This is a genomic window from Sphingomonas soli NBRC 100801, assembly GCF_001591025.1.
Classification (GTDB): domain Bacteria; phylum Pseudomonadota; class Alphaproteobacteria; order Sphingomonadales; family Sphingomonadaceae; genus Sphingomonas; species Sphingomonas soli.
In genome coordinates this window covers 1-223,616 of sequence record NZ_BCTZ01000004.1, presented here as the reverse complement: position 1 = coordinate 223,616, position 223,616 = coordinate 1, and the positions used below count along the sequence as shown (strand labels likewise).

The window sequence follows — 223,616 nt, the reverse complement described above, 5'->3', positions numbered from 1 at the left end:
GCCGCGCGATCACGATCGCATCGGTGGTCACGTCGCGAAGCTGCAGCATGTCGCGCAGCTTGCGGTTCTCCTGATTGAGCGCGCGGGCGCGCGATACGAGCACCTCATTTTCGGCGAGCTGCTTCTTCAGCCGTTCATTCTCGCCGCGCGCGTTGACATAGCCCGAGAAGCCTTCGGGCGCGCCAGCGATGCCGCCGCGCACCCAGGCGAAGGCCGAGGAGATCGGCGTCGTGATTTCGGAGAAGAAGCCCCGCACGGCGGAGAACGCGGTGGGATTGAAGGTGGAGAGCAGCAACAGGGCCGCGCCGATTGCCGCGCCGCCGACCGCCGCCACATATCCGAGGAATAAGCCGTATTGCGCCCGCCGCGAAAACCCCGGGCGCCGGTTTCTTGGCGGCGCCATGTCCCCCTTGCCCTTCTTAGACCTGGATCAGCACGCCGCGGAACACAGGGTCTTCCAGCGCACGGCCGGTGCCCAGGGCAACGCAGGTCAGCGGATCCTCGGCGATGGTGACCGGCAGGCCCGTCTCGTCGCGCAGCACTTCGTCGATGCCCTTGAGCAGCGCGCCGCCGCCGGTGAGCACGATGCCCTGATCGACGATATCCGCCGCCAGCTCCGGCGCGGTATTCTCCAGCGCGATGCGAACGCCCTCGACGATGGTGCCGACCGGTTCCGAAAGCGCTTCGGCGATCTGGCCCTGATTGATCTGGATTTCCTTGGGCACGCCGTTGACCAGATCGCGGCCCTTGATGTGGATAGTCAGCCCGATGCCGTCCGCAGGCGGCTTGGCGACGCCGACTTCCTGCTTGATCCGCTCGGCGGTGGCTTCGCCGATCAGCAGGTTGTGGTTGCGGCGGACATAGGAGACGATCGCTTCGTCCATCTTGTCGCCGCCCACGCGGACCGAGGTGGAATAAGCGAGGCCGCGCAGCGAAAGCACCGCGACTTCGGTCGTGCCGCCGCCGATATCGACCACCATCGAGCCGATCGGCTCGGTGACGGGCATGTCGGCGCCGATCGCAGCCGCCATCGGCTCCTCGATCAGGAACACTTGGCTGGCACCTGCATTCGACGCAGCGTCGCGGATGGCGCGGCGCTCGACCGAGGTGGAGCCCGAGGGCACGCAGATCACGATCTGCGGCCAGCGCATGAAACGGCGCTGACCATGAACCTTGCGGATGAAGTGGCTGATCATCTGCTCGGCCACGTCGATATCGGCGATCACACCGTCGCGAAGCGGGCGAATCGCTTCGATCGAACCGGGCGTCTTGCCCATCATCAGCTTGGCGTCGTCACCGACTGCCTTGACGCGCTTGATCCCGTTGATCGTTTCGACCGCCACAACCGAAGGCTCGTTGAGCACAACGCCGCGTCCGCGCAGATAGACGACCGTATTGGCCGTCCCCAAGTCGATCGCCATGTCGTGAGACATCATGCGGAAAAAGCGGGAAAAAGCAGCCATCGATCAATCCGTCCCTGCCGCGTCTCGCTACGCGGCTGTTCGCACAAAAAATTAGCCCTGACCTATCCGTGGCGGAAATAATTCCGGCCTCGGCCATAGCGGTTCTAGGTCGCGGGATACCGTCGCTTGGGCTAGAGCTTGTTCCATGTCAATACGCCGTCTCCCAGAGCATCTCGTCAATCGGATCGCAGCCGGTGAAGTGGTCGAAAGGCCCGCCAGCGCGTTGAAGGAACTTGTGGAAAACGCCGTCGATGCGGGTGCCACGCGCATCTCGATCCGGTTGGGCGCGGGCGGCACCGAACTGGTCGAGGTGGTCGACGATGGCTGCGGCATGAGCCCGCAGGAAATGGCGCTGGCGCTGGAGCGGCACGCAACCTCGAAGCTGCCCGATGACGCGATCGAACAGGTGACCACCTTGGGCTTTCGGGGAGAGGCTTTGCCTTCGATCGCCAGCGTCGCCCGGCTGGGCCTCGAAAGCCGCGTCCGGGGCGAGGAGGGCTGGGCCCGCACCGTCGATAATGGCGAGGTGATCGCGGAAGGCCCCGCCGCGCTCCCGCCCGGCACGCGCGTGCGGGTGGAGGACCTGTTCGCCCGCGTGCCTGCCCGCCGCAAGTTCCTCCGCTCGCCGCGCTCCGAATATGCCGCGTGCATGGATGTGGTGAAGCGCCTCGCCATGGCCCGGCCGGACATCGCCTTCTCCGTGGAGCATGACGGTCGCCGCGTCCTCCAGGTCCAGGGCGGCGAAACCAGCCCCGAACGGGTCGCCGCGCTCACCGATCGCGCGCTTCAGGGGAACAGCGTCGGCGTCGATTTCGAGCGGGAGGGCATTTTTCTCGGCGGCGTTGCCGGGCTTCCCACCTTCAATCGCGGCGTGGCCGATCACCAATATCTATTCGTCAACGGCCGGCCCGTGAAGGATCGCCTGCTGATGGGGGCAATCCGCGGCGCCTATGCCGAGATGCTGGCGCGCGACCGTCATCCGGTGGTGGCGCTCTTTCTCGAAATTTCGGCCGATCAGGTCGATGTGAACGTCCATCCCGCAAAGACCGAGGTGCGGTTCCGCGATCCCGCGCTCGTGCGGGGGATGATCGTCAGCGGCCTGCGTCGCGCTCTGGATGACGCGGGGCACCGCTCGGTGCAGCGCCCCAGCGAAGCCGCGCTGGGAATGTGGCAAAGCGAGCCCAACCAATATCGTCATCCCGGCGAAGGCCGGGATCCCGCTTCTTCTTCCTTCTTCGCATATGACCAGGATAGCGGGACCCCGGCTTTCGCCGGGGTGACGAGTCACGTGAGTGACCGACGCGCAACCTTCCTCACCCCCGCGCCGCAAGGCCGCGCCGAACCCGCTTACGCTCCAGTCCCCGAAACCATCACCCACCCCCTCGGCGTTGCCCGCGGCCAGGTCGCCAAGACCTATATCGTCGCCGAAGCCGAGGACGGCCTCGTCCTGGTCGACCAGCACGCCGCGCACGAACGTCTCGTGCTCGAACGGATGCGCCGCGCGATGGAGGGGGGCGGGGTGCCGAGCCAGCAGCTCCTGCTCGCCGAAGTCGTCGAACTGGACGAAACCGCCTGCGACCGTCTCGAAGCCCGCATCGAGGAACTCGCGGCGTTCGGTCTCGAACTCGAACGCTTCGGCCCCCGCGCCATGCTCGTCCGCGCCACCCCCGCCGTACTCGGCACCGGGGACGTCACCGGCCTCGTCACCGATCTCGCCGACGAACTCGCCAGCTTCGATCAGGCGCTGTCGCTAAAGGAGCGTCTCGACCACGTCGCTTCCACCATGGCGTGCCACGGATCGGTGCGGGCAGGTCGCATACTCTCCGTCACCGAGATGAACGCCCTGCTGCGCGAAATGGAAGTCACCCCGCACTCCGGGCAGTGCAATCACGGCCGCCCGACCTGGGTGAAGCTGGCGCATGGCGATATCGAGAAACTGTTCGGGCGGAAGTGAGGGCTAGCGGACCAAGCGCGCCTGCATGCGTTTGGCTCCCCAGATCGCCGCCGCCGCCACGCCCAGTCCGGCGATCAGGTCGATCAGATAATGTCCGCCGACAAATAGCGCCGAGACGACCATCACGGCATTGAGCGCGATCATCGCGCGACCCCCCGGCAGGCCGTGAAAGCCCCATGCCAGCATGGCGGCGCCCGCCGCGTGGAAGCGGGGGAAGGTCACGATGCCGGTGAGCGCGGGCGCGGCGAGAAGGCGCAGCGATCCATCGCGCGCGCCATCCAGCACCGCGATGAACTCCAGCGCATAGGGCGGCGTTCCATACGCTGGCACCAGCGCCGATACCGCGACGCAAAGCGCCAGCGCGCAGGACCATGCGGTCAGCAAGGTCCACGCACGCACCGCTCGCCGGGTCAAGAACAGGATGGCCAGCAGCAGAAATGGCTGCACGGTCAGGCTGTTATACACCCAGATCATTGCCCGGATGAAGCCGGGGGATGCGGCGGCCACGCTCGCGACGAACGCATGCCGGTCAAAGCCGAACAAGGCGCGGTCGATCGCCGACAGCGCCGGGTCGGCAATCGGCAGGTTCGACGTCGCCAGGATCACGGCGCAGAACGGCATCAGGATCGCGACGGTCAGGAAAAGCAGGATGCTCTCCGCGATGCCGGCCAGTCCCGCGAACCCCAGCCAGCGCGCGGGGAAGCAGAGCGCGAGGAAGAATGCCAGCGCGAACCCCGTCGTGCCAAATAGCTCGCGGTCATAGTCGAATGCCCCGCTGGCGATCGCTGCCGACACGACGAGCCCGGCAATCGCGATTATGCCATAAACGGGCAGCACACGGCGATCGAAGAAAATCCGATCCCGAACGGGCAATCCCGGAAATCCCGCAAAGGTCCCGGAGCGAGGCACGATTGCAACCATCCGCTCCTTGCTAGACGAAGGACAATTGCCAACCGCTTAAGGCGCGGCCGCCGGACCTTTAGGGATGCCCATCCGGATTGCGGCCCAGTTCGGCGACGCACATCACGCGATATCCCTTGTGCGCGCCACAGGCCACGCCGGCATAGCGCATCTCGGCCGCGAACAGCGTCTTGCGATGGCCCCGGCCGGGTACGGCATCATCGACGATCAACTGGCGCACGACCTCCACGGCGCTCGGCGGGCCATAGGTGATGACTTCGGCGACATAGATGCCTCCGCCGCGCCGCTGCACTCGGTCGCGTGGATTGGCGCCGTTCTCTGAGAAATGCCCTGTCGCGCCTGTCGGTCCCTGCTCGGCGACATGATCCCTTGCCGCATGGGCAAGCAGGCGGGATGCCTCGATCGGCGCGAGCGGCTCCTGTTTCTCAAGGAACCGTATCGCCTCGTCGACGGCCTTCACGCCTTCCTCGGTGCGCAATCCGTTGGGATTGCCGGGATAATAGACGATCTTGCCACGGAAATGCGTGCGATATTCCCGCAATTTCTCCGCATAGGCGCGCGGCTGGGTGCGCGCGAAATTGATCTCGGCGAGCACGCCGCGTTCGAGCGCGGGCTGGGCAGGCGGAGCGAGCGCTAGGAGCAGGGAGAGGATCGGCATCCGTGCAGCGTAGCGCCGCATCCGCATGAATACAGGCCGAACAAAAGATTAACGCCGCGTGCAACCACCCCGTCCGGCGGACGTTCTGTCCCGCAACTGCCCAATCCCCTTTGCCGAGGCCGTTGCCGGCCCCGCTTTCAAGGTTCAGACCATGACGAAGGTGCTTCCCGTGTTTCTCGCGCTGATCCCCCTCGCCGCCGTCATCGGCGCGTGCATCACCTGCCCATAAGGCCGGCGATCTAGTCCGGAAGCTTCTCCACGCACGCCTGCATCGCCGTCCATATCTTCGGCCCGTCATCGATGGGGGCGGATATGGCCTCGCTGATGCCCTTGATCTCCATGCTCAGCATGCCGTTCGCCTTGAAATAATCGGCGATGGCGCTCGGCACCGATCCCATCAGAAGCTGCCGCCCGTCGGCCGACTGGACGACGCTGAGCGTCATATTGTCCTGCATTCCGGCTCCGGCGGACGACAAATGCGCCGGATATTCCTGCCCCGGCACCAGATCCCATGCCGGGTTGATGAGCCGGATCGTCCCGGGCGTTCCGGCCTTCTCCACCACGAAAGCCAGCACGGTGTTCCCCGATTTCGCGCCAAGCGAGCAGCGCACGGGCGATTTCGCCAGGGTCCAGCCGTTTATGGTCTGCGCGTCTTCGGCGGATGCCGCGGGCACGCCCGCCAGCATCAGCGCCATTGCGATCCGCAATGCTGCCATCTCCGGGCTCCTTTCCCGATCCGGCGCATTTTAGATGCAAGTCTGCGCAAATGAAAAGGGCCGCCCCGGTATCCCGGAGCGGCCCTGTTTCACGGTAACGACAAGCGTCGGGCTCAGCCCTCTGCCGTCTCGCCTTCGTCGGCGGCAGGCGCTTCGGCCTGAACCTCGGCGGTGGCGCCCGGCTCGGCGTTGGGATCGTAATCCTCGACGAAGCCGGTCTCGTCCTTCTCGAACATCGCCGCCATCACGTCGACGCCCTGCGACTGCATCTCGGCCTCTTCCGGCGAGCGGGCCACGTTGACCTTGACGGTCACCGAGACTTCCGGGTGCAGCGCGACGGTGACTTCGTACACGCCGATCGCCTTGATCGGGCGATTGAGCACGACCTGGTTCTTGGCGACCTTGTGGCCGTCGGCGACGAGCGCTTCGACCAGATCGCGAACCGCGACCGAACCGTAGAGCTGGCCGGTGTTCGATGCCTGACGGATCAGCGTGACCGAAACGTCGTTGAAGTTGCCGGCTTCCTTCTCGGCTTCGCCGCGGCGTGCCGCGTTTTCAGCTTCGATGCGGGCGCGGTTTGCTTCGAAGACCTTGCGGTTAGCTTCGTTGGCGCGGAGCGCCTTCTTGTTCGGAAGCAGGTAGTTACGGGCGAAGCCGTCCTTTACCTTCACCACATCGCCGATGTGGCCGAGCTTCTCGACGCGTTCCAGCAGAATGACATCCATGGATCTGCTCCTTACTTGACGATGTAGGGCAGCAGGCCCAGGTGACGGGCGCGCTTGATGGCCTGGGCCAGCTCGCGCTGCTTCTTGGCGCTCACCGAGGTGATGCGCGACGGGACGATCTTGCCGCGCTCGGACACGAAGCCCTGGAGCAGACGGACATCCTTATAGTCGATCCGGGGAGCGTCCTTCGCGGAGAAGGGGCAGCTCTTGCGACGGCGGAAAAACGGACGTGCCATGATAGTTTCTCCTTAGCCTTCGTAGCCAGCGTCGTCGCGGTCGCGACGGCCACGGCGCTCGCGGTCACCCTTGCGCATCATCACCGACGGACCTTCTTCCAGCGCATCGACCTTGACGGTCATGTAGCGGATGACGTCTTCGTTGATCTGCGTCTGGCGCTCCAGCTCGGCGACCACGCCCGCGGGCGCGTCGATCTCGAGCATCACGTAATGCGCCTTGCGGTTCTTCGCGATGCGGTATGCGAGGCTGCGGAGACCCCAGGTCTCGGTCTTTACGACCTTGCCCTTATTGTCTTCGATGATCTTGGTGGCGGTTTCCGCCAGTGCGTCCACCTGCGCCTGTGCCAGATCCTGGCGCGCAAGGAACACGTGCTCGTAAAGAGCCATGCTTTCTTCTCACTGTTGGCCGATCGCTGACGCCGCACCATGCGAACGCCCCTCCGGCTGTCGTCTCACGTACTCAGCGTGCCAGAAGCAGCGCTTCTCGCCCGCGAAGCCGGGGCCCTTAGCGGGTCACGGGGTGAATGGCAAGCTTACCGGTCCTTGCCCGGTTCCGCCGCGCGCAGGTCGGTGATCACGCGGCCGTCGGCGGTGAACCAGCCTTCGGGATCGCCTTCATCCTCCACGATGATCGGAATCGGGTCGCCGATCGCGTCGCAATTGGGTTTGCGGGCGGATGCGACGCAGGTGAACTGCTCGCCGATATAGCGCACCATGATCCAGCCCGTGGCCCCGCCGGGCAGCGGGTATTCCGAGCGCAGGTCATAGGTCTTGCCGCGCTTGAATTTCTTGGGGAATTCGGGGGCGGGGAAGCGCTCGCCCGAAATGCCGCTGGGGAACCAGCTATAGGATTCCAGCTCGGCGACCGCGAAGAACGTCTGGCGCGGATCGCCGAACAGTCCGGCGCGCAGCGATTCGATGCGTCCGTCGCGGCGCCGTGCTTCCCACTTCTTGCGCTTTAGGTCGCGAATGTCGCGCATATGCATCGCAACGGTGTTGAAGCGGATGTTGAACGCATTGGGAATGCCGTCGGCGGTGGTGATGTCGCCGGTGAATTCACTGGCGCCGCAAACCCCGGTCCAGCGGCTGCCATCCGCCTGGAACAGTTCGCAGCTGCCGTCGCTCACCCGGCGTCCGGTGAGCGAGCCGATCTTGAGGCCCTCTGGTCCCCGAAAGCCGTCGACCGCGTAGAAGAATCCGATCACGCGCGGCCCGGTGAATTCGAGGACGACCTTCACCCCGCCGCCCACCGTCGCCTTGCGGCAGCGCTGGTCGCGATAAGGGCAGGGCACGTCGCGCGCGCCGCGCGGCTGTTCGGCCATCACCGAGGATGTGCCGGTATAATTGCCGAAATAGGCGACCTTCCCCTCGAAATCGGCGTCCAGGATTCCGTCACGGCCATCGGGCGCGGCCAGGGCAAGGGTAGGCGCAAGAAGCAGGGTGACCAGGGTTGCAAGCATCGCGCGGATCATCGGGGGCATCCTCCGTCGGCAAGCGTTAACCATATCACTAACGCAGCCGAAACGAAGAGCGATTCTTGCCTTCATGCGAAAACGGCGGAGCCGAAGCCCCGCCGTTTCCTGGCTTTCCTGCTCTTAGCGCAGGATGTTCGCGAAGATCGCCGCGATGATCCCGGTGGTCACGCCGACCAGCACCGCATCATTGCCGGACTGGACATAATGGTAACCGCGCGGCGGTGCCTTCAGGTTACGGTGCTGCCGGTAATCGATCTTGCGATAGTTCCGGGCGTAGCGGCTGTCGAAACGCTGGCCGCGCTTCCAGTCGCTGCGATACTGCACCTTGGGCTGCTGGTAGCGCTGCGGAGCGGGCTTGTACGTCGGCTTCTTGGTGACCTTCACCGGCTGGTGACGCTGCCCGCCATAGTTCTGCGGGGCGGCGAGGGCCGGGGTGGCGACGAGCGAAGCGGCGACTGCCGCGATCAGAAACTTCTTCATGACTGCATCTCCTCTTTGGGAACGCCGTCGTTGGCGTTGATCAATATCTAGAAGCCGCTTGTCGCAAGCTCTTGCCGGGCACGCGGCAAAATGGTCGCGAATTGTCGCGAAGCGGCGGGGTTCGTTCAGCTTCGCGCGCGCCTTGGGCTTGAAGGGGCGCTGCTTCGGTTCTAACGCGCGGCGCTCACCCAAGGAGAGGCCCAATGCGCGCATTCATCTTCCCCGGTCAGGGCAGCCAGGCAGTCGGCATGGGCAAGGCGCTTGCCGAAGCCAGCGCCGCCGCCCGCGAGGTATTCCAGGAAGTCGACGAGGCGCTCGGCCAGTCGCTGTTCAAGCTGATGAGCGAGGGTCCCGAGGACCAGCTCATGCTGACCGCCAACGCCCAGCCCGCGATCATGGCCAATGCCATCGCGGTGCTCCGCGTGCTCGAGAAGGAAGGCGGCATCCGCCTCGCTGACAAGGCCGATTTCGTCGCGGGGCACTCGCTGGGGGAATATAGCGCCTTGTGCGCAGCCGGCTCGATCGACCTGGCGACCACCGCCCGGCTGCTGCGTATCCGCGGCGATGCGATGCAGGCGGCGGTGCCGGTGGGCGAGGGGGCGATGGCGGCCCTGCTCGGTGCCGACCTCGTCAAGGCCCAGGCGATCGCCGACGCCGCTGCCGAGGGTGAAGTCTGCGCGGTCGCCAACGACAATGATCCCACCCAGGTGGTGATCTCCGGTGCCCGCGCCGCGATCGAGCGTGCGATCGGCATCGCCAAGGATCACGGTGCCAAGCGCGCTTTGCTCCTGCCGGTCTCCGCGCCGTTCCACTGCGCGATGATGCAGCCCGCCGCCGACGCGATGGAACAGGCTTTGGCCGACGTCGCGATCCAGTCGCCCCTGGTTCCCGTTTACGCCAACGTCACCGCCGCCCCGGTGAGCGATCCCGGCACGATCCGCACGCTGCTGATCGAGCAGGTCACCGGCATGGTCCGCTGGCGCGAATCGGTCGCCGCGATGTTCGAGGCGGGGGTCGCTGATTTCGTCGAGCTGGGCGGCAAGCCCCTCGCCGGCATGGTCAAGCGCATCGCCCCCGACGCCAGCGTCGCCAGCGTGGTGACGATGGACGATATCGAAGCTTTGGCTAAGGTGCTGTAAGAAGGTTGGTTCGCGCAGAGGCGCGGAGAGCGCAGAGAGGGCCGTTTGAAGGATATCGATCAGATCAGTGGCGACGTTCTCGATGTGGCACTCAGGCTTGCATCGGGAATTGGGGCCGGGTCTGCTCGAATCCGTTTACGAAGGCATTCTCGCGCGGCGGCTGGAAATGATGGGCTACACGGTTGCCCGGCAGCATCCGGTCAGCGTCGAATTCGATGGTTTGAGTTTCGACTGCGCATTTCGAGTCGATCTACTCGTGGACGAGCGGCTTGTCGTAGAGATCAAATCGGTCGACCGGCTCGCCCCGGTGCACGGGAAGCAGCTGCTAGCTTATCTTCGATTGCTCAAGCAGCCCGTTGGGCTGCTTCTGAATTTCGGCGGCGAGACGCTCAAGGAAGGGGTGAAACGCGTGGTCAATAACCATACTCCCTCCGCGCTCTCTGCGCCTCTGCGTGAACGCCTTTCTTCTTTCCACTCGGAGCTCTGATATGTTCGATCTCACTGGCATGACCGCCCTCGTTACCGGCGCCTCGGGTGGCATTGGTTCGGCGATCGCAAAGGCGCTGGCGGCGCAGGGCGCGCGCCTCGCGGTTTCGGGCAGCAATGCCGAAAAGCTCGAAGCATTCCGCGCCGAACTCGGCGGTGATCATGTCGCCGTGGTCGCCAACCTGTCCGATCCCGCTTCGGTCGACGCGCTTGTCCCCCAGGCCGTGGAAGCGCTGGGCGGCAAGCTCGATATCCTCGTCAACAATGCCGGCGTCACCCGCGACAATCTCGCGATGCGGATGAAGGACGAGGAGTGGGACACCGTCATCCGCGTGAACCTGGAGGCCGCGTTCCGCCTGATGCGCGCCGCAGCCAAGCCGATGATGAAGGCGCGTTTCGGCCGCATGATCTCGATCACCTCGGTCGTCGGTGCCACCGGCAATCCCGGCCAGGCCAATTACGCCGCGTCCAAGGCCGGGCTGGTCGGCATGTCCAAGGCGCTGGCGCAGGAACTCGCCAGCCGCAACATCACCGTCAATTGCGTCGCTCCCGGCTTCATCCGCTCGGCGATGACCGACGTGCTGCCCGAGGCGCAGAAGACCGCGCTGCTCACCAAGATCCCCGCGGGCGATCTCGGCACCGGTGACGATATCGGCGCCGCCGTGGTCTATCTCGCCAGCAAGGAAGCCGGTTATGTCACCGGACAGACCTTGCATGTGAACGGTGGGATGGCGATGCTCTGATTCCCGAAACCGGGGGGCAGGAGTGAAACCCATGCATATTATCAAACTGACGGCCCTTGCCGCCCTGTCGCTCGCCGTGCCTGCGAACGCGGCCGATCTCGCCACGATCGATTGCGTTACGCAGAAACTCCAGCCCGCGCTGAAGGAACTGATCGAAGCCGAAGTCACCCGCAGCTTTGCAGAGGGGGCGACGCGGGCGAACTTCGATCCTGCTGTGAATAGCGGCCTTCGGCTCGCGGCGACCAATTGCGCGATCGAGCATAAATGGTCCGAAGCCGCCGCCACCGCCGCGCGCGATTATGCGCTCGGGAAGCTCAGCCTGCCGATCGGCGAAAAGTTCGTCGCGCAAAAGGGTTTCGATGTCGCCGATCTCGAAACCCATTTCGGCGCGCTGGCGGAGGAGGTGCGAAACCGCCCGCTCACAAAGGAAGAGATGCAGGCGCTGGTGATCGCCTCGGTCACGGATGAGGAGAAGCAGACCCGCGAAAATGCGGCGCTGCTCAACAATTACTATCTGATCCTCAGCACCGTCCAATATGCCGCATGGAATTTCACCCAGGCCTGACCGTTACGGATGCAGGGCGTGACCCCCTTGCAACGGCACCGGCAGCAATCTACGTGCGTTCAACGAAATCAGAGCCCCAGCTTACAAAGGAAAACAGGGACCATGGCCAATCTGGAAGAGATCACCACCCGCGTGACCGCGCTCGTCGTCGATCACCTCGGTGTCGACGGCAAGGAAGTGACCGCAGAGTCGAGCTTCATCGATGATCTCGGCGCCGACAGCCTCGACATCGTCGAGCTGGTGATGGCCTTCGAGGAAGAATTCGGGGTCGAGATCCCGGACGATGCCGCTGAGAAGATCACCAAGGTTGGCGATGCGGTCGCCTATATCAGCGAGCACCAGGAAGGCTGATCGCCCGTCACGGCGACAGCTGCCCAAATCGGGCCGCTTATGCATTTCAGCGGCTCCCCGTCCCGCGCTCTTCACGAGTTGGGCGGGGAGCCGTTTTGTTATTTTGACCAGTTTATGGTTCTGAATTGCCACGGAGAATCGCGATGCGCCGCGTAGTTGTCACCGGCCTTGGCCTCGTCACCCCGCTGGGCGCGGACGTCGAGACTGCCTGGAAAAACATCATCGCCGCCAAATCGGGCGCGGGCACGATCACGCGTTTCGATGCGACCGAGTTTCAGAGCAACTATGCCTGTGAGGTAAAGCCGGCCGATCACGAATATGGCTTCGATCCGTCGAAGCGCGTCGATCACAAGATCCAGCGCCAGGTCGATCCGTTCATCATCTATGGCATCGATGCCGCCGGTCAGGCGATCGAGGATGCCGGTCTCACCGATATGAGCGACGAACTGCGCCTGCGCGCGGGCTGCTCGATCGGATCGGGCATTGGCGGGCTTCCGGGCATCGAAAGCGAATCGCTGGTTCTGCATGAAAAGGGGCCGAAGCGCGTCTCGCCGCATTTCGTGCATGGCCGCCTGATCAATCTCATCTCGGGCCAGGTCTCTATCAAATATGGCCTGATGGGCCCCAACCATGCCGTGGTCACTGCCTGCTCCACCGGCGCGCATTCGATCGGCGATGCCGCGCGGATGATCGCGATGGATGATGCCGATGTCATGCTGGCGGGCGGCGCGGAAAGCACCATCTGCCCGATCGGCATTGCCGGCTTCGGCCAAGCCCGCGCGCTTTCCACCGGCTTCCGCGACGAGCCGTGGCGCGCCAGCCGCCCCTGGGATAAGGATCGCGATGGCTTCGTCATGGGCGAAGGCGCGGGCGTCGTGGTGCTTGAGGAATATGAGCACGCCAAGGCGCGCGGCGCGAAAATCTATGCCGAAGTCGTCGGCTATGGCCTGTCGGGTGACGCCTATCACGTCACGGCGCCGCATCCCGAAGGATCGGGCGCGTTCCGTTCGATGCAGATGGCGATGAAGAAGTCGGGTCTCGACCTCTCCGACATCGACTATATCAACGCGCACGGCACCTCGACGCCGCTGGGCGATGAGCTGGAGCTGGGCGCGGTGCGCAGGCTGTTCGGCAGCAATATCGAATCGCTCTCGATGAGCTCGACCAAGTCGGCGATCGGCCATCTGCTCGGCGGCGCTGGCGCGGTGGAGAGCATCTTCTGCATCCTCGCGCTCCGCGATCAGGTGGTGCCGCCCACGCTCAACCTCGACAATCCGAGTGAGAATTGCGCGGGCGTCGATCTGGTGCCGTTCAAGGCCAAGGAGCGCAAGGTGCGCGCCGTGCTGAACAATTCGTTCGGCTTTGGCGGGACCAATGCCAGCCTGGTGATGAAGTCTGTCTGAGGAAGGCGTCACCGCCCGGCCCAGGCCGCGAAGCCGCCGCCGTCTGGGCGGGTGCGCGCTGCTGATCGCATTCCTGATGCTGCTGGGTGCGGGCTTCTACGGCCTGCAACTCTGGGGCGGGCCGGGCCCGGCAAAGCAGAATATCAGCGTGACGGTGCCGGAAGGCGCCAGCCTGTCCCGCGCGGCGGGCGAGCTGGAAAAGGCCGGCGCGATCCGCTCGGCGCAGCAATTCGTGTTCTTCGCGAAGATCTTCGGCGGTGGCGAGGCGATCAAGGCAGGGGAATATCGCGTCCCCGCGCGTCTCAGCGCCGCCGATGTGCTCAAGCTGCTTCAGGGCGGCCGCACGCTCCAGCGCATGGTGACGATTCCCGAAGGCACGCCTTCGATCATCGTTTACGAAACGCTGATGAAGGCGGATCAGTTGACCGGCGAGATCGAAGTCCCCGTCGAAGGCACCGTTTTGCCCGACAGCTACGCCTATAATCGCGGTGACACGCGCCAGAGCGTGCTCGACCGGATGCAGAAGGCGATGGTAAATTATCTCGCCAAGGCGTGGGAAAGGCGAAAGCCCGGCATCGCCGTCAATACTCCGCTTGAGGCGCTTACGCTGGCGTCGATCGTCGAAAAGGAAACCGGCAAGCCCGAAGAGCGCCGCACCGTCGCCGCCGTCTATTCGAACCGTCTCCGCCAGAACATGATGCTTCAGGCCGATCCGACGATCATCTACCCGATCACCAAGGGCAAGCCGCTCGGCCGCCGCATCCTCCAGTCCGAACTGCGCGCGAAGAACGACTACAACACCTATACGATGACCGGCCTGCCCGCAGGCCCCATCGCCAATCCGGGCCGCGCCAGCATCGATGCCGTGCTGGACCCGGAAACCACCTCCGCGCTCTATTTCGTCGCCGACGGCACCGGCGGGCACGTGTTCGCCGACACGCTCGAACAGCACAACGCCAACGTGCAGAAATGGTACGCCCTCCGCCGCTCGCGCGGCGAGATGTAACGGGCAGGGCCAAACCCGTCGTCCCACCCAACCGTCATCCCGCCCCAAACTCGTCATCCCAGCGAAAGCTGGGATCTCGTGCCGCATTCCCCCACCGCGCACCACAACCCGACACCCCGGCCGCCCCCAGGGATAGAGCCGCCCAAGATCCCCGCTTGCGCGGGGATGACGTCCCCAACCCGTCATCCCAGCGAAAGCTGGGATCTCAACCCGCATCCCCCAACGCAGCCCCAACCGCACGCCCCTCAGGCGAACCCTTCGCCCTCGCGCAGCCCCAGCTGCCCATGATGGTGGATCGCGATCCCGTTCAGGAAGCTGTTGGCGATCATCCGCGCGCGTTCGTGAACATGCGCCGCCGCATCCCCGCCCCCAATCTCCGCCAGCGTGGCGGCAAACAGGTCCAGCCAGCGCGCGAACAACGGCTTGTCGAGGCCGGGAATGGCGAGATGCTTGGGCATCGGGCGGCCCAGATACTCGCCGCTGCTGAACAGGATCGAGCGCCAGAAACGCTTCATCTGGTCCAGATGCGGCCCCCAGTCGCTGATCCGCTCGGCAAAGATCGGCCCCAGCACCGCATCCGCGCGGATCTTGTCGTAAAAGCGGTCGACGAGTTCGGAGACGTAGTGATCGTCGATCCCCATCGCCGCGGCTGCGCGCCGCTTTTCCTCTCGCATGGCGATCGCATGAGGCGAAGGGGTACCGGTCTTCTCCATCGTCCTACCCTCTAGAGCCGGATCCATCGGGATTGAATAGCCGTGTCAGCATCCCACTCTCGCCTGTCCGGTCGATCGTGGGAATGAGACATTTTGCCCCAGCCAGGAACGGCTCCGGGCGTGCCCGCGGAAATGCTTGTAATGTAGGATTTCAGATGCTTGGCTCACCGGGCTGGACGTGCACCGCCGTCCGGCCGCTCTTTGACATTTTCTGGAAAAAAATATCAATTTAACAGCGTTATAGGCAATATGCTCCACATCACTTTAAGTGTGAGAAAGCCGTTCTTGGTGTCACCTTACTGTAACCTTTCGCGCCCGGCTCAGCGCGCCAGCCCTGCCGCGTCGCGCGCCAGCGCCTCCACTTCGGCCATGCTTGCGCCCTTCGGCGTTACCCAGCTTCCGCCGACGCACAGCACCGGATCGAAAGCCAGCCATTCGGGCGCGGTCGCGGGGGTGATGCCCCCGGTCGGGCAGAAGCGGGCCTCGTAGAAGGGGGCGGCGAGCGCCTTGAGCGCCTTGAGCCCGCCCGATGTTTCCGCCGGGAAGAACTTGAAGTGGCGCAGCCCCAGATCGAGCCCGCGCATGATGTCGCCGGCAGTCGCGGTGCCGGGCAGGAACGGCACGCCGCTGCCCACGATCGCCTCGCCCAGTCGCTCGGTCAGCCCCGGCGAGACGATGAACTCCGCATCGGCCTGCATCACCTGCTCGAACTGGTCGGTGTTGACCACCGTGCCCGCGCCGACGATCGCGCCGGGCACCTTCTTCATCTCCCGGATCGCCTCGATCGCGGCAGCGGTACGGAGCGTTACTTCCAGCACGCGCAGCCCGCCCTTCACCAGCGCCTCGGCCAGCGGCCGCGCAGTCGCGGCGTCTTCGATCACAAGCACCGGGATCACCGGGGCCACGGCCATGATGTCTTCGATCTTCAACGGGCATGCTCCTGCGCGAATGCGGCGGCAGCGCCATACAGGCCCGGTTGGGGGTGCGTGATGAGCTTCACCGGGATGCCCGCCATCAGACCCTGGAACCGGCCCTTGGCGATGAACCGCTGGCCGAAGCCCGATTGCAGCAGATGGTCCTTCAAGCGCAAGCCCAGACCGCCTGCGATCACCACGCCGCTGGGGCCATGGCTCAGCGCAAGGTCGCCCGCGACCGCGCCGAGGCTGAGGCAGAAGCGGTCGAGCGCAACCATGGCCAGCTCGTCCTTGCCCTCCAGCGCGAGCGTCCAGAGCTGCTTGTCGTCCAGCCGATGGACCGGCTTGCCTTCGATCTCGGCCAGTGTTTCGTAGATCGGGACGATGCCGGGGCCGGCGACGACGCGTTCGGTCGAGACGCGGGTGTACGTCTTGCGCAGCCGCTTCACGAGCGCATCCTCGATCGCGTCGAGCGGGGCGAAATCGGTATGGCCGCCTTCGGTGGCGATGATGTCGTAACCCGCGCGGTGGCGGAACACCTGGGCGACGCCCAGCCCGGTCCCAGGGCCGCACACGGTGATCGAGCCCTTGTCGGGCAGCGGTTGGTCAGGGCCGCAAAGGTGCAGGAACGAATCGGGGCTCAGTTGGGCCACGGCATGACCGATCGCCGCGAAATCGTTGACCAGCGTCCAGGTCTGGGCGCCCAGCCGTTCGGGGATCAGCGCCGGCCGGATGATCCAGGGGTTGTTGGTGAGCTTGATCAGGTCGCCGTTGATCGGGGAGGCGACCGCGATCGCCGCGGCGGCGGGCAAAGGCTGGCCGAGCGAATCGCCAAAAGCCTGCCAGGCGAGCTGGAGGCTGGGATGCTCGGCGACCTTCTGGGTCACGGGTTCGGTCATCGAGACGACGCGACCGTCCGCCACCTCCGCTATGGCGAAGCGCGCATGGGTGCCCCCGATATCGACCGCGACAACATGCATGCCCGTCCTGTCCCCTCCGTGCGTTGTCTGTCAACGTTGGCAGCCTTTCTCCCCGCGACTGGCGCGCGTGTAAAGAGGCGGCGTCATTCGAATTGTTATTGAGCGATCACAAACCGGCTTGTGAAAGCATCGCCGAAGCGCCGCGCTCGGCTTCGTCGCAATGGGTGCGGAGCATCGCAAACAGCTCGCGCCCGGTGCCGATGGCAGGGGGCGGAGCCTCGCATTGTTCACGCGTTTCCCATTCGGCGGGGTCTACGAACGCCTGGAGTTCGCCCCGCTCGGCGCAGAGCCGGACGATATCGCCGTCGCGAAGCTTGCCGATCGGCCCGCCCCCCAGCGCTTCGGGCGAGAGGTGGATCGCAGCAGGCACCTTGCCCGATGCCCCCGACATGCGGCCATCGGTGACCAGAGCGACGCGGAAGCCGCGATTCTGGAGCACGCCAAGCGGCGGGGTGAGCTTGTGCAGTTCGGGCATGCCGTTTGCCCTCGGACCCTGGAAGCGGACGACGACGACAACGTCGCGGTCCAGTTCGCCGGCCTTGAACGCGTCCTGCACCTCCTGTTGTGTCGAAAAGACGCGGGCGGGGGCCTCGATCGTCCAGCGGTCACGCTCGACGGCGCTAACCTTGATGCAGGCGCGACCGAGATTGCCCTTGAGGATGCGGAAGCCGCCTTCGGGTGAGAAGGGCGCGGCTGCGGTGCGGACGATGCTGTCGTCCACGCTTTCCGCCGGGCAATCTTGCCAGACCAGCTTGTCGTTCTTGATCTGTGGCTTGCGGCCATAAGCGACCATGCCCTCTGAAGCGAAGGTCAGCACATCATCGTGCATCAGCCCTTCCTTGAGGAGTTCGCGGATCACGAAGGGCGGCCCGCCCGCGTCCTCGAATGCGTTCACGTCCGCCGAGCCATTGGGGTAGACGCGAGTGAGCAGCGGAATGGTGCGAGAGAGGCGGTCGAAATCCTCCCAGTCGATCGCGATCCCCGCCGATCGCGCGATGGCTGGCAAATGGATCAGATGGTTGGTCGAGCCACCCGTCGCCAGCAACGCGATCGCGGCATTCACGATTGCGCGCTCATCGACGATATGGCCGATCGGCCGGTAATCCTCGCCGTTCCAGCCAATCTCGGTGAGCCGGTGGACTGCGGCGCGGGTCAGTTCCTGCCGCAATTTGGTGGCAGGATTTGCGAAGGCCGCGCCGGGGACGTGCAGGCCCATGGCCTCCATCATCATCTGATTGGAGTTCGCCGTGCCGTAAAAGGTGCAGGTACCCTTCGAGTGATAGGCGGCGATTTCCGAGGCGAGCAGTTCCTCGCGGCTGGCCTTGCCCTCTGCATAGGCCTCCCGGACCGCAGCCTTCTCCTTATTTGGGATGCCGGTGCGCATCGGCCCGCCTGGGATCATCACCATCGGGAGGTGGCCAAAGGGGAGCGCCCCCATCAGCAGCCCCGGCACGATCTTGTCGCAGATGCCGAGCAAAGCCGCGCCCTCGAAGGTGCGGTGGCTGAGCGCAATGCCGGTGGAGAGGGCGATGGTATCGCGGCTGAACAGCGACAATTCCATGCCGGCATAGCCCTGAGTCACGCCGTCGCACATCGCAGGTACGCCACCGGCGACCTGTGCGGTGGCGCCAGCCTCGATCGCCCAGATCTTCATCTGCTCCGGGTAGCGATAATAGACCGCATGGGCAGAGAGCATGTCGTTATAGCTGGTGACGATGCCGATATTCATCCGGTTCGCCGGCGTCATCAGGTCACGCTGTTCGTCCGTACCGGCATAGGCGTGTGCCAGATTGGCGCATCCGAGCTTCGGACGGTCCGCCCCCGATTCGCGTTCGCGCTGGATCAGCTCGAGATATGCCTGGCGCTTGGTTCGCGAACGCTCGATGATCCGATCGGTGACGGCCGCGATTTCGGGGTGGAGTTTCATCGCATGAAAACCTCAAGGCACCCCGCTTGCAGCGGAGAGCCGGGGGAGGGGGCGGGATTACTCCGCCCAGTGAATGTCGACCGGCAACTCCACATCCGCGAGGATGCGTCCGACCGGATAGTTGGACGAGGCCCCCTGCTCGATGGCCGCCTCCAGCACTTCGCGCTTCTTCGCACCCGTTATCGCGATGATCAGCGAGCGGGCCGAGACGATTGCCGCGCGGCTGAGCGTCACCCGGGCGACCGGCGCCTCGGCGGGAAGCGGATCGGGCATCACGCCCAAAGCGCGGCGTTCCTTCGGGCCGTTCAACGCCTCGTCATAATCCGGGCCGGGGAAGATCGATGCGGCGTGCCCATCCTCGCCCATGCCGAGCAGGCACAGGTCGAGCGGCCAATGATGATCCTGAAGGATCGCATCGGCGGCGCGACCAGCTGCCTTATAGTCGCTCACGGTCGAGCTGATCAGCGGGATCACGCGGGCGCCCCTGGGGATGAAGATCTTGCCGATCGCGGTGACGTTTGACAGCGGATCGCCCAGTGGCACCAGCCGATCATCGGCAGGCACGATCGTGACGCGCTTCCAGTCGATCTTGGCCTGCGCAAGCTTTTCATAGACTGGCAGCGGAGTCTTGCCGCCAGCCAGCGCGATGACAGCAGCGCCGCGAGCGTCGATCGCGCTCTCGATGATGAAGCCGATGTCGCCTGCAACGGCATCCGCCCATTCGCCGGCGTCATCATATTCCCACCATTCGACTTCGGTCGTCATCACTGCTCCTTGGAATTTTTTGCTGTCTGCATGGCAGATAGGGTGTGCGGTCTATTCGTTCCACGTCACGCCGTCGCGCTCGGTAAGCGCAACGCTCGCGTTAGGGCCCCACGTCCCCGAAGCATAGGCCTTTGGCTTGACGCCCGCCGCATCCCAGCCCCGGCGGATGGCATCGATCCATTCCCACTGCGCCTCGACTTCGTCACGGCGGACGAACAGGGTCGGATCGCCTTCGATCAGATCGAGCAGCAGGCGCTCATACGCGATGCGGCGGCGGGTGTGAGCGAATTCATGGTCCAGGCTCAGGTTCAGCGGTACTTCCGCCAGCCGCACCCCGTCACGGTCGAGCCCCGGCTGCTTGGCCATCACTAGCAGGCGAACATATTCCTCGGGCTGGAGGCGGATAACCAGCGTGTTTGACTGAAGCTTTCCGCCGCGCTCGGCGAAGATCGAGTGCGGGACCGGCTTGAACCGGATAACGATCTCGCTGCGGCGTTCCGCCAGTCGCTTGCCGGTGCGCAGGTAGAAGGGCACGCCTTTCCAGCGCCAATTATCGACATATGCCTTTATCGCGACGAACGTTTCGGTGTCCGATGGCTTGCCGAGTTCGGCTTCATATCCCTTGACGATTTCGCCCTTCGACGCGCCATCGCCATATTGGCCGGTGACCGTCAGCGACTGGACGTCGCCGATCGGGCGCAGCGAACGCAGCACCTTGACCTTTTCGTCGCGGATTGCGGTCCCGTCGAAGCGGGCAGGGGGCTCCATGGCGATCAGCGCGAGCAACTGGAGCATGTGATTCTGCACCATGTCGCGCAGTGCGCCGACATCATCATAATATTCGGCCCGCCCTTCGAGTCCGACAGTTTCCGAAATCGTGATCTGCACAGATTCGATACCCTGCGCATTCCAGATCGGCTCGAACAGCGAATTGGCGAAGCGCAGCGCCAGGATGTTCTGCACCGTCTCCTTGCCGAGATAGTGATCGATACGGAAAGTGCGTTCTTCGGGAAATGCCTCGGCCACGATGTCGTTGACCTCGCGGCTGGACTGTAGATCGAAGCCTAGCGGCTTCTCCAGTCCGATGCGAACATTCGTCCCGGTCAGCCCCCCTGATTCCAGGCCTTTGATGGTGGGCCCGAATAGCCAGGGAGCTGTCGACAGGAAAATTGCCAGTCCGCCGGAAATGTCGCCGATCTTGTCCTTGAGTGCGGCGAAGCCTTCGGTCTTCGACGCATCGAGCGGCTGATAGAAAAGACGCTCCAGAAAACTTGAGACAGCGTTGTCGGTCTTGCGATCCGCAGTCAGGAATTCTTCAAGCGCTGCTCGGGCGAATTCGCGGAACTCGGCATCGTCCTTGTCAGAGCGCGCGGTGCCGGTGATCGTCAGCCCTTCGGGCAGCAATCCGTCTGCATGCAGTCCGTAAAGAGAGGGGAGCAGCATCCGCTGGGAAAGATCGCCGGTCGCACCGAACAGCAGCAATTTGCCCGCGGGCTGTCGCATGAAACGCCTCTCATGGTTGTGCGAGCGGGAGACACGAAGCCGCGCGAAAGATCAAGGCGCTATGACTCTATCTTTCGGAGAGCGGATCGTATCAGACGACCAATCCGGCGACCGGATCGAACCCCGCCATGATGTTAAGGTTCTGCACCGCGGCCCCCGCAGCCCCCTTGCCCAGATTGTCGAGCGTCGCGATCAGCCTGGCCTGGCCGGTGTCAGCATTGCCGAACACCCGCAGCGAAAGCCGGTCCGTACCGGCCTCTTCCTCGATCATAAGCGCAGTGGTTTCCGCGTCGAGCACGCGGACGATCGGCGAATCCCTGTACGCTTCGCGTAGCACGTTCTCGATCGTCTCGAGCGAAGGGCGGCGCGTGAAGGCATAGAGAGGCAGCGGTACCTCGACGACCATGCCGCGGTAAACGCTGGCAACGGCGGGCTGGAAGATAGGCGGGTGCACGATGCGCGCATGCTTCTGCATCTCGGGCACATGCTTGTGTGCGAGGTTCAGGCCGTACGCGCGAAATGCGGTAGGGGGCTTCTCGGTCTCGAACTCGGCGATCATCGATTTCCCGCCGCCCGAATAACCCGAAGTAGCATTGACGCTCAGCGGGAAATCCACCGGGATCAGCCCGGCGCGGACCAGTGGACGCACCAGCGCGAGGAATCCGGTGGGATAGCAGCCTGGGTTCGATACGCGCGGCGCATCAGCAATCGCGGCGAACTGCCCGGGCTCGAGCTCCGAGAAGCCATAGGTCCAGCCATCCGCCACGCGGTGCGCGCTCGATGCGTCGATCACGCGCGTCGTGGTGTTCTCGATCATCTCGACCGCCTCACGTGCCGCATCGTCGGGCAGGCAGAGGATGACAAAGTCCGCCGCGTTTAGGGCTTCCTTGCGCTTGGCCGCGCTCTTGCGGCTTTTCTCGTCGAGCAGGATCAATTCGATCTCGCTACGGGTCGAAAGCCGCTCGCGAATTTCCAGGCCGGTGGTGCCGACCGCGCCGTCGATAAAAACCTTGGTCATTTTGCTGGCGCCGCCAATGCGCTCGCTGCGATGTAACCGACTAGGCCTACGCGGGGGGCAACGCCCCATGCGTTCAGGCCGGACAATTCCAGAACCTCAAAAGCCTCACCGGCGCTCAACTCGGTCAGAATCTCCGAATCCGCATCGGGCTTTGCGCGCAGCCCTACGGTCGAGGCGATTTCGCGCGCCATGGGCGCAGCATAATGCGGCGCGAAAACGCGGTCGGCCAGACGCACGTCGGCCAGATCGGGACGCACCGCGTCGACTCGCGGGTCGATGGCAGCGGAAACGCCGGTAAGCGCGAAGCGCTTACGCGTTGGCCCGGCGATTGGCGGGCTCGGCGACGTGCTCGCCTGAGAGGAAATGCCCGAATTCTGCAAGAAAATCTGCCCCTTCAGCGGTCTTCGCGACGAATATGTTTCTCTTGTCGGTATCGTCGCGTTGGCGGCGCAGATAGCCCAGCGAACCCAATCTGTTCAAGGCGCGCGTGACAACGGGTTTCGACACGTTCAGCGCGCGCGCCAGACCGCGTACGGTATGCGGGCCGGGATCGAGATAGACGAGCATCAACAGAGCCATCTGCCGATTGGTAAGGTCGGGCTCGCCCGATCGCACATAATCGATCAACGTATTCTTCCACGAATACAGCGAGCTATCTGACATAGCGTTCACGGCTCTAACTCTGTTGTTACGGCCCCGGTACTCTCGAGGTCACAGGCTAAACGCCCGCGAGGCGCTCCGGTTTCAGTGCGGTCGCGAAATGTTATGCGGCTATTATCCAGCGAACCCCGCATTCGGTGCCCCCGGATAGACCAGAAAGGTTGATCGCGCCGGGCGGCTCCCCTATGTGCCGCCTTTCTTCCAACAGGTCCGGCTCCAAATGTTCACCTTCCTGCTCGTTGTCCACGCCATCATCGCGGCCCTATTGGTCACCGTGATTCTCATGCAGAAGTCGGAAGGCGGCGGGCTCACTTCGGGTGGTAGCCCCTCGGGCCTCATGTCCGCGCGCGGTGCGGCGGATTTCCTGACCCGGTCCACCGCGATTCTCGCCACCCTGTTCATCGCGATGAGCATCGGCCTCGCGGTCTATGCCGCGAATCGCCACTCCACCGCGATTGACACCTCGTTGCAGCGCGCGCCCTCGGCACCTGTAACTTCGCCGACGGCGGCTCCGGCCCCGGCTGTGCCGCTTGGCGGCAACAATGCGGCTCCGGGTGCTCCTCCGGCCCCGGTCGCTGCGGGCAATTCCGCGGTTCCGCTCGCGCAATAATAATTCGCATTGCCTTCCCGGCGGGAGCGCCGAGGAGGATTCACATTTTTCTGCGCCGGTCCGGAGTCGGACGCTTGTCGGCGCGTGTACAAACACGTTAGGCGTTTTCTCCCATGGCGCGGTATATCTTCATCACCGGCGGCGTGGTCTCCTCGCTCGGCAAAGGTCTCATGGGCGCGAGCCTCGCGGCTCTGCTCCAGGCGCGGGGCTACAAGTGCCGTATCCGCAAATTTGATCCCTATCTGAACGTCGATCCGGGCACGATGTCGCCGCACCAGCATGGCGAAGTGTATGTTACGGACGATGGGGCAGAGACCGACCTCGATCTGGGCCACTATGAGCGATTCACAGGCGTCGCGTCGCGCCAGAGCGACAACGTGACGTCCGGTCGGATCTACAAGACGATCATCGAACGCGAGCGCCGCGGCGACTATCTGGGCGCCACTGTTCAGGTGATCCCGCACGTCACGGATGCGATCAAGGCGTTCGCGCAGGACGATACGGACGGACTCGATTTCGTGCTGTGCGAGATCGGCGGCACCGTGGGCGACATCGAATCGCTGCCATTCATCGAAGCGATCCGGCAGCTTCGAAACGATCTGGGCCGCGGCCAGACAGTCAGCGTCCACCTGACGTTGGTTCCCTATATCGCCGCTGCCGGGGAGCTTAAGACTAAGCCCACGCAGCACAGCGTGCGCGAACTGGCGTCGCTTGGCGTTCACGCGGATGTCATCGTTTGCCGCAGCGAAAAGCCGCTGCCGGCCAGTGATCGCGCCAAGATCGCGCTGTTCTGCAATGTGCCGGCATCCTCGGTCATTCCTGCATTGGACGCGGACACGATTTATGGCGTTCCGCTGCAATATCATCGCGAGGGCCTCGACACCGAAGTGCTCCGGGCATTCGGCATCGAGCCCGAGGGCGAGCCGGATCTCAGCCGCTGGGAGCAGATCGTCCAACGCGTGCAGAATCCCGAAGGCGAAGTCACGATCGGCGTGGTCGGCAAATATATGGGCGTTCCGGATGCCTATAAGTCGCTCACCGAGGCGCTGACCCATGGTGGCATCGCCAATCGCGTGAAGGTCAATATTCGCTGGCTCGACGCTGAATTGTTCGAGCACGATAATCAGGAAGAGATCACCGCCGCGCTAGAGCCGATGCACGGGATCCTGGTTCCCGGCGGGTTCGGCGAGCGCGGCAGCGAGGGCAAGATTGCCGGCGTCAGGTTCGCACGTGAGCGGAAGGTGCCGTTCTTCGGAATCTGTCTCGGTATGCAGATGGCGTGCATCGAGGGTGTTCGGGCTGAAGGCGTCGAAAGCGCGTCGACCACCGAATTCGGCCCGACTGACGAACCCGTGGTTGGCATGATCACCGAGTGGATGACCGCCGAAGGGCTGCAGAAGCGCGAGGCCGGCGGAGATCTGGGCGGCACGATGCGGCTGGGCGCCTATCAGGCCAAGCTTGGCGGCAACAGCGTCGTCGCTTCGATCTATGGTTCGGAAGATATCAGCGAGCGGCATCGTCACCGCTACGAGGTCAATACGCGGTACAAGGATGTGCTGGAGCAGGGCGGGCTGGTCTTCTCGGGAATGTCGCCCGATGGGTCACTGCCCGAAATCGTCGAGCGGCCGGATCATCCCTGGTTTGTAGGCGTGCAGTTCCACCCAGAGCTCAAATCCAAGCCTTTCGACCCGCATCCCTTGTTCGCAAGCTTTATCGAGGCGGCAGTGAAGCACAGCCGTCTGGTCTAAGGTAGCCGGCGACAACCGCCTGAGGCCGGAGGCACGGCGGATACGCATGCGTCGCGATCATATTCATCGGCGAGCGCCTTGAGCGCGTTGGCGGTTTGACGATCGGCAATTCCGACCGCGAGCAGCCGACATTGCGCCGCCTTCTCCCTAAGCCGGTCCGCTTCATCTTGGAGCGGATCGTCCGCCTTCTCAAATGTCTTATGCATCTACGCCGACCACTCGCTCAAAGTGTCATTAACGCGGGTGTGAATCAGAGGTTCCGGTGTCTCGCCGGATTGTAAAAAATAAGCAAAGGGCGCCCGGACCGCAATCCGAACGCCCCCCGCCGCGGCACCCAAAGGGAGGAAGGCACCGCTAGCCTTGCATGGCCCTATGCTGCTTCGGCCTTGTGCGTGATCGCCGCTGGCTTTCCCGCGCCGTTCACTTCGATCTTCTTGGGCTTCATCGCCTCGGGGATTTCGCGGACAAGCTCGATCACGAGCAGGCCATCAGACAGGTCGGCGCGCTCTACCCGCACGAAATCGGCGAGTTCGAAGCGGCGCTCGAAGCCACGATTGGCGATTCCCAGGTGCAGATAGTCTCCTTGGTGATTCTCATTCTCGCTTGCCTTGCGGCCGGCGACGAGCAGCAGGTTCTGCTGCGCGGTGATGTCGATCTCGTCGGACTTGAAGCCGGCAACCGCCAGCGTGATCCGGTAGCGGTCCTCAGCGACGCGCTCGAGATTGAACGGAGGATAGTTTTCGCTAACGGACTGACGCGCACTGGCTTCGAGCAGGTCGAAGAGGCGGTCAAAGCCGATCGTCGAACGACGGAAGGGAGTGAAATCAAACTGACGCATTTTCAAAGCCTCCTAAGGAGCGAGTTGAACCTACAAGCACCCGCACAAAGGCGCGGTGCATTTCATCCGTCATCCATCTGGCCTGGCGGATTTTTACAATCTGGGTAGCGAAATTTTAGTTTCAAGAGCGCCGGGGCAACCCGGAATACGGCGATTCACCGAGCCAACGCTGGCTTCGGCTTACCAAAGATTCACTTTGTGGCTAAATCATACTAAATGAGTGGAGATTGGGCGGGCAGACACAAAAGCATCAAGGGGAACTTATGAGCCTAGCCACACTAACCCTTTCGCTCCTGGCGAGTTCGCTTCTCTCTTCTACGCATGCGGATGGCCTGACGGACCCGGTCGTGGCGGCTCCCGCTACCGCCGCTGTCGCTAACGATCCCGCCGTTGATGATGATCAGGATAAGGCGCCCGAGATCGTCGTGACGGGCCGTCGTCGTCAGGAAACCGCGCAGGAAGTACCGCTCTCGATCACCGTGCTATCGGCCGGGCAGGTTGATGCCACCGGCAATTTCAATGTCGGCAAGCTTCAGCAACTCACGCCCACCCTGCAATATTATTCATCCAACCCGCGCAACTCGGCGATCAACGTCCGCGGCCTCGGCGCACCGTTTGGCCTCACCAGCGACGGCTTCGAGCAGGGCGTCGGAATCTATGTCGATGACGTCTATTACGCGCGCGCCGCTTCCTCGACCTTCGACTTTCTTGATCTCGCTCAGATCGAAGTTCTGCGCGGACCGCAGGGAACGCTCTACGGCAAGAACACCACGGCGGGCGCGATCAACATCACGACCAACCAGCCGACGTTCCACTTCGAGGGAAAAGCGGAAGTCACGATTGGCAATCTGAACTTCAAGCAGTTCAAGGCTGCGGTGTCGGGCCCGCTCAGCAGCAATGTCGCCGCGCGCCTGGCCGTTTCGTCGACCAACCGCCGCGGAACGATCTTCAATGTAACCAGCGGTAACTGGATCAACGAGCAGGACAATATCGGCCTGCGCGGTCAATTGCTGTTCCGCCCGAGCGACACTCTGTCGATCACGCTCTCCGGCGATTACAGCGATCAGAACCCGGAATGCTGCGGTACCGTATTCGTTCGCACTGGCGCGACCCAGCGGGTTCTCTCCCGCCAGTATGCCGCTCTCGCTGCCGCGCAGAACTATCAGGTGGTCAGCACCAATCCGTTCGATCGCGTGACGGACATCGACGCCAATCTCAACGCCGGCAACATCATCGGCGGCGCTGCGCTGCGGGTGAAATGGGATGTCGGGCCGGGCACGCTGACCTCGGTCACCGCGTGGCGCTTCTGGGACTGGAAGCCCGAGAACGACCGTGACTACACCGGCCTGCCGATCGTCTCGAAGTCGCAAAATCCCTCGCAGCACGATCAGTACACCCAGGAATTCCGATACAATTTCAAGGGCAAGGATGTCGGCTTCGTCATCGGCGCGTTCGGCTTCTACCAGCGCATCGATACCCAGGGGACGGAGCAGCAGGGCGCCGCATCGAGTCGCTGGAACCTGACCAACGCCGGTCAGATCAGCGCCAATATCCTCGACGGCCTCGTCGCGCTCAACACCCAGTATCTGAAGAACACCAGTGCCGCGCTGTTTGGTCAGGTCGATTGGGAAATCGCGCCAGGTCTCACCATCCAGCCCGGCGTGCGGCTGAACTATGACAAGAAGGAAGGATTCTATCAGCGGCGCGTGTTCGACGGGCAGGGCAATCCCGTGCTCTTCGGGCAGACCGATCCGGTGAAGGTTGCTCAGCGCGGCGTCTTCGCGCCGCAGCTCAGTTCGCCCGAATTCAGCGCGTGGAACTTCAGCTATGATCTCACGCTCAGCTATAAGCTGGCGCAGGATGTGCTGGCCTATGGCACCTACGCAAAGTCGTTCAAGTCGGGTGGCATCAACCAGAACGGCCTGCCGACCGACGCGGCTGGCAACCCGATCACCGCTGCCGGCACGATCAAGCCAGAGTCGGTCAACCACTTCGAGATTGGTATCAAGGCGCAGTTCCTTGATCGCCGCGCGACGCTGAACCTCTCGGCCTTCCGCACGACCATCGACGACTATCAGGCGACCGTCACCAACGGGCAGCTTGGCGTGCTTCGCGGGTATCTCGCCAATGCGGAGAAGGTGCGCGTCCAGGGTGTCGAAGCGGACTTCTCGATCCGGCCGAGCGAGCGCTTCACCGCCTATGGCAATGCAGCTTACACCGATGCGAAATATGTGGAGTTCGTCGATGCGCCGTGCCCGCCCGAACTGGCGGGGGGCACCGCAGTGGGCGGGGGGCAGACCCCAAGCGCTCCGGGGACCCCGGGCGGACTCAGCCCCGCCAATTGCGACATTTCGGGGCAGGTGCTGCCGGGCGTGTCCAAGTGGGCCTTCTCCTACGGTGCCGAGGGCAATGTGCCGGTCAACCTGTTTGGCAAGGAGGGGCAAGTGTATCTGGGCGTCGATGCCAATTCCCGCTCGAGCTTTTCCTCCAACCCTTCGGCATCGGCCTATACTTGGGTGGAGGGTTATACGCTCGCCAATGTCCGACTCGGTTTCCGCAGCAGCGAGGGCTTCAACATCTATGGCTGGGTGCGGAATGCGCTGGACAAGGAGTATTTCGAGCAGCTGACAGTCGGCCCGAGCAATACCGGGCTCATCGTCGGCCAGCCGGGCGATCCGCGTACCTATGGGCTTACGATCAGCGCATCGTTCTGATCGTTTCGAGCTGGTGCCGTGCCATGGCCGGGCGGCGCTGGAGGGAGGAGGAAGCTGCGCGCATCCTCCTCCCTATTCCCATCGCCCCGGGGCCTTCGTCGCAAGGGTGGTGGCGCCGGGAGGCAGAATGCGAAACGGCCGGACTGTTTCCAGCCCGGCCGCCTGCGTGACGATTGCGCGTCAGCCCCCTTTGTCAGGCCTCGCCCACACGCTCGTTCTTGCCAACGAGCGGGACTAAGCCCTCCCCGAACCACGGCCATTACTGCCTGCGTTTCGACAAGGGTTTGCTACGAGCGAGAGCCGGGTTTGTCACCGGCTTTGGAGCGGCGGGCGACAGTTTGACGTCACCCTGTGTCGATTCCGCAACATACCTATGCACGATGGGAATTGGCTGCGGCGCATTGCCAGCTCCCGCGAACCTGCCCTAGAGCCGTGTTCTGATGACCATATCCGCTCCGGAAAACCGATGCTGATTTCGCGCTATGAGCGGATGATTGCCCGCCGCTACCTGCTGCCCGGGCGCAGCGAGGCGTTTATTGCCGTGGTCGCCGGCTTCAGCCTTGTCGCGGTTATGCTCGGTGTTGCTGCGCTCATCGTCGTAATGAGCGTTATGAACGGCTTCCGCGCCGAGCTGTTCGACAAGATCACGGGGTTGAATGGCCATGCCGTGGTGCAGGGCTATGGCGGCCAGTTGCGCGACTGGCAGCAGGTGGTAGCCGATGCGAAGGCCACGCCGGGAGTCACGGATGCCACGCCGTTGATCGAGCAACCCTTGTTCGCCAGCTTCAACGGTCGCGTCGAGTTCGCGCAGGTTCGTGGGATGCGGGTGGAAGACATCCGTAACAACCCGGCGCTTAAGGGCAAGGAAGTGCTAGGCTCACTCGCCAGCCTGAAGGATGGCGCGGAGCAGGTCGCGATCGGTAGCCGCCTCGCCGAATCGCTTGGGGCCACGATCGGTAGCAAGATCTCGATCATCAATCCGCAAGGCGTCGCCACGCCCTTCGGCACCAATATGCGCGTGGTGCAATATACGGTGGCCGCGATCTTCGAGGTGGGCATCTACGATTTCGACAAGATATTCGTGATTATGCCGATTCCCGACGCGCAGACTCTGCTTCTGCTGGGGGACGGAGTCTCGATGGTGGAGATCGATACCAACAACCCCGACAAGGTCAGTAGGATACTTGCTCCGCTGGTGGACAAGGTGGGAAGCCGCGGGCAGATAACTGATTGGCGCATGATGAACCGCGAGCTGTTCGAGGCTCTTGCGGTCGATCGGATCGTGTCGTTCGTGGTGCTTTCGATCATTCTCGTCGTGGCTTCGTTCAATATCGTATCGTCGCTGATCATGCTGGTCCGCGCCAAGATGCGCGACATCGCGGTGCTGCGAACGATGGGCGCGACCCGCGGCGGGCTGATGCGGATCTTCGTGACCGTCGGCACCGCGATCGGCGCGGTGGGCGTGGCGGCAGGCGCGGCGCTCGGCTTCCTGTTCATCACATTCCGCGCGCAGGTCGTCCAGCTTATCGGCCTGGTCACCGGCCAGCAGATCTGGGACCCGTCGATGCGCTTCCTGACCGAACTCCCCGCAAAGACCGACCCGTTCGAGACGATCGGCATCTGCGTGATGGCCTTGCTCTTCTGCTTCCTCGCGACGCTATACCCCGCGTGGAAGGCCGCGAGCACCGATCCGGTGCAGGTGCTCCGCTATGAGTGAGCCGATCCTCCAGACCCGCGCGCTCAAGCGCAGCTTCACCCAGGGCGAGACGACCCTCCACGTCCTGCGCGGCGTGGAACTCGATGTGCATGCGGGCGAAATCGTCGCGCTGCTAGGCCCCTCCGGCTCGGGAAAATCGACGTTGCTGCAAGCGGTCGGTCTGCTCGAAGGCGGCTTCGAAGGCTCGATCCGCATCGGCGGCAAGGAAGCGGCCCAGCTCGACAATGCCGGCCGCACCGAGGTTCGGCGCGACAGCCTGGGCTTCATCTATCAGTTCCACCATCTGCTTCCCGATTTCAACGCGATCGAGAATGTGGTGCTGCCGCAGATGATCCACGGCGCCACCCACGCGGATGCAGACAAGCGCGCCGAGCATCTGCTTACTACGCTGGGGCTGGGCGGACGCCTGACGCATCGGCCGAACCAACTCTCCGGCGGTGAGCAGCAGCGCGTCGCGGTCGCCCGTGCGCTCGCCAACCGCCCGGCACTCGTCCTCGCTGACGAACCCACCGGCAATCTGGACGAAGCAACCGCGGACAAGGTTTTCGCCGAATTCCTGAATCTGGTGCGGGGCGAGGGATCGGCAGCGTTGATCGCCACGCACAACGAACGCCTCGCTGAACGGATGGACCGCGTGGTGCGGCTGCATGACGGGATCCTTGAATGACTAGGATCACCGAAATTCCCGTGAACACCGCCACGGGTGAGGCGGACCTTTCGCCCTATGCGGGGCAGGTGCTGCTGATCGTCAACACCGCCTCCAAATGCGGGTTCACGCCGCAATATGAGGGACTGGAGGCGCTGTACCGGAAGTATAAGGATCGCGGATTCGCGGTGCTGGCATTCCCGTGCAACCAGTTCCGCGCGCAGGAACCCGGCGACGCTGCCGAGATCGCGAACTTCTGCACGCTCACCTATGACGTGACCTTCCCGGTATTTCCCAAGATCGACGTAAATGGGCCGCAGGCGGCGCCGTTGTTCCAGCATCTCAAGACGGAAGCGCCGGGGGTGCTGGGATCAAAGGGGATCAAGTGGAACTTCACCAAGTTCCTGGTGGACCGCTCGGGCAAGACCATCCGGCGTTACGCGCCGACCACCAAGCCCGAGGCGATCGAGGCGGATATCGCGAAGCTGCTTTAAAGAAGCACAATCGTCATCCCGGGCTTGTCTTGAGATCCACCCCTCGGCATGCGACTGCCAAGAGGCTCAAGCGGCTACCGTGTTGCCCGGTGGGCCGCGGAACAAGTCCGAGGTAACGGGGAAGACCTTAGCAACAGCCTACGCGTCACACGCGCACCCCGGCGGTTTGCGGCAGGTCAGGTGCCGGGCGATACAACTATCGCCGCATGCCTTGCCCTTGGTGCAGATACGGCAGCAGCCCGATCCCGAGCGCCCCGCGCTGCATGGATTGACCGCGGGGCCGGTGGCGAGAAGTGCCGCAAGGAGCAGATAGCGCATCCGGTCAGGCTGGCGTTGACCTCAGATGGTGCCAGCGGAACTTGCTCCGGAACGGAAGGCAGATCCGGTGGGTGCGGTAAATCCGCCGTCATTGCCTCCATCTTGGATATAACGCGCAAGTGGTGGGGCGGGAGGAGGGCACCCCACCACCGCGCGTGAGAACGGCGTGCGCGCCAAGACGCACGCCGCCCCCTTAACGATTGCCCGCGTAAGGCAGGCAGATCACGTACTGGCCATTAGGCTCCATCGCCTGGGTATCGGCCTTCTCTTCACCTTCGATCAGCGTGCGCAGTCCTGCGAGCATGCCGATCATGCTGGTCGCGCCCTTGAAAGGCTTGCCGCGCGGATCGCGGCGCGGTTTCGGCCGGGCGTTGCGCGGATCCCGGCGGCGGGCCGGCGGCACCATGCGCTGCATCCTCGCCGCGACGGAGGCCGCGTCATCCGCTCGCCCGAATTCGCGCCAGACGATACGAAAGCCCTTGGGCACTTCGGTCCAGTCTTCGCCCTCGGCCCGGATCAAATCGCAGCCGCAACGGTGGCAAATCGCGAAATCCAGGCCCTGGTTCTGGTGGTGGGTGGTGCCGGCGCTGTGCCCGGCGATGGCGCAAAGCATAGTCATCTCAATGCACTCCCTGCGCGCCCAGAGCCTCAAGACGAAAGGCTGCCAGATCGCGGAATTGTTCGTCGTCGCATTGCATTGCGATCGCGGGGTTCCAGATTTCAAAGCTGTCGCCGGCGCCGACGAACAGCGCGTGGCGCTCGATCCTGCCCAAATGGCGCATCGCGCCGGACAGAGTGAGCCGCGTAGCATTTCGCGGTAGCCGGTCGGTTAGCGCAAAGCTGCGCCGCATCCGGTGATAATGCGCGCCGGCGCTTTCGCCGCGCGCTTCGCCGTCCAGGCGCCGACGCTCGTTGCGCTCGGCGAGCCGGGCAAGGTGATCGCGCCCGTAGCCGATCAGGCAAGCCTCGGACTCGTGCTTGGCGACGAGGATTTCGGCGGCTTTGTCTGCGATAGCTTCGTTAACAAAGGCAGGGATGGCTACGCTGCCATCCGCCGCAACTTCGCAAATCTCGCTCCCTAGATAATAGATACTCATACGCGCCTCGACTCAAACTTCCCTCAGCTGATCCATCGGAACGCATCGCTGCGGGATGGATGCCTTATTCGTGCCATATTACAGCCCGAATCTGGCCCTCCGATGAACCGTTCCGTTTTATCGACGAAACGAATTAACCATTTTTTGGTTTTTGCGATTTATTGTGCGAGTCGCTATTCCGGACGCTTCCGTTCCGAAACAGGCCGTTAAGGGGCACCCCTTAGGCAACGCGGCGTAACGGCACGGTTTTCTCCAAATCCTGTGGATGAAGTAGGCGCTCGCGCTGGTCTTCGCGGACGCTTGGACGTAGCTAGATCCGATGGCGCACTCAGGATTCGTACCGCTTCGGGTTTTCTCCTGTTTCACCATGCTTGAAGGCGCGATCGAACCAAAGGCGATCGCCAAGCGAGCGCGCGAGCTGGGCTTTCCCGCCGTGGCGCTGGCCGATCGCAACGGCTTGTATGCGGCGATGCCCTTTTCCGAAGCCTGCATGAAAGCCGGCGTGCAACCGGTCATCGGTACGCTGCTGGCGGTCAGGCGCCCGAATATGCCCGATGGCGTGACCGCGCCGATCGACTGGCTGGCGCTCTATGCGCAGGATCAGACCGGGTACGAGAATCTGTGCGATCTCGTCTCCATGGCGCATCTCGATCGCCCGATTGAGGAGGACGCGCACGTAACCTTCGCGGATCTGGAGGGGCGGACCAATGGGTTGATCTGCCTGACCGCAGGATCGGAAGGCGCGCTGGCGCGGCTCTACGCCGAGCAGCAGTACGTTGCGGCCGAAGCCTATGCGGAGTCCCTTCAGGCGCTGTTCCCCGACCGGCTCTATATCGAGATCGTCCGTCGACTCGACGAGGTGGAGGGGCGCGCTGAGCCCAAATTGCTCGACTTTGCCTATGCCCGCGATCTGCCGCTGGTCGCGACCAATCCAAGCAGCTTCGCGGAGCAGAGCTTTCACGAGGCGCATGATGCGATGCTTTGCATCGCCAATTCGTCTTACATCGCCAGCGACGATCGACCGCGCTCCTCGCCCGACGCCTGGATGAAGTCGGCGACCGACATGAAATCGCTGTTCGCGGATCTGCCAGAGGCAATCGCCAATACCATGGTGGTCGCGCAGCGCTGCGCATTCGCTGCGCCAAAGCGCAAGCCGATCCTGCCGAGCCTTGCGGGCGACCGCGAAGGCGAGGCGGCGATGCTGCGCGAACTTTCGTGGCAGGGCCTCGATGCGCGCCTCGCTAAAGCAGGGATAACCAGCGCCGAGGAGCGGAAGCCCTATGAGGACCGGCTCGAGTTCGAGCTCGACGTCATCATTCAGATGGGCTTCCCTGGCTACTTCCTGATCGTTGCCGACTTTATCCAATGGGCGAAGGCGCACGATATTCCGGTGGGGCCGGGCCGTGGTTCGGGAGCCGGCTCGGTGGTCGCATGGGTGCTGACCATCACCGATCTCGATCCCTTGAAATTGGGCCTGCTGTTCGAACGCTTCCTCAATCCGGAACGCGTTTCGATGCCCGACTTCGATATCGATTTTTGCGAAACCCGGCGCGGCGAGGTAATCCGCTACGTTCAGCAGAAATATGGCCGCGACACCGTCGCGCAGATCATCACCTTCGGTACGATGAAGGCGCGCGCCGTGCTCAAGGATGTCGGGCGGGTGCTGCAGATGAGCTATGGCCAGGTCGACCGCTTGGCCAAGCAGATCCCGAACCACCCGACCGATCCGTGGACGCTGGAGCGCACGCTGAACGGCGTCAGCGAGTTTCATGCCGAGTATAAGAACGATCAGGGGGTGCGCCATCTGATCGACCTGTCGATGCGGCTGGAAGGGTTGCCGCGTCACTCGTCGACGCACGCCGCCGGCGTGGTGATCGGGGATCGGCCGCTGGCGCAGCTCGTGCCGCTTTACCGCGATCCGCGCTCTGACATGCCGGTGACGCAGTTCGACATGAAATATGTCGAGGCGGCGGGGCTGGTGAAGTTCGACTTTCTCGGCCTCAAGACGCTGTCGGTGCTCAAGCGCGCGGTGGAGTTGCTCACCGATCGGGGCATCGATATCGAGCTCGATACGCTCGGCTGGGATGATCCCGAAGTCTATGACCTGCTCCAGCGCGGCGACACGGTTGGCGTGTTCCAGCTCGAATCCGAAGGCATGCGCCGCACGCTGACTGCGGTGCGGCCCACCAATTTCGGCGATATCATCGCGCTCGTCTCGCTCTACCGTCCGGGCCCGATGGACAACATCCCCAGCTTCGGCCGCCGCAAGCAGGGCACTGAGGAGATCGTCTATCCGCACGACCTGCTCGAACCCATCCTGAAGGAAACCTACGGGATCTTCGTCTATCAGGAACAGGTGATGCAGGCCGCGCAGATCCTGGCGGGCTATACGCTGGGCGGCGCGGACATGCTTCGCCGCGCGATGGGCAAGAAGATCAAGGCGGAGATGGACGCGCAGCGCGAGACGTTTGTGAAGGGCTGCGCGGAGCACAACAAGATACCAGCCGCCAAGGCAAATGAGCTGTTCGACTTGATCGACAAGTTCGCGGGCTATGGCTTCAACAAGTCGCACGCGGCGGCCTATGCGCTCCTCGCTTATCATACGGCTTGGCTGAAGGCGCATTACCCGCACGAATTCTTCGCCGCTTCGATGGCGTATGACATCCATCAGACCGACAAGCTCGCGATCTTCGCGGACGATATGCGGCGGCTCGGCGTCGCGTGCCTGCCGCCCGATATCAATGCCAGCCAGGCGGATTTCTCGGTCGAGAAGCATCAGGAGGGCTATGCCGTCCGCTACGCGCTGGGCGCTTTGAAAGGCGTCGGCGAAAGGGCGATGGAATTGCTGGTCGAGGAGCGGGAGGCCAAGGGGCGCTTCAAGTCGCTCGACGATTTCGCGAAGCGGATCGATCCGCGCATCCTCAACAAGCGCCAGGTCGAAACGCTGGCGGGGGCGGGAGCGTTCGACAGCGTGGAGGACAATCGCGCGGGCGTGTTTGCCGCCGCCGAGACGATCCTGGCCGTGGCGCAGCGCACGCATGAAAGCCGGATCAGCGGGCAGGGCGGCCTGTTTGGCGAATCCGATCCCGGCGGCGGCATCACCCTGCCAAAGAGCGCTCATTGGTCTATGGCCGACCGGACGAGCGCGGAGAAGGAAGCGTTCGGCTATTATTTCGAGGCGCACCCGCTCGACCGCTACGAGCATCTCGCCAAGCTCCACGGCGCCCGGCTCATCGGGAGCCTTAACGAGATTCCGATACCCGAAGGGGCGCGGATCGGAGCGGCCGTCGCGGCGCTGATCGAGGATGCGCGGTGGCGCACTTCGGCGCGGGGCAACCGCTATCTGATGGCGACGATCAGCGACACCAGTGCGCAGACGCCGGTCACCTGTTTCGACGAACTGGTCGCCAAGGACCTGGAGGACGCCGCGCGCGCGGGGGGCTGCGCAATCCTGACCGTGGAACTCGACAAGCGCCCGGGCGAGGACACACCGCGCGTCACCGTCCGGCGCGTCCAGCCGTTCGAGAGCCTGGCGAACAACGCACAGATGGTGCTCGAAATCGCGCTCAACGACGCGAGGGCATTACCGGTTCTCGCCGGCATGGTTTCCGAGCAGCGTGGCGGGCGCGGCCAGATCTTCGTGCGCGCGCCGATCTCCGACGGCGAGGCTGAACTCGTCCTGGGCCGCGATTTTCGCCTCGACGGCGAACTGGCGCAGAAGATCGAAAACCTTCAGGGGATCACCCTGGCCATCCTGAGAACGGCCGACCGCGAGCAACTGGCCGCAGTAGCCTGAGCCGATAGCACCCTCTCGACTCTCGTCGCACCACGCGGCTAGATTATCGAAAAATCGGTATGGAGAGGTTGATGCTGGGCGGGATGCAGGATTTCGAGCTTCGGGTGCCACGGCTGATCGATCATGCGGCTCGCGAGCACTGGGGACGCGAGATCGTCAGCCGCTGGGCGGATGGCACCGAGACGCGAACCACCTGGGCGGGCGTATCCCGCGATGCACGGAAGCTGGCGCAGGCGCTGGAACGGCTGGGGATTGGCAAGGGCGACCGGGTCGCCACGCTCGCGATGAACCATAGCCGCCATCTCGTCGCCTGGTATGGCGCGATCGGGATGGGTGGGCTGATCCACACGATCAATCCGCGCCTTTTCGATGATCAACTCGCTTTTATCGGCAATCATGCCGAGGACCGGATCCTGTTCTACGACAAGGCCTTCGCGCCGATCGTCGAGCGAATGAAGCCGCAATGGACGACGATCCGACACTATTACTGCTTCGATGGCGACGGGCCCGACAGCTTCGAGGCGCTGCTCGCGCAGGAGGACGGCAACTATGCATGGGTGGAGGGCGACGAGCGCGATCCTTGCATGCTCTGCTACACCAGCGGCACCACCGGCAATCCCAAGGGCGTCGTCTATACCCACCGCTCGACCGTGATCCACGCGATCACCGAATTGCAGCCCGCCGAGTTTGATCTTTCTACCCAGTCGGTCGTCCTGCCGATCGTGCCGATGTTCCACGCGGTGGGCTGGGGATTGCCCTTCGCCTGCGCTGCCGTGGGCGCCAAGTTCGTGTTCAGCGCGGTCAACGAACCCAAGGTCCTGTGCGAACTGATGAACCGCGAAAAGGTCACGCACTCGGCCGGCGTGCCCACCGTCTGGTTTGGTATGTTCCAGCACATGGATGCGACCGGCGATGCGCCAGAGCATTTGAAGATCGTGACCATTGGCGGATCCGCAGCGCCGCGCGCGATGATCGAGCGGATCATGAAGATGGGCGTTCGCGTCAATCATGCCTGGGGGATGACCGAGACCAGCCCGATCGGCACGATGGGCGCGCCATCCCATGATTGGGACGATCTGAGCTTCGAACAGCAGGTCGATCAGGTCAGCAAACAGGGCAAGGTGCCGTTCGGCGTCGAACTGCGTGTTGTCGATGATGAAGGCAAGGTGCAGGCGCGCGACGGCGTCAGTTCGGGCCGGTTGCAGGTACGTGGACCGTGGATCATCCGCCAGTATTTCCAGGACGAGAACGGCCCCTGCGTCGATGCGGATAACTGGTTCGACACGGGCGACGTCGCGGTGCTCCATCCGGACGGCGTGATGCAGATCACCGATCGGGCAAAGGATGTGATCAAGTCCGGCGGCGAATGGATCAGCTCGGTGGAGCTGGAGAATGCCGCGGTCGGTTGTGCCGGCGTCGCCGAGGCCGCTGCGATCGGCGTGTATCATCCGCGTTGGGACGAGCGACCGATCCTGCTGGTAATCCGCAAGCCCGAAAGCAACGTTACGGCGGAGGAAATCCAGGCACATCTGGCGGGCCATGTCGCCAAATGGTGGCTACCCGATGAGGTGCATTTCGTGGAGTCGCTGCCGCACACCGCCACCGGCAAGCTGCTCAAGACGGCGATCCGGGAGCAGTATAAGGACTTCAAGCTCGCCGCTGTGTGAGCGCCCACGAGACTGCAAGGCTTGTGCCCGCAGCGCTTCTGGTGAACATTCGGCGAAATGGAAACGGTGAACATTGGATCGGCGGGCGTGGAGGGTGTGACCCTCGGGGCGCGTCCCGAAGCCGTTCGCGTCGTGCCGCAGGAAACTGCGGTGGTCGTGATCGACATGCAAAACGCCTATGCGTCACCGGGCGGATATGTGGATCAAGCCGGGTTCGACATTTCCGGCGCGGCGGGCACGATCGGCAAGATTGCCCAGGTGCTGGAAGTGGCGCGCGGGGCGGGGATCCAGGTGGTCTATCTGCAAAATGGCTGGGACCCCGATTATGTCGAGGCGGGCGGCCCGGGATCGCCGAACTGGCATAAATCCAATGCGCTCAAGACGATGCGCAAGCGTCCCGAACTGGCGGGTACGCTGCTGGCGCGGGGCGGCTGGGACTATGATCTGGTCGATGCGCTCAGGCCGCAGGATGGCGACATCGTCATCGGCAAAACGCGCTATTCGGCCTTTTTCAATTCGCAGCTCGATAGCGTGCTGCGATCACGGGGCATCCGGACGATCATATTCGTCGGGATCGCCACCAATGTTTGCGTCGAGAGCACCCTGCGCGATGGCTTCCACCTCGAATATTTCGGGGTGATGCTGGAGGATGCGACGCATCATCTGGGGCCGCCCGCGATGCAGGAAGCGACGGTTTACAATGTCGAGAAATTCTTCGGCTGGGTGAGCACCACGCAGGACTTCTGCGGGAGTTTCGGCCAGTTGCCCAAGGAGTGAGCCAAATGCCCTTCGAACCGATCAATCCGCCTCAATTCCCGACCCCGATCGCACCTTATTCCGCTGGCGCGAAGGCCGGAAACACCGTCTATGTCTCGGGCGTGCTGGCGCTGGGCGAGGGGGGGGTGGTCCTCCATGTCGGCGATGCCGCGGCGCAGACCCGGCATGTGCTGGACGTCATAAAGATCACGCTGGAAGCCGCCGGGGCGACCATGGCGGACGTGGCGATGAACCACATCTTCCTGAAAGACCTAGGCGACTATGCCGCGTTCAATGCGGTGTATGCCGAGTATTTCCCGGGCGCGAAGCCGGCGCGCTACTGCATCAAATGCGATCTCGTGAAGCCGGAGTGCCTCGTCGAGATCGCCAGCGTGGCGCATATCGGTTGATCGACGGACTCTACTGGGAATCGCATGGCGCTGGCCCGCCGCTGATACTTTCGGCGGGGCTTGGCGGCTCGGGCAATTACTGGTTGCCAAACCTCCCGGCGCTCGCCGCGCACCACCGCGTCATCCTCTATGATCACCGGGGCACCGGGCGTAGCGACCGGGCGTTGCCCGATACCGTCACCGTCGAGCAGATGGGCGACGATATCCTCGCGCTGATCGACGGGCTCGATCTGGGTAAGGCCACCATCATCGGCCACGCCGCCGGTGCGGTCGCGGGGCTGGCGGCAGCGCTCAAGGCACCCGAGCGGATCGATCGCCTCGTTCTGGTCAACGGCTGGTCGCGGCCCGATCCGCATTTTGCCCGATGCTTCGATGCCCGGCTGGCCTTGCTGCGTAACAGCGGCCCGCGCGCCTATCTGGAAGCGCAGCCGATCTTCCTGTTTCCGGCCAACTGGCTGTCCGAGCATCACGATCAGCTCGTCGCCGAGACCGAGCAGCATTTGGCGCATTTCGCGGGCGCGGAAGCCTATGAGAGGCGCATCGCAGCGCTGCGCGCCTTCGATATAGATGCGCAACTATCACAAATATCCGCGCCGACGCTTGCGCTTGCCGCCGAGGATGACATGCTCGTGCCATCGAACTGTTCGCGGCACCTTGCCGAGGGCATCAGGGGGGCGAAGCTCGCGATGATGGGCTGGGGAGGGCATGGCTGCAACGTCACCGACCCGGAAACCTTCGAGCGCCATGTCCTCGATTTTCTAGGGAGCTAGCACCATGCAGGTCGGCGTTTTCGTACCCATCAACAATAATGGCTGGCTGATCAGCGAGAACGCTCCCCAGTACAAGCCGAGCTTCGACATGAACAAGGAGATCGCGATCGCGGCCGAGAAGCATGGCCTCGATTTCCTGCTCTCGATGATCAAGCTCCGCGGCTTTGGCGGGAAGACCGAGTTCTGGGAGTACGGCCTGGAGAGCTTCACGCTGATGGCGGGGCTCGCCGCCGTCACGGAGAAGATCAAGATCTACGCGACCTGCCCGACGCTCGTCATCCCCCCGGCCTTTGCCGCGCGGATGTGCAACACGATCGACAGCATCAGCCATGGCCGCTTCGGGCTCAACCTGATTACCGGCTGGCAGAAGCCCGAATATAGCCAGATGGGCCTGTGGCCGGGCGAGGACCATTTCCGCAATCGCTACAAGATGCTCGACGAATATGCCCACATCCTGCGCGAGCTGTGGGAGACGGGCCGCAGCGACTTCAAGGGCGACTATTACCAGATGGACGATTGCCTCGTCCGGCCCCAGCCGCAGGGGGACATGAAGATCATCTGCGCGGGCTCTTCGGACGAGGGCCTGGCCTTCAGCGCGCAATGGGCGGACTATGCCTTCTGCCTGGGCAAGGGCGTCAACACGCCCAAAGCCTTTGCCTTCAACAACGAACGCCTGGCCGCCGCGCTCGAGAAGACCGGGCGCGACGTATCCGTCTTCGTGCTGATCATGGTGATCGCCGCCGAGACGGACGAGGAAGCGATGGCAAAGTGGAAGTCGTATAATGACGGCGTCGACCATGATGCCATTGCCTGGCTCGCCAATCAGGGCGCGGCGGACAAGGTCAACGCGACCACCAACGTCCGCCAGCTCGCCGCCCCCGAAGGCGCGGTGAACATCAACATGGGTACGCTTGTCGGCAGCTATGAAAGCGTCGCGCGGATGCTGGACGAGATGGCGGAAGTGCCGAATACGGGCGGCGTGCTGCTGACCTTCGATCATTTCCTGGAAGGCGTCGAGAATTTCGGGACGCGTATCCAGCCGCTGATGAAGAGCCGACAGAAATAATTGCGCGTCGAAAGGTGACACAAAGGTGACACCAAGAACGCCGTTTCCGGCGACTGTTCGGACTTGTCAAAGAGCGGCCATCCAGAGGGCTGGCCGCTCGATGCAAGCAGACGAAATCCTACATTGCAAGGGCGATGTGGAGAGCCGCGAGACCGGCTAAGTTGGCCGCGCCGCTCGATGGAGCCGGGCGTCTGAATGCCGTTCCGAACCCATCCGCTTGCCTCTGCCACCCTATCGCTTATGGTAACGCTACCACGCGCAACAAGCGGGAGACGGGGATGAGGATGGTTCGGGCGCTTTGGGCGATTATCCTGTTGTGCGTAGTGCCGATCGCGCAGGCGCAGGAGCGGTCGCATTGGGTGGCGGGATGGGCCACGGCGCTGATGGTGCCGACGAACGAGAATATCGCGGCCGATGCCGACCTGACCGACGCGACGCTGCGCCAGGTGGTGCGGATCACGCTGGGGGGCAGGCAGCTTCGCGTGCGGCTGTCCAACGTCTTCGGCAATGCGCCGCTCACCATCGGGGCGGCGAGCATTGCGCGCTCCGCCAACAATGCCAGCGCGAAGATCGATCCGGCCAGCCTGAAGCGGCTGACGTTCAACGGGGAGGCGAGGGTCGTCATTCCGGCGGGGGCGGAATATTGGTCGGACCCGGTCGCGCTGCCGGTGGAGGCGGGCGCGGACCTGACGATCAGCCTGTACCTGCCGAAGGCGCCGGACCGGCAGACCAGCCATCCCGGCGCGCGGGCGCACAGCTATTTCGCCAAGGGCGATCAGGCGGGCGCGGCGGACCTACCGGGCGCGAAGACGGGTACGCGCTGGTATCTGCTCGGCGGGATCGAGGTGGATGCGCCGGGGGCCAGCGCTGTCGTGATCCTGGGGGATTCGATCACCGATGGATATGGCGTGCAGCCCAACACCAATCTGCGCTGGCCCGACGCGCTGATGCTGCGGATGCGCGCGGATCCGGCGACGCGGAACATGGCGGTGCTCAATGCGGGGATTGGCGGCAATCGGCTGCGGCTGGACGGGGCGGGGCCGAACGCGCTTGCCCGGTTCGAGCGCGAGGTGCTGTCGCCACCGGGCGTGACGCATCTGATCGTGATCGAGGGGATCAACGATCTGGGCACGCTGACCCGCGAAGCGCCCGCGACGCCCGAGCAGCATGCCGCTTTGGTGAAGGAGATGATCGGGACACTCCAGCAGATCGTTACCCGCGCGCGGGCACGCGGCATCAAGGTGATCGGCGGGACGATCATGCCCGATGGCGCATCGCCATTCTATCATCCCGATGCGGCGAACGAGGCGGATCGCGCGGCGGTGAATGCCTGGATCCGGACGCCGGGCAATTTCGATGCGGTAGTGGATTTCGATGCGGTGATGCGCGATCCCGCAAACCCGCTGGTGCTGCGCGCCGATCTGGATTCGGGCGACGGGCTGCACCCATCGATGATGGGCTATCAGGTGATGGCGGAGGCGGTGCCGCTGTCGCTGCTATCGCCCAAATCGAAGGACAAGGGACGGCAGGTTCCCCCACCGCCGCCCGCGATCGCGCTGACCTTTGATGACATGCCCGCGCATGGCCAATTGCCGGTGGGGACGACATGGCCGGAGGTGGCCGACGGGATCATCGCTGCGCTGAAGGCGGCGGATGCCCCAGCGACGGGATTTCTGAACGGGGCGCTGCTGGCCCAGGCGCCGGGTGGCGAAAAGGTGCTCGATGCGTGGCGGGCGGCGGGACTGCCGCTGGCCAATCATGGCTGGAGCCACGCCAATCTGGACCAGTTGACCGACGCGCAATTCGCAGAGGAAGTGGCGAAGAATGAGGCGCTGCTGGCGAGCAAGATGGGCAGCGAGGATTGGCGCTGGTTCCGCTATCCGTTCCTCGCAGAAGCCTCTGCCGATCCGGCCAAGCGCGCGCGCATCCGAAAGCTGCTGGCGGACAAGGGCTATAAGGTCGCCACCGTCACGATGGATTTCGGCGACTGGGCCTATACCGCGCCTTATGCCCGCTGCGTCGCCAGGCAGGATTACGCCGCGCTCGCCGAGATGGAAAAGGCATGGCTCGCGGGCGCCGCCGCCAATGCGGATCGCTACCGGGCAATGTCGCGCGCGCTTTATGGCCGCGACATCCCCTATGTGCTGCTGATGCACCTCGGCGCGCTCGATGCGCGGCTGATGCCGCAATTGCTGGAGATGTATCGCAAGAAGGGCTTCCGGTTCGTGACCCTGGAGGAAGCATCGCGCGATCCCTATTACCGCAGCGAAGTGAACCCTGCGCTGCCGCCGCGGCCACAGGGGCTGGAGGGTGCGCTGAGGGCGAAGGGGATGGAGGTCCCGGCGGGGCCGACACTGCCGGATTTCGGAAAGATGTGCCAGTGACGCGCATGCGTCCCGCGCTCCTCGCGCTCGCGCTTCTGGCCCCCTCCGCCGCCCTCGCGCAGGAGACAGAGGATGACGGCTATGAGATCATTGTCTCGGGCATGTTGAAGGAAGACGAGGGCATCGTGGTAGAGGCCGTGCCGCGTTGCTACGAACGGGATGGCGATCCGCTCGACAGGGTGCCAGTGTCACTCGGTGTAGGCGAGCAGCGCGTGATCGGGCCGGATGCGGATGGCACGATGCGCTGGCGTCCTGACGACGAGCCGTTGCTCGGCCCGGCGATCTGGCAGCGCGCGGGCAATGCGATCGGCGACTATCGATTCCGGGTGCCGATCGAGCCCGACAAGCCGATCTGCATCGGCGCGAAGGCCTATGCGACGAACGGGTTTGCCCAATTGCGCCGGATCGTTTCCTCCGAGGGGATGCACGGCCGCTACCTCCATTTCTCGGCGCGGGTATCGACGCGCAAGGCGGGTCTGGTCCGTTTCTGGCTGGCGACGGGCGACGAGCGGAACCGCCGGGGGCTGGGAGGCGATACGCGCGATTCGCCGCTGCAGGGCACGCATGGCTGGCGCACCGTCCACCTCGTCGTCGGGCCCGTGCCTGATTATGCCAATCATGTCAGCTATGGCTTTCTGCTGCAGGGCCGGGGCGATGCCTGGCTTTCGGACGCCAAGCTGGAGGTACTGACCCGGGAGCAGGCGCAGGCGGTCGCCTCGCTGCCGATCTCACGCGTGGGCAACGCCCGCCCGCGCTAGAACAACTCCCCCTGCGGACCGGCGGGCGGGCGGAAGAGATCGGTGCGGACGTTGAAGCGCTCGCCGTCCAGCCCGTAGCGGCGGCAGGCGATGTGGAAGCGGGTGCGGAGCAGGTCTGACCACGGCCCCTGTCCGCGCATTCGCGTGAAGAAATTGGGGTCGTTATCCTTGCCGCCGCGGATCGACTGGATCGTTGCCATCACCTTCGCCGCGCGATCGGGGAAATGCGTGTCGAGCCAGGCGCGGAATAGCGGCGCTACTTCATGCGGCAGGCGGACGGGGAGGAAGAACGCCGCCCGCGCGCCCGCTGCCGCCGCTTTCTCCAATATATGCTCCATCTCGTGATCGGTGATCTGCGGCACGATCGGGGATAAGGAGACGAAGACCGGAATGCCCGCATCGCTGAGCTTGCGGATCGCGGCGAGGCGCTTGGCCGGCGCGGCGGCGCGCGGCTCCAGCGTCATCGCGATCCTGGGATCGAGCGAGGTGACCGAGATCATCACCGCCGCCAGCCCCTTCGCGGCCATGGGCGCGAGCAGATCCAGATCGCGCGTTACCCGATCGGATTTGGTGGTGATCGTCAGCGGATGGTCGCATTCGGCCAGCACTTCGATGCAGCCGCGCGTGATCCGCCATTCGCGCTCGATCGGCTGATAGGGATCGGTGTTGGTCCCGAACGCGATCGGCCTGCACACATAGCCGCGCTTCGAAAGCTCGGCACGGAGCAGGGCAGGGGCATCGGGCTTGGCGAACAGCTTTGTCTCGAAATCCAGCCCCGGCGAGAGATCGTGATAGGCGTGGGTGGGCCGCGCGAAGCAATAGATGCAGCCATGCTCGCAGCCGCGATAGGGGTTGATCGAGCGATCGAAGGCGATGTCGGGGGACTGGTTGCGCGTGATGATCGTGCGGGCTTTCTCCACCGTCACGGTCGTTCGGATCGGCGGTGCTTCGCCGTCGACGGTTTCGCGATCGTCGAGCCAGTCGCCATCGCTTTCGCGACCGGGCAGATTGAAGCGGATGCTTTCCCGGTTGAACGTGGCACCGCGAATGGCTCGACTCTTCGGCATTGCGCAAGGATAAGCTGCATCCGAGAACATAGCAAGAACATGAGAAGGCGCTGGCGGGGGTATTCGTCAACGAGTCCGATCAGCAGTGATTGCCAGGGGGCGGGCGCGTGATAGGCTGCGGCGAAATCGGGGGGCTCATGCGTTCGTTCTTCTTCGCGGCCGTTGTCGCGATCTTGGCTACACCGGCGTTCGCGCAGGATCGCGATGCGTGCCCCGCCGGGCAGGTGTGCGCGAGCGCGCCGGCGACCGTTTTTGCCGCGCTGGAGAAAGCCAAGCTCAAGCCCAAGCTCGGCAAGGATGGCAATGGCGATCCGCTGATCGAGGTGGAAGGGGCACCCTATCATTTCGACGTCTATTTCTATGGCTGCGAGAAGGCGAAGAATTGCGATTCCCTGCGCTTCGAAGTGATCTTCGAGAAGGATGCCGACGCGACGCCGCTGCTGGCGAACAAATGGAATTCGAGCCACCGCTTCATTCAGGCCGCGGTGAAGGACGATGGCCGGTTCGTCATGGCCTATGACGTGCCGACGATCGGAGGCATCAATGCGCGCAACTTTGCCGATGTGCTCGACTGGTGGACATCGATGCTGGGCGAAGCAGGCGACTTCTTCGGGAAAGAGCTTGGCGAGAAAAAGCAACCATGATGGAGCAAGTTCGATCGCATTGACCCGGATCAGATCAATCTCCAATTGAGCGGCCCCGCCCGACCCGTATCAAATCACCGATGGTGAAGGGGAGCGGGTCTATGGCGATTGCGAAGAGAATGCTTGTCGCGCTGGGCGCGGGGCTGTTGTTTCTCAATCCTGCCGCGTCGTTCGCCCAATCGACCGAAGATAATTGGCTCGACTATCTGGAAACCATGCTGCGGGACGAATCGACCCGCTGGCTGGTGTTCACCTACAAATATAACAGCCTGCGCAATTTCCAGGTGGTCGATTCGAATTCCTACGCCACGGTTGTCAAGGCGCGCTTCAGCTATACGAACGACATGAATGACACGGTTTATGTCACGCTGAATGTCAGCGGACGGCGCTCCTGCCTTGCCTATGCATCCGAGCAGAACTTCTGCACCACCACCGGACGGGGAACGCTGCGCTAGATCTTGCGGAGCGCTATCGCTCCATCAGACGCGGCATCAGTTCGACGAAGTTGCAGGGCTTGTGGCGGATATCGAGCTGGGTGGCGAGGATGCCGTCCCACGCATCGGTGACCGCGCCGGTGGAGCCGGGGAGCGCGAAGATATAGGTGCCGCGCGCGACACCGGCGGTGGCCCGCGACTGGATCGTCGAGGTGCCGATGCTCTGGTAGCTCAGCCAGCGGAAAAGCTCGCCGAAGCCGGGAATTTCCTTGTCCCACACGCGGGCCAGCGCCTCGGGGGTCACATCGCGGCCGGTGACGCCGGTGCCGCCGGTGGTGAGGATCACATCGACCTGGGGATCGTCGATCCAGGCGTGCAGCTTGCGGATGATAGCCTCGGGATCGTCGCGAACGATCGCGCGATCGGCGAGGACGTGGCCCGCCGCAGTCAGCCGCTGAACGAGGCGGTCGCCCGAGCGATCGTCGGCCAGCGTGCGGGTGTCGGAAACGGTAAGCAGCGCGATCCGCACGGGGCGGAACGCGATACTCTCATCGATTGCCAAGATCGCCCCGGGTTGTGGACGTGCGGCCGCCGATCCTGACCGCCGAGGCACCGGGCATGCCGGGGAATTTGGGCCACAGCCCCTGGGTCAGCGCCTCACGGCTGGGCGATTTCCGCCCCTCCTGATTCTCGTACATCCAGTAATTGCGCAGCACGGTCATCACATAGCCGCGCGTCTCCCAATAAGGGATGCTCTCAATATAGAGCAGGGGATCGCCGCCATCGCGGCTCATCGTGTTCCAGAGCTGCACCGGCGTGGGCCCCGCATTATAGGCGGCGATCACCTTGGGCAGCAGGCCGCCGGTGACGGAGCCGTCGCGCAATTGCTCGAGATAGGACTGGCCGATCTCCATATTGACCGAAGGCTTGGTGAGATCGGATGCGGCATAGGTGACGCCCTTGCGCCGGCCGACATCGGTGGCCGCGCCGGTTTTCACCTGCATCAGCCCCATCGCTCCGGCTGCGCTGCGGATCTCGGCATTGAAGCGCGATTCCTGGAGCGTGTGGGCGAAGACCAGGGCCTTTTCGACGCGCCAGCCTCCATCGGGCGCCCAGTTCGGCGCGGGATAGCGCGCGGCGACCTGAACCACCGCGCCCGAGGGGCCGTTGTGCGACAGCCACAATTGCGTGGCGGGGAGGCTGAGGCGGCCGGCAAGGCGCGTGAGGGCGGCATGCTCCGGCGCGTTGGCGCTCAGCTTTGCCTGATGCCGGATGACTTCGTCGGCAAGCTGGGTTTCGCCGATTTCGACCAAGGCCGCAGCGACGCGGATGTTCGGGCGGCGTTCCAGCGCCTTCCAGTCTTCGGCGACGAAGGTTTCGCCGCGTACCGGCCGGGTCTCGATCGCCAGCGACTGCCGGGCGAGCAGGCCGTAGAAGGTTTCGCTATATTGTGCGGCTCCGCGAAGCTTTGGCGAGACCTTTTCAGGGCGACCGCACGCCATCTCGGCGCGCGATCCCCAGTAGAGCCCGGCAGAGCGGAGTTCGGTATCGGCGGCGCGGGTCGCAACGCGATCGAAAGCAGCGCCGGCACTTTCGCAATCCTGCTGGCGCCAGGCGGCGAGCCCCGCGACCCAATCGGCCTGGGCAACCCAATTGCCCACCCCCTGCTGCGCGCGGGCGGCCATGCGGCGGGCATTGGTATCGTCGCCGGAGACGTAATAGATCCAGGCGACCTTCTGCTGCCATTCGGTTGCGGATTCGGGCGTGAGATTGACGCCCAGACGCTCGACCAACGCTTCGGCACCGGGACCGTCATCGGCCTTGATAAAGGGCTGGATCGCAAGCGCGACTTCCATCGCGGCATTATCGCTGCTGACCGTGCGGGCGCGCTGGCGCACCGGCGCGCCATCATACCATACGAGGCGCTGGGCCATCGGCAGCGCAGGCGTACTCGTCGCGCCGCGGGTCTTCGCCATGCGGGCGATCTGTTCGGCCTGGGGCAGTTCGGGGGCTTCGGCCAGCAACGCCATCAGCGGGGCGAGTTCGACCTTTGGAGAGTTCCTGGCGGTGTAAAGCTCGGCGCGGGCGATTGGATGGAGTGGGCCGGGCTTCATCGAATCGAGCTGGAGCTGCGCGTCCTGCCATTTCTCGCGGCGGATCGCGCCGAAGACCGTGCGATACCCCTCGCGCTGCTGGCTATCGAGCTGATCGGGGATGCCGTCTCCGTCACGCACCTTGGGCGCGGACGTGCTGCCGCCGTCGCGTGCAGGCGGAGCGGCAGGCGGCTCTTCAGCCTGCGCGATGGCGGGAAAGGTGAGGATCGCCGCAGCGGCGAGCAGGATACGCTTGTTCACAGGCTCCCCCGGGTCAACAGCAACAATTGCTTCCAGGCTTCGCTTTTGGCGGCGGGCCGATCCAGGAAACGCGGATGGAAGCTCGCCACTGCCCGCGTGGTGCAGCCAAAAAGGTTAACATCGTCTAAACCATTGGCGGTGCCATCGACGATCCGTTCCGCAGGCTGGCCGAGCAGCAGCAGCCGTTCGGGCTTGAGCAGGCTGAGATGATGGCGCGCAAGCTGGATCAGCCGACCCTCCTGCTCGGGAGGGATGCGCCCGGTGATCGGCCGCGCTACCGCGAGCGACCCCAGATAGACCGAATCGCGATCCAGCCCGATCGCTGCGAGCATCCGATCGAACATCCGGCCGGACGGACCAGTCAGCAATCCGTCCACATCCTCGGCGCATGGCATATCCGAGAACACGACCAATTTGGGATGGGCAGGACCGCGCGGCGCGATCAACGGGGTGTGCCAGCCATTCTCGGGCGCCGCCGGGCCCATGCGCCAGGCGACGAAATCCTCCAGCGTGGTCGGCAATATCTCGGCAGGCGCGGCCGCTACGGCAGCGGCCTTCGCCACGGCTTCGGGCATGGCCACGGGGCGCGCGAGCCAATCGTGCGGCGCATCGTCCTGCAGCGTTTCGACACCGGCATCGCGCCACCATTCGAGCGCGCTTGCGATCGCCACCTGCCAGTTCTGAGCTTGTTCCGCCCCCATACCCTTTCTTTGAATCCCAGTTGACGTCGCGGTCAATCTACCTTCATCGACGCGGGGACAGGACGTTGCCAGCGCGCGACGACAGGCGCAAGCAGCGTCCCAAAATGAGCATGCAGGGGATTTGGCTATGAGTGAACGCGAGTCGATGCCGTACGATGTGGTGATCGTCGGCGCGGGCCCTGCGGGGCTTTCTGCGGCGATCCGCCTGAAGCAGCTGGCAGCGGATGCGGGATCGGAACTGTCGGTCTGCATTCTGGAAAAGGGTTCGGAAGTCGGCGCGCATATCCTTTCGGGCGCGGTCGTCGATCCCAAGGCGCTCGACGAACTGCTGCCGGATTGGCGCCAGCAGGATTGCCCGATGGCGCGCACCCCGGTGACCGAAAATCACCACTGGATCCTGAGCGAAAAGGGCAAATCGAGCTTCCCCGAATTCATGACGCCGCCCTTCCTGCACAACAAGGGCACCTATACCGGCTCGCTCGGCAACCTTTGCCGCTGGCTGGCGGGCAAGGCCGAGGAACTGGGCGTCGAGATCTTCCCGGGCTTCGCGGCGGCCGAGATCCTGTACAACGAGGACGGCAGCGTGAAGGGCGTCGCCACGGGCGACATGGGGGTGGCGCGCGATGGCACGCACAAGCCCGATTACACGCCCGGCCTTGAGCTGCATGCCAAATACACCCTGTTCGGCGAGGGCGTGCGTGGACACCTGTCCAAGCAGCTGATCCGCAATTTCGATCTGGCGAAGGACAGCCAGCCGCAGGTCTATGGCATCGGCATCAAGGAATTGTGGGACATCGATCCCAAGAAGCATGTGCCCGGAAAGGTGATCCACACCCAGGGCTGGCCGCTGAAGGAAGGCGAGGCCAATGGCGGCGGCTTCCTCTATCATCAGGCGGACGGGCAGGTCGCGCTCGGCTTCGTGGTGTGGCTGAACTACACCAACCCGTATCTCTCGCCCTTCCAGGAAATGCAGCGCTGGAAGACGCATCCGGCGATCGCGGAGATCCTGGAAGGCGCAAAGCGCGTCAGCTATGGCGCGCGTGCGATCAGCGATGGCGGCTTCCAGTCGGTGCCCAAGCTGGTGATGCCCGGAGCGGCGCTGATTGGCGACAGCGCGGGATTCCTCAACGTGCCGCGGATCAAGGGCACGCATACCTCGATGAAGAGCGGCATGTTGGCGGCCGAGGCGGCGTTCGCCGCGGTGCAGGCCGGGCGCTCGTCAGACGAGCTGAGCGCCTATCCCGAGGCTTATGAAAATAGTTGGGTTTACAAGGAACTACGTGGTGTTCGTAACGTCGTTCCTCTGGTCAAGAAGTTCGGCGATACCTGGGGCACGGTCGCATCCGGCGTTGCGATGTGGATGGAACTGGCGGGGCTGCGCTGGCCCTTCACGATGAAGCATCATCCGGACCATGAGAGCCTGGTCCATGCCAGCGAGGCGCGGCAGATCGATTATCCCAAGCCGGACGGCGTGCTGACCTTCGACCGCCTCTCCTCGGTGTTCATCTCGAACACCAATCACGAGGAGGACCAGCCGGTTCATCTCACGCTGAAAGATCCCGATATTCCCATCGGTTACAATCTTCCGGTGTACGCCGAGCCGGCGCAGCGTTACTGTCCGGCAGGGGTGTATGAGGTTGTGGGGGAAGGCGATGATCTGCGATTCCAGATCAACGCGCAGAATTGCGTGCACTGCAAGACCTGCGACATCAAGGATCCGACCCAGAACATCAACTGGGTGGTTCCCGAAGGTGGCGGCGGGCCCAATTATCCGAACATGTAGGAGACTCGCCCGGTCGGCGCTGCTGGCAGGGCTGGCGCTGCTGACGGCCGCGCCAGCCTGTGCCCAGGCGAATGCCGAATATGTGCGGGCGCGTATTGCGGATGCGGCGGGCCTCGCCGGACCTGCATCGGCTGGGTATGGCGCTGCGCTCGCGGCGCAGCCGGGCGACGCCATGCTCGCGCAGCGCGCCTATCGCCAGGCGCTGACGGCAGGGGATTATACGTTGGCGAGCCGCGCCGCGGCGGTGCTGGTGCGCGCCGGAAAGGCACCGCCCGATACCGCGCTGCTTGCCTTCGCCATGGCGCTGAAGGCGAAGGATGCCCGCGGCGCCGATGCGGCGCTGACGCGGATCGCCAAGGGGCCGCTCGATTTCCTGACACCGGTGCTGGAGGCATGGCTGGCAGTGGAGCGGCGCGGCGACCCGATGGCCCCGATCGAGAAGGCGCGCGGCAATGTGCTCGCCACGCGCTTTGCCGCGCATCACCGGCCGCTTCTGCTGATTGCTACGGGGCGAAGCGCAAAGGCGGTGCCGATGCTGGCGGAAATGCTCTCGCCCGGTGCTGACGGCAGCGACGACCTGCGGATCGACGCGGCTGCGTTGCTCGCGGTCTCCGGTCAGCGCAGGCTGGCCGAGCCGCTGCTGGCGGGAGATCGCGCCGATTTCGTGCAGCTTCGCAAGCGGCTGGGCAAAAGCGCGAAGCCGGGTGCGGTGTTTGGCACGGCGCGGCTGTTCCTCGGCGTGGCGGAGGATATCGCGGCGCAGGATATTCCGGCGCTTTCGATCCTGCTGACGCGCGCCGCGCTGTTGCTCGATCCCGCAGACGATCGCGCGCGGCTGTTCCTTGGCGAGGCGCTGGCGCAAGGCGGGCACGAAAGGCAGGCGCTGACCGAACTTGGCAAGGTGGCGGCGGACAGCCCCTATCGGCGCGGGGCGCAGGTGGGCCTGATCGGCGTGTACCAGCGCGCCGGCCACCCCGAAGCCGCGCTGCCGCTGGCAAAGGCGCTGGCGGACGATGCGGGTGCGACGGAGGCGGACGCCTGGACCTATGGCGACGTACTGGCCGGGAACGCGCAATATGCGGCAGCGGCGGAAGCCTATCGCGTGGCGCTGGGCCGGGCGGAGGGCGATGGCGGCTGGGAGCTCCACTATCTTTACGGCTCCGCGCTGGATCGCGCCGGGGAGTGGGGCAAGGCGCTGCCGGCGCTGCGGCGCGCGGTGGAGCTTGGCCCCGATCAGGCAGCGGCGCTGGAATATCTCGGCTATGCGCAGGTGCTGCGCGGTGAAAATCTGGCCGAAGCGCAGGAACTGCTGGAGCGGGCGAACAGGATCAGCCCCGACGATCCTGGCATATCGGCCTCGCTTGGCTGGGCCTATTTCACGCGGGGCGACCTGACCCGCGCTTTGCCCTTGCTCGAAAGCGCGGTGAAGGGAGATCCGGGCGGTGTGGTGCCGAACGAGCATCTGGGCGACGCCTATTGGAAGCTCGGGCGGCGCTACGAGGCGCGCTACGCATGGAATGTGGCGGCGCTATATGCCGGGCCAGAGGCGAAGGACCGCATCGCCGGAAAGCTCGACAAGGGCCTATGATCGAGCGCGCGCCTGCCAAGCTCAATCTGGCGCTGCACGTTCGCGCGCGGCGGGAGGACGGCTATCACGAGCTGGAGACCCTGTTCGCCTTTGTCGAGTTTGGCGACGAGGTGACGGTGGAGCCCGCCGATAGGGACAGCTTCACGGTGACCGGGCCGTTCGCGGGCGGGCTGGCGGGCGAGGGTGACAATCTGGTGACGCGCGCGGCGGCGGCCTTTGTCCGGCGCTTTGGCGGGTGCCCGCACGCGATCACGCTAGACAAGCGACTGCCCGTGGCATCGGGCATCGGGGGTGGATCGGCGGATGCGGCGGCGACGCTGCGCGCGCTGGGACGCCTGCACGGCGTGGCGGACGAGGCGATGTTCGAGATTGCGGACGCGCTGGGTTCGGACGTTCCGGCATGCCTGTTTGGCCGCACCGCGATCGGGCGGGGCCGGGGCGAGCGGCTGGAGCCGGTGGCGGGGATGCCGGGAACGCCGGTACTGCTCGTCAATCCGGGGGTGGCGGTCTCCACCGCGGAGGTGTTTCGCCGCTGGGACGGTGTGGACCGGGGTGCGCTGGCGGGCGATCCGCGGGCCGGTCGCAACGATCTGGAGGCACCGGCGCGGGCGATTGCGCCGGTGATCGGCGAGGTTCTGCAACTGCTGGATGCGCAGCCGGGGGTGACGCTCGCGCGTATGTCCGGATCGGGCGCGACCTGCTTTGCCCTGTGCGACACGCCCGATGCCTGCGCCGCTGCCGCGCAGGCGCTGGCCCGCCCGGGCTGGTGGGTGCAGCCGACGCGGCTCTCGGCGTAAGCGCCGATTAACCACGGGCTGCAACCGATCCTTCGCATTCCCGCACTAATCTTTTCCCCAGCGGATCAGACGCGAGGAGCGGGACGTTCGCCGGTGGCCCCTTGCTTCGGCGGGGCGCCATCCCCGCTTGCACTTGCTTCGCCGAGTCAGTCGGCCCAAATGCCTTCGCCATGATCCAAGTGGACCGCGACGGCACCATCGCCACCATCACGCTTTCCCGCCCCGAAGCGCGCAACGCGCTGCCGATAGCCGGATGGCACGCGCTGGCCGATGCCGCGCGGACGATCGGCGAGAGCGACGCGCGCTGCGTGCTGCTTCAATCCGATGTGCCCGTGATCTTTTCGGCAGGCGCGGACATTGGCGAGTTTGCCAGCTTCACCACCACAGAAGACGCCACGCGCTTTCGCGAGGCGATGCGCGCTGGCATCGAAGCGGTGGCGGCGCTGCCCATGCCGGTGATCGCAGTGATCGATGGCGGCTGCTTCGGCGCGGCCGTGGCGCTGATCCTCGCGGCGGACTTGCGCGTGGCGGGCGACGGCGCGCAATTCGCCTCGACGCCGGCAAAGCTGGGCATCGGCTATCCGCGCGAGGATGTGGCGCGGCTGATCGCACAGGTGGGCAAGGGCAATGCCGCGCGGATGCTGTTCACCGGAGAGATCATCGACGCAGGCGATGCGCTGGCGATGGGGCTGGTGGAGCTGCGTTGGGAAGATCCCGCACCGCTAGCCCGTGCCTTTGCCGATCGCATCGCAGCCAATGCGCCCCAGGCGATGCGGCTGCTCAAGCGGACGATTTCCGATCCCTCGCAGCGCGCGCTCGACGTGCAATTCGACGAAGCGTTTGGCGGGCCCGAATTCGCCGAGGGGTACAAGGCGTTTCGCGAGCGCCGGAGGCCGGAGTTCAAATGACCGAGATCATCCCCGGCGGCGCGGGCGACGTGCTGCTGCTGTGCGATCACGCATCGAACGCGGTGCCGGAGGGCGTGGATCTGCGCGTGCATCCTGCTCTGCTCGACCTGCACATCGCGGTGGATATCGGGGCGGGTCCGCTGACCCGCAGCCTGGCCGCCGCGATCGATGCGCCGGCGATCCTCGCCACCTTCTCTCGGCTTGTGATCGATCTTCACCGTGAGCCCGATCATATCGGCCTGATCCCGCATCGCAGCGACGGGCATCTGATCCCGGGCAACGAGCAGGTGGACCGGGAGGGGCGTATCCGGCGCTTCCATGCGCCCTATCACCGCGTGATCCGCGATCGCATCCGTGCGCAACGGCCCAGCCTGATCCTGTCCATCCACAGCTTCACGCCCCGGCTGGAGCATGGCGGAACGGATCGGCCGTGGGAGGTGGGCGTGCTCTACAACCGCGACAGCCGCGCCGCGCATCCAGCCATCGACTATTTCCGCGCGCAGGGATTGGTGACGGGCGACAACGAGCCCTATTCGGGCCGGCTGCTCAACGCGACGCTCAACCGGCATGCGGAGGGGCAGGGCATCCCCTCGATCGCCATCGAAGTGCGCAACGACCTGATCCGCGATGCGGCGGGGGTGGTGGAATGGACCCAGACTTTGGCGGACCTGACAAATTCTTTGCGCAATAGTCTTGCGCGAAAGGCCTCTATCGCGACATAGGCTTGCGCGCCATGACCCAACGATTCGACAAGTCCAAGCTCCCCAGCCGCCACGTTTCCGTGGGCCCCGAACGCGCGCCGCATCGCAGCTATTATTACGCGATGGGCCTGACCGAAGAAGAGATCGCGCGGCCGTTCGTCGCGCTCGCCTCTGCGGGCAATGACAGCGCGCCGTGCAACACCACGCTCGATGCGCAGGCCGATGCGGCGCGCCGGGGCGTCGAGCAGGGCGGCGGAATGCCGCGGCGCTTCAATACGATCACCGTGACCGACGGCATCGCAATGGGGCACCAGGGGATGAAATCCTCGCTGGTGAGCCGTGAGGTCATCGCGGACTCGGTCGAGCTCAGCGTGCGCGGGCATTGCTATGACGCGCTGGTCGGCTTTGCGGGGTGCGACAAATCGCTGCCCGGCATGATGATGGCGATGCTTCGTCTCAATATTCCGAGCATCTTCGTCTATGGCGGATCGATCCTTCCCGGCCGGTTTCATGACAAGGACGTGACCGTCAAGGACGTGTTCGAGGTGGTCGGGCGCTATGCCGCCGGTGCCTGCCCGCTTTCCGAGGTCCATGAGCTTGAACGCGTTGCGTGCCCCGGGCACGGCGCGTGCGGCGGTCAATATACCGCAAACACCATGGCATGCGTGGGTGAGGCGATCGGTTTATCCTTGCCGAACAGCAATATGGTTCCGGCACCTTACACCACGCGTGAACAAATCGCGGTGGCGGCCGGCGCGCAGGTGATGGAATTGCTGGAGCGGAATATCCGCCCGCGCGGCATCTGCACCCGCGAAGCATTCGAAAATGCCGCGCGCATCGTCGCGGCCACCGGCGGCTCGACCAATGGCGGGCTTCACCTGCCCGCGATGGCGAGCGAGGCGGGGATCGATTTCGATCTGTTCGACGTCGCCGAGATATTCAAGACGACGCCTTATTGCGCGGATCTCCAACCCGGCGGGCAATATGTGGCGCGCGACATGTATGACGCGGGCGGCGTCTATATGCTGATGAAGTCGCTGCTGGCGGAAGGGCTGCTGCACGGCGAATGCATGACGGTCACCGGCAAGACGCTGGGCGAGAATATCGACCAGGTGACGTGGAACCCCGATCAGAAGGTGATCTACGACGCCCGCACGCCGATCACCCCCACGGGCGGCGTGGTGGGCCTGCGGGGCACGCTGGCGCCCGATGGCGCGATCGTGAAGGTGGCGGGGCTCCACAATCTCGTCTTTGAAGGCCCGGCACGCGTGTTTGATTGCGAGGAGGATTGCTTCGCGGCAGTCGAGGCGCGGACGATCCGCGAAGGCGACGTCATCGTGATCCGCTATGAAGGGCCGAAGGGCGGCCCCGGCATGCGCGAGATGCTGTCCACCACCGCCGCGCTTTACGGGCAGGGCATGGGCGAGAGCGTGGCGCTCATCACCGATGGCCGCTTCTCGGGCGCGACGCGCGGATTCTGCATCGGCCATGTCGGCCCCGAAGCGGCAGATGGCGGACCGATCGCGCTGGTGGAGAATGGCGACCTCATCCGCATCGATGCGGAGGCGGGCACGATCGACCTGCACGTGGCGGATGACATTCTGGCCGAGCGCCGCGCGCGTTGGCAGCCGCGCGTGAACGATTACCAGTCCGGCGCGCTCTGGCGCTATTCCCGTACCGTCGGCCCGGCCTATAAGGGCGCGGTGACGCACCCGGGAGCCAGCGCCGAACGCCATGTCTACGCGGATATATAAGAGCGTCTTTGCGGCATTTCTTCTCACCGCGTGTGAAGTCGAGATACCCAACAAGGTAGCGGAGGCGCAGAAGGAAGCGCACAAGGAAGCGGTGAAGAACGCCGCTGGCCGGATCGAATGCGCCCCGCCGGGTGCCGACACCTTCGCGTATTCCTGCGCCATCGATATGGTGCAGTCGCAGGACGGGCTGTTCCTGACGCTACGTCACCCCGATGGCGGGTTTCGCCGACTGCTGGTGACCAGGGACGGACGCGGCGTGATTGCGGCGGATGGCGCGGAGCAGACCGTTGTGACCACGCTCGCCCCCGATCTGATCGAAGTGGCGATCGGCGGCGCACGCTACCGCTTGCCCGCGACCGTCCGGCAATCCACTAAGCCCAAGTGATTCCCCCGGGCGCCCCGATCGTAACCACAGCGCAGATGCGCGCCGCCGAACAGGAGGCGTTCCGCTTCGCGACGCAGCTGGAGGTGATGGAGCGCGCCGGAGCGGCCGTGGCGCGGGAAGCGGCGCGCTTCGCGCTCGGCCGTCCGATCCTGGTGTTCGCCGGGCCCGGCAATAATGGCGGCGATGCTTATGCGGCAGCCCGTTTGCTCAAGGCGCGGGGCCATGACGTCACCGTCGCCACCTGTGGCCAGCCGCAGACCGAGGCGGCGCGCGCAATGCTGGAGGCGTGGGGCGGCCCGGTGTCGTCGCTCTACGAAGCGCGTCCCCGCCCTGTGCTGGTCGATGGCCTGTTCGGCACGGGCATGACGCGCCCGCTGGAGCGCGGAGTTGCGGCTGTGTTCGCCGAGCTGGCAGCGGCCGCCGAGTTCCGCCTCGCGATCGATCTGCCGTCTGGACTCGAAACCGATACCGGCGAGGATCTGGGCGCGCGCCGGATGGACGCCACGGTCGCGCTGGGCGCGTTGAAGCCTGCACACGTGGTGGGCCGTGGCCTCGAATGCAGCGGCCATATCCTGCTCGCCGATATCGGGATTGCGGTGAAGAGCCAGTGGCATAGCCTGGCGCGCCCGGTTCTGAAGGATCCGGGGGCGCTGGACCACAAATATAGCCGCGGAATGGTCGTGGTGGTGGAAGGCGTGATGCCCGGCGCGGCGCGCCTGGCCGCGCGCGCCGCGATGGCTGGCGGGGCCGGCTATGTCATTCTCGCCGGACCCGATGCGCCGCGCCACACCGATGCGCTGGTGCATCGCGCGGTTCACAGCGGCGACGAACTGGGTGATCTGGTCGCCGACGATCGTATCGGCGCGGTAGTGATCGGCCCGGGCCTGGGCCGAGATCGACGCGCCGAAGCATTGCTCAAGGCGGCGCTGGCGTCTCAACGGCCGCTGATCCTCGATGGCGATGCGCTTAGCCTGCTCGGCGGCTCTGCCGCAGCCTGGTTGCAGCGCCGGACCGCCGCGAGCTGGCTCACGCCGCATTCGGGCGAGTTTGCCCGCATGTTCGCGATGGACGGCAGCAAGATCGACGCGACGCTTGCGGCGGCGGAAGCGGCGCGCTGCACCATCCTCCACAAGGGGGCGGATACGGTGATCGCTTCGCACAAGGGCGAGGTGCAGGCGGCACCCGGCGGCTCGCGCTGGCTCTCCACGGCGGGCACCGGGGACGTATTGGCGGGGCTGCTCGGCGCGCAGGTGGCGGCGAACCAGACCCATTCCGCCTCCGCCGCAGCTTGGCTCCATGCCCGCGCTGCGCAACTGGCGGGTCCCGCCTTCATCGCCGACCAGTTGATCGGCCATATACCCCAGGCGCTTTCCGAATGTCTGTGAACGACAATATCATCGTGCGTGTCGCCGGGCGGGGAGAGGGCGTGACCGGCGACGGCCGCCATATGGCCTTTACCGCGCCGGGCGATTGGGTGAGCCCGGAAGGAGCGATCACCCGGGGGCCGCATTATCAGACGGCGCCATGCCGCCACTTTCCCGAATGCGGCGGTTGCCAGCTCCAGCACCTCGACGATGAAAGCTGGGGCCAATATCTGGTCGACCGCATCGCGGGGGCGCTTGCGGCGCACAAGCTGGAAACCGAGATCCGCGCGCCATCGCTTTCGCCGCCCAGAACGCGCCGGCGCGCAACGCTCCATGCCGAGCGGCGGGGGCGGCAGGTGCATCTGGGCTTTACCGGGCAGGGCAGCCACCAGATCGTCGATCTCGCCGAATGTCATGTGCTCGCGCCCGATCTGTTTGCGCTGGTCGCGCCGCTACGCGGGCTGCTCGCGGCTTTGATTCCCAATACGCGCCGTATCAACGTGCATCTGGTGCAGACCGATCAGGGCCGCGACGTGCTGATCGACGGGTTGGATGCCGAAGGGCTTGCCGCTGCCGAGGCGATCACGGCCTTTGCCAGCCGCCACATGCTGGCGCGCCTCTCGATCGATGAGGGCTTTGGGCCCACGGCGCGCTGGGAGCCCGAGCCGGTGACCGTCACGCTGGGCGGGGTTGCCGTCCCGTTCCCCGCGGGCAATTTCCTCCAGGCGACGCCGGAGGGCGAGGCGGCGCTGGTTTCGACAGTGCGAGAGATCGTGGCGGATGCGGGCACGATCGCGGACCTGTTCGCGGGGCTGGGCACCTTCACCTTTGGCTTTCCCGCAGCGCGGGTCTACGCGGCGGAGGCCGCGCGCGATCCGATCATGATGCTCAAATCGGCGGCGGCGCAGGCGGGAAGGGCGGTGTTCGCCGATCACCGCGATCTCTTTCGTCGCCCTGTATCGAGCGCGGATCTTGGCAATTTCGGAGCGGTCGTCATCGATCCACCCCGCGCGGGAGCGAGGGAGCAAGCGGCGGAGATCGCGGCATCGCGCGCGCCGATCGTCGCGTACGTATCGTGCAATCCCGGAACGTTCGCACGCGATGCTGAGATTTTGTGTGAGAGTGGCTACAAGCTCGACTGGATCCAGCCGGTCGGCCAATTCCGCTGGTCCACGCATGTGGAGCTGGCGGCGAAGTTCAGTCGCTAGGGATAGTCCGCGCGCAGGAAGAAGAGGCCGTCCGAAGGCGCATTGAGCCCCAGCCGGGTGCGATCACGCGCCTCAAGCGCCTCCGTCATGTCGTCGGGAGTCCATTTTCCCTGCCCCACCAGGGCCAGGCAGCCGACCATCGAGCGGACCTGATGGTGGAGGAACGAGCGTGCCGAGGCGAACACGCTTATCCGCTCGCCGCTCTGCACTACCTCAAGGCGATCGAGCGTGCGCAAGGGGCTGTCGGCCTGGCAATGCGCCGAGCGGAAGGTGGTGAAATCGTGCCGACCCACCAGCCGCGCCGCGCCCTTGGCCATGGCGCCGGCATCGAGTGGGGCGGGGATGCGCCATGCCAGCCCCTTCTCCCAGGTGAGCGGCGCCCGGCGCTGGATGATGCGATATTCGTAGTGCCGCGCGACGCAGGAGAAACGCGCATGCCAATCTTCGGGCACCTCGACGCAATCGAGGATCGCCACCGGATCGGGCCGCAGACGCGCGTTGAGCGCTTCCATGAGGCGGAAGGGCGTGATCGGGCGCGCCACATCGATATGCGCGCGCATGCCCGACGCATGCACACCAGCATCGGTGCGGCCCGCGCCGTGGCATGCGACCCGTTCACCGGTGATCGAGAAAGCGGCATCCTCGATCGCCTGCTGGACGCTCGGCCCATGATCCTGCCGCTGCCAGCCCATGAACGGGCGGCCGTCAAACTCGATGGTGAGCGCGAAACGCGTCAAAGCTGGGTGCCCCGGGGGATGGGGAAGCCGCGCAGCAGTTCTTCCGCAGTCATGACGCCACGTCCGGCGCGCTGGACCATGGTGGGACGAACAGCCCCTTCCATGCAGGCGATGGTCAGGCGATCGTCGAGCACCAGGCTCGGCGCGCCCGATCCTTCGACCAGTTCGACCGCCAGCACCCGGACGCGCTCGCCGGCATGTTCGAAATAGGCGGCGGGGTGAAAGGCACGGACGTGGCGATCCACGTCAATGGCGGGAAGGCGGAAGCGGAGCCGCATCTCTTCCTTGGTGATCTTCGCGGCATAGGTGATGCCGTCTTCGGGCTGCGGCACCGGCCAATAATTGTCGATATCGGCCAGCACCTGCACCATCAGCCGCGCGCCCATGCGGCTAAGCTCATAGGTGAGTTCGCCCACCGTCTTGGCGGCTATCGGGGTGCGTCCTTCGAGGAGCACCGGCCCGGTATCGAGCCCGGCCTCCATCTGCATGATCCCGACGCCCGTCTCTGCATCGCCCGCGAGGATGGCGCGCTGGATCGGCGCGGCGCCGCGCCAGCGCGGGAGGAGCGAGCCATGGACGTTGAGGCAGCCCAGCCGGGGCGCATCCAGGATCGGCCGCGGGAGGATAAGGCCATAGGCAGCGACCACTGCGACGTCGGCGTTCAGCGCCGCAAAGGCCGCCTGCGCCTCGGGTTCGCGCAGCGTAACCGGAGTGCGGACCTCGATGCCCAATTCCAGCGCTCGCGCATGCACGGGCGAAGGCGCGGTCTTGCCGCGGTTCCCGCGGCGGGGCGGCTGGCTATACGCCGCCAGGACATCATGCCCGGCATCCACCAGCGCTTCGAGCACCGGTACGGCAAATTCGGGCGTTCCCATGAAGATCACACGCATGGCGTGGCTTTACGCACAATCGTCATCGGGGCGAAAGCGGGGATCTGAGGCGGGATGGGGATTGGCCGCATGAGATCCCGGCTTTCGCCGGGATGACGGGTTGGGATGTGAATTCCGGGCGAGGCGGCTTGATGGTGGAGTTTGCGAAGCAACTCTCCTATCTCCTTCGCATGGCATCGCATGAGATCGAAGCGCTTACCCAGGCCCTGTCGCGGCTGCCCGGATTGGGGCCGCGTTCGGCGCGGCGCGCGGTGCTCCATCTGCTCAAGAAGCGCGAAACCGCGCTCGATCCGTTGCTCGCCGCGCTGGAATCGGTGAGCCGCAAGCTCAGCACCTGCGGCATCTGCGGCAATGTCGATACTGTGAGCCCGTGCTCGATCTGCGCTGACCCGCGCCGCGAAGCGCGCTCGCTCTGCGTGGTTGAGGAAGTCGCCGATCTCTGGGCGCTGGATCGGTCGCGGCTGTTTCCGGGCAGGTTCCACGTCCTGGGCGGTCGCCTGTCGGCGCTGGAAGGGGTTCGCCCGGAAGATCTGCGCATCGACAGCCTGGTCGCGCGGATCGCCGGGGGGGGCGTGGACGAGGTCGTGCTGGCGATGAACGCTACGCTGGAGGGCCAGACCACCGCACACTATGTCGCCGAGCGGATCGAGAGTTATCCGGTGCGCGTCACCCAGTTGGCCCATGGCCTGCCCGTGGGCGGCGAGCTCGATTATCTCGACGAAGGCACGCTGGCGCAGGCGCTTCGCGCGCGGCGTCCGGTGGCCTAGGCTCCGGGTTCTTGCGGGGGCAGGCGGTCCTTGCAGGGGCGGGCGTTAGAAACTAAATCGTCGCCATGGCCATTCTACCGATTGTCGAAGTTCCGGACCCGCGTCTCCGCCTGATCTCCACCCCTGTGGAGACTGTCGATGACGAACTGCGCGCGCTGATCGATGATATGTTCGACACGATGTATGACGCGCCCGGCATCGGCCTCGCCGCGATCCAGGTGGGCGTGCCCAAGCGCGTGGTCGTCATGGACTTGCAGGAGAAGGAAGATGAGGAGGGCAAACCGATCCGCGAGCCGCGCGTCTTCATCAATCCCGAAATCCTTGATCCTGCCGAGGAACAGTCGGTCTATACCGAAGGCTGCCTCTCGGTTCCCGAGCAGTTCGCCGATGTCGAGCGCCCCGCGCGCTGCCGCGTGAAATGGCTCGATGAAGAGGGCGTCGCGCATGACGAGGTGTTCGAGGGCCTGCTCGCCACCTGCATCCAGCACGAGATGGACCATCTGGAAGGGATCGTGTTCATCGATCACCTCTCGAAGCTGAAGCGCGACATGCTGCTCAAGAAGCTGGCCAAGGCGCGCAAGGCGGCGGCGTAGCGGTCGTCCCCGCCACCGCATGATCGTCATCCCAGCGAAACATCATTGTCATCCCAGCGAAAGCTGGGATCTCGTGCCGCAAGCGGTGCCGTGCCGATCGCTTGAGACCCCAGCGTTCGCTGGGGTGACGGGTGAAGGGTGTTACGGAAGTAGCTTGCTAGCCGACCGCTCCCTCTATAAGTTCGCTTTCTGTTCCAGGAGGCCGAATTGGATTTGCTCTCACTCGCCCTGATCGTCGCGGCGCTCGTCATCGGGTTGGGAATCGGCATGTTCGCCGGGGGACGTCCGGCGGCGCAGATGCGGGCCGAGCGTGATGCGCGCGAGGCGGATTTCAAGGCGTCGGCCGCCGAACTCGCTCGCGCGCAGATCGAACTTGCCACGCTCAAGGCGGAGACGACCGGCCTTGAATCGCGCTTTGCCGAACTGGCCGGGCGCATCCTTGGCGAGACGCAGAAGAACTTTCTCGAACGCGCCGATCAGCGTTTTGCCCAGGCGGGGGAAAGCAATGAGGCGAAGCTGAAGGCGCTGCTCCAGCCGGTGCAGGACACGCTCAGGCGCTATGAGGAAGGGCTTTCCAGCGTAGAGAAGGAGCGGGTGGGCAGCTATCAGGCGCTGCGCGAGGCGGTGCAGCTTCTCCATGCCGGCCATACGCAGGTGCGCGACGAGACCGCCAAGCTGGTCAACGCGCTGCGCGCCAGCCCCAAGGCGCGCGGCCGCTGGGGCGAGCAGAGCCTGCGCAACGTGTTGGAGCAGGCCGGGCTTTCCCAGCACGCCGATTTCCAGATGGAAGTTTCGGTAAGCACCGAGGACGGGCGGCTGCGGCCCGACGTGATCGTCCGCTTGCCCGGCGGCAAGAAGCTGATCATTGACGCCAAATGCTCGCTCAACGCGTTCCTTGATGCGAGCGAGGCGCATGACGAAGCGACGCGCACCAGCCACCTCCAGCTCCACGCCGCCGCGATCCGCCGCCATGCCGAGCAGCTCGGTTCAAAGAATTACTGGGCGCAGTTCGGCGACGCTGCCGATTACGTGATCCTTTATATCCCGGGTGAGCATTTCCTGACCGCCGCGCTTGAGCAGGATGACGGCCTGTGGGAGTGGGCGTTCGAGCGCCGCGTGCTGCTTGCCACCCCCACCAATCTCGTCGCGATCGCGCGCACCGTCGCCAGCGTCTGGCGGCAGGAAAAGCTGGCTGAGGAAGCCGCCGAGATCGCCCGGCTGGGCAAGGAACTCCATTCGCGCCTTGCCACCATGGGCGCCCATATCGCCCGCGTCGGCAAGAATCTGGAACAGGCCAGCAGCGCTTACAACTCGATGGTCGGCAGCCTGGAGAGCCAGGTGATGACCCAGGCGAAGCGCTTCGAGGCGCTGGAGGTGTCGAGCGGGGCGAAGGAGATCGAGCCGCTGCCGATGGTCGAAACGGCGATTCGCCCGCTCACCAAGCTGCCTGCAACGCCCCCGATCGGGACGATTGAGCAGGCAGCGGAATAGGGTAGACTGGCTTTTCCTTATTGGGGGGAGGACGAATGCGATATGCCCTGGCGCTGGCTCTGGCGGGCATGGTATCGGCACCGTGCGTAGCGCAGGCGCAACCCGCAGCGGCGCAGGATAGGGAAGTCGCCCTTACCGGCAAGGTGGCCGAAGCGCTCGGTTTGATTCGTGAGAAGAAGCCAGCGGAGGCGCTGGCGATCCTTGATCCGGTGCTGCTCGAATATGAGAAGCTGTTTCCGGCGGCGAAGGGAAAGGTCCGCTGCACCAATGACGAGGCGGCCGCAGGCAAGCGGCAGGGCGACGTCACGCTGATCGCAAACGCATGGTGCTACGGGCTCTGGGCAAAGGGCTATGTGCTGGTCGAGATGAATCGGCTCCAGGAAGCTGTTGCGCCTGCCGCGCGCGCCGCCGCGCTGATGCCCGATAACCCGCAATTTCTTTCCGAGCTGGGCTATATCCATCAGTCGCTGAAGCAATTCGACCTATCGCTGGCTGCCTATGAAAGCGCGGCGAAGGCGGCCGCGTCGATCGCCGACGAGGGAGACCGGAAATTCGAGCTGCGGCGCGCCTGGTTTGGTATCGGATATGATTATGTCGAGCTCGGCCGCCTAGACGATGCGGAGGCATCACTCAAAAAGGCGCTCGAGGTAGCACCCGGCGACCAGAAGATTCTCGACGAACTGGAATATGTTCGCAAGGCGAAGGCGAAGGCCAAGCCGGGCTGAGCCCGCCTGGCCTCCCAAACTCAACTGGCCTTCGCAGGTTTAGCGCCGCGCGCTGCGTACCAGGGTCAGCGTCCTGCCGTCGCGGGCGGTGAGCACCAGCTTGCCGCCGCGATTGCTCGTTACGCTGAGCGGCTGTTCGAGGATGCGCAGCACCGCGAACTCCTGATTATTCTGCGCGCGATCGGCGCACATCCGGCGCGTCGAGGCCAGCGGCCCGGTCTTGAGCCTTCCGCGCGTGAAATCGAAGCTGCCGTTGAAGCGATTGCAACTGGCGTCGCCGCTCACCCGGCCGCCGCGAAAGCTGATATCGGGCGAGGTGCCGCGCGCTACGCGACGGCCGCTAATCGCCTCGATCCGCCAGTCACCTTCAAGGATCGACGCTGCGGGGCCGGGCTTTGGGATAACCGTGAAATCACCGCCGCAACCGCGTAGCGTGCGCCGGCCCTGCGAGATCACCACCGTGTCGCGATAGGTGCGATCGCTCATCCCGTCGCTGCACTTCACATGGGTGATATCCATGCTCAGGCGGGGCGTTTCATAGCGTTCGCCGTTGATGCCGATGATCGGGCGCGGCTTTGGCACGGTGACGTCCGGCATGCCCGCCTGCTTCAGCGTGATCGTTCGGGCGTCGATCGTCGCGGACCAGAAGGGCTCTGTTCCGCTCGCCTTATAGCTCTCCTGCGCGAGCACGGGCGTCGCGCTCGATCCCAGCAGCAGGGCGGCGGCAATCAGCATTCTCATCGCGAAATCTCCTTGGACGATCCCAATCGGTCACCGCCGCTGAACGCACGGTGGCCATATTGTTTCGCAGCCGTTCAGGAAAATGGAGTCCCCGGAAAAGGGGATCGCGACGAGAAAGCGTCAGGCGCGCTGCTGGTTGAGGACCTCATAGGCCATCACGGCGGTCGCCACTGCGGCGTTGAGCGAGTCGGCCTTGCCCAGCATGGGGATCTTCACGGTCAGGTCGCATGCCCTGGCCATGAAATCGGGCATCCCCTGCGCCTCGTTGCCGGTCAGCAGGAAGGTGGGGGCTGCATATCGCGCCGCCTGGTAATCCAGATCGGTATCGAGGCTAAGGCCGACCAACTGCCCCGGGCCCTTGCGCAGCCATGTGGCGAATTCGGCCCAGGGCGCGCGCGCCACCGGCACCGTGAACAGCGCCCCCATGCTGGCGCGCACGGCCTCTACCGAGAAGGGATCGACGCATTCGTCGACAAGGATCAGCCCGCCTGCGCCGACGGCGTCCGCAGTGCGCAGGATCGTCCCCAGATTGCCCGGATCGCGCAGCCGCTCAGCAACCAGCCAGATGGGAGAGCGCGTGCGATCGAGATCCTCCAACTTCGACTCGAATTCGGCGAATACGCCCACGACCGCTCCGGGATTGTCCTTGCCCGAAAGCTTGGAGAGGATGTCGGCATTGGTCTCTACCGCCCAGCCGGTCTTGCCCTCCACCGCGTCGATCAGCGCGAGCACCAGGGGGTGGTTCGCGCTTTCCTTGGTGTAGAACAGATATTGGGGCAGCCGCGCGGCTTCGCGCGCTTCGGTCAGGATGCGGAGCCCTTCGGCGAGGAAAAGCCCTTCGTCGCGGCGATGCTTCTTGTCGCGGAGTGTGCGCATCCGCTTGATCAGCGGGTTGGAAAAGGCAGTGATTTCGCGCGGCATCAGCGGCCCCTAGCGAATAATTGGCGTATGCACAGCCCGTGCGAGGGTCACTCTTCGCCGAAGCGGTTCTCGACCAGCTCGACCAGCGCCATTACGGCTTCCTCGGCACCCGCGCCCTCGGCGCTGATCGTGATCGTGTCGCCGCGCGCGGCGCCCAACATCATCAGATCGAGGATCGACGTGCCAGAAGCGGCATTGCCGTCCTTCTCCACCGTCAGCTCCACCGGATGGCTCGTCGCCAGCGTGACGAACGCCATGCTGGCCCGGGCATGCAGCCCGCGCTTGTTCTCGATGAGGACCGACCGCTGGCAGCGGCTCACGCAGCGGCCTCCCCGAGGACTTCGGATGCCACGGTGATATATTTGCGCCCCGCATCGCGCGCGGCGGCAACGGCCTCGGTCACCTTCATCGTCTTGCGCGCGCTGCCCAGCCGAATCAGCATCGGCAGGTTGATGCCCGCGATCACTTCGATCCGGCCGGCGTCCATCAGCGAGATGGCGAGGTTCGATGGCGTCCCGCCAAACAGATCGCTCAGCACGATCACGCCCTGGCCTTCATCGACCTGGGCGATGGCGGCGGCGATGTCTGCGCGGCGGCTCTCCATATCGTCCTCGGGGCCGATGCAGATCGGTGCGATCCGCTCCTGCTTGCCGACGACATGCTCCATCGCGACAACGAACTCCTCCGCGAGTCGTCCGTGCGTCACGAGTACAAGACCAATCATTCCAACTCCGCCATACTCATGCCACCAGCGGCGCCCCCTCCAGCGAGTCCTGCGGCGCGGTCCGCAGGTCGCGGTGGGTTACCGTGGGCGAAAATCCTTCGTGGCGCAACCGCGCCGCGATCCGCTCAGCGACATGCACAGAGCGATGCCGGCCTCCGGTACAGCCAAATGCTATCGTCACATAGGCTTTGCCTTCCGCCTGATAGCGGGGGAGGAGCAGGAGGAGCAGGGACTCGATCTGCGTTATCGCCGCGGCATAGGCCGGATCGCTGGCGATATAGGCGGCGACATCCGCGTCCTGTCCGGTTCCGGGACGAAGATTATCGACCCAGTGCGGATTTTTGAGGAAGCGCATGTCGAGCACGAGATCGGCGTTGCGAGGGAGTCCGCGTGAGAAGCCGAATGACAGGACCGACAGGGTGGTCTGGCCCAGACCTTCGCCCGAAAAGGTCGAGCGGATCTCCTGCGCCAGTTCGTTGGCGCTCAAGTCGGTCGTGTCGATCAGCCGGTTGGACCATTGCTTGAGCGGGGCAAGCAGCTCGCGCTCGCGCATGATCCCGTCGATCGCCGGCCGGTCCTGGGCGAGAGGATGGCGGCGGCGCGTTTCCGAATAGCGCCGTTCGAGCTCGGAACCGGCGCATTCGAGGAAGAGTGCTCCCAGATTATGCTCATGATCCTCGCGCAGGCGCTTGATGCGCTGCACGATGCTCTCGGCATCGAAACCGCGCGTCTGGCTGCCGATCCCCAGCGCAAGCGGCCGCTCGTCATCGCTGTCGCTGCCTTCGGCGGGCGCGGTATCCAGCAGGCGGTTCAGGAGGAGGAGGGGGAGGTTGTCGACGATCTCCCAGCCAAGATCCTCAAGCGTGCGCAGCACGGTGGATTTGCCGGCGCCCGACATACCGGTGACCAACAGGATTTGCTTGGGACGCCTACTCATTTTCCCTTCCTCAGCCACGGCTCTGCCTGGATAGGCGCGGCCTGATCATTTGCGGATAGCAACGGTGATTCCATGCGCGCCGCCTCCGGGGCCGGATAAGAAAGCGCCGCCATCAGCCGCGAGGCCCCTTGGGAAGCCGTACCACGAAGCGCGCGCCGCTCAATCGACCCTCCCGCGGTTCCACGGCAATGCTGCCCTGATGCGCTTCGACGATGGTGCGCGCGATGGCAAGACCCAGGCCGGAGTGCTGGCCGAATGCCTCGCTTTCGGGGCGGACGGAGTGAAAGCGGCGGAAGATGTTCTCGCGTGAGCTTTCAGGCACGCCGGGGCCTTCGTCATCCACGCGGACGACCAGCGTGTCGCCGTCGCTTTGCGCAGAGATCGCGATGGTTCCGTTTTCCGGAGAGAAGGAGATCGCGTTCTCGATCAGGTTTTCGAACACGCGCTCCAGCCGACCGCCTTCGCCCAGCACGGTGAGCGACCCTTTACTCCGCCGATCGAAGGCTATGCGGATGCCGGCGGGCAGCCCGCGTGCCTCGCGGCCGTCGAGCAACGCCTGGATCAGCGCGCCGATATCCACGGGTTCGAACGTCGCGCGGCTTAGCTGCGCGTCGAGGCGGGAGGCTTCGGATATATCGGTGATCAGGCGATCGAGCCGGTGCACGTCGTCGCGGACGATCTCGAGCAACTGATCGCGGTGTTCGCGCTTCTTGACGGTCGTCAGGCTTTCCACCGCCGAACGGAGCGAAGCGAGCGGATTCTTCAATTCGTGCGTAACATCGGCCGCAAAGCTCTCGGTCGCGTCGATCCGCGCGCGCAATGCCTGGGTCATGTCGGAGAGGGCGCGGGCGAGCAGCCCGATTTCGTCGCTGCGATCGGGAAGGCGAGGGACCACGACTTCGCGCGCGCGACCAAGGCGCACCCGGATCGCGGCACGCGCGAGCAGGCGCAGGGGGCGCACGATCGTGCGGGCGAGGAAGAGGGACAGGAATATCGAGGATAGCGAAACGATCAGCAGGACGATACCCAGCCGGTATCGTTCCGAGCGCACGGTCTGCGTGATGTCGCGCGCATTGACCGTGGTCATCACCACGCCCAGCCCGGTAATAGGGGCGGCGGCGGTGATCACCGGCGTTCGGTCCGGCGCGCGCCATACGGTGGCGGCTGACCCGTGAACCGATTGCGCGGTGCGCACGTCGGGCCAGTCCAGCCCGGCGTCGCGCGATCTTTCCCGATAGGCCGGCGCTCGCGATGCCCCCGCCACCGTGTCGATCACGGCATCGAGAAAGCGCGCAAATTCCAGTCCCCAAGGGTCCTTGTCCGGATCGCGCAGAGTCACGTTGCGCAGGCCCAGTTCGCGGCTGTCGGCAAGCATCTTGCCCTCTTCGGTGAACAGCCGGATGCGGGTGCCCGTGTCGCGGGCCAGGCTGAGCACCAGCAGGTCCCGGCGCTTCTCGTCCTTGTTGGTGGACGCCAGCGCCTGGGCGATCAGGCGCGCTTCGCGGCTGGCCTGCTCGACCCGGCTATCGACCATCCGGCTCCGGTAGGAATCGAGATAGGAAAAGCCCCCGCCCAGCAGCGCCAGCGCGAAGATGTTGACCGCCAGAATCCGTGGCGTCAGGCTGACGCGGTTCGACCATTTCAGACCGAGGGCCTGATCGTCACTCGTCTGAGAAGCGGTATCCTGCGCCATACAGCGTCTCGATAGCATCGAATTCCGGATCGACCTGCCGGAATTTGCGGCGGACGCGCTTGATGTGGCTGTCGATGGTACGATCATCGACATAGATGTCGTCCTGATAGGCGGCATCCATCAGCTGGTTGCGGGTCTTCACGATGCCCGGGCGCTGCGCCAGCGTCTCGAGGATCAGGAACTCGGTGACGGTCAGCGTCACATTGTTGCCGGACCAGTTCACGCGGTGGCGGGCGGGATCCATTACCAGGCGGCCGCGCTCCAATATCTCCTGCGGTGCCTCTTCGCCGCCCTCTGCGCTGGGCGACGTCGCTTCGGTGCGGCGCAGGATCGCGCGGATACGGGCGATCAGCAGGCGCTGGCTGAACGGCTTTGCGATATAATCGTCCGCGCCCATTGCGAGGCCGAGCGCCTCGTCGAGCTCATCATCCTTGCTCGTCAGGAAGATCACCGGAATCGCGCTCTTCTCCCGCAGCCGCCGCAGCAGCTCCAGCCCGTCCATCTTCGGCATCTTGATATCGAGCACCGCCAGATCCGGCGGGTTCTCGATCAGCGCCTTCAAGGCGCTTTCGCCGTCCGAATAGACGCGGGTTAGGAAGCCTTCGGTCTGAAGCGCAATGGATACCGAAGTGAGGATGTTCCGGTCGTCATCGACCAGCGCGATAGTCGCTGTCATCCGGCGATCATAACGCTGTGCGCGTGCATCACCAATGGCGTAAACCACGGTTTGGACCCCTTTGCGCAAATGACACCGATTACCATGGGTTCCGACAACGTTTACCTCCATTGACCCCGCTTTGGCCCGCCTCGTATGCGCCAAGCAAGATGGATGCGCCACCAGGCGCTTTGGGAGGGAATGTTTTGAACGAGCGGACGCCAAGCCATGGCCTTGATGCCCAGGGCATCGCCACGGGCGCAGAAATTCACTGGAACCTGGGAACGGGCCAACTGGTCGAGGCGGCAGTGCGCGCCGGCGAGGGCCAGCTCTCGAAACACGGCGCGCTGGTCGTAGCCACCGGCAAGCACACCGGACGCAGCGCAAAGGACAAGTTCATCGTCCGCGACGCCACCACCGAAGATACTGTGTGGTGGGGCGACACCAATCGCGGCATGACACCGGAGCATTTCGCCGCACTCAAGGCGGATGTCCTTGCCGAAGTCGGCAAGCGCGACGACCTGTTCGTGCAGGACCTGTATGGCGGTTCGCAGCCGGAGCACCGCGTGAAGGTCCGCGTGATCAACGAGCTTGCCTGGCACTCGCTGTTCATCAAGACGCTGCTCGTTCGCCCTGAGGCGCACGAACTGCCGGGGTTCATCCCCGAATATACGATCATCGACCTGCCCAGCTTCCGCGCCGATCCCGCGCGCCATGGCTCGCGCAGCGAAACCGTGATCGCGGTCAACTTCACCGAGAAGCTGATCCTGATCGGCGGCACGGCCTATGCCGGCGAGATGAAGAAGAGCGTCTTCGGCCTACTCAATTATCTGCTGCCCGTGGACGGCATCATGCCGATGCACTGTTCGGCCAATATCGGCCCGAACGGCGATACGGCTGTGTTCTTCGGCCTCAGCGGCACCGGCAAGACCACGCTTTCGGCCGACGCCAGCCGTACGCTGATCGGCGATGACGAGCATGGCTGGTCGGACACCGCAGTCTTCAACTTTGAAGGCGGCTGCTACGCCAAGATGATCAACCTCTCGGCCGAGGCCGAGCCGGAGATCTTCGCCACCACCCGGCGCTTCGGCACGGTGCTTGAGAATGTGGTGATGGACCCCGAGACCCGCGAACTCGATTTCGACGACAATAGCCTCGCCGAGAACAGCCGCGGTTCCTATCCCATAGATTTCATTCCGAATGCGTCGGAAAAGAATATGGGTCCGGTGCCGAAGAACATCATCTTCCTGACGGCGGACGCGTATGGCGTGCTCCCACCGATCGCCAAGCTGACGCCCGATCAGGCGATGTATCACTTCCTCTCGGGCTATACCGCACGCGTCGCGGGCACCGAGATCGGCGTGACCGAGCCTTCGGCGACCTTCTCGACCTGCTTCGGCGCGCCGTTCATGCCGCGCCATCCCTCTGTCTATGGCAATCTGCTCAAGGAGCGGATTGCGAAGGGCGGGGTCAATTGCTGGCTGGTCAACACCGGCTGGTCGGGCGGTCTCGCCACCGATCCGGGCATCAAGCGGATGCCGATCCGCGTGACCCGCGCGCTGCTCAACGCGGCGCTCGACGGCAGCCTGAACGATGCGGAGTTCCGCAAGGATCCGAATTTCGGCTTCATGGTGCCCGTTGCCGTGGGCGATATCGATCCGAACATGCTCGATCCGCGTGCGGCCTGGGCGAACCCGGCTGATTACGACGCGACGGCGGAGAAACTGGTCCACCAATTCGTCGAGAACTTTGCCCAATTCATCGACCATGTCGATGAAGGCGTCCGCGACGCCGCACCGAAGAGCAAGGCTACCGCCTGAATATCCCGGTCATAGATCGGGCCCGAATGAAAGCCCGATCGATGACCGAATATTCCCCGCGCCTATTTGGAAGCCACGCCGAGATCGTCCGTCTCGGCGAAGGGCTGCTCGCCTGCACGCTGGTGCGCGCCGACTGGACGCACGAGGGGCATCTGGCCGCCACGCTCTATCTGCTGACCGAGCGGCCCGATGTGGACGTGGACGCGCAGATCGCCCGGATCATCGCGCGCTTCAACGAAAGCGTCGGTGGCGTGAACGACGATATGCAGGGATATCACGACACCATCACCCTCGCGTTCGTTGTCGGCGTGCGGTTGTTCCTCGCCGAAACGCAGGAGAGGGCGCTGCTCGCGCGCGTAAACGCGCTGCTTGGATCGCCCATGGGGCACCGCGATTGGCCGCTGCGGTTCTACAGCCGCGAGCTTCTCTTCTCGGTGGCCGCACGGCGCGGCTTCGTCGTCCCCGATCGCGCTCCGTTTCCCGCCGGTGTGGCAATTCCGCCCAGGGCTTCCTAGATTGGGGGCACTGACCGGCATACCGCATGTAGGCGTCGGCGGCTGAGAGACGTTGTGCTCCCGCTTACGAACACGGGATGCCATATGAGCGACGCAACGCCCGCCGATCAGGGCTCCGCCGCCGAACCGCCCGCCAGCGATGCCAAGCCGCAGTTCAAACGTTTCCGCAAAAGGTTCGACACCGTCCGCCTTTCGCCCGAGGCCGCGACGCGCCAGGGCAGAGTCGCGACGAGCGCATTCCTGGCCCTAAAGGGGCGCGATGCGATGATCGCTTTCCTCAATACGCATGACGATTCCCTAGGCGGTCGCCCGATCGATCTGGCCGTGGAAAGCGACGCCGGCCTTGCCGCGGTCGAGCAGGCGCTCGCTGCTCGTGCTGCGGGGTAGGGGATAGCGAGCAGTTTCTGCTGTGCTGCGGCCCCGCTGGTGCTAGTCTCGATCCCGCTATGGTTTAGCAGGAGGCGTTTCGAGGAGCATGCTCGACGGTATTCTGGGTCAAGTCACGCAAAACGTGGACATTGCCAATCTCGCGGCCAAGGTCGGCCTGTCGCCAGAGCATGTCGAGTCGGCGGTGAAGGCGCTCGCCAAATATCACCCGATGCAGGGCGACACGGCTGAGGGCGCTGCCGCGTCGACCGGGCTGCCTGTCGACAAGCTTCAGGAGATCATCGGCCACATTGGCGGCGAAGGCTCGCTCGGCAAATTCGCCAGCATGCTGCAGGGTGGTGCCGCAGGCGGACTGCTCGGCGCGCTCGACAAGGATGGCGACGGCAATCCGCTCAACGACATTACCGGCATGGTCGGCGGGATCTTCGGAAAGAAGTGATCGAGGAGGGCGGTCCCCTTCAGCGGGGAGCGCCCTCAGACCTTCCGCTCCGCGATATGCCGGTCGATCACGTGCCCCAGCACCGTCATCGGCACATTGCCGCCCAGGACCACCGCATCGTTGAACGCGCGGAAATCGTAGCGGTCGCCCAGCGCCGCCTTTGCCCGGTCGCGCAGGCGGTTGATCTCGTTATGCCCGATCTTGTAGCCGCAGGCCTGGCCCGGCCAGGAGCAATAGCGATCGACCTCGCTGCGGACCTCTAGCTCGTTCGACCCGTTCGCCGTGATGAACCATTGTACGGCCTGCTCGCGGCCCCAGCGCTTTGCATGCAGCCCGGTATCGACCACGAGCCGGCAGGCGCGGAAACTCAGCGACTGGAGATAGCCGAGCTTTTCGGCGGGGTTATCGGCATAGACGCCCAGTTCGTCGGCGAGCTGTTCCGCGTAGAGCGCCCAGCCTTCCGAATAGGCGTTGAACGCGAGCAGGGCGCGGATAAGCGGCAGCTTGTGGGTATATTCGCCCTGCCAGGCATGGCCGGGAATCGCCTCGTGATAGGTCAGGTCGGGCAGGCTGAACCGGCTGTGCAGGCTGGTCGTGTGCAGGTTGATCCAGAATTTGCCGGGGATCGTGCCGTCGATCGAGCCCGCATCGCCGTAAGCGCCCGGCGCGCCCGGCTCTTCCTCAGGAGGCATGCGCCGCACCTCGACATTGCCGGGCACCAAAGTGTGAAACGCCTGCGGCATCCGGCCGCGAATGTCGGAGACGCGATCGTTCAGGAACTTCATGATCTCCGCGCGGCCCGCATCGCCTTCGGGGAAGGCGAAGCGCGGATCCTTCGCCAGCGCCACCATCCGCTCGCCCACGGTACCTTTCGAATAGCCTTCCTTCTTCAGGATGGCATCCATCTCGCTCTGGATCTCGGCCACCTGCTCCAGGCCCATTTTGTGGACCTCGTCGGGGGTCATCGTCGTGGTCGTGCCCGCGCTCAGCGCCCAGGCATAATAGGCCTCGCCATCCTTGAACTTCCACACGCCCGGATCGCCGGTCGCGCGCTTGCGGTGCTTCTCCAGCTCCTTGATCTGCCGGTCGAGCGCGGGCGCCAGCTTGTCCTTGGCGAGCAGCCAGGCGCGCTGGCCGAAATCGCCCTGCATCCCCACGCTGCGATTGGCGATCGACGTGACCACGCCCCATCCGGCGGGATTGCCCTCCCGGACCTGCCGGATCTGCGTGAGGCACTTATCGAGCAGAAAATCCGGGGCGATCACGCCCTTTGACGCTGCGATCTTCAGCCGCTCGGTCTCGCCATCCAGTTGCTCGGCATAGCTCTCCAGCCGGTCGAGATACGCCTCGGCATCCTGTGCGGTCTTCACCTGATGCTCGGCGTCGAGGAAGCGCGGGATATCGAGAAACGCGCCCACATTCTGCGCCACCACATAGGGCGCGTTGCGCCAATCCCCTACGGCGACGTCGCCATAGCCAAAGCCGAACCCGGTGAGCGCGTTGCCATAGGCTGCCAGCACCACATCCACATTGGTGCGCATGATCGGGCTCAGGGCGTTGGCGTCCAGCTTGTCCAGCGCGGCGATCGACTGGCGCAGGTGCGCGGCGATCGCGGCCTGGCCGTTCACCGATCGGTCGGTAAGCTGATGCTTCAGCGTGGCGCGTGCGTCCTTGTCGATGCCCAGCGACGTCGCCTTTTGGGGATAGAGCTTGAGCAACGCCTCGGCGATGTTCGTCAGCGTCGCGCTTGCCTGGGTATCGGCGTCCGTTTGAAACGTGCGCGCGGCGGCGGGGAATGCGCCCAGCACAAGGCTGGCGCCGGTGCCGAGCAATAGCTCACGGCGGGTGGTAAGCATGGTTACTCCTTGCAATGACGTCAGGCGATGACGGGTTCGACCGTCAGCGAATTCCCCTCGGCGCCGGTGATGCGCACATGCGCGCCGGCAGGCGCATCGGGCCCGCGCGCCAGCCATTCGCCATCACCCACACGCACCTTTCCGCATCCGGCCTCGATCGGCTCCGCGACGGTCACGACCTGACCGATCAGCCGTGCGACGCGATCGTTGAGCAGCGGATCGGGGCTCGGCCCCGGATTGCGGAGATACCATTGCCGCCCCAGCGCCACCGCCGCCGACGATCCCGCGGCGAACAACGCCACCTGAAGAAGCAGCGGAAAATGCGGAAAGAGCAGGGTGACCAGCCCGGTCACCCCCGCACCTGCGGCGACGAAGACCAGGAAAATGCCCGGCACCATCAGCTCGGTCAGCGCGAGCAGCGCCGCGAGGATCAGCCATGCAAGGCCCGGGGAACCCGTGATCATTTCCCAGTCCATGGCTCAGCTCCCCGAAGGCGTGAACGGCGCGGGGCGCGCGCGCGGCGGGGCGGCGGGCTTCGGAGCGCCGCCCGGCGAGCCGCCGATCGCTTCCTTGGCCAGTTCGCCGATGCCGCCCAGCGTGCCCATGAGCTGCGTCGCCTCGACCGGGAAGAGAATCGTCTTGGCGTTGGGCGAGGTCGCGAACTTGCCGACCGCCTCCACATATTTCTGCGCGATGAAATAGTTGATCGCCTGCGCGCTGCCGGTCTCGATCGCATCGGAGACGACGCGCGTCGCGGTCGCTTCGGCCTCCGCGGCGCGCTCGCGTGCTTCGGCGTCGCGGAATGCGGCCTCGCGGCGGCCTTCGGCCTCTAGGATCTTCGACTGCTTCTGCCCCTCGGCGCGCAGGATCTCCGAAGCGCGGGTGCCTTCGGCCTCCAGGATGTTGGCGCGCTTCTCGCGCTCGGCCTTCATCTGGCGGCCCATTGCGTTGACGATATCGGCGGGCGGGCGGATGTCCTTGATCTCGACGCGGGTGATCTTGACGCCCCACGGCGTCGTCGCATGATCGACCACCGAGAGTAGCCGCGCGTTGATCTCGTCGCGCTTCGACAGCGTCTCGTCGAGGTCCATCGAACCCATCACGGTGCGCAGGTTCGTCGTCGTAAGCTGGAGCAGGGCGACATAGAGGTCGCTCACCTCATAGGCGGCCTTGGCGGCGTCGAGGACCTGGAAGAAAACCACGCCATCGGTGGAGATCATCGCATTGTCCTTGGTGATGATTTCCTGCCCGGGAATGTCGATCACCTGCTCCATCATGTTCACCTTGCGGCCGACGCGATAGAAAAATGCAGGGTAGAAATTGAGGCCGGGAGACGCGACCGCAGTGAAGCGTCCGAAATATTCGATGGTGTATTGATAGCCCTGTGTGACGATCTTCACGCTCGAGAAGAGATAGAGCAACACCACGGCCACGGCGACCAGCAGGAAAACATTAAGCGCTTCCATTCCCGACTCCCCTCGCAAACTTCGCCCCTTGGTAGCATAGGGATCGGCCATGACCACAGCAGCTTTGGCCCCGCGCACCGCGCTCTTCCTTCCCGCCTCCAATCCGCGCGCGATCGAAAAGGCGCGCGGGCTCGATGCAGATATGGTGATCCTGGATCTTGAGGACGCAGTGAAGCCGGGGGACAAGGCCAGCGCGCGCATCGCAGCGGTGGAAGCGGTGGCCGCCGGTTTCGGAAGAAGCGCCTCGGCGATTCGCCTGAACGGTGTGGATTCACGCGAGCATGCGGACGATGTCGCGGCGGTGCGTGGATCGAGCGCCGATTACGCCGTGCTTCCCAAGGCCGAGGATGTGGCGCAGATCGCGCGAGTGGCGGCGGCGCTCGGCAAGCCATTGCTGGCGATGATAGAGACGCCCCGTGGTGTGCTCGCCGCGGCGGAAATAGCGGCGCTGCCGGGCGTCGCTGGCCTGATCGCGGGCACCAATGACCTTGCCGCGACGCTCCGCTTGCCACCCCGCTCCGGACGCGAGGCGATGGGTGTCGCGCTCCAGACGATCGTGCTGGCCGCGCGCGCGGGCGATGCCTGGGCGCTCGACGGGGTGTTCAACAAGCTGGACGATGCTACCGGTCTGGAAACTGAATGCCGCGAGGGCAGGGCGCTGGGGTTCGACGGCAAGTCGCTGATTCACCCCAACCAGATAGAGATCGCCGCGCGCTCCTTTGGCCCCCGCGAGCGCGAGATCGCCGAAGCGCAGGCGCTGATCGCCGCTGCATCGGGCGGTGCCGAGCGCTATCAGGACCGCATGATCGAGGCCATGCATGTCGAACAGGCGCGGGCGCTGCTGGCCCGGGCCGAATAGGCGGTATGGATCCCCATCCCCGGACGGGGAGCCAAGACCTTATTTGCGCGTCGCGTCCACGCTCCAGATCCCGCCGCCGGCAGCCGCGAGATAGAGGAAGATGAAGCAATAGAGCATCGCAGGCTCGCCGCCGTTGAGTGCCGGGTATAGCCCCTGCGGTGCGTGCGCCATGAAATAGGCGACGGCCATCATGCCGGAGAGGATGAACGCGACCGGCCGGGTGAACAACCCGATCACGATCAGCGCTCCGCCCACCAGCTCCAGCGCGCCCGCCGTCATCATCAGCGGATTGAGTGGTCCGCTCATCCCCGGCGGAGGGGGTGGCAGGTGGAAGAACTTCATCGTGCCGTGGTGGAGAAATCCCAGCCCGGCAACGATACGCAGCACGCTCAGCAACTTGGACGACCAGCTATCGGGAATCGGCATGATGTGGCTCCTCTCGCTCTTCGTGAGGGGAGCCTTTCACGTTGCCGACATATGGTCAATCGGCGCGCGCGGCCCCGGGGCGGATGGCTCCCGGCAGGATCAGGCCGTGAAGCGCTTGGTGAAGCCTTTTCCGGGCTTCTCGCCCGCAGCTTCCAGCACTTCGACATGGTCGACGCGCGCGAGCGCGGGGCCTTCGCGGCAGGCGTCGGCAAAGCGCGTGACGGCGTCATCCTCTCCCGACGCGATCATTTCGACGCTCCCGTCATTGCGGTTGCGCACCCAGCCGGTGATGCCTTCGGCCTTTGCGGTTCGCACCACCCAGTCGCGAAATCCGACTGCCTGCACTCGACCCGATACCAGAATACGCTTGATTGCCATTCGCTTCCTAACGCGCTTGCTTGCCGCCGATACTAGGCGGATGCGTGGAGCAGGGGAATCGCGAAGTCCAGCAGCTTGGCGCGTCTCAGGGGTAAGTGAGCGCAATGACTTCATATTCCCGCTCCCCCGCGGGCAGCATCACCTTGCGCAGATCGCCCACGGCCGCGCCGCGCAATGCGCGTGCGAAGGGTGAGTTCCATCCAACGCGTCCGGCGCCCGCATCGGCTTCGTCATCGCCAACAAGGGTAAGCGTGCGGTGATTGTCGTCTTCATCGGCGATCGTCACCGTCGCGCCAAAAAACACGCGCGCGCGGTCCTCCTGCTGCCGGGGATCGACCACGCGCGCCGCCTTCATCCGCCGGGAAAGCCAGCCCAGCCGCCGGTCGATCTCGCGCAGTCGCTTGCGGCCATAGATATAGTCCCCATTCTCCGAACGGTCGCCATTTCCCGCTGCCCAGGAAATGACCTCGACGAGCTTCGGCCGCTCGTCGCTCAGCAACGCGTCATATTCCGCTTTGAGCACGGCATAGCCGGCGGGGGTGATGTAGTTGGGGCGGTCCATTGGTCCAATCCGTCATCGCGGCGAAGGCCGGAACCCGGTGCAGCAGGCGTTGGCTACCGGTGGCCGTCGATCCCGGCTTTCGCGGGATGACGGCTCCGGGCTAACCCGGCTTGTTCTTGCCCAGGTACCAGCTCAGATTCGCCGGCCCCTTGCTCCGCGAGCGTTCCGGATTGAGCAGGTCATAGACCACGGCGTTTTCCAGCACGCGCTGCACATAGTTCTTGGTCTCGAAGATCGGGATCCTCTCCACCCAGGTCACCACGTCGATGCTGGCGGTGCGCGGGTCGCCGTTCGCGGCCAGCCATTTGTTCACATTGCCCGGTCCGGCATTATACGCCGCCACCGCCAGCGGGTAGCTGCCGTACAGGTTCAGCATCCGCTTGAAATAGCTCGAGCCGAGCTGGATGTTGTAATCGGTATCGACCGTCAGCGAGTCCCGGTTATAGGCCAGCCCCAGCTTGCCCGATTGCTCGCGTGCGGTGCCAGGCATCAGCTGCATCAGCCCGCGCGCGCCGGCATGGCTCACCGCCGCGCGGTCGAACTGGCTTTCCTGCCGCGCGATCGCATGGATGATCGTCCAGTAATCCTGCTGGCCATCGGGCACGCGCACGGAGGGATAGCCTGCCGCCGTATAGTCCGACAGCCCGTTCTGCAGCGCGCTGCGGCCCACCATCACGCCCAGATCGGGCCGGCCGATCGTACGGCTGAGCTCGGCGGCGAGGATATGATCGGTATCCGTGGTTGCATCCTGCGCGATCTGGCGGACGAACAGGCTCTGGTCGGGGCGGTTGCCCATCGTCCCGAGCAATTGCGCGGCGCGCACCACCTCGCGGCGGAAAAAGGCTTCGCGCACGGCCGGATCGGCGATCTTGGCGCTGAAATCGGGAGGACGCTTGAGCGGATTGCCCAGCCGCTCGCTGGCGAGCTGGCCGTAATAGAGATCGGGGAACCCGGCGGCGCGCTGGAAGAATGCCTGCGCCTTCGCGTGCTCGCCTGCCGCTTCCGCCGCGCGGCCGGCCCAATACAGGCCTTTGCTCTGCGTCTGCGGGGTCTTCGATCCCTGCGAGTAGCGCTCGAACATGCCGATCGCGTCGCGCGCGCGCCCGGCCTTTTCGAGCGCTACGGTGCCAGCCAGCCAGGTCAGGCTCGTATAATCGTCGCGCTCGCCAAACGGCCGGCTGCTGACATCGGTGCCCGCCGGATAGGCGTCGTCGACCTGGCTCGCGATGCGATAGGCCAGGTCGTTCTGCCCGTCCGAAGCCGCGCCGCGCGCCGCGACCAGCAACACTTCATACCATTTCTCGACATCGCCCGGGAAGCTGTTCAGCCGGCGCGGTTCCGCCAGATACGAGCGCATCGCCATGCCCTGGCCGCTATCGCGCAGCCATGTTGCGCGGTCGGCGATATAGCCCGGATCGCCACGTCCCTGCTCCGCCACCGCCGCGCCGCGCGCTGCCGCATCGGGGGCCTTGGTGCGATAGGCGATCCGCGCATCGAACAGCGCCCGTTTGGAGGGCGAGGTATAGGCAAGCTGGCGCGTTGCGGCGGTCGTCTGTCCGCGCCAGATCAGCATGTCGGCACGCGCATCATGATCCGTCGGGGTCAGCGCGGAGAAGAACGCCCCAGTCAGCTTGGTCTCGTCGGCCGGACGCAGCGAGCCGCCACGCCATGCCCGGCGCGCCTGCTCCTCTGCCTCGGCGCGCTTGCCGGAAGCCGCCAGCGCCTCTGCGTAGCGCAGCCGCCCGGCGGCGGTCAGCGGCTCGAACCGCTCAAAGAAGCGAATGACCAGTCCCGGCGCCCAGGTGCCGCTGTCGAGCACCGTCTCCGCCGCCGCGCGCCTGCTCGTCTCGCCGGGCCAGCCGGGATGCGCGAGCAGGAAATTGGCATAATCGGAGAAGGGGAAATTGTCGGATTGCTGGAGCCGCTTCCATTCGACCAGCACATTGCTGAGCTCATCGGACTGGATATAGGCAGGCGCAAGGCGCGGCATGCCGCTCTCGATCGCCTGGGCATACCATTTGGCCTGGGATTGGGTCAGCTGCGATGCAGCGGCGACACCCGAAACCCCCGCAAGCAGCAACGCACTCTTGAATACAGACGCCAGCATGCTGGACATGATACGCAAGTCGCTCCTATCTGCCAGCCCTGATTTCCCCGATTAAGGAAGATTCTGGGACCATGTTCTCCGGTTCGATTCCGGCGCTGGTGACGCCGTTCCGTAACGGCGCCTTCGCCGAAGAGGATTACCGCGCTTTAGTTGAATGGCAGATTGCCGAAGGGTCTTCGGCGCTGGTTCCCGTCGGCACCACCGGCGAGGCGGCGACGCTCACCAAGGACGAACATTTCAACGTGGTCCGCGCCTGCGCCGATCAGGCCAAGGGCAGGGTGAAGATCCTCGCCGGCGCCGGCTCCAACGACACCCAGGTCGCGATCGGCAACGTAAAGGCCGCGCAGGATTCGGGCGCAGACGCCGCGCTGATGGTCCCGCCTTATTATAACCGCCCCAGCCAGGAGGGCATCTTCCGCCATTTCGAGGCGGTCGCCAACGCGACCACGCTGCCGATCGTGCTCTACAACGTCCCCGGCCGCACGGTCACCGACATCCAGCCCGCAACTGTGGCGCGGATCGTCAACGCCTTCCCCGACCGGTTCGTCGGCATCAAGGACGCGACCGGGCAGCTCCAGCGCGTGACCGAGCATCGCCTGGGCTGCGGGCCGGATTTCGCCCAGCTCTCGGGAAATGACGAGACCGCGCTGGCGTTCAATGCGATGGGCGGGGTGGGGTGCATCTCGGTCACCGCCAATGTTGCCCCGCGGCTCTGCGCCGATTTCCAGGCCGCCTGGGCCGCGGGCGACCGGGCGAAGGCTCTCGAACTCCATGACAAGCTGTTCGCACTGCACCTGGCGATGTTCACCGATGCTTCGCCCGGCCCGGTCAAGTACGCGATGAGCAAGGTCCGCCCGGGCTTCCCGGTCGAGCTGCGCCTGCCGATGACCGAGCCCAACGAGGCGAGCAAGGCGGCGGTGGATGCGGCGCTGGCAACGGCGGGACTGGTTTGAGGGCTTCCCGCGAGCGGGCGTCGGCGTCATGCTGCTGGCATGCATCGCACGCCCGCAGTCTATATCATGGCCAGCGGCCGTAACGGCACGCTCTACACCGGCGTAACGTCGGACCTCCTCGGTCGGGCGCACCAGCACCGCGAAGGCATGATCGACGGGTTTTCGAAGCGGTACGGCTGCAAACTGCTCGTCTGGTACGAAGTCCACGAGGTGGTGGAGTCCGCGATCGTCCGCGAAAAGCGCATCAAGGAATGGAAGCGCGCGTGGAAGCTGGATCTGATCGAGCGCGAAAATCCTCGCTGGCGCGATCTCGCCGAAGATTTGGGTTTCGACCCGCTACTTCCGCCGACCCGTCATCCCGGCGAACGCCGGGACCCAGGGTAGGGAAGGGCATATGTGCCGGTTGAGCCGCGGGTCTCGCGTCTCGGAGGATATGCAAATGGAGCCAAGGGATGCCTTGGCTCGGGCGGCGCCCGGATAACGCCCGCCTTCCCCGAATAACCCTGGGTCCCGGCGTTCGCCGGGATGACGAAAGGGTTTCCCTTTTTTCGCATCCTCCCTACATGCCACGGTCCCATGGCCCGTCCTCGCCCCGCCACCTTTGATAAAGTGAAGACCGTCGCCGAGAACCGGCGCGCACGGTATGATTATTTCATCGATACGGTGTATGAGGCCGGGCTTGTCCTGACCGGGACGGAGGTGAAGGCGCTGCGGGGCGGCGAGGGATCGATCAAGGAATCCTATGCGGAGATCAGCGAAGGCGCGGTCTGGCTGGTCAACGCGAACATCCCGGAATTTTCGCACGGCAATCGATTTAATCATGAGCCGAAGCGTCCCCGTAAATTGCTCCTTCATGAGCGCGAGATAAACAAGCTCCATGGCGCGGTCGCGCGCCAGGGCATGACGCTCGTTCCGCTTTCCATTTATTTCAATGGAAAGGGCCGGGCGAAGGTCGAACTCGCGCTGGCCAAGGGCAAGAAGACCCATGACAAGCGGGAGACGGCCAAGGAGCAGGATTGGAAGCGTGAGCAGGGACGGATTCTCAGAGACCGTGGCTAGGCGCGGCCCCAAATTGGGGCTGATGGCGCGGTTTCACGCCTGGGCTCACCGCAACCTGCCGACCCGCGACATTTTCGAATCCAATCGCTGGCTGAAACCCTTCGCGCACCGGATCCTGCATTCCTCGCTCTGGCGGATGACCCGGCGCTCGGTTCCGCGTGGCGTGGCGCTGGGCATGTTCACCGGCATCCTCATCCCGATGGGGCAGATCCCGGCATCGGCTGTGCTCGCCCTGCCGCTCCGCGCGAATGTGCCGGCGGCGGCGCTCACCACCTTCTTCACCAATCCGTTCACCACGCCGTTCCTGCTCGTCCTGTATTACAAGGTCGGCACCTGGGTGCTCCAGTTCTTCGGCACCACGGCGGCGGAGGCGAATACGGCGGTCGCCGATGCCGGCTGGCTGCACTGGCTCGCCAATGATGTTGGGCTGCCCACCGCTATCGGCATGGCCATCTGCGCGGTGGTGGGTGGCGTGCTGGGCTATGTCGTCGCGGCGGTGGGCTGGCGGCTGTGGATCGCGGGCAAGTGGCGTCGGCGCACTCACGAGCGCGCCGAGCGTTGATTTCCCTCGCCCTGATCCGGCGGGAGCGGTGATTGACCGGCTGACCTAACGGAGTAAGACAGCGCATCCTCGACCCCTTTAGGGAAGTAACGAATGCGTTTCCTGCTCCTTGCCACCACCATCCTCGCAGCGCCCGTCGTCCTCGTCGGCTGCACCCAGCCCCAGGCCGCACCGCCCGTCACCGAAGTGCAGCCGATCACCGATCCCGCTCCAACCGAGCAGGCGCGCGCCAAGCCGGCATTCGGCGATTACGGTTTCGACGAAACCGGCATGAACCGCTCGGTCGCCCCCGGCGACGATTTTTATGAATATGCCAATGGCGCCTGGGCGAAGAACACGCCGATCCCCGCCGACAAGGCCGATTATGGCGCGTTCAACCTGCTCTCCGATCTCTCGCAGGAGCGTACGCGCGGGATCATCGAAGAGGCGAAGAACGATCCCAATTCGAAGATCGGCAATGCCTATGCTGCCTATCTCGATACCGCCACGATCGAGGCCAAGGGCCTTGCGCCGATCCAGCCCTGGCTCGCCCAGATCAAGGGGCTGAAGACGAAGTCCGGCTATGCTGCGCTCGCCGCCCAGGCCAAGCGCAACGGCGTCGGCACGCCCTTCGGTTCCTATGTCGGTCAGGACGACAAGGATCCCGAAACCTATGCGCTGAATTTCTCGCAGAGCGGGCTCGGCCTTCCGGACCGCGACTATTATCTCTCGTCCGATCCCAAGCTTGCCGAAGCCAAGGCTGCGTATGAAAAGCACATCGCCAATGTGTTGACCCTTGCCGGCGAGCCCGATGCGGCGGCGCGCGCCAAGGCGCTGGTCGCGTTTGAGACCGAGATCGCCAAGGTGAGCTGGACCCGGGTTGCGAGCCGCGATGCGGACAAGACCTATAACAAGATGACCATCGCCGATCTGGCGAAGAGCGCACCCGGTTTCGATTTCCAGGGCTATATCGCGACCATCGGTGCGCAAAAGGCGCCCTATGTTCTCGTTGCCCAGCCCAGCGCCGTCACCGGTATTGCCAAGCTGATCCATGCCGCGCCGATCGGCGTGCTCAAGGATCAGTTGCTGGTGCGCAGCATCGACACCTATGCCGCCGTGCTGCCCAGCGCAGTTGATAATGAGCGTTTCGCCTTTTTCGGCACCGCTCTGGCGGGCACCCCCGAGCAGCAGGTGCGCTGGAAGCGCGCGGTGGATTTCACCATCAGCGCGCTCACCGACGATATCTCGAAAATCTATGTCGCGCGCTATTTCCCGCCCGAAACCAAGAAGGCGGTGGACGAAATGGTGGCGAACATCATCGCCGCGATGGGCCGCCGCATCGACGTGCTCGAGTGGATGGCGCCGGAAACCAAGGTGAAGGCGCATGCGAAGCTCGCGGCGTTCGAGGCGCGCATCGGCTATCCCGATCAGTGGAAGGACTATTCCGCCATCAGCATCGCGCCCGACGATGCCTTCGGCAACAGCCTGCGCGTTGCGCAGTGGAAGCATGAAGACAATGTCTCACGGCTCGGCACGCCGATCCGCCGCTGGGAGTGGGGGATGAACCCGATGACGGTGAACGCCCAGGCCAATTTCGGGCTGGTGGCGATGACCTTCCCCGCCGCGATCCTTCAGCCGCCCTTCTTCGATCCCAATGCCGATCCGGCGGTGAATTACGGCGGCATGGGCGCGGTGATCGGCCATGAGCTGAGCCATCATTTCGACGATCAGGGCGCGAAATATGACAAGGCCGGTCGCCTCACCGATTGGTGGACGCCGGGCGATGTAAAGGCGTTCAAGGCGGGCACCGACGCGCTCGTCGCGCAATATGATCAGTATGAAGCGCTTCCGGGCAAGTTCGTGCAGGGCGCGCTTACCCTGGGCGAGAATGTCGCGGATCTGGCCGGCCTTACGGTGGCCTATGACGCGTACCGGAAGTCGCTCGGCGACACTCCCGCACCGCTGATCAACGGCACCACCGGCGATCAGCGCTTCTATCTCGGCTGGGCGCAGGTCTGGCGGCGCAATTATCGCGAGGCGACGCTGCGCCAGCGCCTGCTCACCGATCCGCACGCGCCCAGCATTCAGCGCGCCTGGGTCGTTCGCAATCTTGATCCCTGGTATCAGGCCTATGCGCCTGCGCCCGGTTCGAAGCTGGCGCTGCCGCCCGAGAAGCGCGTCCGCATCTGGTAACGGCGTTCCCTCTCCCCATGCGGGGGAGGGAAAGAAAGTCGGAAAAGGGGTGAGGGGGCTGTCTCCCGGCGTCTCCTCACACTTGACCCACGCCGCGCTACCGAACATCGGTAATCCATGGCGTCTCTGCCCATCAGTCCTGTGAAATCGCCGCGCGCGCTGCTGCCTCTGGCGGCGGCGATCGGCGGCGGCTTCCTCGCGGCTGCGATTGTCCTGCTGACGCTCAACGATCGTGCGGTGGCGGTCGGGTTCGTCGCGGCGGGCATTCTCGCTGCGGGCGGCCTTGTCAGCGCCCGTCGCCTGCTGAGCAGTGAGGACGCAGCCGAACATCCCACCGACTGGGCCGTCGCGCACGCGCTCGCTGCCGCTTCGGACGATGCGCTGGCGGTCACGGACCGGGCGGGCCGCCTCGTCTGCGCCAATAGCCGTTATGAAGCGCTGTTCGCGGGCTGGCCTACGCCGCCCAGCCTGCCGGTGAGCGATGCCGCCGTCACCGCGCTCGGTGCGGCCGCACGCGCCGCGTGGCGTGATGGCGAGGGCAGGGCAGACAATATCCAGGTGTTCGGCGCTCCCGTCTCCGCGCGGGTGGCGCGGGTAGGCGATGAATCGCTGGTCTGGCGCTTCATCGGCGTTCAGGCGCTCGATCTGGCGGCGCAGGTCGAATCGGTGATCGACGGCAGCACCGGGGATCGGCTTGGCGGGGCGGGCATCATGGCCGTGATGGTCACGCCCGAAGGACGCATCCGCGCCGCCAATCGCGTCTTTCGCCTCCGCGCGCTGGGCAATGGCGATCAGCCTGCCGAGGGGCGCGATTTCGCCCGCTTGCTCATCACCGATAGCGTGGGGCTGGTTCGCTTTGAGCGGGAGGGGCTGACGGGAACGCCGCTGCGCGTCCTCCAGATTCCGTTCCTTGACGGCGATGACGCGCCGATGCTGGTCACGCTACTGGACGAGGAGCAGGGTGCGGCTGCGGCGCCTGCGATCGGCGGCAGCGCCACTGCGCATGTCCGCTCGCTGATCGCCTTGCTGCCCTCGGGCCTGGCGCTGGTCGATCGCGACGGGCGGTTCGTCAGCATGAACGACGCCTTTGTGAAGGCCACCCGCGTCAATGCCGCAGCGCCGCCGCTTTACCCCGGCGATCTCGTGGTTCGCGAGGACAAGGCGGCGCTTGCGGATGCCGTCCGCCGGTTCGCCAGCGGCGCGGCCCAATCGGCGGAGATGACTATCCGGCTCCACGACGCGCCGGAGGAGCCGGTCGCGATCACCATCGCCGGTGCGCGCGGTCTGGGCGATGCTGCGGTGCTCATCAGCCTCAAGGATTCGGGCGAGGAGGGGAAGCTCAAGCGCCAGGTTGCCCAGGCCACCAAGATGCAGGCGGTGGGCCAGCTTGCGGGTGGCGTCGCGCATGACTTCAACAATATCCTCACCGCGATCATCGGCCACTGCGATCTGATGCTGATGCGCCATTCGCCCGGCGACGGCGATTATGACGATATCCAGCAGATCCGCGCCAATTCGAACCGCGCGGCCTCGCTCACCCGCCAGCTTCTGGCTTTCTCGCGCCAGCAGACGCTGCGTCCCCAGGTCCTCCAGCTTCCCGACGTGATCTCGGAAGTCTCCAACCTGCTCAAGCGCCTTCTGGGCGAAACCGTCGTGCTGAATGTGAAGCATGGCCGCAATCTGGGCCCGGTTCGCGCCGATCCCGGCCAACTTGAACAGGTAGTTGTAAATCTCGCAGTCAACGCGCGTGATGCGATGCTTGCTGCAAATCCCAGCGGCGGCACGCTGACGATCGAAACATTGGCGGTAGCGGCCTCGCAGGTCCGCCAGATGGACGAAGATGTGCTCCCCGTCGGCGACTATACGGCGCTGCGCATCTCGGACACCGGCACTGGCATCCCGAACGACATTCTTCCGAAGATTTGGGAACCCTTCTTCACCACGAAGGAAGTGGGGAAGGGAACGGGCCTGGGCCTTTCCACCGTGTACGGTATCATCAAACAGTCCGGCGGCTTCATCTTCGCGGAGAACCTTCCCGGAGGCGGCGCAGAGTTCACCATCTACTTGCCGGTCCACGCCGCCGCCGAGGCGACTGTCGCGGCCAAGGGCCCCGCGGCCAGCTCCAAGCCCGCTGACACATGGGGCACCGGCACGATTCTGGTGGTCGAGGACGAGGACATGGTTCGCGCCGTGGCCGAACGCGCGCTCACGCGGCAGGGCTATACCGTGCTGACTGCCGAGAATGGCGAGGTCGCCCTCGAACTGCTGGACACGATCGAAAAGCCGGACCTGCTGGTTTCGGACGTCGTCATGCCCCTGATGGACGGGCCGACCATGGCGCGCCGCATTCGCGCCAAATGGCCCGATCTGCCGATCCTGTTCATGTCGGGCTATGCCGAGGAGCAGCTCCGCAAGTCGATCGACCTCGACAATGTCGCCTTCTTGCCGAAACCCTTTTCGGTACAGCAACTTGCCGAAGCCGCTCGTGACGTTCTCGCTGCAAAATAAGCGCTTGGCGTAACGAATCTTATCTGCAATTGGGCGAAAATGTCTGTTCGCAAGCGTATCCTTATCGTCGAGGACGAGCCCCTGATCGCCATGATGCTTGAGGATTTCCTCGACGCGCTGGACTATCAGGTCGCCGGAACCGCTGACACCGTCGCCTCCGCGCTCGCGCAGATCGGCGAGTGCGACGCTGCAATCCTCGACGTGAATCTGCGGGCAGGCGAGCAGAGCTGGCCAATCGCGGACAAGCTGGCCGAACTCGGCATACCCTTCGTTATCGCCACGGGCGGCGGCGGAGACATGATCGCGGAGGCGCATCGCGATCGCCCGGCGCTTTCCAAGCCTTTCACCATGGATTCGGTCGAAAAGGCGCTTGCGCGGCTTATATCACCAGCGCGATTTTCGGATCGTTGATCGTTCAGGAGCGTAAGGTTAAGCGCCCACTACTCTGTCTTCGGTTCTCCAGATTGATAGTCATCCGGCCATAATGGAGACAAAACAAGCGTATGTTATTTCGTAAATGATGTACTCTTTCTTCCACGGATCTGTGGAAGAGGAGGCGTTATGGCTCTGCGACTTTCAAGAGCTTCGGTGTTTGCTGGTGCCAGTCTGCTTGCGATGCTCAGTCTCGGGTCTTGCGGCTCCAAGCCGGCGCAGACCGTCGCCGCTGCCGTCGTCAATCCGTGCGGCGCCGATTATGCGGCGCTTTCGCCCGCGCTTCCGATGAATATCATTTCGAACGAGACGCAGATCGATTGTTTCGCCTGGGCCAGCTTCGTCGCGCTCAACTGGCAAGCCGATCCGGCGAAACCCGGCTATCCCGACCCCAGCGTGGGGCCCAGCGCTTTCGGCACCGGAACGGCGCCGCTCGTCTGGGAAACCTATAAGGAGGCGGCTGCGGTGTTCGGCCCCGTGCTGAAGGGCACTTGGCAGGACAAGCGCCCGGCGATCAAGGTGCTCACGCGGACGTCCAAAACCGGCGATCTGGACATGAGCGACATTACGCAGGCCGGCGGCGGGCATCACTGGCTGACCAGCCAGCGTGGCGACATCACCTATTACGAAGTGATGATGAACCGTGACGAGTTCGAGTTCATCACTTCGCAGCCGGGCTTCGACCTTACAACTGCGGCGGGCCAGCTCGCCTGTGCCATGCAGCCGGGCAAGCAGGACGGCGAAGATGGGCCGCACACGGGCCAGATGCGCGGCGGGCTGGTCCTGCCCGAAGGGCCGCATGTTGCCTGGGACGATATGGATTGCGCCGGAAATGTCCGCACATTCGGCGACAGTGTCGGCGCGATGGAGCTCAAGGCCTCATGGATTGCGCTCCCCGCCGATGGCTCGCTCAATTACCGGTACAAGACGGCGCTCGCAGAACTGGTCGATCCTGTGACCAAGGCGAAGCGCACTGTAACCGTCGGGCTCACCGGCCTGCACATCGCGCGCAAGCGATTCCCCATGCATCAATGGACCTGGGCAACCTTCGAGCATATCGACAACAGCCCCGATGAAGCCCTGAATGGCGGCTGGTCCGCGCCGGTGCTTCCGCCCAATCCCAACCAGAAGCCTTCGCCGGGATACACTTTCTTTAACCCCCAATGCGATCCTAAGGCCAATTCCTACAAGTGCGTTCATAACGCGCCGCCGGTCCGGTGCACGGCTTCGCAGATAGTCTGCAATCCATACAACGCACCGATGCAGATCACCCGGCTCAACCCGGTGCCCGCCGCAGCCAATGGCGTGACCGCATGGTTCTGGAGCCTGATGCCCGCGAAATCGGTGTTCAATTACTATCGTCTGGTCAACGTGCAGTGGCCGCAAACGCCCGGCAACCCGCAGACCCCCGGCGAAAAAATCCCACTGAACCAGGGCAATCCGAAGCCTGCCGGCAATCCGAACGGCAAGGGCAGCGCCGCGACCATCCTCTCGAACACGACGATGGAGAGTTTCGCGCAGGGCAAGGCCGCCTGCATGGATTGTCATGTCTTTGCCAGTATCGCCACGCCCAAGCTGCTCGAGGCGGGGCCGAATGGCCTGCGTCTGGCCAGCAAGGCGCCGCAATTCGCATCGGACTATAGCTTCATCTTCGAGACGGAGACGAAGCGGTGAGGGGTGGCCGTCGGCCTTCGCGTCGGGCGGTGAGCCTGGCTTTGCCCCGGGAACTCAGGCCTTGGGATGCGGCATCAGGACCACGCCCTTTCCAAAAGGCTCGGCATCGATCTCGTCCAGCTTGGCGATGAGTTCGGCGAAGAGGTCGTCATCGGCGATAGGAAAATGCCGCTCGAAGGTTGCCCCCAGCCGATCGAGGTCATTCTGTGTGAGAAATCCCACGGAAACTACACGGTCATCGGCCAAAATACGCACTCCTCGGCGCAATAACGCACCGATCGGCAATATGCTGCGTAACCGGCCCACGCTTCGTCGCATGCAGCCTATTCGATGACGCGGACGATATCCCCGACGCGAACCATGCCCTTCTTGGCCGGCGCGCCATATGCCCCATAGATATTTCCGAACTGGCCGGCGATCGTCCGCAGCACCTTGGGATCGCGCGCCGCATCGTCCGGATCGATCGTGACCATCGCGCAGCGCGGGATGCCTGCGGTCATCAGAAGCGCTGCGGCGTCGCTCCCATCGTCCGGGCCGAAGGCGATGCGCTTGCCCGCCCATTCCGCCTGCGATCGATCGCTATCGATCAGGATATTCGCACGGAAACGCCGCATATCGAGCGCCGATCCATGTGCTGCCTCCACCGCCCGGTGCGCAGCAGTCGTCACCACGGATACGGGCATCGCATCATAGGCCCCAATCGCGAGCTGCATCAGTCCGATCGGAGCGCCTGCGGCAGCCGACAGCCGCTCGAGCAATTCCGAATCATCGACATGCCCGCGCCACCCATCGGGCGCGACGACTTCCACGCGTGCGGTCTTGGGCGCATCCGGATCGGCGAAGCGCGCCGAATGCAGCACCAGTTCTGAAATGTCGCGCGCGGTCAGCCAGGGGAAGCGCGACCCCTTCTCGCGGAAGTAAAAGGCATATTGCCGGTCACCCTCCACCCCCTGCCAGTCGATCTCGGCAACCTGCAAAGCCTCGCCCGCCATAGACTTGACCGGAAAGCGATTGAGCGCCGCAACTGTGCCGATGATCTGCCCCATGCCGCGTGGCTAACGCAGGGGAAGGAAGGCGGCAATCGCGTTTTCCAGGGCTTCGCAGCCCTTCACCTCGCCGTTCTCAAAATAAATTATGTTCCGCACTTGTTCTTCTGGAACAAATGCAATACGAAGCCGTCAACAGCAACGATTACGGTAGACATCTTCAAGTGGCGAGGGCATCGAAAATGGCGGCATCTCTGAAGGTAATCGACAGCAACATGGCAGCTCCAACCACCGAAAAGCAGAAGGCGCTTGAAGCCGCCCTCGCGCAGATCGATCGTGCTTTCGGCAAGGGTAGCGCGATGCGCCTGGGTTCGAAGGAAGCGATGCAGGTCGAGGCGATCTCCACCGGTTCGCTTGGGCTCGATATCGCGCTCGGCGTTGGCGGCTTGCCGCGCGGCCGCGTGATCGAGATTTATGGTCCCGAAAGCTCGGGCAAGACCACGCTGGCGCTCCACACCATTGCAGAGGCGCAGAAGACCGGCGGGGTCGCCGCGTTTGTCGATGCCGAGCATGCGCTCGATCCGGTCTATGCGAAGAAGCTGGGTGTAAACATCGATGAACTGATCGTCTCGCAGCCCGATACCGGGGAGCAGGCGCTCGAGATCGTCGACACGCTGGTTCGCTCGAACGCGATCGACGTGCTTGTAGTCGATTCGGTCGCGGCCTTGGTGCCGCGTGCGGAAATCGAAGGCGAGATGGGTGACAGCCATGTCGGTCTTCAGGCCCGGTTGATGTCGCAGTCGCTGCGCAAGCTCACCGGCTCGATCAGCCGCTCGCGCTGCATGGTGATCTTCATCAACCAGCTGCGCATGAAGATCGGCGTGATGTACGGCAATCCAGAGACCACGACGGGCGGCAATGCGCTGAAATTCTACGCCTCGGTGCGCCTTGACATCCGTCGCACCGGCCAGATCAAGGACCGAGACGATATCATCGGCAACGCAACCCGCGTGAAGGTGGTGAAGAACAAGGTCGCGCCGCCGTTCAAGCAGGTTGAGTTCGACATCATGTATGGCGAAGGCGTGTCGAAGATTGGCGAGATCCTCGATCTCGGCGTCAAGGCCGGCCTGGTCGAGAAATCGGGCGCGTGGTTCAGCTATGACAGCGTCCGCATTGGTCAGGGCCGCGAGAACGCCAAGACGTTCCTCAAGGAGAATCCAGACCTCTGCAACCAGCTGGAAAAGGCTATCCGCACGCGCACCGAAAAGGTCGCCGAGGAAATGATGACCGGCCCCGAACCTGATGCCGAGGGCAGCGAGGATGATCTCTGATCGCTTCCATGTTTTTCAGGCCGCGACGGTGCTTGCCCGCACCGGACCAGCGGTCACGGGACATGTTCCCATTGGAGACCCGGCGCATTGCCCTGCGCCGGGTCTTTCCGCATGTTGCGTTCGCGCGTAACGTTATTTCACGAGACGCGGGAAAAGTGGGAAGCTAAGCCCCGAGCGGCAGGAGAGTGGTCATCACCATCATCGTCCATCACCTCGAAAACAGCCGCTCGCAGCGGGTGCTCTGGCTGCTCGAAGAGCTTGGCCTTCCCTATGAAGTGAAGCGTTATGAGCGGAACAAGCGGACGATGCTTGCCCCGCCCGAGCTGCGGAAGGTCCATCCGCTCGGCAAGTCGCCGGTCATCGAGCATGGCGGACGCGTGATCGCAGAGACGGGCGCGATCATCGAATATATCGTCGAGCTGGCCGATGGCCGTCTCGGCGCGCCCGCCCACCGTGACGATGCCCTCCGCTACCGCCACTTCCTCCATTATGCAGAGGGTTCGCTGATGCCGCCGCTGCTGCTCAAGCTGGTGCTCGGAAGGGTGCCGCTCTTCGGCAAGACCGCGCAGAAGAAAATCCAGCCGATGATCGACGTGCATTTCGATTATCTCGAGGCGGAACTCGCCCAGCGCCCCTGGTTCGCTGGCGGTGAGATGACCGCCGCGGACATCATGATGAGCTTCCCGCTCGAGGCCGGGGTTGCGCGCGCCGGCGCGACGCGCGGTCGTCCGCACATCGCGGCGTGGCTGGAGGAGATCCACGCCCGTCCCGCATACAAAGCGGCCCTCGCCGCTGGCGGACCCTATGCCTATGCTTGAACGCGGGCCCCGATCATCGTGCGTGTGCGCCACGCTCGATGATCGGGCCGTGCTCGCGATGGGTGGCGAGCTGGACGAGCAGTTTTTCGAGACGGTTGGGAATGCCGGCGATCATGGCGGCGATCAGTGGTGGCTCCATCTCGGGCGATGCGCGGCGTGCGGACAGCATTGGCTGATTGGCCAGGAGGAGCGCATCTATGACTGCATCTGCCTCCGGCGCCTGTCTTTCCAGGAGGCCGAGGAAATCACCGGGCGAGGGGAGTGGCCGGACGATTTTCAGACCTATGAGGCGTTGCTTCGCCTCGGATGCGCGCAGGGATGGACCGTCACCTTCCTGGATCGGCGCTCCGGGCCACTGATCGATACGGCCAAGGATCTTCGGGCAAGCCGTCCAGAAATCGGCGATGCCGAGATCGGCGCGCTGCTCGGCCTGACGGCGAAGCACGCGGCGGCGCTGTTTCGGCCGGAGGCTCCACTGCGCCGACTATACCGCAGACTGACCAACACCGGTTCCTGATCGCACGACGCCGGCCGGTGCCGCGCGATCTGGCCCCCTAGCGCGTCACGTCGGTAAAGTGATCGCGCTCCGGCGTCACGGGCGGCTTGATCCCGGCGACCGCCATTTCCGGGGATTCGGGAGGGTCGAGTTTCCCTTCCCAGCGCGCCACCACCACGCTGGCGACGGCGTTCCCGATCACGTTGGTCGCTGTGCGGCCCATGTCGAGGAAGTGATCGACCGCAAGGATAAGCAGGATGCCCGCCTCGGGAATGTCGAAGTGCGCGAGCGTGCCGGTGATCACCACCAGACTTGCACGCGGCACGCCGGCGATGCCCTTGCTGGTGACCATCAGGATCAGCAGCATCTGGATCATCGTCGCCCAATCGAGGTGGATGCCATAGGCCTGCGCGATGAAGATCGACGCGAACGTCATGTACATCATCGAACCATCGAGGTTGAACGAATAGCCAAGCGGCAGCACGAAGCTGGCGATCTTGGGCGGCACGCCGAACCGGTCGAGCGCGTCCAGTGTGCGCGGATAGGCGGCTTCCGACGAAGCCGTGGAGAAGCCCAGCAGGATCGGATCACGCAGATAGCGCAGCAGCATGCCTGTGCGCCGCCCGACGAACAGGAAGCAGGCACCGAGCAGGAACGCCCAGAGAACGGCGAGGCCGATATAAAAGCTGCCCATGAAGAAGGCGAGGTCGCCGATCACGCCCAGCCCCTTGGTCGCCAGCGTCCGCGCCACGGCGCAGAAAACTGCGATCGGCGCGAACAGCATGACATAGCCGGTGACGGTAAGCATGACGGTGACGAGCGCTTCGAGCCCGCGCACCAGCGGCGCACCCTTTTCCCCCGCCGCGGCCAGGCCGACGCCGAAGAACAGCGAGAAGATCACGATCTGGAGGATGTCGTTCTTTGCCATCGCGTCGATCGCGCTGGTCGGCACGATGTGGATGAAGAACTTGGCCACATCGAAGCCCGAGCGATCCACTCCACTGCTCGTCGCCACATCGGGCAGGGGCAGGTTGAGCCCGACGCCGGGGTGCAGCACGTTGACGAGGATCAGGCCCAGCGTGAGCGAAACCAGGCTCGCGCCGACGAACCACACGAAAGCCTTGAGGCCGACGCGTCCGATCGCGCTGCCGCCGCCCATGTGGGCGATACCCACAACGAGGGTGGAGACGACCAGCGGCGCGATGATCATCTTGATCAGATGCAGGAACATCTGCGTCGGGATGTCGAGATAGCCGGCGATCTTGGCCAGCTGGGCGGTGCCCGCTTCACCCAGCGGCGCATAGCTGGCGTTAAGCCCCCAGCCGAGCAGCCCACCGAGCAACAATCCGGCGATGATCCACCACGTCAGTCGCTTGCCCACGCATTTTCCTCTCTGTTCCCTGCATCCTAGAAAGGGATTGCACGGCTCCGGTCAAGCACCGTTTGGCGGCGTGCGGCCCCGCCATCCCCTTCTGGCGGCGGCCAAGTCGCGCGCAGCCGCCCCCTTGGCGCCCAGCTTTTCCTGCGCCTGCCCGCGAATCGCCAGCGCCACCGGGTCGTGCGGGCGGCGCTTGAGCGATGCGTCGGCGGCGGCCAGCGCAGCCCTGGCATCACCCTTGGCTAGCAAGGCAGCGGCTTCGTCGCGGCGCGGCGGATACCACCAGAGCGGAGGGTCGGCGAAGGTGGCAAGCGGCTTGGCCTCCTCGATCGCCGCGGCGCGGGCGAAATATTCGGCTGCCGGACCGGGCTTTTTCTCCAGCATCGCCACGCGCCCCAGCAGCACGTTGCGTGCCACCGCATAGATCGGCTTCAACACGCCATATTTGTCCTCGCGCTTGCTGCCGGGAATCCGCGCTGCCTCGGCGCGCGCGCCGCGCGCATCGCCGCGCCGCGCAAAGGCTTCGCCGCGCGCATATCGCCACAGCGCCCGCGCCGTGGAATGCGCCGCACCCGGATCGGCGACCCTCAGCATCTCGTCGGCACCGCCATAGCGCGCGACGGACATATAGGCGTTGCCCAGCACGAGCTGCGTGAACGGCTCCAGCTTGGGCGTCCGGCGCGCCATCGCCAGCATCGGTCGCGCCAGCTTGAGCGCGGTCTCTCCGTCGCCCGACATCAATGCGCCGCCCATTCCGAAATGCACGTTATGAACGTGATAGCTGAGCTTCCAGACCGGATCGGGCCCTTCTAGCCTTAGCCGGGCCGCGTTCGAGCGGTCAATCTCAACCGCACTCAGATTGGAAGTCGCCGCGTCGCCATAGCGGCCGATCCAGTAATAGGTATGCGATGGCATATGGACGAGATGGCTCGCGGCGGGCGCGACAATGCCCAGCCGATCGGCGAACTTCTCGGCGCGCATGGGATAGCCGGCGCCTTCGGTCGCGTGGATGTAGAAGTGGATCGCCGGCGCATAGTCCGGGTTGCGTCCCAGCACCGTTTCCAGCAGCTCGACGGGGCGCTTCATTGTCTCCGCGTTCCAGTCGCCCGCTGCGATCATATGCGCGTCCGCGGCGATCGTTGCGATCGCATCGTCGCCGGGGACCATGACTGCGATCTTGTCCATCGCATCAGCAAAGTCGCGATTGCCGTTCTTGCCGACATAGCGAAGCTTGAGCGCGCCGATCAGGTTGCGCTCGCGCACGGTCGCGTTGCCGGCGATCGCAAGCCTTTCCGCTTCTTCCGACATCGCAGCGAGCTTCTTCGCCTCGTCAGGCTTGATGCCGTAGTTGATCGTCGGTCCCGTGGACCATGCTTCACCCCAGGCGCACATCGCGCATTCCGGGTCGAGCCGGCGCGCTTCCTGGAACGCCTTGATTGCGGCCTTGTGCGCAAACGCCTGTGCCAGCTGCACGCCGTTCGTGAAAAATGCCTGTGCCTCGGCGCTCTTGGTCGCGATCTTGAAACCGCCGGGGCCATAGCCTTCGAGGAGGACGGTCTTGACCGCCGGGTCTTCGAGATCGCTGCTCCCACACCAGTTTCCGAGCGGCGGCGCTGCGAAATAGGGATCGGGCGCGGCCGTGCTGCCCAACAGCAGCACCATCGGCGCCAGCATCATCCGTCGCATGTCCGTCCCCTTCGTTTTCCCCGATGTGCAGGGAAGGGGATTGCGATGCCCCGGTCAAGCGCCATAAGCCATGACACCCTTGTTTTCGGAGACCGCTTTTGATCCTCAGCCGCCGCAAATTGATCGGCGCGACCACCGCGCTGCCCCTGCTGTCGATGCCGGGCCTCGTATCGGCCGCGTCTGCGGCGGAAGAATTGACGAACATCACCGGTGCCGCGCAACCGATCGGCCCGGAGGAGCGAGGACAGCGGATCGCGCGCGCGCAGAATCTGATGCAGGCGAGCCGCATGGGCTCGGTGGTAATCGAGCCGGGGTCGGCGCTCACTTATTTCACCGGAGTCGAATGGTGGCGCAGCGAGCGGCTGACCTGCGTGGTGATCCCTGCGGAAGGTGAGCCCTGCATCGTCACGCCGTTTTTCGAGGAACCCTCGGTACGGGAAAGCCTGGGCATCCCGGCCAGCATTCGCGTTTGGCAGGAAGACGAAGACCCGCTGAAGATCGTCGCTGGTTTCCTCAAGGAGCGGAAACTTGCCGCCCGGTCGATCGGTGTCGAGGAGACCAGTCGCTTCTTTATCGTAGATGGCCTGCAAAAGGCGCTGCCATCTGCGCGCATCGTCTCGGCGAATCCGGTGGTGCGCGGGTGCCGCATGATCAAGACCGCTCCCGAACTCGCGCTGATGCAGCTGGCCACCGATGTGACGCTCGCCGCCTATCGCTGGACCTATCCGCAGATTCGCGCCGGTATGACCCCGGCGGAAATCGGCGCGCTGATGGCTGCGGCGACGCGCAAGCTGGGCGGAAAGGTCGAGTTCAACCTGATTCTGCTGGGTGAGGCCGCCGCATATCCCCATGGTTCGGGCAAGCCGCAGACGGTGGTGCCAGGTGAGGTCGTGCTGATGGATTGCGGCTGCACGGTCCACGGCTATCAGTCAGACATCTCGCGGAGCTTCGTATTCGGTGAGGCGAGCGCCCATCAGCGCAAGGTGTGGGATCAGGTTGCGCGCGGCCAACAGATCGCTTTCGAAGCAGCGCAGCTGGGCAAGCCCGCCGGCAGCGTCGACGACGCGGTACGCCGCTATTATGCGAGCGAAGGATATGGCCCCGATTACAAGCTCCCCGGTTTGTCGCACCGCACCGGCCACGGCATCGGCATGGACGGTCATGAGCCGGTCAATCTGGTCCGCGGCGAAAAGACGTTGCTCGCACCGGGCATGTGCTTCTCGAACGAACCCGGGATCTACATCCCCGGAAGCTTCGGGATCCGGCTCGAAGATTGTTTCCATATGACCGCCAGCGGCCCGAAATGGTTCAGCACGCCGCCCAAGTCGCTGGATGCGCCGTTTGAATAGACCTTGCCCGTACTTGTCAGCCGATGCCTTGGCGGGCAGATTCGGTTGATGGACGCCCTGTTCCGTTTTCCTGCCGCACGCCGGCTCGATCCGGAGGTCGAAGCCTGGTTTGCGGGCGCCGGGGTGCTGGCTGGTCTGATCGAGCCCTGGTTCCAGCGGATGCGGGATTGCGGTGACGTAGGAGAGCTGATCCATGATGGGCGGCCTACTGCCTGTCTGGATGACGCCGCGTTCGCCTATGTCGACGTCCACTCGCAGCACGCGAATATCGGATTCTTCTTTGGCGCTTTTCTGGATGACCCGGCCGGTTTGCTGGAGGGATCCGGAAAGCGCATGCGCCACGTGAAGCTTGGGCCGGGCAAGATGCCGGATGAGGCGGCGCTCGATGCGCTCATCTTCACAGCCTGTCGAGACATTCGTCAGCGGCTCGCCGGAGCGGTGCCCTGAGAAGGAGAGTGCGGCATGTATGTATGCGGTCTCGTAATTCCTGTGCCGGAACATGGCATGGAGGCGTATCGTCGATGGGCCGAGAACGGTGCGAAATTCTTCAGGGAATATGGCTGCATCGAGATCGTCGAGAGCTGGGAAGATTTCACCCACGACGGCAAGCAGACCGACTTTCGCAAGGCCGTCGCGGCCCGGGAGGGAGAGAAGATCGTCTTCGTGTGGCAGGTCTGGCCTGACAAAGCCAGCTTCCAGGAGGCGGAGGAGCGCATGCACGATGATCCGCGCATGGATTCGGCTGGAGATCCGCCCTTTGATGCAGGACGCCTGATTCTGGGCTGCTTTGAACCTATAGCGAGCATGGGACGGGAATAGCGCGACGGCGCCCTGCGGCGGCGAACTTCGCCGCGCAACCGTTTCACTTGAGCGCAGGCGCATCACCCCCTAAGTCGCTCGGCATGACCTCGACGAACGACATCCGCCGCAGCTTCCTCGACTATTTCGAAAGGCAGGGGCATGCCCGCGTGCCCTCAGCGCCGCTGGTGCCGCACAATGATCCCACGCTGATGTTCGTCAATGCGGGCATGGTGCCGTTCAAGAACGTGTTCACCGGTCTTGAGACGCGGCCCTATTCCACCGCGACGAGCAGCCAGAAGTGCGTCCGCGCCGGCGGCAAGCACAATGATCTCGACAATGTCGGCTACACCGCCCGGCATCACACCTTTTTCGAGATGCTCGGCAATTTTTCCTTCGGCGATTATTTCAAGGAACAGGCGATCACCCATGCCTGGACCCTGCTGACCAGGGAATGGGGCATTCCGGCGGACAAGCTCACCGCCACCGTCTATCACACCGATGATCAGGCGTTCGATCTGTGGAAGAAGATTGCGGGCCTGCCCGAGGAGCGGATCATCCGCATTCCCACCAAGGACAATTTCTGGGCGATGGGCCCCGATGGTCCGTGCGGCCCGTGCTCCGAGATCTTCTACGATCATGGCGACCATATCTGGGGCGGCCCTCCCGGCAGCCCGGAAGAGGATGGCGACCGCTTCGTCGAGATCTGGAACCTAGTCTTCATGCAGCATCTGCAGGAAGCCGATGTCATCGTCAGCGATCTGCCGCGCCCCAGCATCGACACCGGCATGGGGCTGGAGCGTGTTGCCGCGGTGCTCCAGGGCGTTCACGACAATTATGACACCGACACCTTCAAGGCGCTCATCGCGGAGAGCGGCGTGCTGACCGGCTCGGCAACCACCGGCGAGAATCAGGCGAGTCACCGCGTGATTGCCGATCACCTGCGCGCGTCGGGCTTCCTCGTTGCGGACGGCGTGCTGCCCGCCAATGAGGGCCGCGGTTATGTGCTCCGCCGCATCATGCGCCGCGCGATGCGTCATGCGCATCTGCTTGGTGCCAAGGATCCGCTGATGCACCGAATGGTGCCGGCTTTGGTTGCTGAGATGGGCGCCGCCTATCCCGAGCTGGTCCGTGCGCAGCCCCTGATCGAAGCCACGCTGCTTCAGGAAGAAACGCGTTTCCGCCAGACGCTAGCCAACGGCCTGCGCCTGCTCGACGAAGCGACCGCAAACATGGCCGAAGGCGGCACGCTGCCCGGCGAAACTGCGTTCAAGCTCTACGATACGTTCGGATTCCCCTATGACCTGACCGAGGACGCGCTGCGCGGCCAGGGGATGACCGTCGATCGCGAAGGTTTTGACGCGGCGATGGCGCAGCAAAAGGCCGCCGCCCGCGCCGCATGGAAGGGGTCCGGTGCCAAGGCTTCGGACGATGTCTGGTTCGACATTGCCGAAGAGCTGGGGAGCACCGAATTTACCGGCTATAACGGCACCGAGGGCGAAGGGCAGGTCGTCGCAATCGTCAGGGATAACGCGCGCGTGGACAAGGCCGGGGCTGGCGACGAGGTCATTATCCTCACCAATCAGACGCCCTTCTACGGTGAATCGGGCGGTCAGATGGGCGATGCCGGACGCATCGCGAACGACAAGTTTTCCGCGACGGTTGAGGATACCAGCAAACCGCTGGGCCGGCTCCACGCGCATCATGCCACGATCAACAGCGGCGAGCTGAGCGTGGGCGACACGGTGAAGCTCTCGGTCGACGCCGCACGCCGCGATCAGATCCGGGCGAACCATTCGGCGACCCATCTGGTCCACGCGGCGCTTCGCAACCGCCTGGGCGGCCATGTCACGCAAAAGGGCAGCTTGGTTGCGGCGGATCGCTTCCGCTTCGATTTCTCGCACCCTGCCGCGCTGACTCCGCAGGAGATTGCGGACGTTGAAGCCGATGTAAACGCCCAGATCCGCCACAATGAGAGCGTCGGTACGCGTCTGATGACGCCCGAAGACGCGATCGCCGCGGGCGCGATGGCGCTGTTCGGCGAGAAATATGGCGATGAGGTCCGCGTGCTTTCGATGGGCCGTGGCGACGGCAAGCATTATTCGGTCGAACTGTGCGGCGGCACGCATGTTAACGCCACCGGCGATATCGGCGTGTTCAAGATCGTCTCCGAAAGCGCCGTCTCGTCGGGCATCCGCCGTATCGAGGCGCTGACAGGCGAGGCTGCACGCCTGTGGCTAAATGCGCGCGACGAACGGCTGAAAGAGGCTGCCGCCGCGCTCAGGACCTCGCCCGATGACGTGCCCGCGCGTGTCGCGGCGCTGGTTGAGGAACGCCGCAAGCTCGAACGCGAGCTCGCCGATGCTAAGAAGGCGCTGGCGATGGGCGGCGGCGGTGCGGCTGCACCCAGCGGCCCGGAGGAAGTCAGCGGCGTCAACTTTATCGGACAGGTAATCGACGGACTCGATCCTAAGGAGCTTCGTGGCGCAGTCGACGAGGCAAAGGGCCGTATCGGCTCGGGTGTCATCGCACTCGTCGCAGTCAATGAAGGCCGTGCATCGGTCGCGGTGGGCGTGACGCCGGGCGTGGCGTTCAATGCGGTCGACCTCGTCAAGGCTGCGGTGGCCGCGCTGGGCGGGCAGGGCGGCGGTGGTCGTCCGGACATGGCGCAGGGGGGCGGACCCGACGGCAGCAAGGGCGCAGAAGCACTCGCCGCCGTCCGTACCGCGCTGGCGAGCGTCGCTGCCTGAGATCCTGCTCCCCGGCCCAGCCGGGGAGCGCTTCAGTGGTTTATTGGCCGACCTTGTAGCCGTCCGCCGGACTCACCCATTTTGTCTTCTGGGTCATCTCGGGACGGATCTCGCCATCGAGTGTCACAGTCACCGTGCCGTCTGCCGCTTCGGTGCTGCAGCCCATCTTTCCATCCATAGGCGCCAGCGCGCCTGCCATCTGGCTGCGCACCGCCGTCGCCACGGCATCATTCGCGGGTTGGCCGTCCATCTCGATCTTTGCCGCTTCGAAATCGGCCTTGTTGACCGGCCCGCACAGCGCGCCATCCTTCACCGTGCCAGGTGAGGTCACCGTCAGCGTGATCAGCGGCGTGGGCGCGATCAGCAGCGTGGTCGTGCTCTCAAAGCTGCCATCTGCCTTGATCTTGTAGCTGGTCACGCCGATGCAGGTCTTGTTGGCTTCATTGGGCATCACGCATTGGATCTTGCCGGCGCGCGCCTGGGCCAGCGGATCGGCACCGGGGCCGGCAGCGGACGCGGCGAGGATCAGTAGAGCTTCAAGCATCGGTCAACTCCTGCGGGATTTGGTTGACCAAAGCATGCGCCTCGCCCGCTTTCTCGGCAAGCACAAAGCCCAGCCGTTCAGCCCGGCACGCTATCCTTGCGGATACGGCGCAGGCGCGGCTCGCGATCCATGCCGACTGCTTCCTTGATCGCCTTGCGCATCTTGTCCCGTTCCTCGTGGATCGACGCGATCACAGGGCCCACCCCGATGCCCAGATCGACCAGCAGCGCCTCGGACAATTGCAGCGAGCTTTCCAGCGTCTCGGGCACTGCGTCGCTGGCTCCGGCCTTGTACAGTTCGGCGGCATGGGCCGCGTCGCGGGCGCGGGTGATGATCGGCAGCTCGGGCACCCAGCCGCGCACGCGCCGGGTCAGGCGGACGGTAAGCACCGGATCGTCCATCGTCAGGATAAGCGCCTTGGCGTGGCCCAGGTTGAGCCGGTCCACCAGCTCGCTGCGCGTCACATCGCCGAACATCACCGAATAGCCTTCCTTGCGGGCGGCGTTCACATTGTCGACATCGGCGTCGACGCCGATATAGGGCAGGCTGTGGCGCTGGAGCATGTCCGCCACTGTGCGCCCGACGCGGCCGAAGCCGAGCACCACGGTGCCGGGGCCGGCATGATCGATCGCGATATCCGCCGCGACGCCGTCGCCGCCCTGCTGCCGTTCGATCAGCCGCGCGATCCGCCGCCCGACATAGGCCAGCATCGGTGTGGCCGTCAGGCCGATCGCCGTTACAGTTGTCCAGAACGCCGCGTCCTTCGGTGCGATCAGTCCGGCAGTGGCTGCGACGCCGAGAACGATCAGTGTGGTTTCCGACGGGCTCGACATCAGCACGCCGGTTTCCGCCGCCGTGCTCACCCGTGATCCCGTGAGCTTGAGCAGCCCCATGGTCACGCCGGCCTTCACGATCAGCACCATCAGCACTGCGCCCAGCAATGTGGCCCAATTTTCTAGTACGAAAGCCAGGTTGAGCTGCATGCCCACAGTGATCAGGAACACACCCAGCGCCAGGCCCTTGAAGGGCGCGGTGATCGCCTCGACTTCGGTGTGATATTCGGTCTCGGCGATCAGCAGGCCCGCGATCAGCGCCCCCACGATCGGGGAAAGCCCCGCAGCCGTGGTTGCCAGGCTGGCCGCGATCACGACCAGCAGGCTGGCGGCTAGGAAGAGCTCAGGACTCTTGGTCCGCGCCGCCTGACCGAACATCCGCGGCAACAGGAGGCGCCCGCCAACAAACAATATCGCGACCGTCACCGCGCCCTTGCCCAGCACGCTGACCAGCGACATCCAGCCCGCATCGGCCGCAGCGGGGGCCATCGCGCCGAGCATGAAGATGATCGGAACGAGCGCCAGATCCTCGAACAGCAGCATTGCGAACGCGGACTTTCCGACCGGGCTCGTCGTCCCGGCGATTGGCAGCACCAAGGCGGTGGAAGACAGGGCCAGCGCGAGGCCCATCCCGATCGCGCCGTTCATGCCCATGCCCGCCAGGTACAGAGCCATGCCCAGGATAAGCGCCGAGCCGGCAAGCTCTGCCGCGCCGACACCGAACACCAGGTTCCGCAATCCCCATAGGCGTTTGAACGACAGCTCCAGGCCGATCGAGAACAAGAGCAGGATGATGCCGAATTCGGCGAACGGCTCGATCGTGTGCGTATCGGAGATCGTGAAGTAATAGAGCCAGGGCTGTTCGGGCACCAGCGTGCCAAGCCCCGCGGGGCCGACCAGGATGCCGACCAGGATGAAACCGATAACCGGGCTGATCTTGAAACGGGCGAATGCCGGAATGACCAGTCCAGCCGCGCCCAGGATTACGAGTGCATCGCTGAAACCGCTGTTCTGAAGGCTGATCATGGCGCATTTTAAGCAGGCGAGGGCGGATTTGTCATGGGGGCGTAATGACAGAATCCGAAATATGCCCGGAAGTCTGCATCGTCGGCGGTGGTCCTGCGGGAATGGTGGCCGGGCTGCTTTTCGCGCGCGCCGGTGTGCACACGCTTGTGATCGAAAAGCACGCCGACTTCCTGCGTGATTTTCGCGGCGACACCGTCCACCCCTCGACGCTTAATCTGTTCGATGAATTGGGGTTGCTGGACGCGCTGCTTGAACGCCCGCATGACAAGGTGGAGGACGTCGAAGCGGTGCTGGGTGGCCATGCCTATCGTATCGCCGATTTCACCCATTTGCCCGGGCGCGGCAAGTTTGTTGCGATGATGCCGCAATGGGAATTTCTCGATTTCGTCGCGCAGGAGGCGAAACGCTATCCCTGCTTCGATCTGCGGATGCGGACGGAGGGGGTGGAAGCCATCGAGCGCGACGGGCGCGTGACGGGCGTGCGCACCGCAGATGGCCTGGAGATTCCGGCCAGGCTGGTGATCGCGGCCGACGGCCGTGGATCCACGCTGCGCGCGGGATTGCCGTTGCGTGATCTGGGGGCACCGATCGATGTGCTCTGGTTTCGCGTCCCCAAGCGGCGCACGCCGGGCAACCAGACCCAGGGCTATATTGCGGGCGGCGAGATGATCGTGGCAATCGATCGCGGCGAGTATTTCCAGTGCGCCAGGGTGATCGAAAAGGGCAAAGCGGCGGTCGTGCTCGGGCGCGGAATCGACGCGTTCCGAGCCGAGGTGGAGAGCGTCGTGGTCCCCGCGCGGGGGCTGATGCATGCCCTGGCGAGCCTAGACGACGTCAAGCTGCTGAGCGTGACCCTCGATCGGCTAACCCGCTGGTCTCGCCCCGGCCTGCTCGCCATTGGCGACGCCGCCCACGCGATGTCGCCAGTGGGCGGGGTGGGGATCAACCTTGCCATCCAGGACGCAGTTGCCGCCGCCAATATCCTTGCAGCGCCGATCGCGCTGGGCCGCGATCCGGATCGCTTGCTTGCCCGGGTGCAGGCGCGGCGCGAATTCCCGGTCCGGGTGATCCAGGCGGTGCAGCACACGGCGCACCGAACGGTGATCCGCGCCGCGCTTGCCGGCACGGTGCAGAGAGCGCCCTGGATCATCCGGTTGCTCGATCGCGCGCCCTTGTTGCAGCGTATCCCCGCGCGCGTCCTGGGGCTTGGCATCCGCCGGGAGCATATCCGCTCCCCCAGGGCCTAGTGATCGCTGCTATACACCGCCACGCTCGGCGCGATCGGATCGAAACGTACCCAGAGCGCGATCGCCAGCGCAAATACCGCGAACAGCCCCGCGAGCAGCGCCGCCCTCCGCATGGCGCCTCGCTGCGGGATCTCCGGGATCAGCGGCAGGATCAGCACAGCGCTCAGCCCGAGCGGCAATAGCATCGCAAACGGCATGCCGGGGCCCACAGCCTGGAACAGGGCGTGTCCCATAGTCAGCATATAGCCCGCGCCCAGCGCTGCCGCCGCAGCTGATACCCAAAGCCCCAGACGCGGCCCGCGCCACCGGGTAACCGCCGCGCCAATCCCACCCAGAAGCAGCGGCAGATATAGCGGAAACGCCGCCGTCGGCGCCATCGCCTGCGCCACCGCCGCCAGCATCAGGAACGGCGCGGCCATGCCCGCCACCATCGCGGGCAAGGCTTCGCGCTTCACGGGCCGTCCCAGGATCAGCGCCGCCGCCGTCAGGCACAGCAAAGCCGCCTGCAGTTCCAGCCGCGGGATCGCCGCCAAACGATCATAATAATTGGTCTCGCCACCAGAGCCGGAAGCCAGGTTGCCGAGATAAAGCAGCACGCCGGAAAGCACGGCCAGCAGCAGCGAGACAGCGACGCCGGGCAGGAAATTGCGCCACGATCCGCCCCATCCGGCATAGCCATAGGCGGCTGCCGCGCCGATCACGAACAGCCATCCCGCCCATGCCGCGTAGGCGACGAACGCCAGCCCGAACAAATCGTAGAATACCCGGTCCGGTGCCTTGCCGGGGAGTTGGGGTGTCGCGAGCAGCGCGCGGCTCAGGTCCAGCGTCTGCCGCCCCATATCCTGCAGCGCGCCCTGATCGAGCGCGTCGGGCGTCGCCAGCGGCGAATGATACAGCCCCGATCGTCCGATAAACGCAAAGTTGAAACCCGGCACATCCTGCCGCTTTGCGACGGTATAGTCCGTGGAGTTCGGCAGGTGATTATAGACGAACACGCTGAGCGAGGTGCCGACCGGACGGCGGACCGCTCCCGCAAATAGATCGATCATCGCGCCGTTCTGATCGCCCGTCTCGAACATGGATGCACGACCGCCGCCGCCGCGCGTTTCCAGGTTGATGATCACGCCGACGCGCGCGCGCGCCGGATCCTGCCGGAAAAACTGTTCGGCGCCATCCAGTCCGAGTTCCTCGCCATCGGTGAGCAGCACCATCAGCGTGCGCTCCGGCTGGACGCCGCTGGCGCGGATAGCGCGTACCGTCTCCAGGATCGATGCAACCCCCGCGGTATCGTCAGCAGCGCCGGGCGATCCCCATACGGTGTCGTGATGCGCCATCAGCAGTAGTGCGGGCTTACCCGGATCGCGGCCCGGCAGCGTCGCGATCAGGTTAATCGCCCGCGCCGGCTCCGCACTGCCCCGCCATTTGTCGAGCCGCGCCTGGGCACGGGCGCCGACCGGCGCGCTGCTCGTGGTGACGGTCATGCCCAGCGATTGGAGCCGCGCGGTCAGATATGCGCGAACCCTGGCATTCTCCGCGCTACCGGTAGGGTGCGGCGCGCGGGCGATTTCGCGGACGTCCGCCATCGCGCGCGTTGCCGAGAATTCGGTCGGCGGCGCATCCTGCGCGGCTGGCCGGGGCGTCGTGGTTGCGATCACCGCCAGCAGCACCGCGCCCGCAACGGCAATCAGCAGATATGCCCAGTTCTTCATTGCACCCGCTCCCTTGGGCGCTGAGCCTATCGATGGCGTCTGGCGCCCACAAACAAAAAGGGCGGCCCTAAGCCGCCCCTTCCGTTCCTAGATTGAGCGGGGAAGCTCAGTTCCAGCTCGCCATTTCCTTCTCGAGGTTGACGCGAATCTGCTCGAAGAACTGCTCGGTGGTCATCCATGCCTGCTCCGGGCCGATAAGCAGCGCCAGATCCTTGGTCATGTGGCCGGCTTCGACGGTCTCGATGCAGACGCGCTCGAGCGTTTCGGCGAACTTGGTCACGTCCGGCGTGTTGTCGAATTTGCCGCGGAACGACAGGCCCTGCGTCCAGGCGAAGATCGATGCGATCGGGTTGGTCGAGGTCGCCTTGCCCTGCTGATGCATGCGGTAGTGGCGCGTCACGGTGCCGTGCGCCGCTTCGGCTTCGATCGTCTTGCCGTCCGGCGACATCAGCACCGAGGTCATCAGGCCGAGCGAGCCGAAGCCCTGCGCGACGGTGTCCGACTGGACGTCGCCGTCGTAATTCTTGCAGGCCCAGACGAACTTGCCGCTCCACTTGAGCGCCGATGCGACCATGTCGTCGATCAGGCGGTGCTCATAAACGATGCCCGCCGCCTTGAACTTGTCGGCGAATTCGGCGTCGAACACTTCCTGGAACAGGTCCTTGAAGCGGCCGTCATAGGCCTTGAGGATCGTGTTCTTGGTCGAAAGATACAGCGGCCAGCCGCGATCGAGCGCATAATTCATGCTCGCCTTGGCGAAATCGCGGATCGAATCGTCGAGGTTGTACATCCCCATCGCCACACCGGCCGAGGGATAGTTGAACACTTCGCGCTCGATGGTTTCGCCATTGTCGCCTTCCCAGACTATGCGCAGCTTGCCCGGGCCGGGGACACGGAAGTCGGTCGCGCGATACTGGTCGCCATAAGCGTGGCGGCCCACGACGATCGGGTCGGTCCAGCCGGGGACGAGGCGGGGAACGTTCTTGATGACGATCGGCTCGCGGAACACGACGCCGCCCAGGATGTTGCGGATGGTGCCGTTCGGCGACTTCCACATCTGCTTCAGCCCGAATTCCTCGACGCGCGCTTCGTCGGGGGTGATCGTGGCGCACTTCACGCCGACGCCATACTTCTTGATCGCCTCAGCCGAATCGATCGTGATCTGATCGTCGGTCTCGTCGCGCTTCTGGACAGAAAGGTCGTAATATTTCAGGTCGATATCGAGGTAGGGGAGGATCAGCCGCTCACGGATCCACTGCCAGATGATCCGCGTCATTTCGTCGCCGTCGATCTCCACGACGGGCGTTGCAACCTTGATCTTCGCCATATTCTCGCTCGTTCCTCATCAAAGGGGTTTGGCGAGCGTCTAGGAGCATGGGGAAGGGGGATCAAGCGCCCCGATGGCTCCTCAGTCCTTCCAGGCCCACCACAATTGCGCCGGCGGGATGTTCACCCATTCCATGGCATGGTCGATCCGCGGGAAATAGGGCGCGAAGAAATTCCGCACCTTGGGGTTGTACTGATAGACCAGAAAGGCACCGCCGGGACGAATGATCTCGCTGGTCGCCTTGGCGATCGCGTCGCCTACGCCGGGGGGAAGGGTGGAGAAAGGAAGGCCCGACGCGATGTAGTCAGCATGCTCGAAACCGTGATCCTTGACGATCTGCTTGATGTCGGCAGCCGAGCCCAACACGGCGGAAAAGCGCGAATCGATGATCGTCGCGCGCAGATAAGCGATGAAATCCGGGTTGGTATCGATCACAACGAGCTTGGCGTCGGGTGCGAGGCGATCAAGGATGGGGCGCGTAAAGGTGCCGACGCCAGGGCCGTATTCGACGAACAATTTGCACTGGTCGAAATCGACCTTGCTCAGCATGTGGCGCACCAGTCGTTGCGACGATGATGCAATGGCACCAACCATCACCGGATGTTTGAAGAACCCCTTGAGGAACATCATCGCTGGCGAGGGCAGGCCGGCGGCGCGGCGGCGGCTTCGGCGCTCTGCTGCGGTCGATGCGGGCATGGATAATATTCTCGCGATTGTTGTGATGGGCGATCCAGCGCCCTGCGCAAAAACGAACGAACATTCAAGCGTTGAGGTTCATTCGGTGCGGTTTGCGCGTCGGAAACGGTGGAGAAGTCGCCGAACGCCGAAGTCGTCGTCGCAGGACGATCCGTCTAGGAAAGAGGGTAAGGGCGGGCTAGAGGGCGATCATGGCATCCCTCGATAAACCGCCCCTCGGCACCACCACCGTCAAATGGCGCTTTCCGGAAATTCATCCAGAGGGCCGGAAATATGTGGCGATTGCTGCTGCCATCGCCTTGTTCAGCCTCTTCGTTTTTGACTTCATTACCTGGCCGCTGGTGTTCCTGACGCTTGGAGTCGCGGCATTCTTCCGCGATCCGGTGCGCGTGACCCCGCAGGGGGAGGGGCTGATCGTTTCGCCCGCCGACGGTCTCATCACGATGATCGAGCGTGTCGAGCTTCCGCCTGAGCTGCGCGGACCGCAGGCGCTGGGCGACAAGCCGATGATCCGCGTCTCGGTGTTCATGAGCGTGTTCGACGTGCATGTGAACCGCACGCCGGTGACCGGCACGATCAAGCACGTCATCTATATCAGCGGCAAGTTCATGAACGCTGACTTCGACAAGGCCAGCGAAGAGAATGAGCGGCAGCATTTCGTGGTCGAGGACAGGAATGGCGTCCGTTTTGGCTTCACGCAGATCGCGGGGCTGGTTGCCAGACGCATCGTCGCGTTCGTCAAGGCGGGCGACATGGTTGTCGCGGGGCAGCGCATCGGCTTGATCCGGTTTGGCAGCCGCGTCGATGTTTTCCTTCCCGAAGGTTATGGTTGTGCGGTCGCCCTCGGCCAGCGGGCAGTCGCGGGCGAGACGATCCTCGCCAAGCGCGGCATCGCTGACATGGCCGGCGTTTCGCAGTGAGCAGGGTCCCCCGCGTCCGGCGGGTGCGCGGGGCGCGGCCGCCGCGCCTGCCGCGCGGCATCCCGTTGCGAACCATTGCACCCAATGCCGTGACGGCGGCTGCGCTCTGTTCGGGGCTTACCGCGATCCGCTTTGCGATGGACGCGAAGTGGGAACAAGCCGTGGTGATGGTGCTGATCGCTGCAGTGCTCGACGGGATCGATGGCAAGGTCGCGCGCCTGATGCGGGGCGAAAGCCGTTTCGGGGCCGAGCTGGACAGCCTGTCCGACGCGATTGCGTTCGGCGTTGCGCCGGCGCTGATCCTTTATCTCTGGTCGCTTCAGAATCTCGGCAATTTCGGCTGGATGGTGGCGCTGGTCTATGCGCTTTTCTGCGTGCTGCGCCTCGCGCGCTTCAACGCAGGGATCGACAATGAGGATCAGCCCCACAAATCGGCGGGGTTCCTGACGGGCGTTCCGGCTCCCGCCGGTGCCTTGCTTGCGATGGCGCCTCTATATCTGTGGCTGTCCACGCAGGAGCCACATCTGCCCATGCCCTATATCGTGGCGCCCTGGACCGTTCTGGTCGCGCTGCTGATGATATCGAGCATCGCCACCTTCACCCCGGCGGTTCGCCTGAAACAGCGTATTCGCTTCGAAGTGCTGGTGATCCTTGCCGCACTGATCGCCGCATTGATCTCGGCGCCCTGGCCAACCCTCACTGCGATAGCGGTCGCCTATCTGGCGACGATCCCCTTCAGCATCCGCAGCTACCGGCGGGTCAGGCTGCAGCGCGCAGCGGCGAGCGTGCGACCGGACGAACCGGCGGTGCCCGGCGCACCGTAACGCGCGGCGCGGACATCGGCAGGGCCGGAATTGCGGGCACGAACAGCGCGCGGTAGCGATGAAGCTGCGGCCGAATGCTGCTGTACAGCGTCCATGCCGATGCGGCGAATGCGGTTGCGAACAGCAGCGTAGCAAACAGAGCAGTCATCATCCGGTCCTTCTTCGCCCAGGTGGCTGGAATCCTGCGGGTTTTCCAAACCGCTGTACCCCGGCGGACGTTCCCCGTCCGCCCTATGAACCGGTTATGTTCCGCTGATGTTCCAGTGTCAAGCGCTCTTGTTCCGTTTGTGTTCTAAAACTTGCGAACCGGGCAAAGCGCCTCATAAGTTGCGCAGGCAAAAGGATTTGAGGGAGGCGGAAATGCAAGGCTTCAAACTGGCTGGCTTGGCAGCATGCGCCGCGTTGCTGTGGAGTGATGTCGCCGTCGCACAAACCGTCAATCTCGAGGGCTGCCCGGCCAGCAAGGGCGAGGCGAGGACCTTGCTGTCGTCGCTCAAGGTGGTCGGTGCCCGGCCCGGCGGCACCAAATCCTACGCGACCGACACTATCCGCCTGCGCGGCGATAAGGTCGCGGGCATCTTCGCCGAGGACTATAACGCCTCCTGGCTCCATATTCAGCTGTCGCGTCCGCCCGCGACCTATGTGCCTGCGTTCAAGGCGCGTTACGCCAACGACGCCGAGCGCATGAACTGCGATCAGCCGGACGGATGCTACATCCGGATGAAGGACGGGCGCTATAACGGGCTTCACAGCGTCGACATCACCAAGTTCACCGGGCGCTTCGAGAAGGAAGGCGAGCCGGACGGATATTATCTGATCTGCTTCTACTGAGCGAAGCAGCCGCAAGCGCGCGGCGACGCTTGCGCCGGGCCGCACCTTCGACTAAAGGCGCGCGCTCAACCCCACATGGGAAGCATCATAACCCGGTGTCCGGCCTTGCCGGATCACTCGCTTCCCAGAGGATCAACCGGAAGGAATTATCCCTATGGCGGCACCTGTCGTCTCCATGCAGGCATTGCTCGAATCGGGCGCGCACTTCGGCCACCAGACGCATCGCTGGAACCCGAAGATGAAGCCGTACATCTTTGGCGACCGTAACGGCGTCCACATCATCGATCTTTCGCAGACCGTGCCGCTCTTCGCGCGTGCCCTGGAATTCGTCAGCTCGACCGTCGCTTCGGGCGGCAAGGTCCTGTTCGTCGGCACCAAGCGCCAGGCGCAGGAGCCGATCGCGGAAGCGGCGCGCCGTTCGGGCCAGCACTTCGTCAACCATCGCTGGCTGGGCGGCATGCTCACCAACTGGAAGACCATCTCGGGCTCGATCAAGCGCCTCAAGACGCTCGAAGAACAGCTTTCGGGCGACACGCATGGCCTGACCAAGAAGGAAGTGCTCCAGCTCACCCGTGAGCGCGACAAGCTCGAGCTCTCGCTCGGCGGTATCCGCGACATGGGCGGCGTTCCGGACATCATGTTCGTGATCGACGCGAACAAGGAAGAGCTGGCGATCAAGGAAGCCAACACGCTCGGCATCCCCGTCGTCGCGATCCTCGATTCGAACGTCTCACCCGATGGCATCGCATTCCCGGTTCCGGCGAATGACGACGCCAGCCGCGCGATCCGCCTGTACTGCGAAGCCGTTGCGATCGCAGCGACCCGCGGCGGCCAGGATCGTCAGGCCAGCTACGGCGTCGATCTCGGCGCGCAGGAAGTTGCGCCCGTCGAAGAGACGTTGACCGTTGTGGAGCCCGAAGCTCCCGCGGCGTCGACCGAGCCGGAAACGGCTGTCGAGGGCGAGCGTCAGCTCGACGCATAAGCGTCGTCACGCACCTGTAATCGGGGCGGGGCAGGGCAATATGCGCTGCTCCGCCCGACCAGTTTGAAGAAACCTGAGGAATTAGACATGGCAGAGATCACTGCAGCCGCCGTCAAGGAACTGCGCGAGCGTTCGGGCGCCGGCATGATGGATTGCAAGAAGGCGCTGAGCGAAACCAATGGCGACATCGAAGCGGCCAGCGATTGGCTGCGTTCGAAGGGTCTGGCCGCGGCCGCGAAGAAGTCGAGCCGCACCGCCGCTGAAGGCCTGGTCGGCGTTGCCGTCGCAGGCACGAAGGGCGTCGCCGTTGAAGTCAACTCCCAGACCGATTTCGTCGCGAAGAACGAGATCTTCCAGAACTTCGTTCGCGAAGTCACCGCCGTCGCGCTCGAAAAGGGTGATGATGTCGAGGCGCTGAAGGCTGCTTCGATCACCGGCGGCACGATCGAGGAAGTCCTCGTCGCCAATATCGCCACGATCGGCGAGAACCAGGTTCTCCGTCGTGCCAAGGCCGTCTCTGTCGCGAACGGCGCGGTGATCCCGTATGTCCATAACGCTGCGGCTCCCGGCCTCGGCAAGATCGGCGTGCTCGTCGCGCTCGAATCGGATGCCGGCGTCGATGTTCTCGAGCCGCTCGGCAAGCAGCTTGCGATGCACATCGCCGCCGCCTTCCCGCTGGCGCTGACCGTCGACGATCTCGACCCCGAAGTCGTCGAGCGCGAAGCTGCGATCCTGCGCGAGAAGAATGCGGAGAAGATCGTCGGCAAGTCGGCCGAAGTCGCTGAGAAGATCCTCAACGGCCCGATCGAGAAGTTCAAGAAGGAGAACGCGCTCCTCACCCAGGCGTTCGTCATGGACGGCAAGACCCCGGTGGGTGACGTGATCGCCAAGGCTGGCAAGGATGCCGGCTCGACGATCGTGCTCAAGGACTATGTCCGCTTCCAGCTCGGCGAAGGCATCGAGAAGGAAGAGAGCGACTTCGCAGCCGAAGTGGCCGCGACTGCCGGTCTGACCAAGTAAAGCGCATCGCCGGGGGACAACGCCCCCGGCGCATGTGCCGCTGCGGGGCGGGGATCTTCGGAATCCCCGCTTTCGCTGCCGCTTGCCGATCGCCGGTTGCGCAACCCGGCGCTAGTGCCTATTTTTCAGGCAGATCATGACGGAACTTGCCCCTATCCAGATCGGTCCTGTGCGGATCGACCAGCCGGTGCTGCTCGCGCCGATGACCGGGGTTACCGATCTGCCCTTTCGCCGGGTCGTGCGGAAATTCGGCTCCGGCTTGAATGTTACCGAGATGGTCGCCAGCCAGGCGGCGATCCGCGAGACGCGTCAATCGATCCAGAAATTCGCATGGGATCCGATCGAGGATCCGGTGTCGATGCAGCTTGTCGGCTGCACCCCGCATGAGATGGCCGAGGCCGCAAAGCTGAGCGAAGAGCGCGGCGCGGCGATCGTCGACATCAACATGGGATGCCCGGTCCGCAAGGTGACGAGCGGCGATGCCGGCTCGGCGCTGATGCGCGATCTCAAGCTCGCCGCCGCGCTCATCGAAGCTTGCGTGAAGGCGGTTAGTGTGCCGGTCACGGTAAAGATGCGGATGGGCTGGTGCCATGACAGTCTCAACGCGCCCGAGCTTGCTCGCATCGCCGAGGATCTCGGTGCCAAGATGATCACAGTGCACGGCCGCACGCGCAATCAGATGTATAAGGGCACGGCGGACTGGCGCTTCATCCGCAAGGTCAAAGAGGCGGTCTCGCTGCCCGTCATCGCAAATGGCGACATCTGTACCGTCGAAGACGCGCGCAACGCGCTGGAGCAATCCGGTGCCGATGGCGTCATGATCGGACGTGGCGCCTATGGAAAGCCCTGGGTGCTGCGCCAGGTGATGGACGCGCTGGCCGGCAAGGAAGAGCGCCCGGATCCTTCACTCGAAGAGCAATATCGCGTGATCCTGGAGCATTACCTCGACACCTTGAATCATTATGGCGACGAAGTCGGCGTCAACATGATGCGCAAGCATATCGGCTGGTACACCAAGGGCATCCATGGCTCGGCCGAGTTCCGCAACAACGTCAACAAGATCTCCGATCCGAAAAGGGTGCTGGAGATGCTCGACGAATTCTACGCACCATGGCGCTCCCGCGAAGCGGCCTGAGGGCCGGTCCGCAGGCTAAGGAAGGGCCGGGCTTCGCCGAATTGTTCGGGGCCTTGCCTGTCGGAGTATTGGTGATCGATCCGGACGGGCGCATCGCGCATGCCAATCCGGCCTGCGAATCCATGCTGAACCACAGCGAAAGCGCGATGATCGGCCAGCCTTATGACGCGGTGCTGCTGCCGCCGGAGGATTATGCCGATCGCCGTGATGGTCATGGCTTCGCCGCCTTCGATATCGAGATAGAGGCGGTGCGCGGGCCGCGTATCCGCGTCGATTTCGTCGAGAGTATGATCGCGGATCGTCCGGGCTGGCGTATTCTGACCCTGCACCACGCGCCGCAAGCGCGCCGCGTGACCGATCGCAGCGCCGGAGCACGCGCTGCCGTTGGCGCTGCGGCCATGCTCGCGCACGAGATCAAGAATCCGCTTTCCGGCATCCGCGGTGCCGCGCAACTGCTCGCCAGCGCCGGAGAGGATCGCGAACTCACCGGACTCATCACCACCGAAGTTGATCGCATCGTCTCGCTGATCGACCGGATGGAAGATTTCACCGACACGCGCCCGCTCAAGCTCCAGGCAACCAACGTCTATCCGCTGCTCGATCACGCGCGAAAGGTTGCGCTTGCGGGCTTTGCGCGTGGCATGGTGATCGAGGAGCGCTTCGATCCCTCCTTGCCCCCGGTGATGATCGATCCCGACGCGTTTCAGCAGGTGCTGCTCAATTTGCTCAAGAACGCCGCCGAGGCGCTTGCCGGGCTTGCCCAGCCTCGAATTACGCTGTCCACCGCCTATCGCCACGGCATGTCGATCAGCACGGCCCCCGGTCGCCCGCGCCAGCCGCTGCCGATCGAGATCCTTGTGATCGACAATGGCCCCGGTGCGCCGGCGGACATTGCCGAGCATCTGTTCGAGCCCTTCGTCTCCGGCAAGCCGGAGGGGAAGGGGCTGGGCCTGCCGCTGGTTGATAAGCTTGTGCGGGATCAAGGGGGGATTATCCAATATGCGCGCGAACGTGATCCTGAAGTGACTGTGTTCCGTATCCTGATGCCGAGGGCAGTATGAGCGCGCCCGGAAATGTCCTCGTGGTCGATGACGATGCGGCGATCCGCACCGTGGTGGCCGCCGCGCTGAAGCGCGAAGGCCACACGGTTACGACTGCGGCGAGCATCGGCGATCTGAGGCGCCTGCTGGCGAACGGCCGCCCCGATGTGCTGGTGACCGATGTCGTGCTTCCCGATGGTAACGGGTTGGATTTGGTAGCGTCGCTGACGGCGGAGCATCCTTCGCTGCCCGTGATCGTCTTCTCGGCGCAGAACACGCTGGCGACGGCGGTCCGCGCGACCGAAGTTGGTGCGTTCGACTATCTTCCCAAGCCCTTCGATCTGGACGTGCTAAGCCAGGCGGTCTGCGGGGCGATCGCAAAGGGGCGGCGCGGGCCGCTTGATGCTCCGGATGTGGAGGTGGGGGCGGGGACGACGACCCTGATCGGGCGGTCACCGGCGATGCAGGAAGTCTATCGCGTGATCGCGCGCGTGGTTTCGAACGACCTGACCGTGCTGATCATGGGCGAAAGCGGGACGGGCAAGGAACTGGTCGCCAAGGCTATCCACGATCTCGGGCCGCGCCGACGCGCGCCTTTCGTCGCGCTCAATATGGCCGCCATCCCGCGCGAACTGATCGAGGCCGAATTGTTCGGCCATGAGCGGGGCGCGTTCACCGGAGCGGCGGCGCGCGTTGCCGGCCGGTTCGAGCAGGCGGCGGGCGGAACGCTCTTCCTCGACGAAATCGGCGACATGCCGATGGATGCGCAGACGCGGCTGCTGCGCGTGCTTCAATCGGGGGAATTCACAACGGTGGGCGGTGCGCGCACAATCCGCGCCGACGTCCGTATCGTCGCAGCGACCAACAAGGATCTGGCTGCGCTCGTGCAGTCGGGCCAGTTCCGCGAGGATCTGTTCTATCGGTTGAACGTCGTTCCCGTGTCGCTGCCGTCCTTGCGCGAGCGGCGTCAGGACGTGCCGCTCCTTGCCCGGCATTTCCTCGATCGCGCCGCCGAGGATGGGTTGCCGCGCAAGCAGCTCGATGCATCGGCGGTCGCCGTGCTCGAAACCTATGACTGGCCGGGCAATGTTCGCGAGCTTGAAAACCTGATGCGCCGCATCGCCGTCCTCAGCCGCGACGAATGGATCGATGCAGACGGGATTCGGCGGGCGCTGGGCGAGGCCAGCCAGGGCAGCGTCGCACCCGGCGATGCAGGCATCGAAGCAGCGGTGCGCGCGCGGCTTGAGCGAATCGCGATCGAAGAGCCCCGTTCGCTGGACGATGGCAGTCTCTATGACCGGATCATCGGCGAGGTCGAACGTCCGCTGATCGAAGCGATGCTTGCGCGGCATCATCACAACCAGCTCCGCGCCGCGCGCGCACTGGGGATAAATCGCAACACTTTGCGCAAGCGGCTCGATACCTTGGGCATCGATGCGAGCGGAAATCGTCCTGATGGTGCCGATTAGCGACAGCTTACCGATTTTGTGTGTTCTTTCAGCCACAATCTTCGGCTAGCTAAGGATGAATGAGCGCCGTTTCCGAGCCGATTGCTGAACGCGCCCCGCCCCGGCGGCGGATCGGCGTAACGTCGGCGGTGTGGATCGGAGTGATCGCGCTGGCGGTCACGTTCGCAGCGGTCACCTATTTCACGATCACCGGTGAAGGCGATTCGCAACGCCTGCTGACCCCGCCGGTCGTTGCGTTGTTGCTGATCGCCAACCTTATGCCCGGCGTCGCGCTGCTCGTCCTGATCGGACGGCACATCGCGCGGAAGCGCTCGGCGAGCGCGGGCATGGGCGGCGGCAGCGGACTGCACGTTCGGCTCGTCGCGATCTTCTCGGTGCTGGCGGCGGTGCCGGTGCTGCTGGTCACGCTCGTCTCGTCGCTGCTCTTCCAATATGGCGTCGAATTCTGGTTTTCCGATCGTGCGCGCGGGATGCTCGAGAACGCGCAATCGCTGGCGCAATCCTCGTATCAGCAGCTCCTCGGCGAAGTCGGCAAGCACACGACCGCGATGGCGGGCGATCTTGGCGCCGGTCTGCGGGAGGCGCCGATCGACAGCCTCGATTTCACCCAGTTCTTCGCGCGGCAGGTCTATTATCGCAGCCTCAGCGAAGCGGTGATCTTCACGGTCACCCCGGCGGGAGCGATCGATACGGTCGCCTTGGTCAATCCGTATGAGCGCGACCTTGCCAAGGAAATCGATCCCAAGCTGATCGCCCAGATCAAGGACGATCAGGCATCGACCGGGGCCTCGGGCGATCGTATTCGCGCCATTGCCCGCATTCCCGGCGCCGATAATCTGTACGTCTATACCGGCCGGCTCTCCGACGTTGGCGAGATGAGCTCGCAGACGAGGCGAGCGCAGCTTGTGCTGGCCGATTATCGCGCGCTGGTGCAGCGGTCGCGTTCGCTTCAGTTGCAGTTCAATGGGGCGCTGCTTCTATTGTCGCTCCTGATCGTCGCCGCAGCGGTGTGGGTCGCGATCACGGTTGCGGACCGGCTGGTGCGGCCGATCAGCGAACTGGTGGGCGCGGCGCGGGACGTTGCGGGCGGCGACCTTGCGGTGCGCGTGCCCGAACCGAGGGCGCAGGACGAGATCGGCACGCTGGCCCGGGCGTTCAACAGCATGACCGGCCGGCTCGAGGATCAGCGTACCGAGTTGGTGACGGCCAACGCCCAGCTCGAAAGCCGCCGCGCGCTGATCGAGGCGGTGATGTCGGGCGTGTCCGCCGGCGTTATCTCGATCGCCGCCGATCGCAGTGTGCGCCTGATCAACGCGCCGGCACGCGCGCTGCTGCGGCAGGGCGACGAGGATCCGGCTGGGCGGCCTCTCAAGCAGATCGCGCCCGAGCTCGATGCCATGCTGGATGGCGATGATCGCGAGGGCGTGCTGCAGATCACCACCGGTGGCGAGGCGCTAACCCTCGCGGTCAAGATCACGCGCGACGAAGCGGGGCAGGTGCTGACGTTCGACGACATCACCCAGCAGCTAAATGACCAGCGCCGCGCGGCCTGGTCTGACGTTGCGCGCCGCATCGCCCACGAGATTAAAAATCCCCTCACCCCCATCCAGCTCGCCGCCGAACGGCTCCAGCGCCGCTATGGCAAGAAGATCGAGAATGACGACGGTACCTTCGCCAGGCTGACGGGTACGATCGTGCGGCAGGTCGGCGATCTGCGGCGGATGGTGGACGAATTCTCGTCCTTCGCGCGGATGCCCAAGCCCTTGTTCCGCCAGGAATCGCTGCTCGATATCGCGCGGCAGGCGATGTTCCTCCATGAGGTCGCCCATCCGACGATCCATTTCGAGCTCGAAGCGCCCGGTCCGGCCCCGACGATCATCTGCGACCGCCGCCAGATCGGCCAAGCGCTGACCAATGTCGTCAAGAACGCGGTGGAAGCGATCGAGGGACGCGGGGAAGGGGAGGCCCTGCCTCAAGGCGAGGTACACCTCACCATCGAACGCGGCAGCGATCATCGGGTGCTGCTGACGGTCGCGGACAATGGCGTGGGCCTTCCGGTCGAACGGAACCGGATCGTCGAACCCTATATGACGACGCGGACCGGCGGCACGGGACTGGGCCTCGCGATCGTCAAGAAGATCGTCGAGGAGCATTTCGGCACCATCGCCTTCTCTGATCGGCCGGGCGGCGGGACCTGCGTGACGATCTGCTTCGATACGGATCTGCTCGCCAATATGGCGGAAATCGGGGGCGACGACGATAGCACCGAGCCGCGTCCGCCTGTTCTAACGCGTACTGGAAAAGCCAAGTCATGAGCCTTGATATCCTGGTCGTCGACGATGAGCGCGACATCCGCGAATTGGTAGCCGGTGTCCTGGAGGACGAAGGCTATGCCACGCGCGGCGCTGGCGACAGCGACGCTGCGCTGGAGGCGATTGCCGAGCGGCGGCCGAGCCTGGTGCTGCTCGATGTCTGGCTGCAAGGATCGAAGCTCGACGGACTCGAGCTGCTGGACGAGATCAAACGACGCGACGCTTCGATCCCGGTGCTGGTGATCTCGGGCCACGGTAATCTCGACACCGCCGTGGCGGCGATCCGGCGCGGCGCGGCGGACTTCATCGAAAAGCCTTTCGAAGCCGAACGCCTGCTGCTCATGGTCGAGCGCGCGACCGAGACCGAACGGCTGAGGCAGGAGGTTGCCTCGCTGCGCGCATCGGTGGGCCGCGAGGAGGATTTGACCGGGACGTCGGGCGCGATCAACGGGGTTCGCGCCACACTGAAGCGCGTTGCCTCAACCGGCAGTCGGGTGCTGATCAGTGGCGGCGCTGGCGTGGGCAAGGAAGTCGCGGCGCGGCTCCTGCACGGCTGGAGCCAGCGCGCCGCCGGCCCGTTCATAATCGTCAGCTGCGCACGGATGCAGCCCGAGCGCGTGGAAGAAGAACTGTTCGGCGTGGAGGAAGGGGGAGACCTTATTCGCCCGGGCCTGCTTGAACAGGCGCATGGCGGCACGCTCTTCCTCGACGAGATCGCCGACATGCCGCTGGCGACGCAGGGCCGCATCCTGCGCGTGCTGACGGACCAGAGCTTCAGCCGCGTCGGCGGCACCCGGGTGGTCAAGGTCGACGTCCGGGTCGTCTCGGCCACCGCGCGGGACCTCCAGACCGAGATCGCGGAAGGGCGGTTCCGCGAGGACCTGTATTACCGGCTCAACGTGGTGCCGGTTGCAATCCCGCCGCTGACCGAGCGCCGCGAGGACATCCCCGTGCTGATCGAGCATTTCGTGGCGCACTATGCCAGCGGCCGCCGGGTGCCCACGCCCGAGGTGGCACCGGACGCGATGGTGGCGCTGCAAAGCTATGAATGGCCGGGCAACGTCCGCCAGCTTCGCAACATCGTCGAGCGCACCGTGATCCTGGCTCCGGGGGATCGCATCGGCCGCATCGAACTCGACCTGTTGCCGGCCGAGGTGCTGGGGAAGCCGAGCGACACCGGCGGGGGCATGGGATCGAGCGCCATCATGGGCGCGCCGCTGAAGGAAGCGCGCGAAAGCTTCGAGCGCGAGTATCTGAAGGTCCAGATCCGGCGCTTTTCGGGCAATATCTCGCGCACGGCGAGCTTCATCGGCATGGAGCGCTCGGCGTTGCACCGTAAGCTCAAGCTGCTGGGGATCAGCGAGAGCCGCGACGAATAGCGTAGGCCCCCGCGCTGGACACGGGCGGATGAATCCCTAGATTAGGGGCGAGCAGGCCGGCACGGCCTGCGCTCCGACGCCGGGAAACGGCGCTCTGCGGGAAAAATCCCGCCAAGAATACAAGGGAATGCGGAAACATGGCCGATAAGCAGACTTCGCTGCAGGACCTCTTCCTCAATTCACTCCGCCGGTCGAAAACGCCGGTCACCATGTTCCTCGTCAAGGGCGTGAAGCTCCAGGGGATCGTTACCTGGTTCGATAATTTCTCCGTGCTGCTGCGTCGCGATGGCCAGTCGCAGCTGATCTACAAGCATGCGATCTCCACTATCATGCCCGCGGGCCCGATGGACCTGACGCAGTTCCTCGATCAGCTTGGAGAACATCAGTCCAAGAACCCGGTTTTGCAGGAAATTTTCCTCAACGCCGTGCGCAAGCAGCAGGAAAGCGTGACCATGTTCCTGGTCAATGGCGTGATGCTGCAGGGGCAGATCGCGGCGTTCGACCTCTTCTGCATGCTGCTCCAGCGCGAGGGCATGGCGCAGCTCGTTTACAAGCATGCGGTTTCCACGATCCAGCCGGCGCATCCGCTGAACCTGGCCGAGGAAACGAACGAGGCCGACGACGATTAAGCTCCCATGAGCACCGGGTTCGATCGCGACGCCAGCGAGTTCTCGCGCGGCGCGAAGGCCGTCATTGTCTATCCGGACACTGGCGGCTCTTCGCGCGACCCGGAGGCGCGCCTTGAGGAGACCGCTGGCCTTGCACTGGCGATCGGGCTGGAGGTGGTCGAAAAGATCGCGTTCCGCCTGCGCCAGCCCAAGCCGGGAACGCTGATCGGCTCGGGGCAGGTGGAGGCACTGGCCGAAAGCGTGCGCGACCAGGAACTGGAAGTCGCGGTCTTCGACGCGTCGCTCACCCCGGTGCAGCAGCGCAATCTGGAAACCGGGCTCGGCTGCAAGGTGATCGACCGCACCGGGCTGATCCTCGAAATCTTCGGCGAGCGCGCCCGGACCGCCGAGGGGCGGCTCCAGGTCGAGCTCGCCCATCTCGATTATCAGGCGGGGCGGCTGGTGCGCAGCTGGACGCACCTTGAGCGTCAGCGCGGCGGCTTCGGCTTTCTAGGTGGCCCCGGCGAGACCCAGATCGAGGCCGATCGCCGCCTGATCCGCGACCGGATGGCGCGGCTGCGCAAGGAGCTCGATCAGGTGAGCCGCACCCGCGGGCTCCATCGCGAGCGCCGGCAGCGTGCGCCCTGGCCGGTGATCGCGCTGGTCGGCTATACCAACGCGGGGAAATCTACACTTTTCAATCGCCTGACCGGCGCTGACGTCATGGCGGAGAATTTGCTCTTCGCGACGCTCGACCCCACACTGCGGCAGATTTCATTGCCCGGCATCGACAAGGCGATCCTCTCCGACACGGTGGGCTTCGTCTCCGAGCTGCCGACGCAGCTCGTCGCGGCATTCAAGGCGACGCTCGAAGAAGTCATTTCAGCCGATCTGCTGATCCATGTGCGTGATATCGCCCACCCGGACAGCGAAGCGCAGCGGGCCGATGTCGAGAAGGTATTGGGCGAAATCGGCGTGTCGCCGGAAACGCCGCGCTTCGAGGCATGGAACAAGCTCGACTTGCTCGACGACGATCGCCGCGCCGAAGTGCTGGCCGAAGCGACGAAGCGCGAGGACGTGGTCGCGCTGTCGGCATGGACGGGGGAGGGCGTGGCCCTGCTCGTCGAAACCGTCGCGGCGCGGCTTACCGAAGGCCATCGGCGCTACACGATCACGCTCGATGCGGGCGACGGGGCGGGGGCCGCATGGCTCCACCAGCATGGCGACGTCATCGAACAGCGGGTCGAAGGGGACCAGGCGGTGTATGAAGTGCGGATGGCGCCGCGGGATTATGAGCGATTCGGGATGCGGAGCGGCTGACAGCGGCGCGGAAGGTGACACAAAGGTGACACCAACGCGCAGGTTTTCCGGAGCCGAATGTTCCCAATGTTCGCGCTGCCCATGGGGGCGGCCTAGCGATGTTCAAATCGGGTGATTCAGCGTGTCAAAGAGCGGCGCCGACGAGTCGGACAGCGGATCCAAGCATTTGAAATCCTACATTTCAATGCGTTCGTTCGCGCCGTTTCAGAGACCTTGCGGTTGGTATGAGAAGCGCCGTTTGCGCGTGCAGCTTGAACACCATCAGATCGAACATGCCGCCGCGCAGGGGATGATCGGTGGCATCCCTTGCGGCTTGTGCGGTGGCCTTTGCTTGAGACCCCAGCTTTCGCTGGGGTGACGGGTGGGTGGGGTGGCGCGGGGTGGTGCCGTTGGCCGTCATGCCAGCGGAAGCTGGCATCTCTTGGGGCTCCTGCGGTGGGCCTTCGCCTGAGACCCCAGCTTTCGCTGGGGTGACGGGGTGGGGTGACGGGTGTGGGGGGCGATCGAGGGGTCAGGTGGTTTTCTTCGCCTTCACCCAAAGTGCTTCCTTTGCCTCCAGATCGAGGCCGACGAACGCATCGCCGGCCTCGGCCTCCATCGCCTTGAAGCGGCGTTCGAACTTGGCGTTGGCGACGCGCAGTGCCGCTTCGGGGTCGACGCCCAGCTTGCGGGCCCAGTTGACCACGGCGAACAGCAGATCGCCAATCTCTTCCTCGCGATGCTCCGGCGTCTCAGCGGCTTCGACTTCCGCCAGCTCCTCATCGACCTTGGCGCGGGCGCCGCTGGCGTCGGGCCAGTCGAAGCCGGTGCGGGCGGCGCGTTTCTGCAGCTTTTCGGCGCGGAGGAGGGCGGGGAGGCCGATCGCGACGCCGTCCAGCGCGCCTTGCTCCCCTCTGCTCCCCCGCTCTGCGGCCTTGATTTGTTCCCAGAGATGATGGCCGCCCTCGGCCTGGCCCAGGAAGATGTGCGGGTGGCGGCGCTCCATCTTGTCGCTGATCGCGCTGGCAACGTCGGGGAGCGCGAAATGGCCGGCTTCCTCGGCCATTCGGCTGTGGAAGATCACCTGGAGCAGCAGATCGCCAAGCTCATCCTTGAGATCGGCCATATCGCCGCGCTGGATCGCATCGGCGACCTCATAGGCTTCCTCGATCGTATAGGGCGCGATCGTCTCGAACGTCTGGACCGAATCCCATTCGCAGCCGGTCCTGGGATCGCGCAGGCGCTCCATGATGCCAACGAGGCGCTGCATCGCATCCATGCTCATGCAAGGCCCCCCGCCAAAGCCGCACCGTTTGGAATGATAATATACATTATGTAAAATTCAATCCTGTGTGGCGGTGGCTTTCAGCGCGGTCCGGCTTGTGGGTCTCTCACCGTTCGCGGCGCGCGTCGGCGGCTCCACATCTTGCTCGGGCGCCGCTTCGATCGGCCCGGTGGCACCGTCTGGCTCCAGGATCAGCTCATCACCCTGAACCCGCCACGATTTGAGCCGTGACAGAAAATTCATGCCGAGAAGCTCTACCTCGCCAAGATTGTCGGAGATCGTGACTTCGAGATCTTCGGCGCGCAACGGCCCGATCTCGAGCTTCTCAAGCTTGCCGATACCCGCCTCGACCGTACCGTTTGCCGTCTCGATCAACACCGGCGGGCCTTTGCGGGGTTCGATCCCGGCGGCCTTGGCCGTAGCGGTCGAGAGCGCGATCACGGTAGCGCCGCTGTCGATCAGCATGCGGCGATCCATGCCGTTGAGCTTCACATTCGCCCAGAAATGGCCATCGCGGGCCTTTCGAATGCGAACGGTGCCGCCTTCGGCACGCTGCTCCTCATAGCCGCCAATGCGCGCGAAGAAGCCGTCGATCTCCTGCCGGTGATTATAGCCCATGAACAGGACGAGCCCGATCGCCGCCCAGGAAAACAGGCTGCCGAGCACCGTGGCGAAAGACGCGCGCCGCGTGAGCATTGCTCGCGCCGCAAGCACCAGCACGCCGACGAGCAGGATGCCGCTGAGCAGATCGTCGTTCACGCCTCTATCTCCATGCCGTCATAGCCCGGCTCGACGCCCCGAGGGAGCGTGGCGGCAAGTTCGGCATAATCCATGCTGTTGTCCATATGAACCAGCACAGTATGGCGCGGGGCCAGTTCCCCTGCCCATTCGAGCACCGAATCCAGATTGGGATGCGTCGGATGCGGTGCCCGGCGCAGCGCATCGACCACCCACAGATCAAGCCCCGCATAGAGCTTGCGCATATCCTTCGTCATTCGGTTGAAATCTGTAGCATAACCTATTGATTTATCGTTACTATCAAAGCGAAGTCCGGCGGATGAGATGCCGCCGTGCGGCTGGTCCTCCACGGTGACATGGATGTCGCCGATCTGGATCCGGTCCGGCAGCGGCTCCAGCGCGATCGTCGCGCGATAATTGGGGCGGCCGTGAAACGCATAAGCGAAGCGGAGCTGGAGCTGTTCGCGCGCGAAATTTCTGGCGAGCCCGCGCACCGGCTCGCCGCCGCGCGCGTGCATCACCTGGCGCAGGTCATCCAGGCCGTGGCAATGATCGGCATGATCGTGCGTCCAGATCACCGCGTCGAAATCGCTGATGTCTGCCGCCAGAAGCTGCTCGCGCATATCGGGGCTGGTATCGATCAGGATGCGCGTGGTTGCGGTGGAAACCAGCATCGATGCGCGGGTGCGGCGGTTACGGGGGTTCGCGGGATCGCAGGCCCCCCAATCATTGCCGATGCGGGGGACGCCCGAGGAGGTGCCAGAGCCGAGGATGCGGATTTTCATCGACGATCGTCACCCCGGCGAAAGCCGGGGTCTCGTGCCGCGCTGCCCCGCGCTTGCCTCACGCGATCCCAGCTTTCGCTGGGATGACGGGTGAGGAAAGCGTCTTGGCGAAGAGCTTGTGGAAATTCGCGCGGGTGGCGTCGGCCAGATCCTCGGCGCTCTGGCCGCGCAGATTTGCGAGGAAACGGCACGTATCGGCCACGAAAGCCGGTTCGCCGGTCTTGCCGCGATGGGGCACGGGCGCAAGGAACGGCGCGTCGGTTTCGATCAGCAGGCGATCGAGCGGAAGGCGCGCGGCGGTTTCCTGAAGATCGCGCGCGTTCTTGAACGTCACGATGCCCGAGATCGAGATGTAGAAGCCCAGATCGAGCGCGATTTCGGCAAAGGCGCCGCTGGCGGTGAAGCAGTGGATCACGCCGGGAAAGCCGCCCTTCCCCATCTCTTCGCGCAGGATCTCGGCGGTGTCTTCCTCGGCATCGCGGGTGTGGACGATGATCGGCAGGCCGGTTTCGCGGCTGGCGGCGATGTGGGCGCGGAAGCTGGCGCGCTGGCGATCTCGATCCGAATGATCGTAATAATAATCCAGCCCGCTCTCGCCGATGCCGACGACGCGGGGATGCGCGGCGCGGGCGACCAGCTTGGCGGTATCGACGTGCTCGTGCGTGTCCGCTTCATGCGGGTGGATGCCGACCGAGGCCCAGACATCGGCCTCGCGCTCGGCGACGGCGATAACCTCGTCCCATTCGCGCTCACGGGTCGAGATGTTGAGCATCGCGACCACGCCGGCATCGCGGGCGCGCGTCAGCACTTCGGGCTGCTGTTCGCCCAGGCCCTTGTAGATCAGGTGGCAATGGCTGTCGGCGAGGTTCACGCGGCTTCGCGCTCCCCCGTCATCCCCGCGAAAGCGGGGATCCAGAGCCAAGCAAGGCGCCGCAGAGCAACCCTGGGTTCCCGCTTTCGCGGGAATGACGAAATGCGTGTGACGGGTCTCATGCCTCTTCCTTCAGCTCCAGCCGTGGGAAGATGGGGGTCGGCGGCGCGATCTTCGAGCCCTGTTCTCCCAATTGGGCCAGCAGATTTGCGGCGGAGGACGGGATGACCGGCTGGATCGTGATGGCAAGGCGGCGGATCGCGTTGAGCAAGGTGCCGAGCACGGCGTGCATCCGCTCGGGATCGGTCTTGCGCAGCGCCCATGGGGCCTGGGTGTCGATATATTGGTTGCAGGCGAAGACGCCGGCCATCCACGCCTCGATCCCCTGGCTGAGCGCCAGATCGGCGAACGCCTTGTCGAAGCCGGCGCAGGCGGCATCCACCTCGGCGAGCAGCGCATCATCGGCGGGATCGGCCCTGCCCGCCTCTACCACGCCACCGAGGTTCTTGGCGATGAAGGCGAGGACGCGCTGGGCAAGATTGCCGAAGCTGTTCGACAGATCGGCGTTGGCGCGCGTCACGATCGCTTCGTCGCTGAACGTGCCGTCATTTCCGAAGCTGACGTCGCGGAGCAGGAAATAGCGCAGCGCGTCCTTGCCGTAGAGATCGGCCAATTCCATCGGATCGACGACGTTGCCAACCGATTTGGACATCTTCTCCCCGCGATTGAGCAGGAAGCCATGGCCGAACACCTGTTTCGGCAGCGCGAGCTTCGCCGACATCAGGAATGCCGGCCAATAGACGGCGTGAAAGCGGACGATATCCTTGCCGATCAGGTGCAGGTCGGCCGGCCAGTAGCGCGCCAGCCGCCCGGCATCGTCGGGATAGCCCGCGCCGGTCAGGTAATTGGTGAGTGCGTCGACCCAGACATACATGACATGGCCGGGCGATCCGGGCACCGGCACGCCCCAATCGAAGCTGGTGCGGCTGACCGACAGATCGACCAGCCCGCCCTCCACGAAGCGCAGGACTTCGTTGCGGCGCGATTCCGGGCGGATGAAATCGGGCTGGCTGTTGTAGAGATCGAGCAAAGGCTGCTGATATTTGGAAAGGCGGAAGAACCAGGTCTCCTCCGCAGTCCATTCCACCGGCGTGCCCTGGGGCGAGAGCTTTTCGCCCCCCTCCCCCTCGACCAGCTCCTTTTCCTCGTAAAAGGCCTCGTCGCGGACCGAATACCAGCCCTCATAGCGATCGAGATAGAGATCGCCGGCATCGGCCATCGCTTCCCAGATCGCCTGGCTCGCCTTGTAGTGCGCAGGCTCGGAGGTTCGTATGAAACGATCGCACGAAATATCGAGCTTGTCCGCCATCTCGCTGAAATAGGACGACATTTTGTCCGCGAGTTCGCGCGCGGTCATGTCGCGGTCGCGCGCGGTCTTGACCATCTTGAGCCCGTGCTCGTCGGTGCCGGTCTGGAAGAAGACGTCGCGGCCCTGCGCGCGCTGGAATCGTGCGATCGCGTCGGCGGCGATCATCTCATAGGCGTGGCCGATATGCGGACGCCCGTTGGGGTAATGGATCGCGGTGGAGATGTAATAGGGTTCGGCCATGCGCGGCCTTTAGGGCGAATTGCCGGGGTGCGAAAGTGCCCCGCCGCAAAGGGCTTAGCGCCCGGGCGCCAGCCTGGCGATCAGGCCCGACATTTCGAACACGGTGGCGCTCGCATCGAGCGACAGACCCAGCGCGCTGGCGGTGAGATCACGGGCTGCGGCATAAGCGTCCAGCGCGGTGCGCAGCCCCTCCCCGCTCTGTGCGCGCGCATGGTCGGCGATGAAGGTGGGCGCGCGGTCCAGAAACGCTTCATAGCGGGGCTGTGCGGCCTTTGCGCCAAGCAGCTTGGCAAGCCGGGAACGGACGATGTTCGCGGGATCGCCGGTAGCGGCAAGCGCGTTCATCTCGGCTTCCAGCGCCGCCAGATCGAGCCCGGCAAAGCCGAGCGCGCGCCCCGGCGAGCCCTGGCCCGCGCGGACCAGCGCATCCACCTCTGCCGGGTTCGCATCGGGCAGATGCTCGCGGACGATCCCCGCGACCTGGCTGGGTGCCAGCGCCTCGAACCGCAACAGGCGGCAGCGCGAGCGGATGGTGGGCAGCAGGCGGCCCGGCGAATGGCTGATCAGCAGGAAGATCGTCCCCCGGGGCGGCTCCTCCAGGCTCTTGAGCAGCGCGTTCGCGCCGGCGCGTTCGAGATCGTCGATCGCGTCGATCACGATCACGCGGCGTTCGGACAGTGACGGCTTGTTGGAGAACATCGCCTGAAGGCTGCGGACCTGCGCGATGGTGATCGAGCGGGCCAGCGCCTCGTCCGGCTTGTCAGGATCCTTGGGCAGCCGCACCAGCTCGCGATAATCGGGATGCGCGCCCGATGCCGCGTAGTGCGCGGTACGGGTCGATTCGGGCACGGCCCATCCGGGCGGGAGCGCATCGGGTTCGGCAGCTTCGGCGAGCATCCGGAGCGCCGCGGCACGGGCGAAGGCCCCCTTCCCCACCCCTTGCGGGCCCGCGATCAGCCAGGCGTGATGCAGCGTGCCGCTTGCCATCGCAGCGGCCAGCGCCTCGCGGGCGGAATCGTTGCCGATGGGGAGCATGGCATTTCTCTATCGCAGCCGTCGGCTCGGCGAAAGCTGCGGTCCAGGAAGGGGGCGCTCGCGGCGAAAGATCCCGGCTTTCGCCGGGAGACGGTCAAAGTCCGAACAGCGACCAGAGACCCAGCCAGGCGCGGCGGAAGAAGCCGGCCTCGCCGACATCGGCCGCTGCGACCAGCGGCAGCGTCTGCTGGGGCATGCCGGGCGAATCGATGACGAGATCGGCGATATGGTCACCGGCCTTGATCGGCGCCTTGACCGGCCCCTGATAGATGATGCGGCCCTGCATCTCGGGCGAGGTGCCGGCCGGCACGGTCGCGGCGAGATCGCGCGGCGCAACCACGGCTACCTTGCTCGATGCGCCGCCCTGAACCTCGACATCGCCGACCGGCTTGCCCTTGCCCACGATCGGATGCGGTGACCAGGCGCGGAAGCCCCAGTTCATGAACTTCACCGATTCCTCGGCGCGGCCGCCATAGGAGCCGAGCCCGGCGACGACCATGATCAGGCGGCGGCCATTCTGCTCGGCCGAGCCGGTGAAGCCATAACCGGCCTCCTGGGTATGGCCGGTCTTGAGCCCGTCCGCACCCGCAACCCTGCCGAGCAGCGGATCGCGATTGTCCTGCTTGATGACCTGGCCCGTGCTCAGCGTGCGGGTGTAGTTATGCTGGCTGTAGAACTGCTTGTAGAGCTGGGGATGCTCCTCGATCGTCGCGCGCGCCAGCTTGGCGAGATCGCGCGCGGTCACATAGGTGCGGCCCTCATCCGGCCAGCCATTGGAATTGCCGAACTGGCTGTTGGTGAGGCCGAGCTTCTTCGCCTGCTGGTTCATGAGGTTCGCAAAGGCAGGCTCGGTGCCCGCAATGCCTTCGGCCAGCACGACGCAGGCATCGTTACCCGAGAGCGTCACGACGCCGTAGAGCAGATCCTGCACGCTGACCTGCTCACCCGTCTCCAGGAACATGGTCGAGCCCGCCTGCGGCCCATGCCATTTGCGCCAGGTTTCCGGCTGCACCGTAAACTTGTCGTCGAGCTTGAGCTTGCCCTGCTTGATCAGATCGAAGGCGACATAGACCGTCATCATCTTCGCCATCGAAGCGGGCGGGATGCGACGGTCCGCGTCCTTGGCATAGAGCACCGCGCCGGAGGACAGATCCTCCATATAGGCGATCGGAGCGGGCGTATCGTAAGGCGGATTCGCCGCGTTCGTCGGTACGGCCGCAATGGCCAGTGCGAGAATCGATGCAGCGATCAGCTTCTTCATGGGGCTCCGTCCATTCAATTGATGACGCGAGCATCTCCATAGCCCGCACCAGCGGCCCGTCTGCGCGCCGCCTCCGCCTCTCCACGCGTCGCGAAGGGGCCAAGCTGGACGCGATAGAGTCCGCCACCCGGCTTTACGAAGCCTCCAAGGCTTTGGGCAAGCGATTGCGCGTTTCTGGCGTTCGAAAGTGCGGCGACCTGAACGACGAGGCCGGCGCCAACGGGCGTGCGCGTGGTCGTTACCGTGCGCGAAGGCTGCGCATAGCTGGGCTGGCCGTGGCTGGGCTGGCCGTAGCTGGGCTGGGGTGGCGGCGCTGCGGCGAATCCGTCGGCGGGCAGATGCTTGCGCAGCGCGTTCAGCAGCACCGGCGGCGTATCGGGACGCGATTCGGCGGGACGGCCCTGGTTGAGCGCGGCCTGATCGGATGGGGTCGGGACGACTGCGCGGACGCGGACGGGAATGGAGCGCGGGCCATCGTCACCGAGCTGGCGCGCGGCACCTGCGGACAGGTCCATCGGGTGATCCGCGCCGGGCTCCATCGTTCCCGTGATCAGCACCAATATGGTCTTGCCGCTGTCGAGCGCAGTGACCTCTGCAAAGCTGTTGACCGGTAGCGAGCGGTGGACCGCGACCACGGCGCCGTCAGCAGCGCCGCCGCCCGAAACCGGGCGGATGCCTGCATAGCCGACTTCGTCATAGCGCTTCTCGCCCGAACGCGAGGAGCCGCTGGGCCCTTCCGCGCCGGCAGCGGGATCGGAATAATCCTGTGGCATCGGCTCGGGTGCGCGCTGCGGTGGCGTATAATAAGCCTGTTGCGGCTGCCGGGAATCGCCGGGCGCAGCATAGGCCGCGCCGGGTGCGCCATCGTTGCGATATTGCGGCTGGACCATGTTGCCGCGCGGTGCGGGCGCTGCATCGGCGCGGGCATAGGGATCGCGCTGCGCTCCCCCTCCCCAGCTTTGCGCTGCGAGCGAACCTTGTCCGCCGGCGGTTTCGGCGCCGTAATCGGCATAGCTCCGGCCTCCGCCGCAAGCGGCAAGGGTCAGGCTGAGGGCAGCAACGAGGCTAGTCTTCCAGATCATGGGAAGAGCTTAGCGGGAAAAGCGTAAAGGCCGCGTTTAGCGCTCTACCTCGTCCGCCAGCAGCCCGACCGAGAGCGCGTAAAAGTTCGAGCAGTTGTAATCGAGGATCACGCGGTAATTGCCGGTAAGCAGATAGGCCGTCTTGCCGGGGCCATCGGGCTCGAGCAGGCTGGCCTGAATATTGTCGGCCGGCCAGGCGCGGTTGGTGGGGACGACACCCAGCGCGCGCCATTCGGCCATCGTCTTCCACTGGCTGTGCCGCTCATGAACGCGGGGGCAGCGCGGGCTGGTGGTGCGCGCGCGGATCGTCGAGCGATCGAGCGAGGCCGGCACGCTTACCGCAAAGCCCCAGGGCTGCCCCGGACGCCAGCCGGCATTGGTGAAGTAATTGGCGATCGAGGTCAGCGTATCCGCCTCGCTCGTCCAGATATCGGCCATGCCATCGCCATCGCCATCGCGCGCGAGCCGCAGATAGACCGAAGGCAGGAATTGCGGGCCGCCAAAGGCCCCTGCCCAACTTCCCACCAGCTTCTCGCGCGGGACGCCGCGATCGATCATCTTGAGCGTGGCGATGAATTCCCCGGAGAAAAGCGCGCGCCGCCGCCCTTCATAGGCCAGGCTGGCGAGCGCGCGGGGCAGATCGAAATTGCCCATCACGCGCCCGTAATTGGTTTCATGCCCCCAGATCGCGACCATGATCGATTCGGGCACGCCGGTCTCGCGCTCGATCTTCTCCAGCCGCCAGCGCTGGCGCTGATAGGCTTCGCGCCCGCGCGTGATTCGCGCGGCGTCGACATGGGTGCGGCGATAGGGCTCGAAGGCCGGAATCGGCGCGTTGGGCCGGCTTTCGGGCTGCTGGCGATCCAGCTCGACCACGCGCGGATTGTAGGTGAGGCCGGGCAGCACCGAATCGACCGTCCACTGGCTGACACCCTCCGCCACCGCCTGGCGGCCAAGCTGCTGCAGATATGCCTGGAAGCCCTGCTCATCCTGCGCCACCGCAGGACCCGCAGCAGGCGACGCCACGACAACCGCCGCCGCCAGCGCCAGACCCCAGCTCGAAAAGTTACGCCAACCCCTCATTCCGGCGACAGTGCCACAGCGAGGCGGGCGCGTGAATCCCCATTTACGGCCATTCATCAACATTTTCTGGCACATGACCGCAGACCGCGTTAGCTGGCGACTGCGCGGAGAGTTGGCCGAGTGGTTTAAGGCAGCGGTCTTGAAAACCGCCGTGGGTGCAAGCTCACCGTGGGTTCGAATCCCACCCTCTCCGCCATAGCTTTTCGTTGATAAGCGTGCCGATCTCACCGGCGGTGTCGCACACCCACGGTGCTTTGTTGGCGCTCCGGCCTGCCGGCCTGCGCGCGGGGGTTCGAATCCCACCCTCTCCGCCATAGGTCTTTGTCGATGGCGTACTCGGTCCACGTATAGGTTCGGGCTGCATGCGGATGCTGTGGTGTCGAACTGCTGCGGCTATGCCTTACGGCTATTGCGGCATCATGCGCCACAAGGCTGCGGCGACCCCGCCTCCGCCAATGCTGAGGGGCGCGCTTTCGCTGCGGCCATCGAGGCGCAGCACCAGCGAGGCGCTGAGCGCGGTGGGGCGGTGGACGCGCGGGCGGCGGTGTTCCGACAGCAAATCGCGCACCGCGAACAAACCGTTGGCGCCCGAAGTCACCTGTTCCTTCGCACCGGTCACGCGCCAGGCGTCGAACGACGGCACGTGGGCAGCGGCGTAAAGCGAGGTGGCGGGCGCTATGGGCTCCGGCGGTGGGGTGATCGCGAAACGCTCCACCATCCGATTCTCGAAATCGATGAGCGCGAGCGAGGGCGCCGGACCTCCGGCGAACCGGATCGCGACGTCGCCGCGGAGCGTCAGCGCGCTGTCATTGTTCAGAAAATCCAGCGATACCGGCAGGATCGGCGCGGAAAGATCCGTGGGAGACGGCTGCTTCGCCTTCTTGCCCCCCGCCGTCGCAGGAATGGCGGCGCTGCACGCGAGCAGACAGAAAAGCAGCCCCTTGAACATTCACCGCCCCCCAACCGTGAAGCTGAAGACGGTGCGCCGGAAAAATGGTTAACGCAATGCTGCGGCGTTCGAGTCGCCGCGCAATTGCTTCATTACGTCGTAAGTATTTCAAAAGCTTCGGCGGATAGCGGCTCCTGAAACTCAACGCCCGCCTCAAAGTCACCGGCCCACACCACTTTCGCGGCGACATGGCCGATCTTGGGCAGCGCGAGCCAGATCATCGTGCCCTTTCGCAGCTCGGAATAGGTCTGGATACCCGCGCCGTGGATCGAAAGATCGGTGACCTTGCACAAGGTCCGATCCAGCCCGCCCCGCCCGATCCGTGCGTCGAGCGAAACCGGTGCACGCGGGCTGCGGCGGCGACCGAGGCTCTCGGCAGGCTCATATTCGGCGGCAAAGGGTGCGGTTTTCGTAATCGCCATGGCGCAAAACCTACCGCCGCGTGGCTAATGTCGCGTTAACGACACCCGCGAGGAAGATGGATACGAAAACGCCGCCCGGTTTCCCTGGGCGGCGCATCGGTCAGACAAAGGCCCGGATGGGCCGCCCGATTACTTCTTGCCGAGGCTGAGGCCGCCGAAACGCTTGTTGAAGCGTGCGACCTGACCGCCCTGATCGAGAAGCTGGCCGCGGCCGCCGGTCCATGCCGGGTGCGCGAGCGGATCGATGTCCAGCGTCATCAGATCGCCTTCCTTGCCCCACGTCGAACGCGTCTCGAAGACGGTGCCGTCGGTCATCTGGACCTTGATCATGTGATAATCGGGGTGCGTATCAGCCTTCACGTCGAATTCCTTGCAAATGCCGCCGGTTCCGACCGGCTGACGAAGGCCGCGCGCCTAGCAGAGCAACGCCGCTAGCGCAACCGCCACCAGCGCCGGGCAGCGACACCGGCCCAGATCGCCTCGACCAGCCCAAAGGGCCAGGCACCCTGAAGGAAGCCATAGGCCGAGCCGAGCAGGCAGGAGAGCGAGAAGACCAGCACCCACCAGGGGGACCGGTCTTCCAGCGCATAGCTGACGAGCATGGCGGTGACCGCAACCAGCCCGAAAGCCGTAAGCACGTCCATCACGCTATTGCCGTCATGCCTTTGGAGGGTCTGCGATCATCGCGGTGAATTCGCATTCGGTGGCGACCTCACCATCGAGCACCGCCTTGCCCGCGAACTTGCAGACGCGGCTGCGCTTCTGGACGAACTCCACCTCGAGCCGCAGCAGGCAGCCCGGCTCGACCGGCTTGCGGAATTTCACGCCGTCGATCGACATGAAATAGACCAGTTTGCCCGAACCGGCGAGGCCCAGGCTCTCCACCGCGAGCACGCCCGCCGCCTGGGCCAGCGCCTCGACCTGAAGCACGCCGGGCATGATCGGCCTTCCGGGGAAATGCCCCTGGAAGAACTCCTCGTTCATGCTGACCGCCTTGATCGCCACGATGCGCTGATCGATCACGAGTTCTTCGACCCGGTCGACCAGCAGCATCGGATAGCGATGCGGAAGCGCCGCCATCACCCGCCCGATATCGAGCGGACCGATGTTGACGCCCGCTTCCTGCGCTTCGCTCACCGGGGTTCGGCGGGCTTTGCGGGCTTGCCAGCGGCGGGCTTCGCAGCGGCAGGCGCCGCGGCAGCCGGAGCACCGGCCGGCGGACGCTGCTGCGCGGCCTGCTGATACGCGCGGATCTGGGCGATCTGGACGAGCTGCTGCTGGATCGCCAGCGTCTCACGGCCGGGTTCCCAATCAGCCGGCGGCGCGATGCTCACGGTCGGCGTGGTCTTGTCGATCTCGGCAGTGATCGCCGGGCTGATGTCTGCCGAATCCGGCGCGTACATGAACACTTCCGGCGACAGGACGACCGAGATCTTGCGCGCGTCCACAACGGCCTTCTGCGCTGCTTCATACTTGCGCAGGATGCCCTCGATCGCGAACAGTTCGGCGCGCGACGCGGGGTTGCTCAGCCGCGCCATATCGGCCTGGGCCTTTTCCTGCGCGGTCTTGATCTTTTCGAGCACCGGGTTCTTCGCGTTCTGCGCGACCTTCAGCTCCTCGTCGGTGACCTTGCCGTCCTTGTTGGTGTCCAGCTGGGAAACGAGCGGCTTGAGCTCGGCGTCGAGCGCGGTGCGGCGCTGCTGCATCTGATCGAACGAAGACTTGTACGTCGTGCCGATCTGCTCGTTGGCGGCGGCGAATGCCTTGGAATTGCCGACCACCGAAGTGGGGTTGGCATAGGCGATGCCGGCGACTTGGGCCTGGACGGGTGCCGCAAAGGCGAACGCCGCAGGCGCGGCGAGCAGGCTCGCGATCATGCGCTTCTTGGTAATCATCAGAACTGAGTCCCTACGTTGAAAGTTACAAGCTTCTTGTCATCGCCCGGTGCCGCCAACAGCGCTTTCGCGACGTCGATACGCAGCGGTCCGAACGGTGAATTCCAGTTCACGCCGAAGCCGATCGAAAGGCGCGGCTTGGCGCTATCGCCCACGAAACGCTCGAGGAAGGGTGCCGTGGTGCTGAATGCCTGCTGGTTGATCGACGTGCCGACGCACGGGCCGCCCGCGGTGGCCGAATAGCCGACGGTGCAGGTGGTCAGCATACCGGCGTTGATCGTGTCGGTGGGGCTGACGGTGTAATAGATATTGCCCGCATTATCCTTCACCGGATCGGACTTGGGCAGCAGGGTCGGCGAGCCGTCCTTGTTGAAGAGCAGCGTCCCGCCCGAGCTTGCCTGGGTGAAGGCGATCGTCTTGCCCGGGCGGGTGATGTTGAACAGGCTGCCCGCCATGACGAAGATCGACGGGCGCAGGCCCATCTCGGCGGCGCCCGCGCCCAGCGGAAGCTCCAGCTCGGCCTTGGTCAGGTAATAGGCCTTGCCGCCGATCGCGTCGTCGATGATCTGATCCCTGTCGGTGATCAGCAACTGCGTGCCCGTGGTGGGATCGCCGGTATAGGCGATGCGCTGGACGCGCGGACCCACGCCGCGAATGTCGAAGCCGCGGAACTGCGGCTCACCCAGATAGAAGCGGTCGGTGATCCGGATCGGATCGATGCCCGCGCCGCGCTTTTCCAGGCTGTGGATATAGCCGCCCTCGGCAGAGACCGAGAAGATGAAGCCGCTGCCCAAGCCCCAATATTTATCGGCATCGAAGCGGGCGCGGGCGTAGCGCACGTCACCGCCCAAACCGGCAAAATCGGCGCCGATCGTCAGGCGCTGACCGCGCGTCGGCCGGATACGGCTGTTGAGGCTGTCATAGATCAGCGACACGCCGACCAGCGACGTGATGCGCGCGCCCACCGCTTCGCAATAATAGCGCCCGGCCTTGACCGGATCGCATTCGTTGCTGTCGAGCACGCCGTTGCCGTTGAGGTCCGAGTAGAAGCTGTTCCTGTCCAGCGTCACATCGTCCTGCATCAGCGAATAGCGAGCGGAGAGCGTCCAATATTCGGTGAGCGGCACGCCCGCGACGAGCTGGAAACCGGTCGAGACCTGGCTGTACGTGGTCGAGCGATCCGAGCCGATATAGTTGAACGCGTTGTAATCGCGGCGGAACACCGTGCCGCCCAGCGCGACGTTGCTGTCGAACAGATAGGGCTCGGTGAAGCCGAGTTCGACCGACTTGGAATAAGTGGAGTAATCGACCGAGGCCGAGACTGTCTGCCCCTTGCCGCGGAAATTGCGCTGGCGGATCGATGCCTGGAGGATGAACTGCTCAAGGCTCGAGAAACCTGCCGAAAGCGTCAGTTCGCCATTCGCCTTTTCCTCGACATTGGCCGAGAGCACGATGCGGTCCGGCGCCGAGCCGTCCTTGCGCTCGATCTCGAACTTGTCCTGGAAATATCCGAGCGAGTTGATGCGGTCCTGCGAGCGCTTGACGAGGAAGGTGTTGAAGGCGTCGCCCTCGGCCACGCGGAATTCGCGCCGGATCACCTTGTCCTGCGTCTGGCGGTTTCCGGTGATGTCGATCCGCTCGATATAGGTGCGGTTTGCCTCGCCGATCCGGAAGCTCATGCCCATGGTCAGCGTTTGGGGATCGCGCTGGAAGTCCGGGCGGACATCGGCGAACGCATAGCCGAAGATGCCGGCGGTCTCGCTCAACTGCTCGACGGTGTCCTCGACCGCCTTGGCGTTGTACCAGTCGCCTTCCTTGATCTGCAGGCTGGCGGCGAGCTTCTTCTCGTCAAAGTCGCGGATCGCGCTTTCGACGGTGATCGGGCCGAACTTATAGCGGGGGCCTTCTTCCACCACATAGGTGATGATGAAGTCCTTCTTGTCCGGCGTCAGTTCCGCGACTGCGGAGACCACGCGGAAATCGGCATAGCCTTCGGTCAGGTAGAACTGGCGCAGCTTCTGCTGGTCATAGGCCAGCCGATCCTGGTCGTAGGAGGTGTTGGAGCTGAAGATCGAGGTCAGGCGCGCCTGCTTGGTCGCCATCTCGCCGCGCAGCTTGCCATCGGAGAATACTTCGTTGCCGATGATGTTGATCTGGCGGACCTTGGACTTGGGCCCTTCGCTGATCTCGAACACCACATCGACGCGGTTTTGGTCGAGGCTGACCATCTTTGGCTCGACGCTGGCCGCGAAACGGCCCTGACGCCGATAAAGCTCGATGATTCGCGCGACATCGGCGCGCACGGCGGTGCGCGTGAAGATCTGACGCGGACGAAGCTTCACTTCCTTGTCGATCTTGTCCTGCTTCAGGCGCTTGTTGCCCTCGAAGATCACGCGGTTGATCACGGGGTTTTCGCGGATGCGGATCACCAGATTGCCGGTATCGACGCCCTCGATCGACACATCGGCAAGCAGTTCCGAGGCGAGCAGGTCCTTGATCGCCTGATCGATCGTCTCGTTGGTATATTCGGTGCCGGCGCGCAGGCGGGTGTAGGAAAGCACCGTCTCTGGCTCGATGCGCTGCGACCCTTCGACGCGCAGGCTTTTCACCAGCCGCGTTTCCTGCGGGGCGACAGGGGCCGCCTCCTGCGCCGCTGGTGCGGCAGCCGGTGCGGTTTGGGCAATAGCGGACCCGCTCAAGGCTATCCCCGAGAGGATAGTTCCCGCCAGGAGCGTCGCGGAGGCTCGTGCGCCCATTTTAGTCACCTTTGTCGCAGTCACATCCCACCCCAGTCGGAATTCAAATTAACCAGTCGCCAATAGGGCATCACACCGCCCTGCCCTAACCGCGTCAGCCGATCAACCCGGCCAGATTTTTCCAGACGCCAAAAGCTCCAAGATCATTGAGCGTAACGAACAGCATCAACGCAAGAATTGCGATCATGCCGCCGCGAAACGCCCATTCCATTACCTGTGGCTCAACCGGCCTGCGCCGGACCGCCTCGACTGCGTAGAATAGCAGGTGACCGCCATCCAGCACCGGAACTGGCAACAGGTTGATGAACCCCAAGTTAATCGAGATGAGCGCGATCAGGAATACGAACTCGGTTGGTCCCATAGCGAGACGTTCACCCGAAACTTGCGCGATTTTCAGCGGCCCGCCGAGTTCGGAAACCGAGCGGCGGCCGGTTATGATCTGCCCGAGTCCGTCTATCGTCATCTGGACGATATCGGCGGTCGTGCGCAGGCCGATGAGCGGCGCTTCGAGGATTCCTACCGGCACCTGCACGGATTCGGGGGGAGCGATTCCCAGCTGACCGATCTTGAAGACATTGCCGAAGCGATCCTTCTCGGTGCGGACGCCGATCACCGCATCGACGGAAAGTTGCGCGCCGCCGCGCTCATATTCGATGCGCACCGCCTCGTTGGGACGAAGCTGCGTGTACTTCACCATGTCGCGATAGGTTTCGACCGAACGGCCGCCCAGCGAGGTGATCCGGTCCCCGGCTTGCAGCCCCGCCTGCGCGGCCGGGCTGCCGGGCAGGATCAGCCCGGCCGTGCTGGGTGTGCGATTGTCGCCATAAGCGAACGAGAAGGCGGCAAGGATGAGGATGGCGATCAGGAAATTGGTGACGGGCCCTGCCGCCACGATGATCGCCCGCTGCCAAAGCGGCTTGGACTGGAAGGTCTGCGCGCGCTCATGCGCGGGAAGCGACAGCCATTCGGGTGACGGCTGGCTCGCCGGGTTCATGTCCCCGGCAAAGCGCACATAGCCGCCCAGCGGCAGCCAGCCGAACTTCCACCGCGTGCCGCGCCGATCGGTAAAGCCCGCCACTTCGCGTCCGAAGCCGATCGCAAACTCGTCGGCCTTCACGCCGAACCAGCGCCCCGCGAGGTAATGCCCAAGCTCATGGAGGAATACGAGCGGCCCGATCACAAGCGCGAACGCGAGTATAGTGAGCAGGATGCCGGGATTTTCGATCAAAAGACGCAGTCCTTTACACGCTCGGCCGCCCGCGCCCTCGCCTCAGCATCGATCGCCAGCACCGCATCGAGACTATCCGGGGCCGGAGGATCGTAGCGGCCAAGCGTATCGGAAACGATTGCGGCAATTTCAAGAAACTTGACGGCACCGGCAAGGAAGGCGGCCACGGCGACTTCATTCGCCGCGTTGAGGATCGCGGGACGCGCGCCACCGGCAGCCAGTGCTTCGCGAGCAAGCTTCAGAGCTGGGAACCGGACGTAATCGGGTGCTTCGAAGTCGAGCCGCCCGATGCGCGGGAGATCGAGCCGCTCGCACGGCGTTTCCATCCGATCGGGCCAGGCGAGCGCATAGGCGATCGGCACGCGCATATCGGGCGGACCGAGCTGCGCCAGCGTCGATCCGTCGACATATTCGACCATCGAATGGACCACCGATTGGGGATGAACCACCACGTCTAGCTGGTCGGCCCGCACCGGGAACAGGTGGAACGCTTCGATTAGCTCCAGCCCCTTGTTCATCAAGGTCGCCGAATCGACCGAGATCTTGGCCCCCATCGACCAATTGGGGTGCGCGACGGCCTGCGCCGGGGTGATCGCGCGCATATCGTCGAGCGACGTGGTGCGGAACGGGCCCCCGCTGGCAGTCAGGATGATGCGGCGCACGCGATCCGGCGCGGTGCGATCGAGGCACTGGAAGACGGCGTTGTGCTCCGAATCAACGGGGAGCAACGTCGTGCCGGCGGCGCGGGCCGCAGCGGTCATGACGTCACCGGCGGAAACCAGAGACTCCTTGTTGGCCAACGCGACCGTGCCCCCTGCCTCCAGCGCCGCCATCACCGGCTTCAGCCCCGCCGTGCCGACGATCGCAGCCATGGTCCAGTCGGTATCCATCCGCGCCGCTTCGCAGACGGCATCCGCGCCTGCCCGCGCCTCGACACCCGATCCTGCAAGCACCTCGCGCAAGGGCGCAAGACAGGCGGGGTCGGCAACCACGGCAAGCCTGGCCCGCGTGCGGATCGCAGCGGCGGCAAGCCGTGCGACGTCGCAATTGGCGGTGAGTGCCACGACTTCGAACGCGTCTGGCTCGCGCTCGATCACGTCGAGCGAAGAGGTGCCGACAGAGCCGGTCGCGCCCAGGATGGTGACCCGTTTCATCAGGTGAGCACCAACACCAGCAGCGCGGCGGGAGGCGCTGCAAAGACAAGCCCGTCGAGCCGGTCGAGCAACCCGCCATGGCCCGGAAGCACCTTGCCCGAATCCTTCACGCCCGCCTGCCGCTTGAGGTTGCTTTCGAAGAGGTCACCAAACACCGACAGGATCGCGAGCAGGGGCGTGACATAGGCAAGCTGGGCCGGCAGCCCGAACAGCCAGACAAGGCCGAATGCGCCGATCGTCGCGCCAAGCACGCCGCCAATGACTCCCGCCCAGGTCTTTTTCGGGCTGATCGCGGGTGCCAGCTTGGGGCCGCCGATGGCGCGGCCAGCGAAATAAGCGGCGCTGTCCGCCGCCCAGACGAGGCCCATCGCCCAGAATGTGACGAGCAATCCCTGCGGCCGGTCACGCAGCACGATGAGCGCGAGGACCGGAAGCGCGACATAGACGATGCCGAGCGCAAGTCGCGGGCTCCGGAGCACCGCACCAGTGAAAAACATCGCCCCGCCGATCAGCCCGAGCGACAGGAAATAGGGCGCACCGGCAAAGGGGCACATCGCCGCGAGCGGCACCGACAGCGCATATTGCGAGAGCCGGATATCCTTAAGCTCTGCGCCGGCGAGCTCGCCCCACTCGCTCATCATCAGCAAGCCGGTGACCGCGAGGACCAGCCAGAAAACCGTGCCGCCCCAATAGAGCGTGAAGGCCGCCCCGGCGATCAGCGCCATTGCCACGCCGAAGCGCGTGCCGAGATCGGAGGTTTTGCTCACAGGCCCCCGAACCGCCGCTGCCGTTTGCCGAACAGATCGAGCGCGTCCGCCAGCGCGGCCTCGTCGAAATCGGGCCAGAGCGTGTCGACGAACAGGAACTCGGCATAGGCCGCCTGCCAGAGCAGGAAATTGGAAAGCCGCTGCTCGCCCGAGGTGCGGATCAGCAGGTCAAGCGGCGGGAGATCGCCGGTATCGAGCGCCGCTTCGAGCGCGGCTTCGTCGATGCTCGCGGGATCGAGCGTGCCCGCCTTGGCGCGCTCCGCAAGCGTCCGCGCGGCTGTCGCAAGTTCCGCCTGCGCACCATAATTGAGCGCGATCACCAGCGTCGGCCCCGGGTTGTCGGCGGTGCGCGCGATGGCTCCCTCGATCATCGAGACCAGATCGGGCGACAGCTTTCGCCAGTTACCGATCACGCGCAGCTTCACGCCTTCGGAAACCAGCTCGTCCAGCTCGCTGGCCAGGAAATGGCGGAGCAAGCCCATCAGGTCGCGGACTTCGTCCTCGGGGCGGCGCCAATTCTCGGATGAGAAAGCGTAGAGCGTCAGCACCTCGATGCCGAGCTTGCGCGCGGCGCGCGATACCCGGCGCACTGCTTCCACGCCCTGCCGGTGCCCCGCGATGCGCGGGAGGAAGCGCTTCTTCGCCCACCGCCCATTGCCGTCCATGATGATGGCGACATGGCGCGGCGGCGGCGCGGGTGCTTCAGGGGCTGGTTTAGCGGACATGGTCGCGGTCTAAAGCGCGTCGTACCCGCAAAAGCGGGAACCCAGGGTCACAAGCGACGTCGCCCTTGGCTCTGGGTCCCCGCATTCGCGGGAATGACGAATGAGAAAACAAGGCAAGTTTGGGCTCACTTGCCCATGATTTCCTTTTCCTTTGCCGCAGCCGCCGCATCGATATCGGCGATGGTCGCGTCGGTGAGCTTCTGCACCTCGGTTTCGTGGCGCTTGCGCTCGTCCTCGCCGAACACGCCCTTCTTCTCGTCGGTCTTCAGGCTGTCATTGCCGTCGCGGCGAACGTTGCGGACGGCGATGCGCGCGGCTTCGGCATATTTGCCGGCCAGCTTGGCGAGTTCCTTGCGACGCTCTTCGGTCAGATCGGGGATCGGCAGGCGGAGCGTGGTGCCGTCGGTGATCGGGTTAAGGCCCAGGCCCGCCGAGCGGATGGCCTTTTCAACCGGTCCGACATTCGACTTGTCCCACACTTGCACCGAGATCATCCGCGGTTCGGGCACCGAAACCGTCGCGACCTGGTTGAGCGGCATGTGTGCGCCATAAACCTCGACCGTAACCGGATCGAGGAGGTTCACCGACGCGCGACCGGTGCGCAGCCCCTGAAGATCGCTCTTCAGCGATTCGACGGCACCGGCCATCCGACGCTCAAGGTCGGCCTTATCGTAAGCGGGCATATATTCTCCTATGCGGCCTGAACGACCGTCGCAGTGGCTTCACCCTTGAGCACGCGGGCAAGATTGCCGCGCTCGCGGATGTTGAAAACGACGATCGGGATATTGTTGTCGCGGCACAGCGCAACTGCCGATGCGTCCATGACCTTCAAATTGTCTGAGAGCACGGTATCGTATGTTACTGTTTCATAACGCTTTGCACTCGCCACCTTCTTGGGATCGGCATCATATACGCCGTCCACTGACGTGCCCTTGAACAGCGCATCGCACTTCATCTCGGCGGCGCGGAGCGCTGCGCCCGAATCGGTTGTGAAGAAGGGGCTGCCGGTGCCGGCGGCGAAGATCACGATCCGGCCCTTTTCCAGATGCCGCTCGGCGCGGCGGCGGATGAAGGGCTCGCACACGCTGGCCATCGGAATCGCTGACTGGACGCGGGTTTCCACGCCCATCTTCTCAAGCGCATTCTGCACTGCGAGCGCGTTCATCACCGTGGCGAGCATGCCCATATAGTCGCCGGTCGCGCGATCCATGCCGCGCGCCGCGCCCGATATGCCGCGAAAGATGTTGCCGCCGCCAACGACGACGCACAGCTCATAGCCCTGCTTGCGAACATCGGCGATCTCTTCTGCCACGCGCGCGATCACATCCGGATCGATCGACAGGCCACTTTCGCCCATCAGCACCTCGCCCGAAAGCTTGAGCAAAATTCGTTTGTAGCGCGCGGTCATTTTAGCCTTGGCAAAGAGGGGGTAAGGGAGCGGCGCGGACCTTAGGCGGGCGGCGGCGCAGGGACAAGCGGAGATGGGCACGCTGGTAAAGAACGCGCGGTTCCACCGGCCCCTACCCTCCCTCGTCCAACTGGGCTAGGCCGCTCGCGATGAAGACCTCCGCTATAATCGTTGCCGCAGGACAGGGCGTTCGCGCCGGCGGTGGCGTTCCCAAGCAGTTTGCGATGCTGTCCGGCAAGCCGATGCTGGCGCACAGCTATGCCGCGCTCTGCGCCCACCCGGCCATCGATGCGGTGCTGGTGGTGATCGGCGATGGACAAGAATCGCTGCTTGCCGATGCGCTGGGCGAAGTCCCCTTCGTGATCGGCGGGGCAACGCGGCGGGAATCGGTGTCGAACGGGCTCGCCGCCATCGATGCGGAGCGCGTGCTGGTGCACGACGCAGCCCGTCCCTTCCTGACCGCCGCCGTGATCGATCGGTTGCTGGACGCGCTTGACGATCATCAAGGCGCGATCCCCGGCCTGCCGCTCGCCGATACTTTGGTGTCCGCCGCGGGAGAATTGGTTCCGCGCGACGGGCTGACACGGGTGCAGACGCCGCAGGCCTTTCGCACCGACGCGCTGCGCCAGGCGCATGCCGCATGGCCGGTCGATCGCGAAGCGACCGACGATGGGCAAATGGTCCGCGCGCTGGGGCATGACGTTGCAATCGTCGAAGGAGCCATCGAGCTGGAAAAGATCACGCACCCCGCCGATTTCGAAGCCGCCGAGGCGCGCCATGCCGCGCAGATGCGCGTGCGCACCGCGCAAGGCTATGACGTGCATCGCTTCGCCGTGGGGGAGGAATTGTGGCTGGGCGGCGTGCTGGTGCCGCACAGCCATGGACTTTCCGGGCATAGCGATGCCGATGTCGCGCTGCATGCGATCACCGACGCTTTGCTCGGCACCATCGGCGCGGGCGATATCGGCATGCACTTCCCGCCCAGCGACGCGAGGTGGCGCGGCGCGCGATCGGCGCAGTTCCTGGAGCATGCGGTCCGGCTCGTCCGCGCGGAGGGTGGCGTGATCGACTTCATCGACCTGACGATCATCTGCGAGGCCCCCAAGATCGGCCCGCACCGCGAAGCGATCCGGGCCAACATTGCGGGGGTTTTAGAGCTTCCGGTGAATTGTGTGAGCGTGAAGGCGACAACCACCGAGCGGCTCGGCTTCACCGGCCGCAGCGAAGGCATGGCAGCGCAGGCGGTCGCGACGGTGCGCGTGCCGGGGTGACGATAGGGTGGCTGGCGAACGGCTTGCCCTCTCCCTCGCACTTCGCGCTAGCCTTACCCACATTCCGGTGGCAGAGGCCCGACGCTTATGGACACGATTCTTCCGGCCAAGCTGATCGAAGCGGCGCGCAAGGTGCTTGAGGCCAATCGCGCCGTGGGCCGGCGCATCGCGGTTGCGGAAAGCTGCACCGGTGGCCTGGTCAGCGCGGCGCTCACCGAGATTCCGGGCTCGTCCGACGTGTTTGACGCTGGATTCGTCACCTATTCCAACGAAGCCAAGCAGGAGGTGCTGAAGGTCAGCAGCGACGTGCTGGAGACGTTCGGCTCGGTCTCGATCGCGGTGGCCTGGAGCATGGCGCAGGGCGCGCTGCGCCGCTCGAACGCAGATGTCGCGGTGGCGATCACGGGGATCGCCGGGCCCGATGGCGGCAGCGAGAAGAAGCCGGTGGGCACCGTGGTGTTCGCGCAAGCCGTGCGCGGCGCAGATCCGCAGCACATCGTCGCGGATTCGCGGCTGCTGGAGAATAATGGCCGCGGCGGCGTGCGGCTTCAGGCGGCGTTGTGCGCGCTCGACTTGCTGATGCCGGACGCGGCCGACGGAGCAGCGGAGCCGGCGTAGAGCTTCGCGGCGCGCTCCTCGAAAGCGCCGATCATCTTGCGCAGCGCGCGATCGAATACCTGCCCTGCCAGCATCTCGAACATGCGGTTCTTGAACGCGAAATCGACGCAGAAATCGACATAGCAGCCGCCCTGCCCGTCCGACCGGAACTTCCAGTCATTGTTGAGGTGCTTGAGCGGGCCTTCGAGATAATCGACGCGGATATGCTCCGGGCGCTGCTTGCTGACCCGTGACGTGAAGCTCTCACGCAGCCCCTTGAAGCCGACGATCAGGTCCGCGACCATCTCGCTCTCGCTGTTCGAGCGGACGCGCACCGCGGTTACCCAGGGCAGGAACTCGGCATAAAGCGCGACGTCCGCGACCAGATCGAACATCTGCTCGGGGGTATAGGGAAGCTGACGGGTTTCGTTATGCTTGGGCAAAACCCGTCGACCCGGCGAAAACCGGTGCCTCCCAGATTGGCGGAGCGGTTCGGGCGCGAGATCCCGGCTTTCGCCGGGATGACGGCATGATCATGCCGTCACCTTCGCCAGCTTCGCCTCGCGATTGGCGCGCATCTTTTCGAAATCGTCGCCCGCGTGATAGCTCGAACGCGTCAGCGGCGAGGAAGCGACGAGCAGGAAGCCCTTGGCGCGTGCGATCGCACCATAGCTGTCGAACGCGGCGGGAGTGACGAATTCCTGCACCTTGGCATGGCGCGGCGTGGGCTGGAGATACTGGCCCATCGTGAGGAAATCCACGTCGGCCGAGCGCATGTCGTCCATCACCTGATGGACTTCCAGACGCTCCTCTCCCAGCCCCAACATCACGCCGGACTTGGTGAAGATCGACGGATCGAGCCGCTTCACCGTCTCCAGCAGGCGCAGCGACGCATAATAACGCGCACCCGGGCGGATCGTGGGGTAGAGCCTGGGCACGGTTTCGAGATTGTGGTTGTACACGTCGGGCCGCGCAGCGACGATCATCTCGATCGCCTGTTCGTGCTTGTTGCGGAAATCGGGGGTGAGGATCTCGATGGTGGTGGTCGGGTTCGACTTGCGGATCGCCTCGATCACCTTGACGAACTGCTTCGCGCCGCCGTCCGGTAAATCGTCGCGGTCCACGGAAGTGATGACGATGTGGGACAGCCCCATCTGTGCCGCCGCATCCGCTACGTTTTGCGGCTCCATCGGGTCCACGGCGCGCGGCATGCCGGTCTTGACGTTGCAGAAGGCGCAGGCGCGCGTGCACGTATCGCCCAAGATCATCACGGTCGCGTGCTTCTTGGACCAGCATTCGCCGATATTGGGGCATGCGGCTTCCTCGCACACCGTGGTCAGGCTCTTCGAGCGCATCAGCGCGCGAGTCGCGGCAAACCCCTGCGAAGTCGGTGCCTTCACCCGGATCCAGTCCGGCTTGCGGACACGTTCGGGGCGCGGAAGCGGCGAAATCTCGTTCATGCGCGCCAGATAGCCCTGCGACCGGGATGACACAACCGCAGCGCGCTCCTAATGGACGAGCCATGACCGATTTTACCGACCTGCTCGACGGCTATCAGCGTTTCCGCACGAGCGAGTATCGCCGCCACCGCGAGCGCTGGGAGGAACTGACCGAGGGCCAGAACCCCCGCGTCATGGTGATCGCCTGCTCCGACAGTCGCGTCGATCCCGCGCAGATATTCGATACCGTGCCGGGTGAAATCTTCGTGGTGCGCAACATCGCCAATCTCGTCCCGCCATTCGAGCTGGGCGGCGGGCGGCACGGCGTCTCGGCGGCGCTGGAGTTTGCGGTGACGCAGCTTGAGGTGCCGGAGATCGTGGTGCTCGGCCACGGTATGTGCGGCGGCGTGCATGCGGCGATTTCGCGCAGTTTCGAAGGCAGGGCTCCGGGCGCGGGTGGCTTCATCGCGCATTGGGTCGACATGCTGGACGAAGCGCGCGACCGGATCGTGGACGAGCTTGGCGACGGGCCGGAAGCGATCCGCGCGCTGGAGCTGGAGACGGTGCGTGTATCGCTGGCGAACCTGCGCACTTTCCCTTGCATTCCGGAACGCGAAGCGGCGGGCACGCTGCGGCTACACGGCGCCTATTTCGCGATCAACGATGGCGTTCTCCACCTGATGGGCGAAGACGGGGAGTTCGCGCCGGCCTGACGGCAGGTCTCGGGGTCAGAGCTTGTCGAGCGCGGCGCGGGCGACCTTCTCCACCTCCGGATCGAGCACAGGCGGTTCCATCGACACCTTGGCCTCCAGCGCGTCCGCGATCGCGGTGAGCGCGGCGATGCGTGCGGCTTTCTTGTTATTGCCGTCGATCACGATCCATGGGGCGGCCGGGGTATCGGTGCGCGCGAACATCTCGTCCATCGCCACCAGGTAATCGGCGCGGCGGGCGCGATTGCGATAATCCTCCAGCCCGGTCTTCCAGCGCTTCCACCGGTCGATCAGCCGGTCGCGAAAGCGCTTGTCCTGCTCCTTCTGGGTGATGTGGACGAAGACCTTGACCAGATTGGTGCCGGCGGCGAGCTGCTCGGCTTCGAACGCGTTGATCTGGCCATAGCCCGCCTTCCACTCGCCTTCGGTGGCGAAGCCTTCGACGCGCTCGACGAGCACGCGGCCATACCAGCTGCGATCGAAAATCGCGATTTCGCGCGGCTTGGGCAGCCGCTTGCGAAAGCGCCAGAGGAAATCGTGTCGCTTCTCGATCCCCGTGGGTGCCGAGATCGGCCAGACATGGAAGAAGCGCGGGTCCCAGCCGGCGGTGAGCCGCTCGATGATCCCGCCCTTCCCCGCCGCGTCCCAGCCCTCGAACATCACGATCGCGCGATTGCCATGGATGATATGGGCGTAATGGATGTGCGCGAGGCGCTTCTGGAGCTTCCTCAGCGCCTTCCTGTAGCTGCCTTCCAGCTCCTCGCCGGCTTCGAAGTCGCTGAGCTCGATCGTCATGGCGCGAGGCTAGCCTAGTTCGCGCGGCTCCGAAACGGCGTGGCGATGCCGGTGCTCAGCCAGAAGAGCAAGCCGAGCGCGGGGAGCAGGCCGAGCGCGGTGCGCGGGGCGATGGCGCAAGCGCCGGCGAGCGCGGCCGCAAGCCCGAGGCGGAGGCCCCAGGCGCAGCCGTTGAGCACGCGCTGCAACCGCGCGGCGCGGGCGGCGCGCATGCGGTGCCACGCTGCGCTGGTGTCGAGCGGGGGCGCTTCTTCGCGAAGCAGGGCAGCATCGCGGCGGAGCGCGGCGATGACGGGATCGTCATGCATCCTGATTTCCTAGGCGGGAAGCGAGCGCCGCACGGGCGCGGGAGAGCAATACGCGGACGCTCGGCGAGGCGAGGCCGGTGATCGCGGCGATCTCGTCGTGAGAGAATTCCTCGACATAGGCGAGCCAGAGCAATTGCTGCTGGCGCTTGCCGAGCGCGGCCCAGGCGCGGCCGGAAAAGAGCGGGCTGGCGGCGATCTCGCAGGAAAGCGCCGCGCCGTCGGCCTCTTCCCATGCGACCAATCGGCGCTGCTTGCGCCAGTGATCGGTCAGCAGCCGCGTGCCGATCGTGAAGAGGTAGCTGCGGGCGCGGGAATCTTCCCATTCGGCGGCCGGGCTTGCGGACCAGCGGACGAACGCTTCCTGGGCGAGATCCTCGGCGAGCGACCGCTCGGCGCCGATGCGCACGAGATAGGCCCAGAGCGCGCGGAAATGCGCTCCGTAAAAGGTGGCGAACCGGCGATAGGCCGGGCTGGTCACCCGCCGAGCACGCCCCAGCGCCGGCCGAGCCGGGCACAGACCGCGCTGGCGGCGAGCAGCCCCGCGCCCGAGGCTGCGGAGAGCACAGCCCACCAGCGCGCCCAATCGGCTTCGCGGACGAGGTCGATGTCGGCATCGCCGGGGACGCCGAGGCTGGTCACCCAGAAGCCGATGGCGAGGGCGAGCAGGACGATCGCCACTCCCACCATCGCGAGCAGCCGCCGGGCGATGGCCGTGGGAGAATCCATCGTCGCGAACAGCGCCTCGGCCTCGGGCGAGCGGGCGAATTCGACGAACTCGTCGGCGGTGCCGAAGCGCTCGGTGAGGCGGAGCAAAGTGCGCTCGCGCTCGCGCAGGGCAAGTTCGGCGAGGCGGCCGCGATGCCAATTGCCGAGCGCGAGGGCGATGAGCGCGGTGCTCGCCACCAGCGCCAGCCCGAGGATCAGTACCGCATCTTCCGTCATCGCTTCGTCTCCTGCCTGCGCGGTGTGTAGCAGTGAGACGTGCGGGAGGCGCGTGGGGTTAACGCGGCCGCGCGGCCTTTCGATCAGAGCCGCTTGGCGAACACGTGCGAGACCGTCTTGAAGCCGTGCCGTTCGAAAAAGCCGTGCGCGCGGTGATTCTCAAGGCCGCTTTCGAGGAACAGCCACTCGATCCCCCGCTCGGCCACGCGCGCCTCGATTTCGCCGATCAGCCGCTCGCCGATGCCGTGCGAACGCCGCGACGGTTCGACGGCCATATCCTCCAGCACGGCGAAGCGGCGGCGCGCGCTTTCCTCCCAAGCAACCACCGCGATCCCGACGATCGTCCCGCCATCGCGGCAGGTCAGCAGGTCGCGCTCGTCGCCGAGTTCGGCGAAGTCGTCGCGGTAGAGCTGGGCGAGATCGGGTGCCCATTGATCGCCGTCCGGGCTCAGCCCGGTCTGGATCTCGCCATGGCTGATATAGCGCGTGTCAAACCCGATTACGCGGCCGGCGAAATCGGCGGCTTCGCGCGCCGCGACTGCCGTTTTCTCCCATTGGAGAGATAGTCCGAACTGCTCGGCAGCGATTTCCATGCCACTTCCTCATCGATCTGATCGAGCCAGCCCGCGATCACGGCGCAGGGCTGCTTCTTGCCGGCCACCTTCTTCGCCATGATGTCCGCGACGGCCGCGTAGAAGGCCCGGTTGCGTCTATCCTCCGCCAGCGTGGTTTGAAAGACCTCCACGCCGACATCGAAGATATCGCGCACGTCGCGGGTGTAGTTGGAGCGGATCAGATCCGGCCACTGCGCGCGGAAGAAATCGTCCTCGAGTATCTCGACCATCCAGGCGACCCAGCTGGCGAACACTTCGGCCTCGACCAGATCGTCGCGGCGGAAGCGGGCGCAGACCTCGAACAGGTTGAGCGACTGGTAATAGAGGTTGAGCAATATGCCCCGCGCCTCGGTCTCACGCTCATCCTCCCACAACGCCTTCGCCACCGCCCCGCGCAGATGGGCGATCTTGGCCTCGTTCTGTGCGGTATATTGAAAGATGTTGGACGACGCGGTCTCCAGCGCGAGATAATTCGCGGCGACGTGCACCTCCGTTTCGCGCTTTTCGGACTCGCGGAAATGCTCGCGCTCGCGCTTTTCCACCTCGGCGAATTGCTGCTTGGCGTTGCGCGCCGAATACCAGGTGTAGAATGCCGACGCCATCGAGGCGACCATCGCCAATATCGCGATGATGTCCGACGGCGTTAGCGCCCTTGGCTCCAGCATGATGTTCCCCCCCAGAGACCGGTCGCTGCGTGTTATGCCGTGGCCGGCGCCGGGAAGCGAGGAAACTATCCTGCCTTCGGCCCGTCGCTCACGAGCTTGATGTGGAGCTCCTTGAGCTGCTTCGGGCTCACCTCGGAAGGTGCCTGCATCATCAGATCTTCGGCCTTCTGGTTCATCGGGAAGACGATGACTTCGCGGATATTGGGTTCGTCGGCAAGCAGCATGACGATGCGGTCGACGCCCGGCGCCGAGCCACCGTGCGGCGGTGCACCAAACTTGAACGCGTTGATCATCCCCGCGAAGTTCGTGTCCACGTCCTGCTGCGTGTAGCCGGCGATTTCGAACGCCTTGTACATGATTTCCGGACGGTGGTTACGGATCGCGCCCGAGCTCAGCTCAACGCCGTTGCAGACGATGTCATACTGATAGGCAAGGATGTCGAGCGGGTCCTTGGTTTCCAGTGCTTCCATCTCGCCCTGTGGCATCGAGAAGGGGTTGTGGCTGAAATCGACCTTCTTCGCGTCTTCGTCATATTCGAACATTGGGAAGTCGACGATCCAGCAGAATTCGAAGCGCGACTTGTCGATCAGGTCGAGCTGTTCTGCGGCGCGGGTGCGGGCGAGGCCAGCAAGCTTTGAAGCCTGTGCTTCCTTGCCCGCAGCGAAGAAGATGCCGTCGTTGGGCCCAAGGCCAAGCGCATCGGCGATTGCCTTCATGCCTTTCTGGCCGTGGTTGTTGGCGATCGGGCCGCCGAACACGCCGTCCTTCTGGGTGGCATAGCCAAGGCCCGGGAAGCCTTCCGACTGTGCCCAGCTGTTCATGTCATCGAAGAATTTGCGGCTCTTCTCAGCGGTGTTCGGTGCCGGGATCGCGCGGACGACATCGCCGCCCTCGACGATCGAGGCGAAGCGGCCGAAGCCTGAGCCCTTGAAGAAGTCCGAGACGTCGGTGATGATGATCGGGTTGCGCAGGTCTGGCTTGTCGTTGCCGTACTTCAGCATCGATTCGCGGTAGGGGATGCGCTTGAACGGCAGCGGGCTGACCGTGCGGTTCTTGCCTTCCCAGTCTGCGAATTCCTCGAACACGCCGTGGAGCACCGGTTCGATCGCGTTGAACACGTCGTCCTGGGTCACATAGCTCATCTCGAAATCGAGCTGGTAGAATTCACCCGGCGAACGATCGGCGCGGGCGTCTTCGTCGCGGAAGCAGGGGGCGATCTGGAAATATTTGTCGAAGCCGGCGACCATCAGCAGTTGCTTGAACATCTGCGGCGCCTGCGGCAGCGCGTAGAACTTGCCCGGATGCACACGGCTCGGCACCAGATAGTCGCGCGCGCCTTCGGGCGACGACGCGGTCAGGATCGGGGTCTGAAACTCGGTGAAGCCCTGATCGATCATGCGGCGGCGGAGCGACGCGATGACGTTCGAACGGAGCAGGATGTTCTTGTGCAGGCGTTCGCGGCGCAGATCGAGGTAGCGATAGCGCAGGCGGATATCTTCCGGATATTCGTTGTCGCCGAACACCGGCATCGGCAGCTCGTGCGCCGCCGACTGGACCGTGACCTGCGCCGCGCGGACTTCGATCTCGCCGGTCGGCAGGTTCGGGTTCACCGCTTCGGCATCGCGCGCAACGACCTTGCCCGTCACGGTGATCACCGACTCGCTCTTGAGCGACTCGATGACGTCGAATGCCGGGCCGCTGGCGTCGGTGACGATCTGGGTGATCCCATAATGGTCGCGCAGATCGACGAAGACGAGATCGCCATGATCGCGCTTGCGGTGGACCCAGCCCGAGACCCGGACTTCGGTTCCGACATCGGAGGCGCGGAGTTGTGCGCAAGTATGGGTGCGATAGGCGTGCATTGCTCTGATCTCTCGTAACTTCGTCGCCCCTGCCTTGCGCCGGGGTCCCGCTTCCTTGTCCATCAATACGTAGCGGGATCCCGGCTCAGGGCCGGGATGACGATAAATTGGATGGTGGGCCGCATTCCTTGCATGCACTCTTTTGTCAACCCGAAGGACAGTCTATGGGGCCGCGATGCATATCCATGGCCTGATCGAGGATTCCGCCGCCCTCGCCAATATCTGCGCGCGATTTGCCAACAAGCCTTATATCTGCGTGGACACCGAGTTCATGCGCGAGAACAGCTATTGGCCTGAACTCTGCCTGATCCAGATCGCCGATGACGAGGAAGCTGCGGCAATCGATCCGATGGGCGGGATCGACATGCAGCCTCTCCTCGATCTGTTGGTGAACAACGAAAACGTGCTCAAGGTATTCCATGCCGGCGGGCAGGATATCGAGATCGTCTATAACCTGACCGGCAAGACGCCGCACCCGCTGTTCGACAGCCAGGTCGCCGCGATGGCGCTGGGGCAAGGCGAACAGATCGGCTATTCGAACCTGGTCGATACCTATCTGGGCATCTCGGTGGACAAGGGCGCGCGCTTCACCGATTGGGCCCGCCGCCCGCTCGACAAGCGCCAGATCGATTATGCGATCTGCGACGTCACCTATCTCTCCGAGATCTTTCCCAAGATGCTGGAGAAACTGAAGCGCACCGGGCGCGGCCAGTGGCTCGATCAGGAGATGGAGCGGCTCGCCGATCCGGAGAACTACCGGACCGATCCCGATCAGGCATGGCAGCGCGTGCGCATCTCCAGCCGCAAGCCCGAAGTGCTTGGCCGACTGAAGGCGCTGGCGCGGTGGCGCGAGCTGGAAGCGCAGGGCAAGGATCTGCCGCGCGGCCGCATCATCAAGGACGAGACGCTGGCCGATCTCGCCGGCAATCCGCCGCGCAAACAGGCCGATCTTGGCCGCGTGCGCGGGCTTTCGGCGGCATGGGCAGGCAATGATATCGGCGGGCGGCTGATGGACGCGCTCGCCCATGCCGAGCCGATGAGCACCGAGGAAATGCCCTCGCGCGACGATCGCAAGCCCGCTTTGGGCAAGGATGGCGCTCTGGTTGCGGACCTGCTCAAGCTGCTGCTCAAGATCCGCGCCAAGGAAATCAACGTCGCCGCACGCCTGCTGGCGCGTTCGGAAGATCTGGAGGCGCTCGCCGCTGGCCAGCGCGAGGGGCTCTCGATCCTGCAGGGATGGCGCTACGAGCAGTTCGGCCGCGACGCGGTTGAGCTCGTCGAGGGTCAGCTTGGGTTCACCGTCAGGAATGGTAAGCTCAAGATGACTCGTACGGAGGCCGCTGAATGATCCGTCTCGCGCTGCCGCTGATCGCCCTGGCCGCCACCGGCTGCAAGAGCGATGCCCGTCCCGAAACTCCGCCGCCGGCCGTGCCCGGCGTCGAGTGCAACTCGAACGGACTCGAAAGCCTGATCGGCCGCGCCCAGAGCCGCGAGACGACCGCAGAGGCAAAGCGCCTCTCCGGCGCGAAGCTGGTGCGCTATCTCACCCCCGGCATGATGGTGACGATGGAGTTCCGCCCCGATCGGCTGAACCTGCATCTGGGCACCGACGGCAAGATCGGCTCCGCGCGTTGCGGCTAAGCTGTTCGGGCGTTCGAGCCGACTAGGCCGCGTTACAAATTCGAACGGCAGAAATTCTCAGCTTGTGCTCGGAAGCTGCCATTCCGCAAGCGACCCATTTGCGGACATAGGCAAAATCGCGATATTAAATACCTATGACCTTCAAACAGCTAGAGGCGCTTGAGGCGCTAGAGCGAATCGCATCCGCTGGTCCGTGGTATGTGAGGAGGTTGGATGATGAGATGTGCATGGGCGCATATGCCGTCTCCACCAGCCCGGATACGGGAGCGAATGAGGACATGATGTCAGGCACTTGGCCCAGTTCGGAAGTGGTCGCAGCCTGCCTAATCCAATCGCCGCCCTATGTTGTGCCCGCCGACAATCGATATGAGGAGAACGCCAAACTAATCGCGGCAACGCGCACCGCGCTTCCGGAGCTTCTGCGCCTCGCCAGACGAGGAATGGAGCGCCAACCTGACGGCTGCTAACCACCCACAACCGGACATATCGAGGGCCTAGAATGTTCCCGAAGAGCGGACAGCAGCGCGTCCCGGAATTTGTCCACCCTGCCTAGCGCTCGAACGCAATATCCAGCGCCATCGCGTTGGCGAGGGCCTTGTGCCGCTTTTCGACCGCTTCGCTGTAGAGCGCCACATCCGCGCCCTTCAGGCTCAGGATCAGCGCGCCTTGCTCGATCGCGACTCGCGAGCGCTTGATCGGCCCGGCCACGCCGCCGCTCAGGCGCTGGCCGAGACGGATGGCGAGACCCCACAGACGCGCACGCTGGAGCGCTTCCGGCGCAGCGAGCAGCCCGAGCGGATCGGGCGAGGCCATCGCACCGCCCAGCGCGGTGTAAAGCGTCTGGGACAGGATCGCGCGGCCCGCGGCGTCGATGCCCACCCAATGGCCGTGCAGCGCGATCTCGGCACCGCGTTCGGCGCGGAACTCGGGGTTCGCGTTCCAGCCCACATCGGCGAGCAGGCAGGCGGCGTGACGCAGCCGGGCGATCTCGGACGGCTCGTCGGTAAAGAGCGGTGCGATCCAGGCGTCGAGCAGATCGCCATGCTCGGCGAAGCGGCCCAGCCGTGCTCCTTCCTCGCGCGCGGCCTCGATCAGGGGATCGCGCTGGCGTTGCTCGGGCAGCAGCCGTGCGAACAGCAATCCTTCGCGCAGGCCATAAGCGGAAACGATCGTCTCGGTGCTGCCCAGCACGCCCAGCACCTCGATCAGCAGCGCCGTTGCGTCGCCCAGCGTCGGCAGCCGCCCGCTGGAAAGGTCGGGGATCGCCTTCAGCTCGGCGCGCGACAGCCCTTCGAGCGTGCGGCCGAGTTCGCGAATGCGGCCGAGCGGTATCGCATATTGGTGCGCCACCGGCAGCGGATAGCCCGAGAGATGGATATCGAGCCGCGCGAGCGAGCGCCATGATCCGCCAACCAGATAAAAGGGGATCCCGGCGCCCCTTCCCGCCCAGCCAGCGTCCTCGATCAGCTTCGATACGGTGCGCGCCAGCGCATCCTCACCCTGTTTGCGGATCGCCCCGATCCGCAGCACGCCAAGCGGGAAGGATATCCTGTCGGTCACGGTCCCCGCGACCACGCGGACCAGTTCCAGGCTGCCTCCGCCCAGATCGCCTACGATGCCGTCGGCCTCGGGTATGGCGGAAAGCACACCCATTCCCGCCGCCATCGCCTCCTGCTCTCCGGAAAGCAGTTCGACTCGCAGGCCCAGCGCTTCCGCCGCGCGGACCAGTTCGCCGCCGTTCGATGCTTCGCGCACCGCCGCCGTCGCCACCGTGCGTAGTTCGTTGACGCGCATCTCGCGCGCCAGCCGGGCAAAGCGGGCTAGCGCGCCGCGCGCCAGCGCCAGGCTGTCGGCCGCGATCGCCCCGGTATCGGCCAGGTGCTTGCCTAGCCCCGCCATCACCTTTTCGTTGAACAATATGGCGGGAAGCCGGGCCGTGCCGTCATAGACGACGAAGCGAACCGAGTTCGAACCGATATCGATGATCGCGGTGCGCTTCCTCACGCGGGTTTCTTCTTGCGGCGCTTGAGCGACAATTTGGGCACGGGCTTGCGCGTCTTGAGCGCGGCCCCACGGCCCGAAAGCGACGGATTGGTCATGAAATAGCGGTGGAGATTGAACGGCTCCTCGCCTGCGTCACTGCGCACATAGCTGCCGTCGCTCCGGAGCATCCAGCTCTGTTCGGTATCGAGCAGATTGGCCTGCATCACCTGATCGAGCACCTGATCGTGCACGGTGCGGTTGAGGATCGGCAGCAGGAATTCCACGCGACGGTCGAAATTGCGCGGCATCCAGTCCGCCGACGAGACGTACAGCTTCGCGCTGGTGGAGGGCAGATCCTTCCCCGCGCCGAACGCGAAGATGCGGCTATGCTCCAGAAAGCGCCCGACGATCGATTTGACGCGGATATTCTCCGACATTCCCGGCACACCGGGGCGCAGGCAGCAAACACCGCGCACGATCAGGTCGATCTCCACGCCGGCATTGCCCGCTTCATAGAGCTTCTCGATCACCACCGGATCGACCAGGGCATTCATCTTCGCCCAGATCGCGCCCGGTCGGCCGTTGCGGACATGCTCGATTTCCTGGTCGATCAGCGAAAGCAGCTCCTCGCGCAGGTTGCGTGGGCTGATCGTCACCAGCTCCAGCCCCTCCGGCTCGACATAACCCGTGACGTAGTTGAAGATCTTCGCCGCATCGCGCCCCAGCCGCGGATCGGCAGTGAAGAAGCTCAGATCGGTATAGATGCGCGCAGTGACCGGGTGATAATTGCCCGTGCCGAAATGGCAGTAGGTGCGAAACTGCCCGCCCTCGCGCCGCACCACCATCGAAACCTTCGCATGGGTCTTCCAGTCGATGAAGCCATAGACCACCTGCACCCCCGCCCGCTCCAGCGCCGTCGCCCAGTACAGGTTCTGCTCCTCGTCGAACCGGGCCTTCAATTCGACCACCGCGGTCACCGATTTGCCCGCCTCCGCCGCAGCGATCAGCGCGTTGATCACTGCCGATTGCTTGCCCGCGCGATAGAGCGTCTGCTTGATCGCGACGACATCGGGATCCGCCGCCGCCTGGTTCAGATAGGCGATGACGACGTCGAAGCTCTCATAGGGGTGGTGGACGATGATGTCCTTGGCGCGGATGGCAGCGAAGCAATCGCCGCCATATTCGCGGATCCGCTCGGGAAAGCGCGGCGTATAGGGCGAGAATTTCAGGTCGGGCCGGTCTTCCTCCACCAGCATCGCCAGATCGCCAATGCCCAGAAATCCGCCGGTCTCGGTCAGCAATGCGTCGCTGCCGCCCAGTTCCTCCAGAAGCACGGCTTCCAGCTCGGGCGCGATCGACTCTTCCATCTCCAGACGGATCACACGGCCCTTGCGGCGTCGCTTGATCGCGGAGCGGAAGGTCAGGACCAGATCCTCGGCCTCTTCCTCAATCTCGATATCGCTGTCGCGCAGCACTCGGAACGTCGCCGATCGCAGGACGTCATAGCCGGGGAAGAGCAGGCTCGAAAATCGCTTGAGCACGGTCTCCACCGTCACATAGCGCGCGGGCTCGCCCGGCAGGCGCACGAAGCGCGGCATCGAAGTGGGCAGCAGCACCAGCTCGCGGATCGGCTCGCTGTCCGATTGACGGACCAGATCGAACACCACGGACGACCCCTGATTGGGGATGAACGGAAACGGGTGCGCCGGATCGAGCGCCTGGGGTGTCAGGATCGGGAAGATTTGTTCGCGGAAATGCCGTTCCAGCCAGTCAACGGCGTCCTCGCCGATTTCGTCCGGCCCCAACACGCTGATCCCCGCCTTGGCCAGATCGGCGCGGATATGGTTCCACACCGCCTGCTGCCCGTCGGCGAGTTTGCCCGCTTCTTCCACGATCGCGCTCAACTGCTGGCCGGGGGTGAGGCCGTCGGCAGAGCGCACCTCCACCTTCTGCAACTGCTGGCCCATCAGACCCGCGACGCGGACCATGAAGAACTCGTCGAAATTTGATCCCGAGATCGAGAGAAAGCGCAGCCGCTCCAGCAGGGGATGCGCCGGGTTCTGCGCTTCCTCCATCACCCGGCGATTGAACGCCAGCCAGCTCATTTCGCGATTAAAGTAACGATCCCCTGCGCTTGCCGGGGCGGAAGCCTCTTTCACGACGCGCTTTCTTGCAGCCTTGCCCATGCGCGTATCAGTCGTCCGTTACAGTTAAGAGACTGGCCTGCTGCAATGTGGCGCGCGCGACGGGAATCGACAAGCGCTGGACGCCTGCGCTTTCGAGAGCGTCGGCAACGCGCAGGATCGCGATATGGCTGCGCTCGATCCGCGCGGCGATCCACGCGATCACATCGGGCTTGGCGTGAAGCAGATGCCGGGCAAAGGCGCGCTCCAGAAGCTGCGGCATCAGCGCGTCATCGGGCGGGCCGAGTTCGAGCAAGGGCGATGCCGCGAGGCGTGAGCGCAGATCGGGCAGCTTGACCGCCCATTCGGGCGGCGGCGCTTCCGCCACGATCAGCAGCGGGCGGCGATCGCCTTGGGCGCGGTTCCATGCATGGAAGACATCCGCCTCGCGCATCCGGTCTGCGTCGTCCAGGATGTCGCCGCCGCTCTTCGCCGCGAAGATGCGTGCGAGCAGGCTGCGCCCCGATTTGCGCGGCCCTACGAGCAAGGCGCTCATCACCGGCCAGGTCGCCCAGCGTTCGAGCTGCTGGACCGCGCGCGCGTTCGAATCGCCGATCAGGAATTCCGTCTCGCTCGCTTCGGGCAGCCCAAGCGGCAGGCGTAGCTGGCTCATCAGCCGTTCGGCGCTGCCGCGGTTGCGGTGGGTTGCGGCGCGGGTGCCTGCGGGCGGCGGATGCGCAGCACTCCTGCACCTTCCTGAACCTGCCAGCCACGCCCTTCCAGCGCGGCGCGCAAGCTGCCGATCGGCCCGTCATAGGTAACGCGCATCACCGATATCCCGCCCAGCGCGGTGCTGGTGGTCACCGACGCGCGAACTCCCGGCAGCGAACGCAGCGCCGATTCGGAAGCGTTGAACGCGTTGACGTTCGGCGTCTCCACCTGGACGGTGAAGCTCGATCCGCTCTCGACGGTAGGCGTCGGGCTGACAATAGCCGCCGCGGTCTCGGCGTCGGTCGGCTTTTCCTCCTCCGTCTTGGCTTCCGGAGGCCGCGTCGCCAGCAGGCGATCGGTGGCGAGTTCGCCGCTCGCCAGCGCCGCCTGGAATGCCTTGTCGAGCCTAGCCACGCCCGCGTCCATCAGCGCATCCAGCGAATCGCCATTGTCGACGCGCAGCGCAAAGCTGGCGATCGGGCGTCGATCGGGTCCGTGATTGGCGGCGAACACGCCAATGATCGGCCCGCCCGGATAATCGCGGCGCAATTGCACTTCGGCGACCAGCACATCGGCCGCGCCATATTGATCGAGCACGGTGCGCCACCAGTTCCGCCCGCGCCGCAAGGTCTGGCCCGCATTGATCAGCAGCGAATCGGGACCCGTGCCGCGCGCGCGGACATAATCGACCGTGCTGCCGCCGCTGCGAAAGCGGTTCCATGCCTTGGCCCAGGCCGTTTCGCGCTCATAGACGATGCCCGCGCCGCCCGAAAATTCGAGCGGGATGAGAAGCATCGGCGAGGAACGGCTGAGCGCGGTCGATACGCCCAGGATAGCCCCGGCCTTTTGCCGGTCGAACAATACGCCCAGCGTGGCGATGTAGCGGTTCGGCCCGATCTGCTCGCGCTCCACCACCACCGCCGTCACCAGCGAATCGAGCGCCGAATCGGAAAGGCTGGAGGTCTTGCCGGTGAGCTTGCGCGCCAGCATTTCCCAGCCCTTGCGCTGCGCAATGCGCCAGCCGCCGGTGCGCGCGGCCTCTGCGCTGCCCGCCTTCACGTCCACCGAAACGCCCGAAATCTCGAAGGCGCCGGAGGGATCGATGGGAACCGCGCTGCCGCTCCCGCTGCCGGTCTTCCCCTGCGCCCACACGCCCCCGATGCCGGCCAATACCAGCGCGGATGCGGCTGCGATGCTCAGGGAAATGCGCGAAAGGGCCATGGTTGCCGCCCTTTTGGCGAAGCGGGCGTGGAAATCCAAGCGCGTTGTGTCTAAGCGCACCCGCATGAGCGAACCCGAAGGCTACACCTACGCCCAGGCAGGCGTGTCGATCGCAGCGGGCAATGCCCTTGTGCGGGCGATTGGCCCCCTGGCGAAATCCACCCGGCGCCCCGGCGCGGACGCCGATCTTGGCGGGTTCGGGGGGCTGTTCGATCTGAAGGCCGCCGGGTTCAGCGATCCGCTTCTCGTCGCCGCGAACGATGGCGTCGGCACCAAGCTCAAGCTGGCGATCGATCACAATGCGCATGACGGCGTCGGCGTCGATCTGGTCGCGATGTGCGTCAACGATCTGATCGTGCAGGGCGCAGAGCCGCTCTTCTTCCTCGATTATTATGCCAGCGGAAAGCTCGATCCCGCCGTCGCCGAACGCGTCATCGCCTCGATCGCGGAGGGTTGCCGCCAGGCCGGCTGCGCGCTGATCGGCGGCGAGACTGCCGAAATGCCGGGCATGTATGCCGATGGCGATTATGATTTGGCCGGTTTCTGTGTCGGCGCGGTGGAGCGCAGCGCGCTTCTGGATGGCACCGGGATCGCGCCCGGCGATGTGCTGCTCGGCCTCGCATCGAACGGCGTGCACTCCAATGGCTTCTCGCTCGTCCGCCGCCTTGCTGCGGACAAGGGCTGGAAGATGGATCGCCCCGCCATGTTCGATCAGGACGTCATCCTGATCGACGCGCTGATGGCGCCCACCCGAATCTATGTGAAGAGCCTGCTCCCGCTGCTTCGGCGCGGCGCGATCCATGGCCTCGCGCACATCACTGGCGGCGGCCTGCTGGAGAATATCCCGCGCGTGCTGCCGACGGGATGCCATGCCCGGGTCGATGCCGATGCCTGGCCCCTGCCCCGGCTGATGGCCTTCCTCCAGGCGCAGGGAAATATCGAACCCGAGGAAATGGCGCGCACCTTCAATTGCGGTGTCGGCATGGTCGCGGCGGTCGCGGCGGATCAGGCCGATGCCATCGCCGCCGAACTGGAAGCTGCGGGCGAGACGGTGTTCCGCATCGGCGCAGTCGAAGCGGGCGAGCGCGGATGCACCGTCTCCGGCAAGGGTGAGACATGGAGCGCCCGTGCTGATTGGTCCGCCACGCACCATGGCTGAGGCCGGCTCTGCCGCTAAGCGCAAGCTCGGCATCCTCATCTCGGGGCGCGGCTCCAACATGGCGAGCCTCGTCGAAGCATCGCGCGCGGAGGATTGCCCCTACGAAGTCGTCCTCGTTGCCAGCGACAAGCCCGCAGCCCCCGGCCTCGAATGGGCGCGCGCACACGGCGTCCCCACCTTCGCACAATCGCCCAAGGGCATGCCCAAGGCGGAGTATGAGGCCCGGATCGATGCGGCGCTGCGCGAAGCGGGCGTCGAGGCGATTGCGCTGGCGGGCTATATGCGGCTGCTCTCCGACGATTTCGTCGCTCGCTGGCGCGACCGGATCGTCAACATCCACCCTTCGCTGCTGCCCAAATATAAGGGTCTCGATACCCATGCCCGCGCGCTGGCGATGGGTGACATGGAGGCGGGATGCACGGTGCATATCGTCACCGAAGAACTGGATGGCGGCGAGATTCTGGGCCAGGCAAGTATCCGCATCCAGGCACGCGACACTGCGGAAACGCTGGCGGAACGCGTGCTCGTCGAGGAACATCGCCTCTATCCGCGGGTAGTGTCCGAATGGCTGAACCAACTGCCGCGCTAGAGAAAGTCCGCGAGATTGCCCTCGCCCTGCCCGAGGCGGAGGAGCGTATCAGCCACGGACAGGCCACCTTCTTCGCCACGGGCAAGATGTTCGCGCAGTTCCGCCACGATCACCATGGCGACGGGCGCACCGTGGTAGCGGTCAAGACGAGCGAGGCGGAGGAAGCCCGCATGCTCATCGAACAGGTCCCGGATCAATATTCGCGCGTCGCCTATTTCCGCGCCGAATGGGTCGGGCTGAACCTGTCTGACCCCGATTGGGATCATGTGGGCGACCGGATTGCACGAAGCTGGGAGCTGATCGCCCCCCGCCGCCTGCTGGAGGCGGGTGGGCGCTGAACTGGATGCGTGGCTTTCGATGCGATTTCGGGCGTGCCGGTGGACGCCGCTGGCTAAAGTCCTTGCCCGCTCGCACCCTGCCCCGCGATAAGGGGCCGCGATGATCAAGGTCGCCAGCTACAATATGCGCAAGTCCATCGGCACCGATCGCAGGCGGCGGCCGGAACGGACGCTCGCCGTGCTGGGCGAGATCGATGCCGATGTGATCGCATTGCAGGAGGCGGATCGCCGCTTCGGCACGCGCGCTGCGGTGCTGACCGATCATTTGCTGGGAGATCATGGCGCGTGGAAAGCCGTACCGTTCGGCATCCGCCAGCGCTCGATGGGCTGGCATGGCAACGCGCTTCTGGTCCGCGCCGATGCGCAGGTGGTCGATTGCGAGGCGATCCACCTGCCGTCGCTTGAGCCGCGCGGCGCGGTGATGGCCGATCTGCGGATCCGCGGCCAAGTGATCCGCGTGGTGGGAATGCACCTCGATCTCTCGGGCCTGTGGCGGCGGCGTCAGGCAGCGGCAATCATCGCGCATGTCGAGGCCAGCACGCATCAATATCCCACGGTGCTGATGGGCGACCTCAACGAGTGGAGCGCGGGCAGCGGCTGCCTGCGCGATTTCGCCGCGCATTTCGATTTTGCCGATACCGGCAAGAGCTTCCACGCGCGCAAGCCCGTCGCCCGGCTAGACCGGATCATGGCCTCGCGCGAGCTGACCTTCACCGAAGCCGGCGTGCATGACAGCATGTCCGCGCGCACCGCATCGGATCATCTCCCGGTCTGGGCGACGGTGAAGACCGCCTGATGTCGGAACTCCGCGACAAGGAACTGCGCCTCGCGCTGGTGTGCTACGGCGGGATCAGCCTGGCGGTGTACATGCACGGCATCACCAAGGAGGTATGGCGGCTCGCCCGTGCCTCCGCCGCCGCCCGCGATGGCGAAGGACCGGACAGCATCTACCGCGAATTGCTGGATGAAATCCGTGAAGGCGCGGGGATCAATCTGCGCGTCATCGTGGATATCGTGTCGGGTGCCAGCGCGGGCGGGATCAACGCCGTCTTCCTGGCGCAAGCGCTCGCCACCGGCCAATCGCTTGATCCGCTCACCGATCTGTGGATGGAGCATGCCGATGTCGAGGCGCTGCTGGAACCGCGTCAGGGCCCGTCGAACCGCTTCGCAAAGGTCTGGGCCATTCCGATCGCCTGGATGATCGCGAACCGCAGCAAGACCGTGGACGAAACCGTCGAAGCGGCTGCCCGTGACGAGGTGCGCCTCAAGCTCGAGCGGTTCGTCCGTTCACGCTGGTTCGAGCCGCCCTTCGGGGGACAGATGCTGCTCGGCACCATCGTCGATGCGTTTGAAGCGATGGCGCGGGGGCCGCAGGGCAAGCGCCTGCTCCCCCCCGGCCAGCCGCTCGATCTGTTCGTGACCGTCACCGATTTCCGCGGTTACCCCGAATCGCTCAAGCTCAATTCCCCACCCGAGGTGGTCGAGACCGAGCATCGCCTCGTTTTTCCCTTTACCGATTACGGCAATCCCGGTGAGCCTTTCGCCGACAAATACGGGCTCGCAATGGCCGCGCGGGCCACGTCCAGCTTTCCGGGGGCCTTCCCTCCCTTCACGGTTGCGGAGATCGACGCGCTGCTTGCCGAGCGCGGCGAGAAATGGGCGGCGCGCGACGAATTCCTGCAACGTGTGCTCCCCCGCCAATGGGCGGAAAACGGTGCCGAGCATGCGGTGTTGATCGATGGTTCGGTGCTGGCCAACGCGCCGTTCCGCCCGGCGATGGACGCCCTGCGGGAACGCCCTGCCCGCCGTCAGATCGATCGGCGCTTCGTGTTCATCGATCCTTTCCCCAGCGGTCGACTGGCGCTCTACGGCAAGAAGACCGAAAAGCCGGGCTTCTTCCAGACGATCATCGGCTCGCTATCCGAACTGCCGCGCCAGCAGCCGATCCGCGACAATCTGGAGACGATCGCGCTGCGCTCGGACAAGATCGAGCGGATGCTGGCCATCGTCGCCGAGATCCGCGCCGATGTGGAAACCCAGGTCGAGGCGCTGTTCGGCTATACCTTATGGCTCGATTATCCCACGCCGAAGCGGCTTTCCGCGTGGCGCAGCCGCGCCCAGGTCACCGCGGCGGCCAAGGCGGGCTATGGCCACACCGCTTATGGCCTGCTCAAGGTCGATGGTGCGATCGATCGCATCGCGCAGTTGCTCTACACGATCGGCGACCGGCACGAGCCCGAACGGTTGCGCGAGATCCGCGCGGCGGTGACGGATGCGGTGCAGGCGCGCGGCGCTGACCGGTTCGGCGCGACTCAGTCGAACGGCGCGAGCCCGGCAACGCTGGAATTTCTGCGCACGCATGATCTGGGCTTCCGTATCCGCCGCCTGCGCCTGCTCGCGCGGCGACTGACCGAGATCGATCTGCCGAGCAGCCATGCCGAGCTCCAACCGATGCGCGAGGCGATCTATGAATCGCTCGCTGGCTATCTGGAGCTGAAGCGCGCGGATACCTTCGCCGACCTGCGCGACATGATACGCGGCATGACCGATGATGCCGGGCCGGTGCTCGATATTCTCGGCGAACGCATGGCGCTGAAGGCGCTCGACCGTGAGACCGACGCCCGCCTGTCCGAGGGGTTCAGCGCGCTGTCGCGGGAGCTTCGCCGCCCGATGCTGCTGGCGCATCTCGGGTTCCCCTTCTTCGATATCGCGACGCTGCCGTTGCTTCAGGGTGAGGGCGTGGACGAATTCGATCCCATCCGCGTCGATCGCATCGCGCCCGACGATGCCTGCGCGATCCGCACCGGGGGCGCCGATGCCACGCTGAAAGGCATCCAGTTCAACAGCTTTGGCGCCTTTTTCAGCCGTGCCTATCGGGAAAACGATTATTTGTGGGGCCGCCTTCACGGTGCCGACCGCCTCATCGATATCGTCATCTCCACCCTGCTGGTCGAATCTCGCCCCGGCGAGGCGCGCATCGCGGCGATCAAGCGCGCGGCGTTCCACGCGATCCTCGATGAGGAAGAACCACGGCTCAGGGCCATCCCCAAGCTGTTCGAAGAGTTGCGCGCGGAGATTGGCTAGGCGCGCGCTCAGGGGATGGTTGGCAATCCCCGCGCTACGTCCTAGACCGCCCGTCAGAGGTGAGAGCGAATGCGGTTTCTGAAGGTGCTGTTCTGGTTGCTGCTGGGCGGGCTCGTCGCTGGCTTCGTGATCTATAATGGCGACGAGCGGGTCAGTATCCATCTCTGGAGCGGCCTGATCGCCGATTTCAGCCTGCCGCTGCTGCTGGTGATCACCTTCCTCGCCGGAATGTTGCCTGCCCTGCTCGCTTATCACGCGCTGCGCTGGCGGATGCGCCAGCGGCTGGCGGGGCTCGAACGCGCGCTGGCCGATCTGCGCACCGTCAATGCGCCGGTGGTTGTCGAGGAAGGCGTAGTGATCGTCGAGCCGCAGTCATGAGCCCGATCTACGTCGCGATCGACACGCCCGATCTGGAGCGCGCCAAGGCGATTGCAAGCAAGGTTCACCATCATGTCGGCGGCATCAAGCTGGGGCTTGAATTCTTCATGGCCAACGGCCGCCACGGCGTCCACGAAATGGCCGAGATCGGCATGCCGATCTTCCTCGACCTGAAGTTCCACGACATTCCCAATACCGTGGGCAAGGCGGTACAGGCGCTGCGTCCGCTGGAGCCGGCGATCATCACCGTTCACGCCGCCGGCGGCCGCGCGATGCTCGAAGATGCGAAGGCGGCCGCGCCGACCGGCACCAAGGTGGTGGCGGTGACCATGCTGACCAGCCTCGATTCGGGCGACCTTGCCGCGACCGGGCTCGCCCCCGATCCGCACGAGCAGGTGATGCGGCTGACCGAGCTTGCCAAGTCGGCGGGAGTGGACGGCATCGTATGCTCGGGCAACGAGGTGGCTGCGGCAAAGCGCATATGGCCGCGCGGTTTCTTCGTTGTTCCGGGCGTTCGTCCCGCAAATGGCCCGGTGGGAGACCAGAAGCGCGTCGTCACGCCGCGCGCAGCACTCGACGCGGGCGCTTCGATCCTCGTGGTCGGCCGTCCGATCACCCAGGCGGCGGACCCCGACATGGCCGCCCGTGAGATCGAGGCTACGCTCTAGGGCCATGTTCGAAATCCGCGTCGCCACGCTCGACGATCTAGCGCGCGTCCACCCCATGATCGAACGCGCCTATCGCGGCATTTCAGCGCGGGATGGCTGGACGCATGAGGCGGATCTCGACATCCCCGGCGCGCGCACCGATCTGGAGACGCTCGGCGCGATCGTGGCAGATAGCGGGCAGCGGCTGTTGATCGCCGAACAGGATGGCGTGGTAGCCGGTTGCGTGCATGTGAGCGACGAGGGCAAGCATCTTGCCTATCTGGGGCTGCTTGCAGTCGATCCCGAGCGACAGGCCGGAGGTACCGGCAAGAAGCTGATCGACGCGGCCGAGCGGGTGGCGCGCGACGTCTTCGGCGCCAAGCGCATCGAGATGACGGTGATCGATCAGCGTGAGGAACTGATCGTCTGGTATCGCAGGCGCGGCTATCTGCCCTCGGGCGAAACGCGCGCCTTTCCGGTTCCGATGGACCCGCCTCTATCCATGGTCGTCCTCGTCAAACCGCTTCTCTGAGGCCAGAAAGGCGGCGACCTCGCGTGGCGTGCCCAGCCAGGCCACTTCGCCATCAAATTTCTCGAGCTTGTCGAGCACACCCGGCAATGCGCGCAGGCGGAAGCTGAGCGTGTACCACAGGAAAGCCAGGTCGAAGCGCTCCGGACAGCCCTCCGCCATGTCCGGGCGAACCTTCCCCCGATATTCCCATATGCGGCGCAAGACGCGCCACGTGCAGCGGAAAGGCGGCAGATCAAGCAGCACCACCTTGTCGGCGCGGGCAAGCCGCCGTTCCAGCGTGCTCGAATAATTGCCCTCTATGATCCAGCGCGGTCCCGCCAGCGCCTTGTCAAGGCGAGCCAGCCAGGTCGCATTGTCGACTTCCTGCCAGCCCTGGGACCAGTAAAGCTGGTCGAGGTGGTACAGGGGCAGACCCTCGCGCTCGGCCAATGCGTGCGCGAGGGTCGATTTGCCGCTGCCCGGCGATCCGATGATCAGGATTCGCTCTGCCATGCAGGCCCCATAGCTCAGGGATTGAGCGCCGCGAACATCTCCGCATATTTGCCCTGTGCTTCCGCGAAACGCAGCGGCTTGACGTTCTCGACCAGATTTTCGCGTGCACCCACCTCGAACTGACCCATCGTCTCGGTGATAAACGCGTCGAGCGGCATCCATGCCGGGTTCTCGGCGTGGCCCGGCATCAGATCGGTCTGCACGCCCGGCGGGGCGATCTCGATCACCTCCACGTTCGTGTCCTTGAGCTGGTGGCGCAGCGACTCGGTCCAGCTATGCAGCGCTGCCTTGGTCGCCGAATAGGTCGGCGTGATAGCCAGCGGCACGAAGGCCAGCCCCGAGGTCACCGTCGCGATGGTCGCCTTCGCCTGCCCCATCAGATGCGGGAGCAAAGCTGCGTTGAGCCGCAGCGGGCCCAGGATATTCGTCGCCACGGTCAGTTCCGAATAGGCCAGGTCATAGTCCGGCGCGGTCAGCACCTCGGGGCCCATGATCCCCGCATTATGGATCACGACGTTCAGCGTGGGATGCGCCGCGACGATTTCCTTCGCGAAGCGCACGATGTCGGCCGGGTCGCTCACGTCGAGCGTGGCGGTCGCCATGCCCGGATTGGCCGCTGCGACCTGCTCCAGCAGCGCCGCGCGGCGGCCTGCGATGATCACTTTGTTGCCGCGCGCATGCAGCGCCTCGGCCAGCCCGCGTCCGATACCCGAACCGCCGCCGGTGATGAGGATGGTGTTGCCGGTCATGTTCATTTTGGCCTCCTGGTCTGGGTGATGGACGCCAGATAGCGATAGTGGTACCCGTTGGGGAGAAGGCACCTAAAACATTTATACGCACCTTTGGGAAACCATGGACTACGATCCGCACGATTATCCCGAAGATCTCGATCCTCGCGTCGAGAAGCTGGTCACCGAGATTATCGGCCGCGTCGCCGATAAGTGGACCATGCTGGTCCTCGAAATCCTGACCGAACAGGGCGAACTCCGCTTCTCGAAGCTGCGCGCGGAATGCGAGGGGATCAGCCAGAAGATGCTCACCCAGACGCTCCGCGCAATGGAGCGCGATGGCCTGGTGATCCGCACCGTGCACCCCGTGATCCCCCCCAAGGTGGAGTATCGCCTGACCGAGCTCGGCAACACGCTGGCCGATGCATTCTGCGGCGTCTGGGTCTGGGCCGCGCGCAACCTGGACAAGATCGAAGCTTCGCGGGAGGCGTTTGACGGGAAGCACAATCCTCCCCCGGCGGGGGAAGTGGCGGCCGCAGGCTGACGGAGGGGGCAAGCCACGGGCGATATCGTTTGTGGCGAGCCCCTCCACCGCGTCGCGGTCCCCCTCCCCCTCCGGGGGAGAATTTAAATTGCCAAACCCTCGCCACCCGCCGAAAGGCGAGCCATGCACGTCACCGCCAAGATCTGCGGCCTGTCCACCCCCGAGACGCTCGAAGCGGCTATCGCCGGCGGAGCCAGCCATGTCGGGTTCGTGTTCTTCCCCCCTTCCCCGCGAAACCTGACGCCCGAACAGGCACGCGCGTTTGCTGCGCGGGTGCCGGGCCATGTCGGCAAGGTCGGCGTATTCGTCGATCCCGACGATGCACTGCTGGAAGCGGTGCTGCCCATTCTCGATGCGGTGCAGCTCCACAAGACCAGCCCCGAGCGCGCCGCCACGATCCGCAAGCCGGTCTGGGCCGCGGTCGCGGTGAAGACCCGCGCCGATCTCGATCAGGCGCGCGCCTATGCGGGCGCTGCCCAGCGCATCCTCTACGACGCCAAAACCCCGGACAGCGCCGCTCTGCCCGGCGGCATGGGGGTGCGCTTTGACTGGACCCTGCTCCAGGGATTCGCCCACCCCCTCCCCTGGGCGCTCTCCGGCGGGCTCGATTCCTCCAATGTAGCCGAAGCCGCCCGCGTCACCGGCGCTGCGCTGGTCGATGTCTCCTCCGGCGTCGAAAGCGCGCCGGGCATCAAGGATGTGGACAAGATCGCCGCGTTCCTTAAGGCGGTCCGCGAGCTATGACCGCACCCAATTCCTATCGCGCCCAGCCGGACCAGCGTGGGCATTTCGGCCAGTTCGGCGGCCGCTTCGTCGCCGAGACGCTGATGCCGCTGATCCTCGATCTCGAACGCGAATATCGCGCCGCAAAGGCCGATCCCGCCTTCAGGCAAGAGTTCGACGATCTGCTCAAGCATTTCGTCGGTCGCCCCAGCCCGCTTTATTATGCCGAGCGCCTTACCGAGCATTACCGCGAGAGCGCCGCTCCGGGCAAAGGCGCGAAGATCTATTTCAAGCGCGAAGAGCTGAACCACACCGGCGCGCACAAGATCAACAATTGCATCGGTCAGATCCTGTTGGCCAGGCGCATGGGCAAGACCCGCATCATCGCGGAGACCGGCGCGGGCCAGCACGGCGTGGCGACCGCCACCGTCGCCGCGCGCTTCGGCCTGCCCTGCGTAATCTTCATGGGCGCCAAGGACGTTGAGCGGCAAAAGCCCAATGTTTTCCGGATGAAGTTGCTCGGGGCGGAGGTGAATCCCGTCACCAGCGGCGCCGAGACGCTGAAGGATGCGATGAACGAGGCGATGCGCGATTGGGTCGCCAACGTTCACGACACCTTCTACATCATCGGCACCGCCGCCGGTCCGCACCCCTATCCCGAGCTGGTGCGCGACTTTCAGAGCGTGATCGGCACCGAGACCCGCGAGCAGATCCTTGAGCGCGAAGGCCGCCTGCCCGATCTGCTGATCGCGGCCGTGGGTGGCGGATCGAACGCGATTGGGCTGTTCCACCCGTTCCTCGACGATGCCAACGTCGCGATGCTCGGCATCGAGGCGGCGGGGCACGGCATGGATTCCGACAAGCACGCCGCGTCGCTGAACGGCGGCAAGCCCGGCATCCTCCACGGCAACCGCACCTATCTGCTCCAGGACGAAGACGGCCAGATCACCGAGGCCCACTCGATCTCCGCCGGGCTCGATTATCCGGGCATCGGCCCCGAGCATAGCTGGCTGCACGAAAGCGGTCGGGTGGATTACGAGCCGATCACCGATACGCAGGCGCTCGAAGCGTTCCAGCTCTGTTGCCGGCTGGAGGGCATCATCCCCGCGCTGGAATCCTCCCATGCACTCGCAGCTTTGGAGACCAAGGCACGGGAAATGGACGAGGATCAGCTGATCGTCGTCAATGTCTCGGGCCGCGGTGACAAGGACATCTTCACCGTCGCCGAAGCGCTGGGGGTGGAATTGTGACCACCATCCGTCATCCCAGCGAACGCTGGGATCGCACGCCTCGACCACGCGCATGGTCGCGCGAGACCCCAGCTTCCGCTGGGGTGACGGTGGGGGCGATGAACTTCTCCCGTCATCCCAGCGAAAGCTGGGATCGCACGCCTCAGGCACGCGCTCGGTCGCGCGAGACCCCAGCTTCCGCTGGGGTGACGGCGGGCGCGATGAACCTCTCCCGTCATCCCGGCGAAAGCTGGGATCGCATGCCCCAACCGCGCGCGTGGTCGCGCGAGACCCCAGCTTCCGCTGGGGTGGCGGCGTGCGCGATGAAATTCTCGCGTCATCCCAGCGAAAGCTGGGATCGCATGCCCCAGGCACACGCCCAATTGCACACGGCACCGGCTTGCGCCGGGACGATCGGAACATCATGAGCCGCCTAGCCACCGCCTTCCCCGCCGATCGCGCCGCGCTGATCACCTTCATCACCGCTGGTGACGGCGACACCTCTGCCATCCTCGATGCCCTTGTCGAGGGCGGCGCAGACGTGATCGAGATCGGCATGCCGTTCACCGATCCGATGGCCGATGGTCCCACGATCCAGGCCGCTAACCTGCGCGCGCTGGCCAAGGGCATCACCACCGCCGATGTGCTCGCCCTTGCCCGCGATTTCCGCGCACGCCACGATGTGCCGCTCGTCCTGATGGGCTACGCCAACCCGATGACCGTCCGCGGCCCCGAATGGTTTGCAAAGGCCGCAGCCGAAGCAGGGATCGATGGCGTGATCTGCGTGGATATCCCCGCCGAGGAAGATGACAGCCTGGGCGATGCGCTCCGCGCCGAGGGCGTCGACGTCATCCGCCTCGCCACGCCGACCACCGATGCCGCGCGCCTGCCCGCCGTGCTCGAAGGGGCCAATGGCTTCCTCTATTACGTCTCGGTCGCCGGAATCACCGGGCTGCAACAGGCCGCCCAGGCTTCGATCGCGGACGCGGTCCGCCGCCTCAAATCCGTCACGGATCTTCCCGTCGCGGTGGGCTTCGGCGTGCGCACCCCCGATCAGGCCGCGGACATCGCACGCGTTGCCGATGGCGTGATCGTCGGCTCGGCCATTGTCGAGCTCATCGGCAAGCATGGCGAAGATGCGCCGCGCCACGTTCGCGCCTATATTCAATCGCTATCGACGGCGATTCACGCCGCAAAGGAAGTTGCATGACCTGGATCAGCCGCGTTCGTAACGCGCTCGCCTATGTCACCACCCGCTCGACCGAGAGCCCCGACAATCTCTGGCACAAGTGCAAGGGCTGCGGGACGATGGTGTTCCTGAAGGAACTGGAGGCCAACCAGCACGTCTGCACGCACTGCGATCATCACGATCGCATCGGCCCGGCAAAGCGGTTCGAGTATCTGTTCGATGCGGATAGCTACACCGTGCTGCCCAGCCCCAAGGTGGCTGAGGACCCGCTCAAGTTCCGCGATCAGAAGCCCTATCCCGCCCGCCTCAAGGCCGCCCGCGCCGCCACCGGCGAGCAGGACGCGTTCCTCAACGCTTCCGGCACGATCCACGGGCGCAGGGCCGTGATCGGCGTTCAGGATTTCGCCTTCATGGGCGGCTCCATGGGCCAGGCCGTGGGCGAGGCGTTCATTGCCGGCGTCGAAGCCGCCATCGCCGATCGCGCGCCCTATATCGTCTTCACCGCTTCGGGCGGCGCGCGCATGCAGGAAGGCATTCTGAGCCTGATGCAGATGCCGCGCACTACCGTGGCGATCGAGATGCTCCACGATGCCGGCCTGCCCTATATCGTCGTGCTGACCGATCCCACTTCGGGCGGCGTGATGGCGGCCTATGCGATGCTGGGCGACGTCCAGATCGCCGAGCCGCGCGCCACGCTCGCCTTCACCGGCCGTCGCGTGATCGAGAACACGATCCGCGAAAAGCTGCCCGACGATTTCCAGACCTCCGAATATTATCTCGAGCACGGGCTGATCGACATGGTCACCCACCGCAAGGATCTGCGCGACAAGCTCGGCCAGCTGATCGGCCTGCTGTGCGAGGCAAAGCAGGCGGCATGATTTCCGTTTCTCCCTCTCCCCTTCAGGGGAGAGGGTCGGGGAGAGGGGCTGTTGCGGCACCTTCTCGACAGGCCCCTCTCCCCAGCCCTCTCCCCGCAGGCGGAGAGAGGGAGTAATGGACCACGCCACCTCCTCCGATCCCGCCGTCCAGCGCCAGCTCGATCGGCTCACCATGCTCTCCCCCGGTGCCGATATCCTCGGCCTGGGCCGCATCACCGAACTGCTCGGGCGCGTCGGCGATCCGCATCTGCGCCTGCCCCCGGTCATTCATGTCGCGGGCACCAATGGAAAGGGATCGACCTGCGCCTTCCTGCGCGCATCGATCGAGGCGGCAGGACTGCGCACGCACGTCTATTCCAGTCCCCACCTCGTTCGCTTCAACGAGCGCATTCGCCTCGCTGGCACGCTGATCGACGATGCCGAGCTTGCCCCGCTGCTGGAGGAGGTTCTGAGCGCTGGGGGCGATATCGGCGCGAGCTTCTTCGAAGTCACCACCGCCGCCGCTTTCCTCGCCTTTGCGCGCACGCCTGCGGATGCCTGCATCGTCGAAGTCGGCCTTGGCGGGCGGCTTGACGCGACGAACGTGATCCAGCGCCCCGCCGTCACCGGAATCGCGCAGCTCGGCGTCGATCATCAAAGCTTCCTGGGTGATACGGCAGAGGCCATCGCCGCCGAAAAGGCCGGCATCGCCAAGCCCGATGTGCCGCTCGTCACCATGGCCTATCCCGATCCGATCGCCCTCACCGTCGCAGCGATAGCCGCGACCGGCGGCGCGCCGGTCCAAGCAGCGGGCGATGCCTGGCACTGGCAGGTTCAAGGCGATCGGCTGCTATACAGTGACGGGGCCGGAACGGTCGAAACACCCCTCCCCGCGCTCGCCGGCCCGCACCAGCCCGCCAATCTCGCGCTCGCCATCGCATTGCTGCGCCACCAGCACGCGCTTGCCATCCCCGATAGCGCCTTCGCGGCTGGGGCTCGAAACGCTCGATGGCCCGCGAGAATGCAGCGCCTCAGCGAAGGCCCGCTGCTCGATCTGCTTCCTCCGGCAAGCACGCTCTGGCTCGATGGCGGCCACAACGAAGCCGCCGCCGCCGCCGTCAGCGCTACCGTCGCGCAGGTGGCCGAAGGCCGCCCGCTTCACCTCATCATCGGCATGCTCTCAAACAAGGATGCCCGTGGCCTGCTCGCGCCCTTCGCGCCGCTGGCCACCAGCCTCCATGCGGTTCCGGTACCGGGCCATGAGCATCACGCTCCCGCAGCGCTGGCCGGGATCGCCCGCGATCTGGGCATCACCGATACATCGATGGCACCCGATGTGCCGTCCGCCCTCCGCAATATCGCCGCGCAGGGCGGCGCGCCCGCCGTGCTGGTACTCGGTTCGCTATACCTCGCGGGCAAGGTGCTGGAAACGAACGGCGAGCTTCCCGCCTGACCCGCGGGCAAGCCCATCCGCAATTCGTCATGCCGGACCTCGTTCCGGCATCGACTGCGCCGCAAGCGCATCGCGCCGAAGCTCCAGCTCTCACCCAGCCGCGCGGTGGCCCCCGGAACAAGTCCGGGGTGACGAAGGGCGCGATCGACAGCCTCCCCGCCAGCTCTCGGCGCGATCGCCAGCGCCCCCGATCGTCATGCCGGACCCCGTTCCGGCATCCACCACGCCGCAAGCGCAGACCGAGGAAGCTCCAGCTCTGACCCAGCCACGCGGTGGACCCCGGAACAAGTCCGGGGTGACAGAGGGCGCGGTCCACACCCCTCCGGTGAAGCGCTCAAGAGTGGCGCCGCGCTACCGCGAAATCCGTCAGCCCGCCTCATCTCATCGCAACCCGTCCTTATTGCGATTGACTATCATTAGCGTTTCACGCAAATTCCCGTTCACAGTCATCGGGAGTCATCATGACCGTCAGCACCATGCTTTCCACCACCCTTCCCGCACTCCAACCCGAGGACGCTGGCGCCCGACTCTTCCTCTTCGGCGTTCGTCAGATCGGCATGCATGGCCTGCACGATGCTTGCGCGGCCCACTCTTTCGTCACCGCGTTCGGCAAGGACTTCCAGCGCCCCCTAGTTCTCCTCCGCGCACTGATGCAGGAGATGTCGGCGATCTCCTCCGGCCCGATCCAGATCGCCCCATGGTGCTGCCCGCGCATCACCGGTGCAGAGGCCGCATTGCTCGAAGTCATGGCCAGGGTGCGCACAAATCCACAGAGCGCCGCCGTCCTGCTCGCTGACATGCTCGGGGTGCGTGATGCCTGCGGCGTCCTCGTGACGGCCCATGCGCTCGCGAACGCATTCGCCGACCTCGCATTGCCGCTGGGCGAGTGACAAACGGCCACCGGTTACTGATGGCATGCTGCGGCCTTGATCCGTCGCGCGAAACGTCGGGCAGCCCCCTATCCAACCCCCTGCGCGGGCAGTTCGATACCGGTGAGCATCCAACGCATCCCGCGCAGCCGGAAGATCAGCGCGCCGCTCTTGCCGTCCTTGCGCACCAACCGGAACCGGTCGATCCCGTCGCGGCGCATCTCCATGTCGCTGGCCTTGAGTTTGACTGCGCCGCGCGCGGGCTGCGCCGCCAGCGGGGCTGCGGCAAAGATCACGCGCATCGCTTCAGGGGTAAGCGCCGCGTCGACCAGCCGGTCGGCGATCCCGCCCGCGACCAAAGCCTCGAGCACACCGTCGTCGCGCCTGCCATTCTCCACCCGCGCACGCAGCTGCGCCTTCAGGCTGGCGCGGAGCGACTCATAATCCACGCGCCGCGATAGCGCGTCCACGTCGCGCGCCTCGGCGGCGTCCTTCATCGTCTGCACGGTCCACCAGGGCGACGCCCAATACCAGCCTCCCCCGGCCAGCGCCGCGAGCAGCGCCACCGCGATCAGGATCCGTTTCATGCCGCGCCGCCGCGCAACCGGGCCAGCGTTTCCGCCGCCCAGCGATACATGTCGGCATCGGCGGCGCGCTGCTGGCGGTCGAGATGCCGCATCCGCGTCTCGACCTCCTCCAGCACCTTGATCGCGCGCCGCTCCCAACCTTCGGCGATCAGCAATGCGGCGTATCGGCAGCGTGCTTCCTCGCCGGCAATTCGCGTCACGACATCCTCGTAGATGGCAAGCGCCTCGGCATTGCGCCCCAGATGCTCCAGCGCCTTGGCACGCAGCAGCGCCTGCCGGTCCTTCTCGCTCTGGCCGGCCGGCTCGGGCATCGTGTCGAGCAGCGCCAGCGCCTCCATGGCCTGCCCGGTCTCATAGAGCGATGCGGCCAGCTTACCCTGCGTGCGCAGGTCGGGCTCGCCCACGGTCATGCGGATGCTCTCGCGATATAGCGGCAGCGCCTCGGCGTGCCGGCCCAGCGCAGCCATCGCGTCCCCCACGCGCAGGCGATTGGCCGCGGTATCGGCAAGATCGAGCGCCTCCTGCGCCGCGCGCAGGTCGCGCTCCGGATCGATCAGCGCAACGACATTGCTCTTCGCGGTGCGCACGTGCCGGATTCCGCCCAGCCCGGGCAACATCTCGACAACGAAATAGGCGAGCGCGCTGACGACAGGCAGGAAGATCAGCGCGGACAGCCAGATCGGATTGCGCCCGTTGCGCATCAGATGGACGATGCAGATCACCTGCAGCCCGATCACCGCGAGATACGGCATCAGGCGGTCTTGGCGGGTTCCTCGGCGCCCGCCCGCGCCTTTCGGACGCTTTCGACGACGAAGCCCTTTCGCCAGAGAATCCAAAGCAGGATCATGCCCGGAAGCGCGACCACCGTGGTCATCAGCCAGAAGCCCACCCAGCCGAGTTGCTCGGCGAAATAGCCCGCCGGCGCGGCAAGCCAGGTCCGCCCGACGCCGGCAAGCGATGACAAGAGGGCGAACTGCGTCGCGGTATAGGCCAGGCTCGACAGTCCGGAGAGATAGGTGACGAACACGGTCAGCCCCATTCCGCTGGTGACCTGCTCGGTGGCCACGGCGATCGTCAGCCACAGGTTCGAATGGCCCTGCGTTGCCAGTATCGCGAAGGTGAGATTGCTCACCATCATCAGCAATCCGGATACGAACAGCGCCCGACCCATTCCCAGCCACGCCATCAGCGGTGCCGATAGCGCGGTGCCGACGATCAGACCCCAGAAGCCAATCACCTTGTTGATCGCGATGAATTCGGTGTCGCTGAAGCCCAGTTCCACGATCATCGGGTTCAGCATCGCCTGCCCCATCGCGTCACCCAGTTTGTAGATGATCACGAACAACAGGATGAGCACCGCTCCGCGCCGGACGAGGAATTCGCGGAACGGCCCGATCAGCGTCGATTCGAGCCATTCGCCGGGCTTTTGCTTCGGTGCCGCGCTCAGCACCTTGTCGTGCAGCCCAGGCCCCATCCACAAGGCGGCGATCAGCCCGGGAAGAATGCAGAAGCCGGTAAGGCCATAGGCCATTGCCCAGCCCAGGTTCAGCCCCTCTGGAGAGGCGATAGCGATCGTGCCGACGCCTGCCGCAAACGCGCCGAGCCGATATCCGAACTGGTTGTTCGCGGTGCCATGCGCCAGTTCGTCTTCGGGGAGGATCTCGATGCGATACGCATCGATGATGATGTCCTGCGTCGCGCCCAGAAATGCCGTTGCGATTGCCCAGAAGGCGAAGACGCCCAGATGCAGTTCCGGCTGGCTTGCTCCCAGCATCCATACCGAGACGAAAAGCAGCGCCTGGATCGTGAACAGCCACGCGCGGCGTTGACCAAACAGGCCGGTGAGCACCGGCAGTTTCAGCCGGTCCACCAGCGGCGCCCACAGGAATTTGAGCGTGTAGGGAGTCGTCAGCCCGATCGCGAAGCCGATCGTCTTCTTCTCGATGCCAACCTTGGCGAGCCAGAACGTCATGGTCCCGAGCAGCAACGCCAGCGGGAATCCGCTCGAAATACCGAGCAGCAGCGCAGCGATCGGCCGCGAGCGGAGATAGGGCGCCATGGTCGCGAGAAAGCCGCGGCGGGTGCCTTCCTCAAATGTCGTATCGCTCGCCATTCCGCTTGCCCCCTAGGATTTTCGCGCCGAAACTAGCGCAAAGGAAGGAGAGGACAAGGATGAACGCGCCGACCGAAGGCCAGCTTGCCCTTGCCGCCGCGCTCGCCCGTGGCGGTGCGAAGGGCGATGGAGGGATCAGCCATGTCGATGCAGCCGCCTATACCTCGCGCCGGCGCTTTGAGGACGAGCGCGACAGCATCTTCGCCCGCGTGCCTTTGGTCATCGCCCCCTCGGCGCTGCTCCCCGAGCCCAACATGGCCGTGCCGCATGACGGCTTCGGCAAGCCGCTGCTGATCGCCCGCGACAAGGATGGACAGGCGCATGTCTTCCTCAATGTCTGCCGCCATCGCGGCACGCGGCTGGTGGAGGGATGCGCGGCGGTCAAAGCCCCGCGCCTTGTCTGCCCCTATCATGCCTGGACCTATGCGCTCGACGGCCGCCTGACTGGCGTTCCCCGCGCCGAAACATTTCCCGGTCTGGACAAGGCGGCGCACGATCTCCGTCGCCTGCCCACCCGCGAGGCGGGCGGGCTGATCTGGTTCTCCTTCGATGAAGGCGCGGATTTCAGCGAGGCAGAGACGCTGGCGCAGGAATTCGAGGCTTTCGATCTCGCCGCCCAGCATCATTTCCGCCGCCGCACGCATGATGTGAAGGCGAACTGGAAGCTGATCATGGATGCGTTCCTCGAATCCTATCACGTCCAGCGCCTCCACGCCGGAACGATCGGCCCCTTCTTCAAGGATGGCGTCTCCACGGCAGACACGATCGGCCCGCACCAGCGCAGCGCCGTCGGCCGCGAAGGGGCGCTCGACTCCAGCGATTGGGCTGCGCTGCGCGCGGCGATCACCTACACCTATCAGATGTTCCCCGGCGCGGTGCTCGTCGTCAGTCCCGATTATATCAACCTGATGGTGCTGATGCCCCAGGCGGAGGATCGCGTGCTGGTCGAGGATTTCATGCTCATTCCGGAAGCTCCCGCCACCGAAAAGGCGCTCGCCCATTGGGAGCGTAGCTGGGAGCTGCTCGACGGCGGCGTCTTCGCCGGAGAGGATTTCCGCGCCGCCGAGCTTGGCCAGCAGGGACTGGCCTCAGGCGCCGTCGAGCGCCTCACCCTCGGCACGCTCGAACGCGGCATCCGCCATTTCCACGACGCGGTGGAACAATCCCTCTCCCGCCGGGAGAGGGAGGGAGGCGCGCAAGCGCCGGAAGGGTGAGGGTCGAAACCCACACCCGGCACAAGGTCGGGTGACTGCCTGGCGAAAGTGCCTCAGCCTACCTTGCCGAACAGGCTGAACCCCGCCGGCAATTTGCGCGGTGCCTTCCGCCCCTCGATCGCGGCCTCCACCGCATCGATCGCCGCGAGCAGGTCGCGCTGGGCATAGGGCTTGGCCAGGCATCCCGCGGCGAAGTCCTTCGCTTCGCCGGGGCAGTTGCCGGTAACGAACATCACGGCGATCCCGCGCCCGTGCGCAGCCTGCGCAACCTCGACCCCGCTTCCGTCGGACAAGGCAACGTCGACGAGCAGCAGGTCGATCTCTTCCGCTTCGGCGATCAGCGCGAGCGCATCGGCCACCGAATCCACCGTCCCGGCGATCTCGAAGCCTTCCTGGGTCAGGAAATGCTCATTGTCGAACGCCACCAGCGGCTCGTCCTCCACGATGAGGAGCCGCTCGATCCGCCGCTTCTTCTTGCCTCCAAACAACATTCGTTACGCTCTCAGCCGGTTCGCCCGGGCATTAACGCGCAAAACGTTTTCCGGGCGCAATAATTTTTGCGACACGCCGCACAATCGCTATATCGCCCGCGTGCCCCCATCGAAACCCAATGAGCCCGCCCGCGAGGGCCAGCGCATCGCCAAGCTGTTGGCCCGTGCCGGAATCGCGTCCCGCCGTGAAATCGAGCGCATGATCGCCGAGGGCCGCGTCGCGCTCGATGGCAAGACGCTGGATACGCCCGCCACCGTGCTGACCTCGCTGGAGGGTGTGACGGTCGATGGCAATCCGGTTGCCGCTCCGGAGCCTGCGCGGCTCTTTCGCTATCACAAGTCTGCCGGCCTGCTCACGGCGGAGCGCGATTTCACCGGACGCATGACGATCTATGATCGCATGCCGGCGGGGCTTCCCCGCGTGATGCCGGTCGGCCGCCTCGATCTCAACACCGAAGGGCTGCTGCTCCTCACCACCGATGGCGAACTCAAGCGCCAGCTCGAATTGCCTTCCTCGGGGGTCGAGCGCAGCTATCGCGCCCGCGCTTATGGCAACATCACCCAGCCTCAGCTTGAGGATCTGATGCTCGGCGTGGAGATCGAGGGCGTCCGCTATGGCCCGATCAACGCCAATATCGAGCGGCGCACCGGCGCGAACGTGTGGATCGAGCTGACGCTGACCGAGGGCAAGAACCGCGAAGTCCGCCGTGTCCTCGAATATCTCGGGCTCGAAGTCAGCCGCCTGATCCGCACGCGCTATGGCCCCTTTTATCTCGGCGATCTGCCCGTCGGCGATGTCGATGAGATCCGCCAGAACGACCTGGCGACCTTCCGCACGGTTCTGTCCAAGCCCGGCGGGGGCAAGGCGGCGTCGAACCTGCAATTCGCGGTGCGCCAGCGCGTGCCTGCGGCACCCAAACCGCAACCGGTGCAGGCCGGTGGCCGCGAGCCAGACGGCCAGCGCAGCCGGGCCCAGGCCCCGCCCCGCGCCCGCGCCGCTTCCCCAAGCCCCGAACCGGTCGAACCGCGCTTCACGCCGCGTGGCACGCCCCCTCGCGCCGAGCGCCCGGCGCGCGAAGAAGCACCAGCCCGTCGTGGCTCTCCACGCGCCGCGTCCGCGGGCGAAGCACGCTTCACCCCGCGCGTCACCCCGGCCCGCGCCACTGACCGCCCCTCGCGTCCCGATCGCGCTCCCCGGGACGAGACCATCGCCAAGCCCGCCCGCGCCGCGCGTGCTCGCGCGCATCGCGACACGCTCGAGCCCCGGCCTCCGCGCTCCGGCCCTGATCGGCCGACCAAGGGTCCATCCGGCGGCCGTGGCAGGCCGTCGCGTCCGGGCGGCCCCGGCAAGTCGGCGCGCCCGCCGCGCACGCGCAAATGAGGATCATCGCAGGCCAGTGGCGCGGGCGTCCGCTCGTCGCGCCCAAAGGGGATACCACCCGCCCCACCGCAGATCGCACGCGTGAGGCATTATTCTCGATGCTCACCAGCCGTGTCGGCAGCTTCGAGGATCTGGCGGCTGCCGATCTCTTCGCAGGTTCGGGTGCGCTGGGGCTCGAAGCCCTGTCGCGCGGCGCGGCTACCTGCCTGTTCGTCGAGCAGGACAAGGCCGCGATCGACGCGCTCAAGGCCAATATCGCGAAGCTGGGCGCAAAGGGCGCCGATGTCCGCGCCGGATCGGTGATGGCGCTCGGTCCCGCGGTAAAGCCGCTCGACCTCATCCTGATGGATCCGCCCTATGGCACCAGCGCGGGCAGCGTCGCGCTCGACAAGCTGGCTCGCCTCGGCTGGACGAGCCCCGCCACCTGGGTGAGCATCGAGACGGCGAAGGACGAGGAACCCGAGATCGCCGGTTTCACCGCCGATACGTCACGCGTCCACGGCAAGGCCCGCATCACGCTGCTGCGCGCGTCCTAGGGAAAGGCACTTCATCAAGCCCCCTTCCCCTCGTCACCCCGGGCTTGCCCCGGGGTCCCGCTTCTCCTTCAACCCCACCCGATCCAGCTCTAAAGCCACGGCCTCAGCGTATAGCTGATCGTCTGCGCCGCGCCGCCGCGCTCGATCTCCAGCGTCACCTGCTTGCCCGGCGCACCATTGGTGTTGCGGATCAGCGTGCTCAGGTCGCCGCCCTTCAACACATCTCCCTTCTTTACCCCCGCTGCCGCTGCCGGGCTTCCCGTCCCGACATCGCTGATCGTCACCTGTCCGCCCTTTTCGGTCAGCCACAGGCCGGAGAGGCGATACCCGAACGCACGGGGCGTCAGTCCATTGGGTGCGATCCACAGCGATCCATCCGATACGCGCGTGGTCAGGTGGAATCGGCCGATCGCTTCCAGCCCGATCAGCCCCGCGGTCTCGTGTGAAATCGTCCCCGGCGCGCTGAGCGATACCAATGGCCTCTCGATCGCGTGGCCGCCGAAGCTGAGCTTCTCCGCGCGCACCAGCCGTGTCGGGATGCCTGCGGCCCCGAAGCCCCGCGCCTCCGTCGGCACATAGGGACGGCTATCGTCCCACAATCCGCTCTTCGCGGTCGCCCGCCCGTCCAGCGAGAGCGCGCGCGAGAAGCCGGTGTCCATGATGAACTCGCCCGCAAACCCGTCCACCTGCGCGTCCATCACGATCTTGGGCGCGACGTCCTTCATGGTGAAGCGCGATTTGACGCGGCTGAGCCCGGCGAAATCCGGGCGTCCATCGGTATAGGCCCGCCATTCGCCCTTCACGAAATCCAGGTCGCTGTCATAGCTAGTGAACAGGCCCGATCCGAACCCGCCGACCAGATCGGCCCCCAGCAGCCCGTCGCGCGTGCCGGCAAACACCATGTTGTTGAAGCGGATGCCGCTCGCCAGCCGCACTTCCTTGGCGACGTAATTGCTATATTCGCTCACGCCGCCGCCGATGCCGAAGCGCCGCTGTCCGGGCCGCGAGGACAGGCCTCGTCGCCGCGCGAAGCTGTCCTCGATAAAGCTCAGTCCGCTGCCGGTATCGAGCACGAAGAAGAACGGCCCCTTGCCGTCGAGCATCGCGCCGATCCAGACGCGGCCATTTTCCAGCACGATCCTGCTGATAAAGGGCGGGCGGCCCGCTGCGGCCAATGCCCGGCCAAACGGCACTCCCGCCGCCAGCGCAGCGCCGCCGCCGATCACGCTTCTTCTGCTCAGCATCGTCACGCTCGGCTCCTTCAGCTTTCCGTCAGCCTAAGCGGGCCGCGTGACGGTTTGAAAGCGCTATTTGCGCTTCCTGAGCGTCATCAGCGCGATCAGGCTCAGCATGCCCGCACCCGCCAGATACAGCCCCACCCAAAGCAGCCCGCCACGCACGACCAGCGCCTGCGCGATCAGCGGCGTCAGCCCGCCGCCGATGATCCCGCCGATGTTGAACGTCACCGAAACCCCGGTGTAGCGCACCCGCGCCGGAAACAGGCTGGGCAGCCAGCCTCCCAGCGGCCCATAGACCAGCCCCATGGTGAACAGCGCAAAGACCAGCCAGCCGAACAGCATCACCGGCGCATCGGGGGCAAGCATCCCAACCATCGACAGCCCGGCGGGAACCGTCACGACGCAGCCGATCGACAGCACCAGCGATGCGCTGAACTTGTCGGCATAGCTGCTCGCGATCCAGATCCCCGCCGCCATGAACAGGATCGCGCCCAGTTCCAGCCCCAGGAACGTCTCACGGTCATAGCCCAGCGCCTTGGTACCATATCCGATGATGAACACGGTAGAGATGTAGAAGAGCGCGAAGCACGCGACCGTCGCCAGCGTGCCCGCGATCGTCGGGTGAAGGTGGTCGCGCAGCAATTCGCCCACCGGCACGCGCGGCGGCGGCGCCTTTTCCTGCGCCTCCACGAATGCCGGCGTCTCGGTCAGCGTCAGCCGCACCCACAGCCCCAGCAGCACCAGCAGCGCGCTGGCGAGGAACGGCAGCCGCCATCCCCATGCGGCGAATTGCGCGTCGGTCAGCACCGCGCCCAGGATCAGGAAGAAGCCGTTGGCGCAGATGAAGCCCACCGGTGCGCCCATCGGCGGGAACGCGCCATAGCGATTGGCCCAGCCCGGCGGCGCATTCTCCACCGCGAGCAGGCTCGCCCCGCCCCATTCGCCGCCCAGCCCAAGCCCCTGGCCGAAGCGCAGCAGGCAGAGCAGCAGCGGCGCGACCCAGCCGATCATGGCATAAGTGGGCAGGAACGCGATCAGCACGGTCGATATGCCCATCAGCATCAGCGACGCGACCAGCGTGGATTTGCGCCCCAGCCGGTCCCCGAAATGGCCGAACACCAGCCCGCCCAGCGGCCGCGCAAAGAAAGCCACGCTGAAGCTCGCATAGGATGCAAGCTGCGCCAGCCCCGGATCGGTCGCCGGAAAGAACAGGATGGGGAAAACCAGCGCCGCGGCGGTCGCATAGATATAGAAATCGTAGAACTCGACCGATGTGCCCACCAGGCTGGCGAACAGGATCCGGCGATGCGATGCAGGCGCGGTGTTGGTCATGTAGCTCTCCCCGTCACGCTCCTATTCCGAAAGCGGCCGATGGGAAACAGATTAGAGCAAGCCTGCCGCGAAGGTCGTCAGCTCCGGAAGCACTCGGTGCGCTTGATCTCGACGATCTCGCCCTTGTCGTCGCGAACCTCCTCGCGCCCGGGCACGCAGGGCGGGCGCTCCTTCGGGGTCGAGGTTCGCCACGCGACGAACGCCGCCACCACGGCGATCGCGAGCACGATCCCCAGCCTGAGTTTGCGGTTCGGCATCTTCATCGGGCCAGCCTAGTCGCGCCGCGCGCCGCCCGCAATCAGGGTGCGGGATAGCGCTCGAACGCCGGCAATTCGTGCAGCGTCGCCATCCAGCCGATCCGCTCGGCGGTCTGGATCTGCGCCTGGATCGGGATCTCGCCCGGATCGTCCAGCGTCGCCGATTGCACGTCGATCATGCCGGGGAAGATCACTTCGTTGGTGTAGAACAGGCTCGTGCCGCAATCGCCGCAGAAATGGCGGCGGCCATGTTCGGAAGAGGCATAGACGCGCGGCGTCCCCTCGATCCGGATGGCCTCCGCGCTGGTAAGCGCCCAGCTCACCAGCGGCGCCCCCGTCGCCCTCCGGCAATCCGTGCAGTGACACGCGGCGTGGTGCGCGACTTCACCCGGCATTTCATAGCGGATCGCTCCGCAATGGCACTGGCCCTTGGGCATGTTCCTATCTCCCTCTCGAATCGAATGTTCTATACATGTTCCGCACGCGCCGCGCAATCCGGCTTGCCCCCAGCCCCGCCGTTCCCTACCTGTTCGCGCATGTCGCTTCCCGCCCCCACGCCCGCCGATGCCCCCTATCTGCAGGGCCTGAACGAACCCCAGCGCGACGCCGTGCTCACCACCGAAGGCCCCGTCCTCGTCCTCGCAGGCGCTGGCACGGGCAAGACCGCGGCGCTCACCGCGCGCCTCGCGCACCTGCTCTGGACGCGCAAGGCGTACCCCTCCGAGCTGCTCGCCGTCACCTTCACCAACAAGGCCGCGCGCGAGATGAAGGAGCGCGTCGGCCGCCACGTCGGGCAGGCGGTGGAGGGCATGCCCTGGCTCGGCACCTTCCACGCGATCGGCGCGAAGATGCTGCGCCGCCATGCCGAGCTGGTCGGGCTGCAATCGAACTTCACCATCCTCGACACCGACGATCAGCTTCGCCTGCTCAAGCAGCTCATCGCCGCCAATGATCTCGACGAGAAGCGCTGGCCCGCGCGCCAGCTCGCCGGGCTGATCGATCAGTGGAAGAACAAGGGGCTGACCCCGGCCGAGGTCGGCGCGGGCGAGAGCGAGCAATATGCCAATGGCCGCGGCCAATCGCTCTATGCGCAATATCAGGAGCGGCTGAAGGCGCTCAACGCCTGCGATTTCGGCGATCTGCTGCTCCACATGCTGACCATCCTCAAGACGCACCGCGACGTGCTGGAAAGCTATCAGCAGCGCTTCCGCTACATCCTCGTCGACGAATATCAGGATACCAACGCCGTCCAGTATCTCTGGCTGCGCCTGCTCGCGCAGGAGCGCCGCAACCTGTGCTGCGTCGGCGATGACGATCAGTCGATCTATTCGTGGCGCGGCGCGCTGGTGGAAAACATCCTGAAGTTCGAAAAGGATTTCCCGGGCGCAAAGGTCATCAAGCTCGAACAGAATTACCGATCGACCCCGCACATCCTCGGCGCGGCCTCGGGCGTCATCGCGAACAATGGCGGTCGCCTCGGCAAGACGCTCTGGACCGAGAAGGATGCAGGCGAAAAGGTCAAAGTGCTCGGCGTCTGGGACGGCCCCGAGGAAGCGCGCCGCGTCGGCGAGGAGATTGAGGGCGGTCAGCGCGGCGGCAAGAGCCTCGACGATTTCGCCATCCTCGTCCGCGCCCAGCACCAGACCCGCGAGTTCGAAGACCGCTTCATCTCGATCGGCCTGCCCTACAAGATCATCGGCGGCTTCCGCTTCTATGAGCGGCAGGAAATCCGCGACGCGCTCGCTTATCTCCGCGTGGTCGCCCAGCCCTCGGACGATCTCGCATTTGAGCGCATCGTCAACACCCCGAAGCGCGGCTTGGGCGACAAGGCGCTGGCCAAGGTCCACCAATCCGCCCGCGCCGGCGGCGTTCCGCTAACGGTCGCCGCCGCGCGCATCCTCGATACCGACGAACTGACGCCGCAGGCCCGCCGCTCGCTCGGCAACCTGATCGGCGACATCGCCCGCTGGCGCGCCATGGGCGACACCCTGCCCCATCCTGAGCTGGCCCGCATCATCCTCGATGAGAGCGGCTACACCGCGATGTGGCAGGCCGACAAAACCGCAGAGGCAGCGGGCCGGCTGGAGAATCTGGGCGAACTCGTCCGCGCGATGGAGGAATATGAGAGCCTGACCGCGTTCCTTGAGCACGTCTCCCTCGTCATGGATAACGAAGCGAGCGCCGACGAGCCCAAGGTGACGATCATGACGATCCACGCCGCCAAGGGGTTGGAATTCGACACCGTGTTCCTCGCCGGCTGGGAAGAAGGCATCTTCCCCTCGCAGCGCGCACTCGACGAAGGCGGCCTCGCCAGCCTCGAGGAAGAACGCCGCCTCGCCTATGTCGCGATCACCCGCGCACGCCGCCAGGCCACCATCCTCCACGCCGCCAATCGCCGCATCTACGGCCAATGGACCTCCTCGCTCCCCAGCCGCTTCATCGCCGAACTCCCCGCCGAACACACGCATGAGGAGTCCACCATGACCGGCGGTGCCTCGCTATGGCAGGCCAACTGGTCCGACCGCGCCGACCCCTTCGCCGACACCAGCCGAGGCACCGGCCGCGGCCCCGGCTGGCAGCGCGCGGCAGGCTTCGACCCCAAGAACCCCGGCGGCACCTTCAAACCCCGCACCTTCACCCGCGAAGCCCCGCGCGTACTGGAAGGCAAAGCCAGCGCGGTGAGCGTAGGCGCCAAGCCGCGCTCTGATCTGTCGCTGGGGATGCGCGTGTTCCACCAGAAGTTCGGCTATGGCGAAATCGCGGAAATCGAAGGCAACAAGCTGGAGATCGACTTCGAGACGGCGGGGCGGAAGCGGGTGATGGATTCGTTCGTGACGGTGGGGTGATTTCCCTCTCTCCGCTTGCGGGGAGAGGGAGGGAGCCGACGCAAATCGGCGGAAGGGAGAGGGGCGTGGATAATCCCGGTTGCTGGCCAATAGCCCCCTCTCCCGGCCTCGCTTCGCTTGGCCGCCCTCTCTCCGCTTGCGGGGAGAGGGAATGAGAGACCCGGAACTGTTGCGCCGCGCGCGTGAGATGCGCTCCAACCCCACCCCGCCAGAAGCCCGCCTCTGGTACCATCTCCGCGCCAGGCGCTTCGAAGCCACCAAGTTCCGCTTCCAGACCGTCCTCGGCAATTACATCGTCGATTTCACCAGCCGCGCGGCGATGCTCGCGATCGAGGTGGACGGCGATACCCACGCCACGCAACAAGCCTATGACGATCGCCGCACTGCGTTCCTGGAAAGCCAGGGCTTCCGTGTCCTCCGCTTCACGAACAGCGACGTGATGACCAACCTGGACGGCGTACTCCAGACGATCGCCCATTCCCTCTCCGCTTGCGGGGAGAGGGAGGGAGCCGACGCAAGTCGGCGGAAGGGAGAGGGGCGGTCACCGCGAGCCTATGCGCTTGTAGCAAAAACCCCCTCTCCCGGCTTCGCTGGCGCCCTCCCCACGCGGCATCACCAATCAACAGTCTCAAATCTCGTGTACTTGTGTTCCTACACAGCAAATGCAGCGCTGACCGCTAATCCTTCGAGTGCGTCGAGCCTCGCGCGTCCTGCGGGCGTTATTCTGTAAGACCCCCTGAAACTGTCATACTCAATTAGCCCCATCCGCGTCAGACTGCCCGCACGAGATACGCTGATCGCGTTCTGAACAGCATTGTTTGACTGCGCTTCGGCGGGTCTGCCTCTAAGAGCTTTCTTCGCCTGCGACGGAAGGCCGCCGAACCGCGCGACGAAGTCCTTAATTTCGCCAGGCTGTTTCCAGCCGCCAGTCGCAAGACATCTCAGTATCGGAAGCTCGACGAGGGCCTTTGTCGCGCCTTCGGTTGCCGTCATATTCAACGACTCCAATATTTTATAGCTGGAGATTATTCCCACGTTATCGATAGTCAAGAAACCCTGACAGGGTGAATTGACATTGTGAAATGATACGCCGCTCTTGATATAGATAGAAGCCTAGTCAGAAATGCCGCCGTACTGCGGAATGCATCAAGCTAACCTAACGCTCATCGACAAGATCGTTGATCTGATCGAAGCAGGGGAGATCTAATCCCTTCTCCCCTCTCCCCTTCAGGGGAGAGGGAGGGAGCCGGCGCAGCCGGCGGAAGGGAGAGGGGCAGTGACCGCGAGCGTATGCGCTTGTAGCAAAAACCCCCTCTCCCGGTCTCGCTGACGCTCGACCACCCTCTCCCCGCAAGCGGAGAGAGGGGAGAGAGCAATGCCCCACATCCCCATTGCTCCCCGCCCCGCCCTCCCGCTAGCACCACCGCATGCCCGATCGCCTCGAATTCTATCCCGCGCCCAGCATCGCCACGCTCCAATATTGGATCATCGCGGCGTCACTCGGAGTGGCGGTGTTGCTCGGGGCTGCGCTGCTCCAGCCCGCGGAGCTGACCGGCTGGGGGATAAGCACCGCGCTCGCCCGGCTGGCGGGCGCCGTCGCCTGCGTGATCACCGCTTTGCTCGCATGGCGCCGGTCTCAGCGCATCGCGGCGGCGCGCGCGCATGGCGAGCCGCAGCTTGCGCTCGATCGCTTCGGAATCGAGATACGCGGCGATCTGCTCTGGCGCGTCCATCGTTTCGCCTGGTCGCGCGTCACCGCGATCGAGATGCTGCCCGAGGATAAGGGGCTGTCGATCATCGTGCGCGGCAGCCTGCGCCCGCTCGGCCGCCGGGTGGAGATCCTCACCGATACCCAGGAGTCGGCGGATAGGGTCGAAGAGCAGATCGCCCGCTATCGGCGCGGACCGACCTTCCATTAGCCCGCAGCCCTCTGCACTAAATGCTTGAAATGTAGGATTTCACCTGCTTGGCTGAGCCGGTCGGCCCCGCCGTCCGCTCTTTGAATTCGTCAGCCTCGATAGCGTCGGCGATGCGCGTATCGTAAACTTCCGCGCTTCGTCCGGTGCCTGCAGGACCGCACCGCAAAGCGCGTTCTTGGTGTCACTTTAGTGTAACCTTCCGGCGCCGCGATGTGCGCGGCGAACCAGCCTCACGCGCTCTCGATCCCGCCCCATTCGGTGACGGTGTGGAATGCCGGCAGGCTCAATTGCCCCTCGCCGCTCTTCGCGACCAGGCTGTTGCCTTGCTTCAGCAGCCCCGATTCCGCCAGCACGCGCGGTGATACGCGGTGGCGGGTGGTCAGCGTGCCCGAAGCGTCCTCCACCAGCGGCTGCTCGAATTCGATGCCCTGTTGCTGGCCCAGCGCGCGACGCACGATCGCGACCACCATCTGGCCGTCGCCCAGGTCGATCACGAATTGGGTGCCCTCCGGCACGTCCACGATCCCCTCGATCAGCGCGCCCGATGCCGAGACGTTCTTGAGCACCGCCGCGTAATAATGATTGTCGTGGATCACGCCGACCTTGCGGAACGTGGTGTGGCGGATGTGCCGCTGCTTGGCGGGGCCCTGCGGCGTGATCACCCAGCGTCCGTTCACGACGTGCGTGCTCAAATCCTCGTTGGGCACCGCGCGGCTGTATAGAAAGCCCTGGATATGGCTGACGTTCAGCCGGCGCATCGTCTCGAGCTGGTCGAAGCTCTCGATGCCCTCTGCCGTCGTCTCCATGTTCATTGCGTTGGCGAGCGCCACGATCGCGGCGATGATCGCCTGGTTGCGCGCGCCTTCCTCGGTGGTGCCGCGCACGAAGCTCTGGTCGATCTTGATCTTGTCGAACGGCGCGGACTTCAGATAGCCGAGCGAGGAATAGCCGGTGCCGAAATCGTCGAGCGCCAGCCGGACGCCCACGCGCTTGAGCGCAGCGAAGCGGGCATCGGTCTCCGATCCGTCGCCCAGGAAGACGCTCTCGGTGATCTCCAGCTCCAGCCGTTCGGGCTTGAGCCCCGAATTGGCGAGCGCGCTCATCACGATGGCGGGCAGCGCCTCGCTGGCGAACTGGATCGGCGATACGTTGACCGCGACGCGCAGATTCCCCGGCCAGGTCGCGGCGTCCTTGCAGGCCTGGCGCAGCGTCCATTCGCCGAGCTGCGGGATCAGGTTCGCGTCCTCGGCGATCGGGATGAAGATCGACGGCGATATCCGCCCGCGCTTGGGGTGGTTCCAGCGTAGCAGCGCCTCGAAGCCGGTGACTTCCTCGGTCTTGGCGGAGACGACAGGCTGGTAGTGGACGGCGAACTCGCCATTGCCGAGCGCGTCGATCAGGTCATGCTCCAGCAGGCGGCGGTCCTCCGCCATCTTGAGCAGGTCGGAGGAGAAGAAGCGCGCCCTGCCCCGCCCGGCGCCCTTGGCGGCATACAGGGCGAGATCGGCGTTGCGGACCAGCTCGTCGCTGGTCGTCGCGTCATAGGGGCTCACCGCGATGCCGATCGACGCGCCGATCATGCAGCGGCTGCCGTTGATGTAATATGGGTGCGAGACCGATTCGATGATGCGCGTGGCAAGCTCGTTGATCGCGATCCGGTCGTGCGCGTCGGGCAGGATGATCTGGAACTCGTCACCGCCCATCCGCGCGATCTTCTCGGAATCGCCCACGATGTTCGAAAGCCTTTCGGCCACCAGCTTGAGCAGCGCGTCACCCACCGGATGGCCCAGGCTGTCATTGATCTGCTTGAAGCGGTCCAGATCGATCAGCAGCAGCGCGCAGGGCCGCTGCTGGCTGCGAAAGGCGGCGATGGTGCTGTCCAGCAGCCCGCCCATGCGGCGGCGGTTGGGCAGTCCGGTCAGCGGATCGTACATCGCCAGCCGGTTGCTCTCCAGCGCGGCGTGCTGCTCCTTGGTCACGTCCACGCCGTGGCCCAGATAACCGCAGAATGTGCCCCGGGAATCGGTCTGCGGCTGGCCCGAAAGCGCCCACCAGCGCTCCTTTTCCGCTACCTCGACGCGCACCGGGACCGTCTCGAACCGCCCCTGCCGCGCCATCTGGAACGGCAGTGTCCGGCGCGGCTCTGCGTCGAAGTCGGCATCGTCGGCGGCGTGTTTGAATACCTCGATAAAGTCGCGGCCCAGCACGGCCTCCGGCGATTCACCGATCGCATGCGCGACGCTGTCGCTCAGATAGGTGATGCGGCCGTCCGCGTCGGTAGCCCAGAACCAGCCGAGCTCCATCGCTTCATAGTTGCGGAACAGCCGGAGATGCTCGGCGGCAAGCGCGTCGGCAGCCGTCCTGCGCACGAACGGAATCCCCGCGCGCATGCTGACGCCCTTGGCCTGGGCAGCCCCCGAGTTTCGCCCGCTCATCCTTTCTCCGCTGCCGTCCCCTGGTCGTCGTTGCGGCGATGTTACGAGCGGACCCTTTAGCTTTCGTGAAGGCGTGAATGTGTCTTTTTCACAAGCCGTTCAGCGTTGAGTCACGGTTGTTGCGGGAACGTTTCCATGCCACCGCTCGTATCCCCCGGGCAGTTTCAGAGGAGCATAATATGAAGACCTTCACATGCATGGCGGCCATCGCCGCCGCTACGCTCGCCGCGGCGACGCCCGCCTCTGCGCAGCGCGGTCCCGGCGGTCCCGGCTATGGCCAGCAGGATGAGGAAGCCCGCTTCGATGCAGCCCAGCGCCGCTTCGACGCCGAGTATCAGGCCTATCAGGCCGCTGTGGAGCGCTACCGCAGCGCGCGCGCACGTGCCGATTGGCGCGATCCGCGCGACGATGAATTCTACGATCCGGCACGCGACTATCGCGCACCCCCGCCCGGCTATCGCGATCGCGTGCTGACCGCGGACGATCGCGTCTATCGCGGCCAGGACGGCAAATATTATTGCAAGCGCAGCGATGGCAGCACCGGCCTTATCGTAGGCGCTGCTGCGGGTGGTCTGTTCGGCAACGCGATCTCGGGCGGCCGTTCAAAGACGATCGGCACGCTGCTCGGCGCAATTGCCGGCGGCGCGCTCGGCAGCTCGGTCGATCGCAACCAGGAAGTGCGCTGCCGTTAAGGCAGCCGGTCGGCGGCAGGCTCCCCGGGATGCTTGCCGCCGCTTCGCCGTATCAGGCGGCCACGTCCTGCGGCTCGATCGCCATCATCTTGATGGCATATTTCGCCTGGTCGGGATCGAACAGCGCGCTCGGCTCGAACGGACGCTGGGTCAGCGTTACATCGTTCAGCCCGTCAATCTTGAACGTGCCCATCTTCGGCTCGCGCGGAAGCATGTTCTCACGCGAGACGATGAACGCGTCGGTGTAAAGCGCGTCTCCGCGCATATAGAGGATGTGCGGTGCCAGGATCATGCGCGTGCGGTTGTATGTCACCGACACGCAAAGCTGGCGGATCACCGCCTCGAACATGGTGGCTACCGGGCCAGTCGGGCCCTGATCCGCAGAATCTGCCGAAGAAGTCATATCGTTATTATGGGGATTATGGTGCGCCGCAGCAATAGCCTTGTTGGTGCGGCGGCGCACCTCGCCTTAGCGCCAGAACAGGAGCAGGAGGATGATGATCGGGATCGGGATGCCCACCAGCCACAATAGGATGCCCTTGCCCATCTTTTCTCTCCTGCTGGTTTCGTTGCCGTAAGAACCTTGGCGCGCGGGTCTTGTTCCCCCGGCCCGAAACCGCCAAGAGCCTGCAATGGCCGCCCGTCACCCGTTCGCGGTAGCGAACTTCCGATACTATTGGCTCGCCCGGCTCTCGACCACGCTGGGCCAGATGGCGATGGTGATCGTCATCGGCTGGCAGGTTTACGACATCGCCCGCCAGACGATGAGCGTGAAGGAAGCGGCGTTCCAGCTCGGGCTGATCGGCGTGGCGCAGTTCCTCCCCTTGCTCGTGCTCTCGCTCTACGCGGGCTGGGTAGCGGACAGGATCGATCGCCGCTGGATCGCACGGGGCGCCGTGGCGCTGGAGGCATTCTGCGCGCTCAGCCTGTGCTGGCTCACCTACACGCACACGGTTACCCTGCCCTCCTTGTTCGGGATCGCCGCGTTGCTGGGCGTCGCGCGAGCTTTCGCCAGCCCAGCGCTGAGCGCGCTCGCGCCAAACCTCGTTCCCAAGGAAGTCCTGCCCACGGCGATCGCGCTCAGCGCCGTCGCCTGGCAATCCGGCTCGATCATCGGACCGGCCATGGGCGGCTATCTCTATGCCGGCGCAGACTGGCTGCCTTATGCGGTATCGGGCGGGCTTTTCCTGCTCGCTTTGGCGATGCTTTGCATGATCGGACCCGTGCCGCTTCCCACCACCCGCTCCCAGGGCAGCCCCTGGGCACAGATGGTCGACGGGCTGCATTATGTACGCCGCAATCGTCTCGTGCTCGGCGCGATCTCACTCGATCTGTTCGCGGTGCTGCTGGGCGGCGCGACCGCCATGCTCCCGGTCTATGCCCGCGACATTCTCCAGGTCGGATCGGAGGGCCTGGGCCATCTACGGGCGGCACCCGCTCTGGGCGCGGTGACGGTCGGCGCGATCTTCGCCTGGCGCCCGCTCAAGACCAATGTCGGGATCAAGATGCTTCTGTCGGTCGCTGCGTTCGGCGCTGCAACGGCACTCTTCGGCCTCAGTGCACCCCTGCTGGTGCCGATCCTCGGTCCTTCTGCGATCGGCAGCGATTTCGCCCCGGCCGTTTTGTTCGGCCTCGTAGCGCTGTTCGTGCTGGGGGCGGCGGACATGGTTTCGGTCTATGTACGCCAGTCGCTTATCCAGCTTTATACGCCGGATGAGATGCGGGGCCGGGTGGGCGCCGTCTCGACCCTGTTCATTTCCGGCTCTAACGAACTGGGCGAGGCGGAATCCGGGTTCCTCGCCGCAGCGATTGGTCCGGTCGCCGCAGTGGTGGGCGGCGGGATAGGTGCGATCCTTGTCACGATATTATGGGCAAGGCTATTCCCTGAGCTCAGGCGGGCGCGTACCTTCGATCCTCCGGCCAATCTTGAGATACCTCCCAAGGAGATGACGATATGAAGGCCCCTTCGATCCTCGACACTATCGGCAACACGCCCCATGTCCGCGTGAGCCGGCTGTTTCCCGATGCCGAGGTCTGGATCAAATCAGAGCGGACCAATCCCGGCGGGTCGATCAAAGACCGGATCGCCTTGTCGATGATCGAGGCGGCTGAAGCGGATGGCAGCCTGAAGCCCGGCGGCACGATCGTCGAGCCGACCAGTGGCAATACCGGCGTCGGTCTGGCGATGGTCGCTGCGGTCAAGGGTTACAAGCTGGTGCTGGTGATGCCTGAGAGCATGTCGATCGAGCGCCGCCGCCTGATGCTGGCATATGGCGCAACCTTTGATCTGACTCCGCGCGAGAAGGGCATGAAGGGCGCGATCGAGCGCGCGATGGAGATCGTCGAATCCACGCCCGGTGCGTGGATGCCGCAGCAGTTCGAAAACCCGGCGAACGTCGAAGTCCATGTTCGAACCACCGCGCAGGAAATCCTGAACGATTTCGCCGACAGCCCTATCGACGTCGTCATTACCGGCGTCGGCACCGGCGGTCACATCACCGGCGTCGCCGAGACGCTCAAGAAGAGCTGGCCGAACGTCAAAGTCTACGCGGTGGAGCCTGAGCTTTCGCCTGTCATCTCCGGCGGCCAGCCTGGTCCGCATCCGATCCAGGGGATCGGCGCTGGCTTCGTGCCGCGCAACCTGCATACCGATGTGATCGATGGTGTGATCAAGGTCGATGCAGGCGACGCAAAGGAGATGGCACGCCGCTCCGCCCGGGAAGAAGGGATGCTCGTCGGTATCTCGTCCGGGGCCACGCTCGCCGCGATTCGCCAGAAGCTGGCAGAGCTTCCGGCAGGAACCCGGGTGCTGGGGTTCAATTATGATACAGGTGAGCGCTACTTGAGCGTCCCGGACTTCTTGCCAGAGAGCTGAATCCCCTCGACATTAATCCCGGGTTAACAGTAGGCTGACCGAGTCGGGGTTAGACGCGCATTCCGGGGGGAATTCTCGTGCGTAACGCAATGATCTGCGCCAGCTTCGCGCTGGCGATCTTTCTGGCGTGGCCTTTCGTGTTCGGAAGCGACACGAAGGTCATGCCGAGCGCGGTAGAGGCGCGCGACGCGGTGAAGGCCGCTGTCGCCGCCGTGCCCGCTGTTCATGTGATTCCCGAGGCCGTCGCGGCACCTGCCCCGGCGGTCCAGGCCAAGCCGGAAAGCTGCTACAAGCGCTTCCAGCGCGAGGTGAAACAATGTCGCGAAGGCAATAGCAGCGCGGCGTGCAAGCTCGGCGCGGCGGACCATTGGGATATGTGCGAAGCCACCGGATTCTGGCCCAGCTAGCGAAGCGGCTACCGCCAGCCCGCACCGGCGCCATTTCGCCGCCGTCACGGTTCCATGAAGCCTCCTTGTGCGTTAAGGGGCGCGATCCCCGCGCATGGAGCTGCTTCTGCATCCGTCTGACCCCGCGCCTTCCCCGCGCGTACTCCCCATTCTTCAGGCCATCCTCGGGCTGATCGCGCTGGCCGCGATCATTGCGCCGCTGGCCCTTGTCCTCACGACCCCGCGCGTAGTGCAGCACAAGCGCCCCCATGTGGTGATCTCGAACCGCGTGGTCCCAAAGACGGAGATTCCGGCCGTGGAGCCGGTCCGGATCCAGGAAGTTGCTCCCGCAGACGCCAAATCGATCAACGACGCTATTCCATTCTCCACCCTGCCCAACCCGGCGGCGCGCGCGTTCCGTCTCTTTGGCTCGCTGGAAAGTCAGGCGCGCGCGGTCGATTGTCTCGCGGCTGCTGTGTTTTACGAAGCGGGTGACGACGCGGTAGGCCAGCGGGCAGTGGCACAGGTCATTATCAACCGCATGCGCCATCCGGCTTTCCCGAAGACGATCTGCGGCGTGGTGTTCCAGGGGCAGGAACGCTCGACCGGCTGCCAGTTCACCTTCACCTGCGATGGCGCGATGGTCCGCTGGGCGCCCCGCCCAGCCGCATGGGAGCGCGCCCGCGGCGTCGCGCGCATGGCGCTCTATGGCTCGGTATATGCGCCGGTGGGGCACGCGACGCATTACCATACCGATTGGGTGGTGCCGTACTGGAGCGCCAGCCTTGAGAAGATCACCGAGGTACACACGCATCTGTTCTTCCGCTGGGCCGGCTGGTGGGGCACGCCGCCCGCTTTCAGCCGCGGCTATGCCGGCGTCGAACCGAACGTGCCCAAATTGTCGCGGCTCTCGCCCGCCCATTTCGGCGATCCCGACGCGCTGCCCGCCACGGACCTTCCGACAGGGTCAGAGGGCGCGATGATCGATCCCGCGACGATCCCCGCAAGCGCAGTCCCCGCACCGATGACGGTCGAAAGCGGCGGCACCGCGGAGGGCAATAATTTCATGCTTACGCTGCCCAAGGGGATGGGCACCGACGCCTTTGCCGCGCTGGCGATCCGCACCTGCGGCGAACGGCATTACTGCAAGTTCATGGCCTGGACCGATCCGAAGCAGACGCCGTCCGCCCTGCCGCTCAGCAGCGCGCAGGTATCAACCATGTCGTTCAGCTATCTGCGCGATCAGAGCCAGGGCTTCGCGAAGGCGCTGTGGAACTGCCAGCAGTTCAAGCGACCCAGCCCGGTGCAATGCATGCGCGCCCAGCCGCCAGTTGCGGGGGCGATCGTGGCTCCCGCCACGGCGGTGGACGCCAAGCTACCCCCACCACTTGCGGGCGTCCGGAAGAAAGAGCCGGTGACCGAAGCGACGAAACCGCAGGCGACGCTCACTTTGCCGGGGCCGCGCCCATCGCCAACCCCGCGACCGACGCCGATCGCGCCCGCCGTCAAACAACCCGACTGAACGGACCCCGGCTACCGCCGGGACCGTCCAGGCTTCAGGCCGCCCGGAACATCTCCGGATCGAGCGCCATCACCGCATCGCTGCCCGACTCGATCTTGCGGCGCAGCGCGCCTGCATCCGGGAAAAAGCGCTCTGCATAGAAGCGCGCCGTCACCAGTTTGGCCTCGTAGAACTTCGCATTTTCTGCGCCGTCGGCCAGCTTCGCCGCAGCCACCGTCGCCATGCGCAGCCACATCAGGCCTAGCGCGACGGTGCCGGTGAGCTGCATATAAGGATAGGCGCCCGCACCGACATGGTTGGGGTTCTGGAAGCCATTGGCCGCGAGCCACATCGTCGCGCCCTGGAGATGACCGAGCGCCTTTTCCAGGCCGTCGGCAAAATCCTTGAGCTTCTCGTCGCCCTTAGCCGTCGCGATTTCCTCGCTCACCAGCTTGAACAGCGCCTGCACCGCGCGGCCGCCATTCTGGGCGAGCTTGCGGCCGACCAGATCCATCGCCTGCACCCCGTTGGTGCCTTCATAGATCATCGAGATGCGGGCATCGCGAACATATTGCTCCATGCCCCATTCGGCGATGTAGCCATGGCCGCCATAGACCTGCTGGCTATCGGTCGCGACGCGGTAGCCGATATCGGTGCCGACGCCCTTGATCACCGGGGTTAGCAGGCCGACGAGATCGGCGGCGAGCTGGCGCTCTTCCTCGGTTTCCGCAGCATGCTCGAGATCGACCTGGAGCGCGCCCCACAAACACAGCGCCCGCAGCCCCTCGGTGAGCGCCTTGCCTTCCATCAGCATGCGGCGGACGTCCGGGTGGACGAACAGCGTATCCGCCTTCTCGTTCGGCTCGGCCGGGCCGGTCAGCGCGCGGCCCTGCCGGCGGTCGCCGGCATATTGCACGGCGTTCTGCAGCGCGACTTCGCCGATGCCGAGACCCTGAAGCCCGACGCCGAGGCGCGCGGCGTTCATCATGATGAACATCGCGGCGAGACCCTTCATCTCCTCGCCGACCAGCCAGCCGGTGGCGCCGTCATAGTTCATGACGCAGGTCGAGTTCGAATGGATACCCATCTTGTGCTCGATCGAGCCGCAGCTCACCGCGTTGCGCGCGCCCAGCGAGCCATCGTCATTGACGATGAACTTGGGCACGACGAACAGCGAAATGCCCTTGCTGCTCTCCGGCGCGCCGGGCGTCTTGGCGAGAACGAGATGGATGATGTTCTCGGTCAGGTCGTGCTCGCCCGACGAGATGAAGATCTTGGTGCCGGTGATCGACCATGAGCCATCCGCGTTCGGCTCGGCGCGGGTACGGATCAAGCCCAGATCGGTGCCGCAGTGCGGCTCGGTTAGATTCATCGTACCGCCCCACTCGCCCGAGACCATCTTGGGGACGTATTTTTCCTGCTGCTCGGGCGAGCCCTTGACCAGCAGCGACGCGACCGCGCCGTGCGTGAGCCCGGGATACATGGCGAACGCCATGTTGGCCGAGATCATATATTCCTGGAACGCGGTGGAGACGACGTGCGGCATCCCCTGCCCGCCAAACTGCTCCGGCGCGCTCAGCGTGCCCCAGCCGCTCTCGACGAACGCCTTATACGCTTCCTTGTAGCCATCCGGCGTGGTCACGCTGCCATCGTCGTGGCGGGTGCAGCCCTGCTGGTCGCCCGAATGGTTGAGCGGGAACAGTACTTCCGCGACGAACTTGCCGCCTTGTTCCAGCACCGCATCGACCATATCCGGAGTCGCATTCTGGAATCCCGGCAGGTTCGCATAGCGATCGAGCCCGATCACCGAATCGAGGATGAAGCGCGTGTCGCGCACGGGTGGCGTATATTGGGGCATTTCAGATCCTCAGTTGGCGTCGCTGCTTTTGAGCAGCTGAACGAATTGCTGGAGTTCGGCGATGTGCTCGTCGATGTCGCGCTTCTGGTTTTCGAGCAGGCGGATGCGATCCTCGCAGCGGGCCAGGGTCACGGCCTTTTGCGTGCTGCGCCCGTCACCCACGTCATAGAGATCGATCATCTCCTTGATCTCGCCCAGGCTGAAACCCACACGCTTGCCGCGCAGGATCCATGCGAGCCGGGCGCGGTCGCGATGCGAATAGATGCGCTGGGTGCCCCGGCGTTCAGGGCCGATCAGCCCCTCATCCTCGTAAAAGCGCAAGGCGCGGGGCGTGACGTTGAATTCCGCGCAAAGGTCGGAGATCGAAAAGGCATCGCGGTCCGGTCGCGGTTCGATCGGGGCCAGTGCCTGGAGAAAGGCGGCATCGAGCATGAAGAGAGGATATCTTCCCCTTACGTGAACGTCAATCTCCGCAAAGCCGCTTTCCGTTCGCGTCGCGCATCGCCGCGGCCTCGGCCGGAGATTCACTCAGACGCGTGACTTCCAGCCCGGCATAGGATGCGCGGCGATTGCACAATTTGTCGCATCCGGCAGGAAGAGCGCCGGGCACCGTAATCTTGTCGCCGTCGAACTTTGCGTCGAACCCGCAGTTCCCTTCCGCCCCCAGTTCGATACGCAGTGTCTCCCCCACCCTGCTCGCCGTGCCCGTGCCGCTGCACGTGATTCCGTCTCCATAATCGACGAACGCGCCAACCTTGTAGCCGATGCTGGTGGAGACGATGCAGATCCGGTCGGTATCGCGCGCGTAGAGCCCCGCAATCTCGGTGTCCGCCGGGTTGCGGACGAGCCCGCGCTCGATCGCTGCCTTTTCCAGATCCTGTGGCGGCTGATCCTTTGCGGCCTGCTGCCCCGAACAGGCTGCCAGCATCAGGAGTCCCGGTAGCCACCTCATGCGCGACGGACCAGCTTGCCATCCTCAATGACGCGATAGAAGCAGCTTTGCTCGCCGGTGTGACAGGCCGGACCCAGCGGCTCGCATTTGAGCCACAGCGCGTCCTGATCGCAATCGATGCGAACCTCGCGGACCTTCAGCACATGGCCGGAAGTCTCGCCCTTCTTCCACAAACGTGCCCGGCTGCGCGACCAGAAGGTCGCATCGCCCGATTCGAGCGTGGCCGCCAGCGCATCGGCGTTCATATGCGCGACCATCAGCAACCGGCCGGTCATATCGGTGGCGACGGCGGTGATAAGCCCGGCGGCGTCATATTTCGGGTCGAGCGTCAGGCTCGTATCGCGTTGATCGGTCACGGGGCGGGTCTAGCCAACCCGGTGCTACGGCGAAAGCGCCAAGGCGGGGTCAATGCTCCCGGATGGCGTCGACCAATTCGTCCTTGTCCATCTTCGAGCGGCCCTCGATGCCTATCTCCCTCGCTTCGTCGTAGAGTTCGGCCTTCGAGCGGTCGTCGAGGCGGGTGCCTTTGTGACCGAGTGTGTCCGCTTCCCTGGCATTGGCGATTCGCGCCGCCTTCTCTTTCGAAGCACCGTCGTCGCGCAGGTCCTCGTAAAGCTTGTCGTTCTTGATCTGGGGTCCGTGGTCCTTGGCCATGACCTATCTCCTTCCGCGTTGAAAACGTGCGGAAAATCGCGTGGTTCATTTCTTTGTGACGAACGGGCGACAAAGCGCGTTCAACCGCCTATATGGCCCGCGACAGTTCCGAACCCCTTGAGGGCCGATGCTTACCACGCACCCATTTGATGACGACAAGCTGCGCGAAGAGTGTGGCATTTTCGGTGTATCGGGCATGGAGGGTGCTGCCGCAGCAGTCGCGCTCGGCCTGCATGCGCTCCAGCATCGCGGCCAGGAGGCTGCGGGGATCACCAGTTGGGACGGGAATCAGTTCCACACCCATCGCGCGATGGGTCATGTCGCCGGGAATTTCGATCGGGACGACGTGATTCGCGCGCTGCACGGCAACAGCGCCTGCGGCCACGTGCGCTATTCCACCACCGGCGAGACGGCGATCCGCAACGTGCAGCCACTTTACGCCGAGCTGGCAAGCGGCGGCTTCGCGGTGGCGCATAACGGCAATATCTCGAACGCGATGCGGCTGCGACGTGATCTGGTCCGCCGCGGTGCGATCTTCCAATCGACCAGCGATACCGAGGTGATCATCCATCTCGTCGCCACCTCGCAATATCGCACGCTGATCGATCGCTTCATCGATGCGCTCAAGCAAGTCGAAGGCGCCTATTCGCTGATCGTGATGACGCCGGAGGGTATGATCGCCTGCCGCGATCCGCTGGGCATCCGGCCGCTGGTGATGGGCAAGCTCGACGACACGATCGTCTTCGCCTCCGAAACCGTGGCACTCGACGTGGTCGGCGCGGAATATGTCCGCGATGTCGAGCCGGGCGAACTTGTGATCGTCAAGGCGGGCGGCGAGATCTCCTCGCACAAGCCCTTCCCGCAGAGCGCCGCGCGGCCCTGTATCTTCGAATATGTCTATTTCTCGCGCCCCGATTCGATTGCCGAGGATCGCTCGGTCTATTCGGTGCGCAAGGCGATCGGCGCGCAGCTCGCCACCGAAGCGCCGATCGAGGCCGACCTCGTCGTCCCGGTCCCCGATTCGGGCGTCCCCGCCGCGATCGGCTATGCGCAGGAGAGCGGCATTCCGTTCGAGCTCGGCATCATCCGCTCGCATTATGTCGGCCGCACCTTCATCCAGCCGGGCGACAAGGTCCGCCACCTGGGCGTCAAATTGAAGCACAACGCCAATCGCGAGCTGATCAAGGGCAAGCGCATCGTGCTGATCGACGATTCGATCGTGCGCGGCACCACCAGCCTGAAAATCGTGCAGATGATGCGCGAGGCGGGGGCCGCCGAAGTCCATATGCGCATCGCCAGCCCACCGACCCGGCACAGCTGCTTCTACGGTGTCGATACGCCGGAGCGCACTAAGCTGCTCGCCGCCAAGCTCGATGTGGGCGGGATGACCGACTTCATCCACGCCGACAGCCTGGCCTTCATCTCGATCGACGGGCTCTACAAGGCGCTGGGTGAAAGCAGCCGCGCAGCGCAGCCCAAATATTGCGATGCCTGCTTCACCGGCGAATATCCTACCCCGCTCACCGATCAGGACGAACTCGCGCCGGTTGACCAGTTCGCGCTTCTGGAGGAACGGGTAGGCTAAGCCCCGTTCCCGGAGATTCGCGTGACCGACAAGCCTTTAGCCAACAAGCTCGCTCTTGTGACCGGCGCCAGCCGCGGGATCGGCGCGGCTACCGCGCTCGCCCTGGGCAAGGCGGGCGCGCACGTGATCCTCACCGCGCGCACCGCAGGGGGGCTTGAGGAAGTCGAGGAGGCGATCGACGCAGCCGGTGGCACCGCGACGATCGCGCCGATGGACCTGACCGAGAATGACAGCATCGCCCGGCTCGCGGGTGCGGTGGCCGAGCGCTGGGAAGCGCTCGACATGCTGGTGCTCAACGCCGCCGCCCTGGGTTCGCTGAGTGCCACGGGTGCGATCGACTTCAAGGAATTCGCCAAGGTGCTGACGCTCAACGTTACGGCCCAGGCAGCCCTGCTCGCGGCTTTCGATCCGCTGCTGCGCAAGTCGCAGAACGCCCGGGTGATCGGCCTAACCTCCAGCGTCGGCCGTATCCCCCGCGCCTATTGGGGCAGCTATGGCGCGTCCAAGGCCGCGTTTGAGAATCTGCTGCTCAGCTATGGCGAGGAAGTCCGGCACATCACCGCCGTGCGCACCGCGCTGATCGATCCCGGCGCCACCCGCACCAAGATGCGCGCCCGCGCTTATCCGGGCGAGAATCCCGAAACGGTAAAGCCCGCCGAAGTCGTGGCCGAGCGGATTGCCGCGCTGATGACCGCGGGATTCGAGACCGGGCATTTCGAGCGCGTGGAATAGCGCCCGTTCCCCGGCATAGGCCGGGGAACTCCCGATCAAGACGTCCGGCTACTTCGCCGCGGCCGCGAACAATTTGTCCAGAAACGCCGTTCGCGCCCGGCCATAAGCAGGGTCGGAAGCCTTGGGCGCGGCCGCCGAGACGGCGATCACCACCTTGCTCTTCGGATCCACGCGGATCGTTTGGCCGAAAATCCCCTGCGCGCCAAAGCGCTCCTCAGGGTAGGTCCACCACTGATAGCCATAGCCATAACCCGGCGCGCCGATGTCAGCATGGGCGCGCGTGGATTCCGCAAACCAGTTCGCCGGCACCACGCCCTTGCCGCCCTCCAGCGCGAGCAGGCCCATTCGGGCATAGTCACGCAGTGACACAGACAGGCAGCACCCGCTGACTTCGTTGCCCGATGGATCGACCATCCAGAACGCGTCCTGCTCCATCCCCTTCGACCAGATTTTCTCGCTCAGATAGCTCGCCAGCGGCTTCTTCGTCGCACGCATCACGAGCACGCCGATCAAATTGGTCTCGCCCGTCTTGTACACCCATTTGGTGCCCGGCTTCGCTTCGCTCGGCAGCTTCTTCATGTACCAGACGGTGGGGTCCTCACCCGCCGGCACGGGTTCCAGGAACATCCGCGCTACGTCGGACTTGGGATCGGTATAATCCTCGTTCCATTTCACGCCCGACGTCATCGTCAGCAATTGCGCGATGCTGACCCCGTCATAGCCGCTGCCGGCCAGTTCGGGGATATGCTTGGTCACCGGCTCATCGACCGACTTGATAAAGCCATCCTTGATCGCCGCGCCGACCAGCGTGGAGGTGAAGGATTTCGCTACCGAGAAGCTCGTCCAGCGCCCTTCAGGACCATAGCCCCGGGCATAGCGTTCCAGGATGATCTTGCCGTCCTTGAGCACGATCAGGCCGCTCACATTCTGCTCGGCGATGAACGCATCCAGTTCGGCCGCAGGAAAGGTGAGCGGCGTACCTGCGGGGAGCGCGCGCACCTTCTTGCCCGCCTTGGCAATATTGCCGGGGAAGATTTTCTCCATCTGCGGGAAATTCGCGTCACGCTGCGCCTGGCTCCAGAACAGCACCTCGGCGCCCACCTTGCGCAGCCCGGCATTGTCCTGCGGGCTTGCCTTCACATCGGGCGATACGACCGCCTGCGCGAAAGCGGGGGCGCTCGTCAGCAACGCGAGCGGCAACATCCAGGTCTTCAGCATCATCTCTCCTTCACCAGCGTGACCTGAAGGACGTCGATGCCGCCACCTCTGAATCCGCCTTCGCAATACATCAGGTAATAGCGCCAAAGCGCAATGAAGCCCGCATCAAATTGCTTCGGCAGCGCACCCGTAGCCGCCGCAGCCTCGAAATTCTCGCGCCAGCGCTTGCAAGTCTCGGCATAGCTGGCCCCGAAACGCGCTTCATCGCGCCATTCCATGCCGTTCTGCCGAGCAAGTTCGCGAAAGGCGCTTTCCGAGATCAGCAGGCCGCCGGGGAAGATATAGGCCTGGATGAAATCGACATTCGCCGCATAGTCTTGGAACAATGCGTCGTCGAAGGTGATGATCTGAAGCGCGGCGCGCCCGCCGGGTTTCAGCGCTTTCGCGATGGCGGAGATATAGGCTGGCCAATATTCGCGGCCCACCGCTTCGGCCATCTCGATGCTCACCACGGCATCGTAGCTGCCGGTCACGTCGCGATAATCGGTCAGGCTGAACCGGCCGCGCGGGTTGCGCGCGCTCGCATAGGCAAGCTGCTCGGTCGAAAGCGTGATGCCGTGGATCTCGCGTCCGCCAGCCAACGCCGTCTCAGCAAAGGAACCCCAGCCGCACCCGATTTCAAGGATCGTGTCGCCGGGGGCAGTCTCCGTGCGCGCAAGGATCGCGTCGAGCTTGGCCTGCTGCGCGCTCTGGAGCGACTGATCGGCGGAGGCGAACAGCGCGCTCGAATAGGTCATGCCCGGATCGAGCCACTGGGCGTAGAATTCATTGCCCAGATCATAATGGAAATGGATGTTCTTGCGGGAGCCCGTGCGGCTGTTGCGATGCAGCCAGTGCCAGGCGCGCTTGGCAAGCCGACAGGGCCCCGCCGCGCGGCCAAGTCCCCTCAGCGTGTGGCGGTTGCGGCTGAACAAGGCGAAGACCTGCACCGGATCGGGGCTGGCCCATTCGCCATTCCCCCAGGCCTGGTACCACCCGACCGACCCACCGACAGCGAGCCGTACGAGAGCTCGCCAGCGTCGAAGCTCCACGGTCGCGTCAGGCCCTTCTGCGCGCCCTCCCAGCGTGCGCCGAGAGCCATCTGGCCGGATCACATGGATCTGGCCTGCCATTATCCCTGCATCGATGCGATCGAGCGTGCGTTCGAAAAAGCCCGGTCGGCTTCCGACCTGCCCCAGCTCTCCCGCCCCCGCGCCCATCCTGTCAGATCGCGTGGGGTTGCTTGTCCACCATCCAGGTCTGGCCCTTGGCGACCAGCTTCTGGAGATCGGGCTTCTTGCCTTCGCTCGCGGCCTGGTTCTGCGCCACGACCGCGCTTTCAAAGGTTGGCGCGGGATCGTCGTAAATCACCCCCAAGGCCATCGGAAACGGGCCAAACGGCATCTCGACAAGCAGATGGGCGATGGCGCGATTCTTAACATTGTGGACGATCACGCCGCTGGTATCGCCATCGACCACGTCGACGACCTTCAGCGTCAGCGTCTCGGTGTCCAGCGCCAGCCCCTTTGTGCCGCCAGCGAAAAGCAGCGGCTCGCCATGCGCGACCCACATCTGGTTCGCCTGCGCGTTCGGCTTGGCGGTGAAGGGCTCAAACACCTCGTCATTATAGACGATGCAGTTCTGGAAGATCTCGACAAAGGCCGCGCCCTGATGCGCGTGGGCCGCCTTCAGCACGCTCGGCAGATTCTTGTGAACGTCGATCCCGCGCGCCACGAAACGCGCGCCACTGCCCAGCGCAAAGGCGCAGGGCTTGGCCGGGTGATCGACCGAACCGAAGGGCGTGGAAGGCGAACGCGTGCCCTCACGGCTGGTCGGCGAATATTGCCCCTTGGTCAGGCCGTAGATCTCGTTGTTGAACAGCAGCACCTGGCAGTTCAGGTTCCGGCGCAGCAGATGCATCGTGTGGTTGCCGCCGATCGACAGCGCATCGCCGTCGCCGGTAATGATCCACACGTCGAGTTCCGGATTGGCAAGCTTGACCCCGGTAGCCACCGCCGGCGCACGACCGTGGATGGTGTGGAAGCCATAGGTTTCCATATAATAGGGAAAGCGCGACGAGCAGCCGATGCCGCTGACAAATACGGTGTTTTCAGGCGTCCCGCCAATCTCGGGCATCGTGCGCTGCACTGCCTTGAGGATTGCATAGTCCCCGCAGCCGGGGCACCAGCGGACTTCCTGATCGGTTTCCCAATCCTTGGGGGTCGAGGGGCGGATGGTGGTGATTTCGTTCATGCCATATCTCCAACGTCACCCCGGCCTTGAGCCGGGGTCCCGCTGTTCTGCGAAACAAAAGAAGAAGCTGGACCCCGGCTCAAGGCCGGGGTGACGGTACGGGGAAGGCTCACGGGTTCACTGCCTCAGTGCTCGGCAATTGAGTGTCGTCAGGCCCAAGCTCCTCCGCCGCATCACTGGACAGATGACGCGTGATCGCGGCTTCGATCTCGGCGATCGTGAAGGGCTGACCCGACACCTTGTTGAGCGGCACGGCGTTCACGAGATACTGGTCGCGCAGCACCGTCTTGAGCTGGCCCGTGTTCATTTCCGGTACTAGGATATGGTCGTAACTCTTCAGGAGTTCGCCGAGATTCTTCGGCAGCGGCCAGATATGGCGGATATGGATATGGCTGACGTCGAGCCCCTTGGTCCGCGCGCGACGAACGGCTGTGGTGATCGGGCCGTAGGTCGATCCCCAGCCCACGACGACAAGCTTGCCGCCTGCCTGGCCGGCCCCGACGACCTGATCGGGGACGTCGATGCCAAGCACCTTGTCCCGGCGAATATCGGTCATCGCCTGATGGTTCTTCGGCGAATAATCGAGATTGCCGGTATCGACCGCCTTCTCGATCCCGCCGATCCGGTGAAGAAGCCCAGGCGTGCCCGGCTTGACCCAGGGGCGCGCGAGCTTCTCGTTGCGCGCATAGGGGAGGAACTTCTCGCCCTCGGGCGGCAGCTCGGTGTGATGCGTCACCGGGAACGGCGTGTAGCTGCTCATGTCCGGCACCTTCCAAGGCTCGGCGGCATTCTGTAGATAGCCGTCGGTCAGCAGCATCACCGGCGTCATATATTGCGTCGCGATGCGCACCGCCTCGATCGCGCAGTCGAAGCAGTCTGCGGCCGAACGTGTAGCGATCACCGGCACCGGTGCGTCGCCATTTCGGCCATAGACCGCCTGATACAGGTCCGATTGCTCGGTCTTGGTGGGAAGGCCGGTCGAAGGGCCTCCACGCTGGGCATTGACGATCACCAGCGGCAATTCGGTCATGATCGCCAGACCGATCGCCTCGCCCTTCAGCGCGATACCCGGGCCCGAGGAACAGGTGACGCCAAGGCTGCCCGCATAGGAGGCGCCCAGTGCCGATGCGATCGCCGCGATCTCGTCTTCAGCCTGGAAGGTGGTGACACCGAACTCCTTGAGGCGCGAAAGCGCGTGGAGGATCGCCGATGCCGGGGTGATCGGATAGCCGCCGTAGAACATGGGCAGCGAAGCCAATTGCGCGCCCGCGACCAGCCCCAGCGCGATCGAGTCCGCGCCGGTTACGGTGCGATACAGGCCGGGCTCGGCAGGCGCTGCCGCGACATTGCGCTGCGCGATGCCCATCGCGCCCAATTCGGCGGTCTCGCCGTAAGCATGGCCCGCATTGAGCGCCGCGATATTGGCCTCGGCCAGTTCGGGCTTCTTCGCGAACTTGTCCTTCAACCACTGGATCAGCGGCTCACGATCACGATCGAACATCCAGAGCGCGAGCCCCAGTGTCCACATGTTCTTGCAGCGCAGCGCTTCCTTGTTGCCCAGACCGAACGGCTTCACCGCTTCGACAGTCAGCGCCGAGATATCCAGCTTGAGCAACTGCCACTTGCCCAGGCTGTCATCCTCAAGCGGGTTCGACGTATATTTCGCCTTGTCGAGATTGCGCTGACCGAACTCACCCGCGTCGGCGATAATCAGTCCACCGGGCTTGAGCGCGTCGACATTGGTCTTGAGCGCCGCCGGGTTCATCGCGACGAGCACGTCGGGCTGGTCGCCCGCGGTTTCGATCGAGATCGAGCCGAAGTTGATCTGAAAGGCGGAGACTCCGAACAAGGTGCCCTGCGGCGCGCGAATCTCCGCAGGGAAATCGGGGAAGGTCGCGAGATCGTTGCCGGTGAGGGCGGTCGAAAGCGTGAACTGCCCCCCAGTCAACTGCATGCCGTCGCCCGAATCGCCGGCGAAACGCACGACGACAGCCTCGGAAGGCGGATTTGCCGACGCCTCTTCGGGCGTAAGCGTATGAGCGGCGGTAGCCATGGCCGGTTATTCCTGCGGTTTTCTTGTCGTTGGCAGCGCTCTACGCCCCACACGCGCCAAGCCCAAGGTAGAAAAATGCGCTGGAGTTGCAACGGCTGCTTTGGCGCGCGTGGGACAGCGGGTAAGGGAGCGCGATGACCGACATCGCCTCGCTGCCCTATCGCCCCTGTGCGGGCGTCATGCTAATCAACGCCGAGAACCGAGTCTTTGTGGGCCAGCGGCTCGATTCGGTGATGGAGGCGTGGCAGATGCCGCAGGGCGGTATCGATCCCGGCGAGGATCCTCTCGATGCCGCCTATCGCGAATTATGGGAAGAAACCGGGGTCGCGCGCCATCTTGTCGATCTGGTCGCCGCCGCACCGGAAGAATTGCTCTACGATCTGCCCGAGGATCTGGTCGGCAGACTGTGGAAGGGCAGATGGCGCGGGCAGCGGCAGCGCTGGTTCCTCTTCCGTTTCCTGGGTGCCGATGCCGATGTGAATATCCAGACTGCCGAGCCCGAGTTCCGGGCATGGCGCTGGTCCGATCCCAGGGACCTTCCCGAACTGATCGTGCCGTTCAAACGCGATCTTTATCGCGAATTGCTGACGGTCTTCGCACCGCATCTGGGCTGAGCCGCCCTTTTCGCGCCCCATTCGTCTGAGTATGAGGCTTGGATGCGCGCCCTGCTCTTTGCCCTGCCGCTGCTCCTCGCCAATGCCGAGGATCCTGACAGCGTTCCGCCGCCCATCAAGGCAATGCTCGACGCCGCGATGGACGCCGGCAGCGAGAGCGATGTCGCGACGATCGTGAAATATGCCAAGGCGGCCTCGCCCGAATCCGCCGAGACGGTGATGAAGATCGCTTCCAAATGGAGCGAGGATCGCCGCCAGACCGCACGGCGCAGGCTCCGCGAGGCCGATTTCTTCGATCTGGTAAAGGCGCGCGCCGAACTGGGCGGCTATGTTTCCTCCGGCAACACCGAAAATGTCGGACTCACCGCGTCGGTCGAGATCAAGCGCGAGGGGCTGGACTGGCGGCATAAGCTCCGCTTCCAGGCGGATTATCAGGAAAGCCTGGGCCAGGTGACGCGCGAGCGATACCTCGCGGCCTATGAGCCGAACTGGAAGCTGGGCGACCGTGCCTATCTCTACGGGGCAGGACAGTTCGAAAGCGATCGCTTCTCGGGCTTTACCGAGCGTTTCTCGATCTCTGCGGGCGCTGGCTATCGCGCGATCAAGCGACCGGACATGAAGCTCGATCTGGAACTCGGGCCCGCCTATCGCTCGACCCGGCTGATCACCGACATGACCGAGAGCAATGTCGCGGCGCGCGGCAGCCTCGATTTCGATTGGAAGCTCACGCGGGGCATCACCGTGCGTCAGAATGCGTCGGCTTATGTGCAGAGCGCCAACTCCACCATCGCGAGCAAATCTGCGCTCCTCGCCCGCCTGATCGGCCCGCTTTCGGCGCAGCTCAGCTACACGCTGCAATATGAAAGCACGCCCCCGGCAGGCCGCAAGACCACCGACACCACCAGCCGCGCCGCGCTCGTCCTGGATTTCTGACAGGCTATAGGCCGCGAAAAGCTGCGGGGGTGGGATCGCCCCGATTTCCGCGCTACCTACGCGATGATGCACGAGCTTTCGCCCATAGAGCGTACCGCAGTCGCCATTGCGCAGGCTTCCCCGATGCTGGAGCGGACGGAGGCATGGGCCGCGGTCAACAGCGGGACGCGCAACATCGCGGGCCTTGCGACGATGGCCGACATGTTGGCGGACGCCTTTTCCGCCCTCCCCGGCCACCTTGCGCTGGTTGAGCCCGATCTGGTCGATGCGGTGCTGACCGATGGCAGCACGCAGCAGATCGAGCATGGCCGCCATCTGCATCTGGCCGTGCGGCCGGATGCGCCGGCTCAGATCCTGCTGACCGGGCATATGGACACCGTCTTTCCCGTCGATCACCCCTTCCAGACCGGGCGCTGGCTCGCGAACGGTAACCTCAACGCACCCGGCGCGGCGGACATGAAAGGCGGCCTCGCCGTCATGCTCGCGGCGCTGGAGGCCGTGGAGGCGAGCCCGCTGGCGGCGCAACTTGGCTATGAGGTGCTGATAAACTCCGACGAAGAGACCGGATCGCTCTCCTCGGCCCCGTTGATCGCAGGCGCCGCAAAGGGCAAGGTTGCGGCACTCACCTATGAACCCGCCTTGCCCGATGGCACGCTGGCGGGCGCGCGGGGCGGCACCGGCAATTTCTCGCTCGTCGTCCACGGCAAGTCCGCGCATGCGGGCCGCAATCCAGAGGAGGGACGCAACGCTCTTGTCGCGGCCGCCGATCTGGCGCTGCGGCTGGCGGCTGCGCGTGAGCCGATGCTGGCGGTGAACCCCGCACGGATCGACGGCGGCGGACCCAACAATGTCGTTCCCGATCTCGCCATCCTGCGCGTCAATTTCCGCCCGCGCGACGCCGGTGCCATCGCGCGCGCCCAAGCCGCGCTCGATTCAGCGGCGACGCAGGTTTCGTCCACCCATGACGTGCACGTCCATGTCCATGGCAGCTTCAATCGCCCGCCCAAGCCGCTCGACGCGGGGGCCGAACGGCTGTTTCAGCTCGTCAAGGAAGCCGGAGCCGACCTAGGCATCCCGGTGTCCTGGAAGGCCACGGGCGGCGTGTGCGACGGCAACAACATCGCGGCGTGCGGCGTTCCCGTGGTCGATACCATGGGCGTACGCGGCGGCCTGATCCATTCGGCCGACGAGTTCCTTATCCCGGAAAGCCTGGCCGAGCGCGCCGGGCTCTCTGCCGTCACTATCCTACGTCTTGCCGAAAAGGGCCTTGCATGAGCTTCGTGATCCGCGCCGCGCGCGACAATGATCTTCAGGCGCTCTACGAAATGGCGAAGCTGACCGGCGGCGGGTTCACGAACCTCCAGCCCGAAAAGGACGTACTTCGCACCAAGCTGGCCCGCAGCCATGCGGCGTTCGCGCGGACGGACGATACGCCGGTCGAGGAATTGTTCCTCCTCGTCCTCGAAAACACCGAAACCGGCGAAGTGCGCGGCACCTGCCAGATCTTCACGGCGGTGGGGCAAACCTGGCCCTTTTACAGCTATCGCATCGGCATCGATTCAAAGCACAGCCAGGAGCTCAACCGCACCTTCCAGTCCGAATTGCTCAACCTCACCAACGATCTGGTGGGTTGCTCGGAGGTGGGCGGGCTGTTCCTCCATCCCGGCGAACGCGCCGGCGGGCTCGGTATGCTGCTCGCGCGCAGCCGCTACCTGTTCATCAAGCAGCACCGCGCACGCTTCGCCGATCGCGTGCTCGCCGAATTGCGCGGAGTGATCGACGAGGCGGGCGGATCGCCTTTCTGGGATGGCGTCGCCGGGCGCTTCTTCGGAATGTCCTTCCAGGAAGCCGACAGCTTCAATGCCGTCCACGGCACCCAGTTCATCGCCGATCTGATGCCCAAGCACCCGATCTACACGGCGATGCTCCAGGAAAGCGCGCGCTCGGTGATCGGCATGCCGCATCCATCGGGCCGCGCCGCGATGCGGATGCTGGAGAATGAGGGCTTCGCGTTCGAAAACTATATCGACATTTTCGATGGCGGCCCGACCATGACCGCGCGGACCGACAATGTGAAGGCGATCCGCGATTCGGTATGGTCCAAGATCGTCGCGATCGAGGGGCATGGCGAACCGGTGCTGGCCTCGGCCGGCCGCCTCGCCGATTTCCGCGCCGCTTATGGGCGGGTCGCGGCCCGCGACGGAGGCGTCGCCCTCGACCCCGATTGCGCACGGGCGCTGGGGGTGGCCGAGGGCGATTCGCTGCTCCACGTGGCCAGGCTTTAGGGTGTAGCCGCCTTCATCAACGCGAGGCCGCCCACGATCATTATCGCAGCGATAATGCGCGCTGTGCCTGCCGCTTCACCCAGCACGAGCACACCGACCAGGAACGCGCCCACCGCGCCGATTCCGGTCCAGATCATATAGGCCGTGCCGAGCGGCAGCGTCTTCATGGATACGGACAGCAGCCCGAAACTGGCGAACATGAAGGCGAAAGTCGCAAGCGTCGGCCATAGTCGCGTGAAGCCATGGGACTGCTTCATGAAATAGGCCCAGACGATTTCGAGCAGGCCGGCGACGAACAACATTATCCAGGCCATGACGGGCCCTCCTTTGCAAAAGGGCCGGGCCGTCCCGGACTTCATACCCATTCTTCTTTGGGGGAGGACGTGGCCTCGGCTTTCAGCTAGCCAGTGCATTCCCCATTTTCAAGCGGCGTCATGCAGACTGAAATCAACTTCGACGGCATCATCGGCCCCAGCCACAATTATGCAGGGCTCAGCCACGGCAACCTCGCCGCGACCCGCAATCGTGGGCTGGTCTCGAGGCCCCGCGCCGCCGCGCTGGAGGGCATCGCGAAGATGCGCGCCAATATCGCGCTGGGCCTGACACAGGGAATCCTCCTGCCCCACTCCCGGCCCGATCACCGCTGGCTGGAAAGCCTGGCCACCACCTATGCCGATGCAGACCCGCTGCTTCAGGCGCAGGCCCTTTCCGCGTCCCCAATGTGGGCCGCCAATGCCGCGACGGTATCGCCCGCGCCCGACACTGAGGACGGCCGGTGCCATCTGACCGTCGCCAATCTGGTGACCATGCCGCATCGCAGCCATGAATGGCCTGAGACGCTGGCGCAGCTGCGCCTGGCCTTCGCCGACCCTGCCTTTGCCGTGCATGGCCCCGTCCCCGCTCCGTTCGGCGACGAAGGCGCGGCAAATCATATGCGCCTGGCATCGGCACATGACGCTCCCGGCGTGGAGATATTCGTCCATGGCGAATCGGGAGGCCCCTTCCCCGCCCGCCAGCATCTTGCGGCCAGTGAAGCGATCGCCCGGCGGCACGGCGTTCAGCAGGCGCTGTTCGTCCGCCAGTCCGAGCAAGCCATCGCCGCCGGCGCCTTTCACAACGATGTCGTCGCCGTCGCCAATGGCACGGTCCTGTTCGCGCATGAACAGGCGTTTGCGGCCAAGGAGGCGTTCTACGCCGATCTTCGCGCGGCGCTCCCCGGAGTTGAGATCGTCGAGGTTCCCGCCGCGCAGGTGAGCCTGGAGGACGCGATCCGCTCCTATCTGTTCAACGCCCAGCTCGTTACCCTGCCATCCGGTGAAATGGCGCTGATCCTTCCTGCCGAGGCGCGCGATACGCCAAGCGTGTGGAACTGGCTGCAGGAGCATTTGGCGGGCAATGGGCCGATCCGCCGCCTCGAGGTCGTCGACGTCCGCCAATCCATGGCGAATGGCGGCGGCCCCGCATGCCTGCGCCTGCGCGTCGTCGCGGATCCCGCGACCGTCGATCCCCGCTTCCTGGTCGATGCGGCAAAGCTGGATCGTATAGCTGCGGTAATCGAGGCGCGTTGGCCCGAGCAGATCGCGCAGGATCAGATCGGCGAGCCCGCGCTCATCGCCAGCATCGAGAAGGCTCGCACGGCGCTCCTGGAAGCGCTCGGAATCGTCGAGTTAATTTACAGGTAACTGGCGCCGTTGACTCATAACGACAAATCCCGATAGTTTTCCATAGTTTGTAAGTTCACGATCTGGCTTCCCAGCGCAGAATGGCCGAATCGCCTAGCTTTTGCTGGTCTCGCCCGCGCGCGTAGTATTCGACCATCCGGAGCGTCTGGCCGGAAATCGCGGCAGTCTCCGCGATCGAGCAACCCGCCTCCAATAGCGCGATCACGGCGTTCTTTCGCAGGCCATGCGGCACCACCTTGGCCCCGAGGTCGGCCGCGAATTTCTGGAGCTTGTAGCGCGCTGCGGCGGCGTTGATCGGGCGGCCTGCGTCATCGGCGCATATCAGGATTCCGGTACGCTTCCGAGCCGTCAGGACGGCACTTAGAGCCTGGTGCAGCCGGATCGTCAGGACCTTGCCGGTTTTACGCTGCCGCACGCGGATGTGGTCGCCAGTGATATCGGCCCACGCCATGGCGAGAACATCGCTCAATCGCTGGCCCGTGTAGAGAAGCAAATGGGCCAATACACGCACGATATCGTCATTGCTCGCCAAAGCAGCATCGACGATATGCTGCGGCCACGGCTCATGCTCGCCGTCGTCGTTCTTCTTGATCCCCTCGCAGGGGTTGTTGGTCATGTATTCGCGCTCCGCACCCCAAGCGAAGAGCGCGCTGGCTGTCGAGAGAAGCCCGTTGGCCGCGCCCGGCGTATCGCCCATGCCGTCGAATATCTTGCGCATGTCCCCGCGTGTGATTTCCCCAACCGGCGCGGTGGGTAGCAACTTCTCTAGCCGTCGCAGGTATATCCCGTAGAGCTTCTTGGAAGCCTGCGAGAGCGCGGCATAGGCGCGGCTCCGCTCATATAGGTCGATCAGCTTGGGCACCGGCATAAGGTCGGTCTTCGGAGCGCGATTTCTGTGCCCGAGCAAGGCCGCGTAGCTCCCGCCGAACTTCATGTCTCGCAGATCCGGCAAGCGGGTGTAGACCCTCTTCCCGTTCACCGTCTTGCCGGTGTCGAAATAGAGGTAATCCCGGCCCTTCGACCGCACCCGTTTGACGTATTTAGGCAGCAAGACCCGGTTGATCCTTTCGCCAATCGGTGACGGCGCCGGAAAGGCGCGACAGTTCGCTATCGATCGCTTCCCGATCCCAATGCTCGTCACGGCCCAGCTTGATCGGCAACGGCAGCCGAGCGGCCGCAACCTCACGCATGAAGTCGGCCGGCGCAAGGTCGCAATACTCCGCAGCCGTCTTCAGCTTCATCATGCGGGGCCAGTACGGCTTGGTCATCCCCGCCCCTCGGTTTGGTTCGCAATAATGTGAGCGCGGACGGCTAGGCCGAGAGAGGTAAGGTAGGCGAAATCCCCGTGCGCAAGTCCTCGCTCTCGAAGCGCCTTTCTGGTGACGCCCGGCCCGAAGCAACGGTGAGGCTCGGTAGGCCAAGTCCTACGCGAGCGCCCTATCGCTTCCCGCTGCGCTTTCGTCAGTCCCTTCGCTATTGCTGCGATATCGGGGGCATGGGTCATTGTGCCTCTCCCAACTCGGCAGCGCGTGCGCGGAGGGCGGCTGCGGTTAGGGCTAAGGCCGGGGTGGCTGCGCGGCTTCCAACATTTAAGCCGAACCCCCCGCGCAATTCCCAGCGCCAGCTATGCGAATGCCGGTCTTCGGTTGCGAGACGTGTAAACCACCCCTCCGGCACCAGCATCATCGCGGCGTCGATCGAGGCGGTGTAGGCGGGCACCGCGACGGCTTGCGCGCAATGAGGGCCATAATAGACGCGCTCAATGTCCACGGCTCCGTGGCCGGTATTTTCGTTCATCGGCATCCAGTAACGGAACGGTGCGCGGTCGCAGGGCACGGCAGCCAACATGATGTCGCGGTCCAACTCCCGATCCGACCCCGTCGCAGCCTCCACCCGCTCCGCCAGCGCCAGCAATTCAGCCCGGTTGTCTGCAGCGCTCATTGTCCGGTGCCTTTGGTGTTGGGAATTCCATGCTTCGGGCAGGTTTCCACGTACCGCTCCGCCGCCGTGCAGGCGCAGGTCGAACTATGGTAATAGGCCAATTCGCGCTCTCCGGCCTCTCCCTGCGTTGAAGCTGTGGAGAGGCGGGTGAGAAGATCGACGATTTCACCGAGGCGGCGCACCCTTTGGGAATTGGGCGGCAGATCGCCGGCATAAGACCGCAACTCAGCGGTCGCGGCCTCCACCAGTTCCCGCACTTCCGCATTGTCTGGCGTGTCGGTTGACGGGGTGGTATCGAGGAAGTGGGCGGCTCGGCGGAAGTGCGCGAAATCCATTTGTATAAGCGCCAACCCGTCGCCTTGCGCGCTGAATTGCCGCGCCTTTGCCGCGAAGGGCTCAAGCAGTTTGACCGCCTCCCCCTCTCGCGAAGGCTGGGCGGCGGGGAGAAGGGCGGCATCCACGAACGCCGTGACGATGCGATCAAGCGAGTTGTAATTAACACCTTCCACCATTTGGTGGCCGGGATAATATGCCGGGTCAAAGGGTGTTGCGGAGTGGCGCGAGCCGCTGTTGGCCTCCGATACCGCTTCGCGCAAGTGTGTGAAATCACAGCGCCCGTAGGAGCCCATGCTATGGTAGCCTAGACTTTCCTCCCGCCCCATCCCCGCATCCTTGTCGATGGGGTGGAAGGCGAGCAGGAGCCTCAAGGCGTCGTCGAACGACACGACCACCGCGCAACGATCGAATGATCCGGCGTTATCGGCGACCTCGGTTAACCGCGCCCGCGCTTCTTCGCTCTGTGTGTTCATGAGGGGTCTCCGAAATGGGGCGGTTGAACGCGCCGCATCTGGAACCAGTCCGCCCACGACATTCGGCCACGGCGGGTCATCGAGAAGTGCCGCACTGCGCAGCCACGGCGACGGTCAGCGGATTCGATCTTACGGCGTGCGCGGAGCGTGCTCATGCTCCCCGGCCCTGCTGTGGCTGCGCCGGAACGACCCGAAAGCGCTCGAGCGGACTGGTCCAACCCGGGCGGGCACGCGCCTCCCGCACCCGTCGGATAAGGTCGTGGTCAATGCGAGGCGTGGTCAGCATCATCATATCCTTTCTGGCGGTCGGTTACCGGGAGGGGGCAACCGACCGCCCTGCCCTGCGCGACGTGCGCGGGTGTTTCGTCAGACGGCGATTGAGAAGCCGGCGGCGTTACGATGCCCTCCACCGCCAAAGATCGAAGCGACAGCCGATACGTCCAACCGATCATCGCGGCTGCGCAGGCTCCACATTCGCTTGCCGTTGACCTCGAACCACATGGCCGAGAACGGGGCGCTGGGGTGGCTGTCGAGCAGCACGTGACCGACTTCGCTGGCGAACATCGGCGGGCAGTTTACCGTTATCGGGCTGTGCTCCGCGAGAGGCGAGTAATCGGCGAACGAAGCGATCTCGCTAACCTTGGCGTCGAAGAATCGCTGCATGGCGCGCGCCTCGGTCATGATGCCCTGACTGCCCATTTCGAGCTTGTAGTGAATGGCATCGAACCGCGCGAAGCTGAACGGTTCAGCCCGCAACCACAGGCCGAACGGCTTCGTATCTTCCATCGTAAAGCGCCACAGGTCACGATCCTGAATGAGCCGTATAAGCATGGGCAGCGGGTCATCGTGGCAGAACTCCCATGCGAGTACGGCCCCCGACTTCTCCATATCGAAAAGGGCCGCAATCGGCTGTCCGATATGGTCGTCGTTACGGCGCACAAGCTTCATAGGGTCGTCGCCTGCCCAAAAATCGCCCGCCACATCGTCGATCCGCCAATCCGACAAATCTGCCTGCGCGGTCTTATGGTGATCTAGGACGATGATCGACTTGGCCCGCGATCCCATCTCGCGCAGCACGTCACGCTTATAGCTGAAGTCTACGATCAGGACGTGCTTGCCAGTTACGTCAGGCGGTGTCTGGCCGTAGTTGGCAGCCACATACTGGCAATCGTCGTGCCAACGGGACCAACAGGCCCACGCCGCACCAAAGCCGTCCGCGCAATGATCGTGATAGATCACGATATCGGGTTGATAAGCCATCAACCCTCTCCCTTCACGGAAGCAGGGACGCTATCCCGAGCCTTTGCCGCCATCCTCTTGACCGTGGCGTTAGGAACAGCAGTTTCCATGGCAGCGATTTCACGAAGGGCGGCGTAGGCAGCATCGCGCTCGCGTTTGAAGGCGGCGGCGACGCGATCCATGACGGCAGCAGTCGCGGGCTGCGTCCAAGGAGCGGTCTGTTTCGGTGATTTCTGAAGGGAAAAGGGCCACATGTTTCGTTCTCCTGTTGATTAGGGGTTAGGCGGCGACGCTGCGTGGCTCAGACCACCGAACATCGTGGCGCGCGCCAAACGCGTAGATCAGCTCAACCAGGCCGCTGAATTGCTCGACGGTGAGTTCCGACGTGCGCAGGCCAACCGGGAAGCTCCCCTGCCCTTCAAGCGCCGGCAGGAACCGCATTTCAGTGCCCAGGGCGTTCATGAAGCGGTGCTTGATGTCCTCGGTTGGGTACATCTCAAAGCCTGGCACCTGCTGCTGAATATCCTTGAGCATGGGCCAGAGCTTGCGGTTCTGCGCGTCCCGGCGCGTCTCGGCCGCAAGCTTCATGACGTAGCCATGATCGGCACCGTCGATCAGGCGCTTGGCGTAGGCGCGCTGGGTGTCCCCGAGCAGGCGGACGGAGATTGGCCTAGCCATGTTCGGCCTCCCATTTCGCGCGGCCCGGCCAAGCAGCCCAATAGGCCTTGGACGCCTCAAGCCCGTTGATCTTGAAGTTCGCCTCGAACGCGGGCCAACCGTGCTGGTGCTGCACGCGGTGGTGTTCCATGCAGAGTGGGATGCAGAAGCGGTCGGCGACCTTGGTCCCCATGCCCTTGCCGCCCGCGTAATCGACGTGCGCCGATATGATCCGACCGTCGCAACCGCCGCGATCGGAGCAAAGGCACGGACGCCCGCGCAGCCACTGGCGGAACGCGTCTGCGACCTTCCATTCAGGCCGGGGAGCATTCCTGTGCCGGTTGCGCAGCATGGCAGGGCCGAGATATCCGCGCATCAGATCCTCCGCGAGCCAAGCGCGAAGTCGCTACGGGCGAACGGAACGTCGTCATCCAGATCGTCGGGGAAGCCGCCACCAAAGCCGCCGCCGCCCCCGCTATCAGCACCGCCAGCAGAGGACCGGGAATCCTGTTGGCGGCTGTCCGCAGGCGACCCGCCCGCATTGCCAGCAGAGGGTCCGTCGAGCATGGTCAGGACGCTGTTGAAGCCCTGCAACACGATTTCCGTGCTGTATTTCTCGACGCCCGCTTGGTCCGTCCATTTCCGGGTCGCCAGCGCGCCCTCGATGTACACCTTCGAGCCCTTGCGCAGATACTTCTCTGCGACCGTCGCCAGTCCTTCGTTGAAAATCGCGATGGAGTGCCATTCGGTCTTTTCCTTGCGCTCGCCGGTGTTGCGGTCCTTCCAGCTCTCGCTGGTCGCGATGCGCAGGTTCACCACCTTGCCGCCATTCTGGAAGCTGCGGCTTTCGGGATCGCGGCCGAGATTGCCGACGATGATTACCTTGTTGATGCTACCTGACATTATCCCGCCCTCAAAAGGTTGGCGGCTCCGCCGTCATTCGCGACGGGCCGGTATTTCAAATTCAGTTCTGTGATTGCGTCGTCGATTTCACCGAGGAAGCTGACCACTTCCGCTTCCAGGGATCTGATCCGCTCGTCGTCCCGGTAGATGCGCCTCACTAGGAGTTGCAGCTCTGCCGGGAGACGCGGATCGAACGACACGAAGTCACACCACTTCCGGCCCGTGCAGGCCATCTGCCAAAGCATCTGGACGATATACTTGTCGGCAACGGCCCCGGTGCGCAGGACCTCGATATGCGTTGCTGTGTTGGGGCACTTAATCTCGACAAGTCCGTCATCGCCAACAAGGCCGTCTGGCGAAGCGCCCGCCATGCTGATCTTCGGATGCGGAACGAAGCCGACCTCTGCCACGTCAACATCAGCGAGGAACGCGTAAGCATCTCGGGCGTCCGCCTCGTGGTCCGTGCCCCACTGCATCGCCGCGTTGCTAAAGCCCTCTGTAGGGGTGCCCGTCAGACGTTCGCAGATGAGCTGAGCGGCATAGTTAGCGCGCGACGCGGAATAGCCGGTCTTCGTGCGGGCAACGATGTCCGCGATCTTGGACGCGGTCGCCTTGCCAAGGCGCATTCCGAACCATTCAGGGGTTCGCTGTTCGACTACGGCGCTCACTTCGCAGCTGCCTTCAAGTCGAGCTTCCGCAGGGCCTCACCATATCGGCTGGCGGGAAGGACAGCCAAGCTGTGCACCTTTAGATGCGCGCAGAAACGCCTCAGGTCCGCGCCGACTTCGCTCGCACGCCGCTGAAGTTCGTCCAATTGCTCCAGGCTAACAGGTGTGGGATCGCCACCACGGCGGCCGTCGTCATCCTCGCCCGTGGTCGTAATGTTGAGTAGCGCGAAGGCGGTGTAGCGCTTGCCGTAGGACGTGCTCGAGCCAACAGCCTGCACGGCGTTCTTGCTGCCGCTGGCGTCAGTCGGCAGAGTGAGCTCCGTCTCTTCGAAGTGCCCATCCCGATGCGAAAGAACGCCGGTGACGCTGATTTCAGCATCGGCGCGCCGAACGCGGAAGGTGAGCGCAAAACCATGCTCCGCCAAAATCGGGCGGATTGCTTCGTTTACGTCCTCCCACAAGGCGTAGGTAGATTGGACATTGCCATTGCGATCCTTGATACCGCCGCGCTCTGATACGACTGGCAGCCCCGGCTGCATGACGGAGAGGGCGGCAAAATATGAGGCCCGTGCAGAGCGATCCTGCACCCGCTCTTGCATCGCGATCAGGCGCTCCATTTTGTCGATATCGACATTCGGATCGCGAGCCGCGCGAGCGATAACGTCCAACAGACCCCCGCTGTAATCAGCAACAGCCGATCCTGACGTTTCCATTGTTGCGAGTGCGGTCATTCCATCCCTCCTGTGCATTGATTACGAACCGGATCACCGAGTTCGGGTTCTGGATCGCGAAGCTGGGCCGCCATCTCGAAGACGGAGCTGTTGCGGTTATCCTGAGCAGCGAAGAGGCTATCGATCAGGAGGCTGACCGGGGTTGCCGTTGCTGCAAGCATGCGGGCGTCGCGGACGATGCTCACAACACAATCTCCCAAAACCCACGCCCAACGATCCACACCGCTGCGTAAAGGGCGGCGAGGATCGTGACGGCTGCGGGGAGGTGGCGGGCGGTCAGCATGGTGCGCGCACCCCACGGGGGTGAACCTTGCCAGCACCGTTACAGGCGTCGCAGTGGGCGTTTACTGCCCATGGACCCGCGTTGTAGCGTAGGCGGCCCGAGCCATTGCACGGATTGCAGGGCCAAAGCTCGCGCTCCCAGCGCAGCTTAGCCGATAGCCGCTCGTTCTCGCGGATCATCGGGTTCTCTGGCACGTAAAATGCCATGCCGATATTCTCGGAGCCGCCTTGAATGCCGCCAGCGACATCCGCGATTTGCTCCGGCGTCATCTGCGCCAACAGGTGGCCGCAGCCAGCTTCATCCATCGAGATTTCGAAGCACTCCCGCCAATAGGCGTCGCGATCGTAACCCATTACCTTGCCCTCCCCATCCGAGCCCAATCAGGCCGCCCCGTCTCAAACTCAGCATTGCGAGCGACGATGGCAGCGCGGCGCTTCTCAGCCGGGCAATTCAGCGCGACGTAGCAATCCACGAACTGCTTACGCTCGCCGGGACGCAGGTCCGGATACAGCCGATCCGTCTCAGCCTCGCCTGCGCGCCGATAGTCAGCGGCGGTCCAATGGACGCGGCCAAGTCCGGGGGTCACTTCGACACCTGCGCATTCCGAACACGCCAAGCAGCTACGAATGCGTCGAAGTAAGCGGGCTTTCCGATCAGCGTCGGGCAGGCGCTACCGTTTCCGGTATTCGCGTGGTGGCGTCCGAGTTCACTGAGGTTGCGACGGGCGGCGGTCATGCGCGCACCAGCTTTCCGCCGCGAGCGACGTACCAGACGTTGGGCTCGATGCCGGCCTGGCCGACGATGCCGCAAGCTACGGACACAATGTCGAGATTGGCGTCGCGCTCGATGCCGAACAGGGCATTGCCCACGGCGCCGGAGACCTTGCCTTCATATGAGGATATGGCCGCACCTCGGGTG

The 223,616-nt window shown here is 64.8% G+C and carries 231 protein-coding genes and 1 tRNA gene (1 of these 232 running past the window's edge); 109 read left to right on the top strand and 123 right to left on the bottom strand.

Annotation, left to right across the window (positions count from 1 at the left end; translation table 11 throughout):
* Together mreC and SSO01S_RS04595 are read right to left on the bottom strand one after the other, a co-directional pair.
* On the bottom strand, positions 1-334 hold the 5' end (the start) of the coding sequence (mreC, locus tag SSO01S_RS04600; protein WP_369404239.1) for a rod shape-determining protein MreC. Its footprint begins 488 nt before the window's first position; only the first 334 of its 822 coding nucleotides appear in the window; its start codon is at positions 332-334; its stop codon lies beyond the left edge, outside the window.
* An 85-nt stretch (positions 335-419) separates the two neighbouring features.
* Complete coding sequence (locus tag SSO01S_RS04595) at positions 420-1,463, bottom strand: rod shape-determining protein (protein ID WP_066795844.1); 1,044 nt, start codon at positions 1,461-1,463, stop codon at positions 420-422.
* A gap of 145 nt (positions 1,464-1,608) precedes the next feature.
* Here SSO01S_RS04595 and mutL point away from each other — a divergent pair, with 145 nt between their 5' ends.
* Positions 1,609-3,417, top strand: coding sequence for a DNA mismatch repair endonuclease MutL (mutL, locus tag SSO01S_RS04590; RefSeq protein WP_066795842.1), 1,809 nt, complete (start codon positions 1,609-1,611; stop codon positions 3,415-3,417).
* Positions 3,418-3,420: 3 nt separating this feature from the next.
* On the opposite strand, the gene SSO01S_RS04585 is transcribed toward mutL, so the two are convergent.
* From SSO01S_RS04585 to SSO01S_RS04550, 8 genes are all read right to left on the bottom strand, one after another.
* Positions 3,421-4,254, bottom strand: a complete 834-nt coding sequence (locus SSO01S_RS04585) for a phosphatase PAP2 family protein (RefSeq protein ID WP_169798312.1) — start codon at positions 4,252-4,254, stop codon at positions 3,421-3,423.
* Between the two features lie 142 nt (positions 4,255-4,396).
* Complete coding sequence (locus SSO01S_RS04580) at positions 4,397-5,023, bottom strand: CAP domain-containing protein (RefSeq protein WP_157073637.1); 627 nt, start codon at positions 5,021-5,023, stop codon at positions 4,397-4,399.
* Between the two features lie 212 nt (positions 5,024-5,235).
* The gene (locus tag SSO01S_RS04575) at positions 5,236-5,712 is read right to left on the bottom strand and encodes a hypothetical protein (protein WP_157073636.1); all 477 of its coding nucleotides are present in this window, start codon (positions 5,710-5,712) and stop codon (positions 5,236-5,238) included.
* A gap of 113 nt (positions 5,713-5,825) precedes the next feature.
* Complete coding sequence (rplI, locus tag SSO01S_RS04570; protein ID WP_066795830.1) at positions 5,826-6,437, bottom strand: 50S ribosomal protein L9; 612 nt, start codon at positions 6,435-6,437, stop codon at positions 5,826-5,828.
* A gap of 11 nt (positions 6,438-6,448) precedes the next feature.
* Entirely contained in the window at positions 6,449-6,673 is a 225-nt protein-coding gene (gene rpsR, locus SSO01S_RS04565) for a 30S ribosomal protein S18 (protein ID WP_010543816.1), read from the bottom strand.
* A gap of 12 nt (positions 6,674-6,685) precedes the next feature.
* A complete protein-coding gene (rpsF, locus tag SSO01S_RS04560) occupies positions 6,686-7,060 on the bottom strand; it encodes a 30S ribosomal protein S6 (RefSeq protein ID WP_066795827.1) in 375 nt (124 codons plus the stop codon).
* Between the two features lie 146 nt (positions 7,061-7,206).
* Positions 7,207-8,145 (bottom strand): hypothetical protein, encoded by a 939-nt coding sequence (locus SSO01S_RS04555; protein WP_066795824.1) that lies wholly within the window; start codon positions 8,143-8,145, stop codon positions 7,207-7,209.
* Positions 8,146-8,268: 123 nt separating this feature from the next.
* A complete protein-coding gene (locus SSO01S_RS04550; protein WP_066795821.1) occupies positions 8,269-8,628 on the bottom strand; it encodes an RcnB family protein in 360 nt (119 codons plus the stop codon).
* 203 nt (positions 8,629-8,831) lie between these two features.
* Here SSO01S_RS04550 and fabD point away from each other — a divergent pair, with 203 nt between their 5' ends.
* From fabD to mltG, 7 genes are all read left to right on the top strand, one after another.
* Positions 8,832-9,767 (top strand): ACP S-malonyltransferase, encoded by a 936-nt coding sequence (fabD, locus tag SSO01S_RS04545; RefSeq protein WP_066795818.1) that lies wholly within the window; start codon positions 8,832-8,834, stop codon positions 9,765-9,767.
* A 67-nt stretch (positions 9,768-9,834) separates the two neighbouring features.
* Positions 9,835-10,254, top strand: coding sequence for a GxxExxY protein (locus SSO01S_RS04540; RefSeq protein WP_369404238.1), 420 nt, complete (start codon positions 9,835-9,837; stop codon positions 10,252-10,254).
* A 1-nt stretch (position 10,255) separates the two neighbouring features.
* The gene (gene fabG / locus SSO01S_RS04535) at positions 10,256-10,996 is read left to right on the top strand and encodes a 3-oxoacyl-[acyl-carrier-protein] reductase (RefSeq protein WP_066795815.1); all 741 of its coding nucleotides are present in this window, start codon (positions 10,256-10,258) and stop codon (positions 10,994-10,996) included.
* Between the two features lie 31 nt (positions 10,997-11,027).
* Positions 11,028-11,561: a hypothetical protein gene (locus SSO01S_RS04530; RefSeq protein WP_066795812.1), complete on the top strand. Its 534-nt coding sequence runs from the start codon at positions 11,028-11,030 to the stop codon at positions 11,559-11,561.
* A 111-nt stretch (positions 11,562-11,672) separates the two neighbouring features.
* Positions 11,673-11,912 (top strand): acyl carrier protein, encoded by a 240-nt coding sequence (locus SSO01S_RS04525; RefSeq protein ID WP_174520755.1) that lies wholly within the window; start codon positions 11,673-11,675, stop codon positions 11,910-11,912.
* Positions 11,913-12,055: 143 nt separating this feature from the next.
* On the top strand, positions 12,056-13,315 hold the full coding sequence (gene fabF, locus SSO01S_RS04520) for a beta-ketoacyl-ACP synthase II (protein WP_066795806.1): 1,260 nt from the start codon (positions 12,056-12,058) through the stop codon (positions 13,313-13,315).
* Between the two features lie 76 nt (positions 13,316-13,391).
* Positions 13,392-14,321, top strand: coding sequence for an endolytic transglycosylase MltG (gene mltG / locus SSO01S_RS04515; RefSeq protein ID WP_083942842.1), 930 nt, complete (start codon positions 13,392-13,394; stop codon positions 14,319-14,321).
* A 245-nt stretch (positions 14,322-14,566) separates the two neighbouring features.
* On the opposite strand, the gene SSO01S_RS04510 is transcribed toward mltG, so the two are convergent.
* The 9 genes from SSO01S_RS04510 to SSO01S_RS04470 all read right to left on the bottom strand — a co-directional run bounded on the left by SSO01S_RS04510 (position 14,567) and on the right by SSO01S_RS04470 (position 22,804).
* Positions 14,567-15,034: a group III truncated hemoglobin gene (locus SSO01S_RS04510; protein WP_083942841.1), complete on the bottom strand. Its 468-nt coding sequence runs from the start codon at positions 15,032-15,034 to the stop codon at positions 14,567-14,569.
* Between the two features lie 320 nt (positions 15,035-15,354).
* The gene (gene eda / locus SSO01S_RS04505) at positions 15,355-15,945 is read right to left on the bottom strand and encodes a bifunctional 4-hydroxy-2-oxoglutarate aldolase/2-dehydro-3-deoxy-phosphogluconate aldolase (protein ID WP_066796309.1); all 591 of its coding nucleotides are present in this window, start codon (positions 15,943-15,945) and stop codon (positions 15,355-15,357) included.
* 14 nt (positions 15,946-15,959) lie between these two features.
* Complete coding sequence (glk, locus tag SSO01S_RS04500) at positions 15,960-16,928, bottom strand: glucokinase (protein WP_066795800.1); 969 nt, start codon at positions 16,926-16,928, stop codon at positions 15,960-15,962.
* Between the two features lie 106 nt (positions 16,929-17,034).
* Positions 17,035-18,855, bottom strand: a complete 1,821-nt coding sequence (edd, locus tag SSO01S_RS04495; RefSeq protein WP_066795797.1) for a phosphogluconate dehydratase — start codon at positions 18,853-18,855, stop codon at positions 17,035-17,037.
* 57 nt (positions 18,856-18,912) lie between these two features.
* On the bottom strand, positions 18,913-19,620 hold the full coding sequence (gene pgl, locus SSO01S_RS04490) for a 6-phosphogluconolactonase (protein WP_066795794.1): 708 nt from the start codon (positions 19,618-19,620) through the stop codon (positions 18,913-18,915).
* A 51-nt stretch (positions 19,621-19,671) separates the two neighbouring features.
* Positions 19,672-21,123: a glucose-6-phosphate dehydrogenase gene (gene zwf, locus SSO01S_RS04485; protein ID WP_066795790.1), complete on the bottom strand. Its 1,452-nt coding sequence runs from the start codon at positions 21,121-21,123 to the stop codon at positions 19,672-19,674.
* 91 nt (positions 21,124-21,214) lie between these two features.
* Complete coding sequence (gene argC, locus SSO01S_RS04480; RefSeq protein WP_066795786.1) at positions 21,215-22,141, bottom strand: N-acetyl-gamma-glutamyl-phosphate reductase; 927 nt, start codon at positions 22,139-22,141, stop codon at positions 21,215-21,217.
* Complete coding sequence (locus tag SSO01S_RS04475) at positions 22,138-22,332, bottom strand: SH3 domain-containing protein (protein WP_245646578.1); 195 nt, start codon at positions 22,330-22,332, stop codon at positions 22,138-22,140. Before SSO01S_RS04475 ends, argC begins: the two co-directional genes overlap by 4 nt.
* 118 nt (positions 22,333-22,450) lie before the next feature.
* Positions 22,451-22,804, bottom strand: coding sequence for a MarR family transcriptional regulator (locus tag SSO01S_RS04470; RefSeq protein ID WP_066795779.1), 354 nt, complete (start codon positions 22,802-22,804; stop codon positions 22,451-22,453).
* Positions 22,805-23,021: 217 nt separating this feature from the next.
* On the opposite strand from SSO01S_RS04470, the gene secG reads away from it, so the two are divergent.
* Both secG and pyrG read left to right on the top strand, forming a co-directional pair.
* Positions 23,022-23,411 carry a preprotein translocase subunit SecG gene (secG, locus tag SSO01S_RS04465; RefSeq protein ID WP_066795777.1) on the top strand — a complete coding sequence of 130 codons (390 nt, stop codon included), beginning with the start codon at positions 23,022-23,024 and terminating at the stop codon, positions 23,409-23,411.
* A 113-nt stretch (positions 23,412-23,524) separates the two neighbouring features.
* Positions 23,525-25,159: a CTP synthase gene (gene pyrG, locus SSO01S_RS04460; protein ID WP_066795775.1), complete on the top strand. Its 1,635-nt coding sequence runs from the start codon at positions 23,525-23,527 to the stop codon at positions 25,157-25,159.
* Between the two features lie 370 nt (positions 25,160-25,529).
* On the opposite strand, the gene SSO01S_RS04455 is transcribed toward pyrG, so the two are convergent.
* Positions 25,530-25,997 (bottom strand): Hsp20 family protein, encoded by a 468-nt coding sequence (locus tag SSO01S_RS04455; protein WP_066795773.1) that lies wholly within the window; start codon positions 25,995-25,997, stop codon positions 25,530-25,532.
* A 263-nt stretch (positions 25,998-26,260) separates the two neighbouring features.
* Here SSO01S_RS04455 and SSO01S_RS04450 point away from each other — a divergent pair, with 263 nt between their 5' ends.
* The 4 genes from SSO01S_RS04450 (at position 26,261) to SSO01S_RS04435 (ending at position 31,568) form a co-directional block, all read left to right on the top strand.
* Positions 26,261-28,711, top strand: a complete 2,451-nt coding sequence (locus tag SSO01S_RS04450; protein ID WP_083942840.1) for a TonB-dependent receptor — start codon at positions 26,261-26,263, stop codon at positions 28,709-28,711.
* Positions 28,712-29,177: 466 nt separating this feature from the next.
* Positions 29,178-30,428 (top strand): lipoprotein-releasing ABC transporter permease subunit, encoded by a 1,251-nt coding sequence (locus tag SSO01S_RS04445; protein ID WP_066795771.1) that lies wholly within the window; start codon positions 29,178-29,180, stop codon positions 30,426-30,428.
* Positions 30,421-31,095: an ABC transporter ATP-binding protein gene (locus tag SSO01S_RS04440; protein ID WP_066795768.1), complete on the top strand. Its 675-nt coding sequence runs from the start codon at positions 30,421-30,423 to the stop codon at positions 31,093-31,095. The genes SSO01S_RS04445 and SSO01S_RS04440 overlap by 8 nt, the downstream gene beginning before the upstream one ends.
* Positions 31,092-31,568, top strand: coding sequence for a glutathione peroxidase (locus SSO01S_RS04435; protein ID WP_066795765.1), 477 nt, complete (start codon positions 31,092-31,094; stop codon positions 31,566-31,568). Before SSO01S_RS04440 ends, SSO01S_RS04435 begins: the two co-directional genes overlap by 4 nt.
* Before the next feature lie 511 nt (positions 31,569-32,079).
* Here the strand turns inward: SSO01S_RS04435 and SSO01S_RS04430 are convergent.
* Positions 32,080-32,505 carry a hypothetical protein gene (locus tag SSO01S_RS04430; protein WP_066795762.1) on the bottom strand — a complete coding sequence of 142 codons (426 nt, stop codon included), beginning with the start codon at positions 32,503-32,505 and terminating at the stop codon, positions 32,080-32,082.
* A gap of 1 nt (position 32,506) precedes the next feature.
* Entirely contained in the window at positions 32,507-32,983 is a 477-nt protein-coding gene (locus SSO01S_RS17515; RefSeq protein WP_157073635.1) for a division/cell wall cluster transcriptional repressor MraZ, read from the bottom strand.
* 319 nt (positions 32,984-33,302) lie between these two features.
* Between SSO01S_RS17515 and dnaE the strand changes: the two genes are divergently transcribed.
* The 8 genes from dnaE to SSO01S_RS04380 all read left to right on the top strand — a co-directional run bounded on the left by dnaE (position 33,303) and on the right by SSO01S_RS04380 (position 44,590).
* Entirely contained in the window at positions 33,303-36,779 is a 3,477-nt protein-coding gene (dnaE, locus tag SSO01S_RS04415; protein WP_066795756.1) for a DNA polymerase III subunit alpha, read from the top strand.
* A 71-nt stretch (positions 36,780-36,850) separates the two neighbouring features.
* Positions 36,851-38,446 (top strand): long-chain fatty acid--CoA ligase, encoded by a 1,596-nt coding sequence (locus SSO01S_RS04410; RefSeq protein ID WP_174520752.1) that lies wholly within the window; start codon positions 36,851-36,853, stop codon positions 38,444-38,446.
* A gap of 57 nt (positions 38,447-38,503) precedes the next feature.
* Complete coding sequence (gene rutB, locus SSO01S_RS04405; protein ID WP_066795747.1) at positions 38,504-39,223, top strand: pyrimidine utilization protein B; 720 nt, start codon at positions 38,504-38,506, stop codon at positions 39,221-39,223.
* A gap of 5 nt (positions 39,224-39,228) precedes the next feature.
* Complete coding sequence (gene rutC / locus SSO01S_RS04400) at positions 39,229-39,612, top strand: pyrimidine utilization protein C (protein WP_066795744.1); 384 nt, start codon at positions 39,229-39,231, stop codon at positions 39,610-39,612.
* Positions 39,609-40,382 carry a pyrimidine utilization protein D gene (gene rutD / locus SSO01S_RS04395; protein ID WP_066795730.1) on the top strand — a complete coding sequence of 258 codons (774 nt, stop codon included), beginning with the start codon at positions 39,609-39,611 and terminating at the stop codon, positions 40,380-40,382. The genes rutC and rutD overlap by 4 nt, the downstream gene beginning before the upstream one ends.
* Before the next feature lie 4 nt (positions 40,383-40,386).
* Positions 40,387-41,448, top strand: coding sequence for a pyrimidine utilization protein A (rutA, locus tag SSO01S_RS04390; protein WP_066795722.1), 1,062 nt, complete (start codon positions 40,387-40,389; stop codon positions 41,446-41,448).
* A 278-nt stretch (positions 41,449-41,726) separates the two neighbouring features.
* Entirely contained in the window at positions 41,727-43,832 is a 2,106-nt protein-coding gene (locus tag SSO01S_RS17855) for a GDSL-type esterase/lipase family protein (protein ID WP_245646576.1), read from the top strand.
* On the top strand, positions 43,829-44,590 hold the full coding sequence (locus SSO01S_RS04380; RefSeq protein WP_157073634.1) for a hypothetical protein: 762 nt from the start codon (positions 43,829-43,831) through the stop codon (positions 44,588-44,590). The genes SSO01S_RS17855 and SSO01S_RS04380 overlap by 4 nt, the downstream gene beginning before the upstream one ends.
* Here the strand turns inward: SSO01S_RS04380 and SSO01S_RS04375 are convergent.
* Positions 44,587-45,657 (bottom strand): PA0069 family radical SAM protein, encoded by a 1,071-nt coding sequence (locus SSO01S_RS04375; protein ID WP_066796303.1) that lies wholly within the window; start codon positions 45,655-45,657, stop codon positions 44,587-44,589. The two genes, SSO01S_RS04380 and SSO01S_RS04375, sit on opposite strands and share 4 nt — an antisense overlap.
* Positions 45,658-45,794: 137 nt before the next feature.
* Between SSO01S_RS04375 and SSO01S_RS04370 the strand changes: the two genes are divergently transcribed.
* A complete protein-coding gene (locus SSO01S_RS04370) occupies positions 45,795-46,301 on the top strand; it encodes a YbjN domain-containing protein (protein WP_066795714.1) in 507 nt (168 codons plus the stop codon).
* Between the two features lie 101 nt (positions 46,302-46,402).
* On the top strand, positions 46,403-46,756 hold the full coding sequence (locus SSO01S_RS04365) for a hypothetical protein (RefSeq protein ID WP_157073633.1): 354 nt from the start codon (positions 46,403-46,405) through the stop codon (positions 46,754-46,756).
* Positions 46,757-46,769: 13 nt separating this feature from the next.
* Here SSO01S_RS04365 and moaB read toward each other — a convergent pair whose 3' ends face one another.
* From moaB to SSO01S_RS04350, 3 genes are read right to left on the bottom strand one after another with little or no spacing between them, the layout of a single operon-like run.
* Positions 46,770-47,297: a molybdenum cofactor biosynthesis protein B gene (gene moaB, locus SSO01S_RS04360; RefSeq protein WP_066795708.1), complete on the bottom strand. Its 528-nt coding sequence runs from the start codon at positions 47,295-47,297 to the stop codon at positions 46,770-46,772.
* The gene (locus SSO01S_RS04355; RefSeq protein ID WP_066795705.1) at positions 47,284-49,089 is read right to left on the bottom strand and encodes a lytic transglycosylase domain-containing protein; all 1,806 of its coding nucleotides are present in this window, start codon (positions 49,087-49,089) and stop codon (positions 47,284-47,286) included. Before SSO01S_RS04355 ends, moaB begins: the two co-directional genes overlap by 14 nt.
* Positions 49,086-49,760 (bottom strand): uracil-DNA glycosylase family protein, encoded by a 675-nt coding sequence (locus SSO01S_RS04350; protein ID WP_245646574.1) that lies wholly within the window; start codon positions 49,758-49,760, stop codon positions 49,086-49,088. The genes SSO01S_RS04355 and SSO01S_RS04350 overlap by 4 nt, the downstream gene beginning before the upstream one ends.
* A gap of 157 nt (positions 49,761-49,917) precedes the next feature.
* Between SSO01S_RS04350 and SSO01S_RS04345 the strand changes: the two genes are divergently transcribed.
* The 9 genes from SSO01S_RS04345 (at position 49,918) to SSO01S_RS04305 (ending at position 60,278) form a co-directional block, all read left to right on the top strand.
* Positions 49,918-51,573: an electron transfer flavoprotein-ubiquinone oxidoreductase gene (locus tag SSO01S_RS04345; RefSeq protein WP_066795700.1), complete on the top strand. Its 1,656-nt coding sequence runs from the start codon at positions 49,918-49,920 to the stop codon at positions 51,571-51,573.
* Positions 51,542-53,161, top strand: coding sequence for a tetratricopeptide repeat protein (locus SSO01S_RS04340; protein ID WP_157073632.1), 1,620 nt, complete (start codon positions 51,542-51,544; stop codon positions 53,159-53,161). Before SSO01S_RS04345 ends, SSO01S_RS04340 begins: the two co-directional genes overlap by 32 nt.
* The gene (locus SSO01S_RS04335) at positions 53,158-53,958 is read left to right on the top strand and encodes a 4-(cytidine 5'-diphospho)-2-C-methyl-D-erythritol kinase (RefSeq protein ID WP_066795697.1); all 801 of its coding nucleotides are present in this window, start codon (positions 53,158-53,160) and stop codon (positions 53,956-53,958) included. Before SSO01S_RS04340 ends, SSO01S_RS04335 begins: the two co-directional genes overlap by 4 nt.
* A gap of 170 nt (positions 53,959-54,128) precedes the next feature.
* Complete coding sequence (locus tag SSO01S_RS04330; RefSeq protein ID WP_066795688.1) at positions 54,129-54,866, top strand: enoyl-CoA hydratase/isomerase family protein; 738 nt, start codon at positions 54,129-54,131, stop codon at positions 54,864-54,866.
* The gene (locus SSO01S_RS04325; RefSeq protein ID WP_066795686.1) at positions 54,863-55,588 is read left to right on the top strand and encodes an N-formylglutamate amidohydrolase; all 726 of its coding nucleotides are present in this window, start codon (positions 54,863-54,865) and stop codon (positions 55,586-55,588) included. The genes SSO01S_RS04330 and SSO01S_RS04325 overlap by 4 nt, the downstream gene beginning before the upstream one ends.
* A gap of 11 nt (positions 55,589-55,599) precedes the next feature.
* Entirely contained in the window at positions 55,600-57,321 is a 1,722-nt protein-coding gene (ilvD, locus tag SSO01S_RS04320; protein ID WP_066796297.1) for a dihydroxy-acid dehydratase, read from the top strand.
* On the top strand, positions 57,302-57,706 hold the full coding sequence (locus SSO01S_RS04315) for a hypothetical protein (protein ID WP_066795683.1): 405 nt from the start codon (positions 57,302-57,304) through the stop codon (positions 57,704-57,706). Before ilvD ends, SSO01S_RS04315 begins: the two co-directional genes overlap by 20 nt.
* The gene (locus SSO01S_RS04310; RefSeq protein ID WP_083942837.1) at positions 57,703-59,091 is read left to right on the top strand and encodes an NAD(P)H-hydrate dehydratase; all 1,389 of its coding nucleotides are present in this window, start codon (positions 57,703-57,705) and stop codon (positions 59,089-59,091) included. Before SSO01S_RS04315 ends, SSO01S_RS04310 begins: the two co-directional genes overlap by 4 nt.
* Positions 59,082-60,278: a class I SAM-dependent RNA methyltransferase gene (locus tag SSO01S_RS04305; protein WP_066795680.1), complete on the top strand. Its 1,197-nt coding sequence runs from the start codon at positions 59,082-59,084 to the stop codon at positions 60,276-60,278. The genes SSO01S_RS04310 and SSO01S_RS04305 overlap by 10 nt, the downstream gene beginning before the upstream one ends.
* Here the strand turns inward: SSO01S_RS04305 and truA are convergent.
* Both truA and fmt read right to left on the bottom strand, forming a co-directional pair.
* Complete coding sequence (truA, locus tag SSO01S_RS04300) at positions 60,275-61,015, bottom strand: tRNA pseudouridine(38-40) synthase TruA (protein WP_066795677.1); 741 nt, start codon at positions 61,013-61,015, stop codon at positions 60,275-60,277. The two genes, SSO01S_RS04305 and truA, sit on opposite strands and share 4 nt — an antisense overlap.
* Positions 61,012-61,905 carry a methionyl-tRNA formyltransferase gene (gene fmt / locus SSO01S_RS04295; protein ID WP_066795675.1) on the bottom strand — a complete coding sequence of 298 codons (894 nt, stop codon included), beginning with the start codon at positions 61,903-61,905 and terminating at the stop codon, positions 61,012-61,014. Before fmt ends, truA begins: the two co-directional genes overlap by 4 nt.
* Before the next feature lie 170 nt (positions 61,906-62,075).
* Between fmt and recR the strand changes: the two genes are divergently transcribed.
* The 4 genes from recR to SSO01S_RS04275 all read left to right on the top strand — a co-directional run bounded on the left by recR (position 62,076) and on the right by SSO01S_RS04275 (position 65,481).
* Positions 62,076-62,672 carry a recombination mediator RecR gene (gene recR, locus SSO01S_RS04290; protein ID WP_066796290.1) on the top strand — a complete coding sequence of 199 codons (597 nt, stop codon included), beginning with the start codon at positions 62,076-62,078 and terminating at the stop codon, positions 62,670-62,672.
* Positions 62,673-62,737: 65 nt separating this feature from the next.
* Positions 62,738-63,265: a peptide deformylase gene (gene def, locus SSO01S_RS04285; protein ID WP_066795672.1), complete on the top strand. Its 528-nt coding sequence runs from the start codon at positions 62,738-62,740 to the stop codon at positions 63,263-63,265.
* 207 nt (positions 63,266-63,472) lie between these two features.
* The gene (locus SSO01S_RS04280) at positions 63,473-64,756 is read left to right on the top strand and encodes a DNA recombination protein RmuC (protein WP_066795670.1); all 1,284 of its coding nucleotides are present in this window, start codon (positions 63,473-63,475) and stop codon (positions 64,754-64,756) included.
* A gap of 35 nt (positions 64,757-64,791) precedes the next feature.
* Positions 64,792-65,481, top strand: a complete 690-nt coding sequence (locus SSO01S_RS04275) for a tetratricopeptide repeat protein (protein WP_066795668.1) — start codon at positions 64,792-64,794, stop codon at positions 65,479-65,481.
* Positions 65,482-65,520: 39 nt separating this feature from the next.
* Here the strand turns inward: SSO01S_RS04275 and SSO01S_RS04270 are convergent, their stop codons facing one another.
* The 7 genes from SSO01S_RS04270 to SSO01S_RS04240 all read right to left on the bottom strand — a co-directional run bounded on the left by SSO01S_RS04270 (position 65,521) and on the right by SSO01S_RS04240 (position 71,173).
* Complete coding sequence (locus SSO01S_RS04270) at positions 65,521-66,222, bottom strand: META domain-containing protein (protein ID WP_083942836.1); 702 nt, start codon at positions 66,220-66,222, stop codon at positions 65,521-65,523.
* A 120-nt stretch (positions 66,223-66,342) separates the two neighbouring features.
* Positions 66,343-67,143 carry a TrmH family RNA methyltransferase gene (locus SSO01S_RS04265; RefSeq protein ID WP_066795662.1) on the bottom strand — a complete coding sequence of 267 codons (801 nt, stop codon included), beginning with the start codon at positions 67,141-67,143 and terminating at the stop codon, positions 66,343-66,345.
* Positions 67,144-67,190: 47 nt separating this feature from the next.
* The gene (locus SSO01S_RS04260) at positions 67,191-67,463 is read right to left on the bottom strand and encodes an HPr family phosphocarrier protein (RefSeq protein WP_066795659.1); all 273 of its coding nucleotides are present in this window, start codon (positions 67,461-67,463) and stop codon (positions 67,191-67,193) included.
* Positions 67,460-67,867: a PTS sugar transporter subunit IIA gene (locus SSO01S_RS04255; RefSeq protein ID WP_066795656.1), complete on the bottom strand. Its 408-nt coding sequence runs from the start codon at positions 67,865-67,867 to the stop codon at positions 67,460-67,462. Before SSO01S_RS04255 ends, SSO01S_RS04260 begins: the two co-directional genes overlap by 4 nt.
* A gap of 16 nt (positions 67,868-67,883) precedes the next feature.
* The gene (rapZ, locus tag SSO01S_RS04250; RefSeq protein ID WP_066795654.1) at positions 67,884-68,804 is read right to left on the bottom strand and encodes an RNase adapter RapZ; all 921 of its coding nucleotides are present in this window, start codon (positions 68,802-68,804) and stop codon (positions 67,884-67,886) included.
* A gap of 112 nt (positions 68,805-68,916) precedes the next feature.
* Positions 68,917-70,497 carry a stimulus-sensing domain-containing protein gene (locus tag SSO01S_RS04245; RefSeq protein WP_066795653.1) on the bottom strand — a complete coding sequence of 527 codons (1,581 nt, stop codon included), beginning with the start codon at positions 70,495-70,497 and terminating at the stop codon, positions 68,917-68,919.
* A complete protein-coding gene (locus tag SSO01S_RS04240) occupies positions 70,466-71,173 on the bottom strand; it encodes a response regulator transcription factor (RefSeq protein ID WP_066795651.1) in 708 nt (235 codons plus the stop codon). The genes SSO01S_RS04245 and SSO01S_RS04240 overlap by 32 nt, the downstream gene beginning before the upstream one ends.
* Positions 71,174-71,322: 149 nt before the next feature.
* Here SSO01S_RS04240 and SSO01S_RS04235 point away from each other — a divergent pair, with 149 nt between their 5' ends.
* From SSO01S_RS04235 to SSO01S_RS04220, 4 genes are all read left to right on the top strand, one after another.
* Positions 71,323-72,972, top strand: coding sequence for a phosphoenolpyruvate carboxykinase (locus tag SSO01S_RS04235; RefSeq protein WP_066795649.1), 1,650 nt, complete (start codon positions 71,323-71,325; stop codon positions 72,970-72,972).
* A gap of 41 nt (positions 72,973-73,013) precedes the next feature.
* Complete coding sequence (locus SSO01S_RS04230) at positions 73,014-73,487, top strand: hypothetical protein (RefSeq protein WP_066795646.1); 474 nt, start codon at positions 73,014-73,016, stop codon at positions 73,485-73,487.
* A gap of 84 nt (positions 73,488-73,571) precedes the next feature.
* A complete protein-coding gene (locus SSO01S_RS04225; RefSeq protein ID WP_066795643.1) occupies positions 73,572-73,874 on the top strand; it encodes an antitoxin Xre/MbcA/ParS toxin-binding domain-containing protein in 303 nt (100 codons plus the stop codon).
* An 88-nt stretch (positions 73,875-73,962) separates the two neighbouring features.
* Positions 73,963-74,313: a hypothetical protein gene (locus SSO01S_RS04220; protein ID WP_066795639.1), complete on the top strand. Its 351-nt coding sequence runs from the start codon at positions 73,963-73,965 to the stop codon at positions 74,311-74,313.
* 35 nt (positions 74,314-74,348) lie between these two features.
* Here the strand turns inward: SSO01S_RS04220 and SSO01S_RS04215 are convergent, their stop codons facing one another.
* Genes SSO01S_RS04215 through SSO01S_RS04205 form a run of 3 tightly spaced genes read right to left on the bottom strand, consistent with a single transcriptional unit; the run spans position 74,349 to position 77,635 of the window.
* Positions 74,349-76,169, bottom strand: a complete 1,821-nt coding sequence (locus tag SSO01S_RS04215) for a DUF885 domain-containing protein (RefSeq protein ID WP_066795635.1) — start codon at positions 76,167-76,169, stop codon at positions 74,349-74,351.
* A gap of 20 nt (positions 76,170-76,189) precedes the next feature.
* Entirely contained in the window at positions 76,190-76,633 is a 444-nt protein-coding gene (locus tag SSO01S_RS04210; protein ID WP_245646571.1) for an NfeD family protein, read from the bottom strand.
* A gap of 15 nt (positions 76,634-76,648) precedes the next feature.
* A complete protein-coding gene (locus tag SSO01S_RS04205) occupies positions 76,649-77,635 on the bottom strand; it encodes an SPFH domain-containing protein (protein ID WP_066795629.1) in 987 nt (328 codons plus the stop codon).
* 49 nt (positions 77,636-77,684) lie between these two features.
* On the opposite strand from SSO01S_RS04205, the gene SSO01S_RS04200 reads away from it, so the two are divergent.
* Complete coding sequence (locus tag SSO01S_RS04200; protein WP_066795626.1) at positions 77,685-78,494, top strand: HpcH/HpaI aldolase/citrate lyase family protein; 810 nt, start codon at positions 77,685-77,687, stop codon at positions 78,492-78,494.
* Positions 78,495-78,533: 39 nt separating this feature from the next.
* Here the strand turns inward: SSO01S_RS04200 and SSO01S_RS04195 are convergent, their stop codons facing one another.
* The 4 genes from SSO01S_RS04195 to SSO01S_RS04180 all read right to left on the bottom strand — a co-directional run bounded on the left by SSO01S_RS04195 (position 78,534) and on the right by SSO01S_RS04180 (position 81,967).
* Positions 78,534-78,920, bottom strand: a complete 387-nt coding sequence (locus SSO01S_RS04195) for a DoxX family protein (protein ID WP_066795620.1) — start codon at positions 78,918-78,920, stop codon at positions 78,534-78,536.
* Positions 78,921-79,019: 99 nt separating this feature from the next.
* Positions 79,020-79,298, bottom strand: a complete 279-nt coding sequence (locus tag SSO01S_RS04190) for an acylphosphatase (RefSeq protein WP_066795618.1) — start codon at positions 79,296-79,298, stop codon at positions 79,020-79,022.
* Positions 79,299-79,383: 85 nt separating this feature from the next.
* Positions 79,384-79,860 (bottom strand): transcription elongation factor GreB, encoded by a 477-nt coding sequence (gene greB, locus SSO01S_RS04185; protein WP_066795615.1) that lies wholly within the window; start codon positions 79,858-79,860, stop codon positions 79,384-79,386.
* 100 nt (positions 79,861-79,960) lie between these two features.
* Positions 79,961-81,967, bottom strand: a complete 2,007-nt coding sequence (locus SSO01S_RS04180; protein ID WP_066796288.1) for a lytic transglycosylase domain-containing protein — start codon at positions 81,965-81,967, stop codon at positions 79,961-79,963.
* Between the two features lie 71 nt (positions 81,968-82,038).
* On the opposite strand from SSO01S_RS04180, the gene dapA reads away from it, so the two are divergent.
* The 8 genes from dapA (at position 82,039) to SSO01S_RS04140 (ending at position 91,327) form a co-directional block, all read left to right on the top strand.
* Positions 82,039-82,920, top strand: a complete 882-nt coding sequence (gene dapA / locus SSO01S_RS04175) for a 4-hydroxy-tetrahydrodipicolinate synthase (protein ID WP_066795613.1) — start codon at positions 82,039-82,041, stop codon at positions 82,918-82,920.
* 39 nt (positions 82,921-82,959) lie between these two features.
* Positions 82,960-83,304, top strand: a complete 345-nt coding sequence (locus SSO01S_RS04170) for a GIY-YIG nuclease family protein (protein ID WP_066795604.1) — start codon at positions 82,960-82,962, stop codon at positions 83,302-83,304.
* A gap of 192 nt (positions 83,305-83,496) precedes the next feature.
* The gene (gene smpB, locus SSO01S_RS04165) at positions 83,497-83,979 is read left to right on the top strand and encodes an SsrA-binding protein SmpB (RefSeq protein WP_066795602.1); all 483 of its coding nucleotides are present in this window, start codon (positions 83,497-83,499) and stop codon (positions 83,977-83,979) included.
* Complete coding sequence (locus tag SSO01S_RS04160) at positions 83,972-84,541, top strand: DUF2062 domain-containing protein (RefSeq protein WP_369404237.1); 570 nt, start codon at positions 83,972-83,974, stop codon at positions 84,539-84,541. The genes smpB and SSO01S_RS04160 overlap by 8 nt, the downstream gene beginning before the upstream one ends.
* Before the next feature lie 93 nt (positions 84,542-84,634).
* On the top strand, positions 84,635-86,713 hold the full coding sequence (locus SSO01S_RS04155; protein WP_083942835.1) for a M13 family metallopeptidase: 2,079 nt from the start codon (positions 84,635-84,637) through the stop codon (positions 86,711-86,713).
* A 117-nt stretch (positions 86,714-86,830) separates the two neighbouring features.
* A complete protein-coding gene (locus SSO01S_RS04150; RefSeq protein ID WP_066795600.1) occupies positions 86,831-89,221 on the top strand; it encodes a hybrid sensor histidine kinase/response regulator in 2,391 nt (796 codons plus the stop codon).
* Between the two features lie 39 nt (positions 89,222-89,260).
* A complete protein-coding gene (locus SSO01S_RS04145) occupies positions 89,261-89,632 on the top strand; it encodes a response regulator (RefSeq protein ID WP_066795598.1) in 372 nt (123 codons plus the stop codon).
* 150 nt (positions 89,633-89,782) lie between these two features.
* Positions 89,783-91,327, top strand: coding sequence for a hypothetical protein (locus SSO01S_RS04140; protein WP_083942834.1), 1,545 nt, complete (start codon positions 89,783-89,785; stop codon positions 91,325-91,327).
* A gap of 54 nt (positions 91,328-91,381) precedes the next feature.
* Here SSO01S_RS04140 and SSO01S_RS04135 read toward each other — a convergent pair whose 3' ends face one another.
* Together SSO01S_RS04135 and SSO01S_RS04130 are read right to left on the bottom strand one after the other, a co-directional pair.
* Positions 91,382-91,582: a hypothetical protein gene (locus SSO01S_RS04135; protein ID WP_245646570.1), complete on the bottom strand. Its 201-nt coding sequence runs from the start codon at positions 91,580-91,582 to the stop codon at positions 91,382-91,384.
* 68 nt (positions 91,583-91,650) lie between these two features.
* Complete coding sequence (locus SSO01S_RS04130; RefSeq protein ID WP_066795582.1) at positions 91,651-92,373, bottom strand: MOSC domain-containing protein; 723 nt, start codon at positions 92,371-92,373, stop codon at positions 91,651-91,653.
* 182 nt (positions 92,374-92,555) lie between these two features.
* Between SSO01S_RS04130 and recA the strand changes: the two genes are divergently transcribed.
* The 3 genes from recA (at position 92,556) to SSO01S_RS04115 (ending at position 94,979) form a co-directional block, all read left to right on the top strand.
* Entirely contained in the window at positions 92,556-93,644 is a 1,089-nt protein-coding gene (gene recA / locus SSO01S_RS04125; RefSeq protein WP_066795574.1) for a recombinase RecA, read from the top strand.
* 191 nt (positions 93,645-93,835) lie between these two features.
* Positions 93,836-94,462 carry a glutathione S-transferase family protein gene (locus SSO01S_RS04120; RefSeq protein WP_066796280.1) on the top strand — a complete coding sequence of 209 codons (627 nt, stop codon included), beginning with the start codon at positions 93,836-93,838 and terminating at the stop codon, positions 94,460-94,462.
* Between the two features lie 22 nt (positions 94,463-94,484).
* Positions 94,485-94,979: a hypothetical protein gene (locus SSO01S_RS04115; protein WP_066795571.1), complete on the top strand. Its 495-nt coding sequence runs from the start codon at positions 94,485-94,487 to the stop codon at positions 94,977-94,979.
* A gap of 37 nt (positions 94,980-95,016) precedes the next feature.
* On the opposite strand, the gene SSO01S_RS04110 is transcribed toward SSO01S_RS04115, so the two are convergent.
* Complete coding sequence (locus tag SSO01S_RS04110) at positions 95,017-96,339, bottom strand: dicarboxylate/amino acid:cation symporter (protein ID WP_066795569.1); 1,323 nt, start codon at positions 96,337-96,339, stop codon at positions 95,017-95,019.
* Positions 96,340-96,390: 51 nt separating this feature from the next.
* The gene (locus tag SSO01S_RS04105) at positions 96,391-98,022 is read right to left on the bottom strand and encodes a hypothetical protein (RefSeq protein ID WP_083942833.1); all 1,632 of its coding nucleotides are present in this window, start codon (positions 98,020-98,022) and stop codon (positions 96,391-96,393) included.
* Between the two features lie 155 nt (positions 98,023-98,177).
* Here SSO01S_RS04105 and SSO01S_RS04100 point away from each other — a divergent pair, with 155 nt between their 5' ends.
* The 4 genes from SSO01S_RS04100 (at position 98,178) to alaS (ending at position 102,919) form a co-directional block, all read left to right on the top strand.
* Complete coding sequence (locus tag SSO01S_RS04100) at positions 98,178-99,371, top strand: M24 family metallopeptidase (protein WP_083942856.1); 1,194 nt, start codon at positions 98,178-98,180, stop codon at positions 99,369-99,371.
* A gap of 48 nt (positions 99,372-99,419) precedes the next feature.
* Positions 99,420-99,818 carry a DUF1801 domain-containing protein gene (locus SSO01S_RS04095; RefSeq protein ID WP_066795566.1) on the top strand — a complete coding sequence of 133 codons (399 nt, stop codon included), beginning with the start codon at positions 99,420-99,422 and terminating at the stop codon, positions 99,816-99,818.
* Between the two features lie 15 nt (positions 99,819-99,833).
* Entirely contained in the window at positions 99,834-100,190 is a 357-nt protein-coding gene (locus SSO01S_RS04090; protein ID WP_066795564.1) for a DUF1428 domain-containing protein, read from the top strand.
* An 83-nt stretch (positions 100,191-100,273) separates the two neighbouring features.
* Positions 100,274-102,919 carry an alanine--tRNA ligase gene (gene alaS, locus SSO01S_RS04085; protein WP_066795562.1) on the top strand — a complete coding sequence of 882 codons (2,646 nt, stop codon included), beginning with the start codon at positions 100,274-100,276 and terminating at the stop codon, positions 102,917-102,919.
* Positions 102,920-102,959: 40 nt separating this feature from the next.
* Here the strand turns inward: alaS and SSO01S_RS04080 are convergent, their stop codons facing one another.
* Positions 102,960-103,463, bottom strand: a complete 504-nt coding sequence (locus SSO01S_RS04080; RefSeq protein ID WP_066795542.1) for a hypothetical protein — start codon at positions 103,461-103,463, stop codon at positions 102,960-102,962.
* A 77-nt stretch (positions 103,464-103,540) separates the two neighbouring features.
* Positions 103,541-105,322, bottom strand: coding sequence for a cation:proton antiporter domain-containing protein (locus SSO01S_RS04075; protein WP_066795539.1), 1,782 nt, complete (start codon positions 105,320-105,322; stop codon positions 103,541-103,543).
* Positions 105,323-105,366: 44 nt separating this feature from the next.
* On the opposite strand from SSO01S_RS04075, the gene SSO01S_RS04070 reads away from it, so the two are divergent.
* Complete coding sequence (locus SSO01S_RS04070) at positions 105,367-106,569, top strand: FAD-dependent oxidoreductase (RefSeq protein ID WP_066795537.1); 1,203 nt, start codon at positions 105,367-105,369, stop codon at positions 106,567-106,569.
* On the opposite strand, the gene SSO01S_RS04065 is transcribed toward SSO01S_RS04070, so the two are convergent.
* The 3 genes from SSO01S_RS04065 to SSO01S_RS04055 all read right to left on the bottom strand — a co-directional run bounded on the left by SSO01S_RS04065 (position 106,566) and on the right by SSO01S_RS04055 (position 110,301).
* A complete protein-coding gene (locus SSO01S_RS04065; RefSeq protein ID WP_066795535.1) occupies positions 106,566-108,278 on the bottom strand; it encodes a M20/M25/M40 family metallo-hydrolase in 1,713 nt (570 codons plus the stop codon). The genes SSO01S_RS04070 and SSO01S_RS04065 overlap by 4 nt on opposite strands.
* A gap of 106 nt (positions 108,279-108,384) precedes the next feature.
* Complete coding sequence (locus tag SSO01S_RS04060; protein WP_066795533.1) at positions 108,385-109,605, bottom strand: NADP-dependent isocitrate dehydrogenase; 1,221 nt, start codon at positions 109,603-109,605, stop codon at positions 108,385-108,387.
* An 81-nt stretch (positions 109,606-109,686) separates the two neighbouring features.
* Positions 109,687-110,301, bottom strand: a complete 615-nt coding sequence (locus SSO01S_RS04055; protein WP_066795531.1) for a class I SAM-dependent methyltransferase — start codon at positions 110,299-110,301, stop codon at positions 109,687-109,689.
* Between the two features lie 191 nt (positions 110,302-110,492).
* On the opposite strand from SSO01S_RS04055, the gene SSO01S_RS04050 reads away from it, so the two are divergent.
* A complete protein-coding gene (locus SSO01S_RS04050) occupies positions 110,493-111,221 on the top strand; it encodes a phosphatidylserine decarboxylase (protein WP_066795528.1) in 729 nt (242 codons plus the stop codon).
* Positions 111,218-112,045, top strand: a complete 828-nt coding sequence (gene pssA / locus SSO01S_RS04045) for a CDP-diacylglycerol--serine O-phosphatidyltransferase (RefSeq protein WP_066795526.1) — start codon at positions 111,218-111,220, stop codon at positions 112,043-112,045. Before SSO01S_RS04050 ends, pssA begins: the two co-directional genes overlap by 4 nt.
* Here pssA and SSO01S_RS17700 read toward each other — a convergent pair.
* Positions 111,981-112,193 (bottom strand): hypothetical protein, encoded by a 213-nt coding sequence (locus SSO01S_RS17700; protein WP_169798311.1) that lies wholly within the window; start codon positions 112,191-112,193, stop codon positions 111,981-111,983. The two genes, pssA and SSO01S_RS17700, sit on opposite strands and share 65 nt — an antisense overlap.
* Before the next feature lie 212 nt (positions 112,194-112,405).
* Between SSO01S_RS17700 and SSO01S_RS04040 the strand changes: the two genes are divergently transcribed.
* From SSO01S_RS04040 to hflX, 10 genes are all read left to right on the top strand, one after another.
* Positions 112,406-112,876 (top strand): hypothetical protein, encoded by a 471-nt coding sequence (locus SSO01S_RS04040; protein WP_066795523.1) that lies wholly within the window; start codon positions 112,406-112,408, stop codon positions 112,874-112,876.
* 154 nt (positions 112,877-113,030) lie between these two features.
* Complete coding sequence (gene rpsB / locus SSO01S_RS04035) at positions 113,031-113,858, top strand: 30S ribosomal protein S2 (RefSeq protein ID WP_066795520.1); 828 nt, start codon at positions 113,031-113,033, stop codon at positions 113,856-113,858.
* Positions 113,859-113,945: 87 nt separating this feature from the next.
* Entirely contained in the window at positions 113,946-114,878 is a 933-nt protein-coding gene (gene tsf / locus SSO01S_RS04030; protein WP_066795518.1) for a translation elongation factor Ts, read from the top strand.
* 136 nt (positions 114,879-115,014) lie between these two features.
* Positions 115,015-116,013 carry a tRNA dihydrouridine synthase DusB gene (dusB, locus tag SSO01S_RS04025; RefSeq protein WP_066795515.1) on the top strand — a complete coding sequence of 333 codons (999 nt, stop codon included), beginning with the start codon at positions 115,015-115,017 and terminating at the stop codon, positions 116,011-116,013.
* A complete protein-coding gene (locus SSO01S_RS04020; RefSeq protein WP_066795513.1) occupies positions 115,989-117,074 on the top strand; it encodes a two-component system sensor histidine kinase NtrB in 1,086 nt (361 codons plus the stop codon). The genes dusB and SSO01S_RS04020 overlap by 25 nt, the downstream gene beginning before the upstream one ends.
* Positions 117,071-118,522, top strand: a complete 1,452-nt coding sequence (ntrC, locus tag SSO01S_RS04015; protein WP_066795512.1) for a nitrogen regulation protein NR(I) — start codon at positions 117,071-117,073, stop codon at positions 118,520-118,522. The genes SSO01S_RS04020 and ntrC overlap by 4 nt, the downstream gene beginning before the upstream one ends.
* Before the next feature lie 59 nt (positions 118,523-118,581).
* The gene (locus SSO01S_RS04010; RefSeq protein WP_066795510.1) at positions 118,582-120,837 is read left to right on the top strand and encodes a sensor histidine kinase; all 2,256 of its coding nucleotides are present in this window, start codon (positions 118,582-118,584) and stop codon (positions 120,835-120,837) included.
* Entirely contained in the window at positions 120,834-122,213 is a 1,380-nt protein-coding gene (ntrX, locus tag SSO01S_RS04005) for a nitrogen assimilation response regulator NtrX (protein ID WP_066795508.1), read from the top strand. The genes SSO01S_RS04010 and ntrX overlap by 4 nt, the downstream gene beginning before the upstream one ends.
* 32 nt (positions 122,214-122,245) lie before the next feature.
* Positions 122,246-122,842, top strand: a complete 597-nt coding sequence (hfq, locus tag SSO01S_RS04000; RefSeq protein ID WP_083942832.1) for an RNA chaperone Hfq — start codon at positions 122,246-122,248, stop codon at positions 122,840-122,842.
* A gap of 6 nt (positions 122,843-122,848) precedes the next feature.
* On the top strand, positions 122,849-124,141 hold the full coding sequence (gene hflX / locus SSO01S_RS03995) for a GTPase HflX (RefSeq protein ID WP_066795502.1): 1,293 nt from the start codon (positions 122,849-122,851) through the stop codon (positions 124,139-124,141).
* A 181-nt stretch (positions 124,142-124,322) separates the two neighbouring features.
* On the opposite strand, the gene SSO01S_RS17510 is transcribed toward hflX, so the two are convergent.
* The 10 genes from SSO01S_RS17510 to SSO01S_RS03950 form a co-directional block, all read right to left on the bottom strand.
* A complete protein-coding gene (locus SSO01S_RS17510; RefSeq protein ID WP_157073631.1) occupies positions 124,323-124,541 on the bottom strand; it encodes a hypothetical protein in 219 nt (72 codons plus the stop codon).
* Between the two features lie 111 nt (positions 124,542-124,652).
* Positions 124,653-125,405, bottom strand: coding sequence for a nucleoside triphosphate pyrophosphohydrolase (mazG, locus tag SSO01S_RS03990; protein ID WP_066795499.1), 753 nt, complete (start codon positions 125,403-125,405; stop codon positions 124,653-124,655).
* A gap of 57 nt (positions 125,406-125,462) precedes the next feature.
* Positions 125,463-126,164 (bottom strand): retropepsin-like aspartic protease family protein, encoded by a 702-nt coding sequence (locus SSO01S_RS03985; RefSeq protein ID WP_245646568.1) that lies wholly within the window; start codon positions 126,162-126,164, stop codon positions 125,463-125,465.
* Positions 126,161-126,928 (bottom strand): MBL fold metallo-hydrolase, encoded by a 768-nt coding sequence (locus SSO01S_RS03980; protein ID WP_066795496.1) that lies wholly within the window; start codon positions 126,926-126,928, stop codon positions 126,161-126,163. The genes SSO01S_RS03985 and SSO01S_RS03980 overlap by 4 nt, the downstream gene beginning before the upstream one ends.
* Positions 126,929-126,986: 58 nt before the next feature.
* Positions 126,987-127,799 (bottom strand): TatD family hydrolase, encoded by an 813-nt coding sequence (locus SSO01S_RS03975; protein ID WP_066795494.1) that lies wholly within the window; start codon positions 127,797-127,799, stop codon positions 126,987-126,989.
* 118 nt (positions 127,800-127,917) lie between these two features.
* A complete protein-coding gene (gene metG, locus SSO01S_RS03970; protein WP_066795491.1) occupies positions 127,918-129,408 on the bottom strand; it encodes a methionine--tRNA ligase in 1,491 nt (496 codons plus the stop codon).
* Between the two features lie 54 nt (positions 129,409-129,462).
* On the bottom strand, positions 129,463-130,443 hold the full coding sequence (locus SSO01S_RS03965; RefSeq protein ID WP_066795487.1) for a DNA polymerase III delta subunit-related protein: 981 nt from the start codon (positions 130,441-130,443) through the stop codon (positions 129,463-129,465).
* A 94-nt stretch (positions 130,444-130,537) separates the two neighbouring features.
* Positions 130,538-131,704, bottom strand: a complete 1,167-nt coding sequence (locus SSO01S_RS03960) for a D-alanyl-D-alanine carboxypeptidase family protein (protein WP_066795485.1) — start codon at positions 131,702-131,704, stop codon at positions 130,538-130,540.
* Between the two features lie 14 nt (positions 131,705-131,718).
* Positions 131,719-132,786, bottom strand: coding sequence for an SPOR domain-containing protein (locus SSO01S_RS03955; RefSeq protein WP_066795483.1), 1,068 nt, complete (start codon positions 132,784-132,786; stop codon positions 131,719-131,721).
* A gap of 36 nt (positions 132,787-132,822) precedes the next feature.
* Entirely contained in the window at positions 132,823-133,869 is a 1,047-nt protein-coding gene (locus SSO01S_RS03950; protein ID WP_066795482.1) for a lytic murein transglycosylase, read from the bottom strand.
* Between the two features lie 106 nt (positions 133,870-133,975).
* Here SSO01S_RS03950 and SSO01S_RS03945 point away from each other — a divergent pair.
* Positions 133,976-134,065: transfer RNA gene (locus tag SSO01S_RS03945), tRNA-Ser, on the top strand.
* A gap of 210 nt (positions 134,066-134,275) precedes the next feature.
* Here the strand turns inward: SSO01S_RS03945 and SSO01S_RS03940 are convergent.
* From SSO01S_RS03940 to pyrH, 13 genes are all read right to left on the bottom strand, one after another.
* Complete coding sequence (locus tag SSO01S_RS03940) at positions 134,276-134,818, bottom strand: hypothetical protein (protein ID WP_066795479.1); 543 nt, start codon at positions 134,816-134,818, stop codon at positions 134,276-134,278.
* Between the two features lie 92 nt (positions 134,819-134,910).
* Positions 134,911-135,240: a PilZ domain-containing protein gene (locus SSO01S_RS03935; RefSeq protein WP_066795476.1), complete on the bottom strand. Its 330-nt coding sequence runs from the start codon at positions 135,238-135,240 to the stop codon at positions 134,911-134,913.
* Between the two features lie 129 nt (positions 135,241-135,369).
* Complete coding sequence (rpmE, locus tag SSO01S_RS03930) at positions 135,370-135,600, bottom strand: 50S ribosomal protein L31 (protein WP_066795473.1); 231 nt, start codon at positions 135,598-135,600, stop codon at positions 135,370-135,372.
* A gap of 71 nt (positions 135,601-135,671) precedes the next feature.
* Positions 135,672-135,884 carry a hypothetical protein gene (locus tag SSO01S_RS03925; RefSeq protein ID WP_066795470.1) on the bottom strand — a complete coding sequence of 71 codons (213 nt, stop codon included), beginning with the start codon at positions 135,882-135,884 and terminating at the stop codon, positions 135,672-135,674.
* Positions 135,885-135,897: 13 nt separating this feature from the next.
* The gene (gene fabZ / locus SSO01S_RS03920) at positions 135,898-136,377 is read right to left on the bottom strand and encodes a 3-hydroxyacyl-ACP dehydratase FabZ (RefSeq protein ID WP_066795467.1); all 480 of its coding nucleotides are present in this window, start codon (positions 136,375-136,377) and stop codon (positions 135,898-135,900) included.
* Entirely contained in the window at positions 136,374-137,135 is a 762-nt protein-coding gene (locus SSO01S_RS03915; protein ID WP_066795464.1) for an OmpH/Skp family outer membrane protein, read from the bottom strand. The genes fabZ and SSO01S_RS03915 overlap by 4 nt, the downstream gene beginning before the upstream one ends.
* Positions 137,135-139,891 (bottom strand): outer membrane protein assembly factor BamA, encoded by a 2,757-nt coding sequence (bamA, locus tag SSO01S_RS03910; RefSeq protein ID WP_083942831.1) that lies wholly within the window; start codon positions 139,889-139,891, stop codon positions 137,135-137,137. The genes SSO01S_RS03915 and bamA overlap by 1 nt, the downstream gene beginning before the upstream one ends.
* Positions 139,892-139,985: 94 nt before the next feature.
* Positions 139,986-141,119: an RIP metalloprotease RseP gene (gene rseP / locus SSO01S_RS03905; protein ID WP_066795459.1), complete on the bottom strand. Its 1,134-nt coding sequence runs from the start codon at positions 141,117-141,119 to the stop codon at positions 139,986-139,988.
* Complete coding sequence (locus tag SSO01S_RS03900) at positions 141,116-142,273, bottom strand: 1-deoxy-D-xylulose-5-phosphate reductoisomerase (protein WP_066795456.1); 1,158 nt, start codon at positions 142,271-142,273, stop codon at positions 141,116-141,118. The genes rseP and SSO01S_RS03900 overlap by 4 nt, the downstream gene beginning before the upstream one ends.
* A complete protein-coding gene (locus tag SSO01S_RS03895) occupies positions 142,273-143,040 on the bottom strand; it encodes a phosphatidate cytidylyltransferase (RefSeq protein WP_083942830.1) in 768 nt (255 codons plus the stop codon). The genes SSO01S_RS03900 and SSO01S_RS03895 overlap by 1 nt, the downstream gene beginning before the upstream one ends.
* Entirely contained in the window at positions 143,037-143,765 is a 729-nt protein-coding gene (locus SSO01S_RS03890) for an isoprenyl transferase (RefSeq protein WP_066795453.1), read from the bottom strand. Before SSO01S_RS03890 ends, SSO01S_RS03895 begins: the two co-directional genes overlap by 4 nt.
* A gap of 125 nt (positions 143,766-143,890) precedes the next feature.
* Complete coding sequence (gene frr / locus SSO01S_RS03885; RefSeq protein ID WP_066795451.1) at positions 143,891-144,448, bottom strand: ribosome recycling factor; 558 nt, start codon at positions 144,446-144,448, stop codon at positions 143,891-143,893.
* A gap of 8 nt (positions 144,449-144,456) precedes the next feature.
* A complete protein-coding gene (gene pyrH / locus SSO01S_RS03880; RefSeq protein ID WP_066795448.1) occupies positions 144,457-145,173 on the bottom strand; it encodes a UMP kinase in 717 nt (238 codons plus the stop codon).
* A gap of 149 nt (positions 145,174-145,322) precedes the next feature.
* Between pyrH and SSO01S_RS03875 the strand changes: the two genes are divergently transcribed.
* Positions 145,323-146,444, top strand: coding sequence for a bifunctional 2-C-methyl-D-erythritol 4-phosphate cytidylyltransferase/2-C-methyl-D-erythritol 2,4-cyclodiphosphate synthase (locus SSO01S_RS03875; RefSeq protein WP_066795446.1), 1,122 nt, complete (start codon positions 145,323-145,325; stop codon positions 146,442-146,444).
* 87 nt (positions 146,445-146,531) lie between these two features.
* The gene (locus SSO01S_RS03870; protein ID WP_066795443.1) at positions 146,532-147,062 is read left to right on the top strand and encodes a CinA family protein; all 531 of its coding nucleotides are present in this window, start codon (positions 146,532-146,534) and stop codon (positions 147,060-147,062) included.
* Here SSO01S_RS03870 and SSO01S_RS03865 read toward each other — a convergent pair.
* Positions 146,993-147,484: a type II toxin-antitoxin system RatA family toxin gene (locus SSO01S_RS03865; RefSeq protein WP_066795440.1), complete on the bottom strand. Its 492-nt coding sequence runs from the start codon at positions 147,482-147,484 to the stop codon at positions 146,993-146,995. The two genes, SSO01S_RS03870 and SSO01S_RS03865, sit on opposite strands and share 70 nt — an antisense overlap.
* 90 nt (positions 147,485-147,574) lie before the next feature.
* On the bottom strand, positions 147,575-148,501 hold the full coding sequence (gene lipA, locus SSO01S_RS03860; RefSeq protein ID WP_066795437.1) for a lipoyl synthase: 927 nt from the start codon (positions 148,499-148,501) through the stop codon (positions 147,575-147,577).
* A gap of 62 nt (positions 148,502-148,563) precedes the next feature.
* Between lipA and SSO01S_RS03855 the strand changes: the two genes are divergently transcribed.
* Entirely contained in the window at positions 148,564-149,193 is a 630-nt protein-coding gene (locus tag SSO01S_RS03855) for a carbonic anhydrase (protein ID WP_066795434.1), read from the top strand.
* A gap of 15 nt (positions 149,194-149,208) precedes the next feature.
* Here the strand turns inward: SSO01S_RS03855 and SSO01S_RS03850 are convergent, their stop codons facing one another.
* The 7 genes from SSO01S_RS03850 to aspS form a co-directional block, all read right to left on the bottom strand.
* On the bottom strand, positions 149,209-149,985 hold the full coding sequence (locus SSO01S_RS03850; protein ID WP_066795432.1) for a polyphosphate kinase 2 family protein: 777 nt from the start codon (positions 149,983-149,985) through the stop codon (positions 149,209-149,211).
* A gap of 14 nt (positions 149,986-149,999) precedes the next feature.
* A complete protein-coding gene (locus tag SSO01S_RS03845) occupies positions 150,000-150,293 on the bottom strand; it encodes a hypothetical protein (RefSeq protein ID WP_066795430.1) in 294 nt (97 codons plus the stop codon).
* Positions 150,286-150,771 carry an RNA polymerase sigma factor gene (locus SSO01S_RS17695; RefSeq protein WP_066795428.1) on the bottom strand — a complete coding sequence of 162 codons (486 nt, stop codon included), beginning with the start codon at positions 150,769-150,771 and terminating at the stop codon, positions 150,286-150,288. Before SSO01S_RS17695 ends, SSO01S_RS03845 begins: the two co-directional genes overlap by 8 nt.
* A complete protein-coding gene (locus SSO01S_RS17690; protein ID WP_066795426.1) occupies positions 150,768-151,235 on the bottom strand; it encodes a hypothetical protein in 468 nt (155 codons plus the stop codon). The genes SSO01S_RS17695 and SSO01S_RS17690 overlap by 4 nt, the downstream gene beginning before the upstream one ends.
* A gap of 83 nt (positions 151,236-151,318) precedes the next feature.
* Positions 151,319-151,828 carry a GNAT family N-acetyltransferase gene (locus SSO01S_RS03830; RefSeq protein WP_066795424.1) on the bottom strand — a complete coding sequence of 170 codons (510 nt, stop codon included), beginning with the start codon at positions 151,826-151,828 and terminating at the stop codon, positions 151,319-151,321.
* Positions 151,735-152,514, bottom strand: a complete 780-nt coding sequence (locus SSO01S_RS03825; protein ID WP_157073630.1) for a hypothetical protein — start codon at positions 152,512-152,514, stop codon at positions 151,735-151,737. Before SSO01S_RS03825 ends, SSO01S_RS03830 begins: the two co-directional genes overlap by 94 nt.
* Before the next feature lie 65 nt (positions 152,515-152,579).
* On the bottom strand, positions 152,580-154,376 hold the full coding sequence (gene aspS / locus SSO01S_RS03820) for an aspartate--tRNA ligase (RefSeq protein ID WP_066795420.1): 1,797 nt from the start codon (positions 154,374-154,376) through the stop codon (positions 152,580-152,582).
* Between the two features lie 175 nt (positions 154,377-154,551).
* On the opposite strand from aspS, the gene rnd reads away from it, so the two are divergent.
* Entirely contained in the window at positions 154,552-155,724 is a 1,173-nt protein-coding gene (gene rnd / locus SSO01S_RS03815; RefSeq protein ID WP_066795417.1) for a ribonuclease D, read from the top strand.
* Positions 155,721-156,017 (top strand): I78 family peptidase inhibitor, encoded by a 297-nt coding sequence (locus SSO01S_RS03810; RefSeq protein ID WP_066795414.1) that lies wholly within the window; start codon positions 155,721-155,723, stop codon positions 156,015-156,017. The genes rnd and SSO01S_RS03810 overlap by 4 nt, the downstream gene beginning before the upstream one ends.
* A 549-nt stretch (positions 156,018-156,566) precedes the next feature.
* On the opposite strand, the gene SSO01S_RS03800 is transcribed toward SSO01S_RS03810, so the two are convergent.
* The 4 genes from SSO01S_RS03800 to SSO01S_RS03785 are packed head-to-tail and all read right to left on the bottom strand — an operon-like array spanning position 156,567 to position 162,055.
* Positions 156,567-158,021: a Ppx/GppA family phosphatase gene (locus SSO01S_RS03800; protein WP_157073629.1), complete on the bottom strand. Its 1,455-nt coding sequence runs from the start codon at positions 158,019-158,021 to the stop codon at positions 156,567-156,569.
* Positions 158,018-160,186 carry an RNA degradosome polyphosphate kinase gene (locus SSO01S_RS03795; protein WP_066795406.1) on the bottom strand — a complete coding sequence of 723 codons (2,169 nt, stop codon included), beginning with the start codon at positions 160,184-160,186 and terminating at the stop codon, positions 158,018-158,020. Before SSO01S_RS03795 ends, SSO01S_RS03800 begins: the two co-directional genes overlap by 4 nt.
* Before the next feature lie 7 nt (positions 160,187-160,193).
* Entirely contained in the window at positions 160,194-160,796 is a 603-nt protein-coding gene (locus SSO01S_RS03790) for a P-loop NTPase family protein (RefSeq protein WP_066795404.1), read from the bottom strand.
* Complete coding sequence (locus SSO01S_RS03785) at positions 160,796-162,055, bottom strand: hypothetical protein (protein ID WP_066795400.1); 1,260 nt, start codon at positions 162,053-162,055, stop codon at positions 160,796-160,798. The genes SSO01S_RS03790 and SSO01S_RS03785 overlap by 1 nt, the downstream gene beginning before the upstream one ends.
* A gap of 64 nt (positions 162,056-162,119) precedes the next feature.
* Here SSO01S_RS03785 and purM point away from each other — a divergent pair, with 64 nt between their 5' ends.
* The 8 genes from purM (at position 162,120) to SSO01S_RS03750 (ending at position 168,782) form a co-directional block, all read left to right on the top strand.
* Entirely contained in the window at positions 162,120-163,214 is a 1,095-nt protein-coding gene (gene purM, locus SSO01S_RS03780) for a phosphoribosylformylglycinamidine cyclo-ligase (RefSeq protein WP_066795397.1), read from the top strand.
* Positions 163,207-163,803: a phosphoribosylglycinamide formyltransferase gene (gene purN / locus SSO01S_RS17150; protein WP_083942828.1), complete on the top strand. Its 597-nt coding sequence runs from the start codon at positions 163,207-163,209 to the stop codon at positions 163,801-163,803. Before purM ends, purN begins: the two co-directional genes overlap by 8 nt.
* The gene (locus SSO01S_RS17145) at positions 163,779-164,141 is read left to right on the top strand and encodes an MmcQ/YjbR family DNA-binding protein (RefSeq protein WP_083942827.1); all 363 of its coding nucleotides are present in this window, start codon (positions 163,779-163,781) and stop codon (positions 164,139-164,141) included. The genes purN and SSO01S_RS17145 overlap by 25 nt, the downstream gene beginning before the upstream one ends.
* 100 nt (positions 164,142-164,241) lie before the next feature.
* Entirely contained in the window at positions 164,242-164,937 is a 696-nt protein-coding gene (locus SSO01S_RS03770) for an endonuclease/exonuclease/phosphatase family protein (protein ID WP_066795394.1), read from the top strand.
* Positions 164,937-167,225: a patatin-like protein gene (locus SSO01S_RS03765; protein ID WP_066795391.1), complete on the top strand. Its 2,289-nt coding sequence runs from the start codon at positions 164,937-164,939 to the stop codon at positions 167,223-167,225. Before SSO01S_RS03770 ends, SSO01S_RS03765 begins: the two co-directional genes overlap by 1 nt.
* A gap of 69 nt (positions 167,226-167,294) precedes the next feature.
* Entirely contained in the window at positions 167,295-167,603 is a 309-nt protein-coding gene (locus tag SSO01S_RS03760) for a LapA family protein (protein WP_066795388.1), read from the top strand.
* Positions 167,600-168,271: an orotidine-5'-phosphate decarboxylase gene (gene pyrF, locus SSO01S_RS03755; protein ID WP_066795378.1), complete on the top strand. Its 672-nt coding sequence runs from the start codon at positions 167,600-167,602 to the stop codon at positions 168,269-168,271. Before SSO01S_RS03760 ends, pyrF begins: the two co-directional genes overlap by 4 nt.
* Before the next feature lie 4 nt (positions 168,272-168,275).
* Positions 168,276-168,782 carry a GNAT family N-acetyltransferase gene (locus SSO01S_RS03750; RefSeq protein WP_066795374.1) on the top strand — a complete coding sequence of 169 codons (507 nt, stop codon included), beginning with the start codon at positions 168,276-168,278 and terminating at the stop codon, positions 168,780-168,782.
* Here the strand turns inward: SSO01S_RS03750 and SSO01S_RS03745 are convergent.
* Both SSO01S_RS03745 and SSO01S_RS03740 read right to left on the bottom strand, forming a co-directional pair.
* On the bottom strand, positions 168,747-169,274 hold the full coding sequence (locus SSO01S_RS03745; protein ID WP_066795371.1) for a P-loop NTPase family protein: 528 nt from the start codon (positions 169,272-169,274) through the stop codon (positions 168,747-168,749). The two genes, SSO01S_RS03750 and SSO01S_RS03745, sit on opposite strands and share 36 nt — an antisense overlap.
* 14 nt (positions 169,275-169,288) lie before the next feature.
* Positions 169,289-170,029 carry an SDR family oxidoreductase gene (locus SSO01S_RS03740; protein ID WP_066795367.1) on the bottom strand — a complete coding sequence of 247 codons (741 nt, stop codon included), beginning with the start codon at positions 170,027-170,029 and terminating at the stop codon, positions 169,289-169,291.
* A gap of 97 nt (positions 170,030-170,126) precedes the next feature.
* Between SSO01S_RS03740 and SSO01S_RS03735 the strand changes: the two genes are divergently transcribed.
* The 7 genes from SSO01S_RS03735 (at position 170,127) to SSO01S_RS03705 (ending at position 176,887) form a co-directional block, all read left to right on the top strand.
* Entirely contained in the window at positions 170,127-170,546 is a 420-nt protein-coding gene (locus SSO01S_RS03735; RefSeq protein WP_066795363.1) for a winged helix-turn-helix transcriptional regulator, read from the top strand.
* 123 nt (positions 170,547-170,669) lie between these two features.
* Complete coding sequence (locus tag SSO01S_RS03730) at positions 170,670-171,290, top strand: phosphoribosylanthranilate isomerase (protein WP_066795360.1); 621 nt, start codon at positions 170,670-170,672, stop codon at positions 171,288-171,290.
* Positions 171,287-172,519: a tryptophan synthase subunit beta gene (gene trpB, locus SSO01S_RS03725; protein WP_066795357.1), complete on the top strand. Its 1,233-nt coding sequence runs from the start codon at positions 171,287-171,289 to the stop codon at positions 172,517-172,519. Before SSO01S_RS03730 ends, trpB begins: the two co-directional genes overlap by 4 nt.
* A gap of 403 nt (positions 172,520-172,922) precedes the next feature.
* Positions 172,923-173,708 carry a tryptophan synthase subunit alpha gene (gene trpA, locus SSO01S_RS03720; protein WP_066795354.1) on the top strand — a complete coding sequence of 262 codons (786 nt, stop codon included), beginning with the start codon at positions 172,923-172,925 and terminating at the stop codon, positions 173,706-173,708.
* Positions 173,705-174,565: an acetyl-CoA carboxylase, carboxyltransferase subunit beta gene (accD, locus tag SSO01S_RS03715; protein ID WP_066795351.1), complete on the top strand. Its 861-nt coding sequence runs from the start codon at positions 173,705-173,707 to the stop codon at positions 174,563-174,565. The genes trpA and accD overlap by 4 nt, the downstream gene beginning before the upstream one ends.
* 115 nt (positions 174,566-174,680) lie before the next feature.
* Positions 174,681-175,997, top strand: a complete 1,317-nt coding sequence (locus SSO01S_RS03710; protein ID WP_066795348.1) for a bifunctional folylpolyglutamate synthase/dihydrofolate synthase — start codon at positions 174,681-174,683, stop codon at positions 175,995-175,997.
* Between the two features lie 461 nt (positions 175,998-176,458).
* A complete protein-coding gene (locus SSO01S_RS03705; protein ID WP_066795345.1) occupies positions 176,459-176,887 on the top strand; it encodes a DUF6628 family protein in 429 nt (142 codons plus the stop codon).
* A gap of 68 nt (positions 176,888-176,955) precedes the next feature.
* On the opposite strand, the gene SSO01S_RS03700 is transcribed toward SSO01S_RS03705, so the two are convergent.
* The 3 genes from SSO01S_RS03700 to SSO01S_RS03690 are packed head-to-tail and all read right to left on the bottom strand — an operon-like array spanning position 176,956 to position 179,566.
* Positions 176,956-177,453, bottom strand: coding sequence for a DUF2939 domain-containing protein (locus SSO01S_RS03700; protein ID WP_066795342.1), 498 nt, complete (start codon positions 177,451-177,453; stop codon positions 176,956-176,958).
* Positions 177,450-178,205 carry a tetratricopeptide repeat protein gene (locus SSO01S_RS03695; protein WP_245646566.1) on the bottom strand — a complete coding sequence of 252 codons (756 nt, stop codon included), beginning with the start codon at positions 178,203-178,205 and terminating at the stop codon, positions 177,450-177,452. Before SSO01S_RS03695 ends, SSO01S_RS03700 begins: the two co-directional genes overlap by 4 nt.
* Positions 178,205-179,566, bottom strand: a complete 1,362-nt coding sequence (locus SSO01S_RS03690; RefSeq protein ID WP_066795339.1) for an AmpG family muropeptide MFS transporter — start codon at positions 179,564-179,566, stop codon at positions 178,205-178,207. The genes SSO01S_RS03695 and SSO01S_RS03690 overlap by 1 nt, the downstream gene beginning before the upstream one ends.
* 59 nt (positions 179,567-179,625) lie before the next feature.
* Here SSO01S_RS03690 and SSO01S_RS03685 point away from each other — a divergent pair, with 59 nt between their 5' ends.
* Entirely contained in the window at positions 179,626-180,780 is a 1,155-nt protein-coding gene (locus tag SSO01S_RS03685; protein WP_066795337.1) for an aromatic ring-hydroxylating oxygenase subunit alpha, read from the top strand.
* 53 nt (positions 180,781-180,833) lie between these two features.
* Here the strand turns inward: SSO01S_RS03685 and SSO01S_RS03680 are convergent, their stop codons facing one another.
* Positions 180,834-181,271, bottom strand: a complete 438-nt coding sequence (locus SSO01S_RS03680; RefSeq protein WP_066795335.1) for a response regulator — start codon at positions 181,269-181,271, stop codon at positions 180,834-180,836.
* 100 nt (positions 181,272-181,371) lie between these two features.
* Here SSO01S_RS03680 and SSO01S_RS17140 point away from each other — a divergent pair, with 100 nt between their 5' ends.
* Positions 181,372-182,652: a pseudouridine synthase gene (locus tag SSO01S_RS17140; RefSeq protein WP_281178670.1), complete on the top strand. Its 1,281-nt coding sequence runs from the start codon at positions 181,372-181,374 to the stop codon at positions 182,650-182,652.
* The gene (gene rsmD / locus SSO01S_RS03670; protein ID WP_066795333.1) at positions 182,649-183,188 is read left to right on the top strand and encodes a 16S rRNA (guanine(966)-N(2))-methyltransferase RsmD; all 540 of its coding nucleotides are present in this window, start codon (positions 182,649-182,651) and stop codon (positions 183,186-183,188) included. The genes SSO01S_RS17140 and rsmD overlap by 4 nt, the downstream gene beginning before the upstream one ends.
* 89 nt (positions 183,189-183,277) lie before the next feature.
* Here rsmD and SSO01S_RS03665 read toward each other — a convergent pair whose 3' ends face one another.
* The 4 genes from SSO01S_RS03665 to SSO01S_RS03650 form a co-directional block, all read right to left on the bottom strand.
* The gene (locus tag SSO01S_RS03665) at positions 183,278-184,432 is read right to left on the bottom strand and encodes an aspartyl protease family protein (protein WP_066795324.1); all 1,155 of its coding nucleotides are present in this window, start codon (positions 184,430-184,432) and stop codon (positions 183,278-183,280) included.
* Positions 184,433-184,495: 63 nt separating this feature from the next.
* The gene (locus SSO01S_RS03660; RefSeq protein WP_066795322.1) at positions 184,496-185,758 is read right to left on the bottom strand and encodes an MFS transporter; all 1,263 of its coding nucleotides are present in this window, start codon (positions 185,756-185,758) and stop codon (positions 184,496-184,498) included.
* 77 nt (positions 185,759-185,835) lie between these two features.
* Entirely contained in the window at positions 185,836-186,021 is a 186-nt protein-coding gene (locus SSO01S_RS03655) for a hypothetical protein (RefSeq protein ID WP_066795318.1), read from the bottom strand.
* A 35-nt stretch (positions 186,022-186,056) separates the two neighbouring features.
* Entirely contained in the window at positions 186,057-186,452 is a 396-nt protein-coding gene (locus SSO01S_RS03650; RefSeq protein WP_066795313.1) for a GFA family protein, read from the bottom strand.
* Between the two features lie 99 nt (positions 186,453-186,551).
* Between SSO01S_RS03650 and SSO01S_RS03645 the strand changes: the two genes are divergently transcribed.
* The 3 genes from SSO01S_RS03645 (at position 186,552) to SSO01S_RS03635 (ending at position 190,780) form a co-directional block, all read left to right on the top strand.
* Positions 186,552-188,861, top strand: coding sequence for an ATP-dependent helicase (locus tag SSO01S_RS03645; RefSeq protein ID WP_066795310.1), 2,310 nt, complete (start codon positions 186,552-186,554; stop codon positions 188,859-188,861).
* Positions 188,862-189,012: 151 nt separating this feature from the next.
* On the top strand, positions 189,013-189,591 hold the full coding sequence (locus tag SSO01S_RS17135) for an endonuclease domain-containing protein (RefSeq protein WP_083942825.1): 579 nt from the start codon (positions 189,013-189,015) through the stop codon (positions 189,589-189,591).
* Between the two features lie 697 nt (positions 189,592-190,288).
* The gene (locus SSO01S_RS03635) at positions 190,289-190,780 is read left to right on the top strand and encodes a hypothetical protein (RefSeq protein WP_066795308.1); all 492 of its coding nucleotides are present in this window, start codon (positions 190,289-190,291) and stop codon (positions 190,778-190,780) included.
* Between the two features lie 230 nt (positions 190,781-191,010).
* On the opposite strand, the gene SSO01S_RS03630 is transcribed toward SSO01S_RS03635, so the two are convergent.
* The gene (locus SSO01S_RS03630) at positions 191,011-193,215 is read right to left on the bottom strand and encodes a putative bifunctional diguanylate cyclase/phosphodiesterase (RefSeq protein WP_083942824.1); all 2,205 of its coding nucleotides are present in this window, start codon (positions 193,213-193,215) and stop codon (positions 191,011-191,013) included.
* Positions 193,216-193,394: 179 nt separating this feature from the next.
* Between SSO01S_RS03630 and SSO01S_RS03625 the strand changes: the two genes are divergently transcribed.
* Complete coding sequence (locus SSO01S_RS03625) at positions 193,395-193,907, top strand: glycine zipper 2TM domain-containing protein (protein WP_083942823.1); 513 nt, start codon at positions 193,395-193,397, stop codon at positions 193,905-193,907.
* Between the two features lie 52 nt (positions 193,908-193,959).
* On the opposite strand, the gene SSO01S_RS03620 is transcribed toward SSO01S_RS03625, so the two are convergent.
* Positions 193,960-194,310 (bottom strand): WYL domain-containing protein, encoded by a 351-nt coding sequence (locus SSO01S_RS03620; protein ID WP_066795302.1) that lies wholly within the window; start codon positions 194,308-194,310, stop codon positions 193,960-193,962.
* A gap of 229 nt (positions 194,311-194,539) precedes the next feature.
* On the opposite strand from SSO01S_RS03620, the gene SSO01S_RS03615 reads away from it, so the two are divergent.
* The 4 genes from SSO01S_RS03615 (at position 194,540) to SSO01S_RS03600 (ending at position 198,690) form a co-directional block, all read left to right on the top strand.
* Positions 194,540-195,865: an MFS transporter gene (locus tag SSO01S_RS03615; RefSeq protein WP_066795299.1), complete on the top strand. Its 1,326-nt coding sequence runs from the start codon at positions 194,540-194,542 to the stop codon at positions 195,863-195,865.
* The gene (cysK, locus tag SSO01S_RS03610) at positions 195,862-196,782 is read left to right on the top strand and encodes a cysteine synthase A (RefSeq protein WP_066795297.1); all 921 of its coding nucleotides are present in this window, start codon (positions 195,862-195,864) and stop codon (positions 196,780-196,782) included. Before SSO01S_RS03615 ends, cysK begins: the two co-directional genes overlap by 4 nt.
* A 77-nt stretch (positions 196,783-196,859) precedes the next feature.
* Positions 196,860-197,189 carry a hypothetical protein gene (locus SSO01S_RS03605; protein WP_157073627.1) on the top strand — a complete coding sequence of 110 codons (330 nt, stop codon included), beginning with the start codon at positions 196,860-196,862 and terminating at the stop codon, positions 197,187-197,189.
* A 94-nt stretch (positions 197,190-197,283) separates the two neighbouring features.
* On the top strand, positions 197,284-198,690 hold the full coding sequence (locus tag SSO01S_RS03600; RefSeq protein WP_083942822.1) for a cell wall hydrolase: 1,407 nt from the start codon (positions 197,284-197,286) through the stop codon (positions 198,688-198,690).
* Positions 198,691-198,724: 34 nt separating this feature from the next.
* Here the strand turns inward: SSO01S_RS03600 and SSO01S_RS03595 are convergent, their stop codons facing one another.
* From SSO01S_RS03595 to SSO01S_RS03575, 5 genes are read right to left on the bottom strand one after another with little or no spacing between them, the layout of a single operon-like run.
* Complete coding sequence (locus tag SSO01S_RS03595; protein WP_066795291.1) at positions 198,725-200,527, bottom strand: acyl-CoA dehydrogenase C-terminal domain-containing protein; 1,803 nt, start codon at positions 200,525-200,527, stop codon at positions 198,725-198,727.
* A gap of 9 nt (positions 200,528-200,536) precedes the next feature.
* Positions 200,537-200,959, bottom strand: a complete 423-nt coding sequence (locus tag SSO01S_RS03590) for a MerR family transcriptional regulator (RefSeq protein WP_066795288.1) — start codon at positions 200,957-200,959, stop codon at positions 200,537-200,539.
* A gap of 31 nt (positions 200,960-200,990) precedes the next feature.
* Positions 200,991-201,479 (bottom strand): hypothetical protein, encoded by a 489-nt coding sequence (locus SSO01S_RS03585; RefSeq protein ID WP_157073626.1) that lies wholly within the window; start codon positions 201,477-201,479, stop codon positions 200,991-200,993.
* Positions 201,476-201,835, bottom strand: coding sequence for a phosphoribosyl-AMP cyclohydrolase (hisI, locus tag SSO01S_RS03580; RefSeq protein ID WP_066795284.1), 360 nt, complete (start codon positions 201,833-201,835; stop codon positions 201,476-201,478). The genes SSO01S_RS03585 and hisI overlap by 4 nt, the downstream gene beginning before the upstream one ends.
* Positions 201,836-201,884: 49 nt before the next feature.
* Entirely contained in the window at positions 201,885-202,133 is a 249-nt protein-coding gene (locus tag SSO01S_RS03575; protein WP_066795281.1) for a DUF7218 family protein, read from the bottom strand.
* Between the two features lie 127 nt (positions 202,134-202,260).
* On the opposite strand from SSO01S_RS03575, the gene purF reads away from it, so the two are divergent.
* Together purF and SSO01S_RS03565 are read left to right on the top strand one after the other, a co-directional pair.
* Positions 202,261-203,718: an amidophosphoribosyltransferase gene (gene purF / locus SSO01S_RS03570; protein ID WP_066795278.1), complete on the top strand. Its 1,458-nt coding sequence runs from the start codon at positions 202,261-202,263 to the stop codon at positions 203,716-203,718.
* 21 nt (positions 203,719-203,739) lie between these two features.
* Positions 203,740-204,450 carry an SDR family NAD(P)-dependent oxidoreductase gene (locus SSO01S_RS03565; RefSeq protein ID WP_066795276.1) on the top strand — a complete coding sequence of 237 codons (711 nt, stop codon included), beginning with the start codon at positions 203,740-203,742 and terminating at the stop codon, positions 204,448-204,450.
* A gap of 48 nt (positions 204,451-204,498) precedes the next feature.
* On the opposite strand, the gene SSO01S_RS03560 is transcribed toward SSO01S_RS03565, so the two are convergent.
* From SSO01S_RS03560 to SSO01S_RS03545, 4 genes are all read right to left on the bottom strand, one after another.
* The gene (locus tag SSO01S_RS03560) at positions 204,499-205,668 is read right to left on the bottom strand and encodes a serine hydrolase domain-containing protein (RefSeq protein ID WP_066796266.1); all 1,170 of its coding nucleotides are present in this window, start codon (positions 205,666-205,668) and stop codon (positions 204,499-204,501) included.
* Positions 205,668-206,867 carry a class I SAM-dependent methyltransferase gene (locus SSO01S_RS03555; protein WP_066795274.1) on the bottom strand — a complete coding sequence of 400 codons (1,200 nt, stop codon included), beginning with the start codon at positions 206,865-206,867 and terminating at the stop codon, positions 205,668-205,670. Before SSO01S_RS03555 ends, SSO01S_RS03560 begins: the two co-directional genes overlap by 1 nt.
* A gap of 4 nt (positions 206,868-206,871) precedes the next feature.
* Positions 206,872-207,900: a 2-oxoacid:ferredoxin oxidoreductase subunit beta gene (locus SSO01S_RS03550; protein ID WP_066795272.1), complete on the bottom strand. Its 1,029-nt coding sequence runs from the start codon at positions 207,898-207,900 to the stop codon at positions 206,872-206,874.
* A 109-nt stretch (positions 207,901-208,009) separates the two neighbouring features.
* Positions 208,010-209,953: a 2-oxoacid:acceptor oxidoreductase subunit alpha gene (locus SSO01S_RS03545; RefSeq protein ID WP_066795269.1), complete on the bottom strand. Its 1,944-nt coding sequence runs from the start codon at positions 209,951-209,953 to the stop codon at positions 208,010-208,012.
* 134 nt (positions 209,954-210,087) lie between these two features.
* Here SSO01S_RS03545 and SSO01S_RS03540 point away from each other — a divergent pair, with 134 nt between their 5' ends.
* From SSO01S_RS03540 to SSO01S_RS03525, 4 genes are all read left to right on the top strand, one after another.
* Entirely contained in the window at positions 210,088-210,567 is a 480-nt protein-coding gene (locus SSO01S_RS03540) for an RNA pyrophosphohydrolase (protein WP_066795266.1), read from the top strand.
* A 42-nt stretch (positions 210,568-210,609) separates the two neighbouring features.
* Entirely contained in the window at positions 210,610-211,500 is an 891-nt protein-coding gene (locus SSO01S_RS03535) for a DUF481 domain-containing protein (RefSeq protein WP_066795263.1), read from the top strand.
* A 66-nt stretch (positions 211,501-211,566) separates the two neighbouring features.
* Complete coding sequence (locus SSO01S_RS03530) at positions 211,567-212,775, top strand: hydrolase (RefSeq protein WP_066796264.1); 1,209 nt, start codon at positions 211,567-211,569, stop codon at positions 212,773-212,775.
* Positions 212,772-213,785 carry an arginine N-succinyltransferase gene (locus SSO01S_RS03525; RefSeq protein ID WP_066795260.1) on the top strand — a complete coding sequence of 338 codons (1,014 nt, stop codon included), beginning with the start codon at positions 212,772-212,774 and terminating at the stop codon, positions 213,783-213,785. The genes SSO01S_RS03530 and SSO01S_RS03525 overlap by 4 nt, the downstream gene beginning before the upstream one ends.
* Here the strand turns inward: SSO01S_RS03525 and SSO01S_RS03520 are convergent.
* Positions 213,782-214,099 carry a DMT family transporter gene (locus SSO01S_RS03520; protein WP_066795257.1) on the bottom strand — a complete coding sequence of 106 codons (318 nt, stop codon included), beginning with the start codon at positions 214,097-214,099 and terminating at the stop codon, positions 213,782-213,784. The two genes, SSO01S_RS03525 and SSO01S_RS03520, sit on opposite strands and share 4 nt — an antisense overlap.
* Positions 214,100-214,219: 120 nt before the next feature.
* Here SSO01S_RS03520 and SSO01S_RS03515 point away from each other — a divergent pair, with 120 nt between their 5' ends.
* Complete coding sequence (locus SSO01S_RS03515) at positions 214,220-215,467, top strand: N-succinylarginine dihydrolase (protein WP_066795254.1); 1,248 nt, start codon at positions 214,220-214,222, stop codon at positions 215,465-215,467.
* A gap of 55 nt (positions 215,468-215,522) precedes the next feature.
* Here SSO01S_RS03515 and SSO01S_RS03510 read toward each other — a convergent pair whose 3' ends face one another.
* The 13 genes from SSO01S_RS03510 to SSO01S_RS17680 form a co-directional block, all read right to left on the bottom strand.
* Complete coding sequence (locus SSO01S_RS03510) at positions 215,523-216,335, bottom strand: tyrosine-type recombinase/integrase (RefSeq protein ID WP_218000334.1); 813 nt, start codon at positions 216,333-216,335, stop codon at positions 215,523-215,525.
* Positions 216,336-216,507: 172 nt separating this feature from the next.
* Positions 216,508-216,735: a hypothetical protein gene (locus SSO01S_RS17685; protein WP_066795248.1), complete on the bottom strand. Its 228-nt coding sequence runs from the start codon at positions 216,733-216,735 to the stop codon at positions 216,508-216,510.
* Between the two features lie 232 nt (positions 216,736-216,967).
* Complete coding sequence (locus SSO01S_RS03500) at positions 216,968-217,408, bottom strand: hypothetical protein (RefSeq protein ID WP_066795245.1); 441 nt, start codon at positions 217,406-217,408, stop codon at positions 216,968-216,970.
* Positions 217,405-218,217 (bottom strand): hypothetical protein, encoded by an 813-nt coding sequence (locus SSO01S_RS03495; RefSeq protein ID WP_066795242.1) that lies wholly within the window; start codon positions 218,215-218,217, stop codon positions 217,405-217,407. Before SSO01S_RS03495 ends, SSO01S_RS03500 begins: the two co-directional genes overlap by 4 nt.
* A gap of 366 nt (positions 218,218-218,583) precedes the next feature.
* Positions 218,584-219,477 (bottom strand): hypothetical protein, encoded by an 894-nt coding sequence (locus SSO01S_RS03490; RefSeq protein ID WP_066795240.1) that lies wholly within the window; start codon positions 219,475-219,477, stop codon positions 218,584-218,586.
* 258 nt (positions 219,478-219,735) lie between these two features.
* Positions 219,736-220,134, bottom strand: coding sequence for a recombination protein NinB (locus SSO01S_RS03480; RefSeq protein WP_066795236.1), 399 nt, complete (start codon positions 220,132-220,134; stop codon positions 219,736-219,738).
* Positions 220,127-220,489 carry a DUF968 domain-containing protein gene (locus SSO01S_RS03475; protein WP_066795233.1) on the bottom strand — a complete coding sequence of 121 codons (363 nt, stop codon included), beginning with the start codon at positions 220,487-220,489 and terminating at the stop codon, positions 220,127-220,129. The genes SSO01S_RS03480 and SSO01S_RS03475 overlap by 8 nt, the downstream gene beginning before the upstream one ends.
* Entirely contained in the window at positions 220,489-221,016 is a 528-nt protein-coding gene (gene ssb, locus SSO01S_RS03470) for a single-stranded DNA-binding protein (RefSeq protein ID WP_066795230.1), read from the bottom strand. The genes SSO01S_RS03475 and ssb overlap by 1 nt, the downstream gene beginning before the upstream one ends.
* A complete protein-coding gene (locus SSO01S_RS03465) occupies positions 221,016-221,684 on the bottom strand; it encodes a lambda exonuclease family protein (protein ID WP_083942821.1) in 669 nt (222 codons plus the stop codon). Before SSO01S_RS03465 ends, ssb begins: the two co-directional genes overlap by 1 nt.
* Positions 221,681-222,415, bottom strand: coding sequence for an ERF family protein (locus tag SSO01S_RS03460; RefSeq protein WP_083942820.1), 735 nt, complete (start codon positions 222,413-222,415; stop codon positions 221,681-221,683). Before SSO01S_RS03460 ends, SSO01S_RS03465 begins: the two co-directional genes overlap by 4 nt.
* Positions 222,412-222,600 (bottom strand): hypothetical protein, encoded by a 189-nt coding sequence (locus tag SSO01S_RS03455; protein ID WP_066795221.1) that lies wholly within the window; start codon positions 222,598-222,600, stop codon positions 222,412-222,414. Before SSO01S_RS03455 ends, SSO01S_RS03460 begins: the two co-directional genes overlap by 4 nt.
* 91 nt (positions 222,601-222,691) lie before the next feature.
* Positions 222,692-223,051, bottom strand: a complete 360-nt coding sequence (locus tag SSO01S_RS03450; protein ID WP_066795218.1) for a hypothetical protein — start codon at positions 223,049-223,051, stop codon at positions 222,692-222,694.
* A 378-nt stretch (positions 223,052-223,429) separates the two neighbouring features.
* Positions 223,430-223,616 (bottom strand): hypothetical protein (locus tag SSO01S_RS17680; protein ID WP_218000333.1); only part of this gene is annotated, 187 nt, incomplete at its 5' end.

Bases quoted from the DNA above. Each gene is read 5' to 3' on its own strand.
- SSO01S_RS04080 (WP_066795542.1), bottom strand. From the start codon at position 103,463: ATGCTTGAAGCTCTACTGATCCTCGCCGCGTCCGCTGCCGGCCCCGGT.
- SSO01S_RS03655 (WP_066795318.1), bottom strand. From the start codon at position 186,021: ATGAAGATGCCGAACCGCAAACTCAGGCTGGGGATCGTGCTCGCGATC.
- rpsR (WP_010543816.1), bottom strand. From the start codon at position 6,673: ATGGCACGTCCGTTTTTCCGCCGTCGCAAGAGCTGCCCCTTCTCCGCG.
- SSO01S_RS04100 (WP_083942856.1), top strand. From the start codon at position 98,178: ATGCCGGGCCTCGTATCGGCCGCGTCTGCGGCGGAAGAATTGACGAAC.
- pgl (WP_066795794.1), bottom strand. From the start codon at position 19,620: ATGACGACCGAAGTCGAATGGTGGGAATATGATGACGCCGGCGAATGG.
- SSO01S_RS17685 (WP_066795248.1), bottom strand. From the start codon at position 216,735: ATGACCAAGCCGTACTGGCCCCGCATGATGAAGCTGAAGACGGCTGCG.
- frr (WP_066795451.1), bottom strand. From the start codon at position 144,448: ATGCCCGCTTACGATAAGGCCGACCTTGAGCGTCGGATGGCCGGTGCC.
- mutL (WP_066795842.1), top strand. From the start codon at position 1,609: ATGTCAATACGCCGTCTCCCAGAGCATCTCGTCAATCGGATCGCAGCC.
- SSO01S_RS03620 (WP_066795302.1), bottom strand. From the start codon at position 194,310: ATGACTTCTTCGGCAGATTCTGCGGATCAGGGCCCGACTGGCCCGGTA.
- SSO01S_RS04510 (WP_083942841.1), bottom strand. From the start codon at position 15,034: ATGGAGAAGACCGGTACCCCTTCGCCTCATGCGATCGCCATGCGAGAG.
- SSO01S_RS03555 (WP_066795274.1), bottom strand. From the start codon at position 206,867: ATGGGCGCGGGGGCGGGAGAGCTGGGGCAGGTCGGAAGCCGACCGGGC.
- SSO01S_RS03795 (WP_066795406.1), bottom strand. From the start codon at position 160,186: ATGGGCAAGGCTGCAAGAAAGCGCGTCGTGAAAGAGGCTTCCGCCCCG.
- SSO01S_RS03635 (WP_066795308.1), top strand. From the start codon at position 190,289: ATGCCCGATCGCCTCGAATTCTATCCCGCGCCCAGCATCGCCACGCTC.
- mltG (WP_083942842.1), top strand. From the start codon at position 13,392: ATGCTGCTGGGTGCGGGCTTCTACGGCCTGCAACTCTGGGGCGGGCCG.
- SSO01S_RS04010 (WP_066795510.1), top strand. From the start codon at position 118,582: ATGAGCGCCGTTTCCGAGCCGATTGCTGAACGCGCCCCGCCCCGGCGG.
- SSO01S_RS03855 (WP_066795434.1), top strand. From the start codon at position 148,564: ATGACCGATTTTACCGACCTGCTCGACGGCTATCAGCGTTTCCGCACG.
- SSO01S_RS04020 (WP_066795513.1), top strand. From the start codon at position 115,989: ATGGCGCTCCCGCGAAGCGGCCTGAGGGCCGGTCCGCAGGCTAAGGAA.
- SSO01S_RS03700 (WP_066795342.1), bottom strand. From the start codon at position 177,453: ATGAAACGGATCCTGATCGCGGTGGCGCTGCTCGCGGCGCTGGCCGGG.
- SSO01S_RS04475 (WP_245646578.1), bottom strand. From the start codon at position 22,332: ATGGCGCGCGAAATCGCCTCGACCGTAGGGCTGCGCGCAAAGCCCGAT.
- SSO01S_RS03560 (WP_066796266.1), bottom strand. From the start codon at position 205,668: ATGCTGAAGACCTGGATGTTGCCGCTCGCGTTGCTGACGAGCGCCCCC.
- SSO01S_RS03695 (WP_245646566.1), bottom strand. From the start codon at position 178,205: ATGCCGTATCTCGCGGTGATCGGGCTGCAGGTGATCTGCATCGTCCAT.
- SSO01S_RS04050 (WP_066795528.1), top strand. From the start codon at position 110,493: ATGGCATCCCTCGATAAACCGCCCCTCGGCACCACCACCGTCAAATGG.
- purN (WP_083942828.1), top strand. From the start codon at position 163,207: ATGGCTGAGGCCGGCTCTGCCGCTAAGCGCAAGCTCGGCATCCTCATC.
- SSO01S_RS04245 (WP_066795653.1), bottom strand. From the start codon at position 70,497: ATGGCGCAGGATACCGCTTCTCAGACGAGTGACGATCAGGCCCTCGGT.
- SSO01S_RS03550 (WP_066795272.1), bottom strand. From the start codon at position 207,900: ATGAACGAAATCACCACCATCCGCCCCTCGACCCCCAAGGATTGGGAA.
- SSO01S_RS03575 (WP_066795281.1), bottom strand. From the start codon at position 202,133: ATGGCCAAGGACCACGGACCCCAGATCAAGAACGACAAGCTTTACGAG.
- aspS (WP_066795420.1), bottom strand. From the start codon at position 154,376: ATGCACGCCTATCGCACCCATACTTGCGCACAACTCCGCGCCTCCGAT.
- mazG (WP_066795499.1), bottom strand. From the start codon at position 125,405: ATGAGCATGGATGCGATGCAGCGCCTCGTTGGCATCATGGAGCGCCTG.
- rplI (WP_066795830.1), bottom strand. From the start codon at position 6,437: ATGGATGTCATTCTGCTGGAACGCGTCGAGAAGCTCGGCCACATCGGC.
- SSO01S_RS03845 (WP_066795430.1), bottom strand. From the start codon at position 150,293: ATGCATGACGATCCCGTCATCGCCGCGCTCCGCCGCGATGCTGCCCTG.
- SSO01S_RS03955 (WP_066795483.1), bottom strand. From the start codon at position 132,786: ATGATCTGGAAGACTAGCCTCGTTGCTGCCCTCAGCCTGACCCTTGCC.
- purF (WP_066795278.1), top strand. From the start codon at position 202,261: ATGCTTACCACGCACCCATTTGATGACGACAAGCTGCGCGAAGAGTGT.
- SSO01S_RS04550 (WP_066795821.1), bottom strand. From the start codon at position 8,628: ATGAAGAAGTTTCTGATCGCGGCAGTCGCCGCTTCGCTCGTCGCCACC.
- SSO01S_RS04325 (WP_066795686.1), top strand. From the start codon at position 54,863: ATGACCGAGATCATCCCCGGCGGCGCGGGCGACGTGCTGCTGCTGTGC.
- SSO01S_RS03650 (WP_066795313.1), bottom strand. From the start codon at position 186,452: ATGCCCAAGGGCCAGTGCCATTGCGGAGCGATCCGCTATGAAATGCCG.
- glk (WP_066795800.1), bottom strand. From the start codon at position 16,928: ATGCATGTTGTCGCGGTCGATATCGGGGGCACCCATGCGCGCTTCGCC.
- rutC (WP_066795744.1), top strand. From the start codon at position 39,229: ATGCCCTTCGAACCGATCAATCCGCCTCAATTCCCGACCCCGATCGCA.
- SSO01S_RS03935 (WP_066795476.1), bottom strand. From the start codon at position 135,240: ATGGCGATTACGAAAACCGCACCCTTTGCCGCCGAATATGAGCCTGCC.
- SSO01S_RS04440 (WP_066795768.1), top strand. From the start codon at position 30,421: ATGAGTGAGCCGATCCTCCAGACCCGCGCGCTCAAGCGCAGCTTCACC.
- ssb (WP_066795230.1), bottom strand. From the start codon at position 221,016: ATGTCAGGTAGCATCAACAAGGTAATCATCGTCGGCAATCTCGGCCGC.
- rutA (WP_066795722.1), top strand. From the start codon at position 40,387: ATGCAGGTCGGCGTTTTCGTACCCATCAACAATAATGGCTGGCTGATC.
- SSO01S_RS04345 (WP_066795700.1), top strand. From the start codon at position 49,918: ATGAGTGAACGCGAGTCGATGCCGTACGATGTGGTGATCGTCGGCGCG.
- SSO01S_RS04335 (WP_066795697.1), top strand. From the start codon at position 53,158: ATGATCGAGCGCGCGCCTGCCAAGCTCAATCTGGCGCTGCACGTTCGC.
- SSO01S_RS04210 (WP_245646571.1), bottom strand. From the start codon at position 76,633: ATGATCACGGGTTCCCCGGGCCTTGCATGGCTGATCCTCGCGGCGCTG.
- SSO01S_RS03900 (WP_066795456.1), bottom strand. From the start codon at position 142,273: ATGAAACGGGTCACCATCCTGGGCGCGACCGGCTCTGTCGGCACCTCT.
- SSO01S_RS04070 (WP_066795537.1), top strand. From the start codon at position 105,367: ATGACAGAATCCGAAATATGCCCGGAAGTCTGCATCGTCGGCGGTGGT.
- SSO01S_RS04195 (WP_066795620.1), bottom strand. From the start codon at position 78,920: ATGCCGATTCCCGATAGCTGGTCGTCCAAGTTGCTGAGCGTGCTGCGT.
- cysK (WP_066795297.1), top strand. From the start codon at position 195,862: ATGAAGGCCCCTTCGATCCTCGACACTATCGGCAACACGCCCCATGTC.
- SSO01S_RS03980 (WP_066795496.1), bottom strand. From the start codon at position 126,928: ATGAAAATCCGCATCCTCGGCTCTGGCACCTCCTCGGGCGTCCCCCGC.
- accD (WP_066795351.1), top strand. From the start codon at position 173,705: ATGACCTGGATCAGCCGCGTTCGTAACGCGCTCGCCTATGTCACCACC.
- edd (WP_066795797.1), bottom strand. From the start codon at position 18,855: ATGAAACTCCACCCCGAAATCGCGGCCGTCACCGATCGGATCATCGAG.
- rnd (WP_066795417.1), top strand. From the start codon at position 154,552: ATGCATATCCATGGCCTGATCGAGGATTCCGCCGCCCTCGCCAATATC.
- SSO01S_RS03525 (WP_066795260.1), top strand. From the start codon at position 212,772: ATGAGCTTCGTGATCCGCGCCGCGCGCGACAATGATCTTCAGGCGCTC.
- SSO01S_RS04055 (WP_066795531.1), bottom strand. From the start codon at position 110,301: ATGCCCGCATCGACCGCAGCAGAGCGCCGAAGCCGCCGCCGCGCCGCC.
- SSO01S_RS03705 (WP_066795345.1), top strand. From the start codon at position 176,459: ATGACCGTCAGCACCATGCTTTCCACCACCCTTCCCGCACTCCAACCC.
- argC (WP_066795786.1), bottom strand. From the start codon at position 22,141: ATGACCAAGGTTTTTATCGACGGCGCGGTCGGCACCACCGGCCTGGAA.
- recA (WP_066795574.1), top strand. From the start codon at position 92,556: ATGGCGGCATCTCTGAAGGTAATCGACAGCAACATGGCAGCTCCAACC.
- SSO01S_RS04375 (WP_066796303.1), bottom strand. From the start codon at position 45,657: ATGCCGAAGAGTCGAGCCATTCGCGGTGCCACGTTCAACCGGGAAAGC.
- SSO01S_RS04315 (WP_066795683.1), top strand. From the start codon at position 57,302: ATGTCTACGCGGATATATAAGAGCGTCTTTGCGGCATTTCTTCTCACC.
- SSO01S_RS04410 (WP_174520752.1), top strand. From the start codon at position 36,851: ATGCTGGGCGGGATGCAGGATTTCGAGCTTCGGGTGCCACGGCTGATC.
- SSO01S_RS03450 (WP_066795218.1), bottom strand. From the start codon at position 223,051: ATGGGTTACGATCGCGACGCCTATTGGCGGGAGTGCTTCGAAATCTCG.
- SSO01S_RS04145 (WP_066795598.1), top strand. From the start codon at position 89,261: ATGTCTGTTCGCAAGCGTATCCTTATCGTCGAGGACGAGCCCCTGATC.
- SSO01S_RS03660 (WP_066795322.1), bottom strand. From the start codon at position 185,758: ATGACCAACACCGCGCCTGCATCGCATCGCCGGATCCTGTTCGCCAGC.
- SSO01S_RS03490 (WP_066795240.1), bottom strand. From the start codon at position 219,477: ATGGCTTATCAACCCGATATCGTGATCTATCACGATCATTGCGCGGAC.
- greB (WP_066795615.1), bottom strand. From the start codon at position 79,860: ATGGACCGCCCCAACTACATCACCCCCGCCGGCTATGCCGTGCTCAAA.
- ilvD (WP_066796297.1), top strand. From the start codon at position 55,600: ATGACCCAACGATTCGACAAGTCCAAGCTCCCCAGCCGCCACGTTTCC.
- SSO01S_RS04575 (WP_157073636.1), bottom strand. From the start codon at position 5,712: ATGGCAGCATTGCGGATCGCAATGGCGCTGATGCTGGCGGGCGTGCCC.
- secG (WP_066795777.1), top strand. From the start codon at position 23,022: ATGTTCACCTTCCTGCTCGTTGTCCACGCCATCATCGCGGCCCTATTG.
- SSO01S_RS03750 (WP_066795374.1), top strand. From the start codon at position 168,276: ATGTTCGAAATCCGCGTCGCCACGCTCGACGATCTAGCGCGCGTCCAC.
- SSO01S_RS03760 (WP_066795388.1), top strand. From the start codon at position 167,295: ATGCGGTTTCTGAAGGTGCTGTTCTGGTTGCTGCTGGGCGGGCTCGTC.
- SSO01S_RS17855 (WP_245646576.1), top strand. From the start codon at position 41,727: ATGAGGATGGTTCGGGCGCTTTGGGCGATTATCCTGTTGTGCGTAGTG.
- SSO01S_RS04455 (WP_066795773.1), bottom strand. From the start codon at position 25,997: ATGCGTCAGTTTGATTTCACTCCCTTCCGTCGTTCGACGATCGGCTTT.
- trpB (WP_066795357.1), top strand. From the start codon at position 171,287: ATGACCGCACCCAATTCCTATCGCGCCCAGCCGGACCAGCGTGGGCAT.
- SSO01S_RS04225 (WP_066795643.1), top strand. From the start codon at position 73,572: ATGAGCGACGCAACGCCCGCCGATCAGGGCTCCGCCGCCGAACCGCCC.
- ntrX (WP_066795508.1), top strand. From the start codon at position 120,834: ATGAGCCTTGATATCCTGGTCGTCGACGATGAGCGCGACATCCGCGAA.
- SSO01S_RS04150 (WP_066795600.1), top strand. From the start codon at position 86,831: ATGGCGTCTCTGCCCATCAGTCCTGTGAAATCGCCGCGCGCGCTGCTG.
- SSO01S_RS03645 (WP_066795310.1), top strand. From the start codon at position 186,552: ATGTCGCTTCCCGCCCCCACGCCCGCCGATGCCCCCTATCTGCAGGGC.
- metG (WP_066795491.1), bottom strand. From the start codon at position 129,408: ATGGCCGAACCCTATTACATCTCCACCGCGATCCATTACCCCAACGGG.
- dapA (WP_066795613.1), top strand. From the start codon at position 82,039: ATGTTCTCCGGTTCGATTCCGGCGCTGGTGACGCCGTTCCGTAACGGC.
- SSO01S_RS17145 (WP_083942827.1), top strand. From the start codon at position 163,779: ATGGCTGAACCAACTGCCGCGCTAGAGAAAGTCCGCGAGATTGCCCTC.
- rpsF (WP_066795827.1), bottom strand. From the start codon at position 7,060: ATGGCTCTTTACGAGCACGTGTTCCTTGCGCGCCAGGATCTGGCACAG.
- recR (WP_066796290.1), top strand. From the start codon at position 62,076: ATGGCATCGCATGAGATCGAAGCGCTTACCCAGGCCCTGTCGCGGCTG.
- SSO01S_RS04305 (WP_066795680.1), top strand. From the start codon at position 59,082: ATGTCTGTGAACGACAATATCATCGTGCGTGTCGCCGGGCGGGGAGAG.
- trpA (WP_066795354.1), top strand. From the start codon at position 172,923: ATGAGCCGCCTAGCCACCGCCTTCCCCGCCGATCGCGCCGCGCTGATC.
- SSO01S_RS03495 (WP_066795242.1), bottom strand. From the start codon at position 218,217: ATGAACACACAGAGCGAAGAAGCGCGGGCGCGGTTAACCGAGGTCGCC.
- SSO01S_RS04530 (WP_066795812.1), top strand. From the start codon at position 11,028: ATGCATATTATCAAACTGACGGCCCTTGCCGCCCTGTCGCTCGCCGTG.
- eda (WP_066796309.1), bottom strand. From the start codon at position 15,945: ATGGCCGTGGCCCCGGTGATCCCGGTGCTTGTGATCGAAGACGCCGCG.
- SSO01S_RS04430 (WP_066795762.1), bottom strand. From the start codon at position 32,505: ATGACTATGCTTTGCGCCATCGCCGGGCACAGCGCCGGCACCACCCAC.
- fabF (WP_066795806.1), top strand. From the start codon at position 12,056: ATGCGCCGCGTAGTTGTCACCGGCCTTGGCCTCGTCACCCCGCTGGGC.
- lipA (WP_066795437.1), bottom strand. From the start codon at position 148,501: ATGAACGAGATTTCGCCGCTTCCGCGCCCCGAACGTGTCCGCAAGCCG.
- SSO01S_RS04230 (WP_066795646.1), top strand. From the start codon at position 73,014: ATGACCGAATATTCCCCGCGCCTATTTGGAAGCCACGCCGAGATCGTC.
- ntrC (WP_066795512.1), top strand. From the start codon at position 117,071: ATGAGCGCGCCCGGAAATGTCCTCGTGGTCGATGACGATGCGGCGATC.
- SSO01S_RS03825 (WP_157073630.1), bottom strand. From the start codon at position 152,514: ATGCTGGAGCCAAGGGCGCTAACGCCGTCGGACATCATCGCGATATTG.
- SSO01S_RS03545 (WP_066795269.1), bottom strand. From the start codon at position 209,953: ATGGCTACCGCCGCTCATACGCTTACGCCCGAAGAGGCGTCGGCAAAT.
- SSO01S_RS03810 (WP_066795414.1), top strand. From the start codon at position 155,721: ATGATCCGTCTCGCGCTGCCGCTGATCGCCCTGGCCGCCACCGGCTGC.
- SSO01S_RS03830 (WP_066795424.1), bottom strand. From the start codon at position 151,828: ATGGAAATCGCTGCCGAGCAGTTCGGACTATCTCTCCAATGGGAGAAA.
- SSO01S_RS03680 (WP_066795335.1), bottom strand. From the start codon at position 181,271: ATGTTGTTTGGAGGCAAGAAGAAGCGGCGGATCGAGCGGCTCCTCATC.
- rsmD (WP_066795333.1), top strand. From the start codon at position 182,649: ATGAGGATCATCGCAGGCCAGTGGCGCGGGCGTCCGCTCGTCGCGCCC.
- pyrF (WP_066795378.1), top strand. From the start codon at position 167,600: ATGAGCCCGATCTACGTCGCGATCGACACGCCCGATCTGGAGCGCGCC.
- SSO01S_RS03890 (WP_066795453.1), bottom strand. From the start codon at position 143,765: ATGTCCGCTAAACCAGCCCCTGAAGCACCCGCGCCGCCGCCGCGCCAT.
- SSO01S_RS03965 (WP_066795487.1), bottom strand. From the start codon at position 130,443: ATGCTCCCCATCGGCAACGATTCCGCCCGCGAGGCGCTGGCCGCTGCG.
- SSO01S_RS03870 (WP_066795443.1), top strand. From the start codon at position 146,532: ATGGACACGATTCTTCCGGCCAAGCTGATCGAAGCGGCGCGCAAGGTG.
- SSO01S_RS04215 (WP_066795635.1), bottom strand. From the start codon at position 76,169: ATGCTTACCACCCGCCGTGAGCTATTGCTCGGCACCGGCGCCAGCCTT.
- SSO01S_RS17690 (WP_066795426.1), bottom strand. From the start codon at position 151,235: ATGACGGAAGATGCGGTACTGATCCTCGGGCTGGCGCTGGTGGCGAGC.
- SSO01S_RS04170 (WP_066795604.1), top strand. From the start codon at position 82,960: ATGCATCGCACGCCCGCAGTCTATATCATGGCCAGCGGCCGTAACGGC.
- dusB (WP_066795515.1), top strand. From the start codon at position 115,015: ATGACGGAACTTGCCCCTATCCAGATCGGTCCTGTGCGGATCGACCAG.
- SSO01S_RS04470 (WP_066795779.1), bottom strand. From the start codon at position 22,804: ATGTCAGATAGCTCGCTGTATTCGTGGAAGAATACGTTGATCGATTAT.
- SSO01S_RS17135 (WP_083942825.1), top strand. From the start codon at position 189,013: ATGAGAGACCCGGAACTGTTGCGCCGCGCGCGTGAGATGCGCTCCAAC.
- pyrG (WP_066795775.1), top strand. From the start codon at position 23,525: ATGGCGCGGTATATCTTCATCACCGGCGGCGTGGTCTCCTCGCTCGGC.
- SSO01S_RS03710 (WP_066795348.1), top strand. From the start codon at position 174,681: ATGGACCACGCCACCTCCTCCGATCCCGCCGTCCAGCGCCAGCTCGAT.
- SSO01S_RS03625 (WP_083942823.1), top strand. From the start codon at position 193,395: ATGAAGACCTTCACATGCATGGCGGCCATCGCCGCCGCTACGCTCGCC.
- SSO01S_RS03730 (WP_066795360.1), top strand. From the start codon at position 170,670: ATGCACGTCACCGCCAAGATCTGCGGCCTGTCCACCCCCGAGACGCTC.
- hflX (WP_066795502.1), top strand. From the start codon at position 122,849: ATGAGCACCGGGTTCGATCGCGACGCCAGCGAGTTCTCGCGCGGCGCG.
- SSO01S_RS03875 (WP_066795446.1), top strand. From the start codon at position 145,323: ATGAAGACCTCCGCTATAATCGTTGCCGCAGGACAGGGCGTTCGCGCC.
- SSO01S_RS03540 (WP_066795266.1), top strand. From the start codon at position 210,088: ATGACCGACATCGCCTCGCTGCCCTATCGCCCCTGTGCGGGCGTCATG.
- SSO01S_RS03915 (WP_066795464.1), bottom strand. From the start codon at position 137,135: ATGATTACCAAGAAGCGCATGATCGCGAGCCTGCTCGCCGCGCCTGCG.
- def (WP_066795672.1), top strand. From the start codon at position 62,738: ATGGCCATTCTACCGATTGTCGAAGTTCCGGACCCGCGTCTCCGCCTG.
- SSO01S_RS04275 (WP_066795668.1), top strand. From the start codon at position 64,792: ATGCGATATGCCCTGGCGCTGGCTCTGGCGGGCATGGTATCGGCACCG.
- SSO01S_RS04235 (WP_066795649.1), top strand. From the start codon at position 71,323: ATGGATGCGCCACCAGGCGCTTTGGGAGGGAATGTTTTGAACGAGCGG.
- SSO01S_RS04580 (WP_157073637.1), bottom strand. From the start codon at position 5,023: ATGCGGATGCGGCGCTACGCTGCACGGATGCCGATCCTCTCCCTGCTC.
- SSO01S_RS03475 (WP_066795233.1), bottom strand. From the start codon at position 220,489: ATGCGCGGATATCTCGGCCCTGCCATGCTGCGCAACCGGCACAGGAAT.
- SSO01S_RS03770 (WP_066795394.1), top strand. From the start codon at position 164,242: ATGATCAAGGTCGCCAGCTACAATATGCGCAAGTCCATCGGCACCGAT.
- dnaE (WP_066795756.1), top strand. From the start codon at position 33,303: ATGGCGCACTCAGGATTCGTACCGCTTCGGGTTTTCTCCTGTTTCACC.
- SSO01S_RS03850 (WP_066795432.1), bottom strand. From the start codon at position 149,985: ATGACGATCGAGCTCAGCGACTTCGAAGCCGGCGAGGAGCTGGAAGGC.
- SSO01S_RS04075 (WP_066795539.1), bottom strand. From the start codon at position 105,322: ATGATCAGCCTTCAGAACAGCGGTTTCAGCGATGCACTCGTAATCCTG.
- SSO01S_RS03515 (WP_066795254.1), top strand. From the start codon at position 214,220: ATGCAGACTGAAATCAACTTCGACGGCATCATCGGCCCCAGCCACAAT.
- SSO01S_RS04155 (WP_083942835.1), top strand. From the start codon at position 84,635: ATGCGTTTCCTGCTCCTTGCCACCACCATCCTCGCAGCGCCCGTCGTC.
- SSO01S_RS04240 (WP_066795651.1), bottom strand. From the start codon at position 71,173: ATGACAGCGACTATCGCGCTGGTCGATGACGACCGGAACATCCTCACT.
- bamA (WP_083942831.1), bottom strand. From the start codon at position 139,891: ATGGGCGCACGAGCCTCCGCGACGCTCCTGGCGGGAACTATCCTCTCG.
- SSO01S_RS04370 (WP_066795714.1), top strand. From the start codon at position 45,795: ATGCGTTCGTTCTTCTTCGCGGCCGTTGTCGCGATCTTGGCTACACCG.
- SSO01S_RS04555 (WP_066795824.1), bottom strand. From the start codon at position 8,145: ATGATCCGCGCGATGCTTGCAACCCTGGTCACCCTGCTTCTTGCGCCT.
- SSO01S_RS04265 (WP_066795662.1), bottom strand. From the start codon at position 67,143: ATGCCGCGCGAAATCACTGCCTTTTCCAACCCGCTGATCAAGCGGATG.
- SSO01S_RS04330 (WP_066795688.1), top strand. From the start codon at position 54,129: ATGATCCAAGTGGACCGCGACGGCACCATCGCCACCATCACGCTTTCC.
- SSO01S_RS04095 (WP_066795566.1), top strand. From the start codon at position 99,420: ATGGACGCCCTGTTCCGTTTTCCTGCCGCACGCCGGCTCGATCCGGAG.
- SSO01S_RS03790 (WP_066795404.1), bottom strand. From the start codon at position 160,796: ATGAGCCAGCTACGCCTGCCGCTTGGGCTGCCCGAAGCGAGCGAGACG.
- SSO01S_RS04270 (WP_083942836.1), bottom strand. From the start codon at position 66,222: ATGAGAATGCTGATTGCCGCCGCCCTGCTGCTGGGATCGAGCGCGACG.
- fabG (WP_066795815.1), top strand. From the start codon at position 10,256: ATGTTCGATCTCACTGGCATGACCGCCCTCGTTACCGGCGCCTCGGGT.
- SSO01S_RS03600 (WP_083942822.1), top strand. From the start codon at position 197,284: ATGGAGCTGCTTCTGCATCCGTCTGACCCCGCGCCTTCCCCGCGCGTA.
- SSO01S_RS03480 (WP_066795236.1), bottom strand. From the start codon at position 220,134: ATGGCTAGGCCAATCTCCGTCCGCCTGCTCGGGGACACCCAGCGCGCC.
- SSO01S_RS17515 (WP_157073635.1), bottom strand. From the start codon at position 32,983: ATGAGTATCTATTATCTAGGGAGCGAGATTTGCGAAGTTGCGGCGGAT.
- alaS (WP_066795562.1), top strand. From the start codon at position 100,274: ATGACCTCGACGAACGACATCCGCCGCAGCTTCCTCGACTATTTCGAA.
- SSO01S_RS03735 (WP_066795363.1), top strand. From the start codon at position 170,127: ATGGACTACGATCCGCACGATTATCCCGAAGATCTCGATCCTCGCGTC.
- rapZ (WP_066795654.1), bottom strand. From the start codon at position 68,804: ATGAGTAGGCGTCCCAAGCAAATCCTGTTGGTCACCGGTATGTCGGGC.
- SSO01S_RS04450 (WP_083942840.1), top strand. From the start codon at position 26,261: ATGAGCCTAGCCACACTAACCCTTTCGCTCCTGGCGAGTTCGCTTCTC.
- SSO01S_RS03630 (WP_083942824.1), bottom strand. From the start codon at position 193,215: ATGAGCGGGCGAAACTCGGGGGCTGCCCAGGCCAAGGGCGTCAGCATG.
- SSO01S_RS04595 (WP_066795844.1), bottom strand. From the start codon at position 1,463: ATGGCTGCTTTTTCCCGCTTTTTCCGCATGATGTCTCACGACATGGCG.
- SSO01S_RS03665 (WP_066795324.1), bottom strand. From the start codon at position 184,432: ATGCTGAGCAGAAGAAGCGTGATCGGCGGCGGCGCTGCGCTGGCGGCG.
- fabD (WP_066795818.1), top strand. From the start codon at position 8,832: ATGCGCGCATTCATCTTCCCCGGTCAGGGCAGCCAGGCAGTCGGCATG.
- SSO01S_RS04190 (WP_066795618.1), bottom strand. From the start codon at position 79,298: ATGGCAATCAAGCGTATTCTGGTATCGGGTCGAGTGCAGGCAGTCGGA.
- zwf (WP_066795790.1), bottom strand. From the start codon at position 21,123: ATGCGACAGCCCGCGGGCAAATTGCTGCTGTTCGGTGCGACCGGCGAT.
- SSO01S_RS04255 (WP_066795656.1), bottom strand. From the start codon at position 67,867: ATGATTGGTCTTGTACTCGTGACGCACGGACGACTCGCGGAGGAGTTC.
- SSO01S_RS03590 (WP_066795288.1), bottom strand. From the start codon at position 200,959: ATGCTCGATGCCGCCTTTCTCCAGGCACTGGCCCCGATCGAACCGCGA.
- SSO01S_RS03745 (WP_066795371.1), bottom strand. From the start codon at position 169,274: ATGGCAGAGCGAATCCTGATCATCGGATCGCCGGGCAGCGGCAAATCG.
- SSO01S_RS03925 (WP_066795470.1), bottom strand. From the start codon at position 135,884: ATGGACGTGCTTACGGCTTTCGGGCTGGTTGCGGTCACCGCCATGCTC.
- tsf (WP_066795518.1), top strand. From the start codon at position 113,946: ATGGCAGAGATCACTGCAGCCGCCGTCAAGGAACTGCGCGAGCGTTCG.
- fmt (WP_066795675.1), bottom strand. From the start codon at position 61,905: ATGCGTGTGATCTTCATGGGAACGCCCGAATTTGCCGTACCGGTGCTC.
- SSO01S_RS17700 (WP_169798311.1), bottom strand. From the start codon at position 112,193: ATGACTGCTCTGTTTGCTACGCTGCTGTTCGCAACCGCATTCGCCGCA.
- SSO01S_RS03520 (WP_066795257.1), bottom strand. From the start codon at position 214,099: ATGGCCTGGATAATGTTGTTCGTCGCCGGCCTGCTCGAAATCGTCTGG.
- rpsB (WP_066795520.1), top strand. From the start codon at position 113,031: ATGGCGGCACCTGTCGTCTCCATGCAGGCATTGCTCGAATCGGGCGCG.
- SSO01S_RS03950 (WP_066795482.1), bottom strand. From the start codon at position 133,869: ATGAGGGGTTGGCGTAACTTTTCGAGCTGGGGTCTGGCGCTGGCGGCG.
- smpB (WP_066795602.1), top strand. From the start codon at position 83,497: ATGGCCCGTCCTCGCCCCGCCACCTTTGATAAAGTGAAGACCGTCGCC.
- SSO01S_RS03615 (WP_066795299.1), top strand. From the start codon at position 194,540: ATGGCCGCCCGTCACCCGTTCGCGGTAGCGAACTTCCGATACTATTGG.
- SSO01S_RS04205 (WP_066795629.1), bottom strand. From the start codon at position 77,635: ATGGAAGCGCTTAATGTTTTCCTGCTGGTCGCCGTGGCCGTGGTGTTG.
- SSO01S_RS03585 (WP_157073626.1), bottom strand. From the start codon at position 201,479: ATGAGGTGGCTACCGGGACTCCTGATGCTGGCAGCCTGTTCGGGGCAG.
- SSO01S_RS04220 (WP_066795639.1), top strand. From the start codon at position 73,963: ATGCTCGACGGTATTCTGGGTCAAGTCACGCAAAACGTGGACATTGCC.
- SSO01S_RS04435 (WP_066795765.1), top strand. From the start codon at position 31,092: ATGACTAGGATCACCGAAATTCCCGTGAACACCGCCACGGGTGAGGCG.
- SSO01S_RS03690 (WP_066795339.1), bottom strand. From the start codon at position 179,566: ATGGCGAGCGATACGACATTTGAGGAAGGCACCCGCCGCGGCTTTCTC.
- SSO01S_RS04065 (WP_066795535.1), bottom strand. From the start codon at position 108,278: ATGAAGAACTGGGCATATCTGCTGATTGCCGTTGCGGGCGCGGTGCTG.
- rutB (WP_066795747.1), top strand. From the start codon at position 38,504: ATGGAAACGGTGAACATTGGATCGGCGGGCGTGGAGGGTGTGACCCTC.
- SSO01S_RS03595 (WP_066795291.1), bottom strand. From the start codon at position 200,527: ATGCCCCAATATACGCCACCCGTGCGCGACACGCGCTTCATCCTCGAT.
- SSO01S_RS04090 (WP_066795564.1), top strand. From the start codon at position 99,834: ATGTATGTATGCGGTCTCGTAATTCCTGTGCCGGAACATGGCATGGAG.
- SSO01S_RS03510 (WP_218000334.1), bottom strand. From the start codon at position 216,335: ATGCCGGTGCCCAAGCTGATCGACCTATATGAGCGGAGCCGCGCCTAT.
- SSO01S_RS03765 (WP_066795391.1), top strand. From the start codon at position 164,937: ATGTCGGAACTCCGCGACAAGGAACTGCGCCTCGCGCTGGTGTGCTAC.
- SSO01S_RS03500 (WP_066795245.1), bottom strand. From the start codon at position 217,408: ATGAGCGCTGCAGACAACCGGGCTGAATTGCTGGCGCTGGCGGAGCGG.
- SSO01S_RS03685 (WP_066795337.1), top strand. From the start codon at position 179,626: ATGAACGCGCCGACCGAAGGCCAGCTTGCCCTTGCCGCCGCGCTCGCC.
- SSO01S_RS04130 (WP_066795582.1), bottom strand. From the start codon at position 92,373: ATGGGGCAGATCATCGGCACAGTTGCGGCGCTCAATCGCTTTCCGGTC.
- SSO01S_RS04105 (WP_083942833.1), bottom strand. From the start codon at position 98,022: ATGCGACGGATGATGCTGGCGCCGATGGTGCTGCTGTTGGGCAGCACG.
- SSO01S_RS03740 (WP_066795367.1), bottom strand. From the start codon at position 170,029: ATGAACATGACCGGCAACACCATCCTCATCACCGGCGGCGGTTCGGGT.
- SSO01S_RS03960 (WP_066795485.1), bottom strand. From the start codon at position 131,704: ATGAAGAAGCTGATCGCTGCATCGATTCTCGCACTGGCCATTGCGGCC.
- SSO01S_RS03940 (WP_066795479.1), bottom strand. From the start codon at position 134,818: ATGTTCAAGGGGCTGCTTTTCTGTCTGCTCGCGTGCAGCGCCGCCATT.
- SSO01S_RS04040 (WP_066795523.1), top strand. From the start codon at position 112,406: ATGCAAGGCTTCAAACTGGCTGGCTTGGCAGCATGCGCCGCGTTGCTG.
- pyrH (WP_066795448.1), bottom strand. From the start codon at position 145,173: ATGACCGCGCGCTACAAACGAATTTTGCTCAAGCTTTCGGGCGAGGTG.
- purM (WP_066795397.1), top strand. From the start codon at position 162,120: ATGAGCGAACCCGAAGGCTACACCTACGCCCAGGCAGGCGTGTCGATC.
- SSO01S_RS04445 (WP_066795771.1), top strand. From the start codon at position 29,178: ATGCTGATTTCGCGCTATGAGCGGATGATTGCCCGCCGCTACCTGCTG.
- SSO01S_RS04365 (WP_157073633.1), top strand. From the start codon at position 46,403: ATGGCGATTGCGAAGAGAATGCTTGTCGCGCTGGGCGCGGGGCTGTTG.
- SSO01S_RS04060 (WP_066795533.1), bottom strand. From the start codon at position 109,605: ATGGCGAAGATCAAGGTTGCAACGCCCGTCGTGGAGATCGACGGCGAC.
- SSO01S_RS04200 (WP_066795626.1), top strand. From the start codon at position 77,685: ATGACCACAGCAGCTTTGGCCCCGCGCACCGCGCTCTTCCTTCCCGCC.
- SSO01S_RS03460 (WP_083942820.1), bottom strand. From the start codon at position 222,415: ATGACCGCACTCGCAACAATGGAAACGTCAGGATCGGCTGTTGCTGAT.
- SSO01S_RS04180 (WP_066796288.1), bottom strand. From the start codon at position 81,967: ATGCTGGCGTCTGTATTCAAGAGTGCGTTGCTGCTTGCGGGGGTTTCG.
- SSO01S_RS03785 (WP_066795400.1), bottom strand. From the start codon at position 162,055: ATGGCCCTTTCGCGCATTTCCCTGAGCATCGCAGCCGCATCCGCGCTG.
- SSO01S_RS03530 (WP_066796264.1), top strand. From the start codon at position 211,567: ATGCACGAGCTTTCGCCCATAGAGCGTACCGCAGTCGCCATTGCGCAG.
- SSO01S_RS17510 (WP_157073631.1), bottom strand. From the start codon at position 124,541: ATGACGGCCAACGGCACCACCCCGCGCCACCCCACCCACCCGTCACCC.
- SSO01S_RS04140 (WP_083942834.1), top strand. From the start codon at position 89,783: ATGGCTCTGCGACTTTCAAGAGCTTCGGTGTTTGCTGGTGCCAGTCTG.
- SSO01S_RS03535 (WP_066795263.1), top strand. From the start codon at position 210,610: ATGCGCGCCCTGCTCTTTGCCCTGCCGCTGCTCCTCGCCAATGCCGAG.